The sequence below is a fragment of the Aeromonas sp. s5 genome (genome assembly GCF_040907865.1).
GTDB classification, from domain to species: Bacteria; Pseudomonadota; Gammaproteobacteria; order Enterobacterales; family Aeromonadaceae; genus Aeromonas; species Aeromonas dhakensis.
The window spans coordinates 343,721-538,277 of sequence record NZ_JBFOCO010000023.1 but is presented as its reverse complement, the minus strand read 5'-3'; the positions used below and the strand labels follow the sequence as shown (position 1 = coordinate 538,277).

Genomic DNA, 194,557 nt, shown 5'->3' with positions numbered 1-194,557 from the left:
CAGGACATCAAGCACCGCATCATGGAGTCGGGGCTGGCCCGCAAGCTCATCGGCGAGCGCAGCCCTACCCTGCGCGCCGATGTGATGACCGAGATTGAACTGCTGGTAGAAGACGACGAGCGGCTGGTGCCCGGCACCATCGTGATCCGTGAAGAGGCCCCCGACCGGGTGCTGGTCACCGCTCGCACCTATGAATTCGGCGATTTGGAGGTAACCCTGTGAACCTGCGCCCGAACGTGGACTTTATGGCCCTGCTGGCCGAGGCCGGTGTGCCGACCACCGAGCAGGCCATGGAGGCCGAGCTCAAAAAGGAGGTGGTGGCTGCTGGCTCCCTCATCACCAACGACAGCGATGTGAGCCCCTTCTGGCGGCTGGTGCGCGGGGTGGTCATCACCCCGGCGCTCTGGCTTATCCGCACGCTCTTGGCCGGCCATGTGCTGCCCAACACCTTTGCGGCCACCGCCACCGATGCCTATCTCGATCTCAAGGCCTGGGATGTGGACCTGACCCGTAAGGCTGCCCAGAAAACCCGGGGAGTGATCCACTTCGTCAAGGTGAGCCCCGGCGAGGCGGTCACCATCCCGGCCGATATCTGGATCACCACCGAGCGCATCAACGGCACCATCTACCGGGTGAAGCCGCTGCAGGCGGTGGTCAGTCCCGCCGGCGAGGCGGTGGCCAAGGTGGTCTGCGAGGCGGAGTTCGCCGGCGCGGCCTGGAATCTGGCCCCGGGCTATTACAACCTGCTAAGTGAACCGGTCACCGGCATCCTGTCGGCCCGCAACGATGACAAGGAGTGGATCACCACCCAGGGCGCCGATGCCGAGGGCAACGACGCGCTCGGCCTGCGCATCCAGAACCAGTTTTCAGCGGTGGGGCGCTACCACATCGACGCGATTTACCGCTCCATGCTGGCCAGCGTGGCGGGGATCCGGGCCGATCACATCTTCTTTGAGCATGAGGGGCCCCGCGGCCCGGGTACCGCCAACGCTTACATCCTGCTGGAAGTGGGCGCCACCCCGGCCAGCCTCATCAACCAGCTCAACGACTACGTGGGCCGCCAGGGCAACCATGGCCACGGCGATGATTTATTCGTGATGAGCATCCCCGAAACCCAGCACAGCCTCACCCTTGAGTTATGGCCACAAGCCAACCTCACCGACGAGCAGAATGCCGCGCTCAAGGCAGGCGCCGAAAGCCTGGTCAAGGCGGCGTTTCGCCAGTCGGCGGATTTCCCAAGCGTCACCCGCACCTGGCCGCGCTCGCGCTTCTCGCTCTCCCAGCTGGCCCGCGAGCTGCACAGCCAGTTCCCGCAGTTGCAGAGCCTCAAGTTTGCGCAAGATGACATCGTGTCGGGGCTGGCCATCGCGCGCCTGAGCACGCTGGAGGTGACCCTGCATGACTGACCCGACCCCGCTTGAACACGACCTGCAGGCGCCGGTGCTGCCCGATGCCAGCGCCCCCTGGTGGGAAGACGGCTACACCATCAGCCCGGCCCACGCCGAGCCCGGGTTTCTGGCCAAGGGGATCAATGCCTTCTGGCAACGGGTCAAGGGCTGGTTGTTGCTGCCGCTGGCCCAGCAAGACCCGCTGACCTGCTCGGCGTCCCTGCTGGCGCTACTCGCCTGGGAGCGGGACATCACCCGTTTCAACGGCGAGCCGCTCGAGCTTTTCCGCAAGCGGGTCAAGTTCGCCTTTGTGAACGCCCGGGACGCCGGCGAGGTGGCCGGCTTTAAGCGCATTTTCGAGCGCCTGGGCATCGGCTGGTGTGACGTCCACGAACGCCAGGCCGGCGCCCCCTGGGACGTCATCACCATCGAGGTGACCGACGGCGCCATCGCGGCCAACCAGAAACTGATGGAAACCCTCATTCAACACTATGGCCGCACCTGCCGCCGCTATCGCTTTGCAGTGGTGTATCCGGTCACCGGCACCCTGCGGTTCAGTCGTATCGACATGAACCAGCAGGTGTTCGGCGCGACACTTAAGAGGAACGCATGAGCCAGATCATTACCAACGCTTTCTCCCGCTACTGGCAGGAGTGCCTAGCAACCCAAGTGCCGGTGGTGCTCGATGAGTTCGTGCTGGCCAACGTGCCGGGGCTCGATCCCGAGGCGGCCATCAACCCGGACAGCGGGCTGCCGCCAGCGGGCCAGATTGTGCACCGGCACGCGGTGGATCAGCGCGGGCGCATCAACAACGATGCGGTGGCTTACACCATCGTGATGGACACCACGGTCGGCGATTTCAGCTTCAACGCCATGTACCTCATCAACAAGGCCACCGGCGTGGTGGGGATGATTGTGCACAAGGGGCTGGAAACCAAACTCAAGACCAATGAGGCCACCGGCCAGACCGGCAACAGCCTGGTGAAATCCATGCTGATGGAGTACGACCAGGCGGCAGAGGCCACCGCCACCCACGTGGACGCCAGCACCTGGCAAATCGACTATGCCGCCCGCCTGCGCGGAATAGACGACGACCTGCGCCTGCAGGCGCTGCAGTTCTTCGGGTCGGCCACCTTCTACGGTGACGGCTTCAAGCTGGTCAACGAGTCCGGGGTCTACAAGATGCAGCCCGGGGTGGCCTACGTGGGCGGCCTGCGGGCGGAACTGAACGAGGTCAAGAAGGTGACCCCGGGCGCCAAGCCGGTGGGGCTCTGGCTCGATATCTACCGGGCGGGCTCTTTGCTCGATGCCTGGGTGAATCACTTCACCCTTAGCTTAAGTGTGCCGGAGCTCACCGACTACCTGGACAGCAACGGCCATCAGCACCATGTGGCCAAGGTGGCCATCATCAATGCGGACGGCAGCGTCACCGACGTGCGCCGCAAGCGCACCATCGAGCTGACCGGGGACGTGGCCGGCAAGGGCATCCTGGAAGACGCCCAGGGCGTCACCATCGCGGTGGAGATCAAAGACGGCAGCCACCGCCACAAGTGGGGTGAGCTTGATCAGGTTCCGGCCACCGCCAGCCGCTGGCCCAGTTGGGCAGAGGTGACCAGCAAGCCGGACCTCGCGGCAGCCAACCATTCCCACCCCGGCTCCTGGCTCAACCCCATCAACTTGGGCACCGAGGATCTGGACACCCTCAAAGAGCCCAAGGTATATGCCCAGCACGCCAACGCCAACACCTCGGCGGCACGCCACTACCCGGAAAACCTGGCCGGGGCATTGATCGTCAGCAATGCCGCCGGCACCCAGCAGACCTACCTGGTTTACAACTCCAGCCGGGTCTGGCGGCGCGCGCAATACAGCACCGGGGCCTGGACGCCCTGGACGCGGGATTACAACACCGGCAATAAGCCCACCCTGGCCGAGCTGGGAGCCGCCGCCGCAAGCCACGCTCACCCATGGAGCCAGATCACTGGCGCGCCGGTGCAAGCAACTCGCTGGCCCGCCTGGAATGAGGTCACCGGCAAGCCTGGCACCATGCCACCCAGTGCGCACAGCCACCCCTGGTCGCAAGTGACCGGAGCGCCTGCCACAGCCACCCGCTGGCCCACCTGGAGTGAGGTCACCGACAAGCCCGCGACCATGCCGCCTTCAGGTCATACCCACCCGGCCTCACAGGGAAATGCCGACATTGTTGCCAGTGGCTATCAGCAGATCGGTACATACGCGCTGTTAGGCCGATTCAATTCAGGAGGGAAAATTTCACCTGGCCAAACCATCGCGGGATCAGCCCTCAGATTCAGTTCTGCAGAAGGCATTCTGTACGGTGGTTCTCCCGCAGGAACGTGGAAAGCGCTCGGGTATGCCGCCGGTGACCGTGATTACGGAAGCTGGAACGTCACCCTATTTATTCGCATTGCGTGAGGTCAAAGATGAATGTTCAAGTGTTATCAGTCAGAGCAGTGACAGCACAGGTTAACGCAGATGATGTGATTAATATGGAAGTGCTCTTTAGCCATCTTCCTGATTTCGTCCCATTTAGCGCCCGGAAAGACGATGCGGAAGAGCACGGCCGAGCGCTATACACCAGGGCGATGTTCGGGGAGTTCGGTGAAATCACCCTCATACCCCAGCCCCTACCGACATCGTCTGAAATGCAGGCCATGTTGGACGTGAGATTACAACTCGCAGCCACAGCGATGGCACCACTAGAAGATGCCCTGGCGCTGGGGATCATCAGCGAGGCCGAACGCGAACAGCTTAGCGCCTGGCAGCGCTACCGGGTCGCCCTCTACCGCCTCCCCCAAAGCGATGGCTGGCCAACCGAGGTCAACTGGCCGGAGGCGCCTCAATGAGCTGGTCACAAGGGCCACTGCGCTGGCCCGCCAGTGCCGGCAGCCTGCACACCCGCGCCCAAGGCGTGCTGGGTCAGCTGCCAGCCACCCAGGACAGCGCCATGGCGCGCCTGCAGGGTCTGGCTGGGCGGGCTCAGTACCGGCCCCACCCGCTCAGCGAGGCCGCCGCCGCGCTGGCGGGGCTGCGCAGCGAGCTCGATCGCCTGCTGGTCACCGGTCGCTGCCTCACCGTCACCCCCTACCAGCACGGGGTCGGCCAACAGCAGGGCCAGCAGTTCAGCCTGGCCGCCCCCAATGCGGTGGCCACCCTGGCCGCCAAGCTGCAGGACGGGGCCGATCCCCTGCTGCCCAGCGGACAACTGCATGCCCTCGCCTGGCTGGTCACCGGTAACAGCGCCGACGCGCTGGCCCGCCAGCTGGCCATCCTCTGCGCCCTGCTGCCGTTGCCGGAGTGGTGCGCGACCCTGCGCCGGCTCACCGCCAACAACGACCCCATGAGCCAACCCACCGCGGCCAAGGTGCCGCGCTGGCGCGCCGATGAGCCACTGAGCTGGGCCCCGCTACGCCCTGCCCGCCAAGCGCTGGGGGCAGAGCTCGCCCAGTTGGAGAGCCTGGCCCAAGACAGCCAGACCCCGATCGCCAAGCTGCAGGGGCTGGCGACGCGCCGCGCCGCTCGTTTGGCACAACTCGCCGAGGCCTTGGCCGAGCTGGGCACACTCTCCGGCACACTCTGGCACTGGCAAGGCCAGGGGGATGTGGCCAGCCTTGCCACCCAGCTCGGGCAGAGTGCGCCACCGGACCATAGCCAGAGCATGACGGTCGGCGCCCTGCTGCTCTCCCCGTCCCCGCTCACCTTCTGGCAGGAGTTAACCCCATGAGCCAAGCCATGCTGACCCTCGATGGCGAGCCCATCATCATGAAGTCGATGCGGATCTCCGCATCGATGCAGTTTCAGGACAAGGACCAGAGCGGCCAGACCAGCTCGACCAGCAGCGCCGAACAGGGCGCCAAGGCCAAGGAGCTCGACATCTCCGGCCTCATCCCGTTCAAGGATGAGCAGATGTTGAGCCGGCTGTTTGAGCTGGCCGATGCCAAGGGCAACGGCGGTAAGCGCCACGTCTACCGGGTCGGGTCGCTGCTGGCCAAGTCGGTGAAGGTACGCCAGGCCAAGTTTGCCGGGCGCATCACCGCCAGCGAACAGGAGGGACTGATGGCCTGGCAGGTGCAGTTCACCTTGAAGGAGTTCAACTCGGTACCGGAGAAGCGCGAAGCCCGTTTACCTGGTAGCCCCGCCAACCTAGGCAAAGGCTCCGCCGGAGCCACGGCAGCCAATGGCGGCCAAGGGCAAAGCGGCGATGAGAAGCTATCCAAAGGGGAGGCTTTCTTTAAGAAACTGGACGACAAACTGGGGGATGTCCTGGCATGAAGCTGACCACCCGCCTGACCATCAATGACCAACCGGCTCACCTGGTCGAGCACGACATCATGCTGGACCTCAACGCCGGCGGCCGGGCAGCCCTGACCGCCCAGGCCGAGGTGCAAAAAGGCCAGCCGATCACCATTGATGTCGGTTACAACGGCGAGCTGCGCCGCTGGTTCACCGGTTACGTGTTCGATGTGCAGCCGGCCGCGGTGGGCTCTGTGCAACTGCTCTGCCGAGAACTGGCGGGCGTGCTGGCCGGTCGCCTCCCCGTCAGCATGCAGCATGCCACCCTGCGCAACCTGCTGGCCTGGCTCAGCACCGAGACCGGTCTGGTGTTCATGCTGCCAGCCGCGGCTGACTATGCAGACCGGCCGATCCCCAACTTCACCAGCGCCGGCACCGGTTACCAGTTGCTGGAGCACGCCGGCCGCGCCTTCGAGGTACCCGACTTTGTCTGGTACCAGCAACCCGATGGCGCCATCTTTGTCGGCAGCCACGCCGATTGTCGCTGGCATGGTCGGGAGGTCGAGATTGACCCGGCCTGGACTGCCCGCCAGGCGGGTAACCTCATCACCTTGTCCCCGGTGCCGGCCATGCGTCCCGGGGCGACCGTCAACGGTAAGCGGGTCACCCGGGTGCGGCTCAAAGGGGATGAAATGACCCTGACCACCGTCACCCCGGGCAAAGTCAGCAAGTCGTTGGAGCGGCGCAAGATAGAGGGGGAGTTCCCGGAGCTCGCTGACAACATGCACCTGCCAAAATTCGGGCGGGTCGAGGCCATCAGCGACCAAGCCTGCGCCGGCCAGCTCAATGACCCATTCCGCCCCCGCTATGCGGTGGACGTGCGGCTGCTGGGCGAGGATGGCCAACCGGACAAGGCCGCCCCGCTGTATCGGGCAGTACCGCTACCGGTGCAGTTCGGCGGACAGGAACAGGGTCTGCTGCAGTTTCCCCTCGAGGGGACGCTGGTTGAACTGGGGTTCGCCTTCGGGCGGGCCGACCGGCCCTTTATCCGCACCGTGCTCGGCAGCGGCTGGCCCCTGCCAGATATCGCCCCGGGCGAGCAGTTGCAGCAGCAACGGGCCGAGGTATTCAGCCGCACCGACACCGTGGGCAACCTCTCCCGTCACACCGACCGACTCCTGCACGACCGCGCCATGCAGATGCACCACCAGAGTGATGACTACCTGGGGGAACATGGCCAGCATCAACAGCTGGTAGCTCAGCACAGCATTGAGGAGGTGGGCGGGTTCAAACTCATCGAGGCGCTGGGCGCCATCGAGCTGCTGGCCGGGGATGATCTTACCCTGGGAAGCCTGGGCAACCTGAGCCAAACCACGGCGGGGGATCTGGTCGAGGTGGTCGGCCAGCTGCGCCGGGCCGTTGCCGGCGAGCTGCAGCACCTGGAGGCGCCCCGTTCGTGGATGGGGACCGAGAGCGTGAACATCTTCCGGTTGCTGCTGCAACTGATGAACGTGGTGGAGCAGCTGGCCGCTGCGACAGCCAGCCATACCCACGGCAGCGGGCCGGCGCCCAGTAACAGCGAAGCCATGACCGGACATGGCCAACAAGCCAAACAGCTGGCCAGCCAGCTTTCCCCCATCATCGAATAGGGATGCACACATGATCTCACTGACCCTAAATCAAGGCGCAATGCACCACTTGCTGGCGCGCCTGGATGCTGCGTCTCTGCCACCGGCGAAACGCCGGCGCATCACCCAGCAGATAGGCCGCGAGGTGGCCAAGGTGAACCGCCAGCGCATCAGAGCCGGCAAGGCCCCTGACGGTACAAAGTGGGCGCCTACAAAGAGCAAGCGCAAGCACAAGCGGCTCACTGGCCTCGCCAAGCGTCTGCGCTCTCGCGGTACCGAGGACGCGGCTATCATCGACTTTGACTCCCGCTTTGCGGGGATGATCGCCAACCAGAACCACCAGGGGATGTCACAGCCATTCACGGCAGCGCCGCCCAAGCCAGCACAACCGAGGAAGTCAGAACGAGGCAGGAAGAAAGAACCGTTCAAGCCTACGGATAACCCTTGCACCCGTAGCCAGGCGCAGCGCCTGCGTGCGCTGGGGTACAAGGTGCTGTCAGACCGGGGCGCTCGTCGTCGCTACCGCAAGCCCTCCCTAAAGTGGATACGGGAACATGTCAGTGTTACCCGGGCTGCCATCCTGATCAGGACCACCACCGGAGAGACCAGGAAGAACCGCTGGACAGTAGAGACCCCGGCCCGCCCCATGCTCCCCCAGGCCAACAACGATGAACTGCTGGCCATCGCCGCCAAAGCATTCCAGAAGATGGGATGGGGCGCCGGCCAGTAACCCACTGACTGCCACACCGCATACGACAGCGACGCACCAGCGTCGCTTTTTTGTGGCCAGCCCCCTGCCCTGCAGCCCAGGTGCGACGGAGGAAACGCGCCGCTCACGGAATCCGCACTCCTCCCCCCCCACCTTCGGGCTAAAAATGTGGCGTTTTTTGCACAAATAAAATGGTGCAAATCCATGGTCTAACCCGCGCCGTGGCTGGGTTCTTGGGGGGAATTCAGAATTTCAAAAAACGTCATTCGATGATCGTTTTGGGGAGGTTTGATCACACCGTTCGGGCGAGAACAAAAACGTAACGCATTGAAAATAAACAAATAAAAGTTAATTTCAGTAAGGATCTTAGTCGACACAATGGATCTGGCACGACGACAAAGATAAGTTGAGAAAGCCTTATGTAGCAAGGCTTAGCTGGCAGTTTTGAGGAGGATCCAGAAATTCCCATGTGAAACGCTCAGGGTCACATATCAGGTACTCCGCTCTCATGAAAAAACCCCCAGCCATGGCTAGGGGTTTTACTGCTGGTGTGACCAGAACAATGGCCAGGGAATGGCACCGCATTAACTTGGCATCACCGGTGCAGTGCAGCATCATACCTATATCAAGTCATTATACACAACCCGATTATATAGATAATCAGATTAATTTATTATTAACTTCCATTAACATCTTTTGTCGATAGTACCTTTTAACCTCTGAAAATGTCACATCAGGCTTAAATCCTGTTTTCAATAGACTGGGGGAGTGAACAATTATTTCCAACCCCTTGCATTTAGTCTGCGCTGTATATGTCAAATGAAATGCTTCCGGAGAATACTCTGCATATATACCACATATTTCCGGGGTGTTATCATATGTAACAATCCACGGATGTTTTATTCTTTTGATACTTTCAAATAACCGATAGTGGTCATTATGCTCAAAGAAATTTTGATACAACCCTTTACCCTTGACATAGTAAGGAGGATCAATATTTATAAATGCAGGTCCTTCTATATCTGGAATATGTTCCTCAATAAACTGAGTTGCGTCCAAATTAGTTAGACGTATGTCATCCTTCCTAGCTGCGATCGCTTTTATTTGATCAATAAGAACTGACTTATTGAAACGACAGTCAAGTTTATAGTTACCACTTTGGTCTAAACCACCAATAACACCAGCTTTTATAATTCCTGAGCGATTCGTTCTATTCAAGAAAAATGTTGCAAAGCCAAGTTTTAAGTAATCACTCGTCTTATTCCTATACACTTCACGTTGATGATGCCACTCATCAATTGTTACTGGTGTTGAGCTGATTAGCTCACACAGTTCACCTGTCTTATAGAGTACACTATACCAGAACGCATGGATCGCAGGGTCTAGATCATTGATATAAACCTTCTTGGAATGTCCATTTAGTAGCAGATACCATGCAATCGCACAACCGCCAGCAAAAGGCTCTACATAAGCAGCCCCCTCAAGATTGTTTAACTTCATCGTCTCAAGGACGTAAGCCGTTAGCTTCGACTTTCCACCAGGATATCTCAACGGGGAAAAAAACATTAAACCTCCCGCATATTGATTAATACCGCAAACAAAGGGAATAACATGTCCCAAAAACGATTTAAAAACTGTGCCTCAACTTTATGAACCTTAGTACCATGAACATACTCATTTAGAGTATTCAAGCTATGGTCATTACTGGAGTTCAGCAGTTGCTCAATTACTTTCTTCGCGTTGCGATCCTCAATATACTCTTTTTGCAAAAAAGATAACCTCTGGCTTAGGGTAATTTCACCATAATCCTTTCGTCCACCTTTGTTTTTTATCAGCTCATCTTTTAAATCACTTGCATTAATATACTCATCGACCGCTAAATCAAGAAAAATTCTAATTGATGCAGCTGAAACATTAGGGTAACTGTAGATAGGTAGCTTCTGCAGTTCTTTAAACAAAGCCTTCAGTTTATAGTTTCTGCATGTAACATCATGATATTCATCAGTAAATTGACGCCGCTTAGGATTGCCTTTCAAGTTTCTCTGAGGCTCAGGCTCTGACTTTTTATTTTCTTGTTCAGAATCATTACTCCCCGATTTAATATCTGTCGAGTTATCATCCAAAGCAGGAGAAACAAATAAATGAGCAGGTGTTGGTTCAGATTTACTATCCTGAACCAATGTAACTTTAGGCAAAAAATCAAATATTTTTTGAAACTTAGAGTCAATTGTCCGTGTGTTAACCCTAAAGCCTAGTTCTTTATTTTTACTTAGCATCAATTTCAAAAACTGAGCGTAAGCCGCATAGAAACTATTCATATCAGCATTAATCGTAACGCCATTATCATCAAATTTTATATGCCAAGCCTCTCTGACCTGACTATTACCAAACCAGCGTTCGAGAACTGTCATACTAATTTTATGACTATACACTTGCTCTCTTTCTTCAGTATTTAGATACTGGAGAATTTCATGTTGGGTGGCGATATTCCTGATTTTGACATAACGAATAGCCTCCATGATGGCGGCTCTTTTAAATCCCGTAATTTTTATAGTTTCGTCAATATCTTGACCAACTGCATCATAAGTACTAATGATAAAACGTTGTTGCTGTAACCTTTGCCATCTAACTTGATTACTTGCAGCTGGCGAATGTCGCTGTAATATGTACCAACGAGCATCATCAAAGCATGGGGCCAAACAAACTCTAATTTTTTCTATTTCATCACGATCAATTTTTCGTGACAAGACTGTAACCATTTTACGAATAGACATTGGTGCGGATTCCGGTGCACGCAGTAATTTTAAAGCCATTACTCGCCTATTACCCTCTGCCACTATAAAGTCTTGGCTTTCCTCATCCTTCCACACAACCACCGGGTCAAATGACAGAAAACCACGAGCGACAATTGAGTTCATTAAATCCATGAAATCTTGGGCATCAACATCATCACTAATCAACTCTTCAACGAAGTCTCTGACGGTCGATAACTTACCAGATGCATCTAATCGTGGGTTCTCATCCCAAAGCTTTAAATTATCAACAGAACGCAATACGCGATGTTCCCACCAATTCTTCTTATCTTGAGCCATAAATCCCCGCGCCATAATATTTCATATTAAATAGTCAGTAAAACCACACAGCGTAACATAAGTCTAGTTATTATTAATTAATAAGGTAAGCTATAGGAATGCCAAGCGCATTTGCCACTTTATGCAAAGTGGCATGACGTGGTTTGCTGCTTGGTTTTTCCATCTGAGCTACCGCTGACTGTGAAATGCCAATACGTGTAGCTAACTCTTGCTGTGATAGTTTCTTATAAACTCGCCATGCAGCAAGAAGAGATAAACCATGTTCAACGTGAAGACCTATGACTTCATCAGGCATAAAGTCATCTCTCTTCTCGTGTGGAACCATCAATTCAAGATAGTGCTCATAAGGAATGACGGCAAAAGCAGGCTTTCCTGCTTGATTGATAATCTGCACACTGGAATGCGTTTTCATCTAGCTTTTATGCCTCTCAAGATTGTCTCTTATGACTACACCACAATTCACTCTTAGTGAATGAGCTCAGATAACCACCAGTAAATCTTGAATCCACTATATGAGCTAATAACTTATGACATAAGATACCATACAAGATTTTCAAGGCCAAAAAGCAAATCAAGCACCACAATACAAAGCGTTGTGCTAGGTAAAGGGCTCATACCACAACAATCGTGACCTTTAACAGCATCGCAACCATCTAAACTGACTTGCTGGGCAGGTAATTCCAACAAAAAGAAAGCCCCAGTCAAATCTGGGGCTTTCTTTTTAGTCTCTCGATGTGGTCGCCAAGTGGACAGAAGTTGAAATAAATCCTTTAATTTCAAAATCATACGTCATTTCATTAAGGCGCTCAAAGCGCCTTTTTATTCATTTCAGACTCACCCTTTCCCCAGCAGGGTGCCCAAGTCGTCCGCCTTGGTGTGGCGCACGTCCTTGCCTTTCACGTAGTAGACGATGTATTCGCAGATGTGCTGGCAACGATCGCCCACCCGCTCGATGGCCCGCGCCGCCCACAGCACGTTGAGCACCTGCGGTATGGTGCGCGGATCTTCCATCATGTAGGTCATCAGCTCGCGAATGATGGACTCGTACTCCCGGTCCACCTTGTCATCTTCCTTGTAGACCGCCAGCGCAGCATCGAGATCCATGCGGGCGAAGGCGTCCAGCACGTCGTGCAGCATCTTGATGGTGCGGCGGCCCATGTTCTCCAGCGACACCAGCGGCGGCTGCGGCTTGTTGGCGTTGTCGGTCAGCATCCGGGCTATCTTGTCCGCCACATCGCCAATGCGCTCCAGATCGGTGATGGTCTTGATGATGGCCATCACCAGCCGCAGGTCGGAAGCGGTGGGCTGGCGCTTGGCGATGATGCGGGTGCACTCCTCGTCGATCGCCACTTCCATGGCGTTGACGTTATGGTCGTTGGCCACGATCTTGCGCGCCGCGTCCAGATCCTGATCGTGGATCGCCGCGATGGCGTCGGTCAGCTGCTGCTCCACCAGCCCGCCCATCACCAGCACCTGGTTGCGCACGCTCTCGAGCTCGGCATTGAACTGACCGGAGATGTGTTTGTTGAGGTTCATATTGTCCATACCAATAATCCTTGATGCTCCGAGTATGCCTTAGTCGTTGAACTGACGGGTAATCTGTTTGTTGATGCTCATCTTGCTCATCCCCATAACCCTTGTTGCACCAACACGCCCTAGTCGTTGAACTGACCGGTAATCTGTTTGTTGATGCTCATCTCCATCACCAGCATCCCTTAGCCGTAACGACCGGTGATGTAGTCTTCGGTCTTCTTCTTGGCCGGGGTGGTGAAGATGGTGTTGGTGTCCGAGTACTCGATGAGCTCGCCCATGTACATGAAGGCGGTCTGATCCGAGACCCGCGCCGCCTGCTGCATGTTGTGGGTGACAATCACCACGGTGAACTGGCTCTTGAGCTCGTTGATCAGCTCCTCGATGGTGAGGGTGGAGATGGGGTCGAGCGCCGAGGTGGGTTCATCGAGCAACAGCACTTCCGGCTCGATGGCGATGGCGCGGGCAATCACCAGCCGCTGCTGCTGACCACCGGAGAGGCCAAAGGCATTGTCGTGCAGACGGTCCTTCACCTCGTCCCACAGGGCCGCGCCGCGCAGGGAGCGCTCGGCCGCCTCGTCCAGGGTACGTCTGTCGTTGATGCCCTGCAGGCGCAGGCCATAGACCACGTTCTCGTAGATGGACTTGGGGAAGGGGTTTGGGCGCTGGAACACCATGCCCACCTGACGGCGCAGGGCGGAGACATCGACGCTTTTGTCGTAGATGTTGTGGCCGTGCAGCTGGATCTCGCCCTCGATGCGGCAGATCTCCACCAGGTCGTTCATCCGGTTGATGCAGCGCAGCAGGGTGGACTTGCCGCAGCCTGAAGGGCCGATAAAGGCGGTGACCTGGCCCTTGGGGATCTTCATGTTGACGTTGAACAGCGCCTGCTTGTTGCCGTAGTACAGGTTGAGATCCTTCACCTCCAGCGCGGTCTGCTCCGGGCTCAGGTTGAGCAGGTCGGTCGCGGTATGCTGGGTCGCTGCGGTCGTTACGTTGATCATCTGTTACCTCAAAATCTGTCGGTGGCGGCGGGCACTCTCATTGCCCGCGGCCGGAACGCTTGGCTGGCAGGGAACCCCGTTCCCTGCCCGTCTCTGTGGTGCTGGTCTATCAATGTTCCAGCGACCGGAATTTCTCACGCAAATGGTTGCGGATGCCCATCAGGCTCATCGTCATCAATGTTCCAAAGAACGGAACTTCTCACGCAAGTGGTTGCGGATACCGATGGCCGTCAGGTTGAGGCCGACGATCACCGTCACCAGCAGGAAGGAGGTGGCGTAGACCAGGGGGCGCGCCGCCTCGACGTTGGGGCTCTGGAAGCCGACGTCATAGATGTGGAAGCCCAGGTGCATGAACTTGCGCTCCACGTGCAGGTACGGGAAGTTGCCGTCCATCGGCAGGGTCGGCGCCAGTTTTACCACCCCCACCAGCATCAGCGGCGCCACTTCACCGGCCGCGCGGGCGATGGCCAGGATGAGGCCAGTCATGATGGCCGGGCTTGCCATCGGCAGCACGATGCGCCACAGGGTCTCGGCCTGGGTAGCCCCCAGCGCGAGGGACCCCTGGCGGATGGTGCTCGGGATCCGGGCCAGCCCCTCTTCGGTGGAGACGATCACCACCGGCAGGGTCAGGATGGCCAGGGTCAGCGCAGACCAGATGACGCCAGGGGAGCCGAAGGTCGGGCTCGGCAGCGCTTCCGGATAGAACAGCTGGTCCAGCGAACCACCGAGGGTGTAGACGAAGAAGCCCAGACCGAACACGCCGTACACGATGGAGGGCACGCCCGCCAGGTTGATCACCGCGATGCGGATGATCTTGGTCAGGCTGTTCTTGCCCGCGTACTCGTGCAGGTAGACCGCTGCGATAACCCCCAGCGGAGTCACGATGATCGCCATCAGGAACACCATGAAGACGGTGCCGAAGATGGCCGGGAACACCCCGCCCTCGGTGTTGGCCTCGCGCGGATCGTCGGAGACAAACTTGCCGATCTGGTGGAACCAGTAACCCACCTTGGCCGGCAGGCTCATGTCGTTGGGCCATACCACGTCCAGCACCTTGGACATGGGCATGGTCACCAACTCGCCACGCATGTCCTTGACCGTGATGCTGTCTCTGTCTGCCTGGGCACGCAGGGAGAAGAGCTCTTTTTCCAGCACCTGATAACGATCGTTGAGGGCCTGACGCTCGCTCGCCAGCTCGGCTTTAAGCTGATCGGTCAGCTTGTCGTCCAGCTCGGCCTTGCGTTCTTTCAGGCGCAGCCGCTCCAGTTGATAGTTGATGCTGCCGATGTCCCCTTTTTGCAGATCGTCGGCTTGGCTTGAGAGGCCGTTGGCCCGCGCCAGCACCCGCTGCAGGGCGGGATGCAGATCCGAGGTGAGCTCGCGGCCATCCTCTTTCACCGCGACGATATAGCCGTAGAAGTTGCCGTTGGTGGCACGCTCCACCATGGCCAGCTCCGCCGGCAGGCTCTGGGACTTGATGTCGGTCTCCAGCACCCAGCGGAAGTCCAGGTCGACGAACTCGCGGTTGCCGGTCTTGACCAGATAGCGGGTCAGCAGCTCGCGCTCCTCCCCTGCCAGCGGCAGGCCGGCGGCCCGCAGCCGCTCGACCGGCACCAGCTCGCGGTCGTTGATTTCGCCGATCAGCACGCTCTTGTTGCCCTGGGCGTCTTCCAGTTGCCACTCATAGATGGGGTGGGGCCAGAAGTAGACCAGACCACGCCAGCCGATCAGCAGCAGCAGACCCAGTACCGCTACCAGACTCAGGCTGACGGCGCCGCCGGTCATCCAGATCCAGGGGGCCCCCGATTTAAACCACTTACCCATTGTCGATTCCTCGATCCTTACAGAGCAGCCCATCACAGGGAGCTGTATTTTTCACGCAACCGCTGACGGATGAACTCGGCCAGGGTATTGAACAAGAAGGTGAACACGAACAGCACGAAGGCGGCGAGGAACAGTACCCGATAGTGAGAGCTGCCCACTTCCGATTCCGGCATCTCCACCGCGATGTTGGCGGCCAGGGTGCGCAGCCCCTGGAACATGGAGAAGTCCATGATGGGGGTATTGCCGGTGGCCATCAGCACTATCATGGTCTCGCCCACGGCGCGGCCAAGGCCCATCATCACCGCCGAGAAGATGCCCGGGCTGGCGGTGAGGATCACCACCCGGCTCAAGGTCTGCCACGGGGTGGCACCGAGGGCCAGGGAGCCCTGGGTGAGGTGCTTGGGCACCGAGAAGACGGCGTCTTCGGCGATGGAGAAGATGGTGGGAATGACCGCAAAGCCCATGGCGATGCCGACCACCAGGGAGTTGCGCTGGTCAAACTTGATGCCCATGTCGTGGGTCAGCCAGATGCGCGAGTCACCGTGCATGAAGGCGTTCTCGATGAGCGGGCTCACCGCGAAGGCGCCCCAGCCAATCAGCAGCAGTACCGGGATCAGCAGGATGGCGTGCCACCCCTCCGGCAACCAGGCCTTGCCGCGCTCCGGCAGGTAATTCCAGATCAAGGCGGTCAGCAGCATCCCCATCGGCAGCAGGATCAGCAGCAGCACCACGCCGGGCAGCGCCCCCTCGATGATGGGTGCGAGCCACAGACCGGCCAGGAAGCCGAGGATAACGGTCGGCAGGGCCGCCATGATCTCCACCGTCGGCTTGACGTATTTGCGCAGCCCCGCCGACATGAAGTAGGCGGTGTAGATTGCGCCGGCGACTCCGAGCGGCACCGCAAACACCATGGCATAGAAGGAGGCCTTGAGGGTGCCGAACACCAGCGGGACCAGGCTCAGCTTGGCTTCGAAGTCGTTGCTGGCGGAGGTGGACTGCCACACGTACTGGGGCTCGGGGTAGCCTTCATACCACACCTGTTGCCAGAGCGCCGACCAAGTCACCTCGGGGTGCTCGTTCTCCACCGCAAACAGCTTGAAGGCATCCCCCTGCTGCATCAGCAGCACGTTGTGACGGGGGGAGATGGCCAGCGCCGACAGGGCGCCGCCCTCCACCTTCTCGCTCAGCAGCTTGGTTTCGCCGGTGGCGTGGAAGAAGCTGATGGTGCCGCTCTTGTCGGCACTGATGAAACCCTTGCGAAAATGTTCCGGGGTCAGCTGCGCCACGGCGCCATCGCCCTTGAAGTCGCGGATCTGGGTGAACTGGCGCTTGCCATCCCGGGCCACTTCGAACCACTGGGAGATGACGCCATTGTCGTTGCCCACCAGCAGGGAGGAGGCGCCGGAGAGCAGCTCGACCCGGGTCACGTTGGCATCGGGGGCGTTGATCTCCAGCACGTTGCGCAGGGAGATATCGTTCAGGTTGTGAATGTCGTAGACCGAGAGGCGATTGCCCTCGCGCACGAACAGGATGCGCAGGTTGGGGGTCAGCAACATCTGATCCACGTGGCGCGGCAGGGAGGGGATGGTGTAGTTCTGGGCGCTCCACTCGACTTCGCCGGAGAGGAAGTTCTCCTCGCCGCTCATCACCATCATGACGCCGCGACCATCGGCGGTCACGGCCGCGGTGGCCATCTTGTCCTTGGTGGCTTCAAATACCATCAGCGACAGCGCCTTGCCCGCAGGGTCCACCACGACCGGCTCTTCGCCGAAGGGGTACTGCAGACTGGGCTCGATGACCCGCACGTCGTTGGGATAGGAGACCTTGAAAGCGGGCTGCACTACCTGGGCCTTGCCGTCGGCAAAACCGTAGGCCATCAGCTTCTGGCCCGGCGACGGCGGCGCGACGGCAGTGATGTCACCCTTTACCTGTGCCTGACCGAGCGACTGGCCCACCTTGACCTTGCCATCATTCTGGACGGCAAAGAAGTTGACCTGACCCTGGTCGCTGAAGCGATAGCCGATCTCGTTCTGCTCCTCCACCCCGAGCCAGGCGGTCTTGCCCTGAATGGGCAGGGTAAACGATGCGGTCGGCTCCATGGAGGCGCCATTGAAGATGGGTTTCACCACATAGAGCAGATAGAAGAAAATAAGCAACAGGGCGACCAGTACCAGGGCTCCGCCCGTGGTCACCCCGTACTTGGCCAACTTATCCTTGATACGGCGCTTTCTGCTCCCCGCCATAACCAGGTGCAACGATTCCGATGACATGCAAAACCTCAATGTGAGCTAGGCTTGGCGGCATTATATGGCGGTTGCATGACAGTTTTGTTACATGAAGGTCCCGTGAACCAGGCTTATTTGCAGGCAAGAAAGCGGCATCAAAGATGCCATGGAGAAGATGACAACCAACTGTTTTATAAAGTTAAAAATGTAGCGCAAGCGCCGCGGGAGCGCACCGCTTGCGCTGATGCGCCTCAATCGTCGGCGGCCGGGGTTTGTTGCAGTGCCAATCTGGCGGCCTTTTTCTCGGCGCGGCGACGCCTGAAGAAATCCGACAGCTGGGCCGAGCAGGCCTCTGCCAGCACGCCGCCGGTCAGCTCGACCCTGTGATTGTGACGCGGGTCCTGCAGGATCTCGAACACTGAGCCGGCCGCCCCGGTCTTCAAGTCCCGCGCGCCATAGACCACCCGCTTGACCCGGCTGTGGATCAGGGCACCGGCACACATGCAGCAGGGCTCCAGGGTCACATAGAGGGTGGTGTCGAGCAGACGGTAGTTTTGCAGCCGCTCACCGGCAGCACGGAGCGCCATCACCTCGGCATGGGCACAGGCATCGTGCTCGCTGATGGAGCGGTTCCAACCCTCTGCGACGATCTCCTCCCCCAGCACCAGCACGGCGCCCACCGGGATCTCGCCGATCCCCTCGGCCCTGGCGGCCAGCGCCATGGCATGGCGCATCCAGCGTTCGTCCTGCTCGTGCTGGCTCGCCTGTGCTGCAACGTCCGATGGTTTCACGCCCTGCTCCTCTCTGACTGGTTGATGACGACAGATCATGCTGTCGGCGAAAGACGGTATCACGGCCCCGTGCCGCCGATCTCTGTGGCATAGGTCCCGCCATCCATGCCTGCGGCGGGGCGGCGATTATGCCAAATCCCGCTGGCGCCCCCAAGTTCCATCTGTGCTGAGCAATAAAGAAGCAGTCAGCATCTCTATGATAAAAAAGGAGTTGCGTCCAAAGGTGCGGAACATTAGACTTCCTCCCCGTCAGCACAGACTGACCTTGTCGGCGTGTAGCGCAGCCAGGTAGCGCACTGTCATGGGGTGTCAGGGGTCGGAGGTTCAAATCCTCTCACGCCGACCATCATTCCCCGAAAATAGCCCAGTCCAGCGACTGGGCTATTTTTTTGCCCGTCATCCCGATCTTCACCCGCCGCTCGCCGTTAGCCTCTCGTGTCACGCCCTCTCCTTCAAAGAGTCACCAGTCAGTTGCGGTACGGATTTTATTCAGAACCGCTTGAAACCTTTCTAGAGTATCGCTAGGATACGCGACTTTTCCGCCGGCAATTTCATACAGGGAGGTGGAAACTCGGGTGATGGAGTCACCAACCGGCTTGCAATCCAGTGAGACAAGCACCCATGACGCAAGCAGTTGAAACACAACCCGAACACTCTCCCCTGCCCCAGCCGGCCACCGAAACCGGAGCCAACCAGTATGTGGCCGAGCATGGCCCCGTCGTACGGCTCGACATCGTCGATCTGGCGGCGCCGGACGATGACTACTGAACCGTCAGCCCTGTCGTTAACCCTTTCCTGTCACGGGAGATCAGGATCGCGACACTCGGGATCATCTCCCCTTGATACCTCCTTTGAGGGCCAGGATGGCCCGCTGATACAAATAACAACAATATCCTGCGTAACGAAATAGCGGCAGTCATATCTGCTACCAGCGTTCCTCCCCTCACCTGCACACGCCATCCCCTGAGGTGATACAAACCTACGTTATTGCCCATCACTTTCTCACTCGGCTGCCACCGGACCCCATTTGGTCCCATTGAGCGACTTAAGTTTTAAACAACCGTTCTTCACCTAATACCAGAAGGCACCAAGCGCTTGCTGGGTTACTCAAACGCATTTCATACGCACGTTTTTTAAAAGCTTGGAGTGAGGTCGGGATTTGTTTTTGCATTTGTAATTTTATTACGTAATAAGTTACATTCCATCGACTGTTCTCCCCCCGATATGGGGCCACCGCGAAGGGGTGGAAAACAAGAGCATAACCATCTGCATAGAGTTTTTGCGCTAATCAAACAAATCCATTTAAAACATATAGTTAACATCATTACCAAAACGGGCGTTTTAAAAAAGCTGTTGACGAATAGAGCAATATTTCGCACCTTATGAATCGTGTTATCCCGTTGTTACGGGAAGATTGAAAAAACAGGGATCGACTTTAGTCGTAGTTAATTAGTTCAAAATGTAATTCTCAAAGGAGTGAACACTATGTCGGCACCGGCCCAGACCCACTGTAGCGCCCGTCTGCGCATCCAGGGCGAAATGCATCCCGATTACGCGCAAATTCTGACGCCGGACGCGGTGGCCCTGGTATCCGAACTGGTGGAACGCTTTGCTCCCCAACGGGACGAATTGTTGAAACAACGTGTGGCACGCCAGGCCCGTATCGATGGCGGCGAGCTGCCGGACTTCCTGCCTGAGACTGCCCACATCCGCGCCGGCGACTGGACAGTACGCGGCATTCCTGCCGACCTGCAGGATCGCCGTGTTGAGATCACCGGCCCGGTCGAGCGCAAGATGGTGATCAACGCCCTCAACGCCAACGTCAAGGTGTTCATGGCGGACTTCGAAGATTCGCTGGCCCCCGCCTGGAACAAGGTGATCGAGGGTCAAATCAACCTGCGCGATGCGGTCAATGGCACCATTGCCTACCAGAGCCCGGAGGGGAAATCCTATACCCTCAATGCCGATCCGGCCGTGCTCATCTGCCGGGTACGCGGTCTGCACCTGCCGGAGAAACACGTCACCTTTGATGGTGCCCCCATTCCCGGCGGCCTGTTCGACTTCGCCCTCTATTTCCTGCACAACCACAAGGCGCTGCTGGCCAAGGGATCCAGCCCCTACTTCTACGTGCCCAAGCTGCAGAGTCACCTGGAAGGACGCTGGTGGAGCGAGGTGTTCGCCTGGACCGAAGACAAGTTTGGCCTGCCCCGCGGCACCATCAAGGCCACCGTGCTGATCGAAACCCTGCCGGCGGTGTTCGAGATGGACGAGCTGCTCTATCAGATGAAGGATCACATCGTGGCCCTCAACTGCGGCCGCTGGGACTACATCTTCAGCTATATCAAGACCCTGAAGAACCACCCGGATCGCGTCCTGCCGGACCGTCAGGTGGTGACCATGGACAAGCCGTTCCTCTCCGCCTACTCGCGGCTGCTGATCAAGACCTGTCACAAGCGCGGCGCGCTGGCCATGGGCGGCATGGCCGCCTTCATTCCGGCCAAGGATGCCGCCGTCAACGAGCAGGTCTTCGCCAAGGTACATGCCGACAAACAGCGTGAAGCCGACAACGGCCATGATGGTACCTGGGTGGCCCACCCGGGCCTGGCCGACACCGCCATGGCCGTGTTCAACGCCACCATCCCGGCCGGCGCCAAGAACCAGATCGGCGTGCTGCGCGAGCAGGATGCCCCCATCACAGCCGCCGACCTGCTGGCACCCTGCGAGGGCGAGCGCACCGAGGCAGGCATGCGCACCAACATCCGGGTTGCCCTGCAGTATCTGGAGGCCTGGATCAATGGCAACGGCTGCGTGCCCATCTACGGTCTGATGGAAGATGCGGCTACCGCCGAGATCTCCCGCACCTCCATCTGGCAATGGATCCGCCACGGCAAGTCCCTGTCAAACGGCCAGGTGGTGACCAAGGATCTGTTCCGCCAGATGCTGGCCGAGGAGCAGGAGGTGGTCAAACGCGAGGTGGGCGAAGCCCGCTGGCAGTCGGGTCGTTTCGCCGAGGCGAGCGCCCTGATGGAAGAGATCACCTGCGCCGATACCCTGATCGATTTTCTGACGCTGCCCGGTTACGAGCGGCTCTGAATCACGGGCTCCGCAAGGGGCTCGCCAATAACAAGTCAATGGAAACGTGAAATCAATGAAAGAGGGAACTGATATGGCACTGACCCGTGAGCAACAGATCCAGGCTATCGAGAAAGACTGGGCACAGAACCCCCGCTGGAAAGGGATCAAGCGCGGCTACAGCGCCGAGGACGTGGTCAACCTGCGCGGCAGCCTGCAGCCGCAGCACACCCTGGCCCAACGTGGCGCCGACAAGCTGTGGGAGCTGATCCACGGCGGCGCCAAGAAGGGCTACGTCAACTGTCTCGGCGCCCTGACCGGCGGCCAAGCGGTGCAACAGGCCAAGGCGGGGATCGAGGCGATTTACCTCTCCGGCTGGCAGGTAGCAGCAGACAACAACCTCTCCTCCACCATGTATCCGGATCAGTCCCTCTATCCGGCCAACTCGGTACCGTCGGTGGTGGAGCGCATCAACAACTCCTTCGCCCGTGCCGACCAGATCCAGTGGGCCAACAAGGTCGGGCCGCAGGACGAGGGCTTCATCGACTACTTCCTGCCCATCGTCGCGGATGCGGAAGCCGGCTTCGGCGGCGTGCTGAACGCCTTCGAGCTGATGAAGGGGATGATTGAAGCGGGCGCCGCCGGCGTCCACTTCGAAGATCAGCTCGCCTCCGTCAAGAAGTGCGGCCATATGGGCGGCAAGGTGCTGGTTCCGACCCAGGAAGCGGTGCAGAAGCTCGTCGCGGCTCGTCTGGCGGCCGACGTGTGCGGCACCAGCACCCTGGTGATCGCCCGTACCGACGCCAACGCGGCGGATCTGCTGACCACGGATGCAGACCCTTACGATGCGGACTTCCTGACCGGCGAGCGCACCGCCGAAGGTTTCTACAAGGTGCGTGCCGGCATCGATCAGGCCATCGCCCGCGGTCTGGCCTACGCCCCCTACGCCGACATGGTGTGGTGCGAAACCGCCAAGCCGGATCTGGACGAGGCGCGCAAGTTTGCCGAAGCGATCAAGGCCCAGTTCCCGGATCGCATCCTGGCCTACAACTGCTCGCCGAGCTTTAACTGGAAGAAGAACCTGGACGATGCCACCATCGCCCGCTTCCAGCAGGAGCTGTCCGACATGGGTTACAAGTACCAGTTCATCACCCTGGCGGGCATCCACAACATGTGGTTCCACATGTACGAGCTGGCCTACCAGTACGCCCGTGGCGAAGGGATGAAGCACTATGTCGAGATGGTGCAGCAGCCCGAGTTTGCCGCCGCCGAACGTGGTTACACCTTCGTGGCACACCAGCAAGAGGTGGGCACCGGTTACTTCGACAAGGTCACCACCGTCATCCAGGGCGGCCAATCCTCGGTGACCGCTTTAACGGGTTCCACCGAAGAAGATCAGTTCCACTGATAGGCAGAACTCTTTGAGAGAGTCCTTGAGATAGCAAAACCCCGGCCACTGGCCGGGGTTTCTTTTTATTCATTGCTTAGGCGTCGCTCACGCTCAAACACACCCGAAGGGCTCAGAGCTCGAGGATCTCTTTAACAAAGGGGATAGTCAGCTTGCGCTTGGCACGAAAAGAGGCGTTGTCGAGCTGATTGAGGGTGGTGAGCAGGGTGCGCATGTCGCGCGAGAGGCGGTTGAGCAGGAAGCGGCCCACATCGATGGGCAGTTTGAAGCCCCGCAGCTCGGCACGCAGCTGCAGGGCACTGAGCTTGCCCTCATCGTCCAGCTCGTCGAGGTGGAAGCTCACCCCCCAATCGAGGCGGGAGGCGAGATCCGGCAGCTGCAGCCCCAGTTTGCGCGGCGCGCTGCAACCGGTCACCACCAGGGTCCCCTCGCCCTTCTCCTTCCAGCGGTTGTAAAAGTCGAACAAAGCCCGTTCCCACAGGGCATTGCCGGCGATCGCCTCCAGGCTGTCGAGGCAGACCAGCGGCAGGCTCTCGAGGGCGTCGAGCATGCTGGGATCCAGCTGTTCGAACTGATCGAGGGAGAGATAGGCGGCTGCGGCGTCGCGGGCATTGACCTCGGCACAGGTGGCGTGCAGCAGATGGGAGCGGCCCGATCCCTTGGCCCCCCAGAAATAGAGGAAAGGCGAACCCTGACCAATGGCCGCATTCTTGAGGGCGGTGATCAGATGAGCATTGTTGCCGGGATAAAAACTGACGAAGGTTTCATCATCCGGTAGTTGTACGGCTAAAGACAGTTGGGCCGGTTGCTTCACTCGTTGGGCTTTGACTGTGATATTTGCGGGCAAGTGTATCATCGCGAAGGCGGATAGAGAACCGCCCGGACGATGCCGGGCGGTGTGGATCCTCATAAAGGATCCAGGCTGCGACCATTGCTAACGGGAACGGCTACTCCTTGGCCGGCGCGCCCAAGCCCTGGCAGGAGAGCGCCCATGGCTCTCGGCCGAACGGTCAGGATCCTCAGCCAGGATCAGGGCTGCGACCACTGGTAGCTCAGCCCCTCTGGGGTATCCGTCAGCTGGTGCAACCGGCTCTCCAGCTGCAGCCCGCGGATGAGCTCGGCCTTGTCCCCCTGCAGGCTCAGGTTGAAGGTCACCTTGTCCCCCTCCAGTTTGCCAATCTCCACCTTGGTGACGCTGGCCATCCCCTGCAGCATCTTCTGCACCGTGATCATGCCGTCGATACCGGACAGCCCCTCCACCACCAGTGTCTGGCTGGAGGCCACTCCCGAGATGCGCGCCCCGTAGTTTTGTACCAGCCAGCCTGCCAGGGCATCGGCGAACGTCTGTGCCACCTCGGCCTGGGTGCCGGCGCCCTCTCCCCTGGTCAGTTCGCTCAGCTCACCACCGGCCTTGGGCCCGTAGAGACCCCAGTCGATGCTCCACTTGTCCCCCTCCGGGGTGAGCTTGCCCAACACCACCATCTCGGCGCCGTAACGCTGGCTCGCCTTGAGGATGGGATCGGCGAAACGGCCCCAGACGTCGGTGGCATTGACCGCCATGTTGTCATCCAGGTCCATCAGCGGAATGCTGACCGGCAGCCCCATCGCCTGGGCCTGAGTACGCAGGGCGGCGGCCCAGCCATCGCTGGACTGATCCGGCAGAATGCGCCGCTCCCCTTCATTGATCACCAGCCAGATGGCGACCTGCGGTCGGGCCGGCCCCAGCAGGGCGAACTTGCTCTCGGCCACCAGGGCATTGACCTTGGTCACGTCGAAATCGGCCTTGAGAAACTTCACCGGCCCCACGTCCTGATAACCGTAGTGCTGCACGAACGTGCCGGGGGCCGCCAGCGCCTTGACCACCGCCGGCTGGGTCAGGATGTCGCGCTTGCCGGTCACCTTGATCAGCACCTCGCCCAGGGCCTGGGACTGGGCTGCCGCCATGTCGCCGCTGGTGGGGGCCTTGCCCTGATAGAGATCGGTCACCTGGGCGGCTGACACCATGAATGACAAGCCGCAGCAGAGGGCGGTCACAACACGTTTGAGCATGAGAAAAGTCTCGAAATGGGAGATGGTGCTTATGGTAGCGGCAAGGCGCGCATGGCAGCAAGCCGGGGGCGGGAGAAACAGCGGAGCCGGCGAGATGCCGGCTCCGTTTGCGCGCCTGCAGGCACGCGATGAGGCGAGCGAGGCTTACTTGGTGCCGAAGATCTTGTCGCCGGCGTCGCCCAGACCCGGGACAATGTAGCCCTTCTCGTTCAGGCCCTGGTCGATGGAGGCGCAGAACAGCTCCACGTCCGGGTGAGCGGCTTCCAGCGCCTTGATGCCTTCCGGCGCGGCAACCAGCACCAGCACCTTGATGGACTGGCAGCCCTTCTTCTTGAGCAGGTCGATGGTGGCGATCATGGAGCCGCCGGTGGCCAGCATGGGGTCGATGACCAGCGCCAGACGTTCTTCGATGTTGCTGACAATCTTCTCGAAGTAGGGAACCGGCTGCAGGGTCTCTTCGTCGCGGTAGATACCGACCACGCTGACGCGGGCGCTCGGCATGTGCTCCAACACGCCATCCATCATGCCAAGACCGGCACGCAGGATGGGCACCACGGTGACCTTCTTGCCCTTGATCTGGTCAACTTCCACTGGCCCGTTCCAGCCATCGATGGTAACCTTCTCGGTTTCGAAGTCAGAGGTCGCTTCGTAGGTCAACAAACTGCCCACTTCCTTGGCCAGTTCACGGAAACGCTTGGTGCTGATATCGCCTTCACGCATCAGACCGATCTTGTGCTTGACCAGGGGGTGTTTGACTTCAACGACTTTCATTATTATCTCCTCTAACTGCCGCAAAAAAATCGCGGAATCATACAACAAAAGCCGCCGCTTGTAGAGCATTTCCGCGCAAAAACGCGCAAACGATTTCCTTTCTGGTTTTTCACCGCCACTGTTAGAATATGCCCCGAATTTTACCCTCCACTTCTTTATATGACGGGGAATACGCGTGACTGACAAAACCTCACTGAGCTACAAGGATGCTGGCGTGGATATCGATGCCGGCAATGCACTGGTTGAACGTATCAAGGGCGTGTCAAAGCGCACTCGTCGTCCTGAAGTCCTTGGTGGTCTTGGCGGCTTTGGGGCCTTGTGTCAAATCCCTGCGGGCTACAAGGAGCCGGTGCTGGTCTCCGGCACTGATGGGGTGGGCACCAAGCTGCGCCTCGCCATCGACCTGAAGAAGCACGACACAGTGGGCATCGATCTGGTGGCCATGTGCGTCAATGACCTGATCGTGCAGGGCGCCGAGCCCCTCTTCTTCCTCGACTACTATGCCACTGGCAAACTGGACGTCGACACCGCCGCGGCCGTGGTCACCGGCATCGGTGCCGGCTGCGAGCAGTCCGGCTGCGCCCTGGTGGGCGGCGAAACCGCCGAGATGCCGGGCATGTATGAAGGGGAAGACTACGACATCGCCGGTTTCTGCGTCGGTGTGGTGGAGAAGAGCGAGATCATCGACGGCAGCAAGGTCGGCGAAGGGGATGCCCTGATCGCCCTGGCCGCCAGCGGCCCCCACTCCAACGGCTTCTCCCTCATTCGCAAGATCCTGGAAGTCTCCAAGGCAGACGTGCAGCAGCCACTGGGTGATACCACCCTGGCCAATGCCCTGCTGGAGCCGACCCGCATCTACGTGAAACCCGTGCTCAAGCTCATCAAGGAGTGCGAGATCCACGCCCTCTCCCACATCACCGGCGGCGGTTTCTGGGAGAATATCCCGCGCGTGCTGCCTGCCAACACCCAGGCGGTGATCGACGAGCAGAGCTGGCAGTGGCCGGCGGTGTTCAGCTGGCTGCAAGAAGCTGGCAACGTCACCCGCCACGAGATGTACCGCACCTTCAACTGCGGCGTCGGCATGATCATCGCCCTGCCGGCGGATCAGCTTGAAAAAGCGCTGACCCTGCTCAAGGCGGAAGGCGAGAACGCCTGGCATATCGGCCACATCGCCAAGGCGGCCGATGGCGAGGAGCAGGTCGTCATCAAATGACCTCCCCTATGAAACGCATCCTGGTCCTTATCTCCGGCAACGGCAGCAACCTGCAGACCATTCTCGACAGTTGCGCCGACGGCAAGATTGCCGGTCAGGTGGTCGGCGTCATCAGCAACAAGGCCGATGCCTACGGGCTGGTGCGCGCCAAAGAGGCGGGGGTGGCCACCGCCATCCTCGCCCAGCAGCAGTTTGCCAGTCGGGAGGAGTATGACGCCGCCCTGCTGGCGCTGATGAACGACTATCAGCCCGACCTGGTGGTGCTGGCCGGCTTTATGCGGATCCTGAGTGCCGACCTGGTGCGGCACTTTGCCGGGCGGATGGTCAACATCCACCCCTCCCTGCTGCCCAAGTATCAGGGGCTGCACACCCACCAGCGCGCCATCGACGCCGGTGATGACGAACACGGCGCCAGCGTCCACTTCGTCACCGAAGAGCTCGACGGCGGCCCGGTGATCCTGCAGGCGCGCGTTCCCATCTTCGAAGGGGACACGGCCGAGGAGGTGGCGGCCCGGGTGCAGGTGCAGGAGCACAGCATCTACCCGCTGGTGGTGCAGTGGTTCTGTGAAGGCAGGCTGCAGATGCTGGAGGGGGCCGCCCTGCTCGACGGCGCCCTGCTCGGTCCCGCGGGTTATGCCAGCGAGTAACGGTTAACCGCAGCATGCAAAATAGAACAAGGGAGGCTCAGGCCTCCCTTGTCATTTCTATCTACCAGCACACTTGCTGCTGTCAGGTCCGATTACCCCGCTACGCGGCTAATCGAACCTAGACCGGATTGTCGATATCGATAAAGGTGACATCCAGCCCATGCACCGTCGCCAGCCACTCCCCCAGCGCCTTGACGCCGTAACGCTCGGTGGCGTGATGACCGGCAGCGTAGAAGTGCATGCCCATCTCGCGGGCGGTGTGGATGGTCTGCTCGGAGGCTTCGCCAGAGATGAAGGCATCGATGCCCTGCTCCGCCGCCAGATTGATGTAGCTCTGGCCGCCGCCGGTGCACCAGGCCACCGAGCGGATAAGCTCGGGGCCGCTGTCGCCACAATGGAGCGGCTCACGGCCGAGCCGCTCGGCAATGAGCTTGGCAAAGTCAGACCCGCTCATGGGCTCTTCCAGCTTGCCCACCATGGCGACGCTCTTGCTGTTCCAGGGCTCGAGGCCGCGGCGCACCTTGATGCCCAGCAACTGGGCCAGCTGGGCGTTGTTGCCCACCTCGGGGTGCACGTCCAGCGGCAGGTGATAGGCAAACAGGTTGATGTCGTGGGTCAGCAGGGTCTTGATGCGGCGCTGTTTCATGCCGGTGATCTGGGCCGGCTCGCCGCTCCAGAAGTAGCCGTGATGGACCAGGATGGCGTCAGCATCGGCAGCCACGGCCGCGTCGATCAGAGCCTGGCTGGCGGTCACGCCGGTCACCACCTTGCGAATGCGCTCACGCCCCTCCACCTGCAGGCCATTGGGGCAGTAATCCTTGATGGCGTGGGGTTCGAGCAGATGGTTGAGTACGCTTTCCAGTTTTCGATGAGAGATCATAGGGGTCCCTTATAAAGGCGCCGACCCCTGTGCTGCGATGCAGACAGGGATCGGGCTCATAACGCCGAGGCCCCATGATAATCGAGGCGGGCCAGCAAGACCATGATGCCTCCCGCACTGCGGCCCATGGTCGGGCCCGGAATGGCCTCAGGCTGGCAGGTCGATCCCCGCCTCGCGCATCTGGGCCAGCTTGTAGCGCAGGGTGCGCGGGCTGATGCCGAGCCGGTCGGCCACCGCCTTGCGGCTGCCGTTGCAATCCTGCAGGGTATCGAGAATGATCTGGTGCTCCTGCTGCTTGAGCTCGCTGCCCAGGTGTTCGCTGCCGCTGCTGCGCTCGTTGCCGACCAGCCGGATCTCCTCTTCCTCCACCTCTTCCAAGATCAGGTGCTCGCAACCGATGAGGCCGTCGGGGCTCAGAATGAGGGCGCGCTGCACCACGTTGTCGAGCTCGCGCACGTTGCCGGGCCAGGGGTGAGCCAGCAGCCGTTCGCGGGCCGCCTCCGTCAGTTGCGGCGTCGGCAGTCCCTGCTGACCTGCATGCAGCGCCAGCAGGTGTTCCGCCAGCGGCAGTATGTCGCCGGGACGCTCCCACAGCGCCGTCCAGCGCAGTGGGAAGACATTGAGACGATAGTAGAGATCCTCGCGAAACAGGCCATCCTGCACCGCTTTTTTCAGATCCCGGTTGCTGGTGGCGATGACCCTCACATCGAGCGGGATCAGCTTGCGACTGCCGAGCCGCTCCACCTCTTTCTCCTGCAGCACACGCAGCAGCTTGGCCTGCAGCCCCAGATCCATCTCGGTGATCTCGTCGAGCAGCAGGGTTCCCCCCTGGGCCTGTTCGAACTTGCCGGGGCAGCCCTGCACCGCGCCGGTAAAGGCCCCCTTCTCGTAACCGAACAGGGTCGCCTCCAGCATGTTTTCCGGAATGGCGGCGCAGTTGATGGCGACGAACGTCTGTTCGGCGCGGCTGGAGTTGTCGTGGATGTAGCGGGCCAGCACCTCCTTGCCGGTCCCACTCGGGCCGGTCACCATCACGGTGGCCTCGCTTCTGGCCACCCGGGTCGCCAGCTGGAACAGCTCGGCAGTCTTGGGATCGCCGTAGACCACGGCCCGTTTCTCCACCTTCTGGGCCGGCACATAACGACTGACCTGATTGAGCAATACCTCGGGGGAGAAGGGCTTGGCCAGATAGTCGATGGCCCCTTCGCGCATGGCCCGCACCGCGCCGTCGATATTGGCGTAGGCGGTCATCAGGAGCACCGGCACCTGGGGATATTGCTGGCGGATATTGGCCAGCAGGGTCAGGCCGTCCATCCCCCCCATCTGGATATCCGAGATCACCATGTCGAAGCTCTGGCGCGACAGGGCCAGCAGGGCCCGCTCGCCGCTGTCCACCTCGCGGCACTCATAGCCGCCGAGCAACAGGGTATCCATCAGCGCTTCGCGCAGGCCATTGTCATCTTCCACTACCAGGATCCGGGCCTGAGTCATGCTACACCTCCCACCACAGCCAGCCTGGCCGCATTGATATTGATCCCTGCCGGATGGCGCTGACGCTCAACATGGCTCATGCGACACCTCCGAGCTGCACCGCCTGCTGATGCAGGGGGAACGACAGGGTAAAACAGGTGCCCTCGCCAGGAACCGAGGCCACGCTGACCTCCCCCTGATGGGCACGGACGACGGATTGCACCACCGCCAGCCCAAGGCCTGTGCCCTGGGATCGGGTGGTAAAAAAGGGTTCGAAGATCTGGCTGAGCAGGTGAGCGGGCATCCCCTTGCCGTTGTCGAGGATGCGCAGCTCCACCCGGGCGCCACTGCGCACCGCGCTCACCAGCAAGGAGGTTGCCCCCGCCTGCTGGGCGTTGGCGATAAGGTTGTTGACGGCTCCCGCCAGCGCACTGTTGTTGGCCAGCAGGCAGAGATCGGGCTCCGGCGCCTCCATGTGCAGCTCGCAGCCCTGCTGGGCGCAGAAGGCTTCGGCCCCCGCCTGCACTTCAGCCAGCAGTCCTTGTACCGAGGTGGGGGTCACCACCTGGTTGTCACCGTTGCGGGCAAACAGCAGGATGTCGTTGATCTGCTTCTCGAGATCCTGCAGGCGTGCCATCAGCTTTTGCTGGAACTGGCTGCGGGATTCGGGTTTGAGGGTGCGGTTGGCCAGGTTGGCGGCATAGAGCATGGCGGCGGAGAGCGGCGTGCGGATCTGGTGGGCCAGCGAGGCGGCCATGTTGCCAAGGGCCGACAACCGCTTCATGTGGTTGATGCGGTCTTGCAGTTGGCGGGTTTCGGTCAGATCGTTGATGAACACCAGCTGGCCCGGCTGATCCGGCAGCGGCTGGGTCGAGAGCTGGACCCGGCGCCCATCGCGCAGGGAGATCTCGTGGCCGTCATCCTCGCGGGGCTGAAAGCAGCGGTCGATGATCTGGCGCCAGGCCTGCCCTTCCAGCGGCTCCCCCAGCAGCGCCTTGGCAGCCGGATTGGCGCGGGTGATCCGGCCCTCGCCGTCGAGCAGCAAGACACCGGTGGGCAGCGCCGTGAAGATGGCGTAAAGCTGGCTCACCTCGTGAGACTGGAGCGGGGTTTCTTGCGGCTGGGCTGTCATAAAGCTGACCTCAAACTGGCGACTGAGTCAGCTTATTCAATTTCCATGCCACTAAAAATTATATATAAAATCAAAGCCTTGAAGCTTGGCGTCAAGGCTTTGACCCTTATGCTTCCTTGCTCATTCCGTATTTTTTCATCTTCTCCACCAGGGTGGTACGGCGCATGCCGAGCAGGTCGGCGGCGCGGGCCACCACCCCGTCCTGGGACTCCAGCGCCTGGCGGATCAGCTCCACTTCCAGGTCGGCCAGCATCTCCTTGAGGTTGACCCCCTCCTCCGGCAGTTGCATGGCGCGGGCGTGGCTGGCGGGCAGATCCAGCTCGGGTGGATCCTGGAACAAGGCGGCCAGTGCATCGCGCTCGTCCATCTCGGTCAGCCGCTCGTCCCGCGGCTCGCACGGCAGCAGCCGATAGCGGCTCGGCAGGTCGGCCACATCGACGATCTGCTGCGGGTAGAGGATGAGCAGCCGCTCCAGCAGGTTGGAGAGCTCGCGCACGTTGCCAGGCCAAGGATACTGCATCAGGGACTCCATGGCGCGCTGGGTCAGGCGGATCATCCCCTGGTGCAGCTCGGCGTGGCGATTGAGCAGCTCCTGCAGCAGCAGCGGGATGTCGTCGGCCCGATCCCGCAGCGGCGGGGTCTCGATGGGGAAGACGTTGAGGCGATAGTAGAGATCTTCACGGAAGACCTGGGTGCGGATCATCGCCTCCAGATCCCGGTGGGTGGCCGCGATGATGCGCACGTCCGCCTGAATGGGCTTGCCACCGCCGACCCGATCGAACATCCGCTCCTGCAGCACCCGCAGCAGCTTGACCTGCATCGGCAGCGGCATGTCGCCGATCTCGTCGAGAAACAGGGTGCCCCCCTGGGCCAGTTCGAAGCGACCGCGCCGGGCGGCGATGGCGCCGGTGAAGGCCCCCTTCTCGTGGCCGAACAGCTCGCTCTCGAGCAGCTCGGCCGGAATGGCACCGCAGTTGATGGGCACGAAGGGGCCCGCGCTTCGGGCCGAGAGTTCATGGATGGCGCGCGCCACCACCTCCTTGCCGGTACCCGATTCGCCGAGGATCAGCACGTTGGCATCGGTCTCGGCCACCTGGCTGATGAGTCGGCGCACCTCCTGGATCCCCTTGCCCTTGCCCACCAGCAGGCGCAGCAGCGCCTGCCCCTTGTCATGGGTCTGCTGACGGGGGTGGAGGGAGACGAAGGCCTGGCAAAAGTGCAGATGGCGGGTCAGGGATTCGTAGGTGAAGGGGGACTCGGCCACCCCGATAAAGTTGCTGTTGGGGAAGTCGGCTTCCACCAGCGACAGGAAGGGTACCCGGGGAAAACCGGTCAGCAGCTCGCCCAGCGGCCGGCCATTGAGGGCACCGGTCAATACCCCCTGCAGCGGGCCGGATGACTCGATGGCAACCTCCAGATCACCCTCGGCAACCTCCTGCCAGGGGATCCCCATGAACGAGAGAACTGTCCCCAACTGTTGGCGCCGCTGCGCATCGGCGTCAACAATCAACACTCCCATTGCCATCATATCCATCCCTCTATTCTCGACGTAACTTATTGTTTTATTGTGCTTATGTGGTCAAGCCACGCACTTTATGCAGGATGCACAAAGTGCCAAAATTCCGACGCATTGTCAAAATTTGTCGCATTTCACCTAAGTTTATCGACCCAACGGCGCCACAAGATAAATTTTGTCGACACTTTTTTTGGGTAACGCGGGCAGGCCGCGGGCAAACAAGAGGAGGGGAGGAACAGGTGCGGGAGCGCCTGCTTGCGGCCCGCAGCGGGCCGCAAGCAGGTGGGATTGTCAATGGCGGGCGTGAGTGTGGGGCGCGGCGTAACGGCACTCGGGGAAGCGGCTGCAGGCCAGGAACAGGCGGCCGGCATGGGGTCCCTTCTTGGCCTCCCGCTCCACCAGCGGCGCATCGCAACGGGGGCAGTGCGGCACCTGATGGGGAGCCTCGTCTTCGTCCTCTTCCACCTCGGCAAACAGATTGTCCACCAGCTCGGCGTCGGCCGCCGGCAGCGGCGCACTGCGAGGTGATACGATGGCCTTGATGGGGGCCACGGCCGGGGCCCGGCCACCATGGTGGGGCTCTTCCACCTCGACCCTGTCCAGCTGCAGAGGGCTGAAGGTGGGCTCGCGGCGCTCGCCCGGCAGCAGATCCTCTTGCGGCAGATCCGTGCTGCGGTTCAGCAGCGGCAGGATCTGTTCGCGCAGCTCCTCGACCTGATAGTGGCTGCTTGCCGGGATCTGCAGCAGCGGCAGACCGGCGCTGTCAAAGGCGGCCTTGAGGAAGCTGTCCCGCGCCTTGCGCTTCTGATGACGGTGGGAACTGTCATCGAGCTCGATGGCGCAGATGAAGGAGAGATCCGAGGGGTGGCAGAGCAGATAGTCCACGTGCTTGGCGCTGATCTTGTTGAAGGCCTGCTGCCACTTGCTCTTGCCCATCCCCGCCTCCGGCGTCAGCACATCGGCCACCCGCACCTTGGCAAAGACCCGGGCCCGGTCGCCCACCGCCAGATCCAGTACGCCGAGGAAGGAGCGCTCCGCCGGGCTGAACAGGGTCTCCTGCAGTTCATAGGGCAGCGCCTTGCCCTTCTTGCCCCTGCTCCAGAAGATCGCCAGCAGAAGCAGCACCAACAACACCAATCCCGATACGACAAGGCTATTCATACGCGCACATCCCGCTCACCAGAGCCAGCTAGTTTCACAATACAAAACAGGGGCATCACTCTACCACGCGGCCGCGGGCGCAGGCAGTGCAGAAATGGCGTCAGCCCCCTCTTCGCCGCGCTTTTTCGCCATTTTTGCTGCCGGCGGGGCTTCATATGGCCTGTGACAGCAGGCACAATGCTGGAGAAACCCAATTCCAAGGAGAGCAGGATGCAAAAGCAATTGGTCGTGACCGTGATCGGAGCGGACAAGCCCGGTATCGTCGAGAGTCTGGCGGACGTCATCAGCCACCAGCAGGGCAACTGGCTGGCCAGCTCCATGAGCGAGCTGGCGGGACAGTTTGCCGGCATCCTGCACGTGAGCGTGCCTGACGAGCACTACCGCAGCCTGTGCGAGGCACTGGCTATGCTGCCCGGCCTCACCGTCAGCTTCGCCGAAGGCCAGCTCAGCCAGGAGCCGGAGCGGCAGGTGATGGTCAGCGTCACCGGCAACGACCGGGCCGGCATCGTCCACGAGGTGGCCAGCATCTTGCGCCAGCTCAACGTCAACGTGGCCGACCTCACCACCGGCTGCGAGCCCGCCCCCCATTCCGGCGCCCCGCTCTTCTACGCCCACGCCCTGGTGGCGCTGCCGCCCCGGCTCGAACTGGGGGATCTCATCAGTGCGCTGGAGTCCCTCTCCGACGATCTGGTGGTCGACATCGACCAGGCCTTCATCGACTGAGCGGATGGTCATCAATCTGTCATATTTCCACGCCATAACTGCCGCGCAGACGCGACCTGACCACAGAGGCATCACATGAGCACCGACAAGCAGTATGAAGAGAAGGAGCTGAGTTGGCTCTCATTCAATGAACGGGTGTTGCAAGAGGCGATGGACAAGACGGTCCCGCTCATCGAGCGGGTCCGTTTTCTGGGGATCTTCTCCTCCAACCAGGACGAGTTCTTCAAGGTACGGGTGTCGGACGTCAAGCGCCGCATCCTGATCAACGAGGTGCACGGCGGCGACGACGAGGCCAAGGTGTTGCTGCGGGCCATCCAGCAGAAGGTGATGGCGCTCGGCGAGGCGTTCGACAACACCTACAAGGAGCTGCTGATCGCGCTGGCCCGCCACAACATCTTCCTGGTCAACGAGAACCAGCTCTCCGAATCCATCCAGCAGTGGCTGCGGGTCTTCTTCAAGGAGAAGGTGCTGCGCCACATCATCCCGATCCTGCTCAACAAGGAGGTCAACCCGGTCAAGTTCCTGAAAGACGAGTACACCTACCTGGCCATTGAGATGAAGAAGAACGGCCAGGTGATCCAGTACGCCCTGGTGGAGGTGCCGACCGACGATCTGCCCCGCTTCTTCCAGCTGCCGCCGGAGGGCACCCGCCGCAAGAAGCAGATCATCATCCTGGACAACGTCATCCGCTTCTGTCTGGACGAGATCTTCAAGGGCTTCTTCGACTACGACGAGATTGCCGCCTACGCGGTCAAGCTGACCCGGGATGCCGAGTATGACCTCTCCGACCAGCTCGACCTCAGCCTGGTGGACAAGATGAGTGATGGCTTGAAACAGCGTCTCACCGCCATGCCGGTGCGCTTCGTCTACGAGCGGGAGATGCCGGCGGCCATGATAAGCTTCCTCAAGCTCAAGCTGCAGATCAGCTCCTACGACGCCATCATGCCGGGCGGGCGCTATCACAACTTCAAGGATTTCATCGGCTTCCCCAACGTGGGTCGGGACTATCTGGAGAACCCCAAGCTGCCAGCGCTCGATTGCCGCGACTTCGACGGTTTCGTCAACGCCTTCGACGCCATCACCAAGCAGGACATACTGCTCTACTACCCGTACCACAAGTTCCACCACTTCACCGAGCTGGTGCGCCAGGCGGCGTTCGATCCGGCGGTGAGCGCCATTCGCATCAACATCTACCGGGTGGCCAAGAAGTCGCGCATCATTCACTCCCTGATCGATGCCGCCAACAACGGCAAGAAGGTGACAGTGGTGGTGGAGCTGCGGGCCCGCTTCGACGAGGCGGCCAACATCGACTGGGCCAATATCCTGACCAATGCGGGGGTCAAGGTGGTGTTCGGGGTGCCGAGCCTCAAGATCCACTCCAAGCTCTGCCTCATCACCCGCCACGAACATGGCGAAGCGGTGCGCTATGCCCATATCGGCACCGGCAACTTCAACGAGAAGACCGCCAAGATCTACACCGACTTCTCCCTGCTGACCCGCCACCCGGACATCACCGCCGAGGTGGAGAGCGTGTTCGAATACATCGAGTATCCCTACCGGCGCTACAAGTTCAATCACCTGCTGGTCTCCCCCATCAACAGCCGCCGCCAGCTCTATCGGCTCATCGACAACGAGCTCACCAACGCCAAGGCGGGGCAACCCAGCGGCATCACCCTCAAGATCAACAACCTGGTGGACAGGGATCTCATCAACCGGCTCTACGCCGCCGGCCAGGCCGGGGTGCCCATCCAGATGATCATCCGCGGCATGTGCGCCCTGCGCCCCGGGGTGCCGGGTCTTAGCGACAACATCCGGGTCATCAGCATCATCGACCGCTTCCTCGAACATCCGCGGGTGATGGTGTTCCACAACCGGGGCAACCCCCAGCTCTATATCTCCAGCGCCGACTGGATGAGCCGCAACATCGACGGCCGCATCGAGGTGGGCACCCCCATCTACGACGAGCGCCTCAAGCAGCGCATCCTGGATATTCTCGAGCTACAACTGAGTGACACCTGCAAGGCGCGGGTCATCGATGCCGACCAGAAGAACGAATACGTGAAGCGGGGCAACCGCCGCAAAATTCGCTCCCAGGTCGCGATTTACGACTACCTCAAACGCATAGAGTCAAACAATGGACAATAGCCTGTACGCCGCCGTCGATCTCGGCTCGAACAGCTTTCACATGGTGATCGCCCATCTCAGCGAGGGGCGCTTTCGCATCGTCGATCGCATCAAGGAGCGGGTGCGGCTGGCCGAAGGGATGGATGCCCACAAGCGGATGAGCCCGGAGGCGATGGCTCGCGGCCTCGCCTGTCTGTCGATCTTTGCCGAGCGGCTCACCAACATCAATCCGGATCAGATCCGCATCGCCGGTACCTACACGTTGCGCCGCGCCAGCAATGCCCGCGAGTTTGTGAGCGAGGCGGCCAAGGTGCTCAACCACCCCATCGAGATCATCAGCGGCCAGGAGGAGGCGCGTCTCATCTATCAGGGGGTCGCCCATACCCAGCACATCGAGGGACAAGTGCTGGTGGTGGACATCGGCGGCGGCAGCACCGAGCTCATCATCGGCGAAGGGTTCGAACACAAGGCGCTCACCAGCCGCAAGATGGGCTGCGTCAGCTTTACCCAGAGCTTCTTTGCCAACGGCAAGCTCGGCGAAAAAGCCTTCAACGGCGCCGTGCTGGAGGCTCAACACCAGCTCGCCCCCATCATCAACCAGTACCGCAAGCTGGGCTGGCAGAGCTGCCTCGGCAGTTCGGGATCGATCCGCACCGTGCGCGATGTGCTGCAGGGTGAGGGCTGGACCGACGGCAGCATCACGCTCGCCGGGCTGGAGCAGCTCAAACGGGAGATGCTGGCCCACAAGCGGGTCGGCGATCTCAAGCTGGCCGGCCTCACCGAAGAGCGCCAAGAGGTGTTTGCCGCCGCGGTCGCCATCCTGATCGGGCTCTTCACCTCCCTGCCCATCGAGCGGATGGAGTACTCCGACGGCGCCCTGCGCGAAGGCTTGCTGTATGAGTTCGAGGAGCGGCTGCAGCACCACGACATTCGCGAGCGCACCGCCCAGGCTCTCGGCACCCACTACCGGCTGGACCGAAAGCAGGCCGCCCGGGTGGAGCAGAGCGTGCTGACCCTGTTTGATGACCTGCAGGTGCCATGGCAACTGCCGGTAGAGCCCTATCGCGCCATCCTCGGCTGGGCGGCGCGGCTGCACGAGATTGGCCTTGCCATCAACTACAGCGGCATCCACCGCCACTCAGCCTATATCCTGCAGCACACCGATCTGCCCGGCTTCAACCAGGACGATCAGGCCCTGCTGGCGGCCCTGGTGCGCTTCCAGCGCAAGGGGCTCAAGCTCGCCGAGCTGCCCGCCCTGCCCAACCACGACGAGCAGACGGTGCTGCGCTGCATCCGCATCCTGCGCCTCGCGGTGGCCGCCCACCACAGGCGTCAGGACAACCTGCTGCCCGAGTGGAAGGTCGCGGCGCAAGGCGACCAGCTGGTGGTGACCCTGCCGCTCGACTGGTGCGAGGAGAACAAATTGCTGATGCAGAATCTGGAAAAGGAGCATCGCTACTGCCAGGAGCAGGGCTGGCCGCTGCTGTTCCAGCTCGGCTGAGCGCGGGCGACGGATGCAAAAAAGGCAGCCCATGGGCTGCCTTTTGCGTTTTCTCAGATGGCGACTTACTGCAGCTCGGGCAGCAGCAGCTTGGCGATCTCGAAGTAGATGATGAGACCGGTGCCGTCCACCAGGGTGGCGATGAAGGGGGCGGACACCACCGCCGGGTCGATGCGAAAACGACGCAGCACCATGGGGATCACCGAGGCGACGGTGGCGCTCCACAGCACGATGGCGATGATGGTCAGGGTGACAACCATGCCGATCTGGGGGCCAACCCCCAAGCTCCAGGCCCGCACCCAGGCCGCCAGGGCGATGGCGGCCGAGATGAGCAGACCGGTGGAGATCTCTTTTTTCAGCACGGTGCCGAGGTTGCGCAGGCTCACCTCCCCCACCGCCATGGCACGCACAATCGTGGTGGTGATCTGGGTGCCGCTGTTGCCGCCGGTGCCGATCAGGAGCGGGATGAAGAAGGCCAGCGCGATGGCGGCCTCCAGCTGCTCTTCAAACGCCCGCAGCACGGTACCTGTATAGGCTTCGGCCACGAACAGGATCAGCAGCCAGCCCACCCGCTTGCGCCACAGTTGCCAGGGGGTCGCCTGCAGATAGGGAGTGTCGAGCGGCGAGGAGCCACCCTGCATCTCCGCATCCTCGGTGGATTCGAGCTCCAGGATGTCGGCTGCATCGTCCACGTGGAAGATGCCCACCAGCTTGCCCTGATCCTCCACCGGCAGGGTCGAGAGGTCACGATCGATCAGCAGGCGGGCGGCCAGCTCCTGATCCGCCCGAGCGTTGATGCGCACCACCTCCCGGTCCATCAGCTCGCTCACCGGCAGTTGCGGGTCGGCAATCAGCAGGGATTTGAGCGAGATGCTGCCGAGCAGGCGTTTGTCGTTGTTGACCACATAGAGGTTCTGGAACAGCTGGGCGTTGTCCCAGGCATCGTGGATCAGCTGCTTGGCACTGCCCACCGTCTCCTGATCGCCGATGGCCAGAAACTCGTGGCGCATGTTGGCGCCCACCGATTCGGTCGGCCAGTCGAGCAGGGAGTAGAAGGTGGACTGTACCTGCTCCGGGAAGCGGGCAAGCAGCATGGTGCGATCACTGCTGCCCAAGCGGCGCAGAATGGCCAGCATGTCGCGCCGTGGCATGGCCCCCTGCAACAGGCTGACGATGCTGACATGCAGTCGCATCAGCAGCCGGCCGGCACAGTCTGCCGACAGCGAGCCGAGCAATGCAGCCCCCTCGTTGATGGGCAGGGTATCGAAGATGCAGTTGAGCTCTTCCGGACGCAGGGTCAGCAGTTGATCGGCGCGCTGAACCGGATCCAGGTTGTGCTCCAGCCAGCCCTGCAGGGCGGCCAGATCGAGCAGTTGGTGACGATTGAGTAGTGTCTGTGTTTTCTTCATCACAAATGACCTCATGTGATTTCAGGCAAGCCTGAGCGCGAACGGTGATCCGTCGCCGTCTGAAAGAAAACAGCAATTTGATTGACGAGTAATAGGCAGGAAATGACGCCGTCCGGCGTGTCATCATCCCCACGTACCAGCTTTAGCACTGCATAACGTATCCGGCATGCCGGAAGCCACTTGGGTTTACACCTTAATCCGATGAAAACTGTCCTGATCTTGGGCGTCTCTGGACGTCGTGAGATCAGTGGCCTGTGTTTATACAGGAGCCTCGCCTAACGAGATGCTGCAAATAGTCGCACAACCCTCTGTTGTGCGGGCAGCATGATTATCGAACGCTCAATAGGAGTCAACCCGGGGCAAGGGGCTAAATGGCCCATGGCAACAGCTTGTTACAATTGGTTGGCAAGGGGAGTTGAATGAGGACAAAAAAACGGAAGAAAGGGGCTGGAACGGCAACCATCGCTTGCGGCCAGCCAGAGCCGCAAGCGATGAGAAAAGCTCAGCGGATGTAGTCGAACAGGGTCAACTTGCTGATCTTGCTGAAGGAGAGCTGGGTGGCGCTCAGGGCCGCATCCTCTTTCGACAGGGTGGCGATCACCTCATAGAGATCCGCTTCGGAGACCTTGGCCCTGGCCTGCTGGTTGAGGGTACTCAAGCCTTCGTTCGAACCCATCACCTGCTCCAGCCCGTTCATGCGCCCGCCGATCTCCCCCAGCCCCTGATCCACGTTCAGACGGGCATTCTTCATGTGGGCGGTGGCATCCGCCACCTTCAGCTGGAAGGTATCCGGCGTGATGTTGGGATCCCGCAGCGCCGTGATGAAATCGGACATGCCATCGAGGATGTTGTTGTTCTGGGGCGGATCCAGCACGAAGTTCTGCGCCGCGCCCCCCGCCGGCAGCGACAGAGTCAGCTCCAGCCCGTTGAAGGGGATCTTGTTGCCCGCCACATAGTCGCCGCTTTGCAGCAGGGTACCGCCGCCATCCCGGATCTCGTAGGTATCCGGCGTGCCGGCGATGGTGTTCACCGTGTACTGGTTGCTGGCGAGCGAAGGGTCGTAATTGTTGCGGTAAAAACTGTCGAAGTGGCCCTGATCGGCCACCCCGACCTGAATATTGGCGCTGGCCGCGCTGCTGGTACGACGGGTCGGCACGATTTCGAACAGGTTGAAGCCCGAATCGTTGGCGGCAATCTGCACCGTCGGTGACACCTGGATCTTGCGCTGACCGGTATCCCCCTGAAAAATGTAGTTGCCGCTGGCATCCTGAATGAAGGGCTGGGTCTTGCTCTGGTTGCCGCCGAAGATATATTCGCCCTGGGAGTTCTTGCTGTTCATCAGGTCGAACATCTGCTTTTGCAGCCCCTCCAGCTCGCTGGCGATGGCCTGGCGATCCTCGTACCCCACCGCCGAGTCGTTCGCCTTCTGGATCAGGGTCTGGGCGCTGGTCATGGCGGTGTTGAGGGCGGTCAGCACCGTCTCCTCGTGGCCCAGGCTGTTTTCCAGCAGGCTGCCGTTGACCCCGTACTGCTTGAAGAGATCGATCTCCTTGGTCAACGCCAACTTCTGGCTCATGCCGGAAGGGTCCTCCCCCGCCGTCTTGAACTTGTTGCCGGTCATCAGCTGTTCATAAGCCGTGCTCAGCCGCTCGTTGGCGCCGTTCAGCGAGGTGATGTTGCGGTCATAGACCATGTTGGTGGTGATACGCATCGGGTTACCTCACTGATGACAGCAGGGTGTCGAAGATGGTCTTGGCGGTGCTGACGATCTGGGCGGAGGCGGCATAGGACTGCTGATAGCGGATCAGGTTGGCCGCCTCCTCCTCCAGACTGACGCCGGAGACACTCTCGAAAATCTCCCTGCTCTGGGTCAATTTCGTTTCATCGGCCTTGAGCTGGCTCTTGGCCTGGCTGGTGGTGTTGCCCACCCCGGTCACCAGGCTGGAGTAGGCCTCGTTGAAGGTCATCTTGTCGTTGCTGGTGCCGGCGTTGCTGCTCTTGCGCACCAGATCCTTGTTCTGCAGTTCGGCCAGCGCCAGGCCGTTGGCGTTGTCGGCAAAGCCGTCGGTGTTGTAGCTCAGGGTGAAGCTGTCATTGGCTTCCACCTTGCCGGTGATGCTGAACTCATAACCCGGGGTCTGGGTCGGAGTGGCATACACCTTGGGGCCACCAAGCGGATTCTCGAGGGCCGCCATCAGGTTCTGCCCCTGGCTGGCGGCGGGGGCAACCCCGATCAGGGTGGTACCGTCCGCGGCATAGACCTGGTAGTTGCCGCTGCCATCTATCTTCACCACCTGGGGTGAGGCCGGATCCAGGCTGTTGGTGCCAAAGCCGGAACCGGCGCCGGTATTGGTGATGCCAGTGAGCTTGATCTCGCCCGAGCCGAAGTTGTTCTTGCCTTTATCCGCCTTGAGCGGCGATGCCAGCGCCAGATCTTCGGCCCGGGTCACCAGCTGGCCCAGGCCGGCAGCCGCCCGCTTGGTGGGTTGCAGCAGGATCCTGTCCCCCGCCGCCGGCGTGCCGGAGAGATCGAACTGGATGCCGTGCCCCGCCACCTGCACGGTGGCGGGTGGCGTGGTGCCAGTGGCCAGCGAGGTGCGGTTGCCATCCTTGTCCACCGAGAACACCTCGTAGCCGGTGGCACTGCTGAACTGCACCTCGTAGTCGAAGGTGGTCACTTCCGTCCCCTTGCCGGGCACGAAGCTCACCTTGGCGGTAGCGTTGCCGGTATTCTGGCTGTAGGGCAGGCCATCGCTCGTGCCGAGAGAGAAGAGATCCCCCCCCAGCTCGTTGTCCAGATCCATCCCCAACCTGTTTTGCTGGTTCATGGCATCCGCCATGGCGGCCGCCAGCTGACCCAGCTCGCGCTTGGCCGGCTCCAGATCGTTGCGGGCGGAGAAAAGCCCCCCTATCCCGCCGCCTATGTCCTTGTCATTGAGGGCGACCTTGTTGGGGTCCATGACCAGCTGCAACTCGGACTCACGGGCATCGGGATTACCCGGCACCACGCTGAGCTGGGCAACGCTGCCGTTGAGCACCAGGGAGTGGCCGGTGCTCATGTTGACCAGCATGCTGCCGTTGTCCTGCGGCACGGTGCGGATCTCCATCTTCTCGGAGAGCTGGCGAATGGCCTCGTCCCGCTGATCGAACAGCATCAGGTTCTCTTCCGGCGTGCCCTGGGTGCGAATGATAGCCTGGTTCAGATCGTTGATGCTGTTGATCAGGCTGTTCACTCGCTTGGCTTCGTCACCGATGGTGGTGTTGATGGTGTCGGTCTGCTTGTCCAGCTGGGCCGACAGGGTATGAAAGCGGTTCACCATGCCACTCAGCCCGCTCAGGGTGGTCTTGCGGCCCGAGATGTCGGCGGGTGCTTCGTTGGCGGTATGGAATCCTTCGAAATAGGAGCTGATGGCGGCACCGACGCTGTTGCTGGTGTCCCCCAGCAGGGTATCGGTGTTGGCAAGCTGCTGATAACGGGTGGAAGAGGCATAGAAGGCCGAAGTGTCGCGTCTGACCTCCCCCTGGGCATAGGCGTTGATGACCCGCTCGGTCAGCATGTCCCCGGTGCCGAGTCCGTTGGCATTGGTATAGATCAGGGTACGTTCACGCACATAGCCCTGGCTATTGACGTTGACGATGTTGTTACTGGTGGTCTGCAGCAGCCGCTGCTGGGCCATCACACCCGAGGTACCAATTCCAAGCAGATCGCTTGCCATGACTTACAGCTCCATTTCTGTCGTGTTGGTCGCGGAGTAGCCGGCAATGGCATCACTGCGCAATACCTGTTTCAGTTTCCTGGCATAGTGCGGGTCGGTGGCGTATCCGGCCTGTTGCAAGGCTTCGAAATAGCGATCCGGACTGTCCACCTTGGCCAGTGCCCCCTTGTAGCGGGAGCCCGATGTCAGGAAATCGACATAGTCGTTGAAGCTCTCTTCGAACGACTCGTAAGAGCGAAACGCGGCCTTCTGGCGCGACGCCACTCCTTTTTCATATTCCAGAGTGCTGACCACTGTCTTGGGTCCTTCCCAGCGCGGGTCGGCCTTGATGCCGAACAGGTTGTGGGTCACTTGCCCCTCCCCATTCTTGATCACCCGTTTACCCCAACCACTTTCCAGTGCGGCCTGCGCCACCAGCACCGCCGGGCTCAACCCCAGCTTGGCGGCCGCCTTCTTGGCCAGCGGCATCAGCCGGTCGACAAACTCTTCAGGGGAGTCGAACACCTGTGCGGTATCGTCCAGCGCCTTGTGACTGCGCATGCCGTGTGCCTCTGCCGCCGGCCCCATGGGCGGTACGGTTCGGCGGGTACGATGCAGCGCTGCCTGAGGCTGGGTATCCCCTTGCATCTCTTTCTCAGCAAAATCTTTGCCAACTTTTGAGGCGGAGATGAGATCGTTGGCGGCGGAGGTGGGCGGCTGATAGGGTTTGTAGACCCGCTCGGTACGCTGGGGCATCTTGAGCACCCGCCCGTCATGATGGGTGAAGGTCTCCGGCGAGAGCTGCTTGGCCACCATGGCGGCCAAGCCTATCCCCCCCTTGCTCGACATGTCGGCGACCCGCTGCTCATCCAGCATCCCTTCGTAGAACTGGGTGTAGCTGCTGTTGAAGGGGCTGTCCTGGGTCAGCACCTGGTTGGCCTGGCGCATGCTCTGGAACAGGGTCTGGGTGAAAATGGACTCGAACTGGCGGGAGGCGGCCATCAGCGCATCCGCTTTCCCCTCCTTGCTCTGGCTCAACTGGCGCAGGCGATCCAGGTTCTGGATATCCTGTACCATGCCCAGATTCACGCCGCCGTTGTTATCTAACTCTGCCATTTTGCTTACCTCATTGCCGCCCGTGGCAACCCCTTGCCGCTTGTTGATTACAGTATGACCAGCTGGCCTTCGATGGCGCCAGCCTGCTGCAGCGCCTCCAGGATCGCCATCAGGTCGCCGGGTGCCACCCCGACCTGGTTCACCGCCCGCACCAGATCATCCAGGGTCGCCCCGGTATCCAGCTTGAACATGCGCCCCTGCTCCTGCTGCACATTGATGGTGGAGTTGTTCGTCACCGCCGTCTGGCCACCCGAGAGCGGATTGGGCTGGGACACCTGCTGATTCTCCGCGATGGTGACCGTCAAGCCGCCGTGGCTGATGGCCGCCGGCTTGAGCCGCACCTGGCTGCCGATGACGATGGTGCCGGTACGGGAGTTGACGATGATCTTGGCCGCCTCGGTGGCCGGATCCACCTCCAGGTTCTCGATGGTGGCGAGATAAGAGACCCGCTGGCCCGGATCCCGCGGCGCATAGACCTTGACCGAGGTGGCATCGAGTGCCTGCGCGGTGTTGGGGCCGACCAGATCATTGACCACGTCGGCCAGCCGGCGCGCCGTGGTGAAGTCGGGACGATTCAGGTTGAAGGTGATGGTATCCCCCTGGCTGAAGGAGTTCGGAACCTCCCGCTCCACGGTGGCCCCGTTGGCGATGCGGCCGACGGTGGGCGTATTGACCACCACCTTGGAGCCGTCAGCCCCCTCGGCCCCTAGCCCGCCAACTACCAAGCTGCCCTGCGCTACGGCATAGACCCGGCCATCCAGCCCTTTCAGGAAGCTTTGCAGCAGGGTGCCGCCACGCAGGCTCTTGGCCTCACCGATGGCCGATACGGTCACATCTATGGTCTGTCCCGGTTTGGAAAAAGGGGGCAGATCGGCATGGATGGCCACCGGCGCCACGTCCTTGATCTTGGGCTTGATGTTGTCCGGCACCTTGATGCCGAAGTTGTTCAGCATGGTGCGAAACGTCTGCTCGGTGAAGGCGTTGCTCTTCTCACCCGTACCGGGCAGACCCACCACCAGGCCGTAGCCGATCAGCTGGTTGCTGCGCACCCCTTCCACCGAGCTGATGTCCTTGATCCGGGAGGCATGAGCCATCCCCAGGGGCAACAGGCAGCAAAACAGGGCAACAAGACGGAGCGACTTCATAACACCTCCTAGAGCGGCCACCAGGGACCATTGAAAAAGCTGGTGAGCCACCCCTGTTCCTGGCTGTTGGCCAGATCGCCGGTACCACCGTAATGGATGCGGGCATTGGCCACCTTCTGGGAGGAGACGCTGTTGTCCGTGGTCACATCCTCGGGGCGGATCATGCCGGTGATCCGGATATATTCATTGCCGTTGTTGAGCATGATCCACTTCTCGCCGCGCACCAGCAGGTTGCCGTTGGGCAGCACCTTGGCCACGCTGACGGAGATGTTGCCCTGCAGGCTGTTGCTCTGATCCGCCTTGGCCTGCCCCTTGAAAGCGCCATTCTGGCCAAGAGAGGCCGACAGATCATAGGGGCCGGCCGTTACCGGCACACCACCCAGCATCGCCGTGTTCATCGTCAGCTTGTTGTCCTTGCCGCTCTGGGTATTGGCCTTCTTGGAGGCAGAGGTGGACTCGGCCAGCTCGATGGTGATGATGTCGCCCACCTTGTGCGCCTTGATGTCCGAGTAGATGCCGTTGACCTGATCGGGCTGGAAAATCGCCCCGGTCGGTCTGACCGAGACCGGCTCCGACTCCCCGTAGACGGGGGCAAACTCGGGATCATCGGGCTTGGGGGTATTGGGGGTGCTGCTGCAGCCCCCCAACACCATCAGTCCCAGCATCCATATGGCTTTCATGGTGCGCCTCCTACTTATGTGCGCTGGATCAGGAAGGACATCATGCCGTCCACCGCCGAGAGAACCTTGGAGTTCATCTCGTACACCCGCTGGGCCTGGATCAGGTTGACCAGCTCTTCGGTCACGTTGACGTTGGAGGTCTCCAGCATGCCCTGCTTGATCACCCCAAGACCGTCCGTGCCGGCCACCCCCTGAATGGGAGCACCGCTGGACTGGGTTTCGACGAACATGTTCTCCCCCATCGGCTGCAATCCGGAGGCATTGACGAAGTCGCTGGTATTGATCTGACCGATGACCTGGGAAGCCCCATCCCCCTTGAGCTGCACCGAGACCTGCCCATCTTCCCCAATGGTGACGCTCTGGGCGTTCTCGGGGATCTGGATTTCCGGCTGCAACGGATAGCCGTTGCCCGGCGTGACTATGGTCCCTTCATCATTGAGGGTGAACTGGCCGTTGCGGGTATAGGCGGCGCTGCCGTCCGGCAGCTGGATTTCGAAATAGCCGCGGCCACTTATCATCAGATCCAGCGAGTTGTCGGTGGTCTGCACGTTGCCCTGGCTGTGGTTCTTCTGAGTGGCCACCACCTTGGCACCCGCCCCCAGCATCAGGCCGGAGGGGAGCTCGGTGTCGGCCGACGAACGACCGCCCGGCTGATTGATGTTTTGATAGAGCAGATCCTCGAAGATGGCCCGGGATTTTTTGTAACCCACGGTGCTGGCGTTCGCCAGGTTGTTCGAGGTAACCGAGATATTGGTCTGCTGTGCATCCAACCCGGTCTTGCTGATCCAGAGTGCAGGGTTCATGTAAAACTCCTTGGTTAGCTGATACGCAGCAGCTGGGTTTGGGCCTCGTCATTCTCTTCCGCGGTCTTCATGATTTTGACCTGGGTTTCGAACTGACGTTGCAAGCGAATAAGGTTGGTCATTTCATCGACCACGTTGACGTTGCTCCCCTCGAGGGAGCCGGCGATGAGGCCCACATTGGCCGACGCAGCTTCATTCTGGCCATCCTTGCGACGGAACAGGCCATCCTGCCCCTTCTCCACCGCATCGGCCGCCGGGTTGACCAGCTTGATACGCTGGTACTCCTCCGGCAGGTTGGGGGCGGCCCCCTCCGGCCGGCCGCTGATGGTGCCGTCCCGGTTGATTTCGATCTTCTCCATCGGCAGCGGCAGCACGATGGGCTGACCGCCGTCGTCCACCACGTTCAGGCCGGTGGAAGTCTGCAGATTGCCGGTGGCACTGAGCTGCAGGTTGCCCATGCGGGTATAGGCTTCACCGCCCTTGGGATCCTGCACCGCAATCCAGCCCGGGCCGTCGACGGCAACGTCAAGATCCCGACCCGTGGTCATCAGCATGCCGTGCTGCAGGTTCTGCCCCGGCCGCTCCGCCATGGCGAACACCCGGGTGGGCAGCCCTTCGCCAAACGCCTGCATGCTGCGCGCCTGCTCGAAGTCAGACTTGAAGCCGGTGGTGTTGGCGTTGGCCAGGTTGTTGCTTCGAACAGCCAGGCTGTTCATGCTCTCCTTGGCCCCGGACATGGCGATGTATAGCAGGTGATCCATGGGATCCTCCGTCAAACTGATGACTCTGACAGAGGAACTGCAATTTGAATGCCAATCCCCATCAAGCTTGTCAGTTACCGCCGCAATCCCCCGCAACAACAGGCAATAAAAAGGGGCGCCGAAGCGCCCCTTGTCGTGCATGCAACCAGACTTAACGGATCTGCAGTATGGTCTGCTGCAGGGAGCTGTTCACTTCCAGCGAACGGGAGTTGGCCTGGAAGTTGCGCTGCGCCGTGATGAGGTTGACCAGCTGGGAGGTCAAATCCACGTTGGATTGCTCCAGCGCAGAGGACTTGATGCTGCCCAGGGTACCCGAATTGGGGGTGCCCGGCAGCGCATCACCTGAGAGCAGAGACTGGCGCCAGGAGGTATCGCCGACCTGGGTCAATCCTTGCGAATTGGCGAACTTGGCAAGTGCCACCATGGCAACCTTCAACGTGGTCGCATTGCTGTAGGTCGCCGACACAATGCCGTCCGGCGTGATCTCCACCTTGGTCAGATTACCGACAGTGGCGCCATCCTGGGTCAGCTTGGTGACGTTGAAAGGCGAGCTGTATTGCGTCACGTCACCGAGACGGATCTCCAGTGTCTGGGTGGGGTCGGCACCGTTGGTGATAATCCCGGCCGCAGTACCAAGCGTAACGGTTTTGATCGGATCTGCCGGAACGGTCAGCGCTGTATCCAGTTTGCCACCGGAGGTAAACGTCATCTGGACGCCGGTGGGGACACCTGCGGCCGGGCTGGGTGAACCACCAGCGATGTCGATGGGCTTGTCCCCCTCATACATGTACATGCTCCAGGTACCCGGGGTCAGCGGTGTTCCCGGGGCAGCCGGATCCTCGTGGCGGACAAAATACTTGGTGATCACGTGGGGGGCACCCAGCGAATCATAAATCGTCACGGAAGTTGAGTGTGCAAAGGTGGCGGAGTTGGTGTGATCAAACGCAGCCGGTGACGTCGGTTTGGTTTTCGACTCGATACTCAGGTTGAAACTGGCTTCCACCAGCTCGGTCATTTTGGGCTCGCCCGCCCGATCCGGAATTTGAATCGGCTTGGTGGCGTTGATGCTGACCGCCTTCGGTGTCCCATCCGTGTTGATTTCATAACCTTGCAGATAGTTGCCCTGATTGTTGACCATATAGCTGTTTTCATTCAGCTTGAAGGCACCAGCCCGGGTAAAGGTACGATCCAGGTTGGTCAGACCGTCCGACGTCACGAAGAAGCCGTTGCCCTGGATGGACAAATCAAGGGCGTTGTTGGTGAATTGCAGCGCCCCCTGATGGAACTGCTGCGCCACCGCCCCCGTTGCCACACCGTTGCCGACCTGGGTCTTGGCATTGACGAAGATGGAGTTGGCGTAGACGTCCGCAAACTCGGCACGAGACTCTTTAAAGCCCGTGGTATTGACGTTGGCAATGTTGTTGGCGGTAACGTTCAGATCTTTTTGTGCCGCGTTGACACCGCTCAAGGCATTGTTAAATGACATATCCAGCTCCTTAGATCGATGCTGTTGGCGTGGTGGTTGATGGTGTTTTCACCGTACCTGCAATCTGCAAGATACTGTTCAAGCTTGTTGTACCGAGGCCTTTCAAATTGAGCTGGGTCGGATTGCTTGCCGAACCCAGGATCACGCTGTCGACCTTGCCGTAGGCAAAGATCGGCACACTCTCCGACTTCCCGTCCACGGTACCGTTTGCCTTGAGGGTGTATTTGCCCTCTTTGGCCGGGTTTCCGTCCTTGTCCTTGCCATCCCATACAATCTCGACGTTGCCCTTCTGGTCACCTTCCAGGGGAAACTCCTTGATGACCTGTCCGCTCTCGTCTTCGATGGTGATCTTGACGTTCGAATACTTGTTTTCTGTGCCCACTGCGACCACACCCGGCAAAGAACCATCTTTTTCCAGATAGCCGACGTTGCTCTGCAGCAAGACGTTTTGCCCCACCAGTGCCGACGCCTGCAGCGCCTGGCTGGAGGTCATCAAGGTATTGAGGCTGCCAATCTGGTTCGACAGGCTGCTGATCCCCTGAGACGTCGACATGGAGGTCATCTGGGAAAGCATCTGGGCGTTGTCCACCGGTTTGAACGGATCCTGATAGGAGAGCTGCATGGTCAGCAGCTTCAGGAACGACTCCTGATCCAGCTCCTTCTTCGGAGTGGTGGTCGTGCCCGTGGTCTGGGTGGAGGTATAGCCAATACCGTTCACACCACTGGTTGTATCTGCCATTTATGCGTCCCCCTGTCAGGACTTGCCGAGGTTGAGCGTCTGCTGCAGCATCTTCTTGGCAGAATCGGCCACCTGCACGTTGGTTTGATAGCTGCGCGAGGCGTTGATCATGTCCGCCATCTCTTCCACCATGTTGACGTTTGGCTTGAAGATGAAGCCATCCTTGTCTGCCATGGGGTGGTTGGGGTTGTACTCCTTGAGCAGAGGGGCATCGCTCTCGACAATGCCCTTCACTTCAACCCCGGCCGACGCCTGCTTGTCCGACATGGCCTGATCCAGCTGGGCGGCAAAGATTGGCCGCCTGGCATGGTAAGTTTTTTCCACGCTGGAGCTCACGCTGTCGGCGTTGGCCATGTTGCTGGCTACCGTGTTGAGTCGAACAGACTGTGCACTCATGGCCGAGCCTGCAATGTCAAAGACCTTGAACAAACTCATCACTGTTCTCCTTTCAAGGCCTTCAGCAGGCCACTGATCTTGCTGTTCATAAATTCAAGGGAGGTCTGGTATTCAAGGCTGTTGCGCAAGAACTCGCTGCGCTCCTGCTGCACGTCCACCGTGTTGCCATCACCGGTATCCGGCTGTAGGGGATTGCGATACTGCGTCACGCCGGGCGCATCCATCTGCAGGGCAAAGTGCTTCTCGCTGGTCGTGGCAAGCCCGAAGCCCTGATGTTGCTGGGCCTCTTCCAATGCTTGCGAGAAGTTGATGTCTCTGGCCTTGAAGCCAGGGGTATCCGCGTTGGCAATGTTGCTGGACAACACCTCGGCACGCTTGGAGCGAACGCTCAGCGTGTATTGATGGATACCAAATGCCTTGTCGAATGAAATTGCCATAGCACACCTCCTGCTTGAGAAATTATTAGCAAGAGGTGTGCCAAGGAAGGATTTAAGCGGAGATCATTTAACCTTGTAGACGATGCCGGGGTTGCAGCGGATCATCTCGAACCTGTCGGTCAAACCGGCCAGCGACTCGGAAGCCCCCAACATCAGGTAGCCGCCAGGATTGAGGCTGGCTGCAAACTGGTTGAGGATCTTCGACTTCACTTCCGGGGCAAAGTAGATGAGTACGTTGCGACAGAAGATGATGTCAAACTTGCCAAGCAGGCTGTAGCTCTCCAGCAAGTTCAAGGGCCGGAAGGTGGTCAATTTTCTGACACGCTCCACCACCCGCATCTTGTTGTCACCATGGGGTTCGAAGAACAGCTTCTTGCGCTCGGGCGACAAACCACGGGCCAGTGCCAAGCTATCGTATACCCCCTCCTTGCACTGATTGAGCATGGTGGTCGAGATGTCCGTCCCCACGATCTGGACGCCACCTGGCAAGGTGCCGGGCTTCTTCATCTGCTGTTCCAGCGCCGTCATGGCGATGGAATAGGGTTCCTGTCCGGAGGAAGAGGCCGCAGACCAGATCTTGATGGGCCGACCGCTCTTGCCCAGTTCGGGAAAGATCTTGTCGGTCAGCAGCTGGAAGGGATAGGTATCGCGAAACCACAGGGTTTCGTTGGTGGTCATGGCATCAACCACTGCCATTTTCAGGTCACGCTCACGCACACTCATCGCTCGAGTAACCAGATCAGACAGACTCTCAATACCAAACTGAGTCATCAAGGGTGAAAGCCGACTCTTGACCAGATACTGTTTGTTGTCACCCAGCACGATTCCGCTCTGTACCGCCAGAAAATTGCTGAATTGTTTGTATAAGTCGTCCGAAAGTGTCTTCATGCAGTTTGTTCTTCTTGATTAGAGTGCGCCTTGTACGGCCTTGGCCAATTCATCCGGCTGGAATTTGGCAATGAAATTGTTCGCACCAACTTTCTGCACCATGGCCTGATTGAACACCCCACTGAGGGATGTGTGCAGAATAACATGTAAGTCCTTGAGATTGGGATTGTTGCGGATCTCTGCCGTGAAAGTATATCCATCCATCTCCGGCATCTCGATGTCCGAGATCACCAGGGCGATCTGATCCTTGATGGGACCGTTTTTGGACATCTCCAGCAACATGTTGAGCGCTTCGCGTCCATCCTTGGCCAGCACGCACTGTACCCCGATGGCTTCGAGGGCGCGCTGCACCTGCTTGCGGGCCACAGAAGAGTCATCGGCCACCAGCACCGGACGTCCCAGGGTCGGGTGTTCTACGCTGGCCTCCACCAGCTCCTGGCTCACTTCGGTCGACACCGGCGAAATCTCGTTGAGGATGCGCTCCACGTCCAGGATCTCGACCAGCTCCCCATCCACCTCGGTGACGGCCGTCATGTAGTTGATGCGCCCAGCCCCTTTCGGTGGCGGCAGGATGGATTCCCAGTTCATGTTGATGATGCGCTCGACCGAGTGCACCAGAAAGCCCTGAATGGAGCGGTTGTATTCAGAAATGATGATGAAACACTTGGTCAGATCCTCGATAGGACGCTTGCCCATCGCCATGCTCAGATCGATGACGGAGATCGTCTGGCCACGAATGTGGGCCACCCCGCGAATGCAGGAGTTGAGCTTGGGCATGACGGTCAAGGGAGGACACTGCAACACTTCACGAACCTTGAATACGTTGATGCCAAATCTTTGACGTCCGTTGAGACGAAACAACAACAATTCCAGCCGGTTTTGCCCCACCAGCTGGGTACGTTGGTTGACCGAGTCCAGGATACTGGCCATAAACACTCCCTAAAAACGCTTGGCATTAATCATGCATGCGTGTTGGCTTGCGTCAGACTGTCGATGTCACTACGAACGAATTCTGAAGCAAGCATAGTTAAATATGGTGATATACGTGAACAACTTATCGGCCTGCGAGCGAAAATGATTAGTAGACTTTTCCTCACCTTACTGCTGTTTTGCGGCATTTCTCACGCCACGGCATCCGAGGTGACCAGTTACTTGCAAGAAAAGGCGCAGGAATTTGTGCTCGGCCAGCTCGATGTCCCCCTCGACGCCCAGGCACAGGTGCAGGCCGCTTCCATCGATGAACGTCTGCCCCTGAGCCGCTGCGAAGAGCATCTGTCCATCACCCTGCCCGCCAAGATGGAGATCCGCCGCAATACCACCGTCTACCTCAAGTGTGAGGAGGAGAAGCCTTGGGATCTCTACCTGCCGGTGCGGATCAGCATACAGAAGCCGTATGTGACCGTCTCCACGCCGGTGGCCAAGGGCGACATCCTCAGCGAGAGCGTGCTGACGCAGGCTTACCAGGATCAGACCCTGATCCGCGGCGACTATCTCAGCGATACCACGGCCCTCATCGGCGTTCGCAGCAAACGGGAACTCAAGCCGGGCCAGCCCATCCGGCTCAGCCAAGTCTGCGTCATCTGCAAGGGTGACCAGGTGACCCTCAGCGCAGAAAATAGCAGCATGCAAATCAAAACCATGGCCCGAGCCTTGCAAGATGGCAGCTTCGGAGACATGATCAGGCTCGTCAATATCCGGTCAGGCAAAACGGTGCAGGGAAAAGTCAACGCAGTTGGCTCCGTGGTGGTCACCTTCTGAGTATTTTCGGATCACTTTTTTTCTAAAGTTATGACGGCAGCCACCGATAAACAGGTAAGCGAACAGCAAAGCAGGCGAAGGTAAACACTATGGCTATTAACAATATCAACAACTTGGCGAACAATCGGTTGCAAAATACCGGTAGCAGCCAGGGTGCCAGCACCAAACCAGCGACCTCGTCCTCCGACAACCGTGCGGCGGCCGTCAAGACCGACTCCGTCTCTCTGACCAGCGAGGCGCAGCAATTGCAACAGATGCAGAAGAACCTCAACTCAGCCTCCACCGGCAATGAAAGCCGGGTCGAGAGCCTGAAGAAAGCCGTGGCCAATGGTGAATATCGGGTCGACAGCGAAGCTGTGGCCAAGAAGATGTTCAGTTTTGAATCCAACCTCGACAAGTTGCTGGGATGATGGATTTACCTTCGCTGCTGCACACCCAAGACGACTACCTCTCCCAGATGCAGGGCTTGCTGGAGGAGGAGTTCAACCTGCTCAAGCAGCACCAGGCACTGGCGCTGCCCGAGCTGGCAGAGCGCAAGCAGAAGCTGCTTGCCGATATTGAAGAGCTGGACAAGGCCATGGCCCTGCTGCCCGACCTGAAACAGCAACTGAATGCCTATCCCGAGCAGATGCGCGTACTGCGCGAGAAACTAGATGCCTGCCAGGAACAGAACGATCTGAACGGGCGCCTGCTCGAGCTCAGCATCGTCTCCAACCGCCGGCTGGCAAGCTACCTGAGCAAGCTGCGAGATCGCAACTCCCTGACCTATGACGCCAAGGGCAATACCCGCTCCGGTACCCGCTCCATCGGCATCAAGGCCTGACCTCCCCCGTTACGACGGCGGGCTGCCCCGCAGCACAACCATCCCCCCTTCTCTTTTTTACAGCGCCAGCTGCAACAGCACTTCGCTGTCCGCACAGGCGTGAATGCCGAGCACCCCATCCTCGTAGCGGCCATAACTTGCCGCCAGGTTGCCGCGTGGAAAACAGATGGATCCCGGGTTCATCAACACCAGCTCCCCTTCCCGCTGCAGCACGGGCAGATGGGTGTGGCCGCTGATGAACAGGCTGCCGGCAGGCAGCGGCACCGCAGCAGGCTGATAGAGATGGCCGTGACTGACGAACCAGCGCCGGCCATCCACCAGCAGCTGGTTGTAAGGGGCGGTGATGGGGAAATCCAGCAGCATCTGATCCACTTCCGAATCACAGTTGCCACGCACCGCCATGATGCGGGAGGCCAGCCCGTTGAGCCGCTCGGCCACGGCCGCGGGAGCATAGCCAGGCGGTACCGGGTTGCGCGGGCCGTGATTGAGCAGATCACCGAGCAGCAGATAATGATCCGGCTGCCAGGGGGCGAGCTGGTCGAGCACCTGCTCCAGCGCACTCAGGCTGCCGTGCAGGTCGGAAAGAATGGCAATCTTCATGGCAAGCTCCTTACTGCTGACTGAAGTAGAGATCCTTGGTGGCGATCGCCCCCTTCAGGTTCTGCACCGGCAGGCCGCGCAGGGTGGGATCCACCAGTCGCATCTGGTTGTAGTGATAGACGGGGATGGCCGGCATCTCGTCCATCAGCAACTGCTCGGCCTGGTGGTAGATCCCGCTCCTGGCATTGCCATCCAGGGTATCGGCCGCCTGTTGCAGCAGGCCGTCGAAGGCCGGGTTGCAGTAACCGCTCTCGTTCTGGGGATCCTGGCAGCGGAAGCTGTTGAGCATGGCAGAGGGCTCCACGTAATCCCCGAACAGGAAGGAGCGGGCCAGCATGAAATCGCCGCTGTCTTTCGCCACCTGATAGGCGTTCCACTCCATGTTGTTGAGCGTCACTTCGACCCCCAGCGGCTTCCACATGGCTGCGACGGCCAGCGCCAGCTTCTTGTGATTCTCAGAGGTGTTGTAGGTGAGCGTCAACTTGAGGGGATGTTGGCTGTCATAGCCGGCCTGGGCCAGCAGCTCCGCCGCTCTGGCCAGCCGGGTCGGCTGATCCTGCAGGGCCAGGGGGGAACTCAGCGCCTCATAGCCCGGCATGCCAGGCAGCAGCGACCAGGCGGGTTGCTCGCCCTGCCCGCTGACCTTCTCGGTCAACAGATGACGATCGATGGTCATGGCCAGTGCCTGGCGCACCCGCACGTCCTGCAGTTCAGGGCGGCGCAGGTTGAAGGTGTAGAGGTAGGTGCCCAGCAGCGGCAGGCCCCAGATCCGCTCGGGGGTTGCCTCTCTGGTTTTCTGGTAATACTCCAGCGCCACCTTGTTGGTGAGCTGGATCTCCCCCGCCTCGTAGCGCAGCCGCTCGGCATGCTGGGAGGCGAGCGGCAGATAGGTCACCCGCTGGATCCGGGTGTGGGCATCATCCCAGTACTGCACGTTGCGCTCCGCCTCGATGCGCTCGTTCGGTACCCAGTTCACCAGCTTATAGGCGCCGTTGCTGACCAGCTTGCCGGGCTGGGTCCACTGCTTGCCGAACTGGCTGATGGCCTTCTCGTTGACCGGCACGAAGGGGCGCTGGCTTATCAGTTGCAGGAAGTAGGGAACCGGCCGCTCCAGCGTCACTTTCAGGATCTGCTCGCTCTCGGCTTCCACCCCTAAGGTGTTGAGATCGAGCGCGCCGGCGTAGATGGACTGGGCATTGTTGATGCCGGTTGTCAGCAGCAGGCCGGCAGAGGGGGAAGCCTGGGCGGGGTCCAGCAGACGACGCCAGGCATAGACGAAATCGGTGGCGGTGAGCGGCTCGCCGTTGGACCACTTGAGCTGCGGGCGCAGGAAGAAACGCCAGACCAGCCCGTCTGCACTGGTCTCCCAGCGCTGGGCCTGGGCCGGCACGATCCGGCCCTGACCATCTTCGCTCACCAGCCCTTCAAACAGGTCCACCAGCACCACTTCACCGGGGAAGCCGGAGCGGATCTGGGCCGGGTCGAGGGATTCGGGCTCAGCGCCATTGCCCTTGACCAGGGTCTGGCGATCCGACAACGCGGGATCCTGGGATACCGTGGTCGCCTGCAGCGGCGGGGTCAGCAGCAGCCCCAGCAACAAGGGGGAGAGCCAGCGTGGTGCCGGCCGGCGTACTAAGCGGTAAACCATGACATAAACCTCGTTCAATGCACTTATTTCAGGAAAGGGGGAAGGCCGGCGGCGCGCCTGGATACGAATGCATGATGCCGCGCTTGTTATCCCCGAAGACGCCCCGTATTGTATCGGGCTTGCCCAAGAGATGGAGTCTCTCGGGCTATTTTTTTCAGGAGTTTTTATGGGGTATGAGTGGCTGGCGCTGGCAGCGGCCAGTTTATGGGCAATGGCGGCCCTGATTTCCGTCAAACCAGCTCGCCATCTGGGGCCATTTGCCTACAGCCGCTGGCGGATGTGCCTGGTCAGCCTGATGCTCGGCAGCATGAGTCTCCTGACCGGCGGCTGGCATACCCTCTCGGGCAGTGCCCTCCCCCTGCTGGCCATCTCGGGCCTCATCGGCATCTTCATCGGCGATACCGCCCTCTACGCCTGCATGAACCGGCTGGGTCCCCGTCGCAGCGGTCTGCTGTTTTCTTGCCATGCGCTGTTTTCCGCGCTGCTCGGGCTCTGGCTGTTCAACGAGCAGTTGACCGGTTCCCGGCTGGCCGGCGCCATGCTGGTGTTTGTCGGCGTCATGCTGGCCATTCTGTTTGGTCGGCGCAGCAGCGGCAGCGAATGGGAGAAAATACGGGGCAGCCTGGCGGCCGGGGTCGCGCTAGGGCTGACCGCCGCCCTCTGCCAGAGCCTGGGCGCCATCATCGCCAAACCGGTGATGATGGGCGGCGACGTCGATGCGGTGAGCGCCTCCGGCGTCAGGATGGGCAGCGCCCTGCTGGCTCACTGCGCCCTGCGCATGACCGGGCTGCCACTGAGCAAGCCGCTGCATCCCGTCAACCGTCGCATCTTCGGCATGATAGCCCTCAACGGATTCCTCGCCATGGCGCTCGGCATGACGCTGATCCTGGTGGCCCTGAAACAGGGGGATGTGGGCATGGTGGCCATCCTCTCCTCCACCACCCCCGTCATCTTGCTGCCACTGCTGTGGTGGCACTCGGGCGAGCGGCCGTCCGCCGCCGCCTGGGCCGGCACCCTGCTGGCCACCCTGGGGACAGTGCTGGTGCTGGGAGCCAGCGGCCACTGACTCCTGGCGATCAGAAGCGGGCGATTTCGTCGACGGTCAGCTCGCGATATTCGCCCGGCGCCAGATCGTCGTCCAGCACCAGATCGCCCACCCGCTCCCGGTGCAGCCCCACCACCTTGTTGCCGATGGCGGCAAACATCCGCTTCACCTGATGGTACTTGCCCTCGTGGATGGTGAGGCGCGCCTCGCACTCCCCCAGGATCTCCAGCTGGGCCGGCCGGGTCTTCTCGGTTTCGCTGCGCAGCAGCACCCCTTCGGCAAACAGCGCAATGGCATCCGGGCTCACCGGATCGGCCAGCCAGACGTGATAGGTCTTGGCGCACTCGTGACGGGGAGAGGTGATGCGATGGGACCACTGTCCGTCATCGGTCACCAGTACCAGACCTGTGGTATCGAGATCGAGCCGCCCCACCACGTGCAGCTTGCCCATGGCCGGCTCGTCCATCAGGAAGAAGACGGTGGGGTGATCCGGATCCTCGTTGGAGCAGACATACCCTTCCGGCTTGTGCAGCATGAAGTAGCGGTTGCGCTGATCCAGAGTCAGGGTGACGCCGTCGAACTCGATCTGGCTCTGCTCGTTGATGTGGAAGGCGGGCTGCTTGACCACGATACCGTCCACCATCACCTCTCCCTGCCGGATCAGTTTGCCCGCCAGCGAGCGGGTCAAGTCGGAACAATCGCAAAGAAATTTATCGAGCCGCATGCACAACCTCAGAGTCCATCAAGAAAGGGGCGTCATTATATCGGCCGGGGCCGACAACTCCAGCACTAAGCGCCAAGGCCGGCCAGCATGTCGCCATGACGAACCCGGGCGCCGGTGTTAGACTGCCAACAGAGGGCCTAACGTCACGCATAATAATAATGTCAGGAAGCCGTATGAAGTCGCACACTCCTCATCCCGTTATCCCCGTCAACCAGCTGCAACCCGGCATGTACGTGATCGCCATTACCAGCCAGACCGGCGGCATGGAGATTGCCCAGATGGGGCTGGTGACCACCCGTCAGCAGATCAACGATCTGGTCAGGCGCGGCGTACTCACGGTGCGGGTCGATCTCGCCCGCAGCAAGCTGCCCGGCATCGAGCAGGTCATCTCCCCCCAACCCGCCGTCTCTGCGACCAGCTCACAACGTCCCTCCGGCAGTGGCAACGGCGAGGGGCGTGAACTGAAGATCCGCCGGCTTTATCAGGAGGCTCGCGAGCTGCAGGGCAAGTTCATCCGCCACCTCAAGGCGGGGGAGCCCATCGACATCACGCCGCTGGCGGCAGTGGCCGAGGAGATGGTGGACACCATGTTCACCCACGGCGACGCCATGCTCTGTCTGGCCCGCATTCGCGCCAAGGATGCCTACCTGATGGAGCACTCCATGAACGTCGCCATCCTGCTGGCGAACTTCGGCCGCTATCTGGACCTGGATCGCAGCGTGCTCAAGGAGCTGACCCTGGGCGGCCTGCTGCACGACGTGGGCAAGATCATGACCCCGGACGAGGTGCTCAACAAGCCGGGCAAGCTCACCGACGAGGAGTTTGTGGTCATGCGCCAGCACGTGGTGCACAGCTACGAGATCCTGAGCAACACCCCCGGTATCACCGCCACCATGCTGGAGGTGGCAGCCAACCATCACGAACGGCTCGATGGCACCGGTTACCCGCAGCGGCTCAAGGGTGAGCAGCTCTCGCTCTATACCCGCATGAGCGGCATCGTCGATGTCTATGACGCGGTCACGGCGGATCGGGTTTACAAGCAGGGGATGCAGCCGACCCAGGCCTTTCGCATTCTGCTCAAGGGGATCAACCACCACTTCGATGCCGAACTGGTTACCAAGTTCATCAAGTGCATGGGGGTCTATCCGGTGGGTACCCTGGTGCAGCTCTCCAACCAGCGGCTAGCCATCGTCATGCAGCGCAATCCTCATGAGCCGCTCAAACCGGTGGTGAAGGTGATCTATCACGGGACCCAGCGCCACTACCTCGAGGTGCAGTGGCTGGATCTGGCCAAGAACGGGGTGCAGGAGACCATCGAGAGCACGGTCGATCCCAAGGAGTTCGGCATCAACCTCGCCAACTTCGTCTAGTTGGCGCCCCCTTCCCGCGACCGCTCGGCGCAGTGCTGGATGAGGAACTCCTCATCCAGCGGCGACAGATCGAAGCGGATGCAGGCCTCTTCGATGGCCCGGATGTCGTGTTGATGGTGCTCGCTGAGCCAGCGCACGGCGCGGCGCAGATCTTCACCGTGGGGCAGCAGGGTATGGTCGCTCATGGGGCACCTCCGATCAGCCATCGATAGCGGCCCGCCACAGCGGGCCCTCTCTTCTAGCTTAGTCCGCCAGCCGCCCCTTCATCCTGCCTTCAAACAGCCTCAGGCAAACGCCCGCTGCCAATCCTGATCAAACTTCGCCAGCGCCGCGTCCACCGCCGGCACCCGCAGCAGCTGTTCGGCCACGTCGAGCGGCAATGTGATGGACTGGCAACCCGCCAGCAGGCAGTCGAGGGCCTGGCGCGGGGTACGGAAGGAGGCAGCCAGCACCTTGCTGTGCGGCGCGTGCAGCGCCAGCAGCTGTTGCAGCTCCTGCACGGTGGCGATGCCATCGCCCCCCTGGGCATCCAGCCGGTTGACGTAGGGCGCCACGTATTCGGCCCCCGCCACCGCCGCCAGCCAGCCCTGCAGCGGGGTATAGACCGCCGTGCCCAGGGTCGGCACCCCGTTGGCCGTCAGGGTCTTGATGGCCGCCAGCCCCTCTTCACATACCGGGATCTTGATCACCAGGTCCCGGTCCAGCTCACGCAGGGCAAATGCCTCGCGCACCATCTCGGTCTCGGTTTTGGCCATAACCTGGGCAAACAGCCGCGCCTTGGGACCCAGCGCCTCCCGCAGGGCAGGCAACAGCTCGGCCAGCGGCATGCCACCGGCAGCGGTAATGGACGGGTTGGTGGTGACGCCGGCCAGCGGCAGGATCCGTGACCAGCGGCGCACCGCAGCCACATCGGCAGTATCGAGATAAAGCTCCATCTCTGACTCCTTAAGGGGATGTGCAATCTGTCGCCATTCTAGCGAGATAACATCCGCAATTTAGTTGATCGAAATCAAATCAACTTTCGAACGAAAGAAAATAGAATGCAAAAACAAAAGGAGGCGGTATGATTTTCGACCTGCAACGCTATTCAACCCACGATGGCCCCGGCATTCGCACCCTGGTGTTTCTCAAGGGGTGCTCGCTGGCCTGTCGCTGGTGTCAAAACCCGGAAAGCCGCTCTCCCAAGCCGGACATACTACTCGACCGGCGCCAATGCATCGAGGGATGCCGGCTCTGCAGCGACGCCTGCCCGGCAATCTTGCGTGACAGCCAGGGGGTCCAGCTCACCCGCTCATCCCTCGGCAATCAGGATGTGGAACGGCTGCGCGGCCTCTGCCCCAGCGAAGCGCTGCAGGTGTGCGGCCGGGAGGAGAGCCTGGACACCCTGATGGCCACCATCTTGCGAGATCGCCCCTTCTTCGAGCGCAGCGGCGGCGGAGTGACCCTCTCCGGCGGCGAGCCCTTCATGCAGCCAGAATTTGCCGCCAGCCTGCTGGCCCGCTGCCAGGCCGAGGGGCTGCATACCGCGGTGGAAAGTTGCCTGCACGTGCCCTGGCACCAGATTGAACCCAGCCTCCCCCACCTCGACCTGCTGCTGGCGGATCTCAAGCATGTGGATGAGGAGCGCTTCTTCGACTGGACTCGCGGCAAGGTCGCCCTGCCCCTGGCCAACCTCAGGCGGCTGGCCGAGCGCGGCGTGGCCATGCAGATCCGGGTGCCGCTCATCCCCGGCTTCAATGCCGACCGCGCCTCCATCGAGGCCATCACCCAGGCCGCCGCCAGCCTCGGCACCGTACAGGAGATCCATTTTCTCCCCTACCACACCCTGGGCGCGGGCAAGTACGCTCTGCTCGACCAACCCTATCAGGCCCCCCTGCAGCCACTCGATGACCCGGCACTGCTCGCCTTTGCCCATGAGTGTGCCCGTGCGCAGGGGCTGACCCCGCTCACCCGGGGCTAGACAGACCCCATGACATCAGCCATTCGCTGCCCAATGACCAGAGGATAAGACCATGACCCAGCTCGACCTCACCACCCTGCCCCCACGGATCCGCGCCCACAAGGAGAGCCTGATCCACATCGTCCAGCCGCCAGTCTGCACCGAACGTGCCCGCCACTATACAGAGGCCTATCAGGCCCTCCTGGCCAGGCCGCTGCCGGTGCGCCGCGCCCTGGCGCTGGCTCACCACCTCAAGGAACGTACCATCTGGATCAAGCACGACGAGCTCATCGTCGGCAACCAGGCGAGCCAGGTGCGGGCGGCGCCGCTCTTTCCCGAATACACGGTGGGCTGGATCGAGAAAGAGATCGATGAGCTGGCCGACCGCCCCGGCGCCGGCTTTGCGGTGAGCGAGGCGGACAAGCTGGCCATCCACGCCCTCACTCCCTTCTGGCGCGGCCAGACGGTGCAGGATCGCTGCTACGGCCTCTTTACCGACGAGCAGAAGGGGCTGCTGGAGAGCGGCATCATCAAGGCCGAGGGCAACATGACCTCGGGGGATGCCCACCTCGCGGTCAACTACGAGCAGTTGCTTGCCCTCGGTCTCGACGGCCTCAAGGCCAGGGTGGCCGAGCGGCGCAGCCGGCTCGATCTGGCGGACTGGGCCGATCTGCAGCGCGAGCAGTTCCTGCAGGCCGTCGCCATCACCCTCGATGCCGTCAGCCAGCATATCGAGCGTTACGCCGCGCTGGCCCGCGAACTGGCGCAGCAGGAGCCACGCCCAGAGCGCCGCGGCGAGCTTGAGACGATCGCGCTCAACTGCGCCCACATCGCCCACCGGCCCCCCGAGACCTTCTGGCAGGCGCTGCAGCTCTGCTACTTCATCCAGCTCATCCTGCAGATCGAGTCCAACGGCCACTCGGTGTCGTTTGGCCGGATGGACCAGTACCTCTACCCCTGGTATCGCCGCGAGGTTGAGCTGTCGGAACTCCTACCGCGCACGCGCGCCATCGAGCTGCTGCAAGGGTGCTGGCTCAAGCTGCTGGAGGTGAACAAGATCCGCTCCGGCACCCACTCCAAAGCCTCCGCCGGCAGCCCGCTCTACCAGAACGTCACCATCGGCGGCCAGAACTGGCGCAATGGCAAGGCCCACGACGCAGTCAACGGCCTCTCCTACGCGATTCTGGAGTCCTGCGGCCAGCTGCGCTCGACCCAACCCAACCTCTCGGTGCGCTACCACGCCGGCATGAGCGAGGATTTCCTCGACGCCTGCATCCAGGTGATCCGCTGCGGCTTCGGCATGCCCGCCTTCAACAACGACGAGGTGGTGATCCCCGAGTTCATCAAGCTCGGGGTGAGCGAGGAGGATGCCCACCACTACGCCGCCATCGGCTGCATCGAGACCGCGGTGCCCGGCAAGTGGGGCTATCGCTGCACCGGCATGAGCTTTATCAACTTCGCCCGCATCCTGCTGGCGGCGCTCGATGGCGGCCGCGATGCCACCACCGGCAAGGTCTTCCTGCCCCAGCCCCAGTCGCTGCAGGACGGCACCTTCGGCCACTTCGACGAGGTGATGGCCCGCTGGGACGAGCAGGTGCGCTACTTCACCCGCAAGTCCATCGAGATCGATTGCGTGGTCGACAGCGTGCTGGAGGCCCAGGCCCACGACATCCTCTGCAGCGCCCTGGTGGATGACTGTATCGAACGCGGCAAGACCATCAAGGAGGGGGGCGCCGTCTATGACTGGGTCTCCGGCCTGCAGGTGGGGATCGCCAACCTGGGCAACAGCCTGGCAGCGCTGAAGAAACTGGTGTTCGAGCAGGGGGTGGTGGATCAGCGCGAGCTGGCCGAGGCGTTAGATCAGGATTTTGCCGGATTGCAGGGCGAACAGCTGCGCCAGCGCCTCACCAATGCCGCCCCCAAATATGGCAACGATCTGGACGAGGTCGACCTGCTGCTGGTACAGGCCTACCAGAGCTACATCGACGAGCTCAAGGGGCTGCACAACACCCGCTTCGGCCGCGGCCCCATCGGCGGCACCTACTATGCGGGCACCTCCTCCATCTCGGCCAACGTGCCGTTCGGTGCGGCCACCATGGCCACCCCGGATGGCCGCCACGCCCGCACCCCGCTGGCGGAAGGGGCCAGCCCAGCGTCGGGCTCGGATCGCCTCGGCCCCACGGCGGTGTTCAACTCGCTCGGCAAGCTGCCCACGGCGGCCATCCTCGGCGGCGTGCTGCTCAACCAGAAGCTGAGCCCGGCCAGCCTCGAGAGCGAGCGGGACAAGGCCAAGCTGATGAGCCTGCTGCGCACCTTCTTCGAGGTACACAAGGGGTGGCACGTGCAGTACAACATCGTCTCGCGCGAGACGCTGCTGGCGGCCAAGGCCCATCCCGACCAGTACCGGGATCTGGTGGTGCGGGTGGCGGGCTATTCGGCCTTCTTCACCGCCTTATCCCCCGATGCGCAAGATGATATCATCGCCCGCACCGAGCACTGTCTCTGACGGGCTCCACCAGGGGCAGCTGTGCCCCATTATGACCGGCAAGCCACCCGCGCGGTGGCTTGCCGCTATCCACTGCCAGCCAGCGAGGTCCCATGAACCCACGCCACCAACTGATCCTCACCCTGGTCCATCAGGCTCGCAAGATGAGCGTGAGCGAGCTCTCCCAACGTACCGGGGTCTCGGAGGTGACGGTGCGCAACGACCTGACCGCCCTCGAAAAGCAGGGGCTGCTCAAGCGCGTGCACGGCTCGGCCATGGCGCTGGAGAGCGACGACCCCGACGCCCGGATGAACATCAACTACCTGCTCAAGGAGCGCCTCGCCGAGCGCGCCGCCCAGCTGGTGGAGGATGGCGAGACGGTCTTTATCGAGGGGGGCAGCGCCAACGCCCTGCTGGCCCGTCATCTGGCCCTGCACAAGCGGGTCACCATCATCACCATCAGCAGCTACATCGCCCATCTGCTGCGGGACACCCAGGCCCAGGTGGTACTGCTCGGCGGCCTGTTCCAGCATCAGAGCGAGAGCGTGGTAGGGCCGCTGACCCGGCTGTGCATCGAGCAGGTGCACTTCTCCAAGGCCTTCATCGGGGTAGACGGCTTTCATCCCGAGGTGGGCTTCACCGGCCGCGACATGATGCGGGCGGATGTGGTCAACAGCGTACTGGCCAAGGGGGTGACCAATGTGGTCATCACCGACAGCAGCAAGTTCGGCGCCATCCACCCAAGCCCCCTCGGCACGCCGGGCCAGATCGGCGTGCTGGTCACCGACGACGCCCTGCCCGCCCCCATGCGATCCACCCTGGCCGCACGCGGTATCACAGTGCACTGCGTCGCCGCCTGAGTAGTACCTTGCCGCCTGTTGCGGGATTGCTCCCCCGCCTGGCCGCTTGACGGCGCCCACCCAGACGAGGGTATGCTCGTCCTCTTTTGGGCACCGCCTGGCAAGGGCCACTCTTTCAAGGACGTGACATGCACACCAAGGACAAGTTTCTGGCCGCTCTGGTCATCCTCTGCTGGGGGCTCAACTTCGTCGCCATCAAGTGGGGGCTGGAGGGGATCCCGCCGCTGCTGCTGGGGGCACTGCGCTTCGTCGGAGTGGTCTTTCCCGCCATCCTGCTGGTCCCCAGACCCGCCATGCCCTGGCGCTGGCTGCTGGCCTACGGCGGTGCCATCAGCCTCGGCCAGTTCTCCTTTCTGTTCTGCGCCATGAAGTTCGGCATGCCGGCGGGCATGGCCTCGCTGGTGCTGCAATCCCAGGTGGTGTTCACCCTGCTGTTCGCCATGATCTGGCTGGGGGAGCGCTGGCAACCCCACCACTGGGTGGCCCTGCCGCTGGCGGGGGCCGGGCTCTACCTCATCGCCACCCATGGCGAGGGCAATCTCACCCTGCTCGGCTTCGTGCTGACCCTCTGCGCCGCCGCCTGCTGGGGCCTTGGCAATGTCATCAATCGCCAGATCGGCCTGCGTTACAAGACCTCTCTGCCAAGCCTGGTCGCCTGGGGCGGGCTGGTGCCCATCCTCCCCTTCTTCGCCCTCTCCTGGCTATTCGAGGGACCTGAGCTGATGGCCAGCAGCCTGCTCAACATCAGCTGGCAGGGGATCCTGTGCGTGCTCTATCTCTCCTTTGTCGCCACCTGGCTCGGCTACGGCCTGTGGGGGCGGCTGCTGATGCGCTACCCGGTGGCGCAGGTGGCCCCCCTCTCCCTGCTGGTGCCCTGCGTCGGCATGGTGGCAGCGGCCCTGTTACTGGACGAGCACCCCACCCCCTTGCAGTGGCTGGGTTCTGCCCTGGTGCTGCTGGGGTTCGTGGTGCATCTGCTGGGCGGGCGGCTGCGCTGGTTCAAATCGCAGACCGCCGCCTGACGCTTATTTATCCGTCGCCATTGACCGGGGCGGAGAAACTTTTCATGATGAGCCAGCCCCCAACGGGGCTCGCGTCATCAACACATGGCCTGCAGGACGCAGCCATCAGGAGAGCAAGGACATGCCATCGACAGTCACCGCCGGCCCCCGGATCATCCCGCGCCTTCTGCGCACCAGTGCCATCACCCTGACCCTCTGCCTGAGCCACTACGGCTGGAGCGCCACCCTGCCGGCTGACCTCAAGTGGGAGAGCAACAACGCGGATCCGGTGTTCGCGGATCCGGCCGCCAAGCGGGGCGGCACCTTTCGCGGCTTCATGACCAGTTTTCCGCTGACCCTGCGGGTGTACGGTCCGGACTCCAACGGCGGCTTCGCCGGCTATGTGCGGGAGACCAACCTGCCGCTCTTGAGCACCCATCCCGTCACCGGCAATCCCATGCCCATGCTGGCCAACGAATGGGCCTTCGGAGCCGACCACAAGACCCTCTATCTGCGCATCAACCCCAAGGCTCGCTGGTCAGACGGCCAACCAGTCACCGCCGATGACTGGCTGTTCACCCTCAAGCTGCTGCGTAGCAAAGAGATCAACGACCCCTGGTACAACAACTACTACAGCACCCAGATAAGCGACGTCACCAAGTTTGATGACCACACCCTGGCCATCTCCAGCGGCAGTGCCAAGAGTCGCCAGGATCTGCTGGAATCCCTCCCCTTCACCCCGGCTCCCAGCCACGCCATCAAGATCACCGCCGACTGGGTCAAGGCGTACAACTGGAAGGTACTGCCGGTGACCGGCCCCTACCAGCTTGGCGAGGTGAAGAAGGGCAAGTCGGTCACCTTCGAACGGGTCAAGGATTGGTGGGGCAATGACGAGCGCTACTTCCAGCACCGTTTCAACCCGGACCGGATCGAGCTCAAGGTGCTCAGGGATCAGAACATCGCCTGGCAACATTTCCTGCGCGGCGAGCTGGATACCTTCCCGCTGGTCATGCCCAACTGGTGGCACGACAAGACCAGGACGCCGGAGTTCGAGCAGGGTTATATCGAGCGACTCTGGTTCTACAACCAGACCCCCCAGTCCCCCATGGGGCTCTATCTCAACACCGCCGATCCGCTGCTGCGCGACCTCAATGTGCGGCTCGGCATCCAGCATGCCCTCAACCTCGACAAGATGCTCACCACCCTGCTGCGGGGGGACTACCAACGCCTCAACAGTTACGGCTCAGGCCAGGGGGAGTTCACCAACACGGAGCTCAAGGCCCGCCCGTTTGACCCCGAGCTGGCGCGCCAGTACTTCGCCAAGGCCGGTTTCACCAAGCCCGGCCCCGACGGCACCCTGCAAAACGACAAGGGCCAGCCGCTGACCCTGAGCATCACCTACACCACGGCGGAGCACGCCCAGCGCCTCACCCTGCTGCGCGAAGAGGCCAAGAAGGCGGGGCTCAACCTCGAGCTCAACCTGATGGATGCCTCGGCCGGCTTCAAGTCGATGCTGGAGAAGAAACACCAGAGCGCCTGGATGGGCTGGAGTACCAGCCGCTATCCCGCCTACTGGGAATATTTCCACAAGGTCAACGCCAACAAGCCACAGACCAACAACATCATGAACATAAATGACGACGCCATCACAGCCCTGGTGGAGCAGTACGACAAGGAGTTCGACTTCGCCAAAAAGGCGGCGCTGTCGCGCCAGATCCAGCAGCGGCTCTATGAACTGGCCAGCTTCGTGCCCGCCTATCAGGTGCCCTACACCCGGGAAGGGGCCTGGCGCTGGATAAAACTGCCCAAGTTGCCGGCGACGCCCAAGAGCGAACTGCTCTACTGGCCGCTGGACGGCAGCAACAGTGGCTACAGTTACGGCGGTCTGTTCTGGATTGATGAAGAGACCAAGGCGCAGACCCGGGCCGCCATCAAGGCTGGCCAGCCCTTCCCGCCCGTCACCCTGGTTGACACCACCTATCAGCAGAAATAGGGCAACCCGCTTCTCTGCCAGGGTGTGCCAAGGCCATCAACAAAAAGACCCCGCACAGTGGCGGGGTCTTTCTTTGCAACCTGGGTTGCTCGCTGAGGCAGGAGGCGCTTAGCCGCGCTTGGCCTGCTTCTGGGCGATGGCGTCGGCCACGTCGGCCGGCTCCAGCACGATACCTTCCTGATCCGGCGTCGGGAAGACGGCCACGCACAGCTCATCCTGCTCCATGCCGTCAATCCAGCGCTCCAGCCATACCTTGAGGGTGATGGACTGCGGCTTGCAGTCGGCCCACTCCCCTTCGGCCCACGCCTTGGCGTACTCCGGGTGCGGCCATACCGGGATGCAGTCTTCATCGTCGGTGGTCAGCATCATGACGCCGTGCTCGTCGGTCAGAACGAACAGCTCTTCGTGCTCGACCAGCTTGCTGATGAAGTGATCAAAGCGGTAGTCCGCGTTCAGTTGCAGCGCAGCATTGCGCTCGGTGTCGCTCAGTTCATAGCTCATCGGTCAAGTCTCTTGTGCAATAAAGGGCGCCATGTTCACATCTTGCCGGCGCCTTGTCCAGTATGAGAGATCGGTCACCGATTTTTGAGCAGGTTCACCCGAGCTCAGGAGTCACCAGGTCGATCTCCGCCATCTCGCCAAGGCGCTGGCGCAGCCAGTAGGCCGCCTCCACTTCGACGAAGCAGAGCTGATCCCGACCGGCCCTCGCCCCCGCCAGGATCTGTGCAAGACGAGCCTGCTGCGCGCTGTCCCAGGCATCGGCCAGCTTGCCGTCATGAGCCTCTTCCACCACCTCGCGGCGCAGCTCGAACAGATTGTCGGTGATCGGGCTGTTGATCTTGGCCGGGCTGTGCCAGTACATCTGCAGGTTGTCCATCATCTCGTTGTCGTAGTTGGCCAGCGCGTCCAGCTCAGGCGTCGCCCCCTCTTCACCGGTCGCGAAGTCACACCAGGCCGCCGTCAGCGGTGCCAGGCTCTGGGCGGTTGCGCACTTGCCATGCTGACGCAGGGCCGCGACATCAGCCCCCTTGCAGGCGGGTAGCCAGAGATCCCCTTCATGTTGCTCGAGCAGCGGCAACAGCAGAGAGACCGGGTAGACGGAAAAACGGGAACCCAGGGTGTGCAGCAGGGATACCAGTGTGATCTTGACCATGGAATGCGCCTTGAACCGGGGGCCGACAGACAATATCGGCCAGATAGACAAAGGAAGCCCTATCCTATCATGTTTGACGCCGCAAAGCCGGACTCAAACAATTCTCAATTGATTCGCCAGATGACGGCCAAAAAAACAGCGTTCGAGCACGCCAGGGAAAGATAAAGCCCAATAGTTTGAGCCAGCGCCCACTAAAGTGGATCCGGGAGTGCTAGTTTGCATACATCTTTAGCGTAAGGAGTGCATTCATGATCGGGATCGACCAGGTTTCCAGCGAGTTTGTAAACGATTTGAAAATACTGGCATGCTTTGATCCGGCCAACATGAGCCTGGGGATCAAGTTGCGCAGCGACATGTCCGACGAACTCTGCCAGGCCGCTGTTCGCCTGCACCAGCAAGGACTCATCAGCGCGGAAGATGGCGGCTATCTGACGCCCTTTGGTATGACCATGGTGGAACACCTGCAGCACCTGCTGGTGGCACTCAAACCGCTTTGACCGCCTTGGGAGCCCACAGCGAAAAGTTGAGCAGCTCCCAGCGTTTCCCTTGACGCAACAGACAGGCAAACAGCAAAGGACCTTCGGGTCCTTTTATCTTGCCATCGACCATCCACTCCCCCGCCCGTTGCGGCAACGGCTGCGCCCTGATCTCGTCCGGGAGCCTGCCAGCGCCCACCCGCACCTGCACAAACTGCTGGCACACGACCATGGCCTCTTTCTCAACGAAGTCAGGCCCCTGTTTATCGGTGGAAGCTATCAGAGTGGTAGCGAGCAGAAGGGATGGCAGCATAGTCGGCACAACATGCAGAAGTAGAAGGTCACGCCTCCCACCGACGGACGGTGAGAAACGCCCATAAACAAAAAGCCGTGGAACCCAAAGGCACCACGGCTTTCTTAAATTCTGTAAGAATTACAGAGCAGTTACGTTCTCAGCCTGCGGGCCTTTTTGACCTTGGGTCACGGAGAACTGTACGCGCTGACCTTCAGCCAGGGTACGGAAGCCGTTACCTTGGATGGCGCTGAAGTGAACGAAAACGTCCGGGCCGTTTTCTTGCTGGATGAAGCCAAAACCTTTGGTTTCGTTGAAAAACTTAACGGTACCGGTGATCATGTTAGACATATCTTTAAACCTGTATTCAAAATAATTACTTATGCTTTTCAGCGGATAAAGCTCAAAAAACGGGATTAACTTATGAACAACAGGAAAAGATGTAAAACATCATATTCATTGACATAACTATCGCCCTTTCAAGCTGGTTGAGATTATACGTGGCTTTGGGGATTACGCAAACAATTTGTGCCCTGCCACGGCAGGGCACAAACGTTACAGCGTAGCTGCTTCCAGCGCCTGAACCAGGGCTTTTAGGAAGCGTGCCGCCTCGCCGCCGGTACAGGCTCTGTGGTCGAATGTCATCGACAGTGGCAACGCTCTGACCGGGCGCGCCTCCCCATGGATGAACACCACCTTCTCGAACAACTTGCCCGCGCCAATGATGGCCACCTGGGGCGGCGTCACGATCGGGCTGGCATAGCGGCCCGCGATGGCGCCGAAGTTGGTGAGGGTGATGGTTGCCCCCTGCAGCATCTCGCGCGGTACGGCGCGCGCCTTCACGTCGGCGATCATGCGATCCAGCCCCTGGCGCAGATCGGCCCCTTCCCGCTCGGCCACGTTCTCCATTACCGGCACGTAGAGCCCATGTTTGGAATCCACCGCAATGGCCACGTTGACCTCCCTGAACAGCCGTCTTGACAGGGTATCGCCATCGAACCAGGCATTCATGGAGGGCTCGGCCCGACAAGCCACCCCGATGGCCTTGATGAGGCGCACTGTCACATCTTCATCGGGACGCCAGTGGCGCAAGTCCACCTCGTCGGTAATGCTGACCGGCACCACCGTCTGGTGCGAGAGCTCCATCGCCTTGGCCATGGCCCGGCGCGAGCCCTTGAGGAACTCGTTGCCGCTGCTCTGCTGGGCTTCGAACGCTTGCTGCACGTCCTGCTCGGTCACCATGCCGGCACTGCCGCTGCCCTTGATCCGCTCGATGTCGAGCCCCAGTTTCTGGGCCAGCAGACGTACCGCTGGCATGGCCTGCACCAGGGCGCCGCCGGGGGCGATGGCGCCCACCACGAAGTGATCCTCGATATGCTGCTGATGGGCGTTGACCTTGCCGACCACGGTGCCGTCATCCTCGCCGCCTTCGAACTCCACCAGCGGCGCACCTATGTGCAGGATGTCCCCCTCCTGTCCGCACAGCCTGGCGATAACCCCCGCTACTGGCGAAGGAACATCCACCAGCGCCTTGGCCGTCTCTACCGACAGCAACACTTGGTCGACACTCACGGTATCGCCGGCGCTGACCTTCCATTCGACGATCTCGGCTTCGGCCAAGCCTTCACCCAGATCCGGTAATTTGAAAAATTTCATAGCCACTGGTTCTCCATCAGCTGATGAGCCGCATCGGCAATGTCCTGCTCGGTGATGAGGTAATACTCTTCGTTGCGGTAGTAGGGGACGGCGGCGTCCACCCCGGTGAGCCGTCTGGGCGGAGCCTTGAGGGAGGTCAGCGCCTCCTCGGTGACCCGCGCCACGATTTCGGCACCGACTCCGAAGCTGCCGCACGCCTCGTGCACCACCAACAGGCGGCCGGTCTTGCGCACCGATGCCAGTATGCTCTCCATGTCCAGCGGCTTGATGGTGGCCAGATCCAGCACCTCGCACTGGATATCCTGTTCCGCCAGCAGGTTCGCCGCCCGCATCACCTCCTGGATGCAGGCCCCCCAGGCGACGACCGTGAGGTCGCGGCCGGGACGCAGGGTGAAGCAGACATCCAGCGGCAGGCCGATGCCGTCATCCACCACGTCGGACTTCATGGAGCGATAGATGCGATCGGGCTCGAAGAACATCACTGGATCCGGGTCGCGAATGGCCGACAGCAGCAAGCCATATGCCCGCTTCGGGCTGGAGGGGATCACCACTCGCAGCCCGGGAATGTGGGCAAACAGGGCTTCCACACTCTCGCTGTGGTGCTCGGGGGAGTGAATGCCGGCGCCGTAGGGAGAGCGGTAGACGATGGGGCAGGTGATGCGGCCCCGGGTGCGGTTGCGCATCCGCGCCGCCTGGCAGATGATCTGCTCCATGCCCGGGAAGATGAACCCCTGAAACTGGAATTCGGCCACGGGTTTGAGCCCCTGGGTGGCCATGCCGACCGCCACCCCGGCGATCAGCCCTTCGGCCAGCGGGGTATCGATCACCCGCTTGAAGCCGAACTTGTCGCGCAGGCCCACGGTGGCGCGAAACACCCCGCCGTTGACCCCCACATCCTCGCCGAGCACCACCACGTCCGGGTCCCGCTCCATCTCGTGATGCAACGCCAGATTGACGGCCTCGAGCAACGTCATATCACTCATGCTTCCTCCCCGCTGTGCTGCTGCATGCCCTTGGCGATGATGCGCTGGCGCTGCGTGCGGTAATCCTTCGGCAACTCGGCAAACTGATAGTCGAGCAGGGTTTCCGGGGCCTGAGCCGCCGTTCCTTCATAGACGGCCACGGCGCGCTCGACCTCGCGGGACGCCTCGGCCAGCAGTGCCTGCTCCTGCTGCTCGTCCCACCAGCCCTGTTCAAACATGAACTGACGCAGCCGTTTGACCGGCTCCTTGGCCCAGGCGGCTTCCACCTCGGCCGCTTCCCGATAGCGGGTCGCATCGTCGGCCGTGGTGTGATCCCCCAGCCGATAGCTGACCGCTTCGATCAGGGTCGGTCCCTTGCCGCTACGGGCGCGTTCGACGGCGCTGCGGGTGGCCTCATAAACGGCGACCACGTCGTTGCCATCCACCTGGATACTGCGCACACCGGCCCCTATGCCCTTCTGGGCCAGGGTGGGGGCGCTCGACTGCAGCTTGCGCGGCACCGAGATGGCCCACTGGTTGTTGTTGATGATCATCACCATGGGCAGGTGCCAGACGCCGGCACAGTTGAGCCCCTCCAGGAAGTCACCCTTGGAGGTGCCACCATCGCCGATGGTCACCACGGCGACCCTGGGTTGATTGCGCAGTTTGAAGGCCGCGGCGATGCCGGCGGCATGGGTGATCTGAGTGGCGATGGGCACGCAAATGGGAAGGTCCTCGGAGAGTTCGCCATCCGCCTTGTAAAAGACGCTGCCACGCTCGTCCCCGCCCCAGTACTGCAGGTTTTTCTCCATGGGCACGCCCCGCACATAGAGGGTGGGCATGTCCCGGTAGTAGGGCACGTAGACATCCTGCGGCTGCATGGCGAGCCCGACGCCTATTCCGACCGCTTCGGCTCCCAGATGGGAGGGAAACGTGCCGAGCTTGCCGGTTCGCTGCAGCGCGATCGCTTTCTTGTCATAACTGCGCACCATCACCATGTTTCGGTAGAAGGTGTGCAGCATCGCCTTGTCCAGCCAGGTCGGTAGTGTGGCGACCGGGCGCCCTTCCTCATCGAGGTAACGAAGGAAAGGGATGTCGACATGGGTCATAACTGGCTCCTTGCCGTTGTCAACGTCACCACCATGAGGTGACCCTTTGAATGTAAATAGATTGTTAAGCAAAGGGCAATGAGATTTAGCCAGGTAAGACCAGTAGAAACTTCTTTAATTTCAGAAAGAAGCTGGATTTTTCGGCTGAAAGAAAACGAAACAGGGAGCCACGTCGGGCTCCCTGTCAGGGCGGGACGGGAGCACCAGGGGCTCCCGCTCCGAGCTGCACGGCCGGCAAGGCCGGCGGCAGCCTGAGATTGTCATCAGAGGCCGCGCCGGGTTACTCCCACAGCCGGGTCGGCACCACCAGCAACACGGTGCGCTGGCCGATGGCCACGTTGGCGTTGGGGAACACCACCGCCTCCCGCGGTTTCTCTACCGTGTAGCGCAGTTCGCCATCCTCGGCCAGCACGAAACCCTGGGGAAATTCGGTGAAATTGTCCACATCGCTGGCAAACAGGAAACGAAACTGCTCCGAGCGTTTGTTGATCACCCGATCGATGGCAAAGATGGTGAAGTCATCCGCTCGCCAGGGCTCCAGCTCCACCTCATCCCGGGTCACCAGATCCTGCAGCGCCTGCCGGGTTTCGATGAAACGGGTCATGTCGTTCTCGCCGAACGGGCGCACCTTGCCCAGCTCCACCGTGAAGGCGTGAGCGCCATGGTGATGGGAGCTGTAATAGCTGAAGGTGGTGGTGGGGCCGCTGGAGAGCAGAATGGTGCGCACGCCGCAGGCACCGAGAAACTGTACCTGCTCCTTGCAGTGAGGCCGCTCGTGGGGGAAGGGGTAGACGGCAAACTTCTCGTGGCGCGAGCCGCGAATGGCAGTGTGCAGATCGTAGTGGTAGCGAGGTCTGGCCGCGTCGGCAAAGAAGCGGCTCACATACTGCTCGAGGCGCATGGCGCGGATCCGCTCCTGATTGCACAGCCCCTCCCCCTTGCTGTGGGCGCCGGAGAAGAGCCGGTTCATGTTCTCCTCCACTTCCCGCACACCCAGGTTCATGGCTGCCGGGTTGCCGAACAGGAACAGTACCCGATGGCGGGCCTTGAGCTCACCGCAGAGCAGGCGAGTCAGCAGCTGGTTGCAGATCTCGATGGGCGCGGTTTCGTTGCCGTGGACGCCGCAGGAGAGCACGATATCCTTGCGCCCACCGGGTTGATCACCGGCCCCGGAAGCGGGCTCGAGGCAGAGCACGCCAGTATCCCAGACACTCACCCTGTCGCCATTGGCCAACGCATAGGAAAAGGGCTCAAGCTGCCACTCGTGGCGGCGGGTCAGAGCCAAAAAGTCATGCTGGGGAATCATCCATCTCACCCTTTTGTCAGGAACGCTATGGGCGGATTATACGCAAGGCGCTTCGGCTTAAAATCAATTTTTAAACAAATTCAAACAGTAATGTTACAAGTTTGGGTGTGGAGCAGGATCGGGGCGTGGGGAACAGAGAGAGAGCGGCACAGAGCCGTGAGGGAAGAAATCGGGTAAGGCGATCAGCGTGAAGCAGCTGATGAACAGGGCAATCCATCAACCCGTGACGGCGGAGGTCTGCGACCGTGGATCAGCAAAAAAACGAGGCATCCTTGCCCGGCAGATCAACCACGCCAGAACGGCTTGGTGGTCTCTTGATAACGATCGGCTTCGTTCAGACCGATGTCCTTGAGCAGGTATTCGGGCAGCTCGGAGAGCTGGCGACGGCTGCGGCTACGTTCCAGCCAGGTCAGTACGGTCATTTTGACGCGGGCAACCAGATTCAGTTGGCTGGAATGCTGGTAACCGGCGGCGGTATAAGTCATGTTGGCCATGATATGGCTCCTCTGTAGGGTGTCTGCGCGGGTGCAAATTTGTTGCGCAAAGCTTAGTCAGGGGGTATGGCCGACTCAATTGACGAATTTTGATAGCAGACATTAGTAAAACTAATGGTTGATGTCCGTGGTGAGATAAACATAAGATACTGATTATAAAAGACTAACAAACCTTTTCTTGGCCTGATGAAAGGCTGCAGCATATTCTCCTGCATGGCTCCCTTCTAACTATGCAGTTTCCTCTGCTGGCTATGCACTCCCGTCCTTGGCAAAAAGCAGGGTCAACCGGCTGTTTACATTCAATTGTTAATGAAGAGATCTTTCATTGATCTTCAATTAACACATTGATACACCACAGTTACCTTCCAGTGACCCATCGCCTTGCCCGCCTCTCGCTCCCACTTGGCACGCATACACAGGGCTGATATGGTTATTTATACAGTACCTTTACCGCCTTGCCGTTTCCCGCCCCAAGGGCCGGCAAGGGCGACACAGGATATGCCGATGGAGACATTCACCCCCACCGCCGCCTTGCGCCAACAGATGGAGCGGCTCGAAGAGGCGCTGGCCAGGCTGGCGGATCAATTGACGCAGCTGGAGCTGCTGGAAGCCCACGTCTATCCCCTGCCCGCCGTCGCGCAGGGAGAGGAGCACGAGCCCATCGACACCATCACGGTGGGCTACCTCGATGGTGAAGAGGCGCTGGCCGCCACCCTGGCCGCCTATCGGGATCACAGTGCCCGCGCCGGCTGCTCCACCAAGGCCACCCATCGCCTGCCGGGCTGGCTGCGCCTGCCCGCCGCCAGCGCCCCGCTGCTGCGACCGCTGATCGACGAGATCAATGAGTGCAAGCTCACCTTCAAGGCCCTGGTACAGCAGGCGGGCAGCCGGGACGAGAAGTTTGAACTGGTGCACAGGGCGCTGCCCGGGGTCATCACCCTGCAGGTCTATCGCAAACTGACCCTGCTGGAGGGTGACCTGCATTCGCTGGGCTTTACCTGGGCCGACAAGCAGAGCATCAACCGCCTCAGCCGCGAGCAGGTGCTGGAGATGCTGGAGCGCAGCCGCCGCTATGTCCCGGCGCTGTCGGACAACGAGGAGTGGAGCAAGATGGTGGATCAGGAGGTCTACGACATCCGCCGCCTGCCGGCGGATGCAGAGCTTCGGATCCGCCGCCCGGTCAAGACCCACCCCATGATCAACCTGCTCTGGCTGGATCGGGAGCCCCGCAAGCAGCAGATCAAGGCAAGCCTGCCTCTGCTGCTCTGCGCGGACAGCCAGCCGGCCGTCACCCATCTTGGCCACTACCCGCCCAAGCTGCGCCAGGCCAGGCGGGATCGCAAGATTGGCGGCGAACCCGTCATAGAGCGGCTCCACCTCTACCTCTATCAGGGGTAAGGGGCCCTTGCCCACCAGGCACAACCCACTCAGCTCACAACCCGTATTGCCCAACAACAAGGGGGAGCATCACCAGATGCTCCCCCTTGTTTCTTGCACGAGTCAGCCCCTCGTCAGCTCATCAGCAGGGCCCGCAGGCTCTCCACATCCAGCCCGCGCACTTCCGACTGGCCGCTCAGCAGGCCATCGGCCAGCGCCCGCTTCTCGTCGTGCAGGGCGACAATCTTCTCCTCCACCGTCTGCTCGCACACCAGGCGATAGACGGTCACCGGCTGGGTCTGCCCCATGCGGTGGGCCCGGTCGCTCGCCTGATCCTCCACCGCGGGGTTCCACCAGGGGTCGAGGTGCAGCACGGTATCGGCCTGGGTCAGGTTGAGCCCTGTGCCCCCCGCCTTGAGGCTGATGAGAAACAGCGGCACCGCTTCGTGGCGAAAGCGCAGGATGGAATCCTGCCGCGCCTTGGCCGAGCAGCCACCATCCAGATAGCAATAATCCCACTGCCGCTGCTCGATGCGGGTGCGCAGCAGGCTCAGCAGATCGACGAACTGGCTGAACACCAGCACCCGATGACCGCCGTCGATGGCCTCATCCAGCAGCGCCATCGCCTCGTCCAGCTTGCTGCTGGCCTCGGCCCACTCCGGCATCACCAGCTGGGGCGAGCAGCAGAGCCGGCGCAGCCGGGTCAGGCCGCTCAGCACGTGCATCAGGGCGCGACCATCGGCACTTTGCACCTGCTGCACCACTTCGCGCCGGGTCGCCTCGTAGAGCTGGCGCTCCGCCGGGGAGAGGCTGATGTGGTGGATGATCTCGGTCTTGTCCGGCAGCTCGGTCAGCACCTGGTGCTTGAGCCGGCGCAGGATGAAGGGGCTGATCACCGCCCGCAGCAGCGCCATGTGCTGGGGATCCTTGACCGCCTTGCCAAAGCGGCGCTTGAACTCGCCGAGGCTGCCCAGCAGCCCCGGGTTGATGAAGGTGAACAGACTCCACAGCTCCCCCAGATGGTTCTCTATGGGGGTGCCGGAGAGGGCGAGCCGAAAATCACCGTCGAGCTGGAACAGCAGCTTGGCCCGCTGGGTACCGGCGTTCTTGATCTGCTGCGCCTCATCCAGCACCATGCTGGACCAGCGCCGCGACTTGAGCGCCTCCGCCAGGCTGCCGAGCATGCCGTAGTTGAGCAGGATGATCTGCCCCGCCCTGGCCTCGCGCACCATCCCATCCCGCTCGGCGGGGTTGTCGAACACCACCACCTCCAGCTCGGGGGCGAAGCGGGCCACCTCCTCCTGCCAGTTGGTGACCACTGACTTGGGTACCACCACCAGGGCCGGCCCCAGATGCTGGCGCATCCGCAGCACGATGAGGGCCTGCAATGTCTTGCCCAGCCCCATGTCATCGGCCAGACAGGCACCGAAACCGTGATGGGCCAGGGTCGCCAGCCAGCGCACCCCCTCCTTCTGATAGTCCCGCAGCGGCCCCATCAACTCGTCCGGGCACGCCACCTCCTGTTGCCACTCCTGCTGGAGGTTCTGCCAGGCGGCATCCCCCTCGGTGGTGATGACGGAGAGTAGCCGGGTGAGCGGATAGGCCAGCTTGTTGTTGATGCGCTGCTCGTCATCCAGCATGGCCCCCAGCATGGTGAGCCGCTCCACCAGCTTGTCGCTCAGCATCAGGCTGGTCTTCTCGTCGAGCTGGACGGTGCGCTGGCCCGGCGTCAGCTGACGCAGGATCAGGCGCAAATCGAGGATCTGGTGCTCATCGAGGGAGAGGGCCCCCTCCACCTGGAACCAATCCTGACGCCGCTCGATGCGCAGGCTCAGCGCCGCCTCATCGAGGCTCTTCAAACGCGCGCTGTCCTGATGCCAGTGAATGACCACGCCAGCATCCACCAGCTCCGGCAAGGCGTTGACCAGCGCCAGTGCCTGCTCCCCCTCGAGCCGCCATTCACTGCCGGGCAGCTCGATGGGCAGCTGATTGCGCAGCAGCTGGGCCTCGCCCCGCTCGGCCGCCAGATCCCGCTGCCAATAGTGATCATCCTTGATCCCCTGGCGCACGATGGCCTCCCCCTTGCCAAGGGGCAGCGGCGGCAGCTCCTCGAACCGGGTCACCAGCCTGACCGCCAGCTGGCCATCTTGCCAGTCGAGCTGCACCGAGGCCACTCCGGGCCAGGGCGTCAGCTCGGCATTGCCGTGCAGCCCCGCCACCTGGCTGTGCCAGGGCAGATCCGGGATGGCATCCAGGGTGCGTTGCAACTCAGCCAGCCCCTCGGCCGGCAGGTCGGGAATGGCCTCCAGCGCCGGTAGGCGATCCTGCAGGGCCTGGGGGGTGAGGATGAGCTGCCACAGATCCTGAGCCAGCGGCAGTATGTGCGCCCCGCGTGCGGCCGCGGCCGGGCTCAACACGGCCCCCATGCCCTGCTCGGTGGCCACGATCTGCAGCAGTGGCGCCGTGATGGCGAGCTGCAGCTTCTGCCCTCTGGCATTGAACAAACGGGAGTGGTTGGCCAGCGGCGCCCACACCTCGCGCGGCAGCCGCCCCATGTTGCGCGGCAGGGTACGCACCAGCGCCCAATCCTCTTCGTCGAGCAGGGCGGCGTACTGGGTGGAGAGCAGGGCGGGATCGACCCGGCGACCGGCGGTCCACTCCCCCTTGGTGCTCTGCTTCTGGATCTTGCACTCGAGCTCGGGCCCTTCGGCGTGAAGCAACCAGACCAGCCGCTCCTGCGGTTTGCGCACGCCGCTGGAGCGGCCCAGTCCCTGCAGCCAGTTGAGCCAGCTGGCCGAGGCGGGAGCCTTCTCCTCATCCTCAGACGCACTCCCCTGCTCATCATCCGGCCCGGCGGCCCGCAACTGCTGCAGCGGGGTGCGTTCTGCCCCCTGCCCCAGCAGCAGGCGCAGCAGATCCTGGCAGAAGGCCATCAAGCGGTGGCGGGGCGCGGCCTCCAGCACGTGGGAGAGATCCCACTTGTGCAGGATGGCTACCTGGGGACTCTGCTCGCCGTGCCGGGCCAGCGCACAGAGATCGAGCCAGAGGTAACCCCAATGGAGTTCCTCCAGCGGCAATTGCAGGGTGTCGAACAGCCCGACCGCCTGGCCGTGGCGCTCCCCTGCCCACTGTCCCAGCAGATCGGCCAGCAGGGGGAACTGATTGGCCAAAGTGCGCAGCCACTTCTTGCGCTGCTCGCTGGCCAGCACGGGATCCGCCTGCTGCAACCAGCCCAGCCAGAGCAGGGCACTGAAGGTGGCAGGCCACTGACCCGCGCCCGCTGACGCCTGCCAAGCCCCCAGCGCAGCCAGCAGGCGCTCGGCCAGCGGCTGCTCGTCTTCCTGCTCCACCAACTGCTGCAGGGCGGGCCAGTGAGTGGTCGCTTCCCCGCTCGGCTCGCCGCAGAGCCATTGCCACTCGGCGGCAAAGCCCTCGGTCAAACTTGCCAGCTCGGGCGCACAGTGCTGGGCAAGCGGGGTGAGCGGCCACTGCGGGTGGGGCTCGGCATCAAGCAGGGTCTGCAGGGCGAAGTGCTGCATCAGCAACCGCTGCCACTGCGGGCTCGAGCCGACCAGCAGCAGCTGGGCGTCGGGCAGATCGAGCAGACTCAGCAGGTCGGCCGCCAGATAGTAAGCGGGTACTTGCCCGGCCTCTCCCAGACAGAGCTCGCGCACCAGCGCCTGGGCCATCTCCTGACCGGTGACCGACGGCACCCGTGCCCAGTTCGGCATGGGGCAGTCGCCGCGGCGCACCGCCAGGATGAGTGCCAGCGTCCCCTCCGCCGTCAGGCTCCACTGCTGCTCTCCGCGCTGGCGAACCAGCCCCTGCTGCTGCAACTGACCGAGCCGATCCGGCAGGGTCTGTCCAGATGGCAGTTGTTCTTGCAAATAGCGGGTACTGGCGGTGCGCTGCAACTGCAGCTCGCCAAGCAGGACATAACAATCTGAAGAGAGAGTGGACGCAGACATCGAGACTCACGGGCCGGTGCAAAAGCGGAATTTTAACGGGAAAGCAACTGCGGCTCGACCCTTAAGCGCGAAATAACGCAAAAAAGCTGGCGCCTGCTGGTCGGACCGACCATGACGACGGGACGCAGACAACCCGTCATTGCCGCCCCCGCGGCCCTGACGGGGAAACACAGGCATAAAAAAAGGCGCCGTAGCGCCTCTTGGAAAAGATCCTGTTCCGGCGTCAGCCTTCCAGCCGGGCCAGACGCTCGGCCAGCGCCTGCAGCTGCGCCTTGAGGCTCTCGACCTCCTCTTCCAGCGCGCTCAGCCTGTCCGCCGCCGGCGAGGCATAGTTGCCGGCGGGGGCCGCCTCGGCCAGCGCCTGCAGATCCACCTCGCCGCTGAACAGGTGGGCGTAACGGGACTCTCGCTTGCCCGGCTCGCGCGGCAGCTTGACCACATAGGGGCCACGCTCGATGAGGGTCGCCAGCACCGCATCCACCTCGGCCACGTCATCGAAGCTGCACAGCCGGTTGGTGCGTGAGCGCAGTTCACCCGGTGTCTGCGGGCCGCGCAGCAGCAGTTCGCAGATAATGCCGAGCTCCTGGGCGGTGAACTTCAGCTCGCCAAATTCGGTGTTGCAGAAGCGGTGTTGGTAACGGGGCACCCGGGCGTTGAAACCGGCGGTATTGACCACCAGCCGCTTGCGGATCAGCTCATCCACCACGGCCCGGATGTCGAGCTCGGACAGCTCGAGCACCGGCTCGCGGTTGCTCTTCTGGTTGCAGGCATTGACCAGCGCATTGAGAGAGAGGGGGTATTGATCCGGGGTGCAGATCTCTTTTTCGATCAGACAGCCGATCACGCGGGCCTCCAACGGGCCAAGCACTAACTCCATTTCATACTCCCTACTAAGCAAGACGTTGAGGCCACTATCTTAGCCATGGCGCCTCTGCCGTCCAGCAGTGGCCGCCATTTTTGCGAGGCGATGGGGCTGTTGATGAAACATCGCGCAACCGCCCCGCCATCGTCAGGAGGAGGGTTTGCGCTCCAGCGTCGTGGCCACGGATTTGGCGGCCGTGCCGGTCAGCAAGGGATCTGCCGGGTAGAGTGCCAGCGCTTCGCTGCGCAGGGCCCGCGCCTCCTCTTTGCGTCCCAGCGCATCCAGCGCGATCACCATGTTGGCGTAGATATTGGCCCTCGGCGTATGCTGCACGAAGGCTTGTCCCCAATCGAGATAGGCCTCCAGCTCCGCCTTGTTGCTGCTCTGCAGGCCTACCGCCAGCCGCACCGAGTTGACGTCAAACTCCACCCGGGTCAACCAGGCCATGGGATTGATGACATCGAGCAGCAGGGTCGGCTCCTTGTAGCCGCCGCGCTCGTACTTGGTCACCACCCAGGCGGTGTGCAGCGCCGTCAACATAAAGGGCACCACCAACAGGGGGATGGCGATGGCCGCGAAACGTAATAATAGCCAGGGGCGGTAGACATGCTCGCGCCAGCTGGCTCGTCCCGCCTCCAGTAGCCCCTCCTCCACTTCCGCGTCCAACACATACACCAACGTCAGCAAGGCCCACCAGAGCGCGATGGCGTGGTAGAGCGGGTATTCGGTCTGGGTGTGCAGCAGGATCGGAGTCACCAGCGCCAGCAGGGCTGCGCCCTTGCGCCAGCCGGCCCGGCTCGCCCGCCACAGCAGGGCAGCGCCCATCAGCACCATGCCCAGCATGGGGGCTATCCCCCCCTCTACCGCCCAGTAGAGGAACTCGTTGTGGGGGTGATCGAGGTTGTATTCAATCTGCACCATGGCCGGGTTCAACGCCTTGTCGGCCATGTAGTGATGAAGGAAGGTGGTTTCAAAGCTGCCATAGCCCCAGCCCACCCAGGGAGACTGGGCAATCAGCTTGGCGGCATAGGGCCAGTAGATGGAACGCATACCGCCGGATTGATAGGCCTCCAGCCCACGCCTGAGGCCGTCAATCCAGTATTGGGAGGCAACCCCCAGCAAGATGCCGAGCGCGGCCAGCACCAGTACCCTGGCCAGCAGACGATGACGACGCAGCTCGGGCACCAGCAGGAGCAGCGCCAGCAAGCCCCCCAACTGCCCCACCCGGGATTGCAGCACCACCAACAGCAGGCTGGCCACCAGGATCACCCCGTGGCGCAACCCACGCAGCCAGACATGGGGATTGCCACGCAGCTCCAGCCAGCTGGCCAGCGCAAGCCCGGTCGCCATGAAACTGGCCATCACATTGGGTTGTTGAAAGATACCGTAGGGGCGGTTGACGTGGGTGTCATAGCCGATCCAGTTGCCCGGCACCAGCAGGTAGTACTGCACCAAGCCCAGCAGCGCCTCGATGGCCACCGCCCCCAGCAGCAGATAGAGCAGCCGGTCACGGGATGCCCGCGCCAGTTGCCACTGATAGAGACAGAACAGAAACAGCAGACCGGCGAACAACCCCAGCAAACGGGGAATGGCGTAGTCTTTCAGTTCAAAGCCGGGATAGGCCATCGGCAGCAGCAGCAACAATCCCCCGAGCCAGAGCCAGCCCTGCAACAAGGAGAACACCAGCCACTGCTGCAAGGTCACCCGCCACAGCCCCAACCCGATGACCAGACTGGCGAAGATCCAGCCCCAGGCGTTGAACGGCAGATAGAGCCCGGCCCCACCGGGGTTGTGCATGAAAAAATGCATGCCCAGCAACCAGTACAGAGCGCTGACGGCAGCAAAGAGACCTGTATTGGTCATCTTCCTTGATCCCCTTTATGTTGTTGAGCAATGTTCATACGTCAGTGGCGCTGATGCAAACATCAAAAAAAGGGGGCCATAGCCCCCCGTTTCTTATTTCATTTTGTCATCATACCTGTTCTGGCCGGCGAAAAGCATGCCGAGCCAGTACGATGCCGATCCCCAGCATACCGCCAAGCAAGGTTGCCAGCACGACAACCAGAGGACGCTTGGGTTTGTCACGGCTCAGTGGTTCATCTGGTGCATCCAGATAGGAGAACGGACGAAATGCAATTCCTTCCATAGAGATGCTTTTTAAACGAGCCATCTTTACCTGCAGAGATTGCAACTTGGGTTGATAGACCTCAAGGTCGATGGACTTCAGTAATGACAGCTTCTCTTCCAACCCTTTAGAGCCCAAAGAAATGGGGAAACGCTCTTGAGTGTCATAATTTGCCAACGGAGAAGTGACGCCAGCCGCCTTGGCTACTTTGTTAGCCATCGCCAATTCTAGAATTTCTTGTTGCAGGGCTCGTTTTGTATTCTCCTGCATGATCAAGTATTCAGTTTGCATACCATCCAACTGCAGATCACGTTTTTCAGCAAGTCGGAGTGTCAACTGCTTTTGTTGCAACTTGACAATATAGTCGACATAACCCTCCAACATTACTAGTGACATCTCGGAGGTGGAGGCTGCAAACTTGAGTTCAACCCCCGGGACCTCCCCTTTTTTGTCCACAGGCTGAGCCGTCACAAATTTACTCCAGTTGCGTAACCAACGAACCTGTGCCTTGCCATCTAGCCCATGCATTTTTACCACCTCGGCGAATAACGGGCTGGTTTTGAGATAATCACGGCGATTCTCGTAACTGTTGAACTCCAGAATAAATTCCTGATAAAGATCTTTCGCGCTGGGAAAACCGCTGAGGCCCAATGAAGTTGCCTGCTTTGACACTTTCAGCATCGGTGTCATGTCTTCCGGCTTCGGCTCTATCACCACAGCCGAAGCGGACCACTGCTGTGGTGCAAGCAGTGCATAAGAGATACCGCTCACAGCAAACACAACCGTGACAAGCACAATAAGCAACTTCTGGTGCCACAACACCAACATCAATTCACGTAGATCAATCTCATCATTGGAGGATTGTTGCCATCCTTGGGGTAATTGGGTGTTTGAAGTATTTTTATTCATGTTGGGCCCTAAAGGTGAAGTCATAGCCAGAAAGGTGCGTTACGATCTTTTTCAGAAAGAAATAATGGTACGTGCTCCAAAATGGGCCATTTAATTGCCAAGGTAGGATCGGCCCAATTGAGGGTAGCCTCAAACTCGGGCACATAGTAATCAGTGCACTTGTAGAGCACATGGGCCTCCTCGCTCATGACATAGAAACCATGAGCAAAACCGGGAGGGACCCACAATGATGAGTCCTCTGTAGCCGAAAGCTTAGTCCCCACCCATTGCCCATAAGTTGTGCTAGTCTCTCGCAGATCTACTGCAACATCAAAGATGGTCCCTGTGACCACCTGCACCAACTTACCTTGTGACTTTCGTCGCTGATAATGCAATCCCCTCAGCGTTCCTTGTCGAGAGCGACTCAAATTGTCCTGAACGAAGCAAAAATCGCCACAACGCTGGGTAAAAGTCTCATGACGAAAGAGCTCCATGAAATCACCTCGTTCGTCATAATGACGCTTGTGGCGGATTAATATAACATCCTGAATGTTCAATGAAATAAAGTGCATAGACGCTGTCTTGAGAAGAATGGGTAAGGATATATCACCCGATGGTGTAAAACATCAATCTCAATTGGAATGTATTTTGCCAAACGGTTCTTGAAGCAGAAGCAATACAGCTCTTTGCTAGGGGTTGTGCCAATGCCACCAGCTCCTGGTCGGGTCCCCAGCCATGGTGCCAAGTATCCCCCCCTCAGGAGCCACCACCTTGAGGCCCTGACGTTTTCCAAGGGGCTGAATGAAACTGCTTGCTTCCTGCTGGCTATCGTGGGTACAGGTGCCAAGCCATGCAGAACCACGCCCCATAAAACAGACATCCAGAGTGTCTTTCGCCAAATAATGCTGGTTGACATCGGTGATTTCGAGTTCTCCCCGCGCCGAAGGGCATAGGATTCGTCCAATCGCACTCGCCGTGGCATCGTAAAAATAGATGCCTGTCACCGCATACTGACTCGCCGGAGAGATCAGTTTCTCGACAATCGTCTCTATCCGTCCCTGCTCGTCAAACCCCAGCACGCCATAGCGCTCTGGATCCAGTACATGATAGGCAAACAAGGTAGCTCCTTGTTCCTTGGCACAAGCACGTTGCAACTGGTGAGGTAACTCTACACCATAAAAAATGTTATCCCCCAAGATGAGGCAGCAGGGACCGCCTGCCAAAAAAGGCTCAGCGATGAGCAACGCCTGTGCCAGTCCGGCGGGCTTCTCCTGCACTGCATAGCTGAAGCGCATCCCCCACTGGCTGCCATTACCCAACAACAGTTCGAAACGAGGCAGATCCAGCGGCGTACTGATGATCAGGATGTCACGGATACCTGCCTGCATCAGGGTCGATAGGGGGTAATAGATCATGGGTTTATCGTATACCGGCAGCAGTTGCTTACTGATGGCAAGTGTTGCCGGATAGAGGCGGGTGGCTGATCCACCGGCCAGAATGACGCCTTTACGTTGATGCATAGCACGCCAAGGGCGGAGGGAGTGATTATTGCTCGGTTCACGTCTGCTTCCCTTCGCATTGACTGACAAGCCAGCGGGTCATCAGCACCTGCCAGGTCGGGATGTGAATCCCAAAGGCGGCGGAAAACCGCCGACAGTCAAGCCTTGAGTTGAGCGGACGACGGGCCTCCTGGGGCCAAATTGTCGAAGAAATGGGATTCACCGGGACGGGTTTTGCCAGCAAGCCGAGTCGACAGCCCTCCTGCACCAGCGCCGATGCAAAGCCATACCAACTCGTCTCTCCTGCTGGGCTGAGATGATAGAGACCACACTTTTCCGGCCTATTTACTGCCTGCTCCAAGACAGACAACACGGTCGCAGCCAACCAGTCCACTTGTGTAGGTGCACCCCATTGATCAGCCACGACTTCAAGGGGTTGTCCCACATCGGCGCGGTGCAAAATGGTGCGAGCAAAGTGTCGCCCCTCACCACCATAAAGCCAGCTTATACGTACAATCAGATGACGAGAACCAAAGGCCTGAATGGCCTGCTCACCGGCCAGCTTGCTGGCACCATAGACATTGAGCGGAAATGGCACATCAGCTTCGCACCAGGGATCACAGCCTGAACCATCGAACACATAATCAGTGGAGAAGTGCACCAGCAAGGCCCCCCTAGTATTGGCCTCGCGGGCAAGCAGTGCTACCGCCTGATGATTGATGCGATAAGCACGCTCAGACTGGCTCTCTGCAAGATCGACGGCAGTGAACGCTGCTCCATTGAGGATCACATCAGGCTGATGGCGATCCAGGGCGCCGCTCAGTGTATCGGGATCGGTGATGTCGCACTCCACCTTGCCAAGTGCGACTACCTGCCAATCTGGATAATCCCGGCACAGGGCAGAAAAAAGCGCTCGTCCTAGTTGACCACGAGCGCCTAGCAACAAAATACGCATCTGGGATTACCGAGCACCAAAACCGGTCAGTATGGTTCGGATGGTCTTGAACACGATAAGCACATCCAGCCAGAGGGAGAAGTGCTTGATGTAATAGAAATCGTGCTCAATCTTGATCCGAGTGTCATCGGCATCGGCCGCATAACCGTGCACCACCTGGGCCCAGCCACTGATCCCGGGCCGCACGATATGACGATACATATAGAACGGGATCTCCCGCTCAAACTGATCGACAAAGGTGCGCTGCTCCGGTCTCGGCCCGATCAGGCTCATGTCCCCTTTAAGGACGTTGAAAAACTGCGGCAACTCGTCGATACGCAGCTTGCGGATCACCTTACCCACCCGAGTGACGCGCATATCGCCATCCTGAGCAAACTGTGCACCGTGTTGTTCAGAGTTTTGACACATACTGCGGAACTTGTAGATACGAAAATCCTTGTTGCCCTTCCCTACCCGATTTTGCAGAAACATCACGGGGCCCGGGCTCTCCAGCTTGATAAGAATGGCCGTCACCAACATCAAGGGGGAGAAGAGCGGGATTGCGATCAACGCGGCCAGGATGTCCATTCCCCGCTTGATGAAGGCATAGACGGGGGACGGCAAGAGGGAGCCTAGCTGGTTCTCATGGAGATGATCGATCTTCACACGTCCTGTCAGGGCCTCACTAATCTGCTTGATGTGATAGACGGGGATATGAGCCAGGGCACAGCGCGCCAGGAAACGCTCCCACTCCCCCGCCAGTTTCTCATCCCGCAGATCGGCTACCACGGCATCATATCGCACGGCACCTAAATCAGGCCGAGCCAGCAAACGCCACTCTACACAAGCATGTTGGGTCAGAGCTTGATAATCACCAAAAGGCAGCAAGGCATACTTGGGTGTCCGGTAGCGGCGACCAATGAAGTAGGCTAGCCAGCAGCAGAGCAGCGCCACCAGATATGACTCGAACAAGACCTGACGGCTGTAAGGGAGGCGCAGGAAGAAAAGTACTCCAACTAATACGCCATAAAGGGTGGTCACAGTGGGAATCATATAGGCCACGGGACTCGCACCCGGGTAGCGCAAGAAACGATGCAGCACGATACCGGTCAACAGAAACGCCACGAAGGCACCACTCAGGGTGTTGACTCTGACGGCATTAAAGCCCTCCCAAAACTCCCAGCCCCAGCGCTCGATGGCTGGTAAACAAACCGTAAGCAGGGCCCCGAGGATAAACAGTGCAGGAGGAGTAAATATGATGCGCTCATACCAGCGTGAGTGGCGACGTTGATAACTCACTTGATTCCTCAATATGATTTTTATAAGGGGAAAATAATGTCAATCTGAACCGAAAAGATCACGAGTGTAGAGTTTGTCGATAACATCATCAAGCTCAGCCACGCGTCGATTGGCCAGTATCACATCGCAACTGGCTTTAAACTCTGCCAGATCTGTGATGACCTTAGAATGAAAAAACTCCACTTCCGTCAAGGCTGGTTCGTAGATAACCACTTCAATGCCTTTCGCCTTGATGCGTTTCATGACCCCCTGTATGGCTGAAGCTCGAAAATTATCAGACCCCGACTTCATGACTAATCGATATACCCCGACTCTTTTCGGCTTTTGTCGGATAACAGAATCCGCAATAAAATCTTTGCGGGTTGTATTGGAATCGACTATCGCCCGAATCAAGTTATTTGGAACCTGATTGTAATTAGCCAGCAACTGCTTGGTATCTTTTGGCAGACAATAACCACCATACCCGAACGAGGGATTGTTATAGTGGCTGCCAATGCGCGGATCCAATCCAATACCTTCAATCACCTGCCGGCTATCGAGGCCATGCAACTGAGCGTAGGTGTCAAGTTCATTGAAAAACGCAACGCGCATCGCAAGGTAGGTATTGGCAAACAGCTTGATCGCCTCTGCTTCTGTGCTGTCCGTAAAGAGCACAGGTACATCCTTCTTGATCGCGCCCTCCAACAGCAGGTTGGCAAACACCTGAGCTCGCTCTGAACGCTCACCGACCACGATACGAGAAGGATGCAGATTGTCATAGAGAGCTCGCCCTTCACGCAAAAATTCGGGGGAAAAAATCACATTCTCACAACCGAGATCCTTGCGCAACCTAGCGGTATACCCAACTGGAATGGTCGATTTTATCACCATGACAGCATCAGGATTGATTGCCATCACATCCTTGACTACTGACTCCACCGTACTGGTATTGAAATAGTTAGTGTCGGGATCATAGTCTGTTGGCGTCGCAATGATGACGAAATCGGCTTTTTGATATGCTTCTGCTTTATCTAAAGTCGCCCTCAGATTAAGCTTTCCGCCAGCCAGATACTCTTCGATCTCTTTATCTACGATGGGAGAGAGCCCTTGATTGATCAGCTCGACCTTGCTGGCAATCAGATCAACGGCAACCACCTCATGGTGTCGTGCCAGCAATACGGCATTAGACAGGCCAACATATCCCGTACCCGCAATAGCAATTTTCATGTTTTATTTCCGATGTTTCAAAAAACCATTTAGTGTATACCAGAAGAAGTACCATGAAGACTTCAACAGGTTCAGCTGTACTACAGTCCTGTAAAATTCCCACTGATATCTCGCTACATGCAATTTATTTTGCGTCATACCAGAGTCTGTTCTGTATCTTGCTAACACGTCAGGTAAACCATAAGCTTTCTCACACTTTGTTAGCAACACCAACCATAGCCCCATGTCCTGCCTCTTTCTTATAAGTGGCATTTCCTGACGGCCTAAGATCTCAGCATTATATACTGCAGTTAAGCATCCGATAACATTACCATACAACAATTCATTATAAGTCACGGATACAGGAGCATTGACAACCTTGCCCTCGCCCTCGTTGGAAAACATTTGATATGAAGAAAAAGTAAATGAATAATTCTTTTCCTCCATAAAAGAAATCTGAACTTTCAGTTTATCCGGATTCCAAAGGTCATCAGAATCAAGGAATGCTATATATTTACCCTTCGACCTTCTGATTGAATGATTTCTTGAGAATCCTGCACCCGAATTGGTGTCATTGCATACAACATTAATCCTTGGGTCTTGCGCTTCAAAAGCTTTTAATATAGCGACGGTATCATCAGATGAGTTGTCATCTGTAACCAACAATTCCCAGTTATCATACTCTTGCAGAAGAATACTCTGTATTGCTGCAGATATCGTTTTGCCCGAATTATAGCTCGGCATCACGATTGAAACGAGGGGGGATGCGTCCATAATAATATTACCACACGGATGTGAGTTTACTTAAAAAGCGAGTGTTTTAAGAAAAACATACCATAGCCAGCCTTGTATGCTGCAGGATATTTTTTCAAAATAAAAAGTATAAACATAATCCCACCTAACTGGCCATACACTCTTTTAAACATAGCCTTTTTAGCTAAGATCTTTTCTTTGGTAGAATAGAAGTCGCTACCTGATGTGACAGGAGGATGAATACATACCTCAATAGGATATCTTTTCAACTTTAAACCTGACTTTATACAATCAGATAAAAATATCATTTCTTCGCCTGAAGGATAACTGGTCCCTAAACCAAAGTCCTCATCAAATAGCACCCCACTTGCCGCTATCGACTCCCGCTTTAAACAAATATCAATTGATGAAGGGTTGGCGATATTCAACATATTGTGAGAAAAAGAGTACTCCTTATTTTTTGTAGTCTTTCCGTTGGTGTATTTATGATAATATGTACCAATATCTACATCCTCCTTTCTCATTAGATCAATTACCATGAACATACAGTCAAAAGAAAAGAAGACATCATCATCTAAAATAAAAATGTAATCTCCACCACATTTATTAATTGCTGTATTTCTGCTGATAGAAAGACCCGACTTATCTAATGGGACATATATTATGTCATGTCGTTCCTTCAAGCTTGATATTACTTTTGGATCACCTTCATTTGGTCGCTGATGTACAATCACATACTCAACATTTGAATACTCTTGTAGTTTGAGAAAATCTATTCTATTTGATATGGTAGATATAGCAAGTGAAATCAGAGCCATTATTTATCCTTGTACAGACATTTAAAGCATAGATACTAATCCTTGCCAATTTTCTTATTGGAATACGTTAGATGAAAGGAAACCAAGGGGAATAATAGCAACATTGATATCATTCTATGCCGAACAGCTCCGCCAATATAAGCCTCCCAAAGAGATGAAAGTAATATTGTTACCAATGATATAATCATAAAGGGAGAGCTAACTAAAATCCTGTTTCTCATAATCAACAACAATATTACACAATAATAAACCGGCACTAAAAATATAACATCTAATGATGCTGCGATCATATTAAAAACTTCTTTTTGATGTAAAATAGGAATTGGTGATAGCAAATATTGTAGTAATAATAAGGGGTAATCCATCACTACATCAAGCCAACTTTTCCAATTAAAGACACCATATACTTCTATCGCGTGCATCTCTGACCATGATGCTCTAATGGCCGACAATTTTTCTGGTGAGATATCAAAGAAAACGACTGAAAATATATATATGAGGAGTATCGGCATAATGGCTATTATCAGGACATTATAAAAATTTAATTTAAATCTAATTAAAAACAATGATAATAGCAATGCAGGAAGAAGCTGTGGCCTAACAGCAAGTACGATAATAGCCCCCAATAAAAGAACGCCAACATCCTTCTTATGAATCAACCATTTTACTGAACCTAATGTAAAAATAGAAATGGCAAAAATTATCAAAAACTCACGCAAAGGAACAGAAATATACATTATTGATGCAGGATATATAGTTGATATGAATATATAGAGAATTTTAGTTTTATTATTTACTGACTCACCCTTGTTATTTACCCATAATTCAAAAGAATAAAATATAATCAGGAATGACAATGCATAGAAGAACACCTGATATAAAACAAAAATTTGTATATCCCACAATGATAAAATCCTAATTATATAGGTTATATAAAAAAATATTTTTACTCCTGTAGATTGATAATCAGGATAAAAGTTCTCTGATATGATTTTAGAAAATAAATCTGCATCCGTTACACTAGGAAAAAAACTCAATAGTGGCGCCAAAAATCCAAGCAAAATCCTAAAAAACCAACTTAATAATGCCGCATATACCACACTTTTGTTACTTCCCAATATATTATATGCTAATAGTATATAAACGACTGTCAATATAATTAATGTTGGTATATATCCCCAAATAGTAACTCCATTATAGTACTCATTGAAATATTCTTTCAAAACACCACCTGCACACAATGTAGGTTATTGGCATGCCACAGTATGATATAGTTCTAAACTCATATCTATCGCATATAAAATAAAACGATATAATAAAAGATTACTTATATTAGACTATATAGATTGAGATGACCTTACCTTATCCCATCCAGACATCTATATATTTATTTACAACGACATTTGGTGAGTGATTGTCTAGAATATAGGAAATAGAATTTTTAACTATCTGATATCTAATATCTTGGTTGTTAATAATAAATTCAAGAGCCTCAAATAGCGTCTTTTGATCTGGAGTTCCATTAATTCCTAGTTGAGTTACAAGCCCTTGTATGGATGGCGAATCTTCGAAACCAGACACAACCAACTTTCCATTAGCCATACCGAGTATGCCATTTACCCCCCGGTCATAGCTATACAATTGATCTAGGAATATATCGGCAGAATCAAATCTTTTTATATACTCATCATAAGTCAAACCAGAAACAACTTCATAATTAATTTTATCCGGGTATCTTTCTTTTAAAGACATCATGGTAGCATCAAGTATATCGTTACCTTTACGCAGATCTTTACCCTTTTGCCATCCATGAAATACATTTACGACGTTTCTGTTACGTATAAAAGATTGAGTCTCATATATGTCCTTTGTTCGTAAGAACTGCTCTTGATCTATTGAAATAGCTATTATCTCGGTAACTTTATCAGACCAAGCATACGCATTTTTATAATCTGTCAAACCAGGTATTATTTTTTCTGATATATTAACAGCATAGTCATTTAGCTGTTTATACCCAATCCCATATATATACTTTAAAGAAAAAAGATAATTCTTAAATGTTGATAGAGTGAACTTATCTAATGGACTATATTTCAGCTTTTTACTTAAACATAGTTTGACCCAGTAATAGTCATCGCCTAAAGCACATAAAAAAAACTTTCCGTTATTTTTCTTGAGCTTTCTTAACAACATATAATTGGCAATTGAAGAGTATGCTGTTATCGGGGCTGGATTAATCAGCTGGACAATATCATATCCTTTGAGTTCATCAAGCTGATTTCGCTTCTTAAAGTATGATATAACACCTTTAATGCCGAGATAATATAGAATGTTTTTTACTATGGAGTTTTTAAAAAGCCTATTCTCAGAGGTCGCAAGATCGATGTCTCGAGGAAAACTTTTATATCCGTCACCATCAGATACTGTTGTAACGGTATGTCCTTTAGCAATAAGATTTTTTGCTAGATTGGTATGTACACCGGAGTATTCTCCGACTAATAGAACTTTCATATAAACAAGCTCTCGAGGAAGTTAAATTTTAACGAGAAATTATTTTAAGATTTGAATACATAAATATGAAGTAGAAAATATACGTTGCTAGATAAGCTATAGTAGCCCCTTTAATTCCAACATAGTATATCAACGGGTAAGAGAGCATGACAAAAAGGAGTGAGAACAAAATTTCAGTTGCTACAAATATCTTGGTTTTACCTCGGGATAACATAGGATATGCATAGAGCCAACTTGTAATTTTTATTACATCACCACACAACTGAATAGCAAAAAGATCTCGTGCCGATTTGAACTCCTCAGTAAAAAGCAACCAAATAGCCACATCACGTAATAGATATACAACCAAAGCCATGATTGCAACGATCGGTAAAATTACCAATGCCGTTTTATGGATCTCACTGACAATAGCATCCACACCGACAAGAGAGGAAAGACGAGGAAGGTAATAAGTCCCTAGCGCCATGGTAATAACCCCAAGGTAGACCTCTGATATTTTCCATACCGCCTGCCAATGGCCTGCTGCTTCCCATCCTACTTGCTGGATCAAAATTGTACGAACTAGAATAAGTGATATAGGGACGGTCAAGGCACTGGTGATTGCCATCAGCATGTAGCCACCAATAGATCTTCTCGCATCCGGGTCAGTTGTGCCCCACCAATACTTCAATCTAAACCAGGGTTGGCGCAAATTAGCAATCAGCATCACCAGTCCGATCAAGGCAGCCTGCACTGCAGCAGCCAACAAGGCTCCCTGGATATTGGCCATCACTATCATGGTCAACATTACACAACCGGATATAACGGCAGAGAACATACCCAAGCCAACATAGCGGCGATAAAGTTGCTGACCATTGATGATGGAATTACACAGTGTCCCTATGGCTGACAACGGCAAAACACAGACGGTTGCCATTACCACCCAGGCAAGGGCTGTATCTTGAAAAAGCCAATTTGAAATGTGTTCGGCCAGAAGCAATCCGCTTGGAATCGTGATGGCAGAAATAATCACTACCCACTGTACTGCTGCTCGCCACCAGGGAGCACATGCCTCAAATCCCTGATCTTTCTTCTCAGCGGTATAACGTACAACCCCGCTTCCCACTGGGGCATTAATCACCCCATTGAGCGCACCGACCATGCTTTGAACCTGGCCTAACATGGCCATCCCGGTGGGGCCTGTATAAATGGCCACCACCTTGGCAATTACAAACCCCATCGCCATTTTAAGGAGCGTCAATAGCCCCGTCATGGCAGTCACTTTAAGCAAGCGTCTCATACGGTAAAGCCGTTCACCGCATCGATCACCCTTGTCACAGCTTCATCGCTCATGGTCGGACCCATGGGGAGAGAAAGAACTTGCTGATGGATCTGCTCTGTCAACGGCAGCCGGTAATCCTGGAATTCAGGATACGCTTTTTGTTTATGGGGAGGTATGGGGTAGTGGATCAGCGTCTGGATACCTTGCTCAGACAACCATTGCTGTAACTGCTCACGTACGTCACTGCGTACCACAAATAAATGCCATACATGGGCCCCCTCGTTTTCCACACAGGGTAGTGTTACGAAAGGATTGTTAATTCGTGTGCGATAGGATTGAGCAATACTTTGACGACGGGCCGTCTCCCCTTCCAGATAAGGAAGCTTGACCCGCATCATTGCCGCCTGAATTTCGTCCAAGCGGCTGTTGACCCCTTGATACAGGTTTTCATATTTCTTGTGCGAACCATAGTTGCGTAGGGCCCTGATTGTCTGAGCCAACTCATCATTATTCGTGGTGACTGCCCCTGCATCCCCCAGCGCCCCCAGGTTTTTACCTGGATAGAAGCTGAAACCAGCTGCATCACCCCAGTTACCAGCTCGTTTTCCCTCGATTTCTGCACCATGCGCCTGGGCACAGTCTTCCAGCACAAGTAGACCGGATTCAGCGGCAATTGCCATCAACTCTGGCATGGGGGAAAGCTGACCATAGAGATGGACTGGCAATATTGCTTTGGTCTTGGCCGTTATCGCTGCACGAACAACGCCGGGATCGAGGTTATAAGTATCCGGGTTGGGCTCCACCAAGACAGGTACCAAATCGTTTTCGGTAATCGCCAATATGGACGCAATATACGTATTGGCCTGCACGATCACTTCATCACCTACTTGCAATTTGCCAAGCGCTTTCCAGGCACGCAGCACCAGATTGAGGGCATCAAGGCCATTAGCAACACCGATGGCATGTTTGGCACCACAATAGTTGGCGAACTCCACTTCAAATTGGGCCAGCTCGCTCCCCATGATATACCAACCAGAATCTATCACTCTTGCACAAGCATCTTTTAATTCTTTTTGGTATTGGCTATTAATAGTTTTCAAGTCAAGGAAGTTAATCATTGTTTACATCTCAGCATAACGGATTATTTTAGCCGGATTACCCACTACAACAGCATAATCGGGTACATCTTTTGTGACAACGGCTCCAGCACCAACCATGGCATGTCTTCCTATGGTGATACCTGGTAAGAGTGTTGCATTGGCTCCGATAGATGCCCCATTTTTTATGATCATTTTAGAGAATTCATCTGGATAAATCTTGGAGCGAGGATGCCTGTCATTCGTGAATGCAACACAAGGCCCGATAAAAACATCATCCTCGATTGTTACTCCATCCCAGATATATACACCAGATTTGATCGTGACGCGATCACCTATGACAACATCACTTTCGACTAGAGTGTGTGCACATATATTGCAATTTTTTCCTATTCTTGCACCACGTAATACAACTGAGAATTGCCATATTCGAGTACCATTACCGATATCGCTTGACTGCACATCACTCAGGGGATGAATGAACATCAATTATGCCTCTTAGATAACTGCATAAAACTGTTATAATTTCTTATATAATCAGCTTCATCATAAATATCGCTAGCTAATACCAGCAATATACAATCTTCACTAAAATCATACATCTCATGCCACTGCATGACATCAATCAACAGGCCCTGTGATGGCGAGTTTAATATAACTTCATTTTTCTTAACGCCATCATCCATGACAAAACGGCAACTGCCATTCAAGCAAATGGCAACTTGTTTTAACTCTTTATGGGCATGGAAACCACGAGCAACACCTTTTTGAGTACCGTAAATATAGTAAACACGTTTTATTTCAAATGGAATATTTCTATTCCCTTCAAGAGCTACCAACGAACCACGCTCATCCCCTAACACAGGCAGGTCAATCAACGTTATCAAACTCATTATTAATCCTTTATCAGATCCAGTAGATATTGCCCGTAGCTATTCTTGGCCATCCTCTGTGCAACAATGGCGACGTCAGCGCGACTCAACCAGCCATTACGTAATGCAATTTCTTCGAGACACGCTATTTTAAAGCCTTGCCGAGCCTCTATTGTTGCTACAAAATTAGACGCCTCAAGCAAGCTCTCATGAGTACCGCTGTCAAGCCAGGCAAAACCGCGCCCCAGCAGTTCAACATTAAGAAGCCCTTGCTCCAAATATGCTTGATTGATACTGGTTATCTCAAGCTCCCCTCGTTTAGAGGGTTTGACTTGTTTGGCAATATTGACTACTTGATTGTCGTAAAAATAGAGCCCAGTTACGGCAAAATGTGACTTGGGTTGTGCAGGCTTCTCTTCGATAGAAATGACACTCTGCTTATCATCAAATTCCACAATTCCAAATCGTTCTGGATCTTGAACTTTATAGCCAAATACTGTTGCGCCTTCTTTCCTGCTGGCGGCGTCTCGCAACATGGGTGAAAAACCCTGCCCCCAAAACATGTTGTCGCCAAGGATCAAGCATACTGATTCATGCCCGATGAATTCCTCACCAATAATAAATGCTTGAGCAAGCCCATCCGGGCTTGGCTGAACTGCGTATACCAGCGTGATGCCAAACTGGCTCCCATCGCCTAGCAGACGCTGAAAACTTGTTTGATCTTCTGGGGTGGTAATAATCAAAATTTCCCTGATACCGGCAAGCATCAAGACCGACAGTGGATAATAGATCATGGGTTTGTCGTAAACAGGAAGCAACTGCTTGGAAACCCCCATGGTAATGGGATAGAGACGGGTACCAGAACCACCAGCCAGAATAATGCCTTTCATTGATTTTTCTCCCCATACTGCTGGGTGATCCAGGATTGGTAGGCACCGCTCTTGACGTTGCTGACCCACAGCTGATTATCCAGATACCACTGTACGGTTTTGCGAATACCCGACTCGAACGTTTCTTGCGGTTGCCAAGCAAGCTCACTGCTCATCTTGCTGGCATCGATGGCATAACGGCGATCGTGACCGGGGCGGTCGGCGACGTAGGTGATCTGATCGCGATAAGAGCCAGCCTTGGGCACCATCTCGTCAAGCAGATCACACACTGTATGCACCACCTCCAGATTCTGTTTCTCGTTATGACCGCCAATGTTGTAGGTCTCCCCGATCAAGCCCGTGGTCACCACCTTGTAGAGCGCGCGGGCATGATCTTCCACATAGAGCCAGTCACGGATCTGGTCGCCCTTGCCATAGACAGGCAGCGGTTTGCCATCCAGCGCATTGAGGATCACCAGCGGGATCAGCTTCTCGGGGAAGTGATAAGGACCGTAGTTGTTGGAACAGTTGGTGACGATGGTCGGTAGGCCGTAAGTACGGCGCCAGGCGCGCACCAGATGGTCACTGGAGGCCTTGGAGGCAGAATAGGGGCTGCTGGGGGCATAGGGGGTTGTTTCGGTAAAGAGCGGCAGCGCTACACCAGGGGCGACTTCATCCGGATGGGGCAGGTCGCCATATACCTCGTCGGTGGAGATGTGGTGGAACCGGAAGGCTGCCTTGCGTACCTCGTCCAGACCGTTCCAGTAGGCGCGAGCCGCTTCCAGCAGCATGTAGGTGCCGACAATATTGGTTTCGATGAAGTCGGCGGGGCCTGTGATGGAACGATCGACGTGGCTCTCGGCGGCCAAGTGCATCACGGCGTCCGGTTGATGCTGGGCAAACACCCGATCCAGTTCGGCGCGGTTGCAGATATCCACCTGCTCAAAGGCATAACGTTCACTGTTTGCGACACTGGCCAAGGATTCCAGGTTGCCCGCATAGGTGAGTTTATCGAGGTTGATAACTGAATCGTTGGTATCCCGAATGATATGACGAACAACCGCCGAGCCGATAAAGCCTGCGCCACCAGTGACAAGAATCTTCATAGTTATGCTCTTGAAAAGTAATAGAAATTCGGTTCTTTTTGAACCAGTTACCATTGTTCATGGTGGTGAAAATGCTCGCTCAAATGGCGGATTTCTGACACTAGCCACGAAAAAGACAATGGCTACCGCCCCTGGGTTACAGCCCCCAGATTGCTGCTTTTGACCGGATTGTGTGTGCTGTTGGCCATAGCGCCCTCCAGCTTGGGAAAATTCTGTCACCACTCCCTGATGACAAAAGTGCGATTTCTCTTGCAGATTCAACGTGCCAGGTTACGAAAAACCGCCGTCAATCGCTGCCATGCCCCAAGGGCAAAGTCCGGATTTTAGCGCCTTTCCTGGCCGCTTGAACAGCCATAACAACCCTTCATGCAGTAAGCGATTTACGCCCTCTCCCGTAGCGGTTCTCTACTCTTCCAGCAGCAGAAGATGATCTGCCAACCGCCAACAAGGACCCCTTTAAGTCCAAAAAGGTCGTTGCCAGCCGGATTCAAAAGTAAAAATAGTGACAAGCGACGCATTAGTACGGAGCGCACTCACAAGACCGCCACTTTTTGCCAATCCAGATGGAGGCACGTAACACTTTCTTACAATTGCCCCCCGCCGCACACGTAAAAATTCAGCTCTTCCACCAGAGTCTGATACCGATCACAACTCTGTCTGCACGACGTATTATGTCACTTGAGCTTCATATGTATATGTTTTTGCAGCAAACAAACAGGGCGAACCTGATGGTTCGCCCTGTGACGGTAAGATAACGCAAGGAGGAAAGTGTGGCTACTGTCAGCTTTTTCCTTTACTTCCCTCGCTATCGGCAGCTTGCCAGCCGCCGCCGACAGCCTTGTAGAGCGCGATCTGGTTGCTGAGCTGCGCAAGACGGGTACTGATCAGCCCCTGCTTGGCACTGAACAGCGAGCGTTGGGCATCGAGTCGGGTGAGATAGCTGTCCACCCCTTTCTCGTAGCGCACCTCCGCCAGCTTGAAGTAGGTCTGGTTTGCCTCCACCAGTGCCTGTTGCGCCTGCAGTTGCTGCTGATAGTCAGCCTGGGCACCCAGCGTATCTGCCACTTCCTTGAAGGCGGTCTGAATGCTCTTCTCGTAGCTCGCCACCGCCTGTTTGGTGCTCACCTCGGCCACATCCAGATCCGCAATGCGCTTGCCGCCGTCAAAGATCGGCAGATTGATCTGCGGCATAAAGGTCCAGGTACCGGTGCCGCCGTCAAACAGCCCGCTCAACTGGTTGCTGGCGGTGCCCGCCGTCGCAGTCAGCGAGATGGTCGGGAAGAAGGCCGCACGGGCGGCGCCGATATTGGCATTGGCCGCTTTCAGGCTGTGCTCGGCCGCCAGGATGTCCGGGCGCTGTTGCAGCAGGCTGGATGGGGCTCCCACCGGGATGGCCGCCAGCTGCACCTCGGCCAGGGTCGCCGGCTGGGTCATCAGCGCGGGGACACCAGTCCCGAGCAGCAGCGCCAGGCCGTTGCGATCCTGCTTAACCTGTCGTTGGTACTGGGCCAGGCTCACCTTGGCGCTCTCCAGCGCGGTACGGCCCTGGGCCAGCTCCATCTCGGAGGCGGCCCCCAGCCGGTACTTGTGCTCGGTCAGACCATAGCTCTCCTGCTCGGTGGCCAGGGTCGCCTCGCTCAGCGCGAGCAACTCCTGATCCGCCAGCAGGGTGAGATAGGCGTTGGCCACCGAGGCCACCAGGGCGATCTGGGTGCTGCGCTGGGTCTCCACCTGCGCCAGATAGGTCTCCAGCGCCTGATCTTTCAGACTCTGGATCCGGCCGAACAGGTCCAGCTCGTAGGCGGTGATGCCGATGTTGGCGCCGTACTGGCTGCTGATGGTGCCCTGCCCCGTGCTGCTGAGATCGTCCGATCCCTGCTGGCGAGAGCCCGAGCCATTGGCCGCCAGGGTCGGCAGTTGGGCCGCCCGCTGGATCCGGTATCTGGCCTCGTAGGCCTCCACGTTGAGGGCCGCGATACGCAGATCCCGGTTGTTCTCGAGGGCCGTGGCGATCAACTGCTGCAGGGCGGGATCGAGGAACTGCTGGCGCCAGGAGGAGACGGCCGCCTCCCCCGTCTGGTTGCTCTGCCAGGTGGCGCCTTGTGGCAGCTCGGGGCGCTGGTAATCGGGGGCCATGGAACAGCCCCCCAACAGCAGAGTCACGCTCAAGGCGATCAGGGTCTTAGTCATGTTTGATCTCCTCGGCATGGGCCAGACGCGCTTGCTTGGTGCTGTGTTTGGTGAAATAGCGCATCACCAGCACGAAGAACAGCGGCACAAAGAAGATGGCCAGCACGGTGGCACTGATCATCCCCCCCATCACGCCGGTACCGATGGCGTTGCGGCTGCTGGCGCCGGCGCCGGTACTGATCACCAGCGGCAATACGCCGAGGATGAAGGCGAGCGAAGTCATCAGGATCGGACGCAGACGCAGGCGCGCCGCCTCCACCACGGCTTCACTCAGCCCCATACCCCTGTCATAGAGCTCCTTGGCGAACTCGACGATGAGGATCGCGTTCTTGGCCGACAGCCCTATGGTGGTGAGCAGGCCCACCTGGAAGTAGACGTCGTTCTCCAGCCCCCGCAGGGTAGCAGCCACAATGGCCCCCAACACCCCGAGCGGCACCACCAACATCACCGAGAACGGAATGCTCCAGCTCTCGTAGAGGGCGGCCAGACAGAGGAACACCACCAGCAGGGAGATGGCGTAGAGGGCCGGCGCCTGGGAGCCCGCCTGCCGCTCCTGATAGGAGAGACCGGTCCACTCGATGCCGATGCCTTCCGGCAGCTGCTTCACCATCTGCTCGATGGCGGCCATGGCGTCACCGGTACTCTTGCCCGGTGCCGCTTCCCCGACGATCTCCATCGCCGGCACGCCGTTGTAACGCTCCAGTCGTGGCGAGCCGAAGCTCCAGTCGGTGCTGGCAAAGGCGGAGAAAGGCACCATCTGACCGGCGCTGTTGCGCACGTACCAGAGCTTGAGATCTTCCGGGTTCATCCGGAAGGGGGCATCCGCCTGCAGATAAACCTTCTTGACCCGACCTCTGTCGACGAAGTCGTTCACATAGGCAGAGCCCCAGGCACTGGAGAGCGTGCTGTTGATGTCGCTGATGGAGAGCCCCTGCGCCAGCGCCTTCTCGTAGTCGATCTTGATGTCGAGCTGGGGGGTATCTTCCATCCCGTTCGGGCGCACCCGCACCAGGTTGGGATCCTGCGCCGCCATGCCGAGCAGCTGGTTGCGTGCCGCCATCAGCTTGTCGTGGCCCACGCCGGCCCGATCCTGCAGATAGAAGTCAAAGCCGGTGGCCGTCCCGAGCTCCGGGATCGGAGGCAGGTTGAAGGCGAACACCTGGGCTTCCTTGATGCTGAACAGGTAGCCCATGGCGCGGCCGATGATGGCATTGGCGCTACGATCCGGCGTGTTGCGCTCCTTCCAGTCTTTCAGCTTGATGAAGGCCATGCCGCTGTTCTGACCGCTACCGGCGAAACTGAAGCCCGCCACCGTCAGCACGGAGTCGACGTTCTCCTTCTCGTTCTTCATGAAGTAATCGCGCATGTCCGCCAGCACCACCTCGGTGCGCTGCTTGGTGGCACCGACCGGCAGCTGCACCATGGACATGATGACCCCCTGATCCTCTTCCGGCAGGAAGGAGGTGGGCATGCGCATGAACAGGATGGCCAGTACCGCCAGCATGGCCGCATAGATGATGCCGTAGCGCACCCCTTGCTTGACCACCTTGCGCACGCCGCTCTGGTAGCGGTTGGCGCTGGCGTCGAAGGCCCGGTTGAACCAGCCGAAGAAACCGCGCTTGGCACCGAACTCGCCATGCTTGATGGGCTTGAGCAGGGTGGCGCACAGGGCCGGGGTCAGGATCAGCGCCACCAGCACCGACAGCACCATGGCCGAGACGATGGTGAGGGAGAACTGGCGATAGATAGCACCGGTGGAGCCACCGAAGAAGGCCATCGGCACGAACACCGCCGAGAGCACCAGGGCGATCCCCACCAGGGCGCCGGTGATCTGGGTCATCGACTTGCGGGTCGCTTCGAGCGGAGAGAGATCCTCCTCGCTCATCAGGCGCTCCACGTTCTCCACCACCACGATGGCGTCATCCACCAGGAGGCCGATGGCCAGCACCAGACCGAACATGGTCAGGGTGTTGATGGAGAAGCCGAACGCCGCCATGACGCCGAAGGTCCCCAGCAGCACCACGGGCACCGCGATGGTCGGGATCAAGGTGGCGCGGAAGTTCTGCAGGAACAGATACATCACGCAGAACACCAGGAAGATCGCCTCCACCAGGGTCTGCACCACCTCCTCGATGGAGATCTTCACGAACGGCGTGGTGTCGTAGGGGTAAACGATCTCCATGTTGGCCGGGAAGTAGGCGGAGAGCTCGCCCAGCTTGCTGCGCACCTTCTCGGCGGTATCCAGCGCGTTGGCACCGGTCGCCAGCTTGATGGCCACCGCCGCGGTGGGTTGCCCGTTGTAGAGCGCCTCGGCATCGTAGCTTTCACCGGCCAGCTCAACCCGGGCCACGTCTTTGAGCCGCACCTTGGAGCCGTCCTGGTTCACCCGCAGCAGGATGTCGTTGAACTGCGCCACGGTGGAGAGCCGGGTCTGCCCCATGATGGTGGCGGTGAACTGCTGATCGGTCACCGCCGGGGTGCCCCCCAGCTTGCCAAAGGCCACCTGGGTGTTTTGCGCCTTGATGGCGGCCTGTACGTCACCCGGGGTCATCTGCACCCGGTTGAGCTTGTTGGGGTCGAGCCAGACCCGCATGGAATACTGGCTGCCGAACAAGGTGATGTCCCCTACCCCGTCCAGACGACTGAGCGGCTCCTTGATGTTGGCCACCACATAGTCGGCCAGGTCATCGTTGGTCATGGCGCCATCTTTGGAGATGAAGGCCGCCACCATCAGGAAGCTGCTGGAGGTCTTCTGGACCCGGATCCCCTGCTGCTGCACTTCTTGCGGCAACAGCGACATGGCTTGCTGCAGCTTGTTCTGCACCTGTACCTGGGCGATGTCAGGGTCGGTCCCCGGCTGGAAGGTGAGGGTGACCGATACCCGGCCGGAGGAGTCCGACTGGGAGGACATGTAGAGCAGGTGATCCAGCCCGGTCATGTTCTGCTCGATGATCTGGGTCACCGAGTCTTCCACCGTCTTGGCGGAGGCGCCCGGGTAGCTGGCAGAGATGCCCACCGCCGGCGGCGCAATGCTCGGATACTGGGCAACCGGCAGGCCTATGATCGCCAGGCTGCCCGCCAGCATGATCACCAGGGCGATCACCCAGGCGAAAATGGGTCTGTCTATGAAAAATCGTGCCATGAGGCGACTACTCCATCCTACTTGTTGGCCGAGGCATTGGCCGGCGCCTGGGCAGACGGCGCAGCGGCGCCCTGTTCAGCCGGCGCCACGACAACCCCGGGTTTTACCTTTTGCAGGCCGGCGACGATAACCCGCTCACCCGCCTTGAGACCGGATTCCACCACCCAGTCACTGCCGACGATGCGGCCCAGCTGCACTTCACGCAGCTCCACCTTGTTGTCCGCCGTCACCACCATCACGGTGGCACCGCCTTTCGGGGTACGGGTCACCGCGGTCTGCGGCACCAACAGCCCTTCGGCGCGCTCGCCCTCCTGCAGGGTGGCACGCATGAACATACCCGGCAGCAGCAGCTGATGAGGGTTGGGGACGATCACCCGCAGGGTCACCATGCCGGTGGTCTCATCCACGGTCACATCGGAGAACTGCAGCGAGCCCTCTTCACCGTAGGTGGAGCCATCTTCCAGCTGGAAGCTCACCCGGGCGCCTTTCTGCTCGTCCTGGGTCAGCTTGCCGGCCGCCACCTGGCGCTTGAGGCGCAGCAGATCGGCGGTGGACTGGCGCACGTCCACATACATGGGATCGAGCTGCTGGATGGAGGTGAGGCTGTCAGCCTGCTGGGCCGTCACCAGCGCCCCCTCGGTCACCGCAGACTTGCCGATGCGACCGCTGATGGGGGCCGTGATGCGGGTGTAGGCCAGGTTGATGTTGGCGCTCTGCAGCGCCGCCTTGGCGGCACCGATTTCGGCCAGCTGCTGCTTCCAGGCCGCGTCGGCGTCGTCATACTCCTGGCTGCTGATGGCCTTCACCTTCACCAGCTCGGCATAGCGCTTGGCCTTGAGGCGGGCGCTCTGCTCGTTGGCCTGCGCCTTGGCCAGGTTGGCCTTGGCACTGGCCACCGCAGCCTGATAGACGGCGGGGTCGATCTGGTACAGCAGCTGACCGGTCTTGACGTCGCTGCCCTCGGTAAAGAGGCGCTTGAGAATGATGCCGCTCACCTGGGGGCGCACCTCGGCGACCCGCAGCGGGGCGCTGCGGCCGGTCAGCTCGGTGGTGAGCTGCAACGGCGCCGTGTGCAGGGTGACGACATCCACCGCAGCCGGCGGCATCGCACCGGGTCCTTGCTGGGCGGGGCCCTGTTCGCCGCAAGCGGTCAGCAGACCGCTCGCCAGCAGCGCAAGGCCGACTGAACGTGCGAGAATATGTTTATGCATGAAAAACCTGAGCCTCTGTCTATCAATGAAAAACCACAGGGTTTATAGGACCCGGTTGGTAAAATTGGAAAGATGAGGCAATATACATACATTCATAAATGTATGTAAGTGACTTTTTTTACTTTTACAAGGTGCGCAGAGAGATGGCCAGAAGAACCAAAGAAGAGGCGCAGCAGACCCGCTGCCACATCATGAGTACGGCCCTGGATCTGTTCTGCTCACAAGGCCTGGCCAAGACCAGCCTGACCGACATCGCCAGGGCCGCCGAGCTGACCCGGGGCGCCATTTACTGGCATTTCAAGAACAAGGAAGAGCTGTTCGTCTCCCTCTGGGAGGAGCTCTGCCAGCCCCTCTCCCACCAGCTCGATGCCTGCGTCTCCGAACAGGAGCCTGACCCCCTCGGCAAGCTACGCAGCTTCCTCAAGGGGGTGATCATCAAGATAAGCACCGAGCCCGCCCATCAGCAGATGTTCACCATACTGTTCAACCTGGAGTCGCTGGAGGGAGAAGCCATCTCACTGCGCGAGCACATGCGCAGCCAGTCCAACAACTTCTTCCGGGATCTGGAGATTACCCTGGGCAATGCGGTGCGCCTCGGCCAGCTGCCGCAGGAGCTGGATCTGCAGCGGGCCGCCACCCTGCTGCACTGCACCCTGGATGGCTACATCATCAACTGGCTGCACTTCCCGGATCGCATCGACTTGCGCCAGGAGGCCGACTTTGTGCTGGACAACCTGTTCGCCCTGATCGCCCAGTCCGGCGGCCCGGCCACCCGCCGCACCTGACTCACAGCCGCTCAACACAGGTCCATTGGCCGGCGCAGACACTCCCCAGTTCCCTCCCCTTCCTTTGGCGCCCCGGCGCCAAATTCGCTCAAATTTGCTATAGTCACGCCCCCGAAACAGAGTAGCGTCCCCGAAAAAGTGCCCGCCATGTCCCGTTCGTCTCCCCATTGCCCGCCGATGTCCCTTGCCACCCCCTCAGCCGACCCACAGTCAGTCGCGCGTCAGCAGTTTCTGGCCTTGCTCCATTGTGGAGCCCACCTGCTGGAGGCGGGCTGCGGCGAAGGTGACGATCTCTGCTTCTTTCGCCAGCAGGGGCTGGTGGTGACGGCCTTCGATGCCCGCCTGGCGCAGGCCAGGGTAGCCTCGCGGCGCAGCGGCCAGCCGGTGCGGGTCTGCTGCATCAGTCAGCTGCACAGCGTGGTGCCCTATGACGGCATCTGGGCGCGCGGGGCATTGCCGCTGCTCGCGGCCAGCGAGCTCAGCGACGCGCTGGCGCACTTGGCCGGCCTGCTCAAGCCAGCTGGGCCGCTCTACTGCGCCTTTCCCCACCCCAGTGGCCAGCCGGCCTTCAGCGACGGCACGCCTGAGGCCGCACCTCCCTTAGCCGAAGATCGCCTCTCCCGACTCGATGAGGAGGGGCTGCGCCGGCTCATCGCCCCGCTGCCGCTGCAACTGCAGCAGTGCTGGGAGAGCGAGCAGACGGATGGCCGCTGGCTGCACGCCCTGCTGCTTCGCAGCTGAAGGGCCGCACCAAATTAATCACCCGCTACACTCCGCGATAACCTGGCCAGTGGCTATCACCACCATGATCACATTTAACAATATTTAACTCGACATTAACGCACCTACGACAGACATGATGCGGATTTTGTGTTAAAAAGCGGCATTAAAATCAAAATTAAATAACAAATCAGACACTAACACCTGGATTTACTTATGAAACTTGTCCTCAAACTGGTTGCCGGCATCCTCGCCGGTCTCTTGCTCGGTCTCTACGCCCCTGAATGGGTCGCACGCGTGCTGTTTACGGCCAAGACAGTCATAGGTCAGCTGATCACCTTCACCATTCCGCTCATCATCCTTTTCTTCATCATGAGCGGCATCGCCAGCCTGCCGAAGAACTCCGGCAAGCTGCTGGGCAAGACGGTCGCCCTCTCCTACTGCTCCACCATACTGGCCGGCCTGTTCGCCTTTACCGTGGCCAGCAACCTGATCCCGCGTCTGACCAGCGCCGCCGAGTCCACCGCCGAGAGCGCCATCAAGCTCACCTCCTACATCAATCTGGAGATCCCGCCGCTGTTCGGGGTGATGTCGGCACTGGCCGCCGCCTTCGTGTTCGGCATCGGCATCAGCGCCACCCAGGCCACCGATCTGCGCCGGGTAGCCGATCAGGGCCGCGACATTATCGACCGCCTGCTGGCCAAGGTGATCATCCCGCTGCTGCCGTTCTACATCGCCGGCGTCTTCGTCGAGATGACGGTGGAAGGCACCGTGTTTGCCACCCTGAAGACCTTTGGCGTGGTGCTGGTGATGGCCATCATCATGCACTGGCTCTGGCTCTCCGTGCTGTTCGTTGGCACCGGTCTGGCCCTGGGCCGCTCCCCGGCTCAGCTCATCAAGAACATGCTGCCGGCCTACTTCACCGCCCTTGGCACCATGTCCAGCGCCGCCACCATCCCGGTCGCCCTGCAGGCCAGCAAGAACAACGGCGTGAGCGCCGGCATCGCCAACTTCACCGTGCCGCTGTGCGCCACCATTCACCTGTGTGGCTCCACCATTACCCTGGTGACCTGTGCCACCGCCGTGATGTTCCTCTCCGAGCATCTGGCCATTCCGGGCATCGGCACCATGCTGCCCTTCATCATGATGCTGGGTGTCATCATGATTGCCGCCCCGGGTGCCCCGGGTGGTGGCGTCATGTCCGCACTGGGTCTGCTCACCTCCATGCTGGGGTTCGGTGAGGCCTCCATCGCCCTGATGATCGCCCTCTACCTGGCCCAGGACAGCTTCGGTACCGCCTGCAACGTCACCGGCGATGGCGTGATTGCCCTGTGGGCCGACCGTTTCGCCCAGAGCGGCGAGACAGCCCTCAGCGCCGAGCAAGACGCGGCCTGATAGCGCAAGCCCATAAAAAAACGGGAGCCATTGGCTCCCGTTTTTTGTTGACGCTCAGCGCTAATCAACCGCGGCGGCGGATCACCCCCTCCTGCGCCGTGCTGGCCACCAGCACCCCGTCGCGGGTAAAGAACTGGCCGCGCACCAGGCCACGACCGGCGCTGGCGCTCGGGCTGTCCACCACGTAGAGCAGCCAGTCGTCCAGCCGGAAGTCCCGGTGGAACCACATGGAGTGGTCTATGGTGGCCACCTGCATGTCCGGCTCCCAGTACGACACCCCGTGGGGCTGCAGGGCGGTGAACAGGAAGTGGAAGTCGGAGGCATAGGCCAGCAGGTATTTGTGCACCCGTTGATCATCCGGCATCTGGCCATTGGCCTTGAACCAGACGTGGCGCAGCGGCTCATGCACGTCGGGGCGGATCGGGTCGACCAGGGTCACCGGGCGAATTTCGATGGGCTTCTCGCACATGATCTTGTCGCGCAGGGCGGGCGGGATCTGCTGCTCGTAGGGGCGCACCAGCTCCAGCTCGCTCTTGAGCTGCTCGGGGGGCGTGATCCCCGCCGGCATGGCGATCTGGTGTTCAAACCCCTCGGCCTCGACCTGGAAGGAGGCGTTGAGATAGAAGATGGGCTTGCCGCCCTGAATGGCCTTGACCCGGCGGGTGGAGACGGTCTGACCGTCGCGGATGTTCTCCACGTCGTAGACGATGGGACGGTTGGCATCGCCGGGGCGCAGGAAGTAGGAGTGGAAGCTGTGCACCTGGCGATCGCTGGCCACCGTCTGCTTGGCGGCTGACAAGGCCTGCCCCATTACCTGTCCGCCAAACACGGCCCGCAGACCGAGATCCTGGCTCTGGCCCCGAAACAGGCCCTCCTCGATTTTTTCGAGCGCCAGCAACGCCAGCAGCTCATCAAGTACCTTGCTCATTATTATCTCCTGTGTCAGTGCCGGAAGGCTAACAAGCCCGCCTCCGCCGGGCAACCACCCCGGCCCCCGCCAGCCGCCTGCCTGGCCCCATTAATTCAGCAATCCTGCACATTGAACAATAACGGACGCAGCAGGCGCCAACGAAAAGGCCCGCCAAAGAGGCGGGCCTTTTACAGTGCGACGCGGCGCTTACTTGCTGCCGGTGCCGGAGTTGCGGGTCGAGGCTTGCGGCTTACGACGGGCGGTAGTGGCGCGGGCGCGCGGCTCCTTGCCCTGCATCTCCTTGTGACGCTTGACGGCGCGACGGATCTGGGCGGCCTGCTTGTGGCGGCTAGCCTTGCCATCCTGCTGCAGATCGACCTTGGACTCGGTCTCCGGTGGCAGGTTGACCAGGCCGCGCAGGTAGTTCACCTCGGGCAGTTTCAGCTCCTGCCAGCCGCCGCGCGGGATGCCGCGATCCAGCTTGACGTCGCCGTAGCGAATACGCATCAGGCGGCTCACCTGCACTTCCTGGGACTCCCACAGGCGGCGCACTTCACGGTTGCGACCCTCGGTCAGGGTAACGTTGAACCACTGGTTCAGACCCTCGCCGCCGGCCGGCTTGATCTTGTTGAACTTGGCCATGCCGTCTTCCAGCTGCACGCCCTTGCGCAGGCGCTGCAGCATGGCTTCGGTGATCTCGCCAAACACGCGCACCGCGTATTCCCGCTCCACTTCGTGGCTCGGGTGCATCAGCCGGTTGGCCAGCTCACCGTCGGTGGTGAACAGCAACAGACCTGAGGTGTTGACGTCGAGGCGGCCGACCGCGATCCAGCGGGCCCCTTCCATCTTGGGCAGACGATCAAACACGGTGGGACGACCTTCCGGATCGTGACGGGTACACATCTCCCCTTCCGGCTTGTGGTAAGCCAGCACGCGGCAGATCACTTCCTCTGCGGCGCGGGTCTTGACCTGGTGACCATCCACCCGGATCACGGCGTTCACTTCGACGCGATCCCCCAGTGTGGCGACCTTGCCATCCACACTGACCCGACCTGCGGTGATCAGGGCCTCCATCTCACGACGGGAGCCGTGACCCGCGCGGGCCAACACTTTTTGCAGTTTTTCACTCATCGGGGTTACCTGATTGTTGATCGCTGCCCGTCTCTGCCAACGTCAGAGTGGACAACGAGGGTTGCAGTTCGGGATCAAGCTCGGGGAGCTGCTCCAGACTCTGCAGATTAAAATAATCCAGAAATTCTCGGGTGGTGGCGAGCAGCTCCGGGCGACCCACCACCTCCTTGTGACCTATGCTGCGCACCCAGCCACGTTCTTTCAGGGTATTCACTATCTGGCTCGAGACCGCCACCCCACGGATGGCTTCGATCTCGGCCCGGGTGATGGGCTGACGATAGGCGATCAACGTCAGCGTCTCCATCACGGCGCGCGAATAGCGCGGGGCCCGCTCGCTCCAGAGCCTCGAGAGCTCCTCCGCGTACTCCTGGCGGGCCTGAAAGCGCCAGCCGGAGGCGACCTCCTTGAGCTCCACTCCCCGCTCGCTGTAATCCTGTTTGAGCTCCGCCAGCAACAGCTGCACGTAGCGGCTGGTGACCGGGTAGTCCGCCAGCACGCTGCTCTTGAGCTCGCTGACGTTGAGCGGGCGCCCGGCAACGAACAGCGCCGCTTCGATCAGCGTCTTGAGTCGTTCAGCCGGCAGCGCCATGGTTCGCTCCTCGCATTATCGGCCGCAGCCGTTCAGTGGGCAGCGCCACGCTCGCTCTCCTCATGCTGGCTGGCCAGGGCAAAGTGAATGGGCCCCAGGGGTTCCGCCTGCAGGATCCAGATCAGTTGTTCCTTGCACAGCTCCAGCAGCGCCAGAAACGTCACCAGTACCCCCATGCGCCCCTCTTCGGCGCGCAGCACCTGCTCCAGGCGCAGGGTCTGGCCTAGCGAGAGCATGGCGAGGATCTCCGCCATGCGCACCCGGGTCGGGATCTGCTCGCGGCGGATCTGGTGATGTTCAAAATGAGTCGCGCGTTTTACCACACTTTGCATGTAAAGGGCGAGCTCAACCAGCGAAACATCGGGCGCCAGTGGTTTGAGATCGCCAAAATCCGGCGCCATGGCGCTGGCGACAAAGATCTCCCGCTCCAGCCGCGGCAACTCGTTGACCCGCTCAGCCCCCACCTTGTAGCGCTCGTACTCCTGCAGCCGGCGGATGAGGGTGACGCGGGGGTCTTCCCCCTCCTCTTCGTCCTCCAGCTCCGGCGCCTTGGGCAGCAGCATGCGGGATTTGATCTCCGCCAACCAAGCCGCCATCAGCAGGTACTCGGCTGCCAGCTCCAGATTGAGCCCCTGCATCAGCTCCACGTACTCCATGTACTGGGCGGTGATCTGCAGGATCGGCAGGTTGAGGATGTCGAGCTGCTGGCGCCGGATGAGGTAGAGCAAGAGATCGAGCGGCCCCTCGAAGGTATCGAGAAACACCTCCAGCGCATCGGGCGGGATGAACAAGTCCTGGGGCAGCTCGTGATAGGGCTGCCCCAGCACCCGGGCAATGGGAGAGAGCGCCGACGGCGCCCCCTCGCCAGCCCCGGCGGGCGGCTGGGCGGGCGGCTGGGCGGCCGTCATGGCGACCGGTTCAACCGTATCACTCAAACGGGGTCGGATCCCCGGCACCGCGCCGACGCAGCACGGGTTCATCGTCGGAGAAGTCCACCACTGTGGTGGGCTGCTCGCCCAGATAACCGCCGTTGACCACCAGATCCAGCTGTTTGCCCAGCTTGTCGAAGATCTCCTCCGGGTCAAACTCCGCCATGTCAGATTCCGGCAGGATCAGGGTGGTGGAGAGCAGCGGCTCACCGAGGGCCTCCAGCAGCGCCTGGGCAATCTTGTTGTCCGGTACCCGGATGCCGATGCTCTTCTTCTTCTCGTTCATCAGGCGGCGCGGCACCTCCTTGGTGGCCTTGAAGATGAAGGTGTAGGGGCCGGGGGTGTTGTTCTTGATCAGGCGAAACGCACTGTTGTCCACCTTGGCATAGGTGGAGATCTCGGAGAGATCGCGGCACACCAGGGTGAAGTCGTGGTTGGGATCGATGCGGCGGATGCGGCAGATGCGCTCCAGCGCGCCCTTGTCACCCATCTGGCAACCCAGCGCATAACCCGAATCGGTGGGATAGACGATGACGCCGCCATTCTGGATGATCTGCACCGCCTGGCTGATCAGACGGGCCTGGGGGTTTTCCGGGTGTACGTAAAAGTGCTGACTCATGACTCGTTCTCGCAATGGGGGCAGCAATCTCTGCCCGCTTGATGGCCGCGAAGCCGGGCTTCACGACACTACCTTACTCTGTTTGGCGCCCGTTGGCGCACTGCAACTCCGGGGCGGTTACCGACTCGCCAGCAACTCTGCGTGTTGCTCAGTGGTAAGCCCGAAGTAACCGGGATACGCCAGCCATAAATATGGCCATACCCTCTTGTCCGGTGTGTTCCCTATTTCGCAAATGCTGTTACCGGCTCGCCAGCAACTCTGCGTGTTGCTCGGTGGTAAGCCCAAAGTGGCCGGGATACGCCAACCATATCGGCATCCCCTCCTTGGGCAACCAGAGGTGGCGCCCCAGCTCGGTCCAGTTGGAGGGGAAGTGAAAATCCGATCCCACCGAGATATAGAGGTCGTGCTCTTTGGCCCACTGGCCAAGATTCGCCCTCTCCTGGGGGCTCTGCTGGGGCAGCGAGACCTCCATGGCATCGCCACCGGCCGCCTTGAAGGCCACCAGCAGCCGCTTGATCCACTTGGCGGTGAGATCGTAGCGGCTCGGGTGGGCCAGCACAGCCAGGCCACCGGCGCCGTGAATGGCGCTGATCGCCTCGCCCATCTCGGGCCACTCTGCCGGCACATAGCCCTTGTTGCCCCGGCTCAGGTACTTTTTGAATACCTTCTGCATGTTGTCGGCCACCCCGCGCGCCACCAGCACCCGGGCAAAGTGGGCCCGGGTCACGGCTGCGTCGCCAGCAAGCTGCTTGGCCTCTTCATAGGTGCCGGGAATGAGACACTTCTCCAGACGACGCCCTATTTCCTGGGCGCGTGCTTCGCGGCGAGCCTGTTGGCCGACCAAAAAATCGGTGAGCGCCACATTTTTTTCATCCACCCCCAGCGCCACGATATGGATCTCGTGATGCTCCCAGCCGGTGGAGATCTCGACCCCGCTCACCAGCCGCAGCGGCAGTTGCTCGTTCTCTATGGTGCGGCGCACCTCATCAAGCCCGGCAAGGGTGTCGTGGTCAGTAACTGCTAACACTTCGACCTGTTTTTCGGCGGCGCGGCGCACCAGTTCGGCGGGGCTCAGCACCCCATCCGAGGCCGTGGTATGGCAGTGTAGATCGAATCTCATCAGATTATTCCGCTCTCGTGGTCAGGTCACCATGGGTACACATTCGGTGAAAGAAGGCTAAAAAGCGACTTGACTTGGCCGCGGCTTTATCGTTTTCTGTAGGCACTTCATTGCAAACATCTTTTTACAGGACTTTATCATGCAAACGACTTCCATCCTGACCATCTGGTGGTGGCACACTCCCTGACATGCGGGCGTGTGGTCGTTGCTGTACCTGTAAATCTGACAGCAAATAAAGAACCCAAAGAAAAAGCCCGCTGACCCCAGCGGGCTTTTTTATTATCCGGCAAATGGACCTGTGATGAAACCGAGAATTCAGACAAGCAAGCTGACCTGGCGATGGCGCCCCTGAACCAGCCACCCCAGACCCATTAAATTTTCAAGGAATTCAACGTCATGAACATCGGTAAACAGCATCACACGCAAGGGAACGCACTATGACAGCCAGCCATCGCCTTCCTCTGGGTGAATTCGATACCCTCACCCTCAACGCCCCCTATGTGGCCGATCCGCTGGCACTCTACAGCGAGCTCTGCCAGGGTCGCCCCAACAACCTGCTGCTTGAATCGGTGGAGATCGACTCCAAGGCCGGCAAACAGAGCCTGCTGCTGGTGGACGCCTGCCTGCGCATCGAGTGCCGTGGCCGCACCGTGCGGGTGCGCAGCCTGAACGACAACGGCGCCCAGCTGCAGAGCCTGCTGGCCGAGCGCCTGCCCGCCGCCGTTGCCCAGAGCATGGTGGCCGGCGAGCTGCAGCTCGACTTCCCGGCCTCCGATCGGGAGCAGGACGAAGACAGCCGCCTCAAGGGGATCAGCGTGCTGGACGTGCTGCGCACCCTGCAGCGGGAGCTCGATTGCCAGCTCGGCAAAGAGGCGCTCTTTATGGCCGGCAGCTTCGCCTACGACCTCATCGCCTCCTTTGAAGATCTGCCCGAGGTACCGGAGGGGAGCAACGACTGCCCCGACTACTGCTTCTACGTGGCCGAGACCCTGATCACCATCGACCATATCGCGCGCTCCACTGCGCTGCTCGCCTGCATCTTCGGCGGCGACAGCGACGAGAGCCGGGTGGAAGACAGATACCACCGCCTGAGCGAGCGCCTCGCCCAGTTCAAGCACGCCTGCCAGCAAGCCCCCGCGCAGGCACCGGCCACCCCGCCCCTCGTCGGCGGCATGAGCGTGGACAAGAGCGACAAGCAGTTCTGCGCCGAGGTGGAGAAGCTCAAGGGCTTTATCCGCCGCGGTGACATCTTCCAGGTGGTGCCGTCACGCTGTTTCTCCCTGCCCTGCCCCAGCCCCGTCGCCGCCTATCGCCGCCTCAAGCAGACCAACCCCAGCCCCTACATGTTCTATGTGCAGGACGAGGGCTTCACCCTGTTTGGCGCCTCGCCGGAGAGCGCGGTGAAATTCTGCGCTACCAGCCGCGACGTGGAGATGTACCCCATCGCCGGTACCCGCCGCCGCGGCTTCAACCCCGATGGCAGCATCAACCGGGATCTCGACGGCCGTATCGAGCTGGAGCTGCGCCAGGACGAGAAAGAGGTGGCCGAACACCTGATGCTGGTGGATCTGGGCCGCAACGACATCGCCCGCATCTCGGAGCCCGGCACCCGCTACGTCAAGGAGCTGCTGAAAGTGGATCGCTACAGCCACGTGATGCACCTGGTTTCCAAGGTGGTCGGCACCCTGCGCGCCGACCTTGACGCCCTGCACGCCTATCAGGCCTGCATGAACATGGGCACCCTCACCGGCGCACCCAAGATCCGCGCCAGCGAGCTTATTCGCATGGTGGAAGGCAAGCGCCGCGGCAGCTACGGCGGCGCGGTCGGCTACATCAACGGCGCCGGCGAGATGGATACCTGCATCGTCATCCGCTCCGCCTTTGTCAAAGAGGGCGTGGCCCATGTGCAGGCCGGTGCCGGGGTGGTCTATGACTCCAAGCCGCAAGCCGAAGCGGACGAAACCCGCGCCAAGGCGGCCGCCGTGCTGGCCGCCATCGCTGCCAGCCATGGCACCTCCCTGCAAGCCCTGAGCGCCCAGCAGGAGCAACATAAGGATGTGAGCCAATGAGTACCGGATCAACAGCCACTAACATCTTCCTGCTCGATAACTTCGACTCGTTTACCTACAACCTCGTCGACCAATTCCGCTCCCTCGGTTATCCGGTGCGGATCTACCGCAACAGCCTGCCGGCCAGCCGCATCATGAGCGAAATCGCCGCCTGTGAAGGGGACGCCGTGCTGGTGCTCTCGCCGGGGCCGGGCGCCCCCCACGAGGCGGGTTGCCTGATTGATCTCATCAAGCTGGCCCGCGGTCAGGTGCCCATCCTCGGCATCTGTCTCGGTCATCAGGCCCTGTGCGAAGCCTACGGCGGCACCGTCGGCGCGGCGGGCGAGATCGTCCACGGCAAGCGCTCCCTGATTGAGCACAACGGCCACGGCGCCTTCGCGGGGCTGCAAAGCCCCTTGCCGGTGGCCCGCTACCACTCGCTGGTCGCCACCTATGTACCGGAAGAGCTGACGGTGATTGCCCACTATCAGGGCATGCCCATGGCCATCGAGCAGCAGGACGAGCGGGTGCTGGGCTTCCAGTTCCACCCGGAATCCATCATGACTTCAGAAGGGGCCCGTCTGCTGACTCAGGCGCTCGCCCATATCACCCGTCCAGAAAGCAGCGTCCGGTAAGGTAAGGAGACCAACATGCATCATCATCTCAACACCCTCTATCAGGGTCAGTCTCTGAGCCGTGAAAGTACCCGCGACGCCTTCGGCCAGGTGGTACGTGGCGAAGTGGATCCCATCGTGCTCGCCAGTCTCTTGACCGCCCTCAAGATCAAGGGGGAGACCCCAGAGGAGATCGCCGGCGCCGCCGAGGCCCTCTTGGCGGAAGCGCGCGACTTCCCGCGCCCGGACTATGAGTTCTGCGATATCGTCGGCACCGGTGGCGATGGCCTCAACACCATCAACGTCTCCACCACCTCGGCGCTGGTCGCCGCCGCCTGCGGTCTGAAAGTGGCCAAGCACGGCAACCGCTCGGTCTCGAGCAAGTCGGGTTCGAGCGATCTGCTCGACAAGATGGGCATCAAGCTCGACATGAGCCCGGCCCAGGCGCGCCGCTGTCTGGACGAGCTCGGCATCTGCTTTTTGTTCGCCCCCCAGTATCACGCCGGGGTGCGCCACGCCATGCCGGTGCGTCAGGCCCTCAAGACCCGCACCCTGTTCAACGTGCTGGGGCCGCTTATCAACCCCGCTCGCCCCACCTATCAGCTGATGGGGGTCTATGCCCCCGAGCTGGTGCGCCCCATCGCCGAAACCCTACTGGCACTGGGGCTGAAAACCGGTATGGTGGTGCACGGCGCCGGGCTGGATGAAATTGCCATCCACGGCCCGACCCAGGTGGCCCAGATCCGTGACGGCGAGATCCGCGAGTTTCTGCTCACCCCGGCTGACTTTGGCCTCGAGACCTACCCGGTCAGCGCAATTCAGGGGGGGGAGCCTGAAGAGAACCGCGCCATCACTGCCGCCATCCTGGAAGGGCGTGGCACCCCGGCCCACAACGCCGCCATTGCCGCCAATGTGGCACCGCTGCTGCTGATGGCGGGCAAGGCGACCGATCTCAAGAGCGCGGCGGCCGAGGTGCTGGCGGTGCTGGCAAGCGGCAAGGCAGCGGATCTCGCCGCTCGGCTGGCCACTTTGAGCCATCAGGAAGCGGGCCATCAGGAGGCATGATGTCAGCCACCACATTGCATAACAGTCATTCAGAACGCCCGCAGGGCAATAGCCAGTTTCGCAAGGATAACGAGATGTCAGACCTTATTGCCCCCCATGCATTTCTGAACATGGCCTCCATCAGCCAGACCATCCTCGGCAAGATCGTGGCGGCCAAGCAGGAGTGGATTGCCGCCCGCAAACTGGCCCAGCCGCTGGCGAGCTTCCAGAGCACGCTGACCCCAAGCGATCGGGATTTCGTCGGGGCGCTCAAGGCGGGCTCTACCCGCTTTATTCTGGAGTGCAAGAAGGCCTCTCCCTCCAAGGGTTTGATCCGCGACGATTTCAGCCCGGAGGCGATCGCCGACATCTATGGCAAATACGCCACCGCCATCTCGGTGCTGACCGACGAGAAGTTCTTTCAGGGGGATTTCGCCTTTTTGCCGCGGGTACGTAGCCGCGTCAGCCAGCCGGTGCTCTGCAAGGATTTCATGATTGACCCCTATCAGGTCTATCTGGCCCGCCACTATCAGGCGGACGCCATCCTGCTGATGCTCTCGGTGCTCACCGACGAGGGCTATCGCGCCCTGTTCGCGGTGGCCAAAGAGCTGGGTCTTGGCGTGCTGACCGAGGTGAGCAACGAAGAAGAGCTGACCCGCGCCATCGCGCTGGGGGCGCCGGTGATTGGTATCAACAACCGGGATCTGCGGGATTTGAGCGTCGATCTCGCCCGCACCAAACAGCTGGCTAAAGATATTCCGGGCGATCGGGTGGTGATCAGCGAGTCCGGCATCAATCACCGCGCCCAGGTGGCGGATCTGCGCCACCACGCCAAGGGCTTCCTGGTGGGCTCATCCCTGATGGCCGAGCCGGATCTGGAGGCTGCGGTGCGCAAGCTCACTCTGGGCCAGAACAAGGTGTGCGGCCTCACCCGCGCCGACGATGCCGCCGCCGCCCATCAGGCGGGCGCGGTATTCGGGGGTCTGATCTTTGTTTCCAAAAGCCCGCGCTATGTGGACATCCCCGCCGCCCGCGCCGTGATGGCGGGCGCGCCGCTCTCCTACGTCGGGGTATTTCGCAATGCCCAGCCCGCCACCATCGCCAAGACGGTGGAGGCGCTTGGCCTCGCCGCGGTGCAGCTGCACGGGGATGAAGATGCCGCCTATATCGAGGGTCTGCGCGCACTGCTGCCGGCTGGCTGCCAGATCTGGAAAGCCGTAGGCGTCTCTCTCGACAAAGAAAGCGGCGAGCCGTTGCCCGCCCTCGACTATCCGGCCGATCGCCTGCTGCTGGATACCAAAGTAGGCAGCCAGAGCGGCGGTACCGGTCAGGCGTTCGACTGGGCCCTGCTGGCCCATCTCGATAAAGCCAAGCTGATGCTGGCGGGGGGGCTAAATCCCGACAACGCCCTGCAGGCGGCGCAAGTGGGCTGCCTCGGCCTTGATTTCAACTCCGGGGTGGAGAGTGCCCCGGGCCAGAAGGATGCGCACAAGATTGCAGCCGCCTTCGGCGCACTGCGCAACCTGTAACGCAACCCTTTTTGATGTTTCGATTTAGCTAATACAAGGAAGAAGCCATGACCCTGCTCAACCCGTTTTTTGGTGAATTTGGCGGCATGTATGTACCCCAAATCCTTATCCCGGCCCTGCTCCAGCTGGAGAAAGCCTTTGTCGATGCCAAGGATGACCCGGCCTTTGTCGCCGAGTTTCAGACCCTGCTGACCGAGTATGCCGGTCGCCCGACTCCGCTCACCCTGACCCGCAATCTGACCAAGGGCACCAAGACCCGCCTCTATCTGAAGCGTGAAGATCTGCTGCACGGCGGCGCCCACAAGACCAACCAGGTGCTGGGTCAGGCGCTGCTGGCCAAGCGGATGGGCAAGAGCGAGATCATCGCCGAGACCGGTGCCGGTCAGCATGGCGTGGCCACTGCGCTGGCCTGCGCCCTGCTCGGCCTCAAGTGCCGGGTCTATATGGGTGCCAAGGACTGCGAGCGCCAGAAGCCCAACGTCTTTCGCATGAAGCTGATGGGTGCCACCGTCATTCCGGTGCACTCAGGCTCGTCCACCCTGAAAGATGCCTGCAACGAGGCGCTGCGCGACTGGGCCGCCAACTACGAGTCGGCCCACTACCTGCTCGGGACCGCCGCCGGCCCGCACCCCTTCCCTACTATCGTGCGGGAGTTCCAGAAGATGATCGGCGAAGAGGCCAAGGCCCAGTGCTTCGAGAAGGAAGAGCGACTGCCCGACGCGGTGATCGCCTGCGTCGGCGGCGGCTCGAACGCCATCGGCATGTTTGCCGACTTTATCGATGAGCCGTCGGTGCGCCTGATCGGCGTCGAGCCAGGTGGTCACGGTATCGAAAGTGGCGAGCACGGTGCGCCGCTCGGTCACGGCAGCAAGGGGGTCTTCTTTGGCATGCACTCCTATCTGATGCAGGACACCCAGGGCCAGATCCAGGAGTCCTACTCTGTCTCGGCGGGGCTGGATTTCCCCTCCGTCGGCCCGCAGCACGCCCATCTGGCCGCCATCGGCCGCGCCGAGTACCCCTCGGTGACCGACAAGGAGGCGCTGGACGCCTTCCAGGAGCTGGCCAAATCAGAAGGGATCATACCGGCGCTGGAGTCCTCCCACGCGCTGGCCCACGCCCTCAAGATGGCCCGCAGTGAACCGGAAAAAGAGCAGGTGCTCATCGTCAACCTCTCAGGCCGTGGCGACAAAGATATCTTCACCGTGGCCGACATTTTCGAGAAAGAAGGAACCTTGTCATGAACCGCTACGCACAACTCTTCTCCCGTCTGGACGAAGCCAATCAGGGCGCCTTTGTGCCGTTCGTGATGCTGGGTGACCCCACCCCCGAACTCTCCTTGGCCATCGTCGATGCGCTGGTCGCAGGGGGCGCCGATGCCCTCGAACTCGGCATTCCCTTCTCCGATCCGGTGGCGGACGGCCCCACCATCCAGGGCGCCGCCCTGCGGGCGTTTGCCAGCCACACCACCCCGGACGACTGCTTCGAGCTGCTTGGCCGCATCCGCGCCAAGTACCCGCAGCTGCCCATTGGCCTGCTGGTCTACGCCAACCTGGTTTATGTACGCAAAATTGACGGCTTCTACGAGAAGTGCCAGCAGGCTGGCGTGGACTCGGTGCTGGTCGCCGACGTGCCGGTGCAGATGTGCGCCCCCTACAAGGCGGCCGCCGACAAGTTCGGTATCGACAGCATCTTTATCGCCCCGCCCAATGGCGACGCCGAGACCCTGCAACAGGTGGCGGAGCTTGGCAATGGTTACACCTATCTGGTGAGCCGCGCCGGTGTGACCGGTGCCGAGACCAAGGCCGGCATGCCGGTGGAAGGGCTGATCAATACCCTGCGCGAGTTCAACGCCCCTCCCGCCCTGCTCGGCTTTGGCATCAGCGAGCCGGCTCAGGTGCGTGAGGCCATCGCCGCTGGCGCCGCCGGTGCCATCTCCGGCTCCGCCGTGGTGAAGATCATCGAGACCCACCACCAGAACCCGGAACATATGCTCACTCGCCTGAAGGAGTTTGTAGAAGGGATGAAGGCCGCGACCAATCGATAAAGGATGACTTTGGCCAAATGCTATTGGCCGTGAGTGATCCGGTTGCGTATTCGCCTTACGCATAGCGGCATAGCGGCATAGCGGCATAGCGGCCATCGTTACATCACCCTATCAACGCATCAAAGGGAGCCTGACCTGCTCCCTTTCTCTTTCCTGCTTGCTGCCGCTCCCGACGTCTTTGTCCCCTCTCCCCTTGGGAGAGGGCCAGGGTGAGGGAACCCATAATCCCCCGGCGTTATCGAATAGTAGGTTCGAATAGCGCAGCGTATTCGGACGTTCGCGGAGTTGATATGGTGGCGCGGCTTCGCCACGCAGTGGAACATCGTAGGGTGTAATAAGCACAGTGCATTGCACCGCAGGAAATAGTCCGTTCCACGACGACAGACTCTCGCCGGATTCCCGAGCCAGCGGTTGGCCCCTTGATGCGGCTTCGCCGCATGGAACGCGAGGGCTCTGCCCTCGACGGGGTTTCGCCCGCCCTTCGGGCTGAGGCGAGTGACTTTGGAAAGACCCAAAGTCACCAAACGTCTTCTCCCCCGCTTATTCGCCCGACTAACGTCGGGTACCTTCGGCTCACCTTCTTGTCCAACGGCACGCGCCGATGGGCCGTCCATGGCCCAGCGCCGCTCGCTCGGCATCCTGCCTCGCGGCCTGGCAAGAGGGCTCGCCTCAGCGAATAAGAGGGGGATCAACACCGTACCAGCCCATAGCCCCGTCTAACAGCAGATATGCCCCCTCTCTCCTTGGGAGAGGGCTGGGGTGAGGGTTATTTCCACCTTTTTGCCAAAAAACAGCCGACTTCAAACAGCAATTACTCACTAATTGCTTGAACCAGCTCAGATTTTTATCAACCACCTCTTCCCATGTCTCAATCCGGCCCCTTATGATAGCAATCGACACTCCGTCTCTAGGGAGAACGTCATGACAGCGATGGTTGCTATCTCGCGGGTGAAAAACAGCGAACTGGGGGCTGTAACTCAGGGGCGGTAGCCTTGTTGGGATTTGCCGTAGCTGGCTCCTGAACTGTTTCTTTATAAAGGGGCAATGGAAGCATTAAAAAAGGAGGTCAAGCGAATACATTCAAGTATCAGAGGTAGACTGGTAATACTTTGATTTAATTTGATTTTTTCATAGCGGCTATCAGGGCAGAGCGGAGTTGTCTGGAAGGCTCTGCTATCGGATTAGTGCTGTCTTCTATCTAATCACTGTTAGTCTCACCCCACTTAGCATCGAAGTAAATATCATGAGGTACTAGTGCATAGCGTATTAATCACAGAAAAAAATATTGAGCTTCAAGATATTAAATTAAAATTTGGTCGCCCCGAGTTTACTCCTGACGACGGTTTGGGTTCACTTGATAATCTACATCAAGCAAGTGACGCTATAGTCTCAATATCAGGATATATTGATGGAAAACTGAGAAGCATTGGCAGTGGAATAATGGTAGGACCCGGTCTAGTTCTAACTGCAACCCATGTTTTTGAAGAATTTCCTAGAACAGGCTCAGGACCAGTATTGCTCTCTTTTCTACCTGAAAAAAAGCTCGTGCATGGTTGCCTACCTCTACAGTAACTTGTTCCGGGCCGAGTAGGTACAATCCATGGGATGCGAAGAAAAAGATTGTCTCAGATCTTTCGATCGTTTCATGTGACTTGAATTCTGAAGCACATTTAGAGCACCCTCTTTCTCTTGTCCCGATGGAACTTTGCCTGCCATTGCCTGGAGCCAGATTATGGGCTGTGGGGTTTCGTAATGGTGATTTTGAATCAGATAGTACCTTGGTATCTCCGTTGATCTCATCTGGTCTAGTGACAGATTGCTTTCCACATGGCAGAGGAGAAAGAATGCCTTCTCCATGTGTTGAAGTAGATATGGAAACATTAGGTGGGATGAGTGGAGGCCCTGTTTTCAATGAAGCAGGTCATTTAGTTGGCATTGTATCTTCATCCTTTGATGGAGGGCCATCTTATGTCACTCTGATCTGGGATGCTCTACGAATTTCTATTGAAGGACTTCCTCAAGAAGTCTGGGAGAATAGTGAGTCAGGAATACTAGAAGGTATAGATTTAGGTCTTGTGCGGGTTCGTGGTAAATTTAAAGCAGATACCGATAGAAATATAACATTAACCCTGTCCGATGAGGAAATGAAGTATCTCATTCCTCAAGAGTAACCTAGTCAAAATACTAACAAGTAAATGTAGGTGACGCCTACGGCGCACCTAATTTAGGTGTTATCACTTATAAATCACGGAAATTTTATCAGGAAGGTATGATGAATACTCAAGATGGGACGCACTATTTGTGCGAGCTAGTTAAGACCCTAAATGGTAATCGCAATGCTGGTAGCTACCTAGGTGACTTCACCGTTTCGGCTGTAGTTGGTGGCAATACAAAGATATCAGACGACATAATTAAATGTCAGCTAACAATAAAGCACGATTCTGTTGATATAAGCATGTATTGGGAAGAGTGCGGTTACAAAGGTTTTAGGGATATGGGACTTTATGGTCGCACGAACTCAAAATACTTTGAGGTTGATGAATTGACCGATAGATCATTCAAAATCACAGATAAGTCCAGTGGTAATACAACTGAATTTAACTGGTAATGATAGTGCTAAAAAATCCAAGCACAGCACCCGCAAAAACGCGGGCTGGACCTCTCTTTGCTCGGCCCGTATTGACGGCGTTAGATTCCAAAATAACCTAAGAATTGGAGATTAAATTGCTAGAAATTGTAATGAGCAAGCAAGTAGATATTTATATTTCGATAGCCACATCAATTTTTGGAGCTGCTTTAGGATTGGTGCTATCAAAATTATTTAGTAGCGAGTTCAGAAATGTAGAAGTTGGGACAAGCATTACCAAAACTGTCAGTATTAATACGATAAATCACTACTCTTATGAAATAAGAAAGAATACACCACAGGAAACAAAGGTGTTCATGTTTCTTGGTGGATTTTTTGTTTTTGCCGGGCTTACTTTATATGGTTTTTTCCGGACAACCATTTTAACTTCGCTATTGTATGGAGAGGTTTTTTTACTCTCCATTTGGGTCGGGGCCGTTCTACGGTCAATGGTAATCGGTAGATTTAAAGGGATTACTTGGTCTATTTATCTGCTATATGTCGTAGCCTTCATGATCATGTACTTTATTGCTATAGGTCTCGCTTTTAATCCTCTCTATGCTCCAGACAATTTTCAATACGTTGAGCAAATTATCAACCAAGCTGGCTGGTCTGGCCTGAATCGATATTTTATAACAGATGACTTTCTTTGGTTTTCTGTTCACTTGTTTGGAGTATGCACACTTATTTTCACATTTTGGCAAATAACAATGTCACTGCTGTATATCATAGTTGCAGGCAATAGCATTTCTTCTGGAAACCCTGACTCATGGATTATCAAAAATACTGCAAAATACTGTACTCCATGGAAAAATATTATATTCCTTACTCTATTCATCTTGTTCGGTGGAGCTATGGTGTCAGGCCTTTTTCTTCATTGGGTGCAACATGAAGCACCCATTATATTAAAAGAGCTTATGAATGTTGTGCTGTATGGCAGAGGTTGAATCTAACAAAGCATTGCAGCAGATAAGCCGCTGGATGCAGCGTTATACATTCCTCTCATAAAATATCTTAGGAGTTCGACATGACCACAGAAAATAAAAACAACGCCACTACCGAAGTATTGAAAAATAATGAAATACCAGAAGTAGAACTAAAAGACGAACAGCATCCTCGATATTTAGAACATAAAGAAAAAATTATAAAACTTCATCAAGATGGAGCCATCACGCAGGCTCAATTAGTAGCAATAACAACGCTAGCGCCCCATCTCGTTGACCTAACAAAATCGGTAGCAGAAACTACCGCCAAAAGTCAGAACTCCGTTCTTGAAGCGCACAAAGCTACAGCAAAGAATGCATTAAACGCACAGGAAAAAATCATTGAAAAAACAAACTCCGAAGAAACACTTTCCAAGGTTTCAGACAATATTTCAAATATGAATAAAAGCAACAACGAAACCCAAGAAAAACTGAATCAATCGAATAATAGTCTGTATGAAAAACTTACTATCGGTGCCATTGGCGCAGTTGTTGGTGCAGTTGCTGGATTCCTCTTTAGCAGGAAATAGCGCGCAACGAGCACAAATGTCTAACAACTGGTTCAAACCGTTCGCTTCACTCACTGGGACGGGCTAAAGCCCGCTCCTTAACCAAACGTTAGAGAAAAAGATGAGCAGACGGCTACTAAAAAATCAGGACACCCACCTTGCTGAGCCAGACATGGCATAGCCAACATTCAAAAATATGGGTGTCCCTTATGACTATCTTCATCACTTGGCAGCCAATCTCAGCATCCCTTAGGACCCCTTCCCCACATCCGCCCCCCCATAAATATCAGCATCAATACCATCCCCGGCAGCCATACCCAGTAGAGCTCGGAGAGGATCACCGCTTCACCTCGGGCGGTGAAATAGGCCTCCAGCTTGAAGGGGGCGACCCGGATCACCTGCCAGGGGGCAAAGAAACGCTCGTCACGCCACGGCCAGAGCCAGCCCACCCCTTTGCCGCCGGTGGTGAGGGAATCGAGCAGGCTGTGGGAGAGCAGAGAAACCAGCAGAAACGACCAGACGGTAGCAGCGCTGGCCCGAAATTGGCGGTGAAACAGCATGGCCAGGTAGGCAGGACAAAGGCGAACAGCAGTGAGTGGGTAAAGCCGCGGTGACCAAAGACATGGCCGTAGGCAACCCCCAGTTTGAAGGCGAGCACATCTGCATCGGGCAGCATGGCGATGGCAACCCCCGCCAGCAGCAGGCGCGGCGGGATGAGCCGGCTGCCAAGCCCCAGTCCAAAGCAGAGAGGGACGGCGGCGTGAGTGACGATGGTGGGCATAGGGTAAAGCTCCAACTGAAAACGTGAGCCTACCTTATCCCCGCTCGGTGAAGTGAAGGTGAAGTTGCGTGCCACCAGCCTTGAGCCCATGACGGGCATTGCCTACAATGACCCACTTTTTATCACACTCAGGTAAATAAAATGAGCGACAACAAACCGGCCCTGCCCGACCGCCTGGCGGCCAACCCGCGCAGCCCGCACCATGTGGCGGAGTGCTTCCAGCACGAAATCGGCATTCGCGTGAACGGCAAGGAGCGCACCAATGTCGAGGAGTACTGCATCAGCGAAGGTTGGGTGAAGATCCCCTCCCCCAAAGCCAAGGATCGCTATGGCAACCCCATGCTGATCACTGTCAAGGGCACCGTCGAGGCCTTCTACGCCTAAGCCGCCCTGACCGCGCGCCCCGCCGGGCCCGCCGCCATGCTGTTCAGAACACCGGCCTTGTGCCGGTGTTCTGCTTTGGGCCCTGCATCTTTGCATCGATGGCGGGCAAGGCGTGTCGCAGCGGGCGCCGCCCCCTCTTGCGTCGGGGCAGCGTCTCGGCAATCCTTGCCGCCCCTTGAACTGGCAAAATCTCATCCATGAACAAGCTGTTTGTCCTGCTGGCGCTGTTGACCCTGAGCACAGCGGCCCGCGCCGATATCCTTATCAATCCCCAGATCGTGGTGAACGGCCAGAGCCAGGGTGACGGGCGTATCCACATCTGTACCCTGACCCCCTTCAACAGCGTCTATGCCGATGCGGGGCGCAGCGAGTGGCTGGCGCGCCAGAAGGTAAGCCGCCGCTGCCAGCAGGGCCAAGGCAACAACAGCCTGTTTTGCGAGGCGGCCAAGGCGAGCTGCATCACCACCACTCTCGATGAGAGCGACGACGCCAGCACCCTGCTGGTGTTCGACGGTGCCCACCAGAGCGGCGAGTCCCTGCGCATCGACCGGGATATTGCGGATCTCGGCCGCTACGGCTTTGCCAATCGCATCTCCTCCTTCACCGTGCCGGCTGGCTGGGTGGTGCGCTTTTACGAGGAGACCGATTTTCGCGGCGGCTACTACACCCGCAAGGGCGGCGAGCAGGAGGCGACCGACTTCAACAATCGCATCCGCTCGGTGCGGATCCTGAGCCGCTAGCGCCTTGCCCCATCACCTCTTCGCCATAAAAAAACCTCTGCCCAGGCAGAGGTTTTTGCTTTTCGAGGCTTACTGCCAGTTGGGGTCGGCCTCAACCTGCTTCATCAGGGCAGCCTGCATCCCCTTGTCAGGCTGGCCGAGCCAGGTGTAGCGGGCAAACTTCGACGGGGTTTCGCGGGCGGCGTCGCTATCTGGCAGGTCGATCAGCACGCCCCATACCCGTTTGGCCTTGGCATCCACCAGCAACTGCATGTAGTGGCTGGCGCAGTCATGAGGTTTGCAGACCGAGCCGCTCTGATACGGTGTACCGGCCACGGCTTCAAGCGGGGAGCTGGTGCCGTTGCCGCTGCGCACCCACTTGGGCAGGTTCTTGATGCCCTGGGTCGCCTTGGCCCAGGTGGCCTTGAAGTCCGCCGACAGCAGCAGATCAGAGGTATAGGTGGCGGCGGCAAACGCCGGCGCGGCGCCGACCAGCAGCAGGGAGAGCGCCAATGCGCGAGAGAGACGGGTCATGGTGTGATTCCTTGTTATATGAATGCCTGAACGGGCGCGGACTGGCCGCGCGTCATCACGCTACCGCCTGCGCCCGCCCCTGTCGAGCCCACGCCGTGCCGAGGCGTCAGTGGCTGGCGCCAGATGAACGACACCCCGCCGCGCCAGTGGCGAGACGGGGTGTGCATGGAGGCAAGGGTCGCTTAGCCGAGGGAAGCGAACAGCCCCGCCAGGGTGGCGCTCATCAGGTTGGCCAGGGTCGCGGCCAGCACCGCCTTGAAACCGAGGCTCGCCACGTCGTGGCGGCGCTCCGGCGCCATGGTGCCGATGGAGCCGAGCTGCACCGCAATGGAGCCCAGGTTGGCAAAACCACAGAGGGCGAAGGTGATGATGATCTGGGTGTGGGCGCTCAGATCCTGCTTGATGTTGGCAAAGTCCAGGTAGGCGACGAACTCGTTCATGATCACCTTCTGGCCGATGAGTGACCCTGCCGCCATCATCTCGCTGGCCGGCACGCCGATAAGCCAGGCCACCGGGGCAAACAGGTAACCCAGCAGCTGCTGCAGGGAGAGATCAGCCCAGCCGAACCACTCGCCCACCGTGGTGAGACCGGCGTTGATCATGGTGATCACGCTGACAAAGGCCAGCAGGATAGTACCGATGGCCACCGCGATCTTCATGCCGCTCATGGCGCCACCCGCCAAGGCGTCGATGGCGTTGCTGTACTCGCTCTTGTCGAGGGTGATCTCGGCCTGATCGTTCACCTGCTGCTGCTCAGGCACCAGCAGCTTGGCCATCAAGAGGCCCCCCGGCGCCGCCATAAAGGAGGCGGCGATCAGGTATTTCAGATCCACACCCAGCCCTGCGTAGCCACCGAGCACAGAGCCAGCCACTGAGGCCATGCCACAGGTCATCACCGCAAACAGCTCGGAGCGGGTCATGCCCGCCAGGAAGGGGCGGATCAGCAGCGGCGATTCACCCTGGGAGAGGAAGATGTTGCCGGTGGCCACCAGGGATTCGGCGCGGCTGGTGCCGAGCAGGCGGTGAATACCCCCCCCCAGCACCCGGATCACCCACTGCATGATGCCGAAGTGATAGAGCACCGCGATCAGCGCGCTGATGAAGATCACCAGCGGCAGCACCCGCACGGCGAAGATGAAGCCGTTGCTGGCCAGATCGCCAAACACGAAGCGGATGCCGCTGTCGGCAAAGCCGAGCAGGGCGGAGACGCCGTTGCTCATGGCGCCGAGCATGATTTGACCGGGGGGGAAGTAGAGCACCAGGGCGGCAAAGCCGGTTTGCAGGGCGAGCGCCCCCAGCACGGTCCGCCAGCGGATGGCACGGCGGTTTTCACTGGCCAGCCAGGCGATAAACATCAGGGCCAGCATACCGACCAGACTCAATAACAGCGTCATCTTGCACCTATGAAGAGAGAAGTTTCATACGGCAAGTCTGCAGACAGGCATCGCAGGGAGCGGGCGGGAAAGGTGCCGACCCCGCGACACGCAGACCACAAACCTACAGGTTAGTGGCGGGTCCCATCCTGGGGTCATTCACGTTCCGGGTGACGGCGAGTATCGGGTGACGCCAACCAGAACGCAGGGAGCCGCGCGCCAGGTGGCAGGTCGGGCGGCGATGGTACAGTGATCGCCGTCACAGAAAAAGCGGTAAAACGATTGGCACCGTCAACTTTTTCACAGTCATGGCCCCTTTCGCCGAAAACGCGGCAGGATTGCGCCACAACTGAGCCACTTCACAGGAAAACCACACCTCGCTCCCCCCGAATAGGGCAAACACCACCCCCTTCCCCGGATAACCGAAGCGGTTCACGTTTTTTCACGCCACGACGCGGTACACTGACCAATCACCAAGTTTATGTTTTTATTGAAAAAGCCCCATGGTCCTGGAATGGCCTGGAGCCATCAACCTTCGGTGGAACGCCATCATGATGAAAAGAACCGCGATTGCCCTGACGCTGGCCGGCCTGCTGACATTGCCTGCCGTGCTCCCTTCCGAAGCCTGGGCTACCCCGGTACGCTCCCTGCAAAAGGAGCAGAATTACGACCAGTACATCAGCAAGCGCCAGGTGGTGGATCAGCTGCTGGCGGACGCCTGGCAGATCTTCAAATCCCCCGCCCGCATCTCCACCGCCGGCTTCACCGCCAAGATGCCGAGCAACATGGAGCAGGTCACCGAGCTGCTGCTGCAGGCCTACCAGCTCGAGCCCTATCGCACCGACCTGCTCATCTCGGCGGCCAACGCCCAGATCTACAACGGCAACGTGGACAAGGCCATCGGCCTGTTCGAGCAGGCCCTCAGCACGGCGCCCGATGACATCGACCTGCTGACCTACCTCGCCACCTGGCAGACCTTCAAGCACAACGAGACCGCCGCCAAGGGGTATCAGAGCAAGCTGGCGACCCTCAATCCCGGCCGGGCCGCCGATCTGCAGCGCATCTTCGACACGGTCGAGCGCGTCATCGCCACCCCGCTCAAGGAGCAGGGTGAGCGCTCACCCAAGCCGGGCAACCGGGCCATCGTCACCCTGGGTTATGCTCTCAATCCCGACGGCTCCATGCACGACATCCTGCTGGGCCGGCTGGAAACCACCCGGGCGCTGGCCAAGGCCAACCCGGCGACCCTCATCATTCTGACCGGCGGCGTGCCCCAGCACCGTCAGACCGAGGGCAAGCTGATGGCGGACTGGCTGGTGAAAAAGGGGATCGACCGCTCCCGCATCATCGAGGAGAACTACGCCACCAGCACGGTGGAGAACGCCCTCTACAGCGGCTATGCCCTCGCCCGCCACCAGATCGAATACGCCACCCTGGTGAGCTCCGCCAGCCATGTGCGCCGGGGCCAAGCATTGCTTGAGATCGCCTGCTGGCAGAGCGGGCCGGCCGGGATCCGGATAGACAGCGTCAGCTATCCCGACAAGCCACTCTCCGAGCTTGCCAAGGTGAGCGACAGCGAGCTGCTCGGCATCTACCGCGATGCCCTGCGCACCTATGGGCTCTGGAGCTACCGCTCCGCCCCCCTGCTGGAGCGTTGAGTCCGGGCGGGCCGTGCTCACCCGGCCCGTTGCCAACGCGCGTCTTGCCTCAGCGGCATCCCCTGCACCATACCAACCCGCCCAACCGGCGGGTTTTATTTTATCTGCCCAACAAGCCGGTTCGATATTCAATAAATGGGCAAGCATTGCCATATCCGTATAGGTTTGCCGATATTTAAAGCCGTTTTTTCGGCACCTATTGCCAACCTTCAAATATCGACTTGCCATATTGAGATATATGAATAAACGGATTGGGTTGCCGTTCTTTTTCTAAGAACCATATCTCATCAGCCATATATTTTCGGTCTTTCCTCAGCGCCCCGATAAATGGGAAAACTGCCCCTTCATTCCCCCGATGGAGCAATATCATGACAGGAAAAGGACATTCCCTCTGGCTGGCGGCGCTCGCCCTGCTCAGCCTGCAAGCCAGGGCCGTGGACGTCACTGTGGCCTACCAGACCTCGGCCGAACCGGCCAAGGTGGCCCAGGCCGACGACACCTTTGCCCGCACCAGCGGCGCCACGGTGAAGTGGCTCAAGTTCGACAGCGGCGCCAGCGTGGTGCGGGCGCTCGCCTCCGGCGACGTGCAGATCGGCAACATAGGCTCCAGCCCGCTGGCGGTGGCCGTCAACCAGCAGGTGCCCATCGAGGTGTTTCTGCTCGCCTCCAAGCTCGGCAACTCGGAAGCGCTGGTGGTCAAGCCCGGGCTCACCTCCCCCGCAGCCCTGGCCGGCAAGCGCATCGCCGTCCCCTTTACCTCCACCACCCACTACAGCCTGCTGGCCGCGCTGCGGCACTGGGGAGTGGATCCGGCCAGCCTGCAGATCGTCAACTTGCAGCCACCGGCCATCATCGCCGCCTGGCAGCGGGGTGACATCGATGGCGCCTATGTCTGGGCGCCGGCCCTCAACGAGCTGACCAAGGGCGGCAAGGTACTGACCGACTCGGCCCAGGTGGGCGAGTGGGGCGCCCCCACCCTGGATGTCTGGGTAGTGCGCAAGGCGTTCGCCAAGGCCCATCCCGAACTGGTGCAGGCCTTCGTCGACAGCACCCTTGCGGCCCAGCGCGACTACCTGGCCAACCTCGACGGCTGGCTCGCCAAGCCGGACAACCTCGCCAAGCTGTCAACCTTGAGCGGCGTACCCGAGGCGGACGTGCCCGCGCTGGTCAGGGGCAACAGCTACCTGAGCGCCAGCCAGCAGGGCGCCGAGCTTAAGGAGCTGGTGAACCAGACCCTGGTGGACACCAGCCGTTTTCTCAAGGAGCAGGGCAAGGTACGAAGCGCTGGTCACGATTATCGCGACTACGTGACCGACCGCTTCGTCAAGGCTCACGCCCGCTGACCCCGCAACACAAGGAGGCATGCATGCTGCAGCTCACTCACCTTTGTGCCGATTACGCCGGACGCAGAGTCCTCGACAACATCAACCTGACCCTGGATGCGGGCGAGCTGATGGTGGTGCTCGGCCCCTCCGGCTGCGGCAAGACCACCTTGCTCAACCTCATCGCCGGTTTTCAGCCCGCCCAGCAAGGCACCATCAGCCTGCAGGGGCGGCCGGTGCGCGGCCCCGGCGCCGAGCGGGGGGTGGTCTTCCAGAACGAGGGGCTGCTGCCCTGGCGCAACGTGCTGGACAATGTCGCCTTCGGGCTGCAGCTGGCCGGCGGTCAACGCCAGCGGGTCGGCATCGCCCGGGCGCAGGCCACCCAGCCGCAACTGCTGCTGCTCGACGAGCCCTTCGGCGCCCTCGACGCCTTTACCCGCGAGCAGATGCAGACCCTGCTGCTGCGCCTGTGGCACGAGCAGCACCGGCAGGTGCTGCTCATCACCCACGACATCGAGGAGGCGGTGTTCATGGCCACCGAGCTGGTGCTGCTCTCCCCGGCGCCGGGGCGAGTCATGGAGCGGCTGACCCTGGACTTCGGCCGCCGCTTCGCCGCCGGCGAGCCCTGCCGCAGCATCAAGTCGGATCCCGCCTTCATCGCGCGGCGCGAGTATGTGCTGGAGCGGGTCTTTGCCGAGCGGGAGGTGTTTGCATGAGCCTCACCCTCTCCCGCCCGTTCGACCCGGCCCGCCGGATACGCCTGCGCTGGCCGCTGCCGCGCCGGCTTGGGATAAGCCTGCTGACTCTGGGTGCCCTGCTGGCGCTCTGGTGGCTGGTGGCCAGGCTCGGACTGATAAGCCCGCTGTTCCTGCCCCCTCCCGCCCAGGTACTGCAGCAATTTGCCACCCTCACCGGGCCGCAGGGCTTCATGGACGCCACCCTCTGGCAACACCTCGCCGCCAGTTTGCAGCGCATCCTCATCGCCCTCGCGGCCGCCACCCTGTGCGGCGTGACGGTGGGTCTCGTCATGGGGCTCAGCCCCACCCTGCGCGGCATGCTCGACCCGCTGATCGAGCTCTACCGGCCAGTGCCGCCCCTTGCCTACCTGCCGCTCATGGTGATCTGGTTTGGCATCGGCGAAACCTCCAAGGTGCTGCTCATCTATCTGGCCATCTTCGCGCCCGTCGCCATGGCCACCCTGGCGGGAGTGCAGGGCGCCAGGCAGGTGCGACTGCGGGCCGCCCGGGCGCTCGGCGCCAACCGCTGGCAGGTACTGTGGTACGTCATCGTGCCCGGCGCCCTGCCGGACATTCTCACCGGGCTGCGCATCGGGCTCGGGGTCGGCTGGTCCACCCTGGTGGCGGCCGAGCTCATCGCCGCCACCCGCGGCGTGGGTTTCATGGTTCAAGCCGCCGGCGAATTTCTTGCCACCGACGTGGTGCTGGCGGGCATTCTGGTGATCGCCCTGATCGCCTTCACTCTGGAACTTGGTTTACGTGCGCTGCAGCGTCGCCTGACGCCGTGGCATGGAGAAGGACTATGAGCAATTCCCTGCATATCACCCCCCTCGGCCCCCACATCGGCGCCGAGATCAGCGGCATCAGCCTGGCCGGGCCGCTCGATGAGGGTCAGTTCGCGCAGTTGCAGCAGGCCCTGCTGACCCATCAGGTGCTGTTCTTTCGGGATCAGCCCATCAACCCCCGCCAGCAGCGGGCGCTGGCCAACCGCTTCGGCGATCTGCACATTCACCCCGTCTATCCCCACGCGCCGGAGGCCGAGGAGATCATCGTGCTCGACACCCACGACGACAACCCGCCAGACAACGACAACTGGCACACCGACGTCACCTTCATCGAGACGCCGCCAGCGCTGGCCATTCTGGCCGCCAAGCAGCTGCCGCCGGTGGGGGGCGATACCCTGTGGACCAGCGGCATCGCCGCCTTCGAGGGACTCTCCCCCCGCCTGCAGCAGTTGCTGGCAGGGCTGGAAGCCGAGCACGACTTCACCAAGTCGTTCCCGGCCCATAGCCACAACGCCAGCCCGGCCGAATACCAGCGCTGGCAGGAGGCGGCGGCCCGCAACCCGCCGCTGCGCCACCCTGTGGTTCGCACCCACCCCTTGAGCGGTCGGCAGGCGCTGTTCGTCAATGAGGGCTTCACCACCCGCCTGCCCGATTTGCCGGCACAAGAGAGCGAAGCGCTGCTCGCCTTCCTGTTTCGCCATGTCACCAAGCCCGAGTATCAGGTGCGCTGGCGCTGGCGGGAGCACGACATCGCCATCTGGGACAACCGGGTCACCCAGCATTACGCCAACGCCGACTATCTGCCGGCCCGGCGAGTGATGCACAGGGCCACCGTGCTGGGGGACAAGCCGTTCTGGCGCGCGCCCGTGTAACGCCAGGACCTCTCCCTGTGCCGACCGGTTGCGCCGCCGTTATTGATCCCGCATAAAATAACGGTGCGCGTTGCCGGTCATTATTTTCAAATAGAACAATGAGACCATCAAATATCACCATAAATATGTAAATCGACACACCTTGCAATATTTCCATACAACTTCCGGCTGCCATCCGGTCGGCCCCTCCCCGTACTATTTCGGGGTTCAGGCTAGATAAATGGAAATAGACAATGAAATACACGCTGCTCATGACCCTGCTGGCACCGGCATTGCTGGCAGGTTGCAATCTGGAAAAGAAAGAGGAGCCCTTCCAGGCCCGCCATATTCGCGCCGGCTATGACGCCGGCCAGGTCTGCCAACAGCTGCGCCAGGGCTGGCAGGAGGACGGCATCGCCATTCCCGCCAGTCAGGTCAGTTGTCACTACCTGACGGTACCGCTCGATTACGACAAGGAGTGGGTCCAGATCAAGGAGAGCAAGTGGGAGAAAAGCTCCACCTCGCGCTCCAGCAGTGGCTTTTTCTCCGGCGACAGCAGCCGTTTCTCCTCTTGGTCGAACCCGCCCAGCCGCACCCAGATCAAGCAGGAGACCCGCACGGTCAAGGGCGACACCCTGGATATCTTCTATCTGCACTATCGCGCCAGCGGCGACTATCGCGGCACCCTGTTCTACAACCCGGGCGGCCCCACTTCGGCCACCCCGGATCTCGGCCTTTTGCTCGACCTGCTGCGCAGCGCCAACCCCGCCATCCTTGAGCACTACGACATCGTCACCCTGGATCCCCGCGGGGCTGGTTACAGCGCCCTCGGCCACGAGCTGCGCAGCTGCCTGCTGACCGACAAGCAGGGGGTGCGGCCAGACATGACCCCGGCGCAGCTCGCCCAGCTCTTTGCCAGCCGTGACAAGGGCGCCCTGCCGGCACTCGAGAGCGGGGCCGATCAGGGCAAGGCCTTCAGCGCGGCCCTTTTGGAGCGCTGCGACGAGCCGTTGCGGCTGCATGCGCCGCACCTAGGCTCCCGGGCCGTGGTCGAGGACATGGAGCGCCTGCGCCAGCACCTGGGGCGCGAGCGGATCACCCCCATCACCTTCTCCTACGGCACTCGTCTGGCGGCCCTCTATGCCGCCCGCTACCCGAGCCACGTGGCCAATCTGGTGGTCGACTCGCCGATGTCCCCTGCCGAGAGCCGCTACCCGGCCATCTTTCGCCGCGATGGCGAGAATGCCAACCGCATCCTGGCCTGGCGCTTCGGGGATCAGGCGCTGCAGCGCAGCATGGCGGTGACCCGCCAGGTGCGCGACAACGGCCGCTATGTGGACAATCAGGGCAATGTGCTCGACCGCGCCAGCTGGGTGGCGGTGCTGGGCGATGCCATCAGCGGCAGCCAGCGCGACGATCAGCTCGCTTTCTGGCAGCAGGACGACGCCGGCCCCCTGCTGGCCCGCCTCGCCGGGCAGGACGATGAAAACCCCTATCAGGAACTGCAGGAGATGCCCTTCTTCAGCGCCATCCACTGCACCGACAACAGCGAGCCCTATGGCTGGCAGGGGCTGGATCCGGAAGATGCCGCCTTCCAGGGGGCCGGTGCCCTGCTGCTGGCCAAAAGCTTCAACACCTGCGCCGACTGGCCTTATCCGCGCCAGCCCATCACCAGCTACGGCGCCAGCGAGATAAAGCTGCCGGATGATGCCAAAGCCCTGGTGCTCGGCGCCGAATACGATCCCAATACCCCCTTCGCCGGTGCCCGCCAGATGCAGGCCGCCTTTGGCAGCGCCGCCCGCCTGGTGCAGGTAGAGCAGAGCAATCAGCATGGCCAGCTCAGCAGCTCCCGCTGCGCCCGGGCGGCCCTCAGCACCCTGCTGCTGGGGGATGCCGCGAGCCTGCCCGCCGAGCAGCGCTGCCTGGCCGACTGAGCCCAGCCCTATCAAACACAGCTGGATGCAATCCAGCGAAATAGAGCCCAGCTGAGCACAGCCCAATAAAAAGCCCGCCGGATTGGCGGGCTTTTTCATGCTGGTCGGTGTCCTCAGGCGGCGACCAGCGACTCCAGATCGCGCCGGCTCAGGCGCTTGCTGTCCACCTTCACATAGACGGAGCGCTCGGAAGCGGCCAGCAGCACGTCGCTCACCCCCTCGCAGGCGCGGATCTTCTGCTCCAGAGCCGCATCAACCTCCACCCCTTCCGGCAGCACGATGCGCAGGCTGCTCACATAGGGGGGCTCGGCCATGGTAAGGCTGACCCCGAGCCAGACCAGCGCCAGCGCGGCGCAGCCGCCAAACACCAGGGCGCCGCCCCCCAGGCTGTAGAGCAGGCCGCCGAGGCTGCCGCCGATGGCCACCCCGATGAACTGGCTGGTGGAGTAGATCCCCATGGCGGTGCCCTTGTAGCCGGGGGGCGACTCCTTGCTGATAAGAGAAGGCAGCAGCGCCTCCATCACGTTGAAACCGATGAAGAAGATCTGCAGCCCGGCGAGCAGGCCCCACAGCTGCAGGCCGCTTTGCCAGAGCACCAGCTCGGCGATGAGCATCACCAGCACGCAGATCTGGAACACCCGCTTCATCTTTCTGCGTTTCTCGGCATAGATGATGAACGGCACCACGCTGACGAAGGCGATCAGCATGGTGACCAGATAAGCCTGCCACTGGCTGTCGCGGGGCAGGCCGGCGCGCTCCAGCAACGGTGGCAGTGCCACGAAGCTCGACATCAGCAGGGTGTGCACGCAGAGAATGCCGAAGTTGAGCTTGAGCAGGCGCGGGTTGGTCAGCACGGTGCGCATCCCCCCCTTCACCATGCCGGACTCGCGGTTGAGCAGGTGACCGCTCGGGGTCGGCACCAGCCAGAGGGTGACGGCGATGCCTGCCAGCGCCAGCAGGGCGATCAGCCAGAAGAGACCACTGAGCCCCAGCGCATGGGTGATGAGGGGACCCGTCACCATGGCGATGGCGAAGGTGATGCCAAAGCTCACCCCGATGAAGGCCATCGCCTTGGTGCGGTTCTGCTCGCGGGTGAGATCCGACAGGAGCGCCATCACGGCAGCCGAGATGGCGCCGCTGCCCTGGAGGGCGCGGCCGAGGATCACGCCCCAGATGGAGTGGGTGAGCGCCGCGATCACGCTGCCAAGGGCAAACATCAGCAGGCCGCCGACGATGAGGGGCTTGCGGCCCACCTTGTCGGAGAGCAAGCCGAACGGGATCTGGAACAGCGCCTGGGTCATGCCGTAGATGCCGATGGCCAGGCCGATGAGCGCCTCGGAGGCACCAGCCAGCGACATGCCGTAGGTGGTCAGCACCGGCAGCACCATAAACATGCCGAGCATGCGCAACGAGAAGACGGAGCCGAGCGCCCAGGTGGCACGGCGCTCGCCCCTCGTCATGGTGAAATCATTCATGATGGCCTCGATAGGTCAGGAAAAAGGAAGACTCAAGGGGTGGCCGACACTGGGCTTGCCACACCCGACAGAGGGGAAAAGTGCCCGACGGGGCGGCCCCATAATAACAGAGCCGGGAAGGTTCCCGGCTCTGGATTTCATGCATTTTAGGGGGGCAAGTCACACTATCAGGGCAGCATGCTCACCAGTACCGCAGGCTCGGCCTCCGGCTGGAAGTCCACCGACATCATTACGCTGAGACAAGTGATGGTGACGATGGAGAACATGAACAGCTTGCGCGCCCAGAGCGAGTCATCCACCGCAGCCTTGTAGCCAGACAGCGCCATCCCCAGCCACCAGACGCTGACCGCGGTGGCCACCACCAGATACTTGTAACCGGCGTAGCCGCCGAGGAACAGCATCAGGGTCGGCACCATAAAGGCCAGGATGTAGAGGGTGATGTGGAGCTTGGCCACCGGGATCCCCTTCACCACCGGCAGTACCGGGATGTTGGCCGCCTGGTAATCCTTGAAGCGGAAGATGGCGATCGCGTAGGAGTGCGGCATCTGCCACAGGCTGAAGATCGCCAGCAGGATCAGCGCGCCTGAGTCGAACTGACCGCTCACCGCGCAGTAGCCGATGACCGGCGGCGCTGCGCCGGAGAGGCTGCCGACCAGGGTGCCGTAGACCGAGTGACGCTTCATGTAGAGGCTGTAGACCCCCACATAGACAATGAAGCCCAGCACCGCCAGCAGGGCGGCCAACGGATTGGCCGCAAAGTAGAGCAGTGCAATGCCCGCAATGCCGAGGGCGCTCGCGTACCAGAGCGATACGCCGGGGGCGATCAGACCCTTCACCAGAGCACGGTTCTTGGTGCGCTCCATGATGCAGTCGATGTCCCGGTCGATGTAGTTGTTGAACACGCAACCGGAGGCGACCACCAGTGATACACCAGCCATGGTCAGGATGAAGAGGGGCACATCCAGGCTCCCCTTGGAGGCCAGCAGGAACCCTCCGATAACCGAGATGAGGTTACCGAAGATGATGCCCGGCTTGGTCACTTGCAGGTATTGCTTCATCATCATTGCCAACCTGCTCAGTGAACCATCATGTTGATGTTGAGGTTGTACATGATCCACAGGGAACCCACGACCACGATGGCGATGATGAGCACGGTAAAGATCAGTGCCACCAGGTTCCAGCGCTCCTCGGACGAGGTGTTCATGTGCAGGAAGTAGACCAGGTGCACGAAGATCTGCACCACCGCCATGCCGACCACGGTGGCCAGCACAGTAGCGTGAGAGGCAGAGCCGTCCATCACCATCCAGAACGGCACCGCGGTCAGGATCAGGGACAGCACGAAGCCGATCAGGTAGCTCTTGGCGCTGCCGTGGCTGGCGCCGTGATTGTCAACGGAATGACTCATTACATGACCCCCATCAGATAGACCACGGTGAAGACGCAGATCCACACCACGTCGAGGAAGTGCCAGAACAGGCTCAGGCACATCAGACGGGTACGGTTGCGATCGGTCAGCCCCTTCTTGGCTACCAGCACCATCATCACGATGATCCAGACAAGGCCGCTGGTCACGTGGATACCGTGGGTCCCCACCAGGGTGAAGAAGGCGGAGAGGAAACCGCTGCGATCCGGACCGTAACCCTCGGCAATCAGGTGATGGAACTCGTAGATCTCCATCGCGATAAAGCCGGCACCGAACAGGAAGGTGATGAACAGCCAGGTATTGACCGCCGCCACCTTGTTCTTGTTCATGGCCAGCATGCCAAAGCCAAAGGTGATGGAGCTCAGCAGCAGCAGCATGGTTTCGGCAAACACGAACGGCAGTTCGAAGATGTCCTTGCCGCTCGGGCCGCCGGCGGTGCCGTTGACCAGGACCGCATAGGTCGCGAACAGGGTCGCGAACAGGATGCAGTCACTCATCAGGTAGATCCAGAAGCCGAATACCTTGTTGGCGCCGGCATCATGGTGCCCATCCTCATGGGCACCGTGAGTGTGATGTAGAACGTCAGTCGCCATGGAATTAAGCCACCTTGTTGAGATTTTCAAAATGCTGACGCTCGATCCGCTCGATCTCGTCAACCTGCACGTAGTAGTCCACGTCGTCATTGAAGCTGTGGATGATCCAGGTGGCGATCATGCCGACGAAGCCGGCGATGGCCATCCACCAGATGTGCCAGATCATGGCAAAGCCGAACAGGGTGCTGAAGGCGGCGATGATGACGCCGGCACCGGAGTTTTTCGGCATGTGGATCGGGTCATAGTGCTTGGGCTGCTGATAGGCAGAACCGTCCTGCTTGGCTTCCCAGAACGCATCCAGCCCTTTGATCTTCGGCTCGATGGCGAAGTTGTAGAAGGGGGGCGGCGAGGAAGTGGACCACTCCAGGGTACGGCCACCCCAGGGATCGCCGGTCAGGTCGCGGTTCTTCTCGCGGTCGCGGATGCTGACCACGATCTGGATTACCTGGCACAGTACGCCCAGCGCAATCAGACCGGCGCCGCAGGCAGCCACCACCAGCCAGCCGTGGAACTCGGGATCGATGTTCTGGCTGACACGACGGGTCATGCCCATGAAGCCCAGCACGTAGAGCGGCATGAAGGCGACGAAGAAGCCGGTGATCCAGCACCAGAAGGCGCGCTTGCCCCAGACGTCATCCAGCTTGAAGCCGAACGCTTTCGGGAACCAGTAGGTGATACCGGCGAAGCAACCGAACACCACGCCGCCGATGATGACGTTGTGGAAGTGGGCGATCAGGAACAGGCTGTTGTGCAGCACGAAATTGGCGGCCGGCACGGAGAGCAGTACCCCGGTCATGCCACCCACGGTAAAGGTGATGATGAAGCCGACGGTCCACAGCATGGGTGAGGTGAACTCGATGCGACCGCGGTACATGGTGAACAGCCAGTTGAAGATCTTCACCCCGGTCGGGATGGAGATGATCATGGTGGTGATGCCGAAGAAGGCATTCACGTTGGCGCCCGAGCCCATGGTGAAGAAGTGGTGCAGCCAGACGATGAAGGAGAGCACGGTAATGGCGATGGTCGCCCACACCAGCGAGGTGTAACCGAACAGCTTCTTCTTGCAGAAGGTCGCCACCACTTCGGAGAAGATCCCGAACACCGGCAGTACCAGGATGTACACCTCGGGGTGACCCCAGGCCCAGATCAGGTTGATGTACATCATCATGTTGCCACCCATGTCATTGGTAAAGAAATGGGTACCCAGGTAGCGGTCTGCGGTCAGCAGGGCGATGGTGACAGTCAGGATCGGGAAGGAGGCGATGATCAGCACGTTGGCGCACAGGGCGGTCCAGGTGAACACCGGCAGGCGCATCATGGTCATGCCAGGGGCGCGCATCTTGATGATGGTGGCGAAGAAGTTCACGCCGGTCAGCAAGGTCCCCAGACCCGAGATCTGCAGACTCCAGATCCAGTAGTCGACCCCGACCCCCGGGCTGAATTCCAGCCCCGACAAGGGCGGATAGGCCAGCCAGCCGGTCTGGGCGAATTCACCGACCCCGAGGGAGACGTTGATCAGCACCACGGCTGCGGCGGTGAACCAGAAGCTCAGGTTGTTCAGGAAGGGGAAGGCGACGTCACGGGCACCGATCTGCAGCGGCACCACGATGTTCATCAGACCGATCACCAGCGGCATGGCCACGAAGAAGATCATGATGACGCCGTGGGCGGTGAAGATCTGGTCGTAGTGGTGCGGTGGCAGTATGCCCTCGCCGCCAGCCGAGGCCATGACCTGCTGGGTACGCATCATCACAGCGTCGGCAAAGCCGCGCAGCAGCATGACCATGCCGAGGATGAGATACATGATACCGAGGCGTTTGTGGTCGACCGAGGTCAGCCACTCTTTCCACAGATATTGCCACTTGCCGAAATAGGTGATGAGACCGGCGATACCCAGCCCACCCAGAATGATGCCGGCGATCGTGACCATGATGATGGGTTCATGGTACGGAATGGCATCGAGAGTTAATTTTCCAAACATCAGTTAGTACCCGCTTTCACAGTCTTGTCGGCCGGCATGTGACCGGCGTGGTCCATCTGCTCGCCCTGGGCCTCATGGTGCATGTCGTCGCCGTGCTCCATGCCTTCATGGCTCATGGAGGCGTCATGCTCCATGCCTTCGTGGCTCATGGAGGCATCATGCGGCATGGCGGCCTGCGCTTCGCCGTGTTGCATGGCGGCGTGCTCGCCGTGCTTCATGTCGCCCATGAACTTGTTGATGATGTTGACGAACAGCTTGGGATCGGCGCTGGCGAAGTACTCCACCGGGTGGTTTTCGCTCTTCTTGGCCAGGGCATTGAACTCATCCATGGTGTTGAGCGCCTTGGAAGAGGCTTTCACCTTGGCGACCCAAGCGTCGAAACCGGCCTGATCCTGCGTGGCGATGGCGTTGAACTTCATGCCGGAGAAACCGGCGCCGCTGTAGCCACCCGAGATACCCTTGTACTGGCCTGCCTCGTTGGCAATCAGGTGCAGCTTGGTCTGCATGCCCGCCATGGCGTAGATCTGGCCGCCCAGCTGGGGAATGAAGAAGGAGTTCATCACGGTGTCGGAGGTCACCCGGAAATTGACCGGGGTGTTGACCGGGAATGCCAGCTCGTTGACCGAGGCGATACCCAGCTCCGGATAGACAAACAACCATTTCCAGTCAAGGGAGATGACATCGACCTGGATCGGCTTCACCTCGGATTCCAACGGTTTGTAGGGATCCAGAGAGTGGGACGTTTTCCAGGTAATCACCGCCAGGATGGCGATAATGATGACGGGTACGGTCCAGACGACCGCTTCAATCTTGTTGGAGTGGGCCCAGTCAGGCGCATAGGTGGCATTGGTGTTGGACGCTCGGTATTTGTAAGCGAACGCCACTGCCATCACGATCACGGGCACCACCACGATCAGCATCAAGCCGAGTGCGGTCAATATCAGTGACTTCTGCTCCAGACCAACTTGCCCCTTGGGGCTCATCAGCGCCATGTCGCAGCCGCTCAGCAAGCCGGCAGTCGCGAGCAACAGCAAAGCGCCCAAGCCCCTCTTTACATCAAAAGGTCTCATGCAATGTCCTCATCTTCGCAAGGCTAAAGTGGTAAGAAAAACGCAGCATTCTATTTCACCGGGGGGGGATGTGAACAACATGAAAAATTAATCTTTCACTTGTGTGCGGTTTGCGATTTCTGTGTGTCGCATGTTAATGGCTTGACGCCGCTGAATTTATCCATATCGGGCCGTTCTCAATTAATCAGCGGCTGGCTCAATTTTATTCAATCAGCGTTGATTAAATGACCACTTCGTCGTTTAACCTTTTATTTCACAAGGATAAAGGGCGTCATTTGGTGGCCTTGCGGTGAAAATTCAGGCGATAATCAGGCCCTGTTTGTCGACCATGGCCGAATAAAGGTGAGACTCGAAATTAACCATAATTAATCAAATTAAATTTCAATTAATTCCTTGGTGTTGATGTGCCTTTGCCCCACAAACATGCATATTTCATCCATCTCACCGCCATGACCATCACATGATCCCCCATTTTGTTTAATAAGTTATTATCAAAGCCATGGACTCCATCGGGATATAGCGGTAGGTTGCGCCCCTTCGTTACTCGTCAGTCACGAATTCAACCCTATCCCACTTCTCATTCGACTCTTCATTTACAGGGATTGCCATGAGCATCACACGCAGAGACTTTCTCAACGGCGTCGCCATTGCCATTGCGGCCGGCGTCGCCCCCATCCAGCTGCTGCAGGCCGCCGAAGGCGGCAAGGCGCTGGCCGAGAAGACGCTGGTCTATCCGCCCGCTCTCACCGGCCTGCGCGGCAACCACCCGGGCTCCTTCGAGCCGGCTCACAGCATCGCCCGCGACGGCAAGCAGTATGACTTCGCCCACCTCCCGCTGGAGGGCGAGTACGATCTGGTGATCGTCGGCGCCGGCATCAGCGGCCTCTCCGCCGCCTGCTTCTACCAGCAACTGCTCGGGGCGGACAAAAAGATCCTGCTGCTCGACAACCACGACGACTTCGGTGGACACGCCAAGCGCAACGAGTTCACCACCCCGGACGGCCTGCGGCTGGGTTACGGCGGCAGCGAATCCCTGCAATCGCCGCGCTCCGTCTACAGCCCGGTGGCGCTGGGGCTGCTCAAGGCGCTGGAGGTCAACATCGACGAGCTGGCCAAAGGCTTCCAGCAGACCTTCTATCCGGATCTGGGCTTGAGCCGCGGCGTCTTCTTTGACGAGAAGCACTTCGGGGTCAACAAGATAGTGAGCGGCGATCCGGGCCACAGCGTGGCCGACGACATCCCGCGCGATCGCTTGAACGGCCGGCCGCTGGCCGAGTTCATCGGCGACTTCCCGTTCGACGACACCGACAAGGCCGCCCTGCTGGCGCTGCACGAAGAGAAGACCGACTACCTGCACGGCATGACTCGCGAGCAGAAAGACGCCTGGATGGAGAGCAACAGCTACACCACCTTCCTGCGCGACAAGGTGGGGCTGAGCGAGCGGGCCATCACCTTCTTCCAGCAGCGCACCGACGACTTCCAGGCGGTCGGCATCGATGCCACCTCCTGCGCCGACGCGCGCCTGTGCGCCCTGCCGGGCTTTGCCGGCATGGATCTCACCCCGCTCGATGCAGAATCCCAGGCCGAGCTGGACGACCCCTACATCTTCCACTTCCCGGATGGCAACGCCGGCCTCACCCGCTTGATGGTGCGCAAGCTCATCCCGCAGGTGGCCCCGGGCCACACCATGCAGGACGTGGTGCTGGCCAGGTTCGACTACAGCCAGCTCGACCGCCCCGAGCACAAGGTGCAGCTGCGCCTCGGCAGCACGGCGCTGCAGGCCAGAAACGTACCGCTCAAGGACGGCAAACAGGGGGTGAACGTCACCTACATCAAGGAGGGCAAGCTGCACCGGGTGCAGGCCAGACAGTGCATCATGGCCGGCTACAACATGATGATCCCCTACCTGGTGCCCGAGATGCCGGAGCCCCAGAAGGAGGCGCTGCGCCAGAACGTCAAGGCGCCGCTGGTCTACACCAAGGTGGTGATCAGAAACTGGCAGCCGTTCGTCAAACTCGGCGTGCACGAGGTCTATGCCCCGGCCGCCCCCTACAGCCGGGTCAAGCTCGACTACCCGGTCGACCTCGGCGGCTACGAGCATCCCAAGAACCCGGATCAGCCCATGTGCCTGCACATGGTCTATGTGCCGACCCTGCCGGGCAGCGGCCTCTCGGCCCGCGAGCAGTCCCGCAAGGGGCGTGCCATGCTCCTCGGCATGCCGTTCGAGCAGCACGAGCAGATGATCCGCGAGCAGCTGCAGGCCATGCTGGGCGAGGCCGGCTTCAATCATGAGCAGGATATCCTCGCCATCACGGTCAACCGCTGGTCCCACGGCTACTCCTACATTGCCAACTCCCTGTTTGACGATGAAGAGCAGTCGGAGCGCTTCATTGAGCGGGGTCGCCAGCCGGTGGGCAACATCACCATCGCCAACTCGGACGCGGGTTGGAGCCCCTATGCCCACGCCGCCATCGACGAGGCGTGGCGCGCCGTCAACGAGCTGGTCGCCCTGACCAAGGGAGGTGCCAAATGATCCGTTCCCTGACTGCCAGCGCCGTGCTGCTGGCCCTGCCCACCTTCGCCCTGCAAGCCGCCCCCGCCATGTCGGCGGGTGAATACGTGGCCAAGCTGGGGGACTGCGCCGCCTGCCACACCAGCGAGGCGAGCAAGCCGCTCGCCGGCGGCAAGGGTTTCCCCACCCCGGTCGGCACCGTCTACGCCACCAACATCACCCCGGACAAGACCCACGGCATCGGCAACTACAGCCTGCCCGAGTTCATCAAGGTGATGCGCGAAGGGATCACCCGCAGCGGCGACCCCCTCTACCCGGCCATGCCCTACACCGCCTACGCCAAGATGAGCGATGAGGATCTCACCGCCCTCTACCACTACCTGATGCAGGATGTGCAGCCGCAGGCCATTGCCAACAAGGCGAGCGACATCCCCTGGCCACTCAACATGCGCTGGCCCCTCAGGGGCTGGAACTGGCTCTATCACGATGACGGCCGCTTCACCCCGGTCGCCGGCAAGAGCGAGGAGTGGAACCGCGGCGCCTATCTGGTGCAGGGGGCCGGCCACTGCGGCAGCTGCCACACCCCGCGCGGGATCGGCATGCAGGAGAAAGCCCTGACCGAGGCGGATCCTCTCTATCTGAGCGGCGCCACCCTGGATGGCTGGTATGCCCCCGATATTCGCGGCAGCCGCTACGACAAGCAGGCCCTCATCGATCTGCTGAAAACCGGCCGCAGCCAGCATCAGGCCGTCAGCGGCCCCATGGCGGAAGTGATCACTCACAGCAGCCAGTACTTCAGCGACACGGATCTGGCCAGCATCGCCACCTACCTGACCGGGCTGGATGACGAGGCACCGGCCGCCAGGGGCAACCGGGCCTACGCCAGTGCCGGCGGCAAGGCGGACTACGCCATGTACTGCTCCACCTGCCACGGCAACGACGGGCGCGGCAACGACCACGTCATCCCCTCCCTGATCGGCAACCAGACCGTGCTGGCCGAGGATCCGGCCAGTCTGCTCAACGTGCTGCTGCACGGCGCCGAGACCCCCATCACCCAGGGCAATATCGGCTACCACATGCCGGGCTACGGCTGGACCCTCAACGACCAGCAGATCGCCGAGCTGGTCAATACCCTGCGCACCTCCTGGGGCAATGAAGGGGTGGCCATCAAGCCGGAGACGGTCAAGGCCCAGCGCGCCCTGCACCAATAATTCGCGCCGACCCTAACAAAACGGGCCTCCAATGGAGGCCCGTTTGCTGTGTGAGTGACGACTCACCCCTTGCGCGGTTTGGAGCCGGAGAGCGGCACAGCCCCCAGCCGGTAATCGCCATAGGGGAAGATGTTGCGAAAACGCTGGGCCACCGGCTCGGGAATGGAGCGGGAGAAGACCAGCTTGACCCCATCGCCATCGCGCTGACCCAGGATGCGCCCGCGCACCGTCTCGTGACGCAGGATCTGTTTGGCATGCTCGATGAACGCGGGCGACACCTTGCCCCGCTTGACCTGCACCTTGCCTGGGGCAAGCCGGATCTCGAACAGGGCGCCACGCCCCAGCTTCATCAACCACCAGATGAGGGCGATCGCCACCAGCAACGACAACCAGGCCATCCTGTTTCTCCTTCTTCACACGGTTGCTGCCAGTATAAGCCGCAACTGGCCCCCGATTGTTTGGCACGGATCACAGCCGTGCCTCAAGTCCGACCGCAAGCCACTCTGCTCGCCGAGCCCTCTAGCGGATGCGACCCCAGGCCACCAGCGTCTCCCGATAGAGCGCCAGCAGCGCCTGATCCCGCACCGCCACCCCGACCTGCTGGGCAGGATGGTCGGCCCACTCGTCGTGGGGGTGGGACTTGCCGTCAAATTTCTGCAGGGTGTGACCGATGGCAGGGCCGTCGCTGATGACCCGCACCGGCCCCTCACGCAGGGTGAACAGGGTCGGATCGATCACGTAGGCGATGGCGGACGGGTCGTGCACGTGGCAACCGTCGAGCCCGATCCGCTCGGAGTAGAAGCGCAGGTAGAAGCGGCTGACATCCCACAGGAAACGGCCCGGCTCCCCCGCTTCGTCGCGCAGTGCGTCCAGATAGGCGCTGCTGAAGAAACTCTGCTGAGTCACGTCCAGCCCGATGATCACCACAGGCCAGCGGGCGGTGAACACCCGGTCGGCGGCATCCGGATCGTCGTGGATGTTGGCCTCGGCATAGGGGGTCACATTGCCGCGATGGCCGTTGACGCCGAAGGCCCCGCCCATCACCACCACCTGCTTCACCAGGCCGGCAATCTCGGGGGCCGCCTGCAGCGCCAGCGCCAGGTTGGTGAGCGGCCCTATGGTGACCAGGGTGATCTCGCCGGGGGCGGCCTTCACCGTATCGACTATGTATTGCCAGGCCGGCCGGGGATCCGGAGTGAGCGTCACCTCCCCCGCCGTCACGTCGCCAAACCCGCTCGGGCCGTGTACCACAGTGGTCGGGCCCACCGGCTCGCGTCGCAGCGGGGCGGCCGCCCCCTGCGCCACATCCGCCTTCATGCCGTATTGCTGCTTGAGCCAGAGGGCGTTGTGAGTGCCGTTCTCGATGGTGGCATTGCCAAAAACCGTGGTGATGGCAAGCAGCTCGATGGCGGGATGGGCTTCGGCAAACAGAATTGCCATGGCGTCATCGATACCGGGATCGGTATCCAGAATGATCTTGTGAGTCATGGGGCCTCCTTGGGCAACAGAACCGCCAGTGTAGCGAGCCGCCGCCGCTTTAACAGCGACGGGATCACAGCCTGCCGTTTTGCCCTCCCGCCGCCCCGCACAAGTGGTTGCGTTTCATACAGCCGCGACGGGAAAGCAGCCAACGCAAGGGCGATGGCTGGCCTGACTGATGAAACTGATGAAATAGTGGGCGGGCAGTGCGGGACGGACAGACGCGGCCTTGTGGGTCGGCGGGCGGGATGGTATCACTGGGCCACACAATTCACTCCGCTCACCACCTGCCGAGGCGCCATTGATCACCCTGATAAAAGAGTCCGACCAGCTGAAGATGCCCTGGAAGAACAAGCAGGGCACCACAGCCCAGATCCTCATCTCCCCTGCCGGCGCCAGCCTCGACAGGCTCGATTTTGCCTACCGGCTGAGCTCGGCGCCCATCAAGGAGGCCGGCCCCTTCTCGAAATTCCCCGGCTATCAGCGCATCCTGCTGCCCATCAGCGGAGCCGGCTTCGTGCTCAACGGCCACCCCTACGCCACCTTCGAGGCGGCCCACTTCAGCGGGGATGACGACACCCACTGCGAGCTGCTGAAAAAAGAGGTGACGGATCTGGGGCTCATCTATGATCCGGCCCGCCTCAGCGCCAACGTGCGGGTGCTCAACCTCCCCTTCCCGCTCAGCCTCACCCTGGAGACGGACAAGACCTATCTCTGCTACCTGCTGAGCGGCCAGCTCACGGCAGCGGGCCAGCCCATGGCGATAAACGAGACCCTGCTGATCAGCGGCGAGCAGAGCATCCAGTTCGACTGCCAGAAGAAGAGCGCCATCGCCTTCTTTACCCTGCAACCCAAATAGGTGGCAGGCGCCGGTCAGCGTTTCGGCGCCCGGCCGCCGCTGTCGAGGCAGGCCTGCATGGAGTCATAGGGGGTGTAGTGCTTGGTGCGGCTGTAGTAGGTGCCGCCCTTGGGATGACAGATGCCGTTGCGGCTCTTCTTCACCGGCGGCTCTGCCGCCAGCGCAATGGCGCATACCAGCAGCAGGCAACAGCCGACCACCCAGTTGATGGCGTTTCTCACGACAAACGGCTCCTATCCCATGGGCATCAGGCCCGAAAGGGGCCTATCTTACCCGCTATGCTCCCCACTCACCCCGCGCCGGATCATAAAACGGCACACAACTCCCGGCGCAGAGCCAGGGTTTCCTACGGCATGGCAAGCGGCCACAAAAAAGCCGGGCAATGCCCGGCTTCTGAATCGGCACAACGTGCTTAGCCGACCTTGAAGGTACCCTTCATCATGGCGAAGTGGCCGGGGAAGGAGCAGAAGAAGGTGAGGTCTTTGCCGGCCAGGCCGTCGGTCTTGAAGGTGACGCTGGTGCTCTCGCCGCCGCCCACCAGCTTGGTGTGGGCCAGTACGCGGGGATCATCCTTGGGCAGGTAGTTGTTCTCGGCGCCGGCGCTCATGCCCGCGGTGGCAACGGCCTGATAGTCGGCGGTGTTGGCCAGCGCCCAGTTGTGGCCCATGGCGGTCACCGGCATCTTGCCGGTGTGGTTCAGGGTCACGGTCACCTCTTTGCAGGTGGCCGGTACGCTCATCTCCTTGAGGTTGTACTGCATGGCATCATTGCCTTCGATGACCAACGCGCACTCATCGGCCAGAGCCGGGGCAGCCAGGGTGCTCAGAAACAGCAGGGTAATCGCCTTTTTCATCATCCTCTCCTTTGATTGGCAATAGATGGCAACACAATTGCCTGCAGGCTCGCACCATGGCTGGCAAACATGCTGTCAAAATCGACCTTATTCTACTCAACTGTCGTCATTCGGCTATGCCTTTAGCGCAAAGCTGCGGGTCAGGTCACCAGATTGTTCCCATTATTTGACTGGACAAACCGGCCGCGCCGCCCATTAACCACTCTTTGTTTAATTATCTCCCGCGCTTTTCTCCAGCCGACGCTCGCCCGCCGCTGCGCCCTTGGCTAAGCTGGCGACCCCGGCACGCGGCCCGCGCCCGAGCCATCCGTTTTTAGCCAGAGAGATCCGTCATGTCACTCCTTGCTCGCCCGGCCCCCCGCGGCCTGTTGTTGACCCTGCTGCTGATGCTGACCGCCTGTCAGCCAGCCCCGACCCAGACCCGCATCCAGGGCAAGACCATGGGCACCTATTATGCGGTGACCCTAAGCGATCCCTTCCCGGGCGGGGAGCCTGCGCTGCAGCAGGAGGTCGACGCCCTGCTGGCGCGCATGAACCACGAGATCTCCACCTACGACCCGAACTCCCTCATCTCCCGCTTCAATCAGGGCAGCGGCCAGCCGCCCATGGCCATTCCCGCCACCATGGCCAACATCGTGCAGCAGGGCATCGATGCCGGCCATCTCACCAAAGGCAAGCTCGATGTCACCGTGGGCCCGCTGGTCAACCTGTGGGGATTCGGGCCGGACAAACGTCCCATCAAGCGCCCCAGCGCCGAGCAGATCGCCAGCGCCCGCCAGAGGGTGGGCATCGATCGGCTGACCTTGACCCCAGAGGGGGATCACTTCCTGCTCGGCAAGGGCATTCCCGATCTCTACCTCGATCTCTCCACCCTGGGCGAGGGGGCGGCCTCCGACGAGATTGCCGGCCTGCTCGAGCAAAAGGGGGTGCACAACTACCTCATCGAGGTGGCCGGCGCCGTGCGCAGCAAGGGCAACAACGCCAAGGGCAAGCCCTGGCGGGTAGCCATCGTCGAGCCCTCCGATCAGCCCGGCGCCTTCTCGGACGTGGTGATCCCCAACGGCATGGCCCTCAGCACCGCCGGCAGCTATCGCAACTACTACGAGCTCGACGGCCAGCGCTACTCCCACATCATCGACCCCGCCACTGGCCAGCCCATCACCCACAAGCTGGTCTCCGCCAGCGTCATCACCCCGACCGCGCTCGAGGCCGACGCCCTCGACACCGCCCTCATGGTGATGGGGCCGGAACAGGCGATGGCCTTTGCCAGGGCGCATGGGCTCGCGGTCTACCTCATCGTCAAGACCGAGCAGGGCTTCGCCGCCAGCCATACACCCCAGTTCGCCCCCTATCTGGTTCCCAAGCAGCCATAAAGCTGCAGCCATGACCCAGCAATCATAACAACGAGGCCCCGCAGTGCGGGGCCTCGTTGTTTGCAAGCCGGCGTGATTCGATAGGAATGCAGTGAGGCATTGGCGTATTCCCTCGGCGACAGCAAGCCAGTGAGCGCCGTCAACGCGCTTGCGTGTTAATCCTCGCAGCCGGCAGGCGAGGCCGACGGACGCGCCTCCCGGCGACCCATCCCGTAGAGGGCAAACACCAGCATGCAGATCGCGGTCATCACGGCGAACAGGGCCGGGCCACCCCACACTTGCAAGAACCAGCCCCCCACCATAGGTGAGAACGCCCAGCCGAGCCCGGCCAGGGCGCTGGCGCCGAAGTAGCTCCCCTTGAGGTGAGCCGGCGCCATCTGGTCGATCAGCACGTTGAAGAGCGGAAACAGCACCGCCTCCCCCACGCTCAGCAAGAACATCGCCACCAGCCAGGGCCACAGCAGGGCCGGGCTCGACAGGGCAAACATCACCTGGGCCGATGCCATCAGCAGGATGGAGAACTGCAGCCGCAGGCTCACCCGCCAGCGCCGGGTCAGGTGCAGCAGCGGAAACTGCAGGGTGATGATGGTGAGCGCATTGGTGGCCACCAGCAGGGCCACCAGCGTCTCCACCTCGGGGGCGCCGGCGCGGGTCAGGTACTGGATCAGCGGCGACTCCACCTGGGCATAGACCAGATTCATCAGCAGGTTGGCGAGGATGAACAGCATGAAGGCGCGATCCCGCCCCACCACCCTGAGCATGGCCCCCAGGGAGAGACCGGTATCCGGCCGGCTGGCGCAGTCGCGACGAAAGCCGAGCAGGAAGGCGATGCCGAGCAGGCCATAGCTGGCGGCCGTCACCACGAAGGTCTCCTGGCGCGCACCCAGCCCCACCATGACGCCGATGAGGGGCCCCACCCCTGCCCCCACGTTGAGCAGGAAGTAGCGCAGGTGCAGAGCCAGCTCCCGCTGCGCCTTCTCGGGCAGCAGGTCTCCCATCAGCGCCTTGCCCGGCGTGTCGATAAAGGCGTAGGAGAGACCCGAGCCAAACACCCCGAGGGCGATGAGCCAGAGGGAGTGGCCGAACCCGAGCAGCAGGTAGGTACCACACGACAGGGCGCAGCCGAGCAGCAGTATGGTGCGCCGGCCGAGCCGATCGGAGAGCCAGCCGACGTAGAAGCCGATGAGGCAGGAGAGCACCGCCGCGCCGCCCAGCAGCATCCCGATGCCGGACGCTGACAGGCCATACTCCCGGTAGAGCAGGATGGAGAGGAAGGGCCAGACCATGAAGAAACTGGTGCGCACCATGAAGGTGCCCAGGATCACGATCCAGACCAGCGAGGGAAAGGGTGGCAGGCGCATGGGAACTCCTTGTCGCGCAATGGTGGCTGATCCGCAGGGGAAAGCATTCAGCGGTATCAAAAGAAACCCACTTGCACAATCCCCTTCTGAAAAAATCCACCCGGAGGGGCTGTACCGGATCCGATCGGCGGGTGGCCTTGTGATCAGGAACGAGCCGGGGTCGCCGCCAACCCCCTTGCCCTATCCTCAGCCTGCTCCCCAACCGCCATAAAAGAGCGAGGCCCCGCACTGCGGGGCCTCGTGGTGTGCAAGCCGGCGCTACTCGATAGGGATGCGGTGAGGCGCCGGAGTCACCGCCTGCTTGGGCAGTTGCAGGGTGAGAATGCCGTTGTCGAAGCGGGCGACCACCTGCTCCGGCGTCACCTCCACCGGCAGTTCGACGGTGCGCGATACGCTGCCGAAATAGCGCTCGCTGCGCAGGGTGCGCTCATCCTGGCTCTGGCTGTCGTGCTGGCGGATCTCCGCCTTCAGGGTCACCAGCTTGCCGTGCACATCCACGTGGATGTCCTCCTTCGCCACCCCGGGCAGCTCCGCCTGCAGCAGATAGCCGCCGTCGCTCTCCTTGAGGTCCAGCTTGATCTGGCTCGGCAGCGGATCCCCGTGCAGGGGCCGGATGTAGAAACCGGAGGCCATGTCGTGAAACAGGTCATCAAACAGACTGGTACGGCCTGGTAGCAAACTCATTTGATTCCTCCTTGTGGTCACTGGATGGTCGAAGGCAGGCCCGCGGCCCGCCTCTTTTCAGTCTAAAAACCGGTGTGGGCGCCGCCAGTGCAATCCAGCGCCCGTTTGACCGGGATCAAGGGCTGCGGCGATTTTTTTCAGGCCCGGCACCCCCTTGCCAGAGGAAAAACGGCGGCGGCATGGATGTTCAATTGCCTGTCTGCGCGCTTTGGTGGCACACTTCTGTTATCCGCCCGTAGCGCCCTGACCAGACTGATGCAGACACCGGAATCCGAGCCAGAGAAAAAAGCCCCACCCAAACCGAAGCGCATCCTGCTGGTCAACGAACAGCGCTCCTTTCAGGTGATGATGAAGGCGATGCTGATCAACATCGGCATCAGTCGCATCACCTATGTCAACTCGGCCGAAGAGGCCAGACGACGCTGCCAGAAAGAGTCCTTCGACATCTACCTCATCGATTATGAGCTGGGGGTTGGCGAGAACGGTCGCCAGCTGCTGGAGAGCCTGCGCGACCAGAAGCTCATCCCGCCCCAGAGCGTGGTGATCATGGTGAGCGGCGACAGCTCCCGCGCCATGGTGCTGAGCGCGCTGGAGGCCGAGCCCGACGAATACCTGATGAAGCCCTTCTCCCAGGAGCAGTTCTCGTTTCGCCTCAAACGTGCCCTCGCCCGTCGCCAGGCGCTGGAGAGCGTGTTCAGCGCCCTCGCCGAGGAGAACCTGACCACCCTGCTCGCCGCCTGCGCCGAGCGGGCCGATGCGGTGCCGCGCTTTGCCAACTTCTGCCGCTGTCTGCAGGCCGATACCCAGCTCAAGCTGGGCCAGGCCAAGGAGGCCCGCAGCCTGATGCGCCAGCTGCTGGCCGGCCAGGAGAACAGCTGGGCCCGCCTGACACTGGGCAAGGCGTGCCACACCCTGGGTCTGCACGAGGAGGCGGTGAGCCACCTGCAGGCTACCCTCAAGAACACCCCGTTGATGGTGGAGGCCCACCTCTGGCTGGCGGAATCCCTGCTGGCGCTCGGCAATGACGAGCAGGCCCAGCAGGAGCTCAAGCGGGCGGTGGATATCTCGCCCCAGTCGGTACAGCTCTCCCGCCGGCTGGCGGAGGTGTGCCTGCTGCGCCACGACTACGCCCAGGCCAAGGACGTGCTGCTCTCCCTCATCGACCTGTCGCGCAACTCGATCCACCGCACCCCCCACTATCTGGGGGCCTATATCCAGGCGCTGACCCTCTACGCCCTCAACAGCAACGACATCTACCACATCGCCAACCTGCAAAAGCAGGTCAACTCGGCCCTGTCGCGCATTCGCGATTCGTTGATGATGGCGGAGTTCAACTACCCGGTGTTCGAGCAGATCTGCCAGGCCCGGGTACAGATCGCCCTGGGGGAGCTGCTCAAGGGCAAGAAGATGCTCTACCGCGCCAACCAGAACTGGCTCGATCAACCGGCCACCATGCCCCCCAGCCTACTGGGCGAGACCATACTCGCCCTCTATCAGCTCGGCGAGTTCGAATACGCCGAGAGCCTGCAGGCACTGCTGGCCGAAGACGAGGATCGGCTGCTCACCACCTGCATCCAGGCCACCCGCGACGACAAAACGGTGCTGGAACGCCGCCAACGCTACCAGCAGCTCAACGAGCTGGGCATCAAGGCATATCAGAGTGGCGAGCTGGAACAGGCGCTCGGCCACTTTCGCGAGGCGCTGCGCCGGGCCCCGGCCAATACCGGTGCCGCCCTCAACAAGATCCAGGTGCTGCTGCAGCTGATGCAGAAGAATCGCAAGAGCCCGGAGTTTGGCGCCGAGTGCAAGGAGACCCTGGAGGTGCTGGACGGCATCCCCCTCAACCCGGCCCAGCAGGACCGTTTTCGCAAGCTGCGTCAGGAGTTTACCCAGCTCAGCTGACCCCGCTCGCCGGCCGCTCGCCTATGCTGATACTGACTCGGCAAGGGGAGGAGACGGGCGATGGCCATGTGTCGATATCTGGTGGCGGATGGCCGCCACTGCAGCGAAGAGGCGGGGGAGCATGATCTGTGCCGCTGGCACGATCCCCATGGCCAGCATCAGGATCCCCACACCGCTCGCGAGCTGGAGCACTACGTCCACCAAGGCGGCCTGTGCCACGGCCTGCAACTGGCCCGCGCCAACCTGGCCGGGCTCAATCTGGTGAAGAAGGGCGCGCCGCACGGCTTTCTGCTGGAGCAGTGCAACCTCTACCGGGCCAATCTGCAGGGGGCTCACCTCTACGGTTTGCGCATGAAAGGGGGCAGCCTGATGAAGGCCGATCTGAGCGACGCCAACCTGCACTGCGCCACCCTCGACGACGTCAACCTGCTCGGCATCCGCTGGCACAACACCCGCCTCGACAACCTGGATACCGGCAAACGGCTGATGCAGGAGCGGCGCGGCCGCAAGGAGCGCGATCCCGGGCAGGCCCGGATTTGGTTCAAGGAGGCCGAGGAGACCTACCGGGATCTGCGCAAGGCCTCGGAGGCGCAGGGCATCTTCACCATGTCCGGCCGCTACATCCAGCAGGAGCTCACCATGCGCCGGCTGCAGCTGCCATTCTGGTCCGGCCGCCGTTTCACCTCCTGGATAGTCGATCTCTTCTGCGGCTACGGCGAGGCCCCCATGCGGGTGGTGCTCTTCTCCCTGCTGCTCATCTTCATCTGCAGCCTCTTCTACTTCTTCTTTGGCCTGAGCTTCAACGGCAACCACCTCGTCTATCGGCCCGGCGCCCCTTTCGAGCAGAACGCCATCTTCCTGCTGGAGTGCCTCTACTACAGCGTGGTGACCTTCACCACGCTAGGGTACGGGGATTTCACCCCGGTGGGGCTATCGCGGATCTTCGCCGCCTTCGAGGCCTTCACCGGCAGCTTTACGCTGGCGCTGTTTGTGGTGGTGTTTGTCAAAAAGATGACCCGTTGAGCCCAGGCGCAACGGGCGTGCCACCCCAGAGGTGGCAGCTCGCCTTCACTTGCATCCACCGCCGATTCCTAGTCCAATAGCCACTTATAAAAATGACATGAGCATCCCGGACATGAAGATCATCTCTTTCAATATCAATGGCCTGCGCGCCCGTCTGCACCAGCTGCAAGCCATCATCGACAAGCATCAGCCGGATGTGATCGGCCTGCAGGAGATCAAGGTACACGACGAGGCCTTCCCGCTGGCCGACGTGGAGGCCATGGGCTATCACGTCGAGTTCCATGGCCAGAAGGCCCACTACGGGGTCGCCATCATGAGCAAGCAGAAGCCGGTCAAGGTGGAGAAAGGCTTCCCCACCGACGATGAAGAGGCCCAGCGCCGCATGATCATGGCCACCTTCGAGCGCGAAGACGGCTCCCTCATCAAGGTGATGAACGGCTACTTCCCGCAGGGTGAGAGCCAGGATCACGAGACCAAGTTCCCGGCCAAGCAGAAGTTCTACGAGGATCTGCAGCACTACCTCGAGACCAATCACACCCCGGGCGATCAACTGGTGCTGATCGGGGATATGAATATCTCCCCCACCGATCTCGACATCGGCATCGGCGAGGCGAACCGCAAGCGCTGGCTGCGGGACGGCAAGTGCTCCTTCCTGCCCATCGAGCGCGAGTGGATGGAGCGTCTGAAAGGGTTCGGCCTGACCGACACCTTCCGCGCCGCCAACCCCACCGAGTGCGAGCGCTTCTCCTGGTTCGACTACCGCTCCAAGGGCTTTGACGAGAACCGCGGCCTGCGCATCGACCTCATCATGGCCTCCGACTCCCTCAAGGACAAGGTGACCGAGACCGGCATCGACTACGAGCTGCGCGGCATCGAGAAGCCCTCCGACCACGCCCCCATCTGGGCCTGCTTCGCCTGATAACGACAACAGAGGGGGCATTTGACGCCCCCTCTGTGACCAAGCCCCCACTTCCCCCGTTTTTTCCTTCTTATAATTTCTCCCTGAGCCCTCGCATCCGGACAACGCCACGCCGAAAGAGGCCTGCGGGCTGACACAGACTGTCGCTGGCTCCTCGCCCCCATGCCGCCAGATGCAGACAACTTTCACTGCCGAGCAGCTTGGGTTCAATATTCGTGCTTTATCATTAAAAAACTGTCAGTAATCCAATAAGTTAAATTTGTAACCATGCAGTTAACCATGTTCATGAAGAGAAAGGGTGGGCGCGGCAATCGTGCACCATCCCACAGGAGTGTGATGATGAAGGTGCAATCCGTCAGGGAAGAGATGTTCAAGCGCGGCTGTATCGCCCTGGCACTGGCCAGCGCACTGACCGCCTGTGGTGATGAACCCGCCGCCGGTGCCCAGGCACTGCCAGCGGTGCCCGTGGTGGTGGCCGAGGTCAAACTGACCGACGTGCCGCTGACCACCGAGATGGTGGGCGAGACCGCCGGCTTTCGCGAGATCGACGTGCGCTCCCGGGTGAGCGGCATCCTGCTCAAACGCACCTACATCGAAGGGCAGCCGGTCACCGCCGGTCAGGCGCTGTTCCTGATCGACCCCGAGCCCTACAAGGTGGCGCTGGAGCAGGCCAAGGGCACCCTGGCCCAGGAGCAGGCGCGCCTCAACAAGGCTCGCGCCGACCGCGATCGCATCATCCCGCTGTTCAAGCGTCAGGTGGTGAGCCGCAAGGACTATGACGACACCATCGCCAACTACGAAGCCGCCGTCGCCAGCCACCAGGCCGCCCAGGCCAAGGTGAAAGAGGCCGAGCTCAACCTCAGCTATACCCAGGTCACCGCCCCCATCAACGGCATGGCGAGCAAGAGCTCCCAGTCCGAGGGGAGCCTCATCTCCACCAGCGGCGAGAACGGCCTGCTCACCACCATCACCCAGTTCGACCCGCTCTACGTCAACTTCTCCTACTCGGAGCAGGATCGCCTCAACTTCGATAATGCGGTGAAGCAAGGGTTGATTGAAGCCAAGGACGCCACCAACTGGCGTACCCACATCCGGCTGGCCGACGGCTCCGTCTATCCCCAGGCGGGCAAGCTCAACTTCTCCGACAGCCGGGTCGACCCGGCCACCGGCACCATTCGCGCCCGCGCCATCTTCGACAACAAGAACGGGGTTCTGCTGCCCGGCCAGTTCGTGCGCATGACCATCGATCTGGGCACCCGCAAGAACGCCATCGTGGTGCCGCCCCGCGCCATCGTCCAGTCCCAGGCCGACCGCATGGTGATGGTGGTGGATGCCGACAACAAGGTGGTGCCCCGTCCGGTCAAGCTGGGGTCGGTGGTCGACAGCGGCGTATTGATCGACAAAGGCCTGCAGGCCGGCGATCGCTACATCGTCGAAGGGCTGATGAAGGCTCGTCCCGGCGCCGTGGTCAAACCGGTTTCCGCCGAGGAGATGAAGGCGATCAACGCCAAGATCACCCAGGGTGCCGCTGGCAAATAAGGAGCCCCCATGTTTTCCAAGTTCTTTATCGAACGCCCCATCTTCGCCAGCGTGATTTCGATCATCATAGTGCTGGGCGGGATGGCGGCAATGCGCGCGCTCCCGGTGGAGCAGTATCCCCAGATCACCCCCGCCGTGGTCTCGGTGACCGCCTTCTACCCGGGTGCCACCCCGGAGGTGATCTCCCAGACCGTGGCCGCCCCCATTGAACAGCAGGTCAACGGGGTCGAGAACATGATCTACATGCAATCCGGCTCCGCCTCCAACGGCCAGATGAACCTCAACGTCTACTTCGACATCGGGGTCGATCCCGATCAGGCGACCATAGACGTCAACAACCGGGTCTCGGCCGCCATGGCCCAGCTGCCGGAAGAGGTGAAGAAGCAGGGGGTGACGGTGCGCAAGAAGTCCACCTCCATCCTGCAGGTGATCACCCTGCAGTCCCCCAGCGGCTCGTTTGATACCACCTATCTGTCGAACTACGCCCTGCTCAACATCATCGACGAGCTCAAGCGGATTCCCGGCGTGGGGGACACCTCCCTGTTCGGCGGTACCGACTACGCCATGCGGATCTGGCTGCGCCCGGACCGGCTGGCCCAGCTGCAGCTCACCCCGAGCGACGTGATCGGCGCCATCCGCGAACAGAACACCCAGTTCGCGGCGGGCAAGATCGGCTCCCAGCCCACCAGCACCCCCACCGACTTCACCTACACGGTGCAGACCAAGGGACGCCTGGATGACGTGAAGGAGTTCCAGAACATCATCATCCGCGCCATGCCGGACGGCTCCAAGATCCGGGTCAAAGACGTGGCCCGGGTCGAGCTCGGCGGCAAGGACTACGACGTGCTGGCCCGTGCCAACGGCAAGCCGGCCATCGGTATCGCCACCTACCTGCAACCGGGTGCCAACGCGGTGGCGGTGGCCGATCAGGTGCGCGAGACCATGGATCGCCTGCAGGGCCGCTTCCCGCAGGACGTGGAGTACCAGATCCCCTACGACACCACAGAGTTCGTGAAGATCTCCATCGAGGAGGTGGTCAAGACCCTGCTCGAGGCGATCGTGCTGGTGTTCGTGGTGGTCTACCTCTTCCTGCAGAATTTGCGCGCCACCCTGATCCCCTGTATCGCGGTGCCGGTGTCACTCATCGGTACCTTCGCCGGCATGCTGATGCTGGGCTTCTCCATCAACCTGCTGACCCTGTTCGGCATGGTGCTCGCCATCGGTATCGTGGTGGATGACGCCATCGTGGTGCTGGAGAACGTCGAGCGGATCATGAGCGAGAAGAAGTGCTCCGCCAAGGAGGCCGCCATCCTCGCCATGCAGGAGGTCTCCGGCCCCGTGGTCGCCATCGTGCTGGTGCTCTGCGCCGTGTTCCTGCCGGTCGCCTTCATGGGCGGCATGACCGGGGTGATGTACAAGCAGTTCGCCATCACCATCGCCGTGTCGGTGGCCATCTCCGGCCTGGTGGCGCTCACCCTGTCGCCTGCCCTGTGCGCCATCCTGTTGAAAGAAGGCCACCACCAGCCGGCCCGCTTCTTCGTCTGGTTCAACAATGCCTTTGATCAGCTGACCCGCCGCTATGTGCGCGGGGTGGCCTTCCTCAACCGCCGGGTCGGTGTGGCCTTTGGCATCATCGCCATCATCCTCGCCAGCAGCTATATGCTGTTCCACAAGGTGCCGGGCGCCCTGGTGCCGGACGAGGATCAGGGCTATCTCATCGGCTCCGTGATGCTGCCCGATGCCGCCGCCCTGACCCGTACCCAGGCGGTTGCCAATGATTTTGACAAGATGGCCATGGCCAACCCCAGCGTGAAGGACGTGGTCACCTTCTCGGGCTTTGACATCCTGTCCGGCTCCATCATCAGCAACCGCGGCCTCACCTTCATCACCCTGAAAGACTGGAAAGAGCGTCAGGGCGAGGGGCAGGACTCCTTCTCCCTGGCCAAGACCTTCCAGGGGATGAGCCTGATGGGGCTGGCCGATGGCTTCACCGCCACCTTCAACCCGCCTCCCATCCAGGGCATGTCCACCACCGGCGGCCTCGAAGGCTATCTGCAGAACCGCGGCACCGGCGACGTGCACGCCTTCGCGGGCGAGGTGCAACGCCTGATCGATGCCGCCAAGCAGCGCCCTGAGTTCGCCAGCGTGAGCACCACCTTCCGCGCCAACGTGCCCCAGGTCTACCTAGATCTCGACCGCGAGAAGGCCAAGGCGCTGGGGCTGCCCATCAACGCCGTGTTCGACACCATGCAGGCCACTTTCGGCCAGGTCTACGTCAACGACTTCAACCAGTTCGGTCGTACCTACCGGGTCCAGTTGCAGTCCGAGGCGGACTACCGTGCCAAGAAGGATGACATCCGCAACGTCTATGTCCGCTCCAACAGCGGCGAGATGATCCCCCTCACCAGCCTGGTAACGGTGCGCGATGCCACCGGCCCCGAACTGGTGGAGCGTTTCAACATCTTCCCGGCCGCCAAGATCATGGCCCAGCCGGCGCCTGGGGTGAGCTCGGGTCAGGCCATTGCTGCCCTGGAGGAGATCGCCGCCCAGACCCTTGGCAACGACGCCAAGCTGGAGTGGACCGGCGCCGCCTACCAGGAGAAAGCGGCTGCAGGTAGCGCCGCCACGGCGTTTGGCTTCGGCATCGTGATGATCTTCCTCATCCTGGCTGCCCAGTATGAGCGCTGGAGCCTGCCGTTTGCGGTGATCACCGCCGTGCCGTTCGCCCTGTTCGGCGCCCTGCTCGCCACCTGGGCCGTGGGGCTCACCAACAACGTCTACTTCCAGATAGGTCTGGTGACGCTGGTGGGGTTGGCGGCCAAGAACGCCATCCTGATCGTGGAGTTCGCGGTGATGAAGCATGAAGAAGGGATGACCCTCATCGAGTCGGCCCTGGAGGCGGCGCGCCTACGTTTTCGCCCCATCGTGATGACCTCGCTGGCGTTTATCCTCGGCTGTGTGCCCCTGGTCACCTCCAGCGGCGCCGGTGCGGCGAGCCGCCACGCCCTCGGCTGGCCGGTCATCGGCGGCATGCTGGCGGCGACCTTCATCGCCATCTTCTTCATCCCGCTCTTCTTCCGCCTCATCATGCGGCGCTCGGAAAAACGGGCCTGATCATTCAACGCCCTCTCACCCGGCCCCTCCTTCATGGAGGGGCTTTTTTTATCGTCCCCGTTCGCCGGCAAGAGAACACATAGCCGGCTACCTCCCAACGCGACGAGTCAGGCCTCAGAACTGGTGCTGCACCCCTATGCTCAAGAAGTTCAGGTAGCTGTTGTGGTAGGTACCTGACAGCTGGGGACGACCTACCCCCTGTTGATCCACCGCCATGTCCCCCAGCCAGGCCAAGGTATAGCTGGCTTCCAGCCTGGTGGCTGGTGTCAGCTGATAGCTGGCCCCCAGACCCCAGCGCCAGCTCTCGCCCAGCGGTAGGGTAACAGTGCGGTGCACGTCGTCCACTGCGCTGCTGTCATAGCCGATGCCGCTGCTCAGGCGCAGGGCCGGCGTCACATCAAACTGGGTGCCCAGGCTCAGGTGCCAGGTGTCCTGGTATTGCATGTCAAGAGTTCGGCTCTGCTGTCCCGACGCGAGATCCACCTCGCCAAAGCGGGACCACTGCTGCCAATTGGCACTGGCCAGCAGGGCCCATTGCGGGTTGAGCTGGTGATAGCCACTGAGTGTCAGGGTCTGCGGGATCATCATCTCCACCCCCAGCCCGGCTCCATTCAGCCGGCGCAACGGCTGATCGTCCAGCTCCCACTTCAATTCGGAGAAGTAGCTCAAGCCGATGCGGGAGTCCTGATCCAGCTCGTAGAGCACCCCGAAGGAGGCACCGTACGCCCAGTCGCTGTCGGAAAATGCCTGACTGGTTGAACCGTTCGGCGTCATGTCCAGTGAGGCCTCCAGCGCCCCATGCATGGCGATCAGGCTGGCCCCCACCGACCAGTGGTCATCGACGCGATACGCCAGGCTGGGAGCAAAGGCGATCCCGGTCAGCTTGGCGGACTGCACATAGCCACGCCCCTGCCACCCCTCGCCATAATCGATCCCCAGACCGTGGCTGCCGAATAGTCCGAGGCCGGCGACCCACTGCTCATCGATGGCGTGGGTCAGATAGAGGCTGCCAAGCGGGGCGCTCTGCAGGGCATTGCCGCCGTTGTTGCCCTCCTGATCCAGATCCAGCTCGAGGTCACCGTATACAGCGCCGCCATTGACCTGCAACTGGGTGCCTGCCAGCCTGGTCATACCGGCAGGATTGCTGGCGATGGTCTCCGCCCCCTGGGCGCGGGCGGCTGCCCCTGCGTTGGCCAGGGCACTGTTGGCCGCGCTGGTTTCATACAAGGCAAGGCCGCCGGCCATGGCAGAGGGACTCAGCAAGGCTGCAAGCATCAGCGCCAGCCGTCGTTGCTGCATATCGTTACTCCCGAACAATGAACTGGATGGAGACTCGCCAGAGAGGCGGCTCAAACACCCGGTTTGACGCCCTGGCAACTTCTGACCGGTACGCATCCTAACGAGAGAAGAAGCCGGCTTCATTAGGGTTGGCTATACGCCATCGTTAAGTGACGCTTAACGATTCATCAAGCCCCTCTCTGACACGGCCGGGGCCATTGACCTTCTCCTCAAGGCAAGGTTTACAGTGTCCCCAGTCATTGTCAGGATTTTCCCCATGCTCTCATCGAGATTGCCCACAGAACGCATTGCCCGGCTGCTGCTGGGGCTGATGCTCGTCTGCAATCTCACCCTCTGCATCGGCTGGCACGGGCTGGATGCCCTCAACGCCGCCATGGCGCAAGAGAATCAGGCCATGAGCAGCAGCGCCATGCAGGGACTCTCCTGCCACGGGGCGACGGCGGATGCAGGAGAGCAGGATGCGGCGGGCCAGGCGTGCCAGATGCACGGCGGGCTCACCTCGAGCAGCAGCCCAGGCTTGCCGCTGCTGGCCGCCCTGCTGACCCTGCTCGCCCTGCCCCTGTTGCTGCTGCCCCTCGGGACGGCCGGCAGCGTGCTGGACAACTGGCTGCGGGATCCCTTCCTGCGATCCCGCGGCACCCACCCTCCCTCCTGGCCGCGCCGACACCTGATGCTGTCGGTGCTGCGCCACTAGAAAGCACTTCTCTCGGGGCGGCCCTTGCCCGTTGCCGCCCACCTTGCCTGACCCTGTGTCGCCGGCTGACCCGGCCATGGCACAGGGAGCCGTGCGCACGCTGACCATTCAGCCGCGCCCCGTTTGCCGCCCGGACTCTGGTGATGCCTTGCCTGCACACCCCCTCCGGCGCTCTGACAGAAGAGAAGAAGTATCATGTCATTTGCCCCGATCCCCGGCCCCGTGGCCGAACACGGCCGCCCCGCGCCTCTTGCCCACTGCGCCGACCTGCCCCACCCGTCCCGGACAGGAGGTGTGCGATGAGCCGGACCCTGCTGCTATCCACCCTGCTGCTCGCCCTCGGCGCCGGTGGCGGCTACTGGGCCGCCAAACAGACGGACGGTGGCGCCACCGCCAGGGAGAAGACGCCGCTCTACTGGGTCAACCCCATGGATCCCCGCGACAAGCGCGACGGCCCCGCCAAGGACAACATGGGGATGGACTTCATCCCCGTCTATGAGGAAAAACAGGGCGGATCCCCTGGCACCGTCACCATCAGCCCCGAGATCCAGCAGAACCTGGGGGTGCGGCTCGCCAAGGTGGAAAAACTGCCCGTCCACCAGCAGATCGAGACGGTGGGCTACGTGGGTTATGACGAGGAGCGCCTCGAAGCCATCAACTCCCGGATGGCGGGCTGGATCCGCAACCTCGCCATCAAGAACGAGGGGCAGCAGGTCACCAAGGGCAGCTTCATCTACGATCTCTACGCCCCGGATCTGGTGAACGCCCAGCACGAGTACCTGCTGGCCCTCAATACGACCAATCCCCTGCTGCTGCGCGCCGCCGAAGGCAAGCTCAAGTCGCTGCAGGTACCGGCGGATCAGATAGCGGCCCTCAAGCGCACTCGCAAGGTGCAGGAGACGGTGCGCATATATGCCCCGAGCAGCGGCTATGTGTCAGAGCTCAAGGTGCGTGAAGGCCAGTATGTGGAGCCCGCCGCCCCCCTGTTCAACATCAGTACCCTCAAGCAGGTGTGGGTGAGCGCCGAGGTGTTCGAGCGCCAGGCCGCCCAGATCAAGGTCGGCGATCCGGTCACCATGACCCTGGACTATGCCCCGGGGCGCCGCTGGCAGGGCCGGGTGGACTACCTCTACCCGACGCTTGATGCCAGCACCCGTACCCTGCGGGTCCGCCTGCGCTTCGACAACCCGGACGAGTTCCTGAAACCCAATATGTTCGCCAAGGTGAGCATCGGCACCGGCAAGGGGGAACCCCGCCTGGTGGTGCCAAGCGAAGCGGTGATCCGCACCGGCAGCCAGGACAGGCTGGTACTGGCGCTGGGGGATGGCAACTTCAAGTCGGTGGCCGTCACCCTGGGCCCCCAGTTTGGTGACAAGGTCGCCATCGACCAGGGGGTCGAAGCCGGTGACAGCATAGTCAGCTCGGCCCAGTTCCTGCTCGACTCCGAATCGGCCATCGATTCGGACTTCCAGCGCATGACGGCGGTGCGTCCCATGCAGGTGTGGACCCAGGGCCAGGTGCAGAACATCGATCTCGCCGGGCGCACCCTCGGCATCTCTCACCAGCCCATCCCCGAGTGGCAATGGCCCGCCATGGAGATGGACTTTACCGTGGCAGACGGTGTGGACCTCAGCCAGCTGAAACCGGATCAGACTCTGCATCTGCAGGTGGAGCAGGAGGGGGACGAGTACCGCATCATCCAGATCCATGCGGAAAACAAACCGGCCGCAGGCGACGCAATAAAAGAGGCCAAGGGCGAGATGCCAGACATGGAGGGTATGGATCACAGCCAGCACCAGATGGGGGATAAATCATGATCCCGGCCATTCTTTACTGCGTTGACCACCACCCCAGTCGGCTGCCAGCCCACCGAATGAGAGGTGTCCAGTCATGATCCCTGCCATCATTCGCTGGTCCGTCGGCAACCGCTTTTTGGTGCTGCTATTGACCCTCATGCTCACCGCCTGGGGCCTCTGGTCGGTCAAGCAAACCCCGGTGGACGCCCTGCCGGATCTCTCCGACGTGCAGGTGATCATCAAGACTTCCTACCCGGGCCAAGCGCCCCAGGTGGTGGAAGATCAGGTCACCTACCCGCTCACCACCGCCATGCTGGCGGTGCCGGGCGCCACCACGGTGCGCGGCTACTCCTTCTTCGGCGACTCCTTCGTCTATGTGCTGTTTGACGACAGCACGGATCTCTACTGGGCGCGTGCCCGGGTGCTGGAGTACCTGAGCCAGGTGGCCCCCAATCTGCCCGCCGGGGCCCAGCCCCAGCTCGGGCCGGACGCCACCGGGGTAGGTTGGGTCTACCAGTACGCCCTGGTGGACAAAACCGGCAAGCACGACTTGAGCGAGCTCACGTCCCTGCAGAACTGGTTCCTCAAGTACGAGCTGCAGACGGTCAACGGCGTCTCCGAAGTCGCCACCGTGGGCGGCATGGTGCGCCAGTATCAGGTGCGGGTCGATCCGGACAAGCTGCGCGCCTACGGCATCCCGCTCTCCCTCATCGAGACCGCCATCAAGCAGGGCAACCAGGAGACCGGCGCCTCCGTCATCGAGATGGCGGAAGCGGAGTACATGGTGCGCTCGAATGGCTATTTGAAGAGCGTGGAGGACTTAAAACAGATCCCGCTTGGCACCAATGTGCGCGGTGCGCCCCTGCTGCTGGGTGACGTGGCGGATGTAGTCACCGGTCCCCAGATGCGGCGCGGCATCGCCGAGCTCAACGGCGAAGGGGAAGTGGTGGGCGGCATCATCGTCATGCGTTACGGCGAGAATGCCCAGCACACCATAGACGGGGTCAAGGCGCGGCTGGCCGAGCTCAAATCCAGCCTGCCGGAGGGGGTGGAGATCGTCACCGTCTACGATCGCTCCGACCTTATCCAGCGCGCCATCGACAACCTCTCCGGCAAGCTGGCAGAGGAGTTCGCGGTGGTGGTGCTGGTCTGTCTCGCCTTCCTGTTCCACCTGCGCTCCTCCCTGGTGGTGGTCATCACCCTGCCCATCGCCATCCTGACCGCCTTTATCGTGATGCACCTGCAGGGGATCAACGCCAATATCATGTCGCTGGGGGGCATCGCCATCGCCATCGGCGCCATGGTGGATGGCGCCATCGTGATGATAGAGAACGTCCACAAGCACATGGAGCGGGAGGCGCTCACCGACAAGAACCGCTGGCGGATCATCACCGAGGCGAGCATAGAGGTCGGGCCGGCGATCTTCTTCTCCCTGCTCATCATCACCATGAGCTTCCTGCCGGTGTTTGCGCTGGAGGCGCAGGAGGGGCGCATGTTCCACCCGCTGGCCTTCACCAAGACCTACGCCATGGCCGCCGCCGCTGCGCTCGCCATCACGCTGGTGCCGGTGATCATGGGCTATTTCATTCGCGGCAAGGTACTGCCCGAGCAGGCCAACCCCCTCAACCGTGGTCTGAGCCAGGCCTATATCCCGCTGCTCAACGCCGTGCTGGCCCGCCCCAAGACCACCCTCGCCGCCGCCGCAGTGGTCACGATCGCGGGCTTCTGGCCGCTCCAGCACCTGGGCTCCGAGTTCATACCGCCGCTCGATGAGGGGGACATCATGTACATGCCCACCACGGCGGCCAACATCTCGGTGGGCAAGGCGCGGGAGATTTTGCAGCAGACCGACAAGCTCATTCGCACCGTGCCCGAGGTGCAGAACGTGTTCGGCAAGGCGGGACGCGCCGACTCGGCCACCGACCCGGCGGATCTGGTGATGATGGAGACCAGCATCCAGCTCAAGCCCCGCGATCAGTGGCGCCCCGGCATGACCCCGGAGAAGCTCAAAGAGGAGCTCGACTCCCTCATCCGCTTCCCGGGCCTCACCAACGCCTGGGTGCCCCCCATCAAGACCCGCATCGACATGCTGGCCACTGGCATCAAGACCCCGGTGGGGATCAAGATTGCCGGCCCGGACCTCAAGGTGGTCCAGCAGATTGGCCAGCAGCTGGAGCAGATCGTTGGCAAGGTGGAGGGGGCCTCTTCCGTCTACGCCGAGCGGGTGGCGGGCGGCCGCTATGTGAAGGTGGACATCGACCGGCTCAAGGCGGCCCGCTACGGTCTCAACATCGCCGACGTGCAGGCGGTGCTCGCCACCGCGGTGGGTGGCATGGAGGTGGGGCAGACCATCGAGGGGCGCGAACGCTACCCCATCAACCTGCGCTACCCCCAGAGCTATCGCGACTCGGTGGCCAGCCTCGAACTGCTGCCCCTGGTTACCCCCAAGGGGGAGCGGATCGCCCTGGCGGACGTGGCCCGGGTCTACATCAGCGACGAGGCGCCCATGCTGCGCAGTGAAAACGCGCGCCTCAACGGCTGGGTTTACGTCGATATTCGTGGCCGCGATATCGGCTCATTCGTGAAGGAGGCCAAGGCCGAGGTTAGCAAGCAGCTGGTGCTGCCACCGGGCTACGCCCTCAGCTGGTCAGGTCAGTACGAATACATGGAGCGGGCCATGGAACGCCTCACCTACGTGGTGCCGCTCACCGTCGCCATTATCGTGCTGCTGCTCTATCTGGCGTTTCGCCGCTTCCAGGAGGTGCTGCTCATTCTCACCACCCTGCCGCTCGCGGTAGTGGGCGGGATCTGGACCCTCTGGCTGCTCGACTTCAACCTCTCGGTGGCGGTGGGGGTAGGCTTTATCGCCCTGGCCGGGGTGGCGGTGGAGACCGGGGTGCTGATGCTGGTCTACCTCAACCACGCCTGGGACGATCTGGTGGCCAGCGGCAAACCGGACCAGGCCGGTCTGCACCGGGCGGTGGTCCACGGCGCCGCCCTGCGCCTGCGCCCCAAGATGATGACGGTGGTCACCATCATCGCCGGCCTTCTGCCCATCATGTGGAGCCAGGGCACCGGCTCAGAGGTGATGCAGCGCATCGCCGCCCCCATGATAGGCGGCATGGTGACCGCCCTGGTGCTGACCCTGCTGGTGCTGCCCGCCGCCTATTACCTGTGGCGCAGCCGCACCCTGAAAACCCTCGACCACACGACTGCGCAGACGGATACGCCCGCTGCGCCCTGATCAACCGGACAACACAAACAAGGAAACCATCATGAACTACAAGACGCTGACACTGACCCTGCTGCTGGGCCTCGCCACCCACACCGGCCTGCAGGCCGAGGAGATGATGAACCATCAAGGGCACGACATGAGCCAGATGGGTGACATGCAGCAGATGGAGGGGATGCAGGAGAGGGTGATGACCAAGGGGGTCATCAGCCGCATCGACGTGGCAAATGGCAAGGTCGGCATCAAGCACGAGGCCATCGCGAACCTCAAGATGCCCGCCATGACCATGGTGTTCCAGGTGGCCGACCCGGCCCTGCTCAAGGATCTGCAGGTGGGGGATGCGGTGCGCTTCCACGCCGAAAGCCCGGCTGGCAAGCTGACGGTGACAAGCATCCAGAAGCAGTAACGGGGCCGGGATCAACATGGATGGGGGGGCTCTCCTCCCCCATCCCTTTTCGTGAGCGTGGCTGCCGCCCCACTTCAGCCGATTCCCCTCAAACATCCTGAATATAATTCGACATAAGGGGAAAACGATATTGTGAATATCATCCTGCTTGCTATGCCTCGCATTTAAAACAACAGCCTCATATTGACGAAGATAGAAATAACAAAACATTAACAACCGTTCAGTTGGCATTCAGCAAAAGTCAAACTTATCCCCTTACTATCGAGACTCCCATTGATGACAGGAGTCGCACCAAGACAATAACCAAACAGCCAACAACTCCATCCAATATAACCCTGTATGAGAGCAAGGATATTGCTTTTGGCTCTACTGCGCTCTTGTAGAGACAACTAAGGATATTATATGAAAAAACATGCTCTGTTCGGTATATTCACGACACTGGCTGCCGGCCATGCGATGGGACAATCCCCGGAAATCGCCGCTTACTATTTGAGTGGACCGGATGCCCCGGCTAATACTCCCGCCTATTATGCCTCGCTGGATAATCTGGAAGCCTTGAGTCAGCAGGTCGCCAGCCAAAAGAGCAACTTCAATAAACTGGTGCTGTCGTTCGTCCAGCCCAGCCTGATCAATTACACGCAAAACGATCTCGCCTGCACCGGGCTATTCGGCTATGTCTGCGACACGGCCACCGTCAATAAAAAACCAAGAGACAATAAATCCACTGCCGATTTCTCCCAGCTTAAGGAGATCATCAACACCTTCAAGCTGCACGGGGTGGAGACCTATATTGCCGTCGGGGGTTGGAACTTCAGCTGTATCCCGGAATACTACGATGTCACCGCGGGCAAGGTGGATGCCTGTGGCCCGGCCGGGGAAAAATATGACTCCTTCCCCAACCCTGGCCCCGGCAACCGCTTCGACAATCCCATCTCCGGCCAGGCCGCGGATCAGGCCTATCGAAACGTGGTTCAGCTGGCCAGCGATCTCGGTGTGGCGGGTATCGATCTGGACTACGAAGAGTTCTGGCACGCGGACCTCAACGCCTACAGCTGGCGCCTGACGCCGGATTCGGTGCAGCTCCCGGCCAACAATCTGGAGTACCTCGACACCGCCGAGCTGATGAGTCAGGGCAAGGGGCCGCTGGTCTATAACAACGACATGCAACTCGATCCCGCGCAGCAGCCCTATCCCAGGATCATGCCGGACACGGTCGACAAGTTTGCAGCCATACTGGGCTCTCTCTACAGCGCCATCGATGCCATCGATCCCGGGCTTGCGCTGAGTACGGCGGCGCCGGCCACCGGCGGGCTCCCCAATATGTCGGCCAACTGGGGCAGCAATGCCCAGACCAGCCACACCTATGGCGGTGCCTGGTGGGGCGGCAACCTGTATGGCCTCATTTATAACACGGCCCTGCAATATCCGGATAAAATAGACCGGCTCAGCACCATAGGCATCATGTCCTATGACCTGAGCGAAACGGACTGCGGCGGGGATACCAATATTCCCTGCGATCTGGCGGGGCAGGTCGATTATTATTACGGCTCCTTCTTCAGCTGGTTGAAATCCGGCGATACCCTGCGACCAGGGCATGCCATGATAAAAGGGGCCCCCAATTATGCGACCGCATCCATTCAACCTCAGAAGTTGCTGATTGCTCCCCCCATCACGGTCGGCTTCGAAGTCGGCAGGCCGGCCACTGGTAATTTGGTACTGAGCAAAGAACTGCTCAATGACATTGCCAAGCGCACCGCCAAATATGCCCCCTCCGGCATGATCATGTGGGATCTTTATAAAGACAAACGCCATGATGAACCCATGGATGGTTGGGACCCTGCCTGGGCAAGACCCAACGACGTATTGACCGTCACCTGTGACGTCATGGGATTAAAAGGCGAGGAATATGACTGTGCCAGCACTGTACCCAACCCCTGATACCGAGGCTGGAAATATAGCCTGAACGAAACATGCCGGCGCACCTTGCACCGGCATGCTGTATATATTCATGGCCTCCGATATGATTGTCGGCCTTATTGATAACCATCCCGACTCCAATTTCCCAGGCAGATTGTTGAAATGACGGCGCAATAAAAATGGGCAGGTTATTCCTGCCCATTTGTTATATGGAAACGCCGTTCTCAGCCGCGGATATGGTCGATAAAGGCGTCGATCTGCTCGCGGCCACAGGCCGGGTTCATGAAGACCGCCTTCTCCCCGGCAATGTAGGAGTATTTGCCGCGGGCGTCGTAGTCGGAGTGGGCGATGGCCTCCACCCAGTTGGTATAGAGCCCCACCTTGCCACGCCCGGTAAACAGGCTGCGGTGATAGTCGGTGTTGCGCTGCAGGCGCGCCTTGTAGGCGGGGTCCGTGCTGCGCGCCAGCTCGAAGGCGAACTCGGCCTCCGGATCGCTTACCCACTCGGGGTTGTAGATCTTGAAGCCCACGCTCGGCCCCTGATTCTCCTGGGCCACCAGCTTGACGTTGCCAAGCTGGCTTAACCGGAAGCGGAAATAGTTGGCATTTTGCAGGCAGTGGGCCAGCACGGTGCGATACCCCTCGACCCCCAGGTAGTTGAGGGCCGCATAGGCACCAAACAGGCCGCTCGCCCCGCGGGAACACTCGATGGTGGACTGCAGGTGGGTCTGACCCTGGATGTCCCGCTCAAAATAAGAGAAGTTCTCCGGGTCGTTCTCCATCGCCTTGAGATCGTCCTGCTCCTTGATCATCACCAGGCTGGAGGTGTAGGGCACATAGCCCCACTTCTGGAAGTCGACGGTGAACGAATCGGCGTATCTGAGCTCGGCGAAGCGGCTCACGTTGCGCTCTATGCCCGCCAGGGTGGCGGCGTTGATGGCGAGCGGGTTGGCGGCAAAGTCGTAATCCAGGAAGAAGATCATCGACCAGCCGATGGCGGCGTCCACGTGGATGTGGGGCTTGACCGCCACCTCGAAGCGCTCGCAGAGGCGATCCCGCAGCGCCACCACGGGTTTCACCCGATCCACCCCGAAGGTGTCGGTGGTGCCCATGGTGAGCATGATGGTGGGCACCACGTGCTTGAGGGCAAAGCAGGCGGTCAGGGTGCGCTCCAGGTGATCGAGATCGATGTCGTTGTTCTCGCCCACCTGGATGCGGATGGTCTTGTTCTCGATGTCGACCCCGAGCAGAGAGAGGTTGGTGATGTTGGAGTAGTGGCCGCCCTGGGAGTTGATGATGCGGTAATCCTGATAGTGGCCGAGCCCCTTGTGCTTGGCCTCGGGCAGGCTCTTGCGAATGCCGAGCAGGTAGCCATAGAGGTTACAAAAGGTCCCCCCCTGGGTGAAGATGCCGGTGGCGCGGGCCGGATCGTAACCCGCCAGCAGGGCAATCTGGCGCACCACCTTCTTCTCCAGCTCCTCGGCCACCCCGGCATACTCGGAGTAGACCAGGTTGGGGTTGGCGAGGATCCCCATCTGGGCGCCGTAGATGGCGGGATCCGCCGACATGGTGACCACGTTCTCGACGCTGGAGGGGTTCTCCCAGTCTTTGGAGAGGGCGCCGGCAAACAGCAGCTCCGCCATGGGCTCGCCCGGCGTGCGCATGGCTTGCGGCACCGGCATGGTCTCGCACAGGTCGGCGAGGCGGGCGCAACCATCGGGCCAGGCGTTCAGCCGCGCCGACGGGGCCAGGCCGCGGGCGCGAAACTCGTTGAGGGTGGCGAAGCCGGGTTCACGAAAGACCGGCCAGAGATCGGGGTTGCGCGAGAAAAAGTTGGCTTTGACTGTGGCAAAACGACGTTTGAATTCGGGGTGGATGGCGTTGACGCCTTCATCTTTCAAATAGACCAAGTCACTCATTTTTATACCATTAGTACAGCAAATGTGCTGCCCTTATACCCCTGGGTCGCCGTTTGAAACAGCGACAATAACTAATGGCCTCCCCTACTTTTTGTCATGCATGAGGGCGGACAACGGCTGGCAAAAAGGCGCCTTTCGGGCGCCTCTTTTGATTTTGTGATCCACCCGCCCCAGCGGCGAGAAAAGCGTCAGCGCAGCGATGCCAGCAACCAGCAGGAGAATACCTCCAGCTCGGTCTGCAGGGCCGGGAACTCGCCGCGCCACTGGCGCAGCAACTCGTCGATGGCCTCCACCTGATAAGCCACCCCGGGCAAGCGCGTGGCCAGCGCATCCAGCGGGGCCGGCTCCAGGCTGTCGCTGAAGATCTGCGCCCGCCCTATCACCCCCTTCTCCACATCGAAGTGCAGCTCCACCCCGCCCCAGCCGAAACGCTCGTCCAGCTGATGGGTAAACGCCGGGGCGTGGCCGAAGTTCCACTCCCAGCTGCGCTGGCGGGCGAAGGTCTCGGCAAAGCCGGGCAAGTCTGGCAGCCGCTCGGGGGAGATGTGCTCTGGCTGTACCCGCTCACCGTAGTGGCTGAAGAAGGCCTCGCACAGGGCCTGGCTCACCTGGCCATGGTCGATGCCCGGCAGCAGCTCGCCGAGGTTCGCCACCCGGCTGCGCACCGAGCTGATCCCCTTGGCCGCCAGCTTCTTGGGGTCGGGATTGAGGTAGTGGGCGAGCCGGCCGAGGTCTGCGTCCAGCAGCAGGGTGCCGTGGTGAAAGCCGCGATCATGGGTCTCCCGATAGGCCGAGCCCGACACCTTGCGATCCCCGTCCGGGGTCGCCACCAGCAGATCGTTGCGACCGGAGGCGAAAGCCTCGACCCCGAGCAGCTTGAGCGCGTCCAGCACGATGGCGGTGGAAACGCTCTTGTCATACTCCGGCTTGCCCGCCATGAAGGTGAAGCAGCTGTTGCCAAGGTCGTGAAACACGGCGCCACCACCGCTGCTGCGGCGAGCTAGGGTCACCCCGTCCTCTTCCATGCGGCGGGTATTGCACTCCTTCCAGGGGTTCTGGGCCCGGCCGATCACCACGGTATTGGCGTTGCGCCACAGAAACAGCACCCGCTGATGCGGGTCCATCTGGCGAAAAATGCACTCTTCCACCGCCAGATTGAACAAAGGATCGTGGGAGTCGGACAACAACAGACGCAATCGGGACATGAGAAGGCCTCATCGGGATGGGAGAACCGCTATCATACCACCCGGGCAGCAAGGATCCGCTTCCCCCCTCCCGCCAATAATTGACTCATAACGCAATAATCGCAGTTTCGACACATTTCGACAGCAAGTTGAAAGTATCCCGTGATACGGCGACACAGACTGACGCATTGCGCTAAAAAGAGCCCAAACACTCGCGCTTATTGAGGTAATCGACAATCAAATACGACTAAAATGCGACCATTTTTATAGGTCATATGGCTCCGTAATTCTTCGCTTAATTGCCAAAAATAACGAGCAGGAAGGCCAAATGTGATGAATGACACAGAAATCATTTTTTCTGTTACGCATCCCCTGTTATAGCGCCCTTTCGCCCCCTTGCGGGCAACAAGGAATTGTTTGACTCTAGGACGGACCATCGTCTCCCGAGAGGAATGAGTATGAGCGTCGTAAATTCCTCCCTTCATCGCCTGCTCTGGTACCTGCCAATGCTTGGCTCGGCGATGTTTTGCGCCTTTTTTTCACCGCCGTCGAAGGCGGTGATTGACAAGGTGACAGTGCAGTTGCCCTGGCAACACCAGTTCCAGTTTGCCGGCTATTACGCGGCCCAGGCCAAGGGTTTCTATCGAGCCGCCGGTCTGGATGTCACGCTGCGACCCGCCATGACCGGCACCGATGTGGTCAACGAGGTGATGTCGGGCAATGCCCAGTTCGGGATCAGCGGCAGTGATCTGCTGCTGGCCCGCGCCAGCGGCCAGCCCATCGTGGTGCTGGCCTCCATGTTGCAGCACTCGCCACTGGTGCTGCTCACCCTGGAGCGATCCGACATTCGCCAGCCGGCGGATCTGGCGGGCAAGCGGCTGATGCTGGAGCCCGGCTCCCAGGAGCTGCAGATCTACCTCAACCGCCACACGCCACCGGAGAGCTGGATAAAGCAGCCCTACCGGCAGGGCTTGAAGGCATTGCTGGCGGGCAAGACGGATGCCATCAGCGCCTACAGCACCACCGAGCCCTTCTATCTGACCAAGATGGGCATCCCCTACCGGGTGTTCTCCCCCCGCAGCATCGACTTCGACTTCTATGGTGACAACCTGTTCACCTCGGAACGCGAGCTGAGCAGCCGGCCGGAGCGGGTCTATGCCTTCCAGCAGGCGACCCTCAAGGGGTGGCGCTACGCCATGGACAACCCGGCCGAGATGATCGACTGGATCGTGACCAAGTACCCGAGCGGCGCCGGCCGTGATCTGCTGCAGTTCGAGGCCGACACCACCCGGGAGCTGATGCAGCCCGATCTGGTCGAGCCCGGTTACATGCAGCCGGAGCGCTGGCAGCAGATCGCCAGGAACTATCTCGATGCCGGCCTGCTGTCGGCCCTGCCCGACCTGGAGCACTTTCTCTACAACCCGGATCGGGAGCGGATCCGCCAGCAGCGCCAGCTGCTCGACAAGAGCGTGGCGGTGGCCATGCTGATCACCCTCTCCCTGCTGACCCTGCTCGGTATCTTCTGCTACCTCTATCTGCGCCTGCGCCAGGAGGCGCGTGGCCGACAGCGACTGACCCGCGAGCTGGCCCAGAGCGAGCAGCACTACCGTTTCGTGGCGGAGAACAGTGCCGACGTCATCTGGACCATGGACACCACCACCCTGCGCTTTCGCTATGTCAGCCCCGCCATCCAGCCGCTCAGCGGTTACGACCCCACCGATGTGCTCACCCTCCCCCTCAGGCAGCTTATTCCGGAGACATCCAGAAAGCAGCTGCGCGCCGAGCTGAGCGGCTCCCTCGCCGCCTGGCAACGCGGCGATCACGAGCAGACCCGCTGTGTCATTCGTACCCAGCTGCGTCACAAGGAGGGACATCTGGTGGCCACCGAGACCATCACCACCCTGCACGGCAACGAGCAGGGCCAGCCTGATGCGATCCTGGGGGTCACCCGCGACATCACCGAACGGGCCGCCAGGGAGGAGATGATGCGCCGGCTCGCCTTCTACGACCCGCTCACCAACCTGCCCAACCGCCGCTTGCTGCAGCAGCGGCTGAAGGAGGTCATGGAGGGCAAGGTGGCCCAGCTCGCCCTGCTGTTCATCGATCTCGACCACTTCAAGCCGATCAACGACACCTTCGGTCATGAGACAGGTGACGTGCTGCTCAACATGGTGGCCGAGCGGATGCGCCACTGCGTGCGGGAGCGGGACCTGGTGGCCCGCCTTGGCGGGGACGAGTTCGTGATCCTGCTGCCCGATACCGGTGACGAGGCGCTGACGGTGGCCGACCACCTGCACCAGCGCCTGCGCCACCCGTTTCGCATCGACGAGGAGCAGGAGCTGCGCATCTCCAGCAGCATAGGGGTGGCCCTCTACCCGGAGCACGGCACCGACCCCAAGACCCTGATGCACCACGCCGATCAGGCCATGTATCAGGCCAAGGGACGAGGGCGCGGCCGGGTCTGTCTCTATACCGCCGGGCTGGATCCGGAACAGGGCTCGCTGGTGTGGCAGAGCAGCCACGAGTGCGGCCACCCGCGCATCGATGCCGAGCATCGCCAGCTGTTCGTGCTGACCAACCGGCTGCTGGAGCACATGAAGGATCACCAGGAGCACCCCGCCCTGTTCCTGGAGTGCATGGAGAATCTGTTCGACGTGGCACGCCACCACTTCACCTTCGAAGAGCAGGTGCTGGCCGAGCTGGGTTACCCCGAGTTCACCAGCCACCAGCAAGACCACCAGCTGCTGCTGCAAAAGGCTGACCAGCTGATGACCGCCGCCAGGGCGGGCACCCTTGGCAACGACGAGTTGCTCAACTTCATCATTCAGGAGCTGGTGGTCGGCCACATGAGCCAGGCCGACCGGCGCTACTTCCCGCTGATGAAGGGGCGCTGAGCCCCGCCAGCCGGCATATCTCCTCCCTGAACGTGTGAAACGAGAAGGGCCACCCGGGTGGCCCTTCTGTCATTGAGCGCCCGGCACATCTGCCGCGCCCCCCTCCGCCCGGCGCGACATCAGGCTGTAGTAGAGCAGCGGGATCACCACCAAAGTGAGCAGGGTGGAGACCAGAATGCCGAAGATGAGGCTGATGGCCAGGCCGTTGAAGATGGGGTCATCGAGGATAAACAGGGCTCCTATCATGGCCGCCAGCGCCGTCAGCAGGATGGGCTTGGCCCGCACCTGGGCGGCGCCGATCACCGCCTGCTCGAACGCCGTACCCGCCGCCCGCTGCTGCTCGATAAAGTCCACCAGCAGTATGCTGTTGCGCACTATGATCCCGGCCAGCGCTATCATGCCGATCATCGAGGTGGCGGTGAACTGGGCCCCCAGCAGGGCGTGGCCCGGCATCACCCCGATCAGGGTGAGCGGGATGGGGGCCATGATGATGAGCGGCACCAGATAGGAGCGGAACTGGGCCACCACCAGCAGGTAGATGAGGATCATCCCCACTCCGTAGGCAATGCCCATATCTCGGAAGGTCTCGTAGGTGATCTTCCACTCCCCGTCCCACAACAGCGCCACCTCCCCCAATTTATCCGGCTGCTGCACGTAATATTGGGGCAGGTCGATGTCGGCACCGGCGGCAAACATGCCGTAGAGGGGGCTGTCGGCATGGCCCCCCATGTCGGCCACCACCATCACCATGGGCCGCATGTTCTTGTGCATGATGTAGCTCGGCGCCACCTCGTCACGGCGGCTCACCAGCTCGGAGACACGGATGAGCTGGCCGCTCTGGCTGCGCACCTTGAGCGCCAGGATGCCGGCCAGATCCCGCTTGTCGCCGGAGGCGAGCTCGACACGGATCGGTACCGGGTACTTGGCGCCCTGACCGTGCAGCCAGCTGGCATCCTGATAGCCCACGCCGCCGTTGAGGGTCGCCACCAGATCGCCGAGATCGACTCCGAAGCGGACCGCCTTGCTGCGATCCACCACCAGCCGCCACTTGGGCTGAGGGTCGGTCAGATAGATGTCCACATCCACCAGATCCACCGTCGCCACGAAGCGGGCCTCTACGGCGCGGGCCGCCGCCTCACGCTGATCCGGCGTGGGGCCATACACCTCGGCGACGATGGGTGACCAGACCGGCGGGCCGGGGGGCACCTCCACGACTTTCAGGTTGCCGCCGGCTGCGGATGCGATGGCCTGCAAGGGGGCGCGCACCGACTGGGCAATCTGGTGGCTGCTGCGATGGCGCTCGTGTTTGTCCACCAGATTGACCTGGATGTCCCCCACATTGGCACCGCTGCGGATAAAGTAGTGGCGCACCAGCCCGTTGAAGTTGATGGGGGCGGCGCTGCCGGCGTAGACCTGGTAATCCTTCACCTCCGGTACCTTGGCCAGCTCGCGCCCCACCGCCAGCAGGGTGCGCTCGGTCTGCTCCAGGGTCACCCCCTCCGGCATGTCGAGCACCAGCTGAAATTCCGACTTGTTGTCGAAGGGGAGCATCTTGAGCACCACCCATTGCACCATGGGCATGGCGGCGGCGCCCGCTACCAGCAGCAAGACCCCCAGCCAGAGTTTGCGTCTGGCCCCCTTGGCTCCCTCACCGATCAGGAAGGGGGTCATTAGCCGCTGAAAGAGGCCGGCCCTGGCCTCGCCGTGGGCGACATGCCCCTCGCGCTTGAGCAGATGGCCCGCCAGCCAAGGGGAAAAGATAAAGGCCACCAGCAGGGAGATAAGCATCCCCATGCTGGCATTGATGGGAATGGGGCTCATGTAAGGGCCCATCAGGCCGCTGACAAAGGCCATCGGCAGCAGGGCCGCGATCACGGTCAGGGTGGCGAGAATGGTCGGCCCACCCACCTCGTCCACCGCCCCCGGAATAAGGTCCCTGAGGGATCCCTTGCCCAGGCCGCGATGGCGGTGGATGTTCTCCACCACCACGATGGCGTCATCCACCAGGATGCCGATGGAGAAGATAAGGGCAAAGAGGGACACCCGGTTGAGGGTAAAGCCCCACGCCCAGCTGGCAAAGAGGGTCAGTGCCAGGGTGATGACGATGGCGATGCCCACCACCAGCGCCTCGCGCCACCCCATGCTCACCAGCACCAGCAGCACCACCGCGGTGGTGGCGAAGATGAGCTTGCCGATGAGGGTGTTGGATTTGGTCTCGGCGGTGACGCCATAGTCACGGGTCACCGTCACCTCGACCCCGGCCGGGATGAGCCGGTTCTTGAGACTCTCGACCCGGGCCTCCACCCGCTTGGCCACTTCCACCGCGTTCTGCCCCGGCTGCTTGCCGATAGCCAGGGTCACTGCCGGATAGCTCTGCTCCCCCTGCCCCATCCAGCTGCGCTGCACCGGGGTCTCCTCCCCAAGGGACACCTGGGCCACCTCGCCGAGGTAGACCGGCTTGCCATCGTGCAGGCCCACCACCAGCTCGCGGGCCTCCTGCTCGCTTTGCAGGAACTGCCCCACCTGCACCTTGATCTCCCGATTGTCCTGCACCACGGCCTGCTCGTTGCCCGCCTGGTTGGCGGCGGCGAGCCGCTGGTTGAGCTCACCCCAGCTGATGCCGTGGGCGCTGAGGGCGGCCGGATCCGGCATCACCCGCAGCACGGCGCGCTGGCCGCCCAGGCTGTAGATATCGCGGGTGCCGGGCAATCGCTTGAGCTCGGTCTCCAGCTCGTGGGCGACCCGGGTCAGCTCGGCGGCCCCCAGCTGCTTGCCCCAGAGCGTCAGGCTGACGATGGGCACATCGTCGATCCCCCTGGGTTTGACCAGCGGCTGGCCGACGCCAAGCCCCTGGGGCAGCCAGTCCCGGTTCGAGTCGAGCTGGTTGTTGAGATCCACGATGGCCTGCTCACGGCTCACCCCCACCTTGAACACCACCACCAGCAGGGCGCCGTCCGGGCGAGAGAAGGAGTAGAGGGTGTCTATCCCCTTTATCTGGGAAATAACCTGTTCGGCGGGAGTGGTGACGAGGGATTCGACCTCCGCCGGGCTGGCCCCCGGAAAGGGGATATAGACGTCGGCGAAGGTGACATCGATCTGCGGCTCCTCCTCCTTGGGGGTCACCAGCACCGCAAAGAGGCCGAGCAAGAGCCCCACCAGCGCCAGCAACGGGGTGATGGCCGAGCCCTGAAACAGGGCCGCCAACCGGCCGGCTGGCCCCAGTTTGTTCTTGCTGTCGTGAGCGTCGTTACTCATGGGCCACCGCCTGCTGGCGCGCCCAGCCATCCGGTGCCACCCGATCGCCGCTCTGGACGCCCGCCAGGATCTCGCACTGCCCTGCCTGGCAATGGCCGACCCGCACCGGCGTCAGCACCCAGCCATCCCCCTGCTTGAGATAGAGACCGCTGAACTCACCCTGCCTGAGCAGGGCCTGCTCCGGCACCTGCAGCAGCTGACGTTCGCCCTGTTTGAGCTGCACCTTGAGCCACATGCCGGGCAGCACCCCTGCCGTGCTCGGCGGCAGATCGAGGCGCAGCCGAAAGGCGTGGCTCTGGCTGTCGGCATAGTTGAAGCGGGTCAGTTTGAGGGGGGTAACGGCCTTACCATCCGGCAGCAGCACCTGCGCATCCGACGGCTGGCCGGCGAGGGCCAGCGCGGACTGGGGCAGCTCCACCTCCACCCGCAGGGCATCAAGGGAAAAGCCCGAGAGCAGCGGCGTCCCGGGGGCCACCGTCTCCCCCAACTCCACCAGCCGCTTGGTGACCACCCCGGCGTAGGGGGCGAGGATGCGGGTATAGCCGTAGGCCTCCCGAGCCTGGGTGAGGGCCGCCTCGGCGGCGTTCACCTCGGCGCGGGCAGATCTGTCGCTCGCCAGGGCGCTGTCGAGCTGGGCGCGGGTGATCACCCCCTTGGCAATCAGCGCCTGGAAGCGGGCGAGCTGGCGCTCGGCTTCCACCTGCTGGGCCTGGGCCCGGGCCAGTCGCGCCTCGGCGCCGGTCACGGCGGCAAACTGCTCCTTGCCGCTGATCTCGAGCAGGGGCTGTCCGGCCACCACCTCATCGTTCACATCCACCAGCATGCGGGAGACCCGACCGCCAGTCTGGGCCGCCACCGTCCCCTGATGGATGGCACTGACGGTGCCATCCAGGGTGAGCCAGTCGGTCACCTGACGGGGAACCAGTGTCAGGGCCGCCTCGCCATTCGTCTCGGCAGACCATGCCGTCGACAGCATCATGGGAAAGACAAGCGCAGAGGTCACGGCCAGCAGAATGGCCCCCGGCAAGCGGATCGGTTCCATGATAGTCCTCCTTCCCCGGCAGCAGGGGCAATCCATTCAGGCGGAGCGGGCGTGGCAGCGCTTCTCCCGCACCTTCACCAGGACCCGATCAACCAGCAAGATCCCGGCCACCATGGCGGCTACGAACAACAATATCATGGGCTGGCCACTGGAAATGAGACTCAAGGCAGGCCCCGGGCAGATCCCCACCAATCCCCAACCTATGCCGAACAGGGCAGATCCCCCGACGAGGCGACGATCCAGCTTGGTGGCAGGCACCACAGCCATGGGCTCTCCCAGCAGGCTCAGGCGCCGCGGCTTCACCAGCAAGAAATAACCCGGCATGAAGACCAGCAGGGCGCCCCCCATCACGAACCCCAGGCTGGGATCCCAGGCGCCGGCCAGATCGAGAAAACCGGTGACCCGGGCGGGGTCTATCATGCCGGAGATGGCCAGACCCAGACCAAACAGCAAACCGGCGAGCAGACTTGTCAACAAGGTCATCGCAATAGCCTCCTAGAAGAGATGATGAGTCAGAAACACGGTCAGCACACCGGTCGCCATGAAGGTGAGGGTCGCTACTATGGAGCGCACGGAGAGCCGCCCCATGCCGCAGATGCCGTGGCCGCTGGTGCAGCCATTGCCAAAACGCGTGCCGATGCCCACCAGCAGCCCGGCCAGCAGCACCAGCGGCCAGGCGGGCAGCGCGGTGAATGCAGGCATGCTGGCCCAACCCAGCGTCAGTGCCAGCCAGGCTCCCGCTCCCAACCCCAGCAGGAAGAGCAGTCGCCACGGCGCCCTGTGTTGCAGCGCACCGGCCAGGATGCCGCTGATCCCGGCCACCCGGCCGTTGCACAGCATCAGGATCAGGGCCGCGAGCCCCACCAGCATGCCGCCCCCCAGGGAGAGCAGCCATTGGCTTTCCATCATCAAGATTCCTTATTTTCTGAGTGACAAAAATGGGTTTGCAACGCCGCCAGCACATCGGCGGCCGCCTCGCTCACCAGCGAGTAGTAGATCTGCTGGGAGACCTTGCGCGAGCGGACAAGACCCTGGCGCTTCAATACCGACAGTTGCTGGGAGAAGGCCGACTGGCCGAGCTGGCTGCGGGCCAGCAGCTCCCCGACTCCCTTCTCCCCCTCCACCAGCTGACAGAGCACCATCAGGCGTTCGGGATGAGCCAGCGCCTTGAGCAGGGAGGCGGCGGCCGTCGCGTGTCTGTTCATCTCGTCGAATTGGCTCATGGGAGTAAATTAGCAATTTCTGATATTTGGTTCTATTGTATAAAGCGAAACTAAATTAGCAATATCTAAATTAAATAAGGAGAAGGTCATGACAGTAGAAAACGGAGTAAGAGTGGTCGCGGGCTGCATGCTGTTGCTGTCGCTGCTGCTCATCGCCTGGGTGCACCCGGGCTTTGTCTGGCTGAGCGTCTTTGTCGGGGTCAACCTGATCCAGAGCGCCTTCACCGGCTTCTGCCCGGCCGCAATGATCCTCAAACGGCTGGGGCTGAAATAGCGGCGCGCCAAGGTAGAGAAAAACCTGCCATCTGGGGCGAAATAAGGAGGGCGGGGCATCTCGCCGCCCTCTTATGGCCATGGAGGTAGCCAGCCGGCCCCGACTATTGACGAACTTGTATCTAAATGTTGCTAAATAGGCGATGAGGCTTTACCCCACCGCTCTGGATGAGTACCATCAGGCCGTCCATCAACAGCGGAGACCATCAGTGGGCAACTCATCAAGTGACAGTTGTAGACCGACCCTCGTCGTCGGTACCCAGGTCGCGAGCTAGCCGCAGGTCATCCTCTGCCGCATGCTCGCAGCCCTGCGAGAAGCGGAAATCCACTCCCCTCTTCTCTTTTTACACTTGACGTCTGGTGACCATTGGCCAAAAGCCATGGCCGCCATGCCTGCATAGTTTCTGCTTCCCACAAGGAGGCTGCTATGCGTTTTATTTCAACCCTGTCCGTAACCAACCGGACTCACCCCCTGCTGAGCAGACTGGGTCGCGGCCTGTTGCCGCTCTGGCTGCGTGGCAAGGAGCGCCAACACCACTACCGGTTGCAGATCCGTTGCGAGGATCGGGCCGACATGGAGCAGGTGCTGGATCTGGTGAACCACACCCTGCAACCGGCGGGCCTGCACCCCTTGCAGTCCCTGCGACCCGGTCGCAGCGGCGGGCGGGAGCTGGTGCTCAATCTGCACTGCACCCCGCCCCAGCGGCGCTATCTGGTGCAGTTCGTGCACCAGGTGGGGGTACATCACCCGGTCCGCTGGGAGTTGCATCCGCGCCGCGACCCTGAACCGGCGCTCAATTGAGCAAGCCATAACCGGGGCCAGCCACGCTGGCCCCTTTCAATCCGTTTCGCAGCCCAGCCCGCCATCCAGCATGGCCGGGCTTTCCGTGCGTTTTTTCGATGAGGTGATGGTCTTCACGCACGGGGATCAGGCAAGGGAATCCTCGACCGCCTTCAGGAAGGCCATCTGCAACAGAAGGAGTACGCCATGAGAATGTGGCAACAATTGGACATGATTTCCCTGCTCGACACCCTGGCCAGCCTGCTGCTCGCCTTCGTGCTCGGCAGTCTGGTGGGGCTGGAGCGTCAGTACCGCCAGCGTACCGCGGGCCTGCGCACCAATGTGCTGGTGGCGGTGGGCGCGGCCCTGTTCGTCAACCTGGCCCAGCGCATCTATGACCTGCACGGCGGCACCTACGGGGTGGTGCACGTGGTGGCCTACATCGTCTCCGGTATCGGCTTTCTCGGCGCCGGCGTCATCATGCGCGAGTCGGGCAACATCCGCGGCATCAACACCGCGGCCACCCTGTGGGGAGTGGCCGCGGTCGGCGCCGCCAGCGGGGCCGGACTGGCCATGGAGGCGATCCTCGGCGCCCTCTTCGTGCTGGCCGCCAACACCCTGCTGCGCCCGCTGGTGAACCAGATCAACCGCCGTCCGGTGGACAACACAGACACCGAGGTGACCTACCGGGTGACCGCCCTCACCCAGCGCGAATACCAGAAGGAGGTGCTGCACTGGCTGGAAGAGATGCTGGAGCAGGCCAACTATCCGTTGAGCGAGCTCGACATCGAGCCCTTCGGCGAGCGGGATCTGGAGATATCTGCGGTGCTGCTGGCCACCTCCATCGATGGCGACGAGCTCGACGCCCTGATGGTGAAACTCGGCATCCACCCTCACATCAAACAGGTGTTCTGGCGCGCCAGTACCACGGATTGAGACGAGATCTCGCCCAATAGCAAAAAGCCCCGCACTGGCGGGGCTTTTTCATCTTTTCGGGTTAGCGGCGGCTGCGCCAGCGCACCCTGGGGAGGATGACCTGGGCGGTCTGGGTGGGGGGATTGCCCGCAATCAGCTGTTGCATCAGTTCGAAGGCGGCGCGGGCCAGGGCCGGGCAGTCCTGGGCCACCGAGTCGATGCGCATGGGGATGCAGTCGAGCAGGTCGTGATCGTCGAAGGTACACAGGCGCATGCCCGTCTCCATCAGGCCCGCCTCGTTGAGGTAGCGCAGCACCCCTTCGAGCAGGGTGAAGGAGGCGGTGAAGAGCCCCTTGGGCGGCGCGCCGAGCTCGGCCACCAGCTCGGCCATCAGCTGATAACCCGAGCTTGGCTGGTAGTCGCGGTGACGAACCCGGTCTGATGTGGCCTCCAGCCCGGCGCGGTGCAGCCCCAGCTCGTAGCCTGCCAGCCGGTGGCGGCTGGGGGAGAGATCCAGCAGGCCGCCGAAGTAGTAGATCTCCTCCCCGCAGCCGGCCGCCATGTCCTGCACCAGCTCGGCGGTGGCCTTGCAGGCATCCGAGATCACCATCGGCAGGCGTGACTCGCCGATGTGGCGGTCGAGCTGCACCACCGGCAGGCGGTCGTGGATGCGGGCATAGATGTCGTCGCTGTGGCCGCTGGAGGCGACAATGAGGCCGTCCACCTGGCGGCTGATAAGGTTGTCCACCACCCGCTGCTCCAGGGTGGGGTCATCCTCGGAGCAGGCGATGAGCAGCTGGATCCCCGCCTCCCGGCAGTGGGCCTCAAGGGCGCGGGCGATGCTGGCGAAACCGAAGTTGGTGAGGTCGGGGATCACCAGTCCCCAGGTGTAACTGCGCACCGCCCGCAGGGAGCGGGCATGGATGCTCGGCTGGTAGTGGCACTCGTCCGCCACCGCCTGGATCCGCTTGCGAGTGTCGTCGGCGATGCGGTACTCCGCACTCTTGCCGTTGAGCACCAGGCTGGCGGTGGCCTTGGAGACCCCCGCAAGCGTGGCTATCTGGGCAATCGTGATCCGTTTCTTCTTCTCCACCTGACCTCCCGGCAAACTGACACCGGGCTATTGTACAAGGCAGGCCGCCAGCGGCCAGTGATCGAGGCAAATTTTGCTGTCATCACCGTCACAACGTGCGGAAAGTACTGGGTTTTCACCGGGGAAGTAGCGGGTAGACAGGGTCTGGCGACCGCCATCGACGAAACACTCGAGGCTGGAGCTGTCGCACAAGACGGTGATGCTCCCCCCAAGCCAGGGGCAGCCTCGCTCCTCCCACTCCCCGCTCTGCCAGTTCTGCCGGCGCAGGACAAGGCGCCCCGGCTGCCACACCAGCTCGGCCACGGCGCCGAACCCGAGGCGTCCCTCCCCGCTCAAGGCCAGGTCCAGCCAGGCCGAGTCGATGGCCAGGGCAGGCAGCTCGTCCGGCGCTCCCTCGAAGCGGGTCGGAGCCCCCTTGAGGGCCGCGATCTCCGCCACCGGCCGCTGGCAGAGCCAGTCGTCCTGCCAGAACAGCTCCCGTGGGCAGCTCATCTGGTGGATCCAGCCATGCTCGACGGTGGGCTGGCTCATCTCGTTCTCCTCCGGCAACCCCAGCCAGGCGAACAAGAGGCGGCGCCCCTGGCTGTCCTGGGTGGTCTGGGGGGCGTAGAACTCGAAGCCTCGGTCCAGCTCGTGGAAGGCACCGTGCGCGAAGTGCTCGCCGTCGAAGTCGCCCGCCAGCCAGCCACACTGGTAGAGGTTGCGATAATCCTCCCCCCGAGGCGCTATGCCCTGAGGGCAGCTGATCAGTACATGGCGCTCACCAAGTGCAAACAGATCCGGGCACTCCCACATATAGCCGAACTCGCCGAGGCCCCCGCGCCCGCTGCCGGCAATGGGGCCGACCAGCGTCCAACCATCCAGAGCGTCGCCGCGATAGAGCAGCACTTCCCCCTTGTCATCCAGGGTGCGGGCCCCCAGCACCATCAGCCACTGCCGGCCATCGTGCCACACCTTGGGGTCGCGCACGTGGCCGCTGTAGCCTGCGGGCAGGTCCAGCACCGGCCCCAGCTTCTCGAAGCCGCCCATGCCGTCGGCGCGGGCCAGACACTGGTAGGCGGTACGGCTACCGTCCGGGTACTTGACGTTGCCGGTGTAGATGAGAGTCAGGCGCCCCTGCTCGTCGCTCACCGCCGAGCCTGAGTAGCAGCCGCTCTGCTCGTAGGGCTCGATGGGCAGCAGGGCCGGCAGCTCGTGCTGCCAGTGCAGCAGATCGGTGGAGGTAACGTGACCCCAGCCCTTGTTGGCGTGTGCGCAACCCAGCGGGTTCCACTGGTAGAAGAGGTGGTAGCGCCCGTCGTGCTCGACGAAGCCGTTGGGGTCGTTGAGCAGCCCCACCGGGGCTGCCAGGTGCCAGCGGGGCCGATGGGGATCGGCCACAGCCTTGAGCTGGCCGGCCAGCAGGGACCGGACAACCTGTTTGAGGAGATGGCTTTCCTTCATCACTCCACCTTGTACTTGAGCAGGTAGGAGGCGACGAAGGCGGCGCCAAAGGCGATCACCAGGCCGATGACGTAGTGGATGAGGCTCATGGGCTGGACGATGGCCATGCCCGGGATGCCGGTCAGGCCCACCGCCGTCATGCCCACCTTGGCCGCCACCACGTAGGCGCCGCCACAGGCCCCACCGAACAGGCCGGCCAGGAAGGGCTTGATGTAGCGCAGGTTGACGCCGAAGATGGCCGCCTCCGTGATGCCGAGCAGGCAGGACATGGCCGCCGGCACCGTGATGGCCTTGATCTTGACGTCGCGGGTCTTGAAGTAGACCGCGAGACAGGCGCCGCCCTGAGCCACGTTGGCCATGGCCCAGATGGGCAGCAGGAAGTTGACGCCGATGGCCGGGTTGGCCAGCAGGCCCGCCTCGATGGCGTGGAAGCTGTGGTGGATCCCGGTGATGACGATCAGCGAATAAGTGCCGCCAAACACCAGACCTGCCAGCCAGCCCGCCTGCTCATAGAGGGCACTCAGGCCGAACGAGATGCCATCCCCCAGCACCCGCCCGGCGGGGCCGATGAAGAGCAGCGCCACGAAGCCGGTGATGATGACAGTCAGGAACGGCGTGAGGATGAGATCCAGGGCATCGGGGACGCGCCTTCTCAGCTGTTTCTCCAGGTGGGACATGAACCAGACCGCCAACAGCACCGGGAAGACGGTGCCCTGATAGCCGATCATGGCGACATCGAGCCCGAAGAAGTCCATGGTCTTGAAGCCACCGGCCACCCCCCAGGCGTTGGTCAGCGCCGGGTGGGTCAGAATGCCTCCCAGCGTCGCTCCCAGATAGGGGTTGCCGCCGAATTCGCGCGCCGCGGTGAAGCCGATGAGGATGGGCAGGATGACAAAGGCCGCCGAGCTGAACATGTCCAGCATGATGAAGAGCGCGCTGTCGGCGTTGACCCAGCCATAGGTGCGCACCATGCCGAGCAGCCCCATCAGCAGGCCGGAAGCGACGATGGCCGGAATGATGGGCACGAAGATGTTGGAAAGCGTCCGCGCCAGCCGCTGGGCCACATTGAGCTTGGCCGCCGCCAGGTCGGTCAGCTCCGCCTTGCTGGCGGTACCGGTCCCGGTCAGGGTGACGAACTCCACATAGACCTTGTTGACCAGGCCGGTGCCGAAGATCACCTGGATCTGGCCGGCGTTGCTGAAGCACCCCTTGACCCCCTCCAGCTTGTCGATGGCAGCCTTGTTCACCTTGCTGTCGTCCGCCAGCACCAGCCGCAGCCGGGTGGCGCAGTGGGCGGCGCTGACGATGTTCTCCTTGCCCCCGAGCAGGGGCACCAGATCCTTGGCTATCGCACTGATATTCATATTCTTCCTCTTATGGCCCGCCGTCGGCAGGCCCGTGTCACATGAGAGTAGGACCTGTCGACCCGCGGTTCTAGCCGCGGATCAACAGCCGCTTGCCCCCGATCGCAAAAAGGCATCCAGTTCGATGCGACTCGGCAGCGCCGTCATCGCCCCCTTGGCGGTGGTAGCCAGCGCCCCGCAGCCGTGGGCCCGGGCCAGGATGGCAGGCAGCTCATCCAGAGCGGGCAGCGAGGTCCGTTCGGCCAGGGCGCTCAGCAGGCCGGCGACGAAGGCATCCCCCGCCCCCGTGGTGTCGATGGGAGTCACTTTGGGCCCCACCCACTCCAGCAGCTCGCCGCCGAGGCGAGCCACCACGCCGGCCGCCCCCCGGGTCACCAGCACCAGGGTCGGGCCTGAAATGGTGGCGAGCCCCGCAGCCAGATCGTCCAGACCGCTTAGCAGTTGCAGCTCCTCCAGCGAGAGCTTGACCACGTCCGCCTGCGCAATGGCCTCGCGCACCACGGGCAGCATCTCGGCGGGGTTGCCCCACACCTCGGGCCTCAGATTGGGGTCGAAGCAGACCCGCCCCCCTGCCGCCTTGATGGTCGCCATGGCTTGCAGAGAACTGCTGCGTACCGGCTCGTTGGCGAGCGCGATGGAGCAGGTGAGCAGCCACTGCCCGGCCTGGAAGACCGGCAGATCGGCGGGGGTCAGGAACTGATCCGCGCTGGGCCTCACCATGAAGGTGAAGCTGCGCTCCCCTGCCTCATCGAGTTCCACCAGCACCGTGCTGGTGCGATAGGCCGGATCCTGGATCAAGTGACGGGTGTCGACCCCTTCGCTGGCCAGGGTATCGGCCATGAAGCGGCCGAAGGGATCGGCGCCGACCCGGCCGATAAAGGCCGACTCACCGCCAAGCCGGGCCACCCCGACCGCCACGTTGGCCGGCGCGCCGCCCGGACACCTGAGGTAGTGCTGCTCCCCTTCCGGGATCAAGTCCACCACCGCATCCCCCATTACCCACACACGATTCGTCACCTTGCTACTCCACTGCTGCATCGGATCGACTGTCAAACCCAGACTCTGTTTTGTTGGCTGGCATTATCAGCTAAACCGTTTTAGCCAACCAACAGATCCCGACGCCGGCTGCCATTTTTGTGATCGGGATAACGAACTAGAACCAGGTTTCCATCTGCACGCCGAAGTTCCACTCGCCGCCGGCGGTGAAGTTGCTCTGGCCCATGGCATCGGTGCTGGCGTAGCTGTCAAGCTCGGAGGACCAGTCCATCCAGGTGGCGAATACCCGCAACTCGGGCCGCTCGAAGAAGCCGGCGGTCTGCGCCTTGAAGGTGGGGGCTAAGGTGAGCTTGGTGAAGTCGCCGCTCACCGCCTGACGCCCCTTGTAGCCCTTGGGATCGAGATCCATGTACTGCCAGGTGGCCTCGTAGACCAGCTCGACGTTCTGGCTCAGCACCTGGGCCAGCCGGCCATTGAGGGTCACCCAGCGGTACTCGTCCCCCTTCACGTAACGGTCCTTGCTCTGCTCGGCCAGCAGGGCCGGGGCGACACGCCAGCGCGGACTGAGATCCGTGGCGCCAAACACGGCGACCCGCACCGCATCGGCGTCCGCCAGCAGCTCGCTGTCGGAACCCAGCCCCTTGAGTTCGGCACCCAGGCCGTGGCCATACAGCACGGCCGCCTTGGAGAAGCCGGGGTTGATGCCAAAGAAGCTGTCGGCGTGGTAGGCCAGCAGGGTGTGTGCCCCCTTGTTCGCCGCTTCGCTGCCGGCGCCGCCGTCGTTGATGCGCGCCTCGTTGTCCTTGGCGGAGAGGCCGTTCACCATCCACTGCCAGTTGCCGACCCGGTTGTTCATGGTGAGGATGTAGCTCTCGATGTCGGAGAGACCGCTCGCACTGATGTCGCCGTAGTCGCGCCCGTAGAGGGAGAAGTTCGCCTTCCAGCTGTCGGCCAGCTGCACGTCGTAGACGCCGCCGCCAGTGCCGGCCAGGAACACCACGTCCGAGTCGAGCCAGTGGATGTCGAAGTTGTCCCGGTCAAAGCGCTTGCCCGCCCACAACACAGCATGCTTGAAGGGACCGTCGAAACTCGCCAGATCGCCGATCTCGGCAAACACCTGGCGGGTGTTGAGACTGGAATCGCTAGCGGTCCAGTCGTTGCTGGTCTCCACCCCGTCCGCCAGCATCAACTTGTAGCGGGCCCAGCTGCCATCGGCGAAGGTCTGGGTCTTCAGCAGGTTGGCCTCCATGTAGGTGTCATCCTCGTTGCCAAGGCGACCCACGGCGCCACCCACCGAGCCGGCCGGGGTGATGTAGGGGCCGCCGCGACCGCCGTTGCCATTGCCGTTGACCAGCAGGCCCGAGCGGGCATAGCCGTGGAACTCGAAACCCTGGGCCCCGGCGGTCTGCTTGTCCACCTTCTCGCTCTGGGCCTTGGCCACCACGGCCGTCTCGCGGGCTTCGTTTGCCTTGCTCTGGGCCTCATCGGCCCGCGCTTCGGCGGCGGTGGCGCGCGCCTCGGCCGCCTGCACCCGCGCCTCCAGCGCCGCCAAACGGGCCTCGATACCACCATCCGCCGCCCACAGCGGGCTGCTCATCCCCAATCCCAGCGCTACCGCCAGCGCCAACTTGTGCTTGCACATCGTCATCGTCCTCACCTGTCATCTGTTGCCCGGTCGGGCCTGTTGTTATCGACGACGAGAGCATAGCTAAACCAATTTAGCTAACTCAATACATCAGCTAAACCGTTTCAGCTCAAGTGTGAGCGGGATAACATTCGTACAGCAGGAATTGGCGGAAGTTGTGAGGAAGATCCCTCATCGGGATCCACTCAATAAGCGGGGATCTTGCTAAAGCTGGGGCAAAAAAAGAGCCGGCACAGGGCCGGCTCTTGATATCTGGGTCGCGAACATCAGCTGGTCAGATCGTCGAAGAAGCGTTTCACCCCTTCGAAGAAGCCTTCCGATTTCGGCTTGTGGGTCTTGGCGGCAGCACCGCTGAAGGATTCATCTAGCTGGCGCAGCAGCTCTTTTTGCTGCTCGGTCAGCTTGACCGGGGTCTCCACCACCACCTTGCACATCAGATCCCCCACCTGGCCGGAGCGCACGGACTTGACGCCCTTGCCCCGCATGCGGAACATCTTGCCGGTCTGGGTCTCAGGGGTGACCTTGAGCTTGACCCGGCCATCCAGGGTCGGCACTTCGATCTCGCCACCCAGGGCTGCCGCGGTAAAGCTGATGGGCACTTCGCAGTAGAGGTTGTTGCCGTCACGCACGAAGATCTCGTGCTCCTTGACGTGCACCTGTACATACAGATCGCCCGCCGGTGCGCCGGCCTCCCCCGCTTCCCCTTCGCCGGAGAGACGGATGCGATCGCCAGTGTCGACGCCAGCCGGGATCTTGACCGACAGGGTCTTGGTCTTCTGGTAGCGACCCTCGCCATGGCACTTGCGGCACGGATCCTTGATGATCTTGCCGCGACCGTGGCAGTGGGGGCAGGGTTGCTGCACCGCAAAGAAGCCCTGACGCATCTGCACCTGGCCGGAGCCGTGGCAGGTCGGGCAGGTCTGGGCAGAGCTGCCGGTGTGGGCACCGGAGCCGTTACACACCTCACAGTGGACCAAGGTCGGTACCTTGATCTCCTTGGAGACCCCGCGCACCGCCTCTTCCAGGGTCAGCTCCATGGTGTAGCGCAGGTCGGAGCCACGGGCCGGGCCGCGACGGCCACCACCACGGCTGCCACCGAAAATATCGCCAAACACGTCGCCGAAGATGTCGCCGAAATCGGCGCCACCGCCAAAGCCACCGTGGCCACCGCCACCCTGGCTCTGATCCACGCCGGCGTGGCCGTACTGGTCATAGCGGGCACGCAGGTTGGCATCGGTCAGGATCTCGTAAGCTTCCTTGACCTCTTTGAACTTCTCTTCGGCACCGGCATCCCCCTGGTTGCGATCAGGGTGATACTTCATGGCCAGACGCTTGTACGCCTTCTTGATCTCGCGCTCGTCGGCATCTTTCGATACCCCCAGCACTTCGTAGAAATCGCGCTTCGACATACTTATCCTGTTGCTATATCAGCAGTTACGCAGACGGGCGTTGGTCACCCAACGCCCGTAAATTCATAGAATCAAGCCGATGGGCGAAGCGGACTTCGCCCATCTGGATCGGGCTTATTTCTTGTCGTCTTTCACTTCTTCGAACTCGGCATCGACCACGTCGTCGTCAGCCTTGGCGGAAGAGGAGGACTGACCGGCGTCAGCACCGGCGGCGCCTTGCGCCTGAGCCTGCTGCTGGGCAATCTCCATCAGCTTCTGGGACGCTTCCAGCAGTGCCTGCTGCTTGGCCTCGATAACGGCCTTGTCGTCGCCCTTGATGGCGGTTTCCAGCTCGCTCAGTGCAGCTTCGACCTTGGTCTTGTCGTCGGCAGGCAGGGCTTCACCGGCTTCGGTAACCTGCTTGCGCACGGAGTGGACCAGACCATCAGCCTGGTTGCGGGCCTGCACCAGCTCTTCAAACTTCTTGTCCTCGGCCGCGTTGGCTTCGGCTTCACGTACCATGCGCTCGATCTCGTCATCAGACAGACCAGAGGAGGCCTGGATGGTGATCTTCTGCTCCTTGTTGGTCTCCTTGTCTTTGGCGGAGACGTGCAGGATGCCGTTGGCGTCGATGTCGAAGGTCACTTCGATCTGCGGCAGACCACGCGGTGCCGGACGGATGCCTTCCAGGTTGAACTGGCCCAGAGACTTGTTGTCGCTGGCGCGCTTGCGCTCACCCTGCAGCACGTGAATGGTCACGGCAGACTGGTTGTCTTCGGCAGTGGAGAACACCTGAGACTTCTTGGTCGGAATGGTGGTGTTCTTCTCGATAAGCGCAGTCATCACGCTGCCCATGGTTTCGATACCCAGAGAAAGCGGGGTCACGTCCAGCAGCAGTACGTCGGTCTTGTCACCGGACAGAACGGCACCCTGGATGGCAGCACCCATGGCCACGGCTTCGTCCGGGTTGACGTCTTTGCGCGGCTCTTTGCCGAAGAACTCGGCAACTGTCTTCTGAACCAGCGGCATACGGGTCTGACCACCAACCAGAATCACGTCGTCGATCTCGCCAACCGCCAGACCGGAGTCTTTCAGGGCGACGCGAACCGGCTCCAGAGAGTCCTTCACCATGTCTTCCACCAGGGATTCCAGCTTGGCGCGGGTCACCTTGATGTTCATGTGCTTCGGACCGGTGGCATCGGCAGTGATGTACGGCAGGTTGACGTCGGTCTGCTGGGCGGAAGAGAGCTCGATCTTGGCTTTCTCGGCGGCATCTTTCAGACGCTGCAGGGCCAGCTGGTCGTTGCGCAGGTCGATGCCCTGCTCGCGCTTGAACTCGTCTACCAGGTAGTTGATGACGCGGTTGTCAAAGTCTTCACCACCCAGGTGGGTGTTACCGTTGGTCGCCAGTACTTCGAAGGTGGTTTCGCCTTCCACTTCGTCGATCTCGATGATGGAGATATCGAAGGTACCGCCCCCTAAGTCATACACGGCGACCTTGCGCTCGCCCTTGACCTTGTTGACGCCGTAGGCGAAAGCCGCTGCAGTCGGTTCGTTGATGATGCGTTTTACATCCAGACCGGCGATGCGACCAGCATCCTTGGTGGCCTGACGCTGGGCGTCGTTGAAGTAGGCCGGTACAGTGATGACGGCTTCGGTGACCGGCTCGCCCAGGTAGTCTTCGGCGGTCTTCTTCATCTTTTTCAGCACTTCGGCAGAGATCTGCGGCGGTGCCATTTTCTTGCCTTTCACCTCGACCCAGGCGTCACCGTTGTCGGCCTTGGCGATGGCGTACGGCATGATTTTCAGGTCACGTTGTACTTCGTCATCTTCGAAACGACGGCCGATCAGACGCTTGATGGCGAACAGCGTGTTCTTCGGGTTGGTGATGGCCTGACGCTTGGCCGGCTGACCAACCAGGATTTCGCCGTCATCGGCATAGGCAATGATGGACGGAGTAGTACGGTCGCCTTCCGCGTTCTCGATCACGCGAGCATGGTCGCCATCCAGAATAGCGACGCAGGAGTTGGTAGTACCCAGGTCAATACCGATGATTTTACCCATTTGACGAATCTCCAAATACTTTGAATAAACTGGCGAGGGGCTCGCCTTAATGCGTTAACGGCTAGGTGGGGCCTGCCAATCTGGCTTTCAAGCTCCCGGCATCAAATTTTTTGTGCCGCCGTGGCCTTGCATCCTATATGGGGTCGCAAGTGGCCACTTCAAGCCCCGCCCTGCAAAAACCCCGCCTTTTGTCATGGCCGGGCCATGACGCACCGCAGGGATACACAACAAAAAGCCCGCCAAGCGGCGGGCCTGGGCATCAAGCACCGACTCAGTCGACGGCCTTGGATACCATGACCATGGCCGGACGGATCACGCGACCGTTCAGCTCGTAGCCTTTCTGCATCACGGCGATGACGGTGTTCGGC

The 194,557-nt window shown here is 60.6% G+C and carries 171 protein-coding genes, 1 tRNA gene, 2 pseudogenes and 1 riboswitch (1 of these 175 only partly in view); of the genes and pseudogenes, 70 read left to right on the top strand and 104 right to left on the bottom strand.

Annotated elements, in window-relative coordinates; translation table 11 throughout:
• The 9 genes from AB5Y94_RS15185 to AB5Y94_RS15145 all read left to right on the top strand — a co-directional run.
• Positions 1 to 222 (top strand): DUF2590 family protein (locus AB5Y94_RS15185; RefSeq protein WP_368206056.1); only part of this gene is annotated, 222 nt, incomplete at its 5' end.
• Entirely contained in the window at positions 219 to 1,406 is a 1,188-nt protein-coding gene (locus AB5Y94_RS15180) for a baseplate J/gp47 family protein (protein WP_368205529.1), read from the top strand. The genes AB5Y94_RS15185 and AB5Y94_RS15180, both read left to right, overlap by 4 nt.
• On the top strand, positions 1,399 to 2,001 hold the full coding sequence (locus AB5Y94_RS15175) for a phage tail protein (RefSeq protein ID WP_368205530.1): 603 nt from the start codon (positions 1,399 to 1,401) through the stop codon (positions 1,999 to 2,001). Before AB5Y94_RS15180 ends, AB5Y94_RS15175 begins: the two co-directional genes overlap by 8 nt.
• Entirely contained in the window at positions 1,998 to 3,818 is a 1,821-nt protein-coding gene (locus AB5Y94_RS15170; protein WP_368205531.1) for a phage tail protein, read from the top strand. The genes AB5Y94_RS15175 and AB5Y94_RS15170 overlap by 4 nt, the downstream gene beginning before the upstream one ends.
• A gap of 275 nt (positions 3,819 to 4,093) precedes the next feature.
• Entirely contained in the window at positions 4,094 to 4,249 is a 156-nt protein-coding gene (locus tag AB5Y94_RS15165; RefSeq protein WP_234923509.1) for a tail fiber assembly protein, read from the top strand.
• Complete coding sequence (locus AB5Y94_RS15160) at positions 4,246 to 5,127, top strand: hypothetical protein (protein ID WP_368206054.1); 882 nt, start codon at positions 4,246 to 4,248, stop codon at positions 5,125 to 5,127. The genes AB5Y94_RS15165 and AB5Y94_RS15160 overlap by 4 nt, the downstream gene beginning before the upstream one ends.
• The gene (locus AB5Y94_RS15155) at positions 5,124 to 5,675 is read left to right on the top strand and encodes a hypothetical protein (RefSeq protein ID WP_368206052.1); all 552 of its coding nucleotides are present in this window, start codon (positions 5,124 to 5,126) and stop codon (positions 5,673 to 5,675) included. Before AB5Y94_RS15160 ends, AB5Y94_RS15155 begins: the two co-directional genes overlap by 4 nt.
• Positions 5,672 to 7,285 (top strand): hypothetical protein, encoded by a 1,614-nt coding sequence (locus tag AB5Y94_RS15150; protein WP_368206050.1) that lies wholly within the window; start codon positions 5,672 to 5,674, stop codon positions 7,283 to 7,285. Before AB5Y94_RS15155 ends, AB5Y94_RS15150 begins: the two co-directional genes overlap by 4 nt.
• A 10-nt stretch (positions 7,286 to 7,295) precedes the next feature.
• Positions 7,296 to 7,994 (top strand): phage virion morphogenesis protein, encoded by a 699-nt coding sequence (locus tag AB5Y94_RS15145; RefSeq protein ID WP_368206049.1) that lies wholly within the window; start codon positions 7,296 to 7,298, stop codon positions 7,992 to 7,994.
• Positions 7,995 to 8,633: 639 nt separating this feature from the next.
• Here the strand turns inward: AB5Y94_RS15145 and AB5Y94_RS15140 are convergent.
• From AB5Y94_RS15140 to tadA, 9 genes are all read right to left on the bottom strand, one after another.
• On the bottom strand, positions 8,634 to 9,539 hold the full coding sequence (locus AB5Y94_RS15140; protein ID WP_368206047.1) for a DNA adenine methylase: 906 nt from the start codon (positions 9,537 to 9,539) through the stop codon (positions 8,634 to 8,636).
• A complete protein-coding gene (locus tag AB5Y94_RS15135) occupies positions 9,539 to 11,065 on the bottom strand; it encodes a ParB N-terminal domain-containing protein (RefSeq protein WP_368206045.1) in 1,527 nt (508 codons plus the stop codon). The genes AB5Y94_RS15140 and AB5Y94_RS15135 overlap by 1 nt, the downstream gene beginning before the upstream one ends.
• A gap of 73 nt (positions 11,066 to 11,138) precedes the next feature.
• Positions 11,139 to 11,459 (bottom strand): helix-turn-helix domain-containing protein, encoded by a 321-nt coding sequence (locus AB5Y94_RS15130; protein WP_368206043.1) that lies wholly within the window; start codon positions 11,457 to 11,459, stop codon positions 11,139 to 11,141.
• 131 nt (positions 11,460 to 11,590) lie between these two features.
• Positions 11,591 to 11,851, bottom strand: coding sequence for a hypothetical protein (locus AB5Y94_RS15125; protein ID WP_368206041.1), 261 nt, complete (start codon positions 11,849 to 11,851; stop codon positions 11,591 to 11,593).
• A gap of 48 nt (positions 11,852 to 11,899) precedes the next feature.
• Positions 11,900 to 12,610, bottom strand: a complete 711-nt coding sequence (gene phoU, locus AB5Y94_RS15120; protein ID WP_005302735.1) for a phosphate signaling complex protein PhoU — start codon at positions 12,608 to 12,610, stop codon at positions 11,900 to 11,902.
• Positions 12,611 to 12,780: 170 nt separating this feature from the next.
• Positions 12,781 to 13,599, bottom strand: coding sequence for a phosphate ABC transporter ATP-binding protein PstB (pstB, locus tag AB5Y94_RS15115; protein WP_005302736.1), 819 nt, complete (start codon positions 13,597 to 13,599; stop codon positions 12,781 to 12,783).
• 174 nt (positions 13,600 to 13,773) lie between these two features.
• The gene (gene pstA / locus AB5Y94_RS15110) at positions 13,774 to 15,423 is read right to left on the bottom strand and encodes a phosphate ABC transporter permease PstA (protein ID WP_017778548.1); all 1,650 of its coding nucleotides are present in this window, start codon (positions 15,421 to 15,423) and stop codon (positions 13,774 to 13,776) included.
• A gap of 32 nt (positions 15,424 to 15,455) precedes the next feature.
• Positions 15,456 to 17,693: an ABC transporter permease subunit gene (locus AB5Y94_RS15105; protein ID WP_017782338.1), complete on the bottom strand. Its 2,238-nt coding sequence runs from the start codon at positions 17,691 to 17,693 to the stop codon at positions 15,456 to 15,458.
• 206 nt (positions 17,694 to 17,899) lie between these two features.
• Positions 17,900 to 18,439, bottom strand: a complete 540-nt coding sequence (tadA, locus tag AB5Y94_RS15100) for a tRNA adenosine(34) deaminase TadA (RefSeq protein WP_017783968.1) — start codon at positions 18,437 to 18,439, stop codon at positions 17,900 to 17,902.
• Positions 18,440 to 18,708: 269 nt separating this feature from the next.
• Here tadA and AB5Y94_RS15095 point away from each other — a divergent pair.
• The 4 genes from AB5Y94_RS15095 to aceA all read left to right on the top strand — a co-directional run bounded on the left by AB5Y94_RS15095 (position 18,709) and on the right by aceA (position 22,919).
• Positions 18,709 to 18,785 (top strand) — tRNA-Pro (locus AB5Y94_RS15095).
• A gap of 275 nt (positions 18,786 to 19,060) precedes the next feature.
• Positions 19,061 to 19,207 (top strand): hypothetical protein, encoded by a 147-nt coding sequence (locus tag AB5Y94_RS15090; protein WP_005302740.1) that lies wholly within the window; start codon positions 19,061 to 19,063, stop codon positions 19,205 to 19,207.
• Between the two features lie 717 nt (positions 19,208 to 19,924).
• Positions 19,925 to 21,532, top strand: a complete 1,608-nt coding sequence (aceB, locus tag AB5Y94_RS15085; protein ID WP_368206038.1) for a malate synthase A — start codon at positions 19,925 to 19,927, stop codon at positions 21,530 to 21,532.
• 73 nt (positions 21,533 to 21,605) lie between these two features.
• Positions 21,606 to 22,919, top strand: coding sequence for an isocitrate lyase (aceA, locus tag AB5Y94_RS15080; protein ID WP_005302742.1), 1,314 nt, complete (start codon positions 21,606 to 21,608; stop codon positions 22,917 to 22,919).
• Between the two features lie 112 nt (positions 22,920 to 23,031).
• Here aceA and hda read toward each other — a convergent pair whose 3' ends face one another.
• From hda to upp, 3 genes are all read right to left on the bottom strand, one after another.
• Entirely contained in the window at positions 23,032 to 23,733 is a 702-nt protein-coding gene (gene hda / locus AB5Y94_RS15075; RefSeq protein ID WP_010633474.1) for a DnaA inactivator Hda, read from the bottom strand.
• 215 nt (positions 23,734 to 23,948) lie between these two features.
• Positions 23,949 to 24,968 (bottom strand): DUF2066 domain-containing protein, encoded by a 1,020-nt coding sequence (locus AB5Y94_RS15070; RefSeq protein WP_368206036.1) that lies wholly within the window; start codon positions 24,966 to 24,968, stop codon positions 23,949 to 23,951.
• 144 nt (positions 24,969 to 25,112) lie between these two features.
• The gene (gene upp, locus AB5Y94_RS15065; RefSeq protein WP_005302745.1) at positions 25,113 to 25,739 is read right to left on the bottom strand and encodes a uracil phosphoribosyltransferase; all 627 of its coding nucleotides are present in this window, start codon (positions 25,737 to 25,739) and stop codon (positions 25,113 to 25,115) included.
• Between the two features lie 175 nt (positions 25,740 to 25,914).
• Here upp and purM point away from each other — a divergent pair, with 175 nt between their 5' ends.
• Both purM and purN read left to right on the top strand, forming a co-directional pair.
• Positions 25,915 to 26,952, top strand: a complete 1,038-nt coding sequence (gene purM / locus AB5Y94_RS15060) for a phosphoribosylformylglycinamidine cyclo-ligase (protein WP_042051992.1) — start codon at positions 25,915 to 25,917, stop codon at positions 26,950 to 26,952.
• Positions 26,953 to 26,960: 8 nt separating this feature from the next.
• Positions 26,961 to 27,599 carry a phosphoribosylglycinamide formyltransferase gene (gene purN, locus AB5Y94_RS15055; RefSeq protein WP_336290951.1) on the top strand — a complete coding sequence of 213 codons (639 nt, stop codon included), beginning with the start codon at positions 26,961 to 26,963 and terminating at the stop codon, positions 27,597 to 27,599.
• 118 nt (positions 27,600 to 27,717) lie between these two features.
• Here the strand turns inward: purN and AB5Y94_RS15050 are convergent, their stop codons facing one another.
• The 5 genes from AB5Y94_RS15050 to AB5Y94_RS15030 form a co-directional block, all read right to left on the bottom strand.
• Positions 27,718 to 28,479 carry a Nif3-like dinuclear metal center hexameric protein gene (locus AB5Y94_RS15050; RefSeq protein WP_017786251.1) on the bottom strand — a complete coding sequence of 254 codons (762 nt, stop codon included), beginning with the start codon at positions 28,477 to 28,479 and terminating at the stop codon, positions 27,718 to 27,720.
• A 147-nt stretch (positions 28,480 to 28,626) separates the two neighbouring features.
• The gene (locus AB5Y94_RS15045; RefSeq protein ID WP_010633470.1) at positions 28,627 to 29,970 is read right to left on the bottom strand and encodes a sigma-54 dependent transcriptional regulator; all 1,344 of its coding nucleotides are present in this window, start codon (positions 29,968 to 29,970) and stop codon (positions 28,627 to 28,629) included.
• A 76-nt stretch (positions 29,971 to 30,046) separates the two neighbouring features.
• Positions 30,047 to 31,081, bottom strand: a complete 1,035-nt coding sequence (locus tag AB5Y94_RS15040) for a sensor histidine kinase (RefSeq protein ID WP_005302750.1) — start codon at positions 31,079 to 31,081, stop codon at positions 30,047 to 30,049.
• A 106-nt stretch (positions 31,082 to 31,187) separates the two neighbouring features.
• The gene (locus AB5Y94_RS15035; protein WP_368206034.1) at positions 31,188 to 32,609 is read right to left on the bottom strand and encodes a sigma-54 dependent transcriptional regulator; all 1,422 of its coding nucleotides are present in this window, start codon (positions 32,607 to 32,609) and stop codon (positions 31,188 to 31,190) included.
• 279 nt (positions 32,610 to 32,888) lie between these two features.
• Positions 32,889 to 33,758, bottom strand: coding sequence for a DUF2726 domain-containing protein (locus tag AB5Y94_RS15030; protein WP_368206032.1), 870 nt, complete (start codon positions 33,756 to 33,758; stop codon positions 32,889 to 32,891).
• Positions 33,759 to 33,968: 210 nt separating this feature from the next.
• Here AB5Y94_RS15030 and AB5Y94_RS15025 point away from each other — a divergent pair, with 210 nt between their 5' ends.
• From AB5Y94_RS15025 to ppx, 3 genes are all read left to right on the top strand, one after another.
• Positions 33,969 to 34,481 (top strand): glycine cleavage system protein R, encoded by a 513-nt coding sequence (locus AB5Y94_RS15025; protein WP_005302753.1) that lies wholly within the window; start codon positions 33,969 to 33,971, stop codon positions 34,479 to 34,481.
• Between the two features lie 75 nt (positions 34,482 to 34,556).
• Positions 34,557 to 36,626: a polyphosphate kinase 1 gene (gene ppk1 / locus AB5Y94_RS15020; RefSeq protein ID WP_005302754.1), complete on the top strand. Its 2,070-nt coding sequence runs from the start codon at positions 34,557 to 34,559 to the stop codon at positions 36,624 to 36,626.
• The gene (ppx, locus tag AB5Y94_RS15015; protein ID WP_042051983.1) at positions 36,616 to 38,106 is read left to right on the top strand and encodes an exopolyphosphatase; all 1,491 of its coding nucleotides are present in this window, start codon (positions 36,616 to 36,618) and stop codon (positions 38,104 to 38,106) included. Before ppk1 ends, ppx begins: the two co-directional genes overlap by 11 nt.
• A 65-nt stretch (positions 38,107 to 38,171) precedes the next feature.
• Here the strand turns inward: ppx and mgtE are convergent, their stop codons facing one another.
• The 14 genes from mgtE to AB5Y94_RS14945 all read right to left on the bottom strand — a co-directional run bounded on the left by mgtE (position 38,172) and on the right by AB5Y94_RS14945 (position 52,591).
• The gene (gene mgtE, locus AB5Y94_RS15010) at positions 38,172 to 39,515 is read right to left on the bottom strand and encodes a magnesium transporter (RefSeq protein WP_017783958.1); all 1,344 of its coding nucleotides are present in this window, start codon (positions 39,513 to 39,515) and stop codon (positions 38,172 to 38,174) included.
• A gap of 120 nt (positions 39,516 to 39,635) precedes the next feature.
• Positions 39,636 to 39,805: riboswitch (M-box (ykoK) riboswitch) on the bottom strand.
• 212 nt (positions 39,806 to 40,017) lie between these two features.
• Positions 40,018 to 41,226, bottom strand: a complete 1,209-nt coding sequence (gene flgL / locus AB5Y94_RS15005; protein ID WP_005302757.1) for a flagellar hook-associated protein FlgL — start codon at positions 41,224 to 41,226, stop codon at positions 40,018 to 40,020.
• 4 nt (positions 41,227 to 41,230) lie between these two features.
• Positions 41,231 to 43,231 (bottom strand): flagellar basal body rod C-terminal domain-containing protein, encoded by a 2,001-nt coding sequence (locus AB5Y94_RS15000; protein ID WP_368206029.1) that lies wholly within the window; start codon positions 43,229 to 43,231, stop codon positions 41,231 to 41,233.
• A gap of 3 nt (positions 43,232 to 43,234) precedes the next feature.
• On the bottom strand, positions 43,235 to 44,326 hold the full coding sequence (gene flgJ / locus AB5Y94_RS14995) for a flagellar assembly peptidoglycan hydrolase FlgJ (RefSeq protein WP_054544492.1): 1,092 nt from the start codon (positions 44,324 to 44,326) through the stop codon (positions 43,235 to 43,237).
• Between the two features lie 47 nt (positions 44,327 to 44,373).
• Complete coding sequence (locus AB5Y94_RS14990; RefSeq protein ID WP_010633466.1) at positions 44,374 to 45,471, bottom strand: flagellar basal body P-ring protein FlgI; 1,098 nt, start codon at positions 45,469 to 45,471, stop codon at positions 44,374 to 44,376.
• 8 nt (positions 45,472 to 45,479) lie between these two features.
• The gene (gene flgH, locus AB5Y94_RS14985; RefSeq protein WP_005302761.1) at positions 45,480 to 46,151 is read right to left on the bottom strand and encodes a flagellar basal body L-ring protein FlgH; all 672 of its coding nucleotides are present in this window, start codon (positions 46,149 to 46,151) and stop codon (positions 45,480 to 45,482) included.
• A gap of 14 nt (positions 46,152 to 46,165) precedes the next feature.
• Positions 46,166 to 46,954, bottom strand: coding sequence for a flagellar basal-body rod protein FlgG (gene flgG, locus AB5Y94_RS14980; protein ID WP_005302762.1), 789 nt, complete (start codon positions 46,952 to 46,954; stop codon positions 46,166 to 46,168).
• A 14-nt stretch (positions 46,955 to 46,968) separates the two neighbouring features.
• Entirely contained in the window at positions 46,969 to 47,715 is a 747-nt protein-coding gene (gene flgF / locus AB5Y94_RS14975; RefSeq protein WP_005302763.1) for a flagellar basal-body rod protein FlgF, read from the bottom strand.
• Positions 47,716 to 47,866: 151 nt separating this feature from the next.
• Positions 47,867 to 49,201, bottom strand: coding sequence for a flagellar hook protein FlgE (gene flgE / locus AB5Y94_RS14970; protein ID WP_005302764.1), 1,335 nt, complete (start codon positions 49,199 to 49,201; stop codon positions 47,867 to 47,869).
• A 10-nt stretch (positions 49,202 to 49,211) separates the two neighbouring features.
• A complete protein-coding gene (locus AB5Y94_RS14965; protein ID WP_017765626.1) occupies positions 49,212 to 49,940 on the bottom strand; it encodes a flagellar hook assembly protein FlgD in 729 nt (242 codons plus the stop codon).
• A 15-nt stretch (positions 49,941 to 49,955) separates the two neighbouring features.
• The gene (gene flgC / locus AB5Y94_RS14960) at positions 49,956 to 50,375 is read right to left on the bottom strand and encodes a flagellar basal body rod protein FlgC (RefSeq protein ID WP_005302766.1); all 420 of its coding nucleotides are present in this window, start codon (positions 50,373 to 50,375) and stop codon (positions 49,956 to 49,958) included.
• The gene (flgB, locus tag AB5Y94_RS14955; RefSeq protein WP_005302767.1) at positions 50,375 to 50,773 is read right to left on the bottom strand and encodes a flagellar basal body rod protein FlgB; all 399 of its coding nucleotides are present in this window, start codon (positions 50,771 to 50,773) and stop codon (positions 50,375 to 50,377) included. Before flgB ends, flgC begins: the two co-directional genes overlap by 1 nt.
• A 63-nt stretch (positions 50,774 to 50,836) precedes the next feature.
• Positions 50,837 to 51,661, bottom strand: coding sequence for a protein-glutamate O-methyltransferase CheR (locus tag AB5Y94_RS14950; RefSeq protein ID WP_005302768.1), 825 nt, complete (start codon positions 51,659 to 51,661; stop codon positions 50,837 to 50,839).
• Positions 51,662 to 51,679: 18 nt separating this feature from the next.
• Positions 51,680 to 52,591 carry a chemotaxis protein CheV gene (locus tag AB5Y94_RS14945; protein WP_005302769.1) on the bottom strand — a complete coding sequence of 304 codons (912 nt, stop codon included), beginning with the start codon at positions 52,589 to 52,591 and terminating at the stop codon, positions 51,680 to 51,682.
• A 222-nt stretch (positions 52,592 to 52,813) separates the two neighbouring features.
• Here AB5Y94_RS14945 and flgA point away from each other — a divergent pair, with 222 nt between their 5' ends.
• The 3 genes from flgA to AB5Y94_RS14930 all read left to right on the top strand — a co-directional run bounded on the left by flgA (position 52,814) and on the right by AB5Y94_RS14930 (position 54,242).
• Positions 52,814 to 53,419 (top strand): flagellar basal body P-ring formation chaperone FlgA, encoded by a 606-nt coding sequence (gene flgA / locus AB5Y94_RS14940; protein WP_279700548.1) that lies wholly within the window; start codon positions 52,814 to 52,816, stop codon positions 53,417 to 53,419.
• Positions 53,420 to 53,508: 89 nt separating this feature from the next.
• Positions 53,509 to 53,829 (top strand): flagellar biosynthesis anti-sigma factor FlgM, encoded by a 321-nt coding sequence (gene flgM, locus AB5Y94_RS14935; protein ID WP_005302771.1) that lies wholly within the window; start codon positions 53,509 to 53,511, stop codon positions 53,827 to 53,829.
• Positions 53,826 to 54,242, top strand: a complete 417-nt coding sequence (locus AB5Y94_RS14930) for a flagella synthesis protein FlgN (protein ID WP_010633463.1) — start codon at positions 53,826 to 53,828, stop codon at positions 54,240 to 54,242. The genes flgM and AB5Y94_RS14930 overlap by 4 nt, the downstream gene beginning before the upstream one ends.
• 57 nt (positions 54,243 to 54,299) lie before the next feature.
• Here the strand turns inward: AB5Y94_RS14930 and yfcE are convergent, their stop codons facing one another.
• The gene (yfcE, locus tag AB5Y94_RS14925) at positions 54,300 to 54,842 is read right to left on the bottom strand and encodes a phosphodiesterase (RefSeq protein WP_017765628.1); all 543 of its coding nucleotides are present in this window, start codon (positions 54,840 to 54,842) and stop codon (positions 54,300 to 54,302) included.
• A gap of 10 nt (positions 54,843 to 54,852) precedes the next feature.
• Complete coding sequence (locus AB5Y94_RS14920; RefSeq protein ID WP_368206027.1) at positions 54,853 to 56,490, bottom strand: peptide ABC transporter substrate-binding protein; 1,638 nt, start codon at positions 56,488 to 56,490, stop codon at positions 54,853 to 54,855.
• 166 nt (positions 56,491 to 56,656) lie between these two features.
• Here AB5Y94_RS14920 and AB5Y94_RS14915 point away from each other — a divergent pair, with 166 nt between their 5' ends.
• The gene (locus tag AB5Y94_RS14915; protein ID WP_368206025.1) at positions 56,657 to 57,556 is read left to right on the top strand and encodes a DMT family transporter; all 900 of its coding nucleotides are present in this window, start codon (positions 56,657 to 56,659) and stop codon (positions 57,554 to 57,556) included.
• 10 nt (positions 57,557 to 57,566) lie between these two features.
• On the opposite strand, the gene rsuA is transcribed toward AB5Y94_RS14915, so the two are convergent.
• The gene (gene rsuA, locus AB5Y94_RS14910; RefSeq protein WP_010633459.1) at positions 57,567 to 58,259 is read right to left on the bottom strand and encodes a 16S rRNA pseudouridine(516) synthase RsuA; all 693 of its coding nucleotides are present in this window, start codon (positions 58,257 to 58,259) and stop codon (positions 57,567 to 57,569) included.
• Between the two features lie 173 nt (positions 58,260 to 58,432).
• Between rsuA and AB5Y94_RS14905 the strand changes: the two genes are divergently transcribed.
• Complete coding sequence (locus AB5Y94_RS14905; protein WP_005302778.1) at positions 58,433 to 59,629, top strand: HD-GYP domain-containing protein; 1,197 nt, start codon at positions 58,433 to 58,435, stop codon at positions 59,627 to 59,629.
• Here AB5Y94_RS14905 and AB5Y94_RS14900 read toward each other — a convergent pair.
• Together AB5Y94_RS14900 and fsa are read right to left on the bottom strand one after the other, a co-directional pair.
• A complete protein-coding gene (locus AB5Y94_RS14900) occupies positions 59,626 to 59,814 on the bottom strand; it encodes a hypothetical protein (protein WP_123246954.1) in 189 nt (62 codons plus the stop codon). The two genes, AB5Y94_RS14905 and AB5Y94_RS14900, sit on opposite strands and share 4 nt — an antisense overlap.
• 99 nt (positions 59,815 to 59,913) lie before the next feature.
• A complete protein-coding gene (fsa, locus tag AB5Y94_RS14895) occupies positions 59,914 to 60,564 on the bottom strand; it encodes a fructose-6-phosphate aldolase (RefSeq protein ID WP_005302782.1) in 651 nt (216 codons plus the stop codon).
• Positions 60,565 to 60,692: 128 nt separating this feature from the next.
• Between fsa and AB5Y94_RS14890 the strand changes: the two genes are divergently transcribed.
• From AB5Y94_RS14890 to AB5Y94_RS14870, 5 genes are all read left to right on the top strand, one after another.
• Complete coding sequence (locus AB5Y94_RS14890) at positions 60,693 to 61,589, top strand: glycyl-radical enzyme activating protein (RefSeq protein ID WP_368206023.1); 897 nt, start codon at positions 60,693 to 60,695, stop codon at positions 61,587 to 61,589.
• A gap of 52 nt (positions 61,590 to 61,641) precedes the next feature.
• On the top strand, positions 61,642 to 64,074 hold the full coding sequence (locus AB5Y94_RS14885; protein WP_368206021.1) for a formate C-acetyltransferase/glycerol dehydratase family glycyl radical enzyme: 2,433 nt from the start codon (positions 61,642 to 61,644) through the stop codon (positions 64,072 to 64,074).
• Positions 64,075 to 64,166: 92 nt separating this feature from the next.
• A complete protein-coding gene (locus AB5Y94_RS14880; RefSeq protein WP_368206019.1) occupies positions 64,167 to 64,913 on the top strand; it encodes a DNA-binding transcriptional regulator YciT in 747 nt (248 codons plus the stop codon).
• Between the two features lie 128 nt (positions 64,914 to 65,041).
• Positions 65,042 to 65,935 carry an EamA family transporter gene (locus AB5Y94_RS14875; RefSeq protein WP_005302790.1) on the top strand — a complete coding sequence of 298 codons (894 nt, stop codon included), beginning with the start codon at positions 65,042 to 65,044 and terminating at the stop codon, positions 65,933 to 65,935.
• Between the two features lie 121 nt (positions 65,936 to 66,056).
• The gene (locus AB5Y94_RS14870; protein ID WP_258116817.1) at positions 66,057 to 67,907 is read left to right on the top strand and encodes an extracellular solute-binding protein; all 1,851 of its coding nucleotides are present in this window, start codon (positions 66,057 to 66,059) and stop codon (positions 67,905 to 67,907) included.
• A 108-nt stretch (positions 67,908 to 68,015) separates the two neighbouring features.
• Here the strand turns inward: AB5Y94_RS14870 and AB5Y94_RS14865 are convergent, their stop codons facing one another.
• Together AB5Y94_RS14865 and AB5Y94_RS14860 are read right to left on the bottom strand one after the other, a co-directional pair.
• Entirely contained in the window at positions 68,016 to 68,408 is a 393-nt protein-coding gene (locus AB5Y94_RS14865) for a DUF2750 domain-containing protein (protein ID WP_005302792.1), read from the bottom strand.
• Between the two features lie 94 nt (positions 68,409 to 68,502).
• A complete protein-coding gene (locus tag AB5Y94_RS14860; RefSeq protein ID WP_368206017.1) occupies positions 68,503 to 69,060 on the bottom strand; it encodes a hypothetical protein in 558 nt (185 codons plus the stop codon).
• A 248-nt stretch (positions 69,061 to 69,308) separates the two neighbouring features.
• Between AB5Y94_RS14860 and AB5Y94_RS14855 the strand changes: the two genes are divergently transcribed.
• Complete coding sequence (locus AB5Y94_RS14855) at positions 69,309 to 69,557, top strand: TIGR02647 family protein (RefSeq protein WP_005302794.1); 249 nt, start codon at positions 69,309 to 69,311, stop codon at positions 69,555 to 69,557.
• Here AB5Y94_RS14855 and AB5Y94_RS14850 read toward each other — a convergent pair.
• From AB5Y94_RS14850 to AB5Y94_RS14820, 7 genes are all read right to left on the bottom strand, one after another.
• Complete coding sequence (locus AB5Y94_RS14850) at positions 69,544 to 69,849, bottom strand: hypothetical protein (protein ID WP_139725881.1); 306 nt, start codon at positions 69,847 to 69,849, stop codon at positions 69,544 to 69,546. The two genes, AB5Y94_RS14855 and AB5Y94_RS14850, sit on opposite strands and share 14 nt — an antisense overlap.
• A 120-nt stretch (positions 69,850 to 69,969) precedes the next feature.
• Positions 69,970 to 70,179 (bottom strand): cold-shock protein, encoded by a 210-nt coding sequence (locus tag AB5Y94_RS14845; RefSeq protein WP_005302803.1) that lies wholly within the window; start codon positions 70,177 to 70,179, stop codon positions 69,970 to 69,972.
• A 204-nt stretch (positions 70,180 to 70,383) separates the two neighbouring features.
• Entirely contained in the window at positions 70,384 to 71,484 is a 1,101-nt protein-coding gene (locus AB5Y94_RS14840) for a dihydrolipoamide acetyltransferase family protein (RefSeq protein WP_024942458.1), read from the bottom strand.
• A complete protein-coding gene (locus AB5Y94_RS14835) occupies positions 71,481 to 72,467 on the bottom strand; it encodes an alpha-ketoacid dehydrogenase subunit beta (RefSeq protein WP_005302805.1) in 987 nt (328 codons plus the stop codon). Before AB5Y94_RS14835 ends, AB5Y94_RS14840 begins: the two co-directional genes overlap by 4 nt.
• Positions 72,464 to 73,555, bottom strand: a complete 1,092-nt coding sequence (pdhA, locus tag AB5Y94_RS14830) for a pyruvate dehydrogenase (acetyl-transferring) E1 component subunit alpha (protein WP_206866727.1) — start codon at positions 73,553 to 73,555, stop codon at positions 72,464 to 72,466. Before pdhA ends, AB5Y94_RS14835 begins: the two co-directional genes overlap by 4 nt.
• A gap of 280 nt (positions 73,556 to 73,835) precedes the next feature.
• Positions 73,836 to 74,861: a succinylglutamate desuccinylase gene (gene astE, locus AB5Y94_RS14825; protein ID WP_017782311.1), complete on the bottom strand. Its 1,026-nt coding sequence runs from the start codon at positions 74,859 to 74,861 to the stop codon at positions 73,836 to 73,838.
• 284 nt (positions 74,862 to 75,145) lie between these two features.
• On the bottom strand, positions 75,146 to 75,355 hold the full coding sequence (locus AB5Y94_RS14820) for a DUF1127 domain-containing protein (protein WP_005302810.1): 210 nt from the start codon (positions 75,353 to 75,355) through the stop codon (positions 75,146 to 75,148).
• Between the two features lie 504 nt (positions 75,356 to 75,859).
• Here AB5Y94_RS14820 and AB5Y94_RS14815 point away from each other — a divergent pair.
• On the top strand, positions 75,860 to 76,753 hold the full coding sequence (locus AB5Y94_RS14815) for a DNA replication terminus site-binding protein (protein ID WP_017765641.1): 894 nt from the start codon (positions 75,860 to 75,862) through the stop codon (positions 76,751 to 76,753).
• A gap of 113 nt (positions 76,754 to 76,866) precedes the next feature.
• Here AB5Y94_RS14815 and AB5Y94_RS14810 read toward each other — a convergent pair whose 3' ends face one another.
• The 22 genes and pseudogenes from AB5Y94_RS14810 to AB5Y94_RS14705 form a co-directional block, all read right to left on the bottom strand.
• Complete coding sequence (locus tag AB5Y94_RS14810; protein ID WP_368206014.1) at positions 76,867 to 80,700, bottom strand: DEAD/DEAH box helicase; 3,834 nt, start codon at positions 80,698 to 80,700, stop codon at positions 76,867 to 76,869.
• Positions 80,701 to 80,923: 223 nt separating this feature from the next.
• Positions 80,924 to 81,577, bottom strand: coding sequence for a YceH family protein (locus tag AB5Y94_RS14805; protein ID WP_368206012.1), 654 nt, complete (start codon positions 81,575 to 81,577; stop codon positions 80,924 to 80,926).
• A gap of 132 nt (positions 81,578 to 81,709) precedes the next feature.
• Positions 81,710 to 83,425: a Wzy polymerase domain-containing protein gene (locus AB5Y94_RS14800; RefSeq protein WP_368206011.1), complete on the bottom strand. Its 1,716-nt coding sequence runs from the start codon at positions 83,423 to 83,425 to the stop codon at positions 81,710 to 81,712.
• Between the two features lie 109 nt (positions 83,426 to 83,534).
• On the bottom strand, positions 83,535 to 84,596 hold the full coding sequence (locus tag AB5Y94_RS14795; RefSeq protein WP_368206009.1) for an LPS O-antigen chain length determinant protein WzzB: 1,062 nt from the start codon (positions 84,594 to 84,596) through the stop codon (positions 83,535 to 83,537).
• Positions 84,597 to 84,616: 20 nt separating this feature from the next.
• Positions 84,617 to 85,147 (bottom strand): dTDP-4-dehydrorhamnose 3,5-epimerase, encoded by a 531-nt coding sequence (rfbC, locus tag AB5Y94_RS14790; RefSeq protein WP_368206007.1) that lies wholly within the window; start codon positions 85,145 to 85,147, stop codon positions 84,617 to 84,619.
• A 34-nt stretch (positions 85,148 to 85,181) separates the two neighbouring features.
• A pseudogene (gene rfbA, locus AB5Y94_RS14785) lies at positions 85,182 to 86,095 on the bottom strand (glucose-1-phosphate thymidylyltransferase RfbA).
• Between the two features lie 37 nt (positions 86,096 to 86,132).
• Complete coding sequence (rfbD, locus tag AB5Y94_RS14780; protein ID WP_368206006.1) at positions 86,133 to 87,029, bottom strand: dTDP-4-dehydrorhamnose reductase; 897 nt, start codon at positions 87,027 to 87,029, stop codon at positions 86,133 to 86,135.
• Positions 87,030 to 87,035: 6 nt separating this feature from the next.
• Complete coding sequence (locus AB5Y94_RS14775) at positions 87,036 to 88,307, bottom strand: sugar transferase (protein ID WP_368206004.1); 1,272 nt, start codon at positions 88,305 to 88,307, stop codon at positions 87,036 to 87,038.
• 39 nt (positions 88,308 to 88,346) lie between these two features.
• Positions 88,347 to 89,513: a nucleotide sugar dehydrogenase gene (locus AB5Y94_RS14770; protein ID WP_368206002.1), complete on the bottom strand. Its 1,167-nt coding sequence runs from the start codon at positions 89,511 to 89,513 to the stop codon at positions 88,347 to 88,349.
• A 3-nt stretch (positions 89,514 to 89,516) separates the two neighbouring features.
• A complete protein-coding gene (locus tag AB5Y94_RS14765) occupies positions 89,517 to 90,266 on the bottom strand; it encodes a glycosyltransferase family 2 protein (protein ID WP_368206000.1) in 750 nt (249 codons plus the stop codon).
• A gap of 26 nt (positions 90,267 to 90,292) precedes the next feature.
• On the bottom strand, positions 90,293 to 91,063 hold the full coding sequence (locus AB5Y94_RS14760; RefSeq protein ID WP_368205998.1) for a glycosyltransferase family 2 protein: 771 nt from the start codon (positions 91,061 to 91,063) through the stop codon (positions 90,293 to 90,295).
• A 35-nt stretch (positions 91,064 to 91,098) separates the two neighbouring features.
• Positions 91,099 to 92,286, bottom strand: coding sequence for a hypothetical protein (locus AB5Y94_RS14755; protein ID WP_368205996.1), 1,188 nt, complete (start codon positions 92,284 to 92,286; stop codon positions 91,099 to 91,101).
• 139 nt (positions 92,287 to 92,425) lie between these two features.
• Complete coding sequence (locus tag AB5Y94_RS14750; protein ID WP_368205994.1) at positions 92,426 to 93,574, bottom strand: glycosyltransferase; 1,149 nt, start codon at positions 93,572 to 93,574, stop codon at positions 92,426 to 92,428.
• Positions 93,575 to 93,602: 28 nt separating this feature from the next.
• Positions 93,603 to 94,853, bottom strand: coding sequence for an O-antigen translocase (locus AB5Y94_RS14745; protein WP_368205992.1), 1,251 nt, complete (start codon positions 94,851 to 94,853; stop codon positions 93,603 to 93,605).
• The gene (locus AB5Y94_RS14740) at positions 94,850 to 95,953 is read right to left on the bottom strand and encodes a DegT/DnrJ/EryC1/StrS family aminotransferase (RefSeq protein WP_368205991.1); all 1,104 of its coding nucleotides are present in this window, start codon (positions 95,951 to 95,953) and stop codon (positions 94,850 to 94,852) included. Before AB5Y94_RS14740 ends, AB5Y94_RS14745 begins: the two co-directional genes overlap by 4 nt.
• Before the next feature lie 3 nt (positions 95,954 to 95,956).
• Complete coding sequence (locus AB5Y94_RS14735; protein WP_368205990.1) at positions 95,957 to 96,418, bottom strand: acyltransferase; 462 nt, start codon at positions 96,416 to 96,418, stop codon at positions 95,957 to 95,959.
• Positions 96,418 to 96,825: an FdtA/QdtA family cupin domain-containing protein gene (locus AB5Y94_RS14730; protein ID WP_368205988.1), complete on the bottom strand. Its 408-nt coding sequence runs from the start codon at positions 96,823 to 96,825 to the stop codon at positions 96,418 to 96,420. Before AB5Y94_RS14730 ends, AB5Y94_RS14735 begins: the two co-directional genes overlap by 1 nt.
• 2 nt (positions 96,826 to 96,827) lie before the next feature.
• Positions 96,828 to 97,694 carry a glucose-1-phosphate thymidylyltransferase RfbA gene (gene rfbA, locus AB5Y94_RS14725; RefSeq protein ID WP_368205986.1) on the bottom strand — a complete coding sequence of 289 codons (867 nt, stop codon included), beginning with the start codon at positions 97,692 to 97,694 and terminating at the stop codon, positions 96,828 to 96,830.
• Complete coding sequence (rfbB, locus tag AB5Y94_RS14720) at positions 97,691 to 98,779, bottom strand: dTDP-glucose 4,6-dehydratase (RefSeq protein ID WP_368205984.1); 1,089 nt, start codon at positions 98,777 to 98,779, stop codon at positions 97,691 to 97,693. The genes rfbA (AB5Y94_RS14725) and rfbB overlap by 4 nt, the downstream gene beginning before the upstream one ends.
• A 780-nt stretch (positions 98,780 to 99,559) precedes the next feature.
• Entirely contained in the window at positions 99,560 to 100,969 is a 1,410-nt protein-coding gene (locus AB5Y94_RS14715; protein ID WP_368205982.1) for an efflux transporter outer membrane subunit, read from the bottom strand.
• A complete protein-coding gene (locus tag AB5Y94_RS14710; RefSeq protein WP_329270715.1) occupies positions 100,962 to 104,111 on the bottom strand; it encodes an efflux RND transporter permease subunit in 3,150 nt (1,049 codons plus the stop codon). Before AB5Y94_RS14710 ends, AB5Y94_RS14715 begins: the two co-directional genes overlap by 8 nt.
• Positions 104,112 to 104,128: 17 nt before the next feature.
• On the bottom strand, positions 104,129 to 105,322 hold the full coding sequence (locus AB5Y94_RS14705; RefSeq protein ID WP_368205980.1) for an efflux RND transporter periplasmic adaptor subunit: 1,194 nt from the start codon (positions 105,320 to 105,322) through the stop codon (positions 104,129 to 104,131).
• A 143-nt stretch (positions 105,323 to 105,465) separates the two neighbouring features.
• Here AB5Y94_RS14705 and AB5Y94_RS14700 point away from each other — a divergent pair, with 143 nt between their 5' ends.
• From AB5Y94_RS14700 to AB5Y94_RS14690, 3 genes are all read left to right on the top strand, one after another.
• Positions 105,466 to 106,107: a TetR family transcriptional regulator gene (locus AB5Y94_RS14700; protein WP_029305789.1), complete on the top strand. Its 642-nt coding sequence runs from the start codon at positions 105,466 to 105,468 to the stop codon at positions 106,105 to 106,107.
• Between the two features lie 237 nt (positions 106,108 to 106,344).
• A complete protein-coding gene (locus AB5Y94_RS14695) occupies positions 106,345 to 106,848 on the top strand; it encodes a class I SAM-dependent methyltransferase (protein ID WP_368205978.1) in 504 nt (167 codons plus the stop codon).
• A gap of 195 nt (positions 106,849 to 107,043) precedes the next feature.
• Positions 107,044 to 108,222 carry a dicarboxylate/amino acid:cation symporter gene (locus tag AB5Y94_RS14690; protein ID WP_005302882.1) on the top strand — a complete coding sequence of 393 codons (1,179 nt, stop codon included), beginning with the start codon at positions 107,044 to 107,046 and terminating at the stop codon, positions 108,220 to 108,222.
• A gap of 64 nt (positions 108,223 to 108,286) precedes the next feature.
• Here AB5Y94_RS14690 and tesB read toward each other — a convergent pair whose 3' ends face one another.
• The 6 genes from tesB to AB5Y94_RS14660 all read right to left on the bottom strand — a co-directional run bounded on the left by tesB (position 108,287) and on the right by AB5Y94_RS14660 (position 113,520).
• Positions 108,287 to 109,150: an acyl-CoA thioesterase II gene (gene tesB / locus AB5Y94_RS14685; RefSeq protein ID WP_024942564.1), complete on the bottom strand. Its 864-nt coding sequence runs from the start codon at positions 109,148 to 109,150 to the stop codon at positions 108,287 to 108,289.
• Between the two features lie 189 nt (positions 109,151 to 109,339).
• The gene (gene rluB, locus AB5Y94_RS14680; protein ID WP_005302885.1) at positions 109,340 to 110,263 is read right to left on the bottom strand and encodes a 23S rRNA pseudouridine(2605) synthase RluB; all 924 of its coding nucleotides are present in this window, start codon (positions 110,261 to 110,263) and stop codon (positions 109,340 to 109,342) included.
• On the bottom strand, positions 110,256 to 110,852 hold the full coding sequence (scpB, locus tag AB5Y94_RS14675) for an SMC-Scp complex subunit ScpB (RefSeq protein ID WP_017780785.1): 597 nt from the start codon (positions 110,850 to 110,852) through the stop codon (positions 110,256 to 110,258). Before scpB ends, rluB begins: the two co-directional genes overlap by 8 nt.
• 32 nt (positions 110,853 to 110,884) lie before the next feature.
• Complete coding sequence (locus AB5Y94_RS14670; RefSeq protein WP_319906487.1) at positions 110,885 to 111,832, bottom strand: ScpA family protein; 948 nt, start codon at positions 111,830 to 111,832, stop codon at positions 110,885 to 110,887.
• Positions 111,780 to 112,400, bottom strand: coding sequence for an L-threonylcarbamoyladenylate synthase (locus AB5Y94_RS14665; protein ID WP_005302891.1), 621 nt, complete (start codon positions 112,398 to 112,400; stop codon positions 111,780 to 111,782). The genes AB5Y94_RS14670 and AB5Y94_RS14665 overlap by 53 nt, the downstream gene beginning before the upstream one ends.
• A gap of 238 nt (positions 112,401 to 112,638) precedes the next feature.
• The gene (locus tag AB5Y94_RS14660) at positions 112,639 to 113,520 is read right to left on the bottom strand and encodes a PHP domain-containing protein (RefSeq protein ID WP_065016971.1); all 882 of its coding nucleotides are present in this window, start codon (positions 113,518 to 113,520) and stop codon (positions 112,639 to 112,641) included.
• A gap of 437 nt (positions 113,521 to 113,957) precedes the next feature.
• Between AB5Y94_RS14660 and AB5Y94_RS14655 the strand changes: the two genes are divergently transcribed.
• The 11 genes from AB5Y94_RS14655 to AB5Y94_RS14605 all read left to right on the top strand — a co-directional run bounded on the left by AB5Y94_RS14655 (position 113,958) and on the right by AB5Y94_RS14605 (position 124,938).
• Complete coding sequence (locus AB5Y94_RS14655) at positions 113,958 to 115,589, top strand: anthranilate synthase component 1 (RefSeq protein ID WP_368205975.1); 1,632 nt, start codon at positions 113,958 to 113,960, stop codon at positions 115,587 to 115,589.
• Positions 115,586 to 116,203: an aminodeoxychorismate/anthranilate synthase component II gene (locus AB5Y94_RS14650; RefSeq protein WP_005350219.1), complete on the top strand. Its 618-nt coding sequence runs from the start codon at positions 115,586 to 115,588 to the stop codon at positions 116,201 to 116,203. The genes AB5Y94_RS14655 and AB5Y94_RS14650 overlap by 4 nt, the downstream gene beginning before the upstream one ends.
• A gap of 15 nt (positions 116,204 to 116,218) precedes the next feature.
• Positions 116,219 to 117,247 carry an anthranilate phosphoribosyltransferase gene (gene trpD, locus AB5Y94_RS14645; protein WP_019445648.1) on the top strand — a complete coding sequence of 343 codons (1,029 nt, stop codon included), beginning with the start codon at positions 116,219 to 116,221 and terminating at the stop codon, positions 117,245 to 117,247.
• Positions 117,247 to 118,755, top strand: a complete 1,509-nt coding sequence (gene trpCF / locus AB5Y94_RS14640) for a bifunctional indole-3-glycerol-phosphate synthase TrpC/phosphoribosylanthranilate isomerase TrpF (RefSeq protein ID WP_368205973.1) — start codon at positions 117,247 to 117,249, stop codon at positions 118,753 to 118,755. Before trpD ends, trpCF begins: the two co-directional genes overlap by 1 nt.
• A 47-nt stretch (positions 118,756 to 118,802) precedes the next feature.
• Positions 118,803 to 119,996 carry a tryptophan synthase subunit beta gene (gene trpB / locus AB5Y94_RS14635; protein ID WP_368205971.1) on the top strand — a complete coding sequence of 398 codons (1,194 nt, stop codon included), beginning with the start codon at positions 118,803 to 118,805 and terminating at the stop codon, positions 119,994 to 119,996.
• The gene (gene trpA / locus AB5Y94_RS14630; RefSeq protein ID WP_043121624.1) at positions 119,993 to 120,799 is read left to right on the top strand and encodes a tryptophan synthase subunit alpha; all 807 of its coding nucleotides are present in this window, start codon (positions 119,993 to 119,995) and stop codon (positions 120,797 to 120,799) included. Before trpB ends, trpA begins: the two co-directional genes overlap by 4 nt.
• A gap of 1,254 nt (positions 120,800 to 122,053) precedes the next feature.
• Positions 122,054 to 122,371, top strand: coding sequence for a hypothetical protein (locus tag AB5Y94_RS14625; RefSeq protein WP_368205969.1), 318 nt, complete (start codon positions 122,054 to 122,056; stop codon positions 122,369 to 122,371).
• Positions 122,353 to 122,970 carry a serine protease gene (locus AB5Y94_RS14620; protein WP_368205967.1) on the top strand — a complete coding sequence of 206 codons (618 nt, stop codon included), beginning with the start codon at positions 122,353 to 122,355 and terminating at the stop codon, positions 122,968 to 122,970. The genes AB5Y94_RS14625 and AB5Y94_RS14620 overlap by 19 nt, the downstream gene beginning before the upstream one ends.
• A gap of 101 nt (positions 122,971 to 123,071) precedes the next feature.
• Positions 123,072 to 123,407, top strand: coding sequence for a hypothetical protein (locus AB5Y94_RS14615; protein ID WP_368205965.1), 336 nt, complete (start codon positions 123,072 to 123,074; stop codon positions 123,405 to 123,407).
• A 131-nt stretch (positions 123,408 to 123,538) separates the two neighbouring features.
• A complete protein-coding gene (locus AB5Y94_RS14610; protein ID WP_368205963.1) occupies positions 123,539 to 124,372 on the top strand; it encodes a hypothetical protein in 834 nt (277 codons plus the stop codon).
• A gap of 80 nt (positions 124,373 to 124,452) precedes the next feature.
• Positions 124,453 to 124,938, top strand: coding sequence for a hypothetical protein (locus AB5Y94_RS14605; protein ID WP_368205961.1), 486 nt, complete (start codon positions 124,453 to 124,455; stop codon positions 124,936 to 124,938).
• A gap of 218 nt (positions 124,939 to 125,156) precedes the next feature.
• Here the strand turns inward: AB5Y94_RS14605 and AB5Y94_RS14600 are convergent.
• Positions 125,157 to 125,698: pseudogene (locus AB5Y94_RS14600) on the bottom strand (metal-dependent hydrolase).
• A gap of 141 nt (positions 125,699 to 125,839) precedes the next feature.
• Here AB5Y94_RS14600 and AB5Y94_RS14595 point away from each other — a divergent pair.
• Positions 125,840 to 126,082, top strand: a complete 243-nt coding sequence (locus tag AB5Y94_RS14595; RefSeq protein WP_005302916.1) for a DUF3297 family protein — start codon at positions 125,840 to 125,842, stop codon at positions 126,080 to 126,082.
• A 197-nt stretch (positions 126,083 to 126,279) separates the two neighbouring features.
• On the top strand, positions 126,280 to 126,822 hold the full coding sequence (locus AB5Y94_RS14590) for a beta/gamma crystallin-related protein (RefSeq protein ID WP_368205959.1): 543 nt from the start codon (positions 126,280 to 126,282) through the stop codon (positions 126,820 to 126,822).
• Positions 126,823 to 126,891: 69 nt separating this feature from the next.
• Here the strand turns inward: AB5Y94_RS14590 and AB5Y94_RS14585 are convergent, their stop codons facing one another.
• Both AB5Y94_RS14585 and AB5Y94_RS14580 read right to left on the bottom strand, forming a co-directional pair.
• Positions 126,892 to 127,335 carry an inhibitor of vertebrate lysozyme family protein gene (locus AB5Y94_RS14585; protein ID WP_017765669.1) on the bottom strand — a complete coding sequence of 148 codons (444 nt, stop codon included), beginning with the start codon at positions 127,333 to 127,335 and terminating at the stop codon, positions 126,892 to 126,894.
• A 182-nt stretch (positions 127,336 to 127,517) separates the two neighbouring features.
• The gene (locus AB5Y94_RS14580) at positions 127,518 to 128,729 is read right to left on the bottom strand and encodes a NupC/NupG family nucleoside CNT transporter (RefSeq protein ID WP_368205957.1); all 1,212 of its coding nucleotides are present in this window, start codon (positions 128,727 to 128,729) and stop codon (positions 127,518 to 127,520) included.
• Positions 128,730 to 129,211: 482 nt separating this feature from the next.
• On the opposite strand from AB5Y94_RS14580, the gene AB5Y94_RS14575 reads away from it, so the two are divergent.
• From AB5Y94_RS14575 to AB5Y94_RS14550, 6 genes are all read left to right on the top strand, one after another.
• Positions 129,212 to 130,366, top strand: coding sequence for an ElyC/SanA/YdcF family protein (locus tag AB5Y94_RS14575; protein ID WP_368205955.1), 1,155 nt, complete (start codon positions 129,212 to 129,214; stop codon positions 130,364 to 130,366).
• A 368-nt stretch (positions 130,367 to 130,734) separates the two neighbouring features.
• Positions 130,735 to 131,709, top strand: coding sequence for a taurine ABC transporter substrate-binding protein (tauA, locus tag AB5Y94_RS14570; protein WP_368205953.1), 975 nt, complete (start codon positions 130,735 to 130,737; stop codon positions 131,707 to 131,709).
• Between the two features lie 23 nt (positions 131,710 to 131,732).
• On the top strand, positions 131,733 to 132,404 hold the full coding sequence (locus AB5Y94_RS14565) for a taurine ABC transporter ATP-binding subunit (RefSeq protein WP_368205951.1): 672 nt from the start codon (positions 131,733 to 131,735) through the stop codon (positions 132,402 to 132,404).
• Positions 132,401 to 133,231, top strand: a complete 831-nt coding sequence (tauC, locus tag AB5Y94_RS14560) for a taurine ABC transporter permease TauC (protein ID WP_368205949.1) — start codon at positions 132,401 to 132,403, stop codon at positions 133,229 to 133,231. The genes AB5Y94_RS14565 and tauC overlap by 4 nt, the downstream gene beginning before the upstream one ends.
• Positions 133,228 to 134,082, top strand: coding sequence for a taurine dioxygenase (tauD, locus tag AB5Y94_RS14555; protein WP_368205947.1), 855 nt, complete (start codon positions 133,228 to 133,230; stop codon positions 134,080 to 134,082). The genes tauC and tauD overlap by 4 nt, the downstream gene beginning before the upstream one ends.
• Positions 134,083 to 134,315: 233 nt before the next feature.
• Positions 134,316 to 135,995, top strand: a complete 1,680-nt coding sequence (locus AB5Y94_RS14550) for an alpha/beta hydrolase (protein ID WP_368205945.1) — start codon at positions 134,316 to 134,318, stop codon at positions 135,993 to 135,995.
• A gap of 113 nt (positions 135,996 to 136,108) precedes the next feature.
• Here the strand turns inward: AB5Y94_RS14550 and AB5Y94_RS14545 are convergent, their stop codons facing one another.
• The 6 genes from AB5Y94_RS14545 to cyoA all read right to left on the bottom strand — a co-directional run bounded on the left by AB5Y94_RS14545 (position 136,109) and on the right by cyoA (position 142,537).
• Positions 136,109 to 137,470 (bottom strand): MFS transporter, encoded by a 1,362-nt coding sequence (locus AB5Y94_RS14545; RefSeq protein ID WP_368205943.1) that lies wholly within the window; start codon positions 137,468 to 137,470, stop codon positions 136,109 to 136,111.
• A gap of 167 nt (positions 137,471 to 137,637) precedes the next feature.
• Positions 137,638 to 138,534, bottom strand: coding sequence for a heme o synthase (gene cyoE, locus AB5Y94_RS14540; RefSeq protein ID WP_095592355.1), 897 nt, complete (start codon positions 138,532 to 138,534; stop codon positions 137,638 to 137,640).
• Between the two features lie 11 nt (positions 138,535 to 138,545).
• Complete coding sequence (locus tag AB5Y94_RS14535) at positions 138,546 to 138,875, bottom strand: cytochrome o ubiquinol oxidase subunit IV (protein WP_368205941.1); 330 nt, start codon at positions 138,873 to 138,875, stop codon at positions 138,546 to 138,548.
• Positions 138,875 to 139,486 (bottom strand): cytochrome o ubiquinol oxidase subunit III, encoded by a 612-nt coding sequence (locus AB5Y94_RS14530; protein WP_005302934.1) that lies wholly within the window; start codon positions 139,484 to 139,486, stop codon positions 138,875 to 138,877. Before AB5Y94_RS14530 ends, AB5Y94_RS14535 begins: the two co-directional genes overlap by 1 nt.
• 4 nt (positions 139,487 to 139,490) lie before the next feature.
• The gene (gene cyoB, locus AB5Y94_RS14525) at positions 139,491 to 141,467 is read right to left on the bottom strand and encodes a cytochrome o ubiquinol oxidase subunit I (RefSeq protein WP_005302935.1); all 1,977 of its coding nucleotides are present in this window, start codon (positions 141,465 to 141,467) and stop codon (positions 139,491 to 139,493) included.
• A complete protein-coding gene (gene cyoA / locus AB5Y94_RS14520) occupies positions 141,467 to 142,537 on the bottom strand; it encodes a cytochrome o ubiquinol oxidase subunit II (RefSeq protein ID WP_368205939.1) in 1,071 nt (356 codons plus the stop codon). The genes cyoB and cyoA overlap by 1 nt, the downstream gene beginning before the upstream one ends.
• Positions 142,538 to 143,144: 607 nt before the next feature.
• Between cyoA and AB5Y94_RS14515 the strand changes: the two genes are divergently transcribed.
• Positions 143,145 to 145,070 (top strand): NAD(P)-binding protein, encoded by a 1,926-nt coding sequence (locus tag AB5Y94_RS14515; protein WP_368205938.1) that lies wholly within the window; start codon positions 143,145 to 143,147, stop codon positions 145,068 to 145,070.
• Positions 145,067 to 146,260, top strand: coding sequence for a cytochrome c (locus AB5Y94_RS14510; RefSeq protein ID WP_368205936.1), 1,194 nt, complete (start codon positions 145,067 to 145,069; stop codon positions 146,258 to 146,260). Before AB5Y94_RS14515 ends, AB5Y94_RS14510 begins: the two co-directional genes overlap by 4 nt.
• Before the next feature lie 62 nt (positions 146,261 to 146,322).
• Here AB5Y94_RS14510 and AB5Y94_RS14505 read toward each other — a convergent pair whose 3' ends face one another.
• On the bottom strand, positions 146,323 to 146,658 hold the full coding sequence (locus tag AB5Y94_RS14505) for a DUF3634 family protein (RefSeq protein WP_005302941.1): 336 nt from the start codon (positions 146,656 to 146,658) through the stop codon (positions 146,323 to 146,325).
• A gap of 121 nt (positions 146,659 to 146,779) precedes the next feature.
• A complete protein-coding gene (locus AB5Y94_RS14500) occupies positions 146,780 to 147,748 on the bottom strand; it encodes a nucleoside hydrolase (protein WP_117402847.1) in 969 nt (322 codons plus the stop codon).
• A 292-nt stretch (positions 147,749 to 148,040) separates the two neighbouring features.
• Between AB5Y94_RS14500 and AB5Y94_RS14495 the strand changes: the two genes are divergently transcribed.
• Positions 148,041 to 148,598 (top strand): HutD family protein, encoded by a 558-nt coding sequence (locus tag AB5Y94_RS14495; RefSeq protein WP_368205933.1) that lies wholly within the window; start codon positions 148,041 to 148,043, stop codon positions 148,596 to 148,598.
• A gap of 14 nt (positions 148,599 to 148,612) precedes the next feature.
• On the opposite strand, the gene AB5Y94_RS14490 is transcribed toward AB5Y94_RS14495, so the two are convergent.
• Both AB5Y94_RS14490 and azu read right to left on the bottom strand, forming a co-directional pair.
• On the bottom strand, positions 148,613 to 148,819 hold the full coding sequence (locus tag AB5Y94_RS14490) for a hypothetical protein (protein WP_005302947.1): 207 nt from the start codon (positions 148,817 to 148,819) through the stop codon (positions 148,613 to 148,615).
• A gap of 191 nt (positions 148,820 to 149,010) precedes the next feature.
• Positions 149,011 to 149,451, bottom strand: coding sequence for an azurin (azu, locus tag AB5Y94_RS14485; RefSeq protein WP_005302949.1), 441 nt, complete (start codon positions 149,449 to 149,451; stop codon positions 149,011 to 149,013).
• 332 nt (positions 149,452 to 149,783) lie between these two features.
• Here azu and AB5Y94_RS14480 point away from each other — a divergent pair, with 332 nt between their 5' ends.
• On the top strand, positions 149,784 to 150,824 hold the full coding sequence (locus tag AB5Y94_RS14480; protein WP_368205931.1) for an FAD:protein FMN transferase: 1,041 nt from the start codon (positions 149,784 to 149,786) through the stop codon (positions 150,822 to 150,824).
• A gap of 155 nt (positions 150,825 to 150,979) precedes the next feature.
• Here the strand turns inward: AB5Y94_RS14480 and AB5Y94_RS14475 are convergent, their stop codons facing one another.
• On the bottom strand, positions 150,980 to 152,185 hold the full coding sequence (locus AB5Y94_RS14475; protein WP_368205929.1) for an MDR family MFS transporter: 1,206 nt from the start codon (positions 152,183 to 152,185) through the stop codon (positions 150,980 to 150,982).
• Between the two features lie 258 nt (positions 152,186 to 152,443).
• On the bottom strand, positions 152,444 to 152,869 hold the full coding sequence (locus tag AB5Y94_RS14470; RefSeq protein ID WP_017780694.1) for an Hsp20/alpha crystallin family protein: 426 nt from the start codon (positions 152,867 to 152,869) through the stop codon (positions 152,444 to 152,446).
• 255 nt (positions 152,870 to 153,124) lie between these two features.
• On the opposite strand from AB5Y94_RS14470, the gene AB5Y94_RS14465 reads away from it, so the two are divergent.
• The 5 genes from AB5Y94_RS14465 (at position 153,125) to AB5Y94_RS14445 (ending at position 161,366) form a co-directional block, all read left to right on the top strand.
• Entirely contained in the window at positions 153,125 to 154,771 is a 1,647-nt protein-coding gene (locus AB5Y94_RS14465) for a tetratricopeptide repeat-containing response regulator (protein ID WP_010633387.1), read from the top strand.
• A 60-nt stretch (positions 154,772 to 154,831) separates the two neighbouring features.
• Complete coding sequence (locus AB5Y94_RS14460; RefSeq protein WP_005302961.1) at positions 154,832 to 155,794, top strand: ion channel; 963 nt, start codon at positions 154,832 to 154,834, stop codon at positions 155,792 to 155,794.
• A 112-nt stretch (positions 155,795 to 155,906) separates the two neighbouring features.
• Complete coding sequence (gene xthA, locus AB5Y94_RS14455) at positions 155,907 to 156,713, top strand: exodeoxyribonuclease III (protein WP_252601338.1); 807 nt, start codon at positions 155,907 to 155,909, stop codon at positions 156,711 to 156,713.
• A gap of 339 nt (positions 156,714 to 157,052) precedes the next feature.
• Entirely contained in the window at positions 157,053 to 158,252 is a 1,200-nt protein-coding gene (locus AB5Y94_RS14450; protein ID WP_017786316.1) for an efflux RND transporter periplasmic adaptor subunit, read from the top strand.
• Between the two features lie 9 nt (positions 158,253 to 158,261).
• Positions 158,262 to 161,366 (top strand): efflux RND transporter permease subunit, encoded by a 3,105-nt coding sequence (locus AB5Y94_RS14445; RefSeq protein ID WP_368205926.1) that lies wholly within the window; start codon positions 158,262 to 158,264, stop codon positions 161,364 to 161,366.
• A gap of 114 nt (positions 161,367 to 161,480) precedes the next feature.
• Here the strand turns inward: AB5Y94_RS14445 and AB5Y94_RS14440 are convergent, their stop codons facing one another.
• Positions 161,481 to 162,665, bottom strand: coding sequence for an OmpP1/FadL family transporter (locus AB5Y94_RS14440; RefSeq protein WP_368205924.1), 1,185 nt, complete (start codon positions 162,663 to 162,665; stop codon positions 161,481 to 161,483).
• Between the two features lie 256 nt (positions 162,666 to 162,921).
• On the opposite strand from AB5Y94_RS14440, the gene AB5Y94_RS14435 reads away from it, so the two are divergent.
• From AB5Y94_RS14435 to AB5Y94_RS14415, 5 genes are all read left to right on the top strand, one after another.
• Complete coding sequence (locus AB5Y94_RS14435) at positions 162,922 to 163,359, top strand: hypothetical protein (RefSeq protein WP_368205922.1); 438 nt, start codon at positions 162,922 to 162,924, stop codon at positions 163,357 to 163,359.
• A 299-nt stretch (positions 163,360 to 163,658) separates the two neighbouring features.
• Positions 163,659 to 165,176: an efflux RND transporter periplasmic adaptor subunit gene (locus AB5Y94_RS14430; RefSeq protein WP_368205920.1), complete on the top strand. Its 1,518-nt coding sequence runs from the start codon at positions 163,659 to 163,661 to the stop codon at positions 165,174 to 165,176.
• Positions 165,177 to 165,249: 73 nt separating this feature from the next.
• A complete protein-coding gene (locus tag AB5Y94_RS14425; protein ID WP_368205918.1) occupies positions 165,250 to 168,399 on the top strand; it encodes an efflux RND transporter permease subunit in 3,150 nt (1,049 codons plus the stop codon).
• 31 nt (positions 168,400 to 168,430) lie between these two features.
• Positions 168,431 to 168,793 (top strand): copper-binding protein, encoded by a 363-nt coding sequence (locus AB5Y94_RS14420; RefSeq protein WP_368205916.1) that lies wholly within the window; start codon positions 168,431 to 168,433, stop codon positions 168,791 to 168,793.
• Positions 168,794 to 169,195: 402 nt separating this feature from the next.
• On the top strand, positions 169,196 to 170,731 hold the full coding sequence (locus AB5Y94_RS14415; protein ID WP_368205914.1) for a toxin: 1,536 nt from the start codon (positions 169,196 to 169,198) through the stop codon (positions 170,729 to 170,731).
• A gap of 203 nt (positions 170,732 to 170,934) precedes the next feature.
• On the opposite strand, the gene AB5Y94_RS14410 is transcribed toward AB5Y94_RS14415, so the two are convergent.
• Both AB5Y94_RS14410 and AB5Y94_RS14405 read right to left on the bottom strand, forming a co-directional pair.
• On the bottom strand, positions 170,935 to 172,629 hold the full coding sequence (locus AB5Y94_RS14410) for a pyridoxal-dependent decarboxylase (protein WP_268028310.1): 1,695 nt from the start codon (positions 172,627 to 172,629) through the stop codon (positions 170,935 to 170,937).
• Positions 172,630 to 172,817: 188 nt separating this feature from the next.
• Positions 172,818 to 173,834 (bottom strand): lipoate--protein ligase A, encoded by a 1,017-nt coding sequence (locus tag AB5Y94_RS14405; RefSeq protein ID WP_368205912.1) that lies wholly within the window; start codon positions 173,832 to 173,834, stop codon positions 172,818 to 172,820.
• Positions 173,835 to 174,271: 437 nt separating this feature from the next.
• On the opposite strand from AB5Y94_RS14405, the gene AB5Y94_RS14400 reads away from it, so the two are divergent.
• On the top strand, positions 174,272 to 176,707 hold the full coding sequence (locus AB5Y94_RS14400; RefSeq protein ID WP_368205910.1) for a diguanylate cyclase: 2,436 nt from the start codon (positions 174,272 to 174,274) through the stop codon (positions 176,705 to 176,707).
• Positions 176,708 to 176,776: 69 nt separating this feature from the next.
• Here the strand turns inward: AB5Y94_RS14400 and AB5Y94_RS14395 are convergent, their stop codons facing one another.
• The 5 genes from AB5Y94_RS14395 to AB5Y94_RS14375 are packed head-to-tail and all read right to left on the bottom strand — an operon-like array spanning position 176,777 to position 182,227.
• Positions 176,777 to 179,962: an efflux RND transporter permease subunit gene (locus tag AB5Y94_RS14395; protein WP_368205908.1), complete on the bottom strand. Its 3,186-nt coding sequence runs from the start codon at positions 179,960 to 179,962 to the stop codon at positions 176,777 to 176,779.
• Positions 179,955 to 181,004 (bottom strand): efflux RND transporter periplasmic adaptor subunit, encoded by a 1,050-nt coding sequence (locus AB5Y94_RS14390; protein ID WP_368205906.1) that lies wholly within the window; start codon positions 181,002 to 181,004, stop codon positions 179,955 to 179,957. The genes AB5Y94_RS14395 and AB5Y94_RS14390 overlap by 8 nt, the downstream gene beginning before the upstream one ends.
• Before the next feature lie 36 nt (positions 181,005 to 181,040).
• Complete coding sequence (locus AB5Y94_RS14385) at positions 181,041 to 181,487, bottom strand: DUF6691 family protein (protein ID WP_368205904.1); 447 nt, start codon at positions 181,485 to 181,487, stop codon at positions 181,041 to 181,043.
• Positions 181,488 to 181,499: 12 nt separating this feature from the next.
• The gene (locus AB5Y94_RS14380; protein ID WP_010633373.1) at positions 181,500 to 181,913 is read right to left on the bottom strand and encodes a YeeE/YedE family protein; all 414 of its coding nucleotides are present in this window, start codon (positions 181,911 to 181,913) and stop codon (positions 181,500 to 181,502) included.
• The gene (locus AB5Y94_RS14375) at positions 181,913 to 182,227 is read right to left on the bottom strand and encodes a helix-turn-helix transcriptional regulator (protein ID WP_010633372.1); all 315 of its coding nucleotides are present in this window, start codon (positions 182,225 to 182,227) and stop codon (positions 181,913 to 181,915) included. Before AB5Y94_RS14375 ends, AB5Y94_RS14380 begins: the two co-directional genes overlap by 1 nt.
• Positions 182,228 to 182,315: 88 nt before the next feature.
• Between AB5Y94_RS14375 and AB5Y94_RS14370 the strand changes: the two genes are divergently transcribed.
• The 3 genes from AB5Y94_RS14370 (at position 182,316) to AB5Y94_RS14360 (ending at position 184,217) form a co-directional block, all read left to right on the top strand.
• A complete protein-coding gene (locus AB5Y94_RS14370) occupies positions 182,316 to 182,501 on the top strand; it encodes a DUF2892 domain-containing protein (protein ID WP_368205902.1) in 186 nt (61 codons plus the stop codon).
• A 426-nt stretch (positions 182,502 to 182,927) separates the two neighbouring features.
• Positions 182,928 to 183,302 (top strand): hypothetical protein, encoded by a 375-nt coding sequence (locus AB5Y94_RS14365; protein WP_005302994.1) that lies wholly within the window; start codon positions 182,928 to 182,930, stop codon positions 183,300 to 183,302.
• A 186-nt stretch (positions 183,303 to 183,488) separates the two neighbouring features.
• Positions 183,489 to 184,217: an MgtC/SapB family protein gene (locus AB5Y94_RS14360; protein WP_005302996.1), complete on the top strand. Its 729-nt coding sequence runs from the start codon at positions 183,489 to 183,491 to the stop codon at positions 184,215 to 184,217.
• A gap of 61 nt (positions 184,218 to 184,278) precedes the next feature.
• Here the strand turns inward: AB5Y94_RS14360 and AB5Y94_RS14355 are convergent, their stop codons facing one another.
• The 8 genes from AB5Y94_RS14355 to grpE form a co-directional block, all read right to left on the bottom strand.
• Positions 184,279 to 185,289 carry a substrate-binding domain-containing protein gene (locus tag AB5Y94_RS14355; protein ID WP_279451282.1) on the bottom strand — a complete coding sequence of 337 codons (1,011 nt, stop codon included), beginning with the start codon at positions 185,287 to 185,289 and terminating at the stop codon, positions 184,279 to 184,281.
• A 27-nt stretch (positions 185,290 to 185,316) separates the two neighbouring features.
• On the bottom strand, positions 185,317 to 186,732 hold the full coding sequence (locus AB5Y94_RS14350; RefSeq protein WP_368205900.1) for a glycoside hydrolase family 32 protein: 1,416 nt from the start codon (positions 186,730 to 186,732) through the stop codon (positions 185,317 to 185,319).
• A complete protein-coding gene (locus AB5Y94_RS14345; RefSeq protein ID WP_368205898.1) occupies positions 186,732 to 188,096 on the bottom strand; it encodes a sucrose-specific PTS transporter subunit IIBC in 1,365 nt (454 codons plus the stop codon). The genes AB5Y94_RS14350 and AB5Y94_RS14345 overlap by 1 nt, the downstream gene beginning before the upstream one ends.
• 81 nt (positions 188,097 to 188,177) lie before the next feature.
• The gene (locus AB5Y94_RS14340; RefSeq protein ID WP_368206064.1) at positions 188,178 to 189,134 is read right to left on the bottom strand and encodes an aminoimidazole riboside kinase; all 957 of its coding nucleotides are present in this window, start codon (positions 189,132 to 189,134) and stop codon (positions 188,178 to 188,180) included.
• A gap of 115 nt (positions 189,135 to 189,249) precedes the next feature.
• Complete coding sequence (locus tag AB5Y94_RS14335; RefSeq protein WP_368205896.1) at positions 189,250 to 190,740, bottom strand: carbohydrate porin; 1,491 nt, start codon at positions 190,738 to 190,740, stop codon at positions 189,250 to 189,252.
• 263 nt (positions 190,741 to 191,003) lie between these two features.
• Positions 191,004 to 192,146: a molecular chaperone DnaJ gene (gene dnaJ, locus AB5Y94_RS14330; RefSeq protein ID WP_005303007.1), complete on the bottom strand. Its 1,143-nt coding sequence runs from the start codon at positions 192,144 to 192,146 to the stop codon at positions 191,004 to 191,006.
• A 114-nt stretch (positions 192,147 to 192,260) separates the two neighbouring features.
• Positions 192,261 to 194,189, bottom strand: coding sequence for a molecular chaperone DnaK (dnaK, locus tag AB5Y94_RS14325; RefSeq protein ID WP_005303009.1), 1,929 nt, complete (start codon positions 194,187 to 194,189; stop codon positions 192,261 to 192,263).
• A 271-nt stretch (positions 194,190 to 194,460) separates the two neighbouring features.
• A protein-coding gene (gene grpE / locus AB5Y94_RS14320; RefSeq protein ID WP_126881410.1) for a nucleotide exchange factor GrpE crosses the window boundary here: on the bottom strand, positions 194,461 to 194,557 show its final stretch. 479 nt of this gene lie beyond the right edge of the window; only the last 97 of its 576 coding nucleotides appear in the window; its start codon lies beyond the right edge, outside the window — the gene reads right to left on this strand; it ends in the stop codon at positions 194,461 to 194,463.

Excerpts from the sequence above, each read along its gene's own strand:
- AB5Y94_RS14565 (WP_368205951.1), top strand. The coding sequence starts at position 131,733 with ATGCTGCAGCTCACTCACCTTTGTGCCGATTACGCCGGACGCAGAGTC.
- AB5Y94_RS14905 (WP_005302778.1), top strand. The coding sequence starts at position 58,433 with ATGAAGTCGCACACTCCTCATCCCGTTATCCCCGTCAACCAGCTGCAA.
- AB5Y94_RS14545 (WP_368205943.1), bottom strand. The coding sequence starts at position 137,470 with ATGAATGATTTCACCATGACGAGGGGCGAGCGCCGTGCCACCTGGGCG.
- aceA (WP_005302742.1), top strand. The coding sequence starts at position 21,606 with ATGGCACTGACCCGTGAGCAACAGATCCAGGCTATCGAGAAAGACTGG.
- AB5Y94_RS14880 (WP_368206019.1), top strand. The coding sequence starts at position 64,167 with ATGAACCCACGCCACCAACTGATCCTCACCCTGGTCCATCAGGCTCGC.
- AB5Y94_RS14670 (WP_319906487.1), bottom strand. The coding sequence starts at position 111,832 with ATGAACCCGTGCTGCGTCGGCGCGGTGCCGGGGATCCGACCCCGTTTG.
- AB5Y94_RS14440 (WP_368205924.1), bottom strand. The coding sequence starts at position 162,665 with ATGCAGCAACGACGGCTGGCGCTGATGCTTGCAGCCTTGCTGAGTCCC.
- AB5Y94_RS14605 (WP_368205961.1), top strand. The coding sequence starts at position 124,453 with ATGACCACAGAAAATAAAAACAACGCCACTACCGAAGTATTGAAAAAT.
- AB5Y94_RS15170 (WP_368205531.1), top strand. The coding sequence starts at position 1,998 with ATGAGCCAGATCATTACCAACGCTTTCTCCCGCTACTGGCAGGAGTGC.
- cyoB (WP_005302935.1), bottom strand. The coding sequence starts at position 141,467 with ATGTTTGGAAAATTAACTCTCGATGCCATTCCGTACCATGAACCCATC.
- AB5Y94_RS14450 (WP_017786316.1), top strand. The coding sequence starts at position 157,053 with ATGAAGGTGCAATCCGTCAGGGAAGAGATGTTCAAGCGCGGCTGTATC.
- AB5Y94_RS14870 (WP_258116817.1), top strand. The coding sequence starts at position 66,057 with ATGCCATCGACAGTCACCGCCGGCCCCCGGATCATCCCGCGCCTTCTG.
- dnaK (WP_005303009.1), bottom strand. The coding sequence starts at position 194,189 with ATGGGTAAAATCATCGGTATTGACCTGGGTACTACCAACTCCTGCGTC.
- AB5Y94_RS14700 (WP_029305789.1), top strand. The coding sequence starts at position 105,466 with ATGGCCAGAAGAACCAAAGAAGAGGCGCAGCAGACCCGCTGCCACATC.
- AB5Y94_RS14550 (WP_368205945.1), top strand. The coding sequence starts at position 134,316 with ATGAAATACACGCTGCTCATGACCCTGCTGGCACCGGCATTGCTGGCA.
- flgG (WP_005302762.1), bottom strand. The coding sequence starts at position 46,954 with ATGAACCCTGCACTCTGGATCAGCAAGACCGGGTTGGATGCACAGCAG.
- AB5Y94_RS14470 (WP_017780694.1), bottom strand. The coding sequence starts at position 152,869 with ATGAGTTTGCTACCAGGCCGTACCAGTCTGTTTGATGACCTGTTTCAC.
- AB5Y94_RS14425 (WP_368205918.1), top strand. The coding sequence starts at position 165,250 with ATGATCCCTGCCATCATTCGCTGGTCCGTCGGCAACCGCTTTTTGGTG.
- AB5Y94_RS14800 (WP_368206011.1), bottom strand. The coding sequence starts at position 83,425 with ATGACCAATACAGGTCTCTTTGCTGCCGTCAGCGCTCTGTACTGGTTG.
- AB5Y94_RS14395 (WP_368205908.1), bottom strand. The coding sequence starts at position 179,962 with ATGAGTAACGACGCTCACGACAGCAAGAACAAACTGGGGCCAGCCGGC.
- AB5Y94_RS15045 (WP_010633470.1), bottom strand. The coding sequence starts at position 29,970 with ATGACTCAGGCCCGGATCCTGGTAGTGGAAGATGACAATGGCCTGCGC.
- AB5Y94_RS14900 (WP_123246954.1), bottom strand. The coding sequence starts at position 59,814 with ATGAGCGACCATACCCTGCTGCCCCACGGTGAAGATCTGCGCCGCGCC.
- AB5Y94_RS14890 (WP_368206023.1), top strand. The coding sequence starts at position 60,693 with ATGATTTTCGACCTGCAACGCTATTCAACCCACGATGGCCCCGGCATT.
- AB5Y94_RS14990 (WP_010633466.1), bottom strand. The coding sequence starts at position 45,471 with ATGAAGTCGCTCCGTCTTGTTGCCCTGTTTTGCTGCCTGTTGCCCCTG.
- pstB (WP_005302736.1), bottom strand. The coding sequence starts at position 13,599 with ATGATCAACGTAACGACCGCAGCGACCCAGCATACCGCGACCGACCTG.
- AB5Y94_RS14365 (WP_005302994.1), top strand. The coding sequence starts at position 182,928 with ATGCGTTTTATTTCAACCCTGTCCGTAACCAACCGGACTCACCCCCTG.
- AB5Y94_RS14965 (WP_017765626.1), bottom strand. The coding sequence starts at position 49,940 with ATGGCAGATACAACCAGTGGTGTGAACGGTATTGGCTATACCTCCACC.
- AB5Y94_RS15150 (WP_368206050.1), top strand. The coding sequence starts at position 5,672 with ATGAAGCTGACCACCCGCCTGACCATCAATGACCAACCGGCTCACCTG.
- AB5Y94_RS14660 (WP_065016971.1), bottom strand. The coding sequence starts at position 113,520 with ATGAGATTCGATCTACACTGCCATACCACGGCCTCGGATGGGGTGCTG.
- trpA (WP_043121624.1), top strand. The coding sequence starts at position 119,993 with ATGAACCGCTACGCACAACTCTTCTCCCGTCTGGACGAAGCCAATCAG.
- AB5Y94_RS14690 (WP_005302882.1), top strand. The coding sequence starts at position 107,044 with ATGAAACTTGTCCTCAAACTGGTTGCCGGCATCCTCGCCGGTCTCTTG.
- scpB (WP_017780785.1), bottom strand. The coding sequence starts at position 110,852 with ATGGCGCTGCCGGCTGAACGACTCAAGACGCTGATCGAAGCGGCGCTG.
- AB5Y94_RS14805 (WP_368206012.1), bottom strand. The coding sequence starts at position 81,577 with ATGGAGTTAGTGCTTGGCCCGTTGGAGGCCCGCGTGATCGGCTGTCTG.
- AB5Y94_RS15025 (WP_005302753.1), top strand. The coding sequence starts at position 33,969 with ATGCAAAAGCAATTGGTCGTGACCGTGATCGGAGCGGACAAGCCCGGT.
- AB5Y94_RS14350 (WP_368205900.1), bottom strand. The coding sequence starts at position 186,732 with ATGAAGGAAAGCCATCTCCTCAAACAGGTTGTCCGGTCCCTGCTGGCC.
- AB5Y94_RS14810 (WP_368206014.1), bottom strand. The coding sequence starts at position 80,700 with ATGTCTGCGTCCACTCTCTCTTCAGATTGTTATGTCCTGCTTGGCGAG.
- pstA (WP_017778548.1), bottom strand. The coding sequence starts at position 15,423 with ATGGGTAAGTGGTTTAAATCGGGGGCCCCCTGGATCTGGATGACCGGC.
- AB5Y94_RS15175 (WP_368205530.1), top strand. The coding sequence starts at position 1,399 with ATGACTGACCCGACCCCGCTTGAACACGACCTGCAGGCGCCGGTGCTG.
- AB5Y94_RS14390 (WP_368205906.1), bottom strand. The coding sequence starts at position 181,004 with ATGGAACCGATCCGCTTGCCGGGGGCCATTCTGCTGGCCGTGACCTCT.
- AB5Y94_RS14945 (WP_005302769.1), bottom strand. The coding sequence starts at position 52,591 with ATGGCCAGTATCCTGGACTCGGTCAACCAACGTACCCAGCTGGTGGGG.
- cyoA (WP_368205939.1), bottom strand. The coding sequence starts at position 142,537 with ATGAGACCTTTTGATGTAAAGAGGGGCTTGGGCGCTTTGCTGTTGCTC.
- AB5Y94_RS14585 (WP_017765669.1), bottom strand. The coding sequence starts at position 127,335 with ATGACCCGTCTCTCTCGCGCATTGGCGCTCTCCCTGCTGCTGGTCGGC.
- AB5Y94_RS14580 (WP_368205957.1), bottom strand. The coding sequence starts at position 128,729 with ATGACGCTGTTATTGAGTCTGGTCGGTATGCTGGCCCTGATGTTTATC.
- ppk1 (WP_005302754.1), top strand. The coding sequence starts at position 34,557 with ATGAGCACCGACAAGCAGTATGAAGAGAAGGAGCTGAGTTGGCTCTCA.
- AB5Y94_RS14530 (WP_005302934.1), bottom strand. The coding sequence starts at position 139,486 with ATGGCGACTGACGTTCTACATCACACTCACGGTGCCCATGAGGATGGG.
- AB5Y94_RS14665 (WP_005302891.1), bottom strand. The coding sequence starts at position 112,400 with ATGAGTCAGCACTTTTACGTACACCCGGAAAACCCCCAGGCCCGTCTG.
- AB5Y94_RS15155 (WP_368206052.1), top strand. The coding sequence starts at position 5,124 with ATGAGCCAAGCCATGCTGACCCTCGATGGCGAGCCCATCATCATGAAG.
- AB5Y94_RS15105 (WP_017782338.1), bottom strand. The coding sequence starts at position 17,693 with ATGTCATCGGAATCGTTGCACCTGGTTATGGCGGGGAGCAGAAAGCGC.
- AB5Y94_RS14860 (WP_368206017.1), bottom strand. The coding sequence starts at position 69,060 with ATGGTCAAGATCACACTGGTATCCCTGCTGCACACCCTGGGTTCCCGT.
- AB5Y94_RS14405 (WP_368205912.1), bottom strand. The coding sequence starts at position 173,834 with ATGTCCCGATTGCGTCTGTTGTTGTCCGACTCCCACGATCCTTTGTTC.
- AB5Y94_RS14845 (WP_005302803.1), bottom strand. The coding sequence starts at position 70,179 with ATGTCTAACATGATCACCGGTACCGTTAAGTTTTTCAACGAAACCAAA.
- AB5Y94_RS14505 (WP_005302941.1), bottom strand. The coding sequence starts at position 146,658 with ATGGCCTGGTTGTCGTTGCTGGTGGCGATCGCCCTCATCTGGTGGTTG.
- upp (WP_005302745.1), bottom strand. The coding sequence starts at position 25,739 with ATGAAAGTCGTTGAAGTCAAACACCCCCTGGTCAAGCACAAGATCGGT.
- aceB (WP_368206038.1), top strand. The coding sequence starts at position 19,925 with ATGTCGGCACCGGCCCAGACCCACTGTAGCGCCCGTCTGCGCATCCAG.
- AB5Y94_RS14795 (WP_368206009.1), bottom strand. The coding sequence starts at position 84,596 with ATGAATAAAAATACTTCAAACACCCAATTACCCCAAGGATGGCAACAA.
- AB5Y94_RS14345 (WP_368205898.1), bottom strand. The coding sequence starts at position 188,096 with ATGAATATCAGTGCGATAGCCAAGGATCTGGTGCCCCTGCTCGGGGGC.
- AB5Y94_RS15140 (WP_368206047.1), bottom strand. The coding sequence starts at position 9,539 with ATGTTTTTTTCCCCGTTGAGATATCCTGGTGGAAAGTCGAAGCTAACG.
- AB5Y94_RS14385 (WP_368205904.1), bottom strand. The coding sequence starts at position 181,487 with ATGACCTTGTTGACAAGTCTGCTCGCCGGTTTGCTGTTTGGTCTGGGT.
- AB5Y94_RS14400 (WP_368205910.1), top strand. The coding sequence starts at position 174,272 with ATGAGCGTCGTAAATTCCTCCCTTCATCGCCTGCTCTGGTACCTGCCA.
- AB5Y94_RS14415 (WP_368205914.1), top strand. The coding sequence starts at position 169,196 with ATGAAAAAACATGCTCTGTTCGGTATATTCACGACACTGGCTGCCGGC.
- trpB (WP_368205971.1), top strand. The coding sequence starts at position 118,803 with ATGACCCTGCTCAACCCGTTTTTTGGTGAATTTGGCGGCATGTATGTA.
- AB5Y94_RS14850 (WP_139725881.1), bottom strand. The coding sequence starts at position 69,849 with ATGCTGCCATCCCTTCTGCTCGCTACCACTCTGATAGCTTCCACCGAT.
- AB5Y94_RS14480 (WP_368205931.1), top strand. The coding sequence starts at position 149,784 with ATGTCACTCCTTGCTCGCCCGGCCCCCCGCGGCCTGTTGTTGACCCTG.
- AB5Y94_RS15000 (WP_368206029.1), bottom strand. The coding sequence starts at position 43,231 with ATGGCAAGCGATCTGCTTGGAATTGGTACCTCGGGTGTGATGGCCCAG.
- flgC (WP_005302766.1), bottom strand. The coding sequence starts at position 50,375 with ATGAGTTTGTTCAAGGTCTTTGACATTGCAGGCTCGGCCATGAGTGCA.
- AB5Y94_RS14705 (WP_368205980.1), bottom strand. The coding sequence starts at position 105,322 with ATGCATAAACATATTCTCGCACGTTCAGTCGGCCTTGCGCTGCTGGCG.
- AB5Y94_RS14740 (WP_368205991.1), bottom strand. The coding sequence starts at position 95,953 with ATGATTAACTTCCTTGACTTGAAAACTATTAATAGCCAATACCAAAAA.
- AB5Y94_RS14750 (WP_368205994.1), bottom strand. The coding sequence starts at position 93,574 with ATGAAAGTTCTATTAGTCGGAGAATACTCCGGTGTACATACCAATCTA.
- AB5Y94_RS14595 (WP_005302916.1), top strand. The coding sequence starts at position 125,840 with ATGAGCGACAACAAACCGGCCCTGCCCGACCGCCTGGCGGCCAACCCG.
- AB5Y94_RS14815 (WP_017765641.1), top strand. The coding sequence starts at position 75,860 with ATGGAGACATTCACCCCCACCGCCGCCTTGCGCCAACAGATGGAGCGG.
- AB5Y94_RS15030 (WP_368206032.1), bottom strand. The coding sequence starts at position 33,758 with ATGAATAGCCTTGTCGTATCGGGATTGGTGTTGTTGGTGCTGCTTCTG.
- AB5Y94_RS14380 (WP_010633373.1), bottom strand. The coding sequence starts at position 181,913 with ATGATGGAAAGCCAATGGCTGCTCTCCCTGGGGGGCGGCATGCTGGTG.
- rfbD (WP_368206006.1), bottom strand. The coding sequence starts at position 87,029 with ATGCGTATTTTGTTGCTAGGCGCTCGTGGTCAACTAGGACGAGCGCTT.
- rsuA (WP_010633459.1), bottom strand. The coding sequence starts at position 58,259 with ATGCGGCTCGATAAATTTCTTTGCGATTGTTCCGACTTGACCCGCTCG.
- AB5Y94_RS14510 (WP_368205936.1), top strand. The coding sequence starts at position 145,067 with ATGATCCGTTCCCTGACTGCCAGCGCCGTGCTGCTGGCCCTGCCCACC.
- phoU (WP_005302735.1), bottom strand. The coding sequence starts at position 12,610 with ATGGACAATATGAACCTCAACAAACACATCTCCGGTCAGTTCAATGCC.
- pdhA (WP_206866727.1), bottom strand. The coding sequence starts at position 73,555 with ATGACCCATGTCGACATCCCTTTCCTTCGTTACCTCGATGAGGAAGGG.
- AB5Y94_RS14950 (WP_005302768.1), bottom strand. The coding sequence starts at position 51,661 with ATGAAGACACTTTCGGACGACTTATACAAACAATTCAGCAATTTTCTG.
- cyoE (WP_095592355.1), bottom strand. The coding sequence starts at position 138,534 with ATGATGATGAAGCAATACCTGCAAGTGACCAAGCCGGGCATCATCTTC.
- AB5Y94_RS15160 (WP_368206054.1), top strand. The coding sequence starts at position 4,246 with ATGAGCTGGTCACAAGGGCCACTGCGCTGGCCCGCCAGTGCCGGCAGC.
- AB5Y94_RS15145 (WP_368206049.1), top strand. The coding sequence starts at position 7,296 with ATGATCTCACTGACCCTAAATCAAGGCGCAATGCACCACTTGCTGGCG.
- AB5Y94_RS14430 (WP_368205920.1), top strand. The coding sequence starts at position 163,659 with ATGAGCCGGACCCTGCTGCTATCCACCCTGCTGCTCGCCCTCGGCGCC.
- AB5Y94_RS14340 (WP_368206064.1), bottom strand. The coding sequence starts at position 189,134 with ATGCAGCAGTGGAGTAGCAAGGTGACGAATCGTGTGTGGGTAATGGGG.
- AB5Y94_RS14855 (WP_005302794.1), top strand. The coding sequence starts at position 69,309 with ATGATCGGGATCGACCAGGTTTCCAGCGAGTTTGTAAACGATTTGAAA.
- AB5Y94_RS14710 (WP_329270715.1), bottom strand. The coding sequence starts at position 104,111 with ATGGCACGATTTTTCATAGACAGACCCATTTTCGCCTGGGTGATCGCC.
- AB5Y94_RS14370 (WP_368205902.1), top strand. The coding sequence starts at position 182,316 with ATGACAGTAGAAAACGGAGTAAGAGTGGTCGCGGGCTGCATGCTGTTG.
- mgtE (WP_017783958.1), bottom strand. The coding sequence starts at position 39,515 with ATGAAGAAAACACAGACACTACTCAATCGTCACCAACTGCTCGATCTG.
- AB5Y94_RS15050 (WP_017786251.1), bottom strand. The coding sequence starts at position 28,479 with ATGATCTCTCATCGAAAACTGGAAAGCGTACTCAACCATCTGCTCGAA.
- azu (WP_005302949.1), bottom strand. The coding sequence starts at position 149,451 with ATGAAAAAGGCGATTACCCTGCTGTTTCTGAGCACCCTGGCTGCCCCG.
- AB5Y94_RS14920 (WP_368206027.1), bottom strand. The coding sequence starts at position 56,490 with ATGGTTTACCGCTTAGTACGCCGGCCGGCACCACGCTGGCTCTCCCCC.
- fsa (WP_005302782.1), bottom strand. The coding sequence starts at position 60,564 with ATGGAGCTTTATCTCGATACTGCCGATGTGGCTGCGGTGCGCCGCTGG.
- AB5Y94_RS14915 (WP_368206025.1), top strand. The coding sequence starts at position 56,657 with ATGGGGTATGAGTGGCTGGCGCTGGCAGCGGCCAGTTTATGGGCAATG.
- AB5Y94_RS15090 (WP_005302740.1), top strand. The coding sequence starts at position 19,061 with ATGACGCAAGCAGTTGAAACACAACCCGAACACTCTCCCCTGCCCCAG.
- flgB (WP_005302767.1), bottom strand. The coding sequence starts at position 50,773 with ATGGCAATTTCATTCGACAAGGCATTTGGTATCCATCAATACACGCTG.
- rluB (WP_005302885.1), bottom strand. The coding sequence starts at position 110,263 with ATGAGTGAAAAACTGCAAAAAGTGTTGGCCCGCGCGGGTCACGGCTCC.
- AB5Y94_RS14655 (WP_368205975.1), top strand. The coding sequence starts at position 113,958 with ATGACAGCCAGCCATCGCCTTCCTCTGGGTGAATTCGATACCCTCACC.
- AB5Y94_RS14875 (WP_005302790.1), top strand. The coding sequence starts at position 65,042 with ATGCACACCAAGGACAAGTTTCTGGCCGCTCTGGTCATCCTCTGCTGG.
- AB5Y94_RS14360 (WP_005302996.1), top strand. The coding sequence starts at position 183,489 with ATGAGAATGTGGCAACAATTGGACATGATTTCCCTGCTCGACACCCTG.
- AB5Y94_RS14735 (WP_368205990.1), bottom strand. The coding sequence starts at position 96,418 with ATGTTCATTCATCCCCTGAGTGATGTGCAGTCAAGCGATATCGGTAAT.
- rfbC (WP_368206007.1), bottom strand. The coding sequence starts at position 85,147 with ATGCACTTTATTTCATTGAACATTCAGGATGTTATATTAATCCGCCAC.
- AB5Y94_RS14435 (WP_368205922.1), top strand. The coding sequence starts at position 162,922 with ATGCTCTCATCGAGATTGCCCACAGAACGCATTGCCCGGCTGCTGCTG.
- AB5Y94_RS14375 (WP_010633372.1), bottom strand. The coding sequence starts at position 182,227 with ATGAGCCAATTCGACGAGATGAACAGACACGCGACGGCCGCCGCCTCC.
- ppx (WP_042051983.1), top strand. The coding sequence starts at position 36,616 with ATGGACAATAGCCTGTACGCCGCCGTCGATCTCGGCTCGAACAGCTTT.
- trpD (WP_019445648.1), top strand. The coding sequence starts at position 116,219 with ATGCATCATCATCTCAACACCCTCTATCAGGGTCAGTCTCTGAGCCGT.
- AB5Y94_RS14615 (WP_368205965.1), top strand. The coding sequence starts at position 123,072 with ATGAATACTCAAGATGGGACGCACTATTTGTGCGAGCTAGTTAAGACC.
- AB5Y94_RS14445 (WP_368205926.1), top strand. The coding sequence starts at position 158,262 with ATGTTTTCCAAGTTCTTTATCGAACGCCCCATCTTCGCCAGCGTGATT.
- AB5Y94_RS14715 (WP_368205982.1), bottom strand. The coding sequence starts at position 100,969 with ATGACTAAGACCCTGATCGCCTTGAGCGTGACTCTGCTGTTGGGGGGC.
- AB5Y94_RS14885 (WP_368206021.1), top strand. The coding sequence starts at position 61,642 with ATGACCCAGCTCGACCTCACCACCCTGCCCCCACGGATCCGCGCCCAC.
- AB5Y94_RS14930 (WP_010633463.1), top strand. The coding sequence starts at position 53,826 with ATGATGGATTTACCTTCGCTGCTGCACACCCAAGACGACTACCTCTCC.
- purN (WP_336290951.1), top strand. The coding sequence starts at position 26,961 with ATGAAACGCATCCTGGTCCTTATCTCCGGCAACGGCAGCAACCTGCAG.
- flgF (WP_005302763.1), bottom strand. The coding sequence starts at position 47,715 with ATGGATCACCTGCTATACATCGCCATGTCCGGGGCCAAGGAGAGCATG.
- tauD (WP_368205947.1), top strand. The coding sequence starts at position 133,228 with ATGAGCAATTCCCTGCATATCACCCCCCTCGGCCCCCACATCGGCGCC.
- flgJ (WP_054544492.1), bottom strand. The coding sequence starts at position 44,326 with ATGGCAGAGTTAGATAACAACGGCGGCGTGAATCTGGGCATGGTACAG.
- AB5Y94_RS14865 (WP_005302792.1), bottom strand. The coding sequence starts at position 68,408 with ATGAGCTATGAACTGAGCGACACCGAGCGCAATGCTGCGCTGCAACTG.
- dnaJ (WP_005303007.1), bottom strand. The coding sequence starts at position 192,146 with ATGTCGAAGCGCGATTTCTACGAAGTGCTGGGGGTATCGAAAGATGCC.
- AB5Y94_RS14575 (WP_368205955.1), top strand. The coding sequence starts at position 129,212 with ATGGTCCTGGAATGGCCTGGAGCCATCAACCTTCGGTGGAACGCCATC.
- tesB (WP_024942564.1), bottom strand. The coding sequence starts at position 109,150 with ATGAGCAAGGTACTTGATGAGCTGCTGGCGTTGCTGGCGCTCGAAAAA.
- astE (WP_017782311.1), bottom strand. The coding sequence starts at position 74,861 with ATGATTCCCCAGCATGACTTTTTGGCTCTGACCCGCCGCCACGAGTGG.
- AB5Y94_RS14650 (WP_005350219.1), top strand. The coding sequence starts at position 115,586 with ATGAGTACCGGATCAACAGCCACTAACATCTTCCTGCTCGATAACTTC.
- rfbA (WP_368205986.1), bottom strand. The coding sequence starts at position 97,694 with ATGAAAGGCATTATTCTGGCTGGTGGTTCTGGTACCCGTCTCTATCCC.
- AB5Y94_RS15165 (WP_234923509.1), top strand. The coding sequence starts at position 4,094 with ATGGCACCACTAGAAGATGCCCTGGCGCTGGGGATCATCAGCGAGGCC.
- xthA (WP_252601338.1), top strand. The coding sequence starts at position 155,907 with ATGAAGATCATCTCTTTCAATATCAATGGCCTGCGCGCCCGTCTGCAC.
- AB5Y94_RS14500 (WP_117402847.1), bottom strand. The coding sequence starts at position 147,748 with ATGACTCACAAGATCATTCTGGATACCGATCCCGGTATCGATGACGCC.
- flgH (WP_005302761.1), bottom strand. The coding sequence starts at position 46,151 with ATGAAAGCCATATGGATGCTGGGACTGATGGTGTTGGGGGGCTGCAGC.
- yfcE (WP_017765628.1), bottom strand. The coding sequence starts at position 54,842 with ATGAAGATTGCCATTCTTTCCGACCTGCACGGCAGCCTGAGTGCGCTG.
- AB5Y94_RS14465 (WP_010633387.1), top strand. The coding sequence starts at position 153,125 with ATGCAGACACCGGAATCCGAGCCAGAGAAAAAAGCCCCACCCAAACCG.
- AB5Y94_RS14610 (WP_368205963.1), top strand. The coding sequence starts at position 123,539 with ATGAGCAAGCAAGTAGATATTTATATTTCGATAGCCACATCAATTTTT.
- AB5Y94_RS14760 (WP_368205998.1), bottom strand. The coding sequence starts at position 91,063 with ATGGCTCTGATTTCACTTGCTATATCTACCATATCAAATAGAATAGAT.
- AB5Y94_RS15070 (WP_368206036.1), bottom strand. The coding sequence starts at position 24,968 with ATGCTCAAACGTGTTGTGACCGCCCTCTGCTGCGGCTTGTCATTCATG.
- AB5Y94_RS14475 (WP_368205929.1), bottom strand. The coding sequence starts at position 152,185 with ATGCGCCTGCCACCCTTTCCCTCGCTGGTCTGGATCGTGATCCTGGGC.
- AB5Y94_RS14835 (WP_005302805.1), bottom strand. The coding sequence starts at position 72,467 with ATGAGTGATATGACGTTGCTCGAGGCCGTCAATCTGGCGTTGCATCAC.
- rfbB (WP_368205984.1), bottom strand. The coding sequence starts at position 98,779 with ATGAAGATTCTTGTCACTGGTGGCGCAGGCTTTATCGGCTCGGCGGTT.
- AB5Y94_RS14535 (WP_368205941.1), bottom strand. The coding sequence starts at position 138,875 with ATGAGTCATTCCGTTGACAATCACGGCGCCAGCCACGGCAGCGCCAAG.
- AB5Y94_RS14410 (WP_268028310.1), bottom strand. The coding sequence starts at position 172,629 with ATGAGTGACTTGGTCTATTTGAAAGATGAAGGCGTCAACGCCATCCAC.
- tauC (WP_368205949.1), top strand. The coding sequence starts at position 132,401 with ATGAGCCTCACCCTCTCCCGCCCGTTCGACCCGGCCCGCCGGATACGC.
- AB5Y94_RS14820 (WP_005302810.1), bottom strand. The coding sequence starts at position 75,355 with ATGGCCAACATGACTTATACCGCCGCCGGTTACCAGCATTCCAGCCAA.
- AB5Y94_RS14335 (WP_368205896.1), bottom strand. The coding sequence starts at position 190,740 with ATGACGATGTGCAAGCACAAGTTGGCGCTGGCGGTAGCGCTGGGATTG.
- trpCF (WP_368205973.1), top strand. The coding sequence starts at position 117,247 with ATGTCAGCCACCACATTGCATAACAGTCATTCAGAACGCCCGCAGGGC.
- AB5Y94_RS14420 (WP_368205916.1), top strand. The coding sequence starts at position 168,431 with ATGAACTACAAGACGCTGACACTGACCCTGCTGCTGGGCCTCGCCACC.
- tauA (WP_368205953.1), top strand. The coding sequence starts at position 130,735 with ATGACAGGAAAAGGACATTCCCTCTGGCTGGCGGCGCTCGCCCTGCTC.
- AB5Y94_RS14590 (WP_368205959.1), top strand. The coding sequence starts at position 126,280 with ATGAACAAGCTGTTTGTCCTGCTGGCGCTGTTGACCCTGAGCACAGCG.
- AB5Y94_RS15135 (WP_368206045.1), bottom strand. The coding sequence starts at position 11,065 with ATGGCTCAAGATAAGAAGAATTGGTGGGAACATCGCGTATTGCGTTCT.
- flgE (WP_005302764.1), bottom strand. The coding sequence starts at position 49,201 with ATGTCATTTAACAATGCCTTGAGCGGTGTCAACGCGGCACAAAAAGAT.
- AB5Y94_RS14745 (WP_368205992.1), bottom strand. The coding sequence starts at position 94,853 with ATGAGACGCTTGCTTAAAGTGACTGCCATGACGGGGCTATTGACGCTC.
- AB5Y94_RS14730 (WP_368205988.1), bottom strand. The coding sequence starts at position 96,825 with ATGAGTTTGATAACGTTGATTGACCTGCCTGTGTTAGGGGATGAGCGT.
- AB5Y94_RS14770 (WP_368206002.1), bottom strand. The coding sequence starts at position 89,513 with ATGAAAATTGCTATTGCGGGTACGGGATATGTTGGCCTGTCTAATGCC.
- AB5Y94_RS14460 (WP_005302961.1), top strand. The coding sequence starts at position 154,832 with ATGGCCATGTGTCGATATCTGGTGGCGGATGGCCGCCACTGCAGCGAA.
- flgM (WP_005302771.1), top strand. The coding sequence starts at position 53,509 with ATGGCTATTAACAATATCAACAACTTGGCGAACAATCGGTTGCAAAAT.
- AB5Y94_RS14515 (WP_368205938.1), top strand. The coding sequence starts at position 143,145 with ATGAGCATCACACGCAGAGACTTTCTCAACGGCGTCGCCATTGCCATT.
- AB5Y94_RS15035 (WP_368206034.1), bottom strand. The coding sequence starts at position 32,609 with ATGATGGCAATGGGAGTGTTGATTGTTGACGCCGATGCGCAGCGGCGC.
- AB5Y94_RS14765 (WP_368206000.1), bottom strand. The coding sequence starts at position 90,266 with ATGGACGCATCCCCCCTCGTTTCAATCGTGATGCCGAGCTATAATTCG.
- AB5Y94_RS15040 (WP_005302750.1), bottom strand. The coding sequence starts at position 31,081 with ATGACAGCCCAGCCGCAAGAAACCCCGCTCCAGTCTCACGAGGTGAGC.
- AB5Y94_RS14840 (WP_024942458.1), bottom strand. The coding sequence starts at position 71,484 with ATGAAATTTTTCAAATTACCGGATCTGGGTGAAGGCTTGGCCGAAGCC.
- AB5Y94_RS15125 (WP_368206041.1), bottom strand. The coding sequence starts at position 11,851 with ATGATTTTGAAATTAAAGGATTTATTTCAACTTCTGTCCACTTGGCGA.
- flgL (WP_005302757.1), bottom strand. The coding sequence starts at position 41,226 with ATGCGTATCACCACCAACATGGTCTATGACCGCAACATCACCTCGCTG.